General features: G+C 36.7%; 187 protein-coding genes, 3 tRNA genes, 1 pseudogene, 2 riboswitches and 2 other annotated features. Of the genes and pseudogenes, 175 read left to right on the top strand and 16 right to left on the bottom strand.

What is annotated here, in order from left to right:
• Positions 1-402: 402 nt before the first annotated feature.
• The 16 genes from ACFP65_RS11735 (at position 403) to pnp (ending at position 20,254) form a co-directional block, all read left to right on the top strand.
• Positions 403-1,050: a helix-hairpin-helix domain-containing protein gene (locus ACFP65_RS11735; protein ID WP_379918800.1), complete on the top strand. Its 648-nt coding sequence runs from the start codon at positions 403-405 to the stop codon at positions 1,048-1,050.
• A 98-nt stretch (positions 1,051-1,148) separates the two neighbouring features.
• Positions 1,149-1,646, top strand: a complete 498-nt coding sequence (locus ACFP65_RS11730) for a ComE operon protein 2 (protein ID WP_379918798.1) — start codon at positions 1,149-1,151, stop codon at positions 1,644-1,646.
• Between the two features lie 59 nt (positions 1,647-1,705).
• Positions 1,706-4,033 carry a DNA internalization-related competence protein ComEC/Rec2 gene (locus ACFP65_RS11725; protein ID WP_379918796.1) on the top strand — a complete coding sequence of 776 codons (2,328 nt, stop codon included), beginning with the start codon at positions 1,706-1,708 and terminating at the stop codon, positions 4,031-4,033.
• Positions 4,034-4,046: 13 nt separating this feature from the next.
• The gene (holA, locus tag ACFP65_RS11720; protein WP_379918794.1) at positions 4,047-5,093 is read left to right on the top strand and encodes a DNA polymerase III subunit delta; all 1,047 of its coding nucleotides are present in this window, start codon (positions 4,047-4,049) and stop codon (positions 5,091-5,093) included.
• Positions 5,094-5,262: 169 nt separating this feature from the next.
• Positions 5,263-5,514, top strand: a complete 252-nt coding sequence (rpsT, locus tag ACFP65_RS11715; protein WP_379918792.1) for a 30S ribosomal protein S20 — start codon at positions 5,263-5,265, stop codon at positions 5,512-5,514.
• A 118-nt stretch (positions 5,515-5,632) separates the two neighbouring features.
• Positions 5,633-7,618: an excinuclease ABC subunit UvrB gene (gene uvrB / locus ACFP65_RS11710; RefSeq protein ID WP_379918791.1), complete on the top strand. Its 1,986-nt coding sequence runs from the start codon at positions 5,633-5,635 to the stop codon at positions 7,616-7,618.
• A 301-nt stretch (positions 7,619-7,919) separates the two neighbouring features.
• Entirely contained in the window at positions 7,920-8,465 is a 546-nt protein-coding gene (gene pyrR / locus ACFP65_RS11705; protein WP_379918789.1) for a bifunctional pyr operon transcriptional regulator/uracil phosphoribosyltransferase PyrR, read from the top strand.
• Between the two features lie 191 nt (positions 8,466-8,656).
• The gene (locus ACFP65_RS11700) at positions 8,657-9,580 is read left to right on the top strand and encodes an aspartate carbamoyltransferase catalytic subunit (RefSeq protein ID WP_379918787.1); all 924 of its coding nucleotides are present in this window, start codon (positions 8,657-8,659) and stop codon (positions 9,578-9,580) included.
• A gap of 9 nt (positions 9,581-9,589) precedes the next feature.
• Complete coding sequence (locus ACFP65_RS11695) at positions 9,590-10,867, top strand: dihydroorotase (RefSeq protein ID WP_379918785.1); 1,278 nt, start codon at positions 9,590-9,592, stop codon at positions 10,865-10,867.
• Between the two features lie 12 nt (positions 10,868-10,879).
• Complete coding sequence (locus ACFP65_RS11690; RefSeq protein WP_379918819.1) at positions 10,880-11,959, top strand: carbamoyl phosphate synthase small subunit; 1,080 nt, start codon at positions 10,880-10,882, stop codon at positions 11,957-11,959.
• A complete protein-coding gene (carB, locus tag ACFP65_RS11685) occupies positions 11,952-15,134 on the top strand; it encodes a carbamoyl-phosphate synthase large subunit (protein ID WP_379918783.1) in 3,183 nt (1,060 codons plus the stop codon). The genes ACFP65_RS11690 and carB overlap by 8 nt, the downstream gene beginning before the upstream one ends.
• A gap of 15 nt (positions 15,135-15,149) precedes the next feature.
• Entirely contained in the window at positions 15,150-16,082 is a 933-nt protein-coding gene (locus ACFP65_RS11680; RefSeq protein ID WP_379918781.1) for a dihydroorotate dehydrogenase, read from the top strand.
• Positions 16,075-16,785, top strand: coding sequence for an orotidine-5'-phosphate decarboxylase (pyrF, locus tag ACFP65_RS11675; protein WP_379918779.1), 711 nt, complete (start codon positions 16,075-16,077; stop codon positions 16,783-16,785). Before ACFP65_RS11680 ends, pyrF begins: the two co-directional genes overlap by 8 nt.
• A 1-nt stretch (position 16,786) precedes the next feature.
• Positions 16,787-17,413: an orotate phosphoribosyltransferase gene (pyrE, locus tag ACFP65_RS11670; RefSeq protein ID WP_379918777.1), complete on the top strand. Its 627-nt coding sequence runs from the start codon at positions 16,787-16,789 to the stop codon at positions 17,411-17,413.
• Positions 17,414-17,579: 166 nt separating this feature from the next.
• A complete protein-coding gene (rpsO, locus tag ACFP65_RS11665; protein WP_327756502.1) occupies positions 17,580-17,849 on the top strand; it encodes a 30S ribosomal protein S15 in 270 nt (89 codons plus the stop codon).
• Positions 17,850-18,130: 281 nt separating this feature from the next.
• Positions 18,131-20,254 (top strand): polyribonucleotide nucleotidyltransferase, encoded by a 2,124-nt coding sequence (gene pnp, locus ACFP65_RS11660; protein ID WP_379918775.1) that lies wholly within the window; start codon positions 18,131-18,133, stop codon positions 20,252-20,254.
• Between the two features lie 83 nt (positions 20,255-20,337).
• Here pnp and ACFP65_RS11655 read toward each other — a convergent pair whose 3' ends face one another.
• The gene (locus ACFP65_RS11655; protein WP_379918773.1) at positions 20,338-21,324 is read right to left on the bottom strand and encodes a biotin--[acetyl-CoA-carboxylase] ligase; all 987 of its coding nucleotides are present in this window, start codon (positions 21,322-21,324) and stop codon (positions 20,338-20,340) included.
• A gap of 219 nt (positions 21,325-21,543) precedes the next feature.
• Here ACFP65_RS11655 and ACFP65_RS11650 point away from each other — a divergent pair, with 219 nt between their 5' ends.
• The 3 genes from ACFP65_RS11650 to cls all read left to right on the top strand — a co-directional run bounded on the left by ACFP65_RS11650 (position 21,544) and on the right by cls (position 25,686).
• Positions 21,544-23,223 carry a ribonuclease J gene (locus tag ACFP65_RS11650; protein ID WP_379918771.1) on the top strand — a complete coding sequence of 560 codons (1,680 nt, stop codon included), beginning with the start codon at positions 21,544-21,546 and terminating at the stop codon, positions 23,221-23,223.
• Positions 23,224-23,239: 16 nt separating this feature from the next.
• Positions 23,240-23,346, top strand: a riboswitch (TPP riboswitch).
• Between the two features lie 87 nt (positions 23,347-23,433).
• Positions 23,434-24,003: an energy-coupled thiamine transporter ThiT gene (thiT, locus tag ACFP65_RS11645; protein WP_379918769.1), complete on the top strand. Its 570-nt coding sequence runs from the start codon at positions 23,434-23,436 to the stop codon at positions 24,001-24,003.
• Between the two features lie 240 nt (positions 24,004-24,243).
• Positions 24,244-25,686, top strand: a complete 1,443-nt coding sequence (cls, locus tag ACFP65_RS11640; protein WP_379918767.1) for a cardiolipin synthase — start codon at positions 24,244-24,246, stop codon at positions 25,684-25,686.
• Positions 25,687-25,827: 141 nt separating this feature from the next.
• Here the strand turns inward: cls and ACFP65_RS11635 are convergent, their stop codons facing one another.
• Positions 25,828-26,142, bottom strand: a complete 315-nt coding sequence (locus tag ACFP65_RS11635; protein WP_379918765.1) for a hypothetical protein — start codon at positions 26,140-26,142, stop codon at positions 25,828-25,830.
• A gap of 470 nt (positions 26,143-26,612) precedes the next feature.
• Positions 26,613-26,659 (top strand) — a sequence feature (sodium ion sensor (DUF1646 type); this cis-regulatory element may regulate processes involved in with the transportation of sodium ions).
• Between the two features lie 40 nt (positions 26,660-26,699).
• Here ACFP65_RS11635 and ACFP65_RS11630 point away from each other — a divergent pair.
• The 9 genes from ACFP65_RS11630 to ACFP65_RS11590 all read left to right on the top strand — a co-directional run bounded on the left by ACFP65_RS11630 (position 26,700) and on the right by ACFP65_RS11590 (position 35,259).
• On the top strand, positions 26,700-27,026 hold the full coding sequence (locus ACFP65_RS11630; protein WP_379918763.1) for a hypothetical protein: 327 nt from the start codon (positions 26,700-26,702) through the stop codon (positions 27,024-27,026).
• Positions 27,013-28,971 (top strand): V-type ATP synthase subunit I, encoded by a 1,959-nt coding sequence (locus tag ACFP65_RS11625; protein WP_379918761.1) that lies wholly within the window; start codon positions 27,013-27,015, stop codon positions 28,969-28,971. Before ACFP65_RS11630 ends, ACFP65_RS11625 begins: the two co-directional genes overlap by 14 nt.
• Positions 28,972-28,991: 20 nt before the next feature.
• Entirely contained in the window at positions 28,992-29,465 is a 474-nt protein-coding gene (locus tag ACFP65_RS11620; RefSeq protein ID WP_327756493.1) for a V-type ATP synthase subunit K, read from the top strand.
• Positions 29,466-29,557: 92 nt separating this feature from the next.
• On the top strand, positions 29,558-30,139 hold the full coding sequence (locus ACFP65_RS11615) for a V-type ATP synthase subunit E family protein (RefSeq protein WP_379918759.1): 582 nt from the start codon (positions 29,558-29,560) through the stop codon (positions 30,137-30,139).
• A gap of 13 nt (positions 30,140-30,152) precedes the next feature.
• Positions 30,153-31,154, top strand: a complete 1,002-nt coding sequence (locus ACFP65_RS11610; RefSeq protein ID WP_379918757.1) for a V-type ATP synthase subunit C — start codon at positions 30,153-30,155, stop codon at positions 31,152-31,154.
• A complete protein-coding gene (locus tag ACFP65_RS11605) occupies positions 31,147-31,458 on the top strand; it encodes a V-type ATP synthase subunit F (protein WP_225744234.1) in 312 nt (103 codons plus the stop codon). The genes ACFP65_RS11610 and ACFP65_RS11605 overlap by 8 nt, the downstream gene beginning before the upstream one ends.
• Positions 31,459-31,470: 12 nt before the next feature.
• A complete protein-coding gene (locus tag ACFP65_RS11600) occupies positions 31,471-33,255 on the top strand; it encodes a V-type ATP synthase subunit A (protein ID WP_379918755.1) in 1,785 nt (594 codons plus the stop codon).
• Positions 33,248-34,624, top strand: coding sequence for a V-type ATP synthase subunit B (locus ACFP65_RS11595; protein WP_225744232.1), 1,377 nt, complete (start codon positions 33,248-33,250; stop codon positions 34,622-34,624). Before ACFP65_RS11600 ends, ACFP65_RS11595 begins: the two co-directional genes overlap by 8 nt.
• 5 nt (positions 34,625-34,629) lie before the next feature.
• Positions 34,630-35,259: a V-type ATP synthase subunit D gene (locus ACFP65_RS11590; RefSeq protein ID WP_379918753.1), complete on the top strand. Its 630-nt coding sequence runs from the start codon at positions 34,630-34,632 to the stop codon at positions 35,257-35,259.
• Between the two features lie 103 nt (positions 35,260-35,362).
• Here ACFP65_RS11590 and ACFP65_RS11585 read toward each other — a convergent pair whose 3' ends face one another.
• Entirely contained in the window at positions 35,363-36,667 is a 1,305-nt protein-coding gene (locus tag ACFP65_RS11585; RefSeq protein ID WP_379918751.1) for an ISL3 family transposase, read from the bottom strand.
• A 205-nt stretch (positions 36,668-36,872) separates the two neighbouring features.
• Between ACFP65_RS11585 and ACFP65_RS11580 the strand changes: the two genes are divergently transcribed.
• The 14 genes from ACFP65_RS11580 to ACFP65_RS11515 all read left to right on the top strand — a co-directional run bounded on the left by ACFP65_RS11580 (position 36,873) and on the right by ACFP65_RS11515 (position 51,644).
• Entirely contained in the window at positions 36,873-38,225 is a 1,353-nt protein-coding gene (locus ACFP65_RS11580; protein WP_379918749.1) for a patatin-like phospholipase family protein, read from the top strand.
• A gap of 97 nt (positions 38,226-38,322) precedes the next feature.
• The gene (gene gmk / locus ACFP65_RS11575) at positions 38,323-38,940 is read left to right on the top strand and encodes a guanylate kinase (protein WP_225744229.1); all 618 of its coding nucleotides are present in this window, start codon (positions 38,323-38,325) and stop codon (positions 38,938-38,940) included.
• A 1-nt stretch (position 38,941) separates the two neighbouring features.
• Positions 38,942-39,154: a DNA-directed RNA polymerase subunit omega gene (rpoZ, locus tag ACFP65_RS11570; protein WP_379918747.1), complete on the top strand. Its 213-nt coding sequence runs from the start codon at positions 38,942-38,944 to the stop codon at positions 39,152-39,154.
• A gap of 200 nt (positions 39,155-39,354) precedes the next feature.
• Positions 39,355-40,548, top strand: a complete 1,194-nt coding sequence (gene coaBC / locus ACFP65_RS11565) for a bifunctional phosphopantothenoylcysteine decarboxylase/phosphopantothenate--cysteine ligase CoaBC (RefSeq protein WP_379918745.1) — start codon at positions 39,355-39,357, stop codon at positions 40,546-40,548.
• Between the two features lie 13 nt (positions 40,549-40,561).
• Positions 40,562-42,979: a primosomal protein N' gene (priA, locus tag ACFP65_RS11560; protein WP_379918743.1), complete on the top strand. Its 2,418-nt coding sequence runs from the start codon at positions 40,562-40,564 to the stop codon at positions 42,977-42,979.
• 25 nt (positions 42,980-43,004) lie between these two features.
• Positions 43,005-43,952 carry a methionyl-tRNA formyltransferase gene (gene fmt / locus ACFP65_RS11555; protein ID WP_379918741.1) on the top strand — a complete coding sequence of 316 codons (948 nt, stop codon included), beginning with the start codon at positions 43,005-43,007 and terminating at the stop codon, positions 43,950-43,952.
• On the top strand, positions 43,942-45,297 hold the full coding sequence (gene rsmB, locus ACFP65_RS11550; RefSeq protein ID WP_379918739.1) for a 16S rRNA (cytosine(967)-C(5))-methyltransferase RsmB: 1,356 nt from the start codon (positions 43,942-43,944) through the stop codon (positions 45,295-45,297). Before fmt ends, rsmB begins: the two co-directional genes overlap by 11 nt.
• Positions 45,298-45,417: 120 nt before the next feature.
• Positions 45,418-46,197: a Stp1/IreP family PP2C-type Ser/Thr phosphatase gene (locus ACFP65_RS11545; RefSeq protein ID WP_379918817.1), complete on the top strand. Its 780-nt coding sequence runs from the start codon at positions 45,418-45,420 to the stop codon at positions 46,195-46,197.
• Positions 46,198-48,189 carry a Stk1 family PASTA domain-containing Ser/Thr kinase gene (gene pknB / locus ACFP65_RS11540; protein ID WP_379918737.1) on the top strand — a complete coding sequence of 664 codons (1,992 nt, stop codon included), beginning with the start codon at positions 46,198-46,200 and terminating at the stop codon, positions 48,187-48,189.
• Between the two features lie 24 nt (positions 48,190-48,213).
• On the top strand, positions 48,214-49,128 hold the full coding sequence (rsgA, locus tag ACFP65_RS11535) for a ribosome small subunit-dependent GTPase A (protein ID WP_379918735.1): 915 nt from the start codon (positions 48,214-48,216) through the stop codon (positions 49,126-49,128).
• Positions 49,128-49,778: a ribulose-phosphate 3-epimerase gene (rpe, locus tag ACFP65_RS11530; RefSeq protein ID WP_379918733.1), complete on the top strand. Its 651-nt coding sequence runs from the start codon at positions 49,128-49,130 to the stop codon at positions 49,776-49,778. Before rsgA ends, rpe begins: the two co-directional genes overlap by 1 nt.
• The gene (locus ACFP65_RS11525; protein ID WP_379918731.1) at positions 49,779-50,432 is read left to right on the top strand and encodes a thiamine diphosphokinase; all 654 of its coding nucleotides are present in this window, start codon (positions 49,779-49,781) and stop codon (positions 50,430-50,432) included.
• 149 nt (positions 50,433-50,581) lie between these two features.
• Positions 50,582-50,947 carry a hypothetical protein gene (locus tag ACFP65_RS11520; RefSeq protein ID WP_379918729.1) on the top strand — a complete coding sequence of 122 codons (366 nt, stop codon included), beginning with the start codon at positions 50,582-50,584 and terminating at the stop codon, positions 50,945-50,947.
• A 316-nt stretch (positions 50,948-51,263) separates the two neighbouring features.
• On the top strand, positions 51,264-51,644 hold the full coding sequence (locus ACFP65_RS11515) for a PilZ domain-containing protein (RefSeq protein WP_379918727.1): 381 nt from the start codon (positions 51,264-51,266) through the stop codon (positions 51,642-51,644).
• A 128-nt stretch (positions 51,645-51,772) separates the two neighbouring features.
• Here the strand turns inward: ACFP65_RS11515 and rpmB are convergent, their stop codons facing one another.
• Complete coding sequence (gene rpmB, locus ACFP65_RS11510) at positions 51,773-51,961, bottom strand: 50S ribosomal protein L28 (protein WP_327756476.1); 189 nt, start codon at positions 51,959-51,961, stop codon at positions 51,773-51,775.
• A 293-nt stretch (positions 51,962-52,254) separates the two neighbouring features.
• Here rpmB and ACFP65_RS11505 point away from each other — a divergent pair, with 293 nt between their 5' ends.
• The 13 genes from ACFP65_RS11505 (at position 52,255) to ACFP65_RS11445 (ending at position 67,509) form a co-directional block, all read left to right on the top strand.
• A complete protein-coding gene (locus tag ACFP65_RS11505) occupies positions 52,255-52,608 on the top strand; it encodes an Asp23/Gls24 family envelope stress response protein (protein ID WP_225744217.1) in 354 nt (117 codons plus the stop codon).
• A 52-nt stretch (positions 52,609-52,660) separates the two neighbouring features.
• Positions 52,661-54,319 carry a DAK2 domain-containing protein gene (locus tag ACFP65_RS11500; protein WP_379918725.1) on the top strand — a complete coding sequence of 553 codons (1,659 nt, stop codon included), beginning with the start codon at positions 52,661-52,663 and terminating at the stop codon, positions 54,317-54,319.
• 120 nt (positions 54,320-54,439) lie between these two features.
• Positions 54,440-56,494, top strand: coding sequence for an ATP-dependent DNA helicase RecG (gene recG / locus ACFP65_RS11495; protein ID WP_379918724.1), 2,055 nt, complete (start codon positions 54,440-54,442; stop codon positions 56,492-56,494).
• Between the two features lie 31 nt (positions 56,495-56,525).
• Complete coding sequence (gene plsX, locus ACFP65_RS11490) at positions 56,526-57,524, top strand: phosphate acyltransferase PlsX (RefSeq protein ID WP_379918722.1); 999 nt, start codon at positions 56,526-56,528, stop codon at positions 57,522-57,524.
• A 225-nt stretch (positions 57,525-57,749) separates the two neighbouring features.
• On the top strand, positions 57,750-57,989 hold the full coding sequence (gene acpP, locus ACFP65_RS11485) for an acyl carrier protein (RefSeq protein WP_225744213.1): 240 nt from the start codon (positions 57,750-57,752) through the stop codon (positions 57,987-57,989).
• Positions 57,990-58,233: 244 nt separating this feature from the next.
• On the top strand, positions 58,234-59,235 hold the full coding sequence (locus tag ACFP65_RS11480) for an ABC transporter ATP-binding protein (RefSeq protein WP_379918721.1): 1,002 nt from the start codon (positions 58,234-58,236) through the stop codon (positions 59,233-59,235).
• A gap of 2 nt (positions 59,236-59,237) precedes the next feature.
• Complete coding sequence (locus ACFP65_RS11475) at positions 59,238-60,230, top strand: ATP-binding cassette domain-containing protein (RefSeq protein ID WP_379918719.1); 993 nt, start codon at positions 59,238-59,240, stop codon at positions 60,228-60,230.
• Positions 60,231-60,233: 3 nt separating this feature from the next.
• Positions 60,234-61,193, top strand: coding sequence for an ABC transporter permease (locus tag ACFP65_RS11470; RefSeq protein ID WP_225744210.1), 960 nt, complete (start codon positions 60,234-60,236; stop codon positions 61,191-61,193).
• Between the two features lie 32 nt (positions 61,194-61,225).
• Positions 61,226-62,167, top strand: a complete 942-nt coding sequence (locus ACFP65_RS11465; protein WP_379918716.1) for an ABC transporter permease — start codon at positions 61,226-61,228, stop codon at positions 62,165-62,167.
• An 18-nt stretch (positions 62,168-62,185) separates the two neighbouring features.
• Positions 62,186-64,045 carry an oligopeptide ABC transporter substrate-binding protein gene (locus tag ACFP65_RS11460; protein WP_379918714.1) on the top strand — a complete coding sequence of 620 codons (1,860 nt, stop codon included), beginning with the start codon at positions 62,186-62,188 and terminating at the stop codon, positions 64,043-64,045.
• Positions 64,046-64,223: 178 nt separating this feature from the next.
• On the top strand, positions 64,224-65,315 hold the full coding sequence (locus ACFP65_RS11455) for an ABC transporter permease (RefSeq protein WP_379918712.1): 1,092 nt from the start codon (positions 64,224-64,226) through the stop codon (positions 65,313-65,315).
• A 9-nt stretch (positions 65,316-65,324) separates the two neighbouring features.
• Complete coding sequence (locus tag ACFP65_RS11450) at positions 65,325-66,032, top strand: ABC transporter ATP-binding protein (protein ID WP_379918711.1); 708 nt, start codon at positions 65,325-65,327, stop codon at positions 66,030-66,032.
• A complete protein-coding gene (locus ACFP65_RS11445; RefSeq protein WP_379918709.1) occupies positions 66,016-67,509 on the top strand; it encodes a phytoene desaturase family protein in 1,494 nt (497 codons plus the stop codon). The genes ACFP65_RS11450 and ACFP65_RS11445 overlap by 17 nt, the downstream gene beginning before the upstream one ends.
• Before the next feature lie 55 nt (positions 67,510-67,564).
• On the opposite strand, the gene ACFP65_RS11440 is transcribed toward ACFP65_RS11445, so the two are convergent.
• On the bottom strand, positions 67,565-68,377 hold the full coding sequence (locus ACFP65_RS11440; RefSeq protein WP_379918707.1) for a Cof-type HAD-IIB family hydrolase: 813 nt from the start codon (positions 68,375-68,377) through the stop codon (positions 67,565-67,567).
• Between the two features lie 135 nt (positions 68,378-68,512).
• Here ACFP65_RS11440 and ACFP65_RS11435 point away from each other — a divergent pair, with 135 nt between their 5' ends.
• From ACFP65_RS11435 to glnA (ACFP65_RS11300), 28 genes are all read left to right on the top strand, one after another.
• Positions 68,513-69,277 (top strand): dienelactone hydrolase family protein, encoded by a 765-nt coding sequence (locus tag ACFP65_RS11435; protein ID WP_379918705.1) that lies wholly within the window; start codon positions 68,513-68,515, stop codon positions 69,275-69,277.
• A gap of 64 nt (positions 69,278-69,341) precedes the next feature.
• Complete coding sequence (locus ACFP65_RS11430) at positions 69,342-69,683, top strand: metal-sulfur cluster assembly factor (RefSeq protein ID WP_225744203.1); 342 nt, start codon at positions 69,342-69,344, stop codon at positions 69,681-69,683.
• Between the two features lie 87 nt (positions 69,684-69,770).
• Complete coding sequence (locus ACFP65_RS11425) at positions 69,771-72,362, top strand: ATP-dependent Clp protease ATP-binding subunit (protein WP_379918703.1); 2,592 nt, start codon at positions 69,771-69,773, stop codon at positions 72,360-72,362.
• 79 nt (positions 72,363-72,441) lie between these two features.
• The gene (gene dnaE / locus ACFP65_RS11420; protein WP_379918701.1) at positions 72,442-75,753 is read left to right on the top strand and encodes a DNA polymerase III subunit alpha; all 3,312 of its coding nucleotides are present in this window, start codon (positions 72,442-72,444) and stop codon (positions 75,751-75,753) included.
• Between the two features lie 239 nt (positions 75,754-75,992).
• Positions 75,993-76,955: a 6-phosphofructokinase gene (gene pfkA, locus ACFP65_RS11415; RefSeq protein WP_379918699.1), complete on the top strand. Its 963-nt coding sequence runs from the start codon at positions 75,993-75,995 to the stop codon at positions 76,953-76,955.
• Between the two features lie 133 nt (positions 76,956-77,088).
• Complete coding sequence (gene pyk / locus ACFP65_RS11410; RefSeq protein ID WP_379918697.1) at positions 77,089-78,846, top strand: pyruvate kinase; 1,758 nt, start codon at positions 77,089-77,091, stop codon at positions 78,844-78,846.
• Between the two features lie 181 nt (positions 78,847-79,027).
• Positions 79,028-79,906: a S1 RNA-binding domain-containing protein gene (locus ACFP65_RS11405; protein WP_379918695.1), complete on the top strand. Its 879-nt coding sequence runs from the start codon at positions 79,028-79,030 to the stop codon at positions 79,904-79,906.
• A 103-nt stretch (positions 79,907-80,009) separates the two neighbouring features.
• Positions 80,010-80,468 carry a Fur family transcriptional regulator gene (locus ACFP65_RS11400; RefSeq protein WP_379918694.1) on the top strand — a complete coding sequence of 153 codons (459 nt, stop codon included), beginning with the start codon at positions 80,010-80,012 and terminating at the stop codon, positions 80,466-80,468.
• A gap of 13 nt (positions 80,469-80,481) precedes the next feature.
• Positions 80,482-81,390, top strand: a complete 909-nt coding sequence (gene xerD, locus ACFP65_RS11395; protein WP_379918692.1) for a site-specific tyrosine recombinase XerD — start codon at positions 80,482-80,484, stop codon at positions 81,388-81,390.
• Positions 81,391-81,431: 41 nt separating this feature from the next.
• Complete coding sequence (gene deoB, locus ACFP65_RS11390) at positions 81,432-82,601, top strand: phosphopentomutase (RefSeq protein WP_379918690.1); 1,170 nt, start codon at positions 81,432-81,434, stop codon at positions 82,599-82,601.
• A gap of 63 nt (positions 82,602-82,664) precedes the next feature.
• On the top strand, positions 82,665-83,486 hold the full coding sequence (locus ACFP65_RS11385) for a purine-nucleoside phosphorylase (protein WP_379918688.1): 822 nt from the start codon (positions 82,665-82,667) through the stop codon (positions 83,484-83,486).
• A 239-nt stretch (positions 83,487-83,725) separates the two neighbouring features.
• Positions 83,726-85,066: a diaminopimelate decarboxylase gene (lysA, locus tag ACFP65_RS11380; RefSeq protein WP_379918686.1), complete on the top strand. Its 1,341-nt coding sequence runs from the start codon at positions 83,726-83,728 to the stop codon at positions 85,064-85,066.
• Between the two features lie 21 nt (positions 85,067-85,087).
• Entirely contained in the window at positions 85,088-85,444 is a 357-nt protein-coding gene (locus tag ACFP65_RS11375) for a GNAT family N-acetyltransferase (protein WP_225744193.1), read from the top strand.
• Between the two features lie 27 nt (positions 85,445-85,471).
• Positions 85,472-86,218 carry a segregation and condensation protein A gene (locus ACFP65_RS11370; protein ID WP_379918684.1) on the top strand — a complete coding sequence of 249 codons (747 nt, stop codon included), beginning with the start codon at positions 85,472-85,474 and terminating at the stop codon, positions 86,216-86,218.
• A 27-nt stretch (positions 86,219-86,245) separates the two neighbouring features.
• Positions 86,246-86,809, top strand: coding sequence for an SMC-Scp complex subunit ScpB (gene scpB / locus ACFP65_RS11365; RefSeq protein ID WP_225744191.1), 564 nt, complete (start codon positions 86,246-86,248; stop codon positions 86,807-86,809).
• A 20-nt stretch (positions 86,810-86,829) separates the two neighbouring features.
• Positions 86,830-87,555 (top strand): pseudouridine synthase, encoded by a 726-nt coding sequence (locus tag ACFP65_RS11360; RefSeq protein WP_225744190.1) that lies wholly within the window; start codon positions 86,830-86,832, stop codon positions 87,553-87,555.
• Between the two features lie 165 nt (positions 87,556-87,720).
• On the top strand, positions 87,721-88,482 hold the full coding sequence (locus ACFP65_RS11355; protein ID WP_225744189.1) for a response regulator transcription factor: 762 nt from the start codon (positions 87,721-87,723) through the stop codon (positions 88,480-88,482).
• A 9-nt stretch (positions 88,483-88,491) separates the two neighbouring features.
• Entirely contained in the window at positions 88,492-90,315 is a 1,824-nt protein-coding gene (locus tag ACFP65_RS11350; protein ID WP_379918681.1) for a sensor histidine kinase, read from the top strand.
• A gap of 75 nt (positions 90,316-90,390) precedes the next feature.
• A riboswitch (FMN riboswitch) is annotated at positions 90,391-90,513 on the top strand.
• Between the two features lie 186 nt (positions 90,514-90,699).
• Positions 90,700-91,311: an ECF transporter S component gene (locus ACFP65_RS11345; protein ID WP_379918679.1), complete on the top strand. Its 612-nt coding sequence runs from the start codon at positions 90,700-90,702 to the stop codon at positions 91,309-91,311.
• Positions 91,312-91,422: 111 nt separating this feature from the next.
• Positions 91,423-92,511 carry a helix-turn-helix domain-containing protein gene (locus ACFP65_RS11340; protein WP_379918678.1) on the top strand — a complete coding sequence of 363 codons (1,089 nt, stop codon included), beginning with the start codon at positions 91,423-91,425 and terminating at the stop codon, positions 92,509-92,511.
• Entirely contained in the window at positions 92,477-93,931 is a 1,455-nt protein-coding gene (locus ACFP65_RS11335; RefSeq protein ID WP_379918676.1) for a RecQ family ATP-dependent DNA helicase, read from the top strand. The genes ACFP65_RS11340 and ACFP65_RS11335 overlap by 35 nt, the downstream gene beginning before the upstream one ends.
• A gap of 48 nt (positions 93,932-93,979) precedes the next feature.
• Positions 93,980-94,642, top strand: a complete 663-nt coding sequence (locus tag ACFP65_RS11330; RefSeq protein WP_379918674.1) for a LysM peptidoglycan-binding domain-containing protein — start codon at positions 93,980-93,982, stop codon at positions 94,640-94,642.
• A gap of 36 nt (positions 94,643-94,678) precedes the next feature.
• Positions 94,679-95,365, top strand: coding sequence for a (d)CMP kinase (gene cmk / locus ACFP65_RS11325; protein ID WP_379918816.1), 687 nt, complete (start codon positions 94,679-94,681; stop codon positions 95,363-95,365).
• 211 nt (positions 95,366-95,576) lie between these two features.
• Entirely contained in the window at positions 95,577-96,866 is a 1,290-nt protein-coding gene (rpsA, locus tag ACFP65_RS11320) for a 30S ribosomal protein S1 (protein WP_379918814.1), read from the top strand.
• 146 nt (positions 96,867-97,012) lie between these two features.
• Positions 97,013-98,326 carry a ribosome biogenesis GTPase Der gene (gene der / locus ACFP65_RS11315; RefSeq protein WP_379918672.1) on the top strand — a complete coding sequence of 438 codons (1,314 nt, stop codon included), beginning with the start codon at positions 97,013-97,015 and terminating at the stop codon, positions 98,324-98,326.
• A gap of 325 nt (positions 98,327-98,651) precedes the next feature.
• A complete protein-coding gene (locus ACFP65_RS11310) occupies positions 98,652-98,927 on the top strand; it encodes an HU family DNA-binding protein (RefSeq protein ID WP_208558767.1) in 276 nt (91 codons plus the stop codon).
• 235 nt (positions 98,928-99,162) lie between these two features.
• On the top strand, positions 99,163-100,503 hold the full coding sequence (gene glnA, locus ACFP65_RS11305) for a type I glutamate--ammonia ligase (RefSeq protein ID WP_379918670.1): 1,341 nt from the start codon (positions 99,163-99,165) through the stop codon (positions 100,501-100,503).
• A gap of 305 nt (positions 100,504-100,808) precedes the next feature.
• Positions 100,809-102,152 carry a type I glutamate--ammonia ligase gene (gene glnA, locus ACFP65_RS11300; protein ID WP_379918668.1) on the top strand — a complete coding sequence of 448 codons (1,344 nt, stop codon included), beginning with the start codon at positions 100,809-100,811 and terminating at the stop codon, positions 102,150-102,152.
• Positions 102,153-102,377: 225 nt separating this feature from the next.
• On the opposite strand, the gene ACFP65_RS11295 is transcribed toward glnA (ACFP65_RS11300), so the two are convergent.
• Positions 102,378-102,451, bottom strand: a tRNA-Arg gene (locus ACFP65_RS11295).
• 153 nt (positions 102,452-102,604) lie between these two features.
• On the opposite strand from ACFP65_RS11295, the gene ACFP65_RS11290 reads away from it, so the two are divergent.
• From ACFP65_RS11290 to ACFP65_RS11145, 30 genes are all read left to right on the top strand, one after another.
• Positions 102,605-103,093 (top strand): hypothetical protein, encoded by a 489-nt coding sequence (locus ACFP65_RS11290; RefSeq protein ID WP_379918666.1) that lies wholly within the window; start codon positions 102,605-102,607, stop codon positions 103,091-103,093.
• A gap of 125 nt (positions 103,094-103,218) precedes the next feature.
• On the top strand, positions 103,219-103,779 hold the full coding sequence (locus ACFP65_RS11285) for a CDP-alcohol phosphatidyltransferase family protein (protein ID WP_379918664.1): 561 nt from the start codon (positions 103,219-103,221) through the stop codon (positions 103,777-103,779).
• 77 nt (positions 103,780-103,856) lie between these two features.
• Positions 103,857-104,429, top strand: a complete 573-nt coding sequence (locus ACFP65_RS11280; RefSeq protein WP_379918662.1) for an NADPH-dependent FMN reductase — start codon at positions 103,857-103,859, stop codon at positions 104,427-104,429.
• 88 nt (positions 104,430-104,517) lie between these two features.
• Complete coding sequence (locus ACFP65_RS11275; RefSeq protein WP_379918660.1) at positions 104,518-104,958, top strand: MarR family winged helix-turn-helix transcriptional regulator; 441 nt, start codon at positions 104,518-104,520, stop codon at positions 104,956-104,958.
• Between the two features lie 20 nt (positions 104,959-104,978).
• A complete protein-coding gene (locus tag ACFP65_RS11270; RefSeq protein WP_379918658.1) occupies positions 104,979-105,596 on the top strand; it encodes an alpha/beta hydrolase in 618 nt (205 codons plus the stop codon).
• 123 nt (positions 105,597-105,719) lie between these two features.
• Positions 105,720-106,085, top strand: coding sequence for a DUF2187 domain-containing protein (locus ACFP65_RS11265; protein WP_379918657.1), 366 nt, complete (start codon positions 105,720-105,722; stop codon positions 106,083-106,085).
• 244 nt (positions 106,086-106,329) lie between these two features.
• The gene (locus ACFP65_RS11260) at positions 106,330-106,785 is read left to right on the top strand and encodes a MarR family winged helix-turn-helix transcriptional regulator (protein ID WP_379918655.1); all 456 of its coding nucleotides are present in this window, start codon (positions 106,330-106,332) and stop codon (positions 106,783-106,785) included.
• The gene (locus ACFP65_RS11255) at positions 106,782-107,768 is read left to right on the top strand and encodes a beta-ketoacyl-ACP synthase III (protein ID WP_379918653.1); all 987 of its coding nucleotides are present in this window, start codon (positions 106,782-106,784) and stop codon (positions 107,766-107,768) included. Before ACFP65_RS11260 ends, ACFP65_RS11255 begins: the two co-directional genes overlap by 4 nt.
• Before the next feature lie 21 nt (positions 107,769-107,789).
• Complete coding sequence (locus tag ACFP65_RS11250; RefSeq protein ID WP_225744172.1) at positions 107,790-108,017, top strand: acyl carrier protein; 228 nt, start codon at positions 107,790-107,792, stop codon at positions 108,015-108,017.
• 25 nt (positions 108,018-108,042) lie between these two features.
• Positions 108,043-108,996 (top strand): enoyl-[acyl-carrier-protein] reductase FabK, encoded by a 954-nt coding sequence (gene fabK, locus ACFP65_RS11245; protein WP_379918651.1) that lies wholly within the window; start codon positions 108,043-108,045, stop codon positions 108,994-108,996.
• A gap of 168 nt (positions 108,997-109,164) precedes the next feature.
• On the top strand, positions 109,165-110,100 hold the full coding sequence (fabD, locus tag ACFP65_RS11240; RefSeq protein ID WP_379918649.1) for an ACP S-malonyltransferase: 936 nt from the start codon (positions 109,165-109,167) through the stop codon (positions 110,098-110,100).
• An 18-nt stretch (positions 110,101-110,118) separates the two neighbouring features.
• Complete coding sequence (gene fabG / locus ACFP65_RS11235) at positions 110,119-110,856, top strand: 3-oxoacyl-[acyl-carrier-protein] reductase (RefSeq protein WP_225744169.1); 738 nt, start codon at positions 110,119-110,121, stop codon at positions 110,854-110,856.
• A 16-nt stretch (positions 110,857-110,872) separates the two neighbouring features.
• On the top strand, positions 110,873-112,114 hold the full coding sequence (fabF, locus tag ACFP65_RS11230) for a beta-ketoacyl-ACP synthase II (protein WP_379918646.1): 1,242 nt from the start codon (positions 110,873-110,875) through the stop codon (positions 112,112-112,114).
• 3 nt (positions 112,115-112,117) lie between these two features.
• Complete coding sequence (gene accB / locus ACFP65_RS11225; protein WP_379918645.1) at positions 112,118-112,606, top strand: acetyl-CoA carboxylase biotin carboxyl carrier protein; 489 nt, start codon at positions 112,118-112,120, stop codon at positions 112,604-112,606.
• A 62-nt stretch (positions 112,607-112,668) separates the two neighbouring features.
• The gene (gene fabZ, locus ACFP65_RS11220) at positions 112,669-113,091 is read left to right on the top strand and encodes a 3-hydroxyacyl-ACP dehydratase FabZ (protein WP_379918812.1); all 423 of its coding nucleotides are present in this window, start codon (positions 112,669-112,671) and stop codon (positions 113,089-113,091) included.
• Positions 113,092-113,164: 73 nt separating this feature from the next.
• Positions 113,165-114,538, top strand: a complete 1,374-nt coding sequence (locus ACFP65_RS11215; RefSeq protein ID WP_379918643.1) for an acetyl-CoA carboxylase biotin carboxylase subunit — start codon at positions 113,165-113,167, stop codon at positions 114,536-114,538.
• A gap of 2 nt (positions 114,539-114,540) precedes the next feature.
• Positions 114,541-115,395, top strand: a complete 855-nt coding sequence (gene accD, locus ACFP65_RS11210) for an acetyl-CoA carboxylase, carboxyltransferase subunit beta (RefSeq protein ID WP_379918641.1) — start codon at positions 114,541-114,543, stop codon at positions 115,393-115,395.
• 67 nt (positions 115,396-115,462) lie between these two features.
• A complete protein-coding gene (locus ACFP65_RS11205; protein WP_379918640.1) occupies positions 115,463-116,245 on the top strand; it encodes an acetyl-CoA carboxylase carboxyl transferase subunit alpha in 783 nt (260 codons plus the stop codon).
• Between the two features lie 303 nt (positions 116,246-116,548).
• Positions 116,549-117,301, top strand: a complete 753-nt coding sequence (locus tag ACFP65_RS11200) for a hypothetical protein (RefSeq protein WP_379918638.1) — start codon at positions 116,549-116,551, stop codon at positions 117,299-117,301.
• Positions 117,302-117,504: 203 nt separating this feature from the next.
• Positions 117,505-118,812 carry a trigger factor gene (gene tig, locus ACFP65_RS11195; protein WP_379918636.1) on the top strand — a complete coding sequence of 436 codons (1,308 nt, stop codon included), beginning with the start codon at positions 117,505-117,507 and terminating at the stop codon, positions 118,810-118,812.
• A gap of 210 nt (positions 118,813-119,022) precedes the next feature.
• Positions 119,023-120,279 (top strand): ATP-dependent Clp protease ATP-binding subunit ClpX, encoded by a 1,257-nt coding sequence (clpX, locus tag ACFP65_RS11190; RefSeq protein WP_379918634.1) that lies wholly within the window; start codon positions 119,023-119,025, stop codon positions 120,277-120,279.
• Positions 120,280-120,472: 193 nt separating this feature from the next.
• Positions 120,473-121,078: a ribosome biogenesis GTP-binding protein YihA/YsxC gene (gene yihA, locus ACFP65_RS11185; protein WP_379918632.1), complete on the top strand. Its 606-nt coding sequence runs from the start codon at positions 120,473-120,475 to the stop codon at positions 121,076-121,078.
• Positions 121,075-122,232 carry a hypothetical protein gene (locus tag ACFP65_RS11180; protein ID WP_379918631.1) on the top strand — a complete coding sequence of 386 codons (1,158 nt, stop codon included), beginning with the start codon at positions 121,075-121,077 and terminating at the stop codon, positions 122,230-122,232. The genes yihA and ACFP65_RS11180 overlap by 4 nt, the downstream gene beginning before the upstream one ends.
• 166 nt (positions 122,233-122,398) lie before the next feature.
• Positions 122,399-123,700 (top strand): GTPase ObgE, encoded by a 1,302-nt coding sequence (obgE, locus tag ACFP65_RS11175; RefSeq protein WP_379918629.1) that lies wholly within the window; start codon positions 122,399-122,401, stop codon positions 123,698-123,700.
• Between the two features lie 36 nt (positions 123,701-123,736).
• The gene (gene rnz, locus ACFP65_RS11170) at positions 123,737-124,684 is read left to right on the top strand and encodes a ribonuclease Z (RefSeq protein WP_379918627.1); all 948 of its coding nucleotides are present in this window, start codon (positions 123,737-123,739) and stop codon (positions 124,682-124,684) included.
• Positions 124,684-125,472, top strand: a complete 789-nt coding sequence (locus tag ACFP65_RS11165) for an SDR family NAD(P)-dependent oxidoreductase (protein WP_379918810.1) — start codon at positions 124,684-124,686, stop codon at positions 125,470-125,472. The genes rnz and ACFP65_RS11165 overlap by 1 nt, the downstream gene beginning before the upstream one ends.
• Positions 125,473-125,544: 72 nt before the next feature.
• A complete protein-coding gene (locus ACFP65_RS11160) occupies positions 125,545-125,952 on the top strand; it encodes a LapA family protein (protein ID WP_379918625.1) in 408 nt (135 codons plus the stop codon).
• A gap of 19 nt (positions 125,953-125,971) precedes the next feature.
• Positions 125,972-126,841: a DegV family protein gene (locus ACFP65_RS11155; protein WP_379918623.1), complete on the top strand. Its 870-nt coding sequence runs from the start codon at positions 125,972-125,974 to the stop codon at positions 126,839-126,841.
• 86 nt (positions 126,842-126,927) lie between these two features.
• Positions 126,928-129,243 (top strand): single-stranded-DNA-specific exonuclease RecJ, encoded by a 2,316-nt coding sequence (recJ, locus tag ACFP65_RS11150; RefSeq protein ID WP_379918621.1) that lies wholly within the window; start codon positions 126,928-126,930, stop codon positions 129,241-129,243.
• A gap of 30 nt (positions 129,244-129,273) precedes the next feature.
• Positions 129,274-129,786 carry an adenine phosphoribosyltransferase gene (locus tag ACFP65_RS11145; RefSeq protein WP_379918619.1) on the top strand — a complete coding sequence of 171 codons (513 nt, stop codon included), beginning with the start codon at positions 129,274-129,276 and terminating at the stop codon, positions 129,784-129,786.
• A 67-nt stretch (positions 129,787-129,853) separates the two neighbouring features.
• On the opposite strand, the gene ACFP65_RS11140 is transcribed toward ACFP65_RS11145, so the two are convergent.
• Complete coding sequence (locus ACFP65_RS11140; RefSeq protein WP_379918618.1) at positions 129,854-130,192, bottom strand: winged helix-turn-helix transcriptional regulator; 339 nt, start codon at positions 130,190-130,192, stop codon at positions 129,854-129,856.
• 114 nt (positions 130,193-130,306) lie between these two features.
• Between ACFP65_RS11140 and ACFP65_RS11135 the strand changes: the two genes are divergently transcribed.
• Positions 130,307-131,380 carry an LLM class flavin-dependent oxidoreductase gene (locus ACFP65_RS11135; RefSeq protein WP_379918616.1) on the top strand — a complete coding sequence of 358 codons (1,074 nt, stop codon included), beginning with the start codon at positions 130,307-130,309 and terminating at the stop codon, positions 131,378-131,380.
• Between the two features lie 12 nt (positions 131,381-131,392).
• A complete protein-coding gene (locus ACFP65_RS11130; RefSeq protein ID WP_379918614.1) occupies positions 131,393-131,962 on the top strand; it encodes an NADPH-dependent FMN reductase in 570 nt (189 codons plus the stop codon).
• Positions 131,963-132,029: 67 nt separating this feature from the next.
• Here the strand turns inward: ACFP65_RS11130 and lexA are convergent, their stop codons facing one another.
• On the bottom strand, positions 132,030-132,665 hold the full coding sequence (gene lexA / locus ACFP65_RS11125; protein WP_379918612.1) for a transcriptional repressor LexA: 636 nt from the start codon (positions 132,663-132,665) through the stop codon (positions 132,030-132,032).
• A 269-nt stretch (positions 132,666-132,934) separates the two neighbouring features.
• Between lexA and ACFP65_RS11120 the strand changes: the two genes are divergently transcribed.
• The 5 genes from ACFP65_RS11120 (at position 132,935) to ACFP65_RS11100 (ending at position 139,520) form a co-directional block, all read left to right on the top strand.
• A complete protein-coding gene (locus ACFP65_RS11120) occupies positions 132,935-133,177 on the top strand; it encodes a DUF896 family protein (protein ID WP_379918610.1) in 243 nt (80 codons plus the stop codon).
• A gap of 118 nt (positions 133,178-133,295) precedes the next feature.
• Positions 133,296-135,302 (top strand): transketolase, encoded by a 2,007-nt coding sequence (tkt, locus tag ACFP65_RS11115; RefSeq protein ID WP_379918608.1) that lies wholly within the window; start codon positions 133,296-133,298, stop codon positions 135,300-135,302.
• Between the two features lie 262 nt (positions 135,303-135,564).
• On the top strand, positions 135,565-135,810 hold the full coding sequence (locus ACFP65_RS11110; RefSeq protein ID WP_379918606.1) for a YneF family protein: 246 nt from the start codon (positions 135,565-135,567) through the stop codon (positions 135,808-135,810).
• 168 nt (positions 135,811-135,978) lie between these two features.
• Complete coding sequence (locus ACFP65_RS11105) at positions 135,979-137,730, top strand: ABC transporter ATP-binding protein (protein WP_379918605.1); 1,752 nt, start codon at positions 135,979-135,981, stop codon at positions 137,728-137,730.
• A complete protein-coding gene (locus ACFP65_RS11100; protein WP_379918603.1) occupies positions 137,730-139,520 on the top strand; it encodes an ABC transporter ATP-binding protein in 1,791 nt (596 codons plus the stop codon). The genes ACFP65_RS11105 and ACFP65_RS11100 overlap by 1 nt, the downstream gene beginning before the upstream one ends.
• 37 nt (positions 139,521-139,557) lie before the next feature.
• Here ACFP65_RS11100 and ACFP65_RS11095 read toward each other — a convergent pair whose 3' ends face one another.
• Complete coding sequence (locus tag ACFP65_RS11095; RefSeq protein ID WP_379918601.1) at positions 139,558-140,151, bottom strand: lysophospholipid acyltransferase family protein; 594 nt, start codon at positions 140,149-140,151, stop codon at positions 139,558-139,560.
• A 241-nt stretch (positions 140,152-140,392) separates the two neighbouring features.
• Between ACFP65_RS11095 and rpsB the strand changes: the two genes are divergently transcribed.
• From rpsB to lepA, 22 genes are all read left to right on the top strand, one after another.
• Positions 140,393-141,151, top strand: coding sequence for a 30S ribosomal protein S2 (rpsB, locus tag ACFP65_RS11090; protein ID WP_379918599.1), 759 nt, complete (start codon positions 140,393-140,395; stop codon positions 141,149-141,151).
• A 52-nt stretch (positions 141,152-141,203) separates the two neighbouring features.
• Positions 141,204-142,088, top strand: coding sequence for a translation elongation factor Ts (gene tsf, locus ACFP65_RS11085; RefSeq protein ID WP_379918597.1), 885 nt, complete (start codon positions 141,204-141,206; stop codon positions 142,086-142,088).
• 144 nt (positions 142,089-142,232) lie between these two features.
• Complete coding sequence (pyrH, locus tag ACFP65_RS11080; protein WP_379918595.1) at positions 142,233-142,964, top strand: UMP kinase; 732 nt, start codon at positions 142,233-142,235, stop codon at positions 142,962-142,964.
• Positions 142,957-143,514, top strand: a complete 558-nt coding sequence (gene frr / locus ACFP65_RS11075) for a ribosome recycling factor (protein WP_379918593.1) — start codon at positions 142,957-142,959, stop codon at positions 143,512-143,514. The genes pyrH and frr overlap by 8 nt, the downstream gene beginning before the upstream one ends.
• Positions 143,515-143,926: 412 nt before the next feature.
• Complete coding sequence (locus ACFP65_RS11070; protein ID WP_379918808.1) at positions 143,927-144,646, top strand: isoprenyl transferase; 720 nt, start codon at positions 143,927-143,929, stop codon at positions 144,644-144,646.
• Between the two features lie 24 nt (positions 144,647-144,670).
• A complete protein-coding gene (locus ACFP65_RS11065) occupies positions 144,671-145,453 on the top strand; it encodes a phosphatidate cytidylyltransferase (RefSeq protein WP_379918592.1) in 783 nt (260 codons plus the stop codon).
• A gap of 28 nt (positions 145,454-145,481) precedes the next feature.
• On the top strand, positions 145,482-146,741 hold the full coding sequence (gene rseP, locus ACFP65_RS11060; RefSeq protein ID WP_379918806.1) for an RIP metalloprotease RseP: 1,260 nt from the start codon (positions 145,482-145,484) through the stop codon (positions 146,739-146,741).
• Between the two features lie 21 nt (positions 146,742-146,762).
• On the top strand, positions 146,763-148,472 hold the full coding sequence (locus ACFP65_RS11055; RefSeq protein WP_379918590.1) for a proline--tRNA ligase: 1,710 nt from the start codon (positions 146,763-146,765) through the stop codon (positions 148,470-148,472).
• Positions 148,473-148,641: 169 nt separating this feature from the next.
• Positions 148,642-152,973 (top strand): PolC-type DNA polymerase III, encoded by a 4,332-nt coding sequence (locus tag ACFP65_RS11050; RefSeq protein ID WP_379918588.1) that lies wholly within the window; start codon positions 148,642-148,644, stop codon positions 152,971-152,973.
• Between the two features lie 190 nt (positions 152,974-153,163).
• Positions 153,164-153,634 carry a ribosome maturation factor RimP gene (gene rimP, locus ACFP65_RS11045; protein WP_327756395.1) on the top strand — a complete coding sequence of 157 codons (471 nt, stop codon included), beginning with the start codon at positions 153,164-153,166 and terminating at the stop codon, positions 153,632-153,634.
• A 58-nt stretch (positions 153,635-153,692) separates the two neighbouring features.
• Positions 153,693-155,135, top strand: a complete 1,443-nt coding sequence (gene nusA / locus ACFP65_RS11040) for a transcription termination factor NusA (RefSeq protein WP_379918586.1) — start codon at positions 153,693-153,695, stop codon at positions 155,133-155,135.
• Positions 155,136-155,218: 83 nt separating this feature from the next.
• Positions 155,219-155,512, top strand: coding sequence for an RNase P modulator RnpM (gene rnpM, locus ACFP65_RS11035; protein ID WP_379918584.1), 294 nt, complete (start codon positions 155,219-155,221; stop codon positions 155,510-155,512).
• Positions 155,505-155,804: a L7Ae/L30e/S12e/Gadd45 family ribosomal protein gene (locus tag ACFP65_RS11030; RefSeq protein WP_379918582.1), complete on the top strand. Its 300-nt coding sequence runs from the start codon at positions 155,505-155,507 to the stop codon at positions 155,802-155,804. The genes rnpM and ACFP65_RS11030 overlap by 8 nt, the downstream gene beginning before the upstream one ends.
• A 21-nt stretch (positions 155,805-155,825) precedes the next feature.
• Positions 155,826-158,183 carry a translation initiation factor IF-2 gene (infB, locus tag ACFP65_RS11025; RefSeq protein WP_379918580.1) on the top strand — a complete coding sequence of 786 codons (2,358 nt, stop codon included), beginning with the start codon at positions 155,826-155,828 and terminating at the stop codon, positions 158,181-158,183.
• Positions 158,184-158,252: 69 nt separating this feature from the next.
• Positions 158,253-158,603: a 30S ribosome-binding factor RbfA gene (rbfA, locus tag ACFP65_RS11020; protein WP_379918578.1), complete on the top strand. Its 351-nt coding sequence runs from the start codon at positions 158,253-158,255 to the stop codon at positions 158,601-158,603.
• Between the two features lie 159 nt (positions 158,604-158,762).
• Entirely contained in the window at positions 158,763-159,680 is a 918-nt protein-coding gene (gene truB, locus ACFP65_RS11015) for a tRNA pseudouridine(55) synthase TruB (protein ID WP_379918576.1), read from the top strand.
• An 8-nt stretch (positions 159,681-159,688) separates the two neighbouring features.
• On the top strand, positions 159,689-160,645 hold the full coding sequence (gene ribF, locus ACFP65_RS11010; RefSeq protein ID WP_379918574.1) for a riboflavin biosynthesis protein RibF: 957 nt from the start codon (positions 159,689-159,691) through the stop codon (positions 160,643-160,645).
• A gap of 163 nt (positions 160,646-160,808) precedes the next feature.
• Positions 160,809-161,837 carry a heat-inducible transcriptional repressor HrcA gene (gene hrcA / locus ACFP65_RS11005; RefSeq protein WP_379918572.1) on the top strand — a complete coding sequence of 343 codons (1,029 nt, stop codon included), beginning with the start codon at positions 160,809-160,811 and terminating at the stop codon, positions 161,835-161,837.
• 21 nt (positions 161,838-161,858) lie between these two features.
• Positions 161,859-162,395 (top strand): nucleotide exchange factor GrpE, encoded by a 537-nt coding sequence (gene grpE, locus ACFP65_RS11000; RefSeq protein ID WP_225744126.1) that lies wholly within the window; start codon positions 161,859-161,861, stop codon positions 162,393-162,395.
• A gap of 52 nt (positions 162,396-162,447) precedes the next feature.
• Entirely contained in the window at positions 162,448-164,283 is a 1,836-nt protein-coding gene (gene dnaK, locus ACFP65_RS10995; RefSeq protein ID WP_379918570.1) for a molecular chaperone DnaK, read from the top strand.
• Positions 164,284-164,457: 174 nt separating this feature from the next.
• Entirely contained in the window at positions 164,458-165,624 is a 1,167-nt protein-coding gene (gene dnaJ / locus ACFP65_RS10990) for a molecular chaperone DnaJ (RefSeq protein WP_379918568.1), read from the top strand.
• A gap of 126 nt (positions 165,625-165,750) precedes the next feature.
• Positions 165,751-167,574 carry a translation elongation factor 4 gene (lepA, locus tag ACFP65_RS10985; protein WP_225744123.1) on the top strand — a complete coding sequence of 608 codons (1,824 nt, stop codon included), beginning with the start codon at positions 165,751-165,753 and terminating at the stop codon, positions 167,572-167,574.
• A gap of 197 nt (positions 167,575-167,771) precedes the next feature.
• On the opposite strand, the gene ACFP65_RS10980 is transcribed toward lepA, so the two are convergent.
• Positions 167,772-168,200: a hypothetical protein gene (locus ACFP65_RS10980; RefSeq protein WP_379918566.1), complete on the bottom strand. Its 429-nt coding sequence runs from the start codon at positions 168,198-168,200 to the stop codon at positions 167,772-167,774.
• A 207-nt stretch (positions 168,201-168,407) separates the two neighbouring features.
• Here ACFP65_RS10980 and ACFP65_RS10975 point away from each other — a divergent pair, with 207 nt between their 5' ends.
• The 3 genes and pseudogenes from ACFP65_RS10975 to ACFP65_RS10965 all read left to right on the top strand — a co-directional run.
• A complete protein-coding gene (locus ACFP65_RS10975; RefSeq protein WP_379918564.1) occupies positions 168,408-168,740 on the top strand; it encodes a hypothetical protein in 333 nt (110 codons plus the stop codon).
• A gap of 39 nt (positions 168,741-168,779) precedes the next feature.
• Entirely contained in the window at positions 168,780-169,310 is a 531-nt protein-coding gene (locus ACFP65_RS10970; protein ID WP_379918562.1) for a GNAT family N-acetyltransferase, read from the top strand.
• A 128-nt stretch (positions 169,311-169,438) separates the two neighbouring features.
• Positions 169,439-169,969 (top strand): annotated as a pseudogene (locus ACFP65_RS10965) (hypothetical protein); the annotation flags it as partial.
• 82 nt (positions 169,970-170,051) lie between these two features.
• Here ACFP65_RS10965 and ACFP65_RS10960 read toward each other — a convergent pair.
• The gene (locus tag ACFP65_RS10960; protein WP_379918560.1) at positions 170,052-170,480 is read right to left on the bottom strand and encodes a GNAT family N-acetyltransferase; all 429 of its coding nucleotides are present in this window, start codon (positions 170,478-170,480) and stop codon (positions 170,052-170,054) included.
• 240 nt (positions 170,481-170,720) lie between these two features.
• Between ACFP65_RS10960 and ACFP65_RS10955 the strand changes: the two genes are divergently transcribed.
• From ACFP65_RS10955 to dtd, 7 genes are all read left to right on the top strand, one after another.
• Complete coding sequence (locus tag ACFP65_RS10955) at positions 170,721-171,998, top strand: HlyC/CorC family transporter (protein ID WP_379918559.1); 1,278 nt, start codon at positions 170,721-170,723, stop codon at positions 171,996-171,998.
• A gap of 49 nt (positions 171,999-172,047) precedes the next feature.
• Positions 172,048-172,698: a DNA-3-methyladenine glycosylase gene (locus ACFP65_RS10950; protein WP_379918557.1), complete on the top strand. Its 651-nt coding sequence runs from the start codon at positions 172,048-172,050 to the stop codon at positions 172,696-172,698.
• A gap of 28 nt (positions 172,699-172,726) precedes the next feature.
• Complete coding sequence (locus ACFP65_RS10945; protein WP_379918555.1) at positions 172,727-173,278, top strand: DUF3013 family protein; 552 nt, start codon at positions 172,727-172,729, stop codon at positions 173,276-173,278.
• On the top strand, positions 173,259-174,206 hold the full coding sequence (gene prmA, locus ACFP65_RS10940) for a 50S ribosomal protein L11 methyltransferase (protein ID WP_379918804.1): 948 nt from the start codon (positions 173,259-173,261) through the stop codon (positions 174,204-174,206). Before ACFP65_RS10945 ends, prmA begins: the two co-directional genes overlap by 20 nt.
• A gap of 44 nt (positions 174,207-174,250) precedes the next feature.
• On the top strand, positions 174,251-174,919 hold the full coding sequence (gene deoC / locus ACFP65_RS10935; RefSeq protein WP_379918553.1) for a deoxyribose-phosphate aldolase: 669 nt from the start codon (positions 174,251-174,253) through the stop codon (positions 174,917-174,919).
• A 172-nt stretch (positions 174,920-175,091) separates the two neighbouring features.
• The gene (locus ACFP65_RS10930) at positions 175,092-177,302 is read left to right on the top strand and encodes a RelA/SpoT family protein (RefSeq protein WP_379918551.1); all 2,211 of its coding nucleotides are present in this window, start codon (positions 175,092-175,094) and stop codon (positions 177,300-177,302) included.
• Between the two features lie 38 nt (positions 177,303-177,340).
• A complete protein-coding gene (gene dtd / locus ACFP65_RS10925; RefSeq protein ID WP_379918549.1) occupies positions 177,341-177,787 on the top strand; it encodes a D-aminoacyl-tRNA deacylase in 447 nt (148 codons plus the stop codon).
• A gap of 104 nt (positions 177,788-177,891) precedes the next feature.
• Here the strand turns inward: dtd and ACFP65_RS10920 are convergent, their stop codons facing one another.
• Positions 177,892-179,097: a cation:proton antiporter gene (locus tag ACFP65_RS10920; protein ID WP_379918547.1), complete on the bottom strand. Its 1,206-nt coding sequence runs from the start codon at positions 179,095-179,097 to the stop codon at positions 177,892-177,894.
• Positions 179,098-179,291: 194 nt separating this feature from the next.
• The gene (locus tag ACFP65_RS10915) at positions 179,292-180,626 is read right to left on the bottom strand and encodes an N-acetylmuramoyl-L-alanine amidase (protein WP_379918545.1); all 1,335 of its coding nucleotides are present in this window, start codon (positions 180,624-180,626) and stop codon (positions 179,292-179,294) included.
• Between the two features lie 173 nt (positions 180,627-180,799).
• Positions 180,800-181,015: a binding site (T-box leader), on the top strand.
• 61 nt (positions 181,016-181,076) lie between these two features.
• Here ACFP65_RS10915 and hisS point away from each other — a divergent pair.
• Genes hisS through ACFP65_RS10900 form a run of 3 tightly spaced genes read left to right on the top strand, consistent with a single transcriptional unit; the run spans position 181,077 to position 185,086 of the window.
• Positions 181,077-182,378 (top strand): histidine--tRNA ligase, encoded by a 1,302-nt coding sequence (hisS, locus tag ACFP65_RS10910; protein WP_379918543.1) that lies wholly within the window; start codon positions 181,077-181,079, stop codon positions 182,376-182,378.
• Between the two features lie 14 nt (positions 182,379-182,392).
• Positions 182,393-184,171 (top strand): aspartate--tRNA ligase, encoded by a 1,779-nt coding sequence (aspS, locus tag ACFP65_RS10905; RefSeq protein WP_379918541.1) that lies wholly within the window; start codon positions 182,393-182,395, stop codon positions 184,169-184,171.
• Between the two features lie 3 nt (positions 184,172-184,174).
• Positions 184,175-185,086, top strand: a complete 912-nt coding sequence (locus ACFP65_RS10900; RefSeq protein WP_379918539.1) for a deoxyribonuclease IV — start codon at positions 184,175-184,177, stop codon at positions 185,084-185,086.
• A 121-nt stretch (positions 185,087-185,207) separates the two neighbouring features.
• On the opposite strand, the gene ACFP65_RS10895 is transcribed toward ACFP65_RS10900, so the two are convergent.
• Positions 185,208-185,975 carry an AraC family transcriptional regulator gene (locus ACFP65_RS10895; protein ID WP_379918537.1) on the bottom strand — a complete coding sequence of 256 codons (768 nt, stop codon included), beginning with the start codon at positions 185,973-185,975 and terminating at the stop codon, positions 185,208-185,210.
• Between the two features lie 477 nt (positions 185,976-186,452).
• On the opposite strand from ACFP65_RS10895, the gene ACFP65_RS10890 reads away from it, so the two are divergent.
• The 7 genes from ACFP65_RS10890 (at position 186,453) to ACFP65_RS10860 (ending at position 192,524) form a co-directional block, all read left to right on the top strand.
• Positions 186,453-187,367, top strand: coding sequence for a hypothetical protein (locus ACFP65_RS10890; protein ID WP_379918535.1), 915 nt, complete (start codon positions 186,453-186,455; stop codon positions 187,365-187,367).
• Positions 187,368-187,421: 54 nt separating this feature from the next.
• Positions 187,422-188,294 (top strand): SDR family oxidoreductase, encoded by an 873-nt coding sequence (locus ACFP65_RS10885; protein ID WP_379918534.1) that lies wholly within the window; start codon positions 187,422-187,424, stop codon positions 188,292-188,294.
• A gap of 30 nt (positions 188,295-188,324) precedes the next feature.
• Positions 188,325-188,558 (top strand): hypothetical protein, encoded by a 234-nt coding sequence (locus ACFP65_RS10880; protein ID WP_379918533.1) that lies wholly within the window; start codon positions 188,325-188,327, stop codon positions 188,556-188,558.
• 142 nt (positions 188,559-188,700) lie between these two features.
• Positions 188,701-189,642: a recombination regulator RecX gene (gene recX / locus ACFP65_RS10875; protein ID WP_379918531.1), complete on the top strand. Its 942-nt coding sequence runs from the start codon at positions 188,701-188,703 to the stop codon at positions 189,640-189,642.
• Entirely contained in the window at positions 189,632-190,825 is a 1,194-nt protein-coding gene (mutY, locus tag ACFP65_RS10870) for an A/G-specific adenine glycosylase (RefSeq protein WP_379918529.1), read from the top strand. The genes recX and mutY overlap by 11 nt, the downstream gene beginning before the upstream one ends.
• Before the next feature lie 181 nt (positions 190,826-191,006).
• The gene (locus ACFP65_RS10865; RefSeq protein ID WP_379918527.1) at positions 191,007-191,543 is read left to right on the top strand and encodes a DUF402 domain-containing protein; all 537 of its coding nucleotides are present in this window, start codon (positions 191,007-191,009) and stop codon (positions 191,541-191,543) included.
• 120 nt (positions 191,544-191,663) lie between these two features.
• On the top strand, positions 191,664-192,524 hold the full coding sequence (locus ACFP65_RS10860; protein WP_379918525.1) for an SGNH/GDSL hydrolase family protein: 861 nt from the start codon (positions 191,664-191,666) through the stop codon (positions 192,522-192,524).
• 69 nt (positions 192,525-192,593) lie between these two features.
• Here ACFP65_RS10860 and ACFP65_RS10855 read toward each other — a convergent pair whose 3' ends face one another.
• Positions 192,594-193,682 (bottom strand): FUSC family protein, encoded by a 1,089-nt coding sequence (locus ACFP65_RS10855; RefSeq protein WP_379918523.1) that lies wholly within the window; start codon positions 193,680-193,682, stop codon positions 192,594-192,596.
• A gap of 197 nt (positions 193,683-193,879) precedes the next feature.
• On the opposite strand from ACFP65_RS10855, the gene perR reads away from it, so the two are divergent.
• The 5 genes from perR to ACFP65_RS10830 all read left to right on the top strand — a co-directional run bounded on the left by perR (position 193,880) and on the right by ACFP65_RS10830 (position 197,347).
• Positions 193,880-194,299: a peroxide-responsive transcriptional repressor PerR gene (perR, locus tag ACFP65_RS10850; RefSeq protein WP_225744099.1), complete on the top strand. Its 420-nt coding sequence runs from the start codon at positions 193,880-193,882 to the stop codon at positions 194,297-194,299.
• A 103-nt stretch (positions 194,300-194,402) separates the two neighbouring features.
• Positions 194,403-195,305 carry a diacylglycerol/lipid kinase family protein gene (locus ACFP65_RS10845; RefSeq protein WP_379918521.1) on the top strand — a complete coding sequence of 301 codons (903 nt, stop codon included), beginning with the start codon at positions 194,403-194,405 and terminating at the stop codon, positions 195,303-195,305.
• A gap of 76 nt (positions 195,306-195,381) precedes the next feature.
• A complete protein-coding gene (locus tag ACFP65_RS10840) occupies positions 195,382-197,046 on the top strand; it encodes an alpha-amylase family glycosyl hydrolase (protein ID WP_379918519.1) in 1,665 nt (554 codons plus the stop codon).
• Positions 197,047-197,177: 131 nt separating this feature from the next.
• Positions 197,178-197,250: transfer RNA gene (locus tag ACFP65_RS10835), tRNA-Asn, on the top strand.
• Between the two features lie 9 nt (positions 197,251-197,259).
• Positions 197,260-197,347, top strand: a tRNA-Ser gene (locus tag ACFP65_RS10830).
• A gap of 135 nt (positions 197,348-197,482) precedes the next feature.
• Here ACFP65_RS10830 and ACFP65_RS10825 read toward each other — a convergent pair.
• Positions 197,483-198,160: a tyrosine-type recombinase/integrase gene (locus ACFP65_RS10825; protein ID WP_379918517.1), complete on the bottom strand. Its 678-nt coding sequence runs from the start codon at positions 198,158-198,160 to the stop codon at positions 197,483-197,485.
• A gap of 25 nt (positions 198,161-198,185) precedes the next feature.
• Here ACFP65_RS10825 and ACFP65_RS10820 point away from each other — a divergent pair, with 25 nt between their 5' ends.
• The 8 genes from ACFP65_RS10820 to ACFP65_RS10785 all read left to right on the top strand — a co-directional run bounded on the left by ACFP65_RS10820 (position 198,186) and on the right by ACFP65_RS10785 (position 204,395).
• Positions 198,186-198,842, top strand: coding sequence for a hypothetical protein (locus ACFP65_RS10820; RefSeq protein WP_379918515.1), 657 nt, complete (start codon positions 198,186-198,188; stop codon positions 198,840-198,842).
• 58 nt (positions 198,843-198,900) lie between these two features.
• Positions 198,901-199,437, top strand: coding sequence for a hypothetical protein (locus tag ACFP65_RS10815; RefSeq protein ID WP_379918513.1), 537 nt, complete (start codon positions 198,901-198,903; stop codon positions 199,435-199,437).
• Between the two features lie 51 nt (positions 199,438-199,488).
• A complete protein-coding gene (locus ACFP65_RS10810) occupies positions 199,489-199,617 on the top strand; it encodes a hypothetical protein (protein WP_379918511.1) in 129 nt (42 codons plus the stop codon).
• 272 nt (positions 199,618-199,889) lie between these two features.
• The gene (locus tag ACFP65_RS10805) at positions 199,890-200,840 is read left to right on the top strand and encodes a coiled-coil domain-containing protein (RefSeq protein WP_379918509.1); all 951 of its coding nucleotides are present in this window, start codon (positions 199,890-199,892) and stop codon (positions 200,838-200,840) included.
• A gap of 663 nt (positions 200,841-201,503) precedes the next feature.
• Entirely contained in the window at positions 201,504-201,737 is a 234-nt protein-coding gene (locus tag ACFP65_RS10800; protein ID WP_379918507.1) for a hypothetical protein, read from the top strand.
• A gap of 150 nt (positions 201,738-201,887) precedes the next feature.
• Positions 201,888-202,283, top strand: coding sequence for a peptidoglycan-binding domain-containing protein (locus ACFP65_RS10795; protein ID WP_379918802.1), 396 nt, complete (start codon positions 201,888-201,890; stop codon positions 202,281-202,283).
• Positions 202,284-202,363: 80 nt separating this feature from the next.
• Positions 202,364-203,140: a hypothetical protein gene (locus ACFP65_RS10790; protein WP_379918505.1), complete on the top strand. Its 777-nt coding sequence runs from the start codon at positions 202,364-202,366 to the stop codon at positions 203,138-203,140.
• Positions 203,141-203,312: 172 nt separating this feature from the next.
• Complete coding sequence (locus ACFP65_RS10785) at positions 203,313-204,395, top strand: hypothetical protein (protein ID WP_379918503.1); 1,083 nt, start codon at positions 203,313-203,315, stop codon at positions 204,393-204,395.
• Positions 204,396-204,506: the final 111 nt, after the last annotated feature.

Raw genomic sequence — 204,506 nt, 5'->3', positions numbered from 1 at the left:
GTCTGAGTCCCATTTTTATAGATAGTGAAGTTCTTGTTTGGCGTCTGACATTTCTTGCATTCCGTAGGAATATAGGTCAGTGTACAATCTATAAATTTACATTTATCTGTTTATGTAAACCATAAGAAACACAATTATCTTTAAAGATTATATTTTTATCTTGAATATCTAGTACTTTTTGCATATCATTTGAAGTAGGCAAGTGAGTTCCTCCTAAGGATGTTGGTTTTGGTCGACTATTATTCTACAGGAGAACTCACTTGTTTTCTAATTTAAGCAAAGAAAAATAACGTTGGTGAATTCTCACCAACGTTATTTATTATAGAACCATTTTTTTGTTCATTAGTTTTAGAGAAGGAAAACAGTATATATAGTACAGGGTCAAACTGGAGGAGAGGATAAATGGAAAATTTTATCTATTGGTTAAAAAATCAGCCGCCGTTATATTATATCGCAGGTTTTACTACTATCATTCTAGGTTTTTTCTTAGTCTTGGTGTTTGCTGTAAATAAACCTGAGACATTTGCAGAAGAAGAATTAGTAGAATTATTTTCTGATACAAGTATTTCAGCAGAAGAAACCTTTAATGATGAAGCTGAAGAAAACATTAGAGAATCGTCAGAGCTTGTAATCGAGCTTAAAGGACAAGTAGTTCATCCTGGTGTATATACTTTGAAAGAAGGAGCACGATTAGGAGAGGCGATTATAGAGGCAGGAGGCGTAACAGAAACAGCGGATGATCGAACAATCAACAGAGCGCTTGTACTGGTTGATCAGATGATGGTCTACATACCAGCAATCGGTGAAGAAGCATTTACAAGCGTTGACACCGGAGTAAATAATGAAATTCAAAAAAATAAAGTGAACATCAATAATGCTGACCCAGTAGAATTAACACAGCTCAACGGAATTGGAGACTCTAGAGCGCAGTCAATCGTCCATTACCGGGAAGAAAATGGTCGATTCAAGGCGATTGAAGAGATTAAGAATATATCGGGTATTGGAGAAAAAATATTTGAATCTATAAAAGAAGATATTGTGGTAGATTAATCTTTGAGTGATTGATATGCAAAATACTCTCTTGTATACTATATAGACGTAGGAATACATTATTGATTTAAGATCGGAAAAGATTGTGAGGAAAAAAGATGACAGATAGAATCCCATGGAATCAATATTTCATGTCACAGAGTATGTTGCTAGCTATGAGAAGTACTTGTACTAGACTATCAGTAGGTGCCACCATTGTTAGAGAAAAGAGAGTAATTTCTGGCGGATATAACGGATCTGTAAGTGGAGATGTGCATTGTATTGAACATGGATGTTATGTAGTAGATGGACACTGTGTTAGAACGGTTCATGCCGAAATTAATGCTATTTTACAATGCTCTAAATTTGGTGTTAAGACAGAAGGTTCCGATATCTACGTGACGCACTTTCCGTGTTTACAGTGTACAAAGACGATTATACAATCAGGTATTCAAAAAATATACTATTTAAGGGATTACCACAATAATGATTATGCTCTGAAACTTTTAGAGCACGCTAAAATTGATGTTGAACAGGTAGATGTTCCAAATGATTTGTTTCAAAATATAGGACATCTTTATAATTCAGATTCAAAACCCGATCATACGATTTCATAAAATTTGAAATAAAAGGTTTTCTATTCTTTCCGGCTATACTTTCGTTATCAATGATAATGATGGTCTTAGAAAACTTTTCAGCACTGTCTGTGGTAGTGGTATTAGTCATCATTATTCGCTTGATCATGACCAGAAATGGTCAGATTTTATTCTTTTCAGTATTTATCGCATTGATGCTTTGTGGCTTAACAATGTTAAAGACACATAATGAAAAAACATGGCTAAACAAAGATATACAAACGATTCGTGTACTCATTAAAAAAAGCACGATTGATATTGATGGAGATCGGCTTAGATTTACAAGTCTAGTTCGTCTAGATAATGAGCGTAATGAGGAAGTCATCATTACCTATAAAATACAGTCAGAAGCAGAAAAAAATGACTTTTTAACAAATTCTCTTTCTGATTATGTTGAACTGACTGGTTCATTATCCAAACCCAATCAAGCACGTAATTTTAATCAGTTCGATTATAGAAAATACTTATACAGAAATCAGATTTATTGGGTTTTTCAAGCGGACACTATAAAAAAACTCCCTGAAGAAAAGGTAGGCATGCCCTTTTCATATCGAGTGGATAGGGTAAGAACACGTTTTTTGGAATTTGTGGATAGGATTCTATCTGGTAAAACGAGTGCCTATATCAAAACATTGCTTTTTGCAGATAAGCGAGAAATGTCTGAGTCCACCTTGGAAAACTACCGAGATTTAGGTGTGATCCACCTTTTAAGTATATCTGGTTTGCATATTCAGTTTATAATTGCCTTGGTGAGAAACGTTCTACTAAAATGCAGATTAACAAAAGAGACGACAGCCCTCTGGCTACTGGTATTCTTGCCTGTTTACGGATATCTTTCTGGATTTGGAGTTAGTGTATTTCGAGCTATTGTACAAGCTTTGATTGCTACAGTTTTCACACTACTAAAGCGCCCATCGTCGTCATTGGACAATTGGGCATTAACCTTGATGCTGGCTTTACTGATTGATCCTTATCAAATGTATTCTGCTGGTTTTCAGTTAAGTTATCTACTGAGTTGTCTGTTAATTTTACTTTCAAATCAGAAAAGTATTCAGTTGATGTCCCCTTTGAAGCAAACGATTGTGTTGAATTGTGTGCTCTCAATTGTGAGTATTCCAGTACTATCTTTTCATTTCTTTGAATTTTCTTGGATTGTTATTCTCCTGAATTTCTTTTTCATTCCACTGTTCTCTTTTTTGCTGTTGCCGTTATTGGTAAGTTTATTTATTTTGGGAGTCGTGTTCAGTAAATGGCCATTGTTTGAATATGCTAACGCTGTTTCAGACTATTTACTAGATGGAATAGAACAAGGCGTTAAAATTTTAAGTGAAAGCTATGATTTTTCTTTTGTAGTCGGCAGGCTATCAGTCTTCGGTATGATTTTTTTAGTTTTAGGTATCATAGTGTTGTTGATCACTTTAGAAAAGAATAAAGGTTATAGGAAAAAGGGCATGATCCTAATTGGATGTCTTTTGTTTTTTGTAGGATTATTTTCTAAACAATTATCACCTGTCGGAAAAGTTATGATGATTGATGTTGGCCAAGGAGACGCATTGTTAATCAAGCAGCCATTTGGGAAAGGTAATTATTTGATTGATACAGGTGGACTAGTGGAATGGAAAGAGGTAGAAGAGTGGAAAAAAAGAGAAACACCTTTTGCAGTAGGGAAAGATGTTGTCTTACCTACTATAAAATCACAAGGTGTAAACAAATTGCATCAAATTTACCTTTCGCACGCAGATGCTGATCATATTGGAGCTCTTGAAGAAATCGTTCAAGATATACAGATAAAAGAAATTTTAGCGACTCAGTCGACCTTTTTAGATCCATCACTTGAAGTATTGATGCCAGAGTTCAAAAAACAAAAGATTCTCCTCACTGTTTTAAGTAAGGACGTAGAAAGTGCCTTGGGTCCTGGATTAAGAGTCATTTATCCAGACGAAGATAAAAGTACAAAAGAAAATCAAAATAAAAACGATGCTTCATTAGTCTTGTATGGTAAAATCGATCGATACAGGTGGTTATTCACAGGAGATCTTGAAGCGACCGGAGAAGAGGATATTACCCGAATGTATCCAAATCTGACAGTAGATATATTAAAGGTAGCTCACCACGGAAGTTTAACTTCTTCGCAAGAAGCTTTTTTGGATTCATTGGAACCAAAAGTAGGATGGATTTCGAGCGGTGTAAACAACACCTACGGACATCCAAACCCTGAAGTGTTGACTCGTTTACAAGACAGAGCAATCGATATTTACAGAACAGACCTAAGAGGAGCCGTTCTGTATGAATATTATGCTTTCCCCTTCATCAAACATCATGATGATCGTATGATACAAGTAATACCTCAACATGATGATATAAATTAGTGAGGAGCTCAGGATGATTGAGTTAAAAAAACAAATCAAAGCAATACAAAATAAAACATACTCAGCTGTTTATCTGGTTCAAGGAACGGAACAATATCTAAGTGAAAAAGTGAAATTTGCGCTCATCAATTCAGTATTGGATGATGAAGTTTCTGAGTTCAATTTTGGCCAGTTCGACATGAGAGAAACAACGATTGATGTAGCTTTACAAGAGGCTGAATCCTTTCCATTCTTTGGAGATAAAAGACTCGTCTTTGTACAGGCTCCTTATTTCTTAACGGGTAAAACGGTAACCAATGGACCTGATCACGATATGAGTTATCTTGAATCATACCTAGGAAATCCCTCCGATTTTTCGGTACTCGTTATATTTGCACCTTATGAAAAACTGGATAAACGAAAAAAAATAACTAAAACCCTTCTAAAACAAGCTGAAATCATCAATATTGAGCCACTGAACGAAAAATCCGTTTACGATCTTGTGAAGTCTACATGTGAAACCGAAGGATATTCTATTGACTCGGATGCCCTCGATAAACTGATTCAGCTTACTGATCGGAATCTTTCTAAAAGTATGTCCGAATTAGATAAACTGATGATTTATCATCAGCAAGATAAACAAATCACCCTATCTACAGTGGAGCAACTAGTTCCTAAAACACTAGAACAAAACATTTTTGAATTAAATGATTTAGTGTTGAGTAAAAAGGTGCAGCAGTCTATTGAACTTTATCAAGATCTACTGACGCAAAAAGAAGATCCTATTAAAATAATTGCTTTGATGATTGGTCAATTTAGATTGTTACTCCAAGTAAAGATTTTAAGAAGAAAAGGCTATCAGCAAGCTGATATTGCAAAAATCCTGAAAGTACATCCCTTTAGAGTTAAGCTAGCATTGCAGAAAGAAAAGAAATTTGAACAAACTATACTCTCTAAAGCGCATCATTTTCTTATAGATGCAGATTATTTAATTAAATCAGGTAAAGTTAATCCAGAACTTCAAGTTGAGTTATTTATTTTAAAGTTTTCTGATGAGCAGTCACACTTACAGGTTAACTAAATAAGTTTCTGTTTGAAATATTGCAAAAGCAATCATTATCCTGTACAATGGAGAATGTTGAAAATCAACTGAATAGAGAAGGTTCCATTTGGTGAAAACGGGCAGAAATGTGCGTATTTAATTCGAGTGAACTGGATTTAAAGAATTTTTATAAAGGAGTGTTTTCAGAATGCCAAACATGGTACAAGCTATTAAACGTCAACGTCAAGATGTTAAAAAGAATGCTAACAATGTTGCGCAAGTGTCAGCTATGCGTAGCACTAAGAAAAAATATCTAACTGCGGTTGAAAACGGACAAGATAATTCAGCTGAATTATTTGAATCAGCTGTTAAAGCTATTGACCAAGCAGCGTCTAAAGGATTAATCCACAAAAACAAAGCTGCTCGCGACAAGTCTCGTTTATCTAAAAAATTAGGTTAATGACCTTAAGTTCGTATAAGAAGTTCTTCTTTCAGACATAGTCTAAAGGAGAACTTTTTTTGACCTTTTGTGGTATTATTAATACGAATGTATGTTTAGGTTTAGGAGGAAATAAAGAATGCCTGAGAATCAATTCAAGTTACAATCTGTCTATGAGCCGAGTGGAGACCAGCCAGAGGCAATCAAAAAACTCGTTAAAGGAATCAAGGAAGGTCAGAAAGAACAAGTTTTACTAGGCGCTACAGGTACAGGGAAAACATTTACGATGTCAAATGTTATCCAGCAAGTCAATAAACCGACTCTTGTTATTGCACACAACAAGACACTTGCGGGACAATTATATTCAGAATTCAAAGAGTTTTTTCCTGATAATGCCGTAGAATACTTTGTAAGTTACTATGATTATTACCAGCCAGAAGCTTATGTACCTTCGACCGATACATTTATTGAAAAAGATGCATCAGTAAACGATGAAATAGATAAATTGAGACATTCGGCTACAAGTTCACTGTTAGAAAGAAGAGATGTGATTGTCGTTGCTTCTGTTTCTTGTATCTATGGACTTGTAAATCCAAAAGATTATGAAGAACATGTATTGTCTCTTAGATCTGGTATGGAAATTAGTCGAGATGCTGTACTCAGAAGATTAGTTGATATGCAATTTGAAAGAAATGATATCGACTTTCAACGAGGTAGATTCCGTGCTCGAGGAGATATCGTCGAGATATTCTTAGCTTCTAGAGAAAGTGAAGCGATCAGAGTTGAATTTTTCGGAGATGAGATTGAACGCATAAGAGAAGTGGATGTATTAACAGGAGAAGTTAAAGCAGATCTTTCTCATGTGGCGGTTTTCCCAGCTACCCACTTTGTTTCAAATGACGAACAGACGAGGTCAGCAATCGAGTCCATAAAAGATGAATTGGATGGAAGACTAAAAGAGCTTAAAGAAGATAACAAGTTGCTTGAAGAACAGCGTTTAGAGCAGCGGACGAATTATGATATTGAAATGCTGATGGAGATGGGTTACTGTTCGGGGATAGAGAATTATTCTAGACATATGGATGGAAGAAAGCCTGGAGAATCTCCTTATACATTGCTTGATTTCTTTCCAAAAGATTCGCTTTTTATCGTAGATGAGTCTCATATTTCAATGCCGCAGATTCGAGGTATGTACAACGGAGACCGTGCAAGGAAACAACAACTTGTAGAACACGGATTCAGATTACCAAGTGCGCTAGATAACAGACCACTTCGTCTGGAAGAATTTGAAGAAAGAGTTCCTCAAATCACTTATATTTCTGCAACACCAGCAGATTATGAAATGGAACGTTCAACTCAAGTTGTCGAACAGATTATCCGACCGACTGGACTTTTAGATCCAATTGTTGAGATTCGTCCCATTAAAGGACAGATTGATGATTTGATTGAAGAAGTGAACTTGCGAATTGAAAGAAATGAAAGGGTCTTTATTACTACGTTGACAAAGAAAATGTCTGAAGATTTGACGGACTATTTGAAAGAAGTTGGAATCAAAGTACAATATCTTCACAGTGATATCAAGACCCTCGAGCGAACACAGATTATCAGAGATCTCCGCATAGGGAAGTTTGATGTACTGATTGGAATCAACTTGCTAAGAGAAGGACTAGATGTACCAGAAGTTTCACTGGTTGCCATTCTTGATGCAGATAAAGAAGGTTTTTTGAGAAGTACTCGTTCTTTGATACAGACAATTGGACGTGCAGCGCGTAATGAAAATGGTCGAGTCATTTTGTATGCTGATAAACGAACAGACTCAATGAACAGGGCGATTGAAGAGACTGAACGTAGACGTGTCATTCAAGAAGAATATAACCAGTTGCATGGTATTACCCCTAAGACGATCAAGAAAGAAGTGCGAGATCTTATCAAGATTTCTACAATTATCGAAGATGGGGAAGACTTGACAGAGGATACGTTTAAACAGCTTTCAAGAGAAGAAAGAAGAGAGTTGATTGAGACAATGGAACTCGAAATGAAACAAGCAGCGAAAGAGCTGGACTTCGAGAAAGCCGCTCAGCTACGTGATGTGGTTCTGGAGATTAAAACGAAATTTCCTAAGTAATCAACAGAAGCTTGTTGACTTCTATTTAAAAAACCTGTAGAGTAAATGAAAAGTTAATAGATATCCTTTAACAAGTAGTCCTGTGAGGCTAATAAGGAGCAGAACCTTCATTCAGAGCAATGTTTATAAGCTTTTAGTGGAGATTCACAGGTGAAGTGTATCTTCATCTTTAAACCTAACAAATTATTAGGAAGCTCTCTTATCGCACAAGGATAAGAGAGCTTTTTTGTCTGTTGGCGTTCATATGTTGCTTCGATTTGGATCATTAACGAAAAGTAAAAACAAATTTGGAGGAGTCAATATGCAGAACAGTCAGGAAATAGAAGTAATCAATGAAGTCGCAATCAAAAGAGCTTTGACGAGAATTACCTATGAAATCATTGAAAAAAATAAAGGAATCGACAATCTAGTTCTTCTTGGTGTAAAAACAAGAGGCGTATTCCTTGCTCAACGGATTGCTCAAAGAATTGAACAATTAGAAGGACACAAAGTTGAAATCGGGGAGTTAGATATTTCTAATTACCGTGATGATCATAAAAATGAAACAACGACTATTCCGGCACCGAATATTGCTACTTCAATCGAAAATAAACAAGTCGTGATTGTAGACGATGTGTTATATACAGGTCGTACAATACGTGCAGCTTTAGATGCAGTTATTGATAGCGGAAGACCGAAAAGAATTTATCTTGCTGTGTTGATTGACCGTGGACATAGAGAGTTACCGATAAGAGCCGATTTTGTAGGGAAAAACATGCCAACAGCTAAGGATGAAACGATTCAAGTCTCTTTAAAAGAAATCGATGACAAAGATACTGTTACGATCATCAAACCAACTAAATCATAAGTGAACTTTAAAAAGTAGTCCAGAGAGGCACAAAAGGTCACTGAGGAATCCATTAGAAGGCTTGAAGAAGCTATCACAATTGTGAGAAGACTCTTCACCAAATTAATGGAAGTAGACTACCCTCAGACCTGACGCGCATCCGGCTCAGGTCTTTTTTTGTAAATAAAAGTAGAAAAGAAAGGAACTTGAAAATGAAAAATGGGGTACAACAACTTGAAGGTAGACATTTTCTTACCTTAAATGATTATACGCCTGATCAAGTTCACACCTTGATTGATCATTCATTAAAATTCAAACTTGGTAAGCTGACTGCCCAATTTCATGATCGTTATGCAGTAAATCTTTTCTTTGAAGACAGTACACGCACACATAAGAGCTTTGAAATGGCAGAGAGAAAATCAGGCATGCAGGTGTTAGATTTTTCCCCAGAGACGAGTAGTATCAAAAAAGGTGAAAGTCTGTATGATACTGTGAAAACTTTTGAAGCAATCGGAGTAGATCTTGTCGTAATAAGACACGGACAAGAAGCTTTTTACGAAGAACTGATTCACACACCTGGATTGAATTGTTCGATTGTGAATGGTGGAGATGGAGCCGGTCAGCACCCAAGCCAATCTCTTTTAGATTTAATGACCATCTATGAAGAATTCAAGACATTTCAAAACTTAAAAATCGCGATTGCTGGAGATATAAGACATTCCAGAGTAGCAAAAAGTAATGCTCAAATATTGAAAAAGCTAGGAGCTGAGATCTATTTTACTGGCCCCGAAGAGTGGATGGATGCTTCGCTTCAAACTTATGGGACTCATGTAGAGATGGATGCGTTGATCGACAAAGTAGATGTTTTGATGTTACTTAGAGTACAGCACGAACGGCACAGTAATCTCGAACAAGTTTTTTCAAAAGAGGATTACTTAAAAAAATATGGATTAACCGTTGAACGTGAAAGACGAATGAATGAAAAATCAATCATCATGCATCCGGCACCGGTAAATAGAGGTGTAGAGATTGCAACAGAATTAGTCGAGTGCCAACGTTCAAGAATTTTCAAGCAAATGGAAAATGGTGTATACGCTAGAATGGCCATTATCGACTCACTACTTAATGAACATTAGGAGGATACAATGACACTACTGATAAAAAATGCACGTACCTTGACAGGTCACTCAAATCCGATTCGAGATATCTTGATTGAAGGTGGGAAAATAAAAGAAATAGGGGAGCAACTCTCTTCTGATGGGGTAGGAGTCATTGACGTTCAAGGAAAGCTGGTTGTACCAGGTCTGATAGATGTACATGTTCACCTTAGAGAACCTGGATTTGAATATAAAGAAACAATTGAAACAGGTTCGGCTGCAGCTGCTCGAGGAGGATTTACAACGATCTGTGCGATGCCTAATGTAAACCCAGCTCCAGATAATGCTGAAAAGATGCAAAGAATACAACAGTTGATTAAAGACACAGCTTTAGTAAATGTCAAGCAGTACGCGCCAATCACAGAATCGCTTACAAGTGAAAACCTTACAGATCAAGAAGCTTTAATAGAAGCAGACGCTTTTGCCTTTACAAATGATGGCGTAGGCGTTCAAACAGCAGCAACCATGTATAAAGCAATGGAAGAAGCAGCCAGAAACCATGTTGCGATTGTTGCTCATACAGAAGATGATTCCTTGCTATTTGGTGGGGGTGTGATGCACGAAGGAATTCGAAACAAAGAATTGAACTTACCTGGGATGAGTCAACTAACAGAGTCCACTCAGATCGCTAGGGACGTGTTATTAGCCGAAGCAACCGGGGTACATTATCATATTTGCCATGTATCAGCGAAGGAAAGCGTCAGAGTGATTAGAGAAGCTAAAAAGGCTGGAATTAATGTTACAGCCGAAGTTACACCACATCACTTACTACTCTCTGAACAAGACATTCCGTCAGATAATACGCTGTATAAAATGAATCCACCACTTAGAGGGAAAGACGACCAAGAAGCGCTTTTGGAAGGCTTACTCGATGGGACAATTGACATGATTGCAACAGATCATGCCCCTCATAGTGAAGACGAGAAAAAGGGGTCCATGATTGGATCACCATTTGGAATCATCGGTAGTGAGACAGCTTTTTCATTACTCTACACTTATCTAGTTAAAACGCATAAAGTCACACTTGAGCAGCTCATTGACTGGATGACGATACAACCCGCCAAAGTATTTGGTTTTGAAGCCGGTAGATTAACAGTAGGTGCTCCGGCAGATATCGCTTGTTTTGATTTAGAAAATGAAGCGAAGATCTCAAAAGAGACGATAAAATCTAAATCGTCTAACACACCATTTATCGGGTGGGACATCGCTGGAGATACGTATCTGACAATTGTAAATGGAAAAGTTGTATACCAGGAGGGAATTTAGTTGAAAAAAAGAATGTTGATTTTAGAGGATGGAAATATATTCAAAGGATACGGCTTTGGGTCAGACAAAGAAACGATTGGAGAAGTCGTCTTCAACACAGGTATGACAGGATATCAGGAATCAATCACGGATCATTCTTATAATGGCCAACTCCTGACATTTACTTACCCGTTAATAGGAAACGCAGGAATTAATCGCGATGACCATGAATCAGTTTTTCCAACGACAAAAGCAGTCATTGTTAAAGAATATGCTAGAAGACCCTCTAACTGGCGTAGTCAGATGAACTTAGATGAATTTTTAAAAGAAAAAGATATTCCAGGACTTTCAGGGGTAGATACAAGAAGGTTAACTAAAGTCATTAGAGAACATGGGGCTATGAAAGCAATCTTAACGGACGCTACAGAAAATGTCGAAAAATACTTAAAAATCCTAGCTGAAACAGAACTTGATCACAATCAGGTTGCGCAAGTTTCCACAACGAGACCTTATGTTAGTCCAGATAATGGCAGAAAAGTTGTTGTCATCGATTTTGGCTTAAAACATAGTATTTTGCATGAATTGAATAAACGCTCTTGTCATGTAACAGTCCTTCCACATGATACAAAAGCTGAAACCATTATGAACCTTGATTCAGATGGCGTTATGTTAACGAACGGACCTGGAGACCCAACGGATCTGCCAGATGTATTAAAGATGATTCAAGCCATTCAACCACAAGTTCCAGTATTTGGAATTTGCCTGGGGCATCAATTAATTGCTCTAGCCAATGGTGCTAGAACATACAAAATGAATTTTGGACATAGAGGATTCAATCATCCAGTCAAAGAAATTGCAACTGGAAAAATCGCTTTTACTTCTCAAAATCACGGATATTCAGTGGAAAAAGAATCCATTGATCCTAATCAACTAAGAGTCACACATCTTGAGATTAACGACGGAACGGTAGAAGGACTAAGACACCGTACTCATCCGGTATTTAGCGTGCAGTATCATCCCGATGCAGCACCTGGACCACATGATGCAGAAGATTTGTTTGATCAGTTCACAGAACTGATGGATTCTTGGAAAGCGGGGAATAAAGATGCCTAAAAGAGACGATATTCATAAAATCCTAGTTATTGGATCGGGACCAATTATTATTGGACAAGCAGCGGAATTTGACTATGCTGGAGCACAAGCTTGTCTAGCACTTAGAGAAGAAGGATATGAAGTTGTGCTGGTAAATTCCAATCCAGCTACAATCATGACTGATAAAGAAATCGCAGATAAAGTCTATTTGGAACCACTGACACTGGAATTTGTTTCAAAAATTTTAAGAAAAGAACGCCCAGATGCAATCTTACCGACTCTTGGTGGACAGATGGGACTGAATATGGCTATTGAATTAGATGGTAGCGGAATATTAGAAGAATTGGATATCGAATTACTTGGAACAAAATTATCAGCGATCAATCAAGCAGAAGATAGAGATTTATTTAGAACATTAATGCATGAATTAAATGAACCTGTCCCTGATAGTGAAATCGTCCACTCCATAAATGAAGCGGTCGACTTTGCAGAAAAAATCGGGTACCCTCTGATTGTTCGACCTGCCTTTACAATGGGTGGAACAGGTGGCGGTCTTTGTGATAACGAAGAAGAGCTAAGAGAAATCGTGGCGAACGGCATCAAACTATCTCCAGTTCATCAATGTTTAGTGGAAAGAAGTATCGCAGGGTACAAAGAAATTGAATATGAAGTCATGCGAGACAGAAACGATAATGCAATGGTTGTTTGTAATATGGAGAACTTTGACCCAGTAGGTATTCATACTGGAGATTCAATTGTATTAGCGCCTAGTCAGACGTTGACAGATAAAGAGTATCAAATGTTAAGAGACGCATCCTTGAAAATTATACGAGCGTTAGAAATTGAAGGTGGATGTAATGTTCAACTAGCACTGGATCCAGATAGTTTTAATTATTACATCATAGAAGTGAATCCGCGCGTGAGCCGGTCTTCAGCACTTGCAAGTAAAGCAACCGGTTATCCGATTGCTAAACTGGCAGCTAAGATTGCTGTTGGACTGACACTCGACGAAATGAAAAACCCTGTTACAGAAACGACTTATGCTCAATTTGAACCAGCATTAGATTATGTTGTCGCAAAGATTCCAAGATGGCCTTTTGATAAGTTTGAATCAGGGGACCGTAGATTGACAACTCAAATGAAAGCTACTGGGGAAGTCATGGCTATTGGAAGAACTATTGAGGAAAGTCTTTTGAAGGCAGTACGCTCACTGGAAATAGGTGCAGAACACGTCGAACTCGAAGAATGCAAGCAAATAGATGATCAACGATTGATCGATAAAATCGTTAAAGCAGAAGACGATCGACTCTTTTATCTTGTTGAAGCAATCAGAAGATCTTACCCAATTGAAGAGTTGGCGCAACTAACAAAAATTGATTTGTATTTCTTAGATAAACTATTCCATATCGTAGAAATCGAACAAATGCTAGAAAAAGCACCCTACGACTTGGATACATTGACTTACGCAAAGCAATATGGATTTTCGGATTATAAAATTGCTGAGGTCTGGGAAACGACTGTAGAGTACATTGCGGATACAAGAAAAAAAGCGCAAATTTTACCAGTCTACAAAACCGTTGACACTTGTGCGGCAGAGTTTGATTCTTCAACGCCTTACTTTTACAGTACTTACGAAGAAGAACAGGAAAGTATCCGTACAGACAAAAAATCTATTCTAGTTCTAGGATCAGGACCTATTCGAATCGGTCAAGGTGTAGAGTTTGACTATGCAACGGTACACTCGGTAAAAGCAATCCAACAAGCGGGATATGAAGCCATCATTATGAACAATAATCCAGAAACAGTATCAACCGATTTTTCGATATCTGATAAACTCTATTTTGAACCTTTAACAATAGAAGATGTGATGAATGTTATTGACCATGAACAACCAGAGGGTGTCATCGTACAATTTGGTGGACAGACAGCAATCAACTTAGCAGAGCCACTAGAAAAACGTGGTGTCAAAATTCTAGGTACGACTGTTGAAGACTTGGACCGCGCTGAGAATAGAAATGCGTTCGAAAAAGCATTGAAGAGACTTGGAATACCGCAACCTAAAGGGGATACAGCACGTACAGAAGCTGAAGCATTAGCCATTGCAGAAACGATTGGATATCCCGTTTTAGTGAGACCAAGCTATGTTCTGGGCGGAAGAGGTATGCAGATTGTGGATAATACAACGGATCTTTCAGTCTATATGAATGGTGCCGTTAAACTATCTTCTGAGCATCCAGTACTGATTGACCGTTATCTCATTGGTAAAGAAGTAGAAGTAGACGCTATCTGTGACGGAGAATCCGTTTTGATACCAGGAATTATGGAACATATCGAACGCTCAGGTGTACATTCTGGAGACTCTATGGCTGTATATCCACCTCAAAACCTATCAGATAAGATTAAAAATACCATTGTTGATTATACTGAAAAACTCAGCAAAGGGTTAAATTGCTTTGGACTAATGAATATCCAGTTTGTTATCCATGAAGACCAAGTATACGTTATTGAAGTCAATCCAAGAGCAAGTCGTACAGTGCCTTTCTTAAGTAAAGTTACAGGTATACCTATGGCTCAAGTCGCTACAAAAATCATTCTTGGACAATCTTTGAAGGATCAAGGCTATACAAGTGGACTTTACAAAGAGCCGAAGCTCGTACATGTAAAAGCACCTGTCTTCAGCTTTTCAAAACTACACCGAGTAGATGCATCACTCGGACCAGAAATGAAATCAACTGGAGAAGTCATGGGAAGTGACAGAACACTTGAAAAAGCTTTATATAAAGCTTTTGAAGCGAGTAGTATGCATTTACCTGATCACGGTAAAGTCTTGATGACCTTAGCGAATGAAGATAAAGAAGAAGGTATTGAACTTGCCAGACGATTCCGAGAAACCGGATATTCCATTATCGCGACTGCGGGTACTGCGGAAGTATTGAAAAATAAGGGCATATTAGTTGAAGCTATAGCAGAAAAAACAACTGAACAGATAGAAGAACCCGTTTTAACCTTAATTCAAGCCAACCAAGTAGATCTTGTTGTCAACACAATGGGCAAGAATATAGAAGCAATAACTGATGGGTTCTATATTCGTAAAGCCTCGATTGAAAAAGGCATCCCTTTAATGACTTCACTGGACACAGTATCTGCCATTTTAAGCGTATTAGAATCTAGATCGTTTTCTACTAGTGCACTATAAAAAGTTCATGGAGGAATGTATATGGAAAACTTAGCTGTATCTCTACCAGGATTGGATATGAAGAACCCCATTATGCCAGCCAGTGGCACGTTTGGGTTTGGAGATCTGTATCATGATCTATATGACTACGAAACACTTGGAGCAATTGTGCTCAAATCTACAACAAAAGAAGCCAGAACTGGAAACGAAGACCCCAGGTTCTTTCTGATGGAGCATGGGGCATTGAATGCTGTAGGTTTAAAAAATCCGGGAGTAGACAAAGTGCTTTCTGATAAAATTCCTAATTTAGCAAAGTATCATACGCCCGTTATAGCAAGTGTTGCTGGAAAGACAGTAGAAGAATTTGCTTACGTAGCTAAAAAAATTAGTGAATCAGAAGGGATTTCAGCTCTAGAAATCAATGTATCTTGTCCGAATGTAAAAGAAGGTGGACTAGCCTTTGGAACGGATGCAGGAAAAGTCAAAGAGATCACGGAAGCAGTGAAAAAAGTGACGACGCTACCGGTTTACATCAAATTATCACCAAATGTTACAGACATCGTAGCAATCGCAAAAGCAGCTGAATCTGGTGGAGCAGACGGTATAACCTTAATCAATACGGTTTTAAGTATGCAATTTGATGTTGCGACCAGAAAATCAGTCTTAGGTAATGTCATGGGCGGATTATCTGGAGAAAGCGTACTGCCAATAGCGGTTCGTATGGTTTATCAAATCGCTAAAGAAGTTGATTTACCAATTATAGGTATGGGTGGTGTCCAGTCAACTGATGACGTTTTGCAAATGTTACTTGCCGGAGCATCTGCAGTAGCGATTGGAACAGCGACTTATAGAAATCCTCTGATTATGAAGCAAATTATAGCTGAGTTGCCTAAACGGTTAAATGAGTTAGGAATCCCCTCAATAGAGTCTTTGATTTCTGAAGTGAAAAAGGAGAGAAGCAATGGATAATAAGCCGATTATCGCTCTGGATTTTTCTACAAAGGCAGAAGTAGAACATTTCCTGACACACTTTCCAAAACAATCTCTCAACGTTAAAGTCGGGATGGAATTGTTTTATCAAGAAGGTATTGAAATCTTAAAACAATTAAAAGAATCTGGACATGATGTATTTTTAGATATTAAGCTTCATGATATTCCAACAACAGTTTATAAGGCAATGAGAGGCTTAGCTGGTTATGGAGTGGACATGGTCAACGTTCATGCAGCTGGAGGCGTAGAGATGATGGCAGCCGCTAAAAAAGGGCTGAAAGATGGAAAGAAAGCAGGATCAAAAAAGCCATTACTCATAGCGGTAACTCAATTGACGAGTACAACTGAAGAAAACATGCAAAGAGAACAAAAGGTCTCTGGTACACTAGAAGAGAGCGTGTTAAACTATGCTCGACTCTCTTATTTTGCCGGTGTTGATGGTGTCGTTTGTTCGGTTCATGAAGCAAAAGAAGTTGAGCAAGTGACTGCACCAAAATTCTTGCGTGTTACACCGGGCATCAGGTTGCCAGGAGATCTGACGAACGATCAAAAAAGAATTGCTACCCCACTGGAAGCAAAGAGAGAAAAAGCGACACATATTGTAGTAGGGCGAACAATCACAAAATCAAAAGACCCGGCTACTGCTTATCAAGAAGTATTAAAATATTGGAATGGAGAATGATATGAGCTACTCATCGAAAGTATCAAAAGATTTGCTTGAAATCGGAGCAGTCTCAATACAACCTAATGATCCATTTACTTGGACAAGCGGAATGAAGAGTCCAATTTACTGTGATAACAGAATCACTATGAGTTATCCAGAAATCAGAAATACAATTGTTGAGGCATTTGTTTCGATTATCAATCAATATTACCCAGAAGTAGAAGTGATAGCAGGAACGGCTACAGCGGGGATCCCACATGCTGCTTGGATCGCACAGAAATTAAATCTGCCAATGGTTTATATTAGAAGCTCTGCTAAAAAGCATGGAAAAGGAAAACAAATTGAAGGAACCTTCGAACCTGACGCTAAAATGGTTATCATCGAAGATTTGATTTCTACTGGTAGCAGTGTCATCAATGCTGTCCAAGAAGCAAGAAGAGAAGGTGCGGAAGTATTGGGTGTAGCAGCAATCTTTACCTATGAATTAGAGATTAGTACGTATGCATTCGATGAGCTAGAAGTTGCCTTGAAAACAATCACCACATACTCTGAAATGATACAGGTAGCCCTAGAATCAGGTAGAATTAAAGATAGTGATAGAACGAGTTTGATGGAATGGAAAAAGGATCCTAAAAGTTGGCAGTGATACTTGATTTTTAGTATGAAGTGCTGTAAGATTTATAAAGTGCTATAGTACTGAAAAGACTTTTCGTTTGATTCAGACTTTAGAACATAGACCATTACTTGGATAGGCGTAACACCAACGTTATCTCAGTAACTGGATTCAAAAAAAGAGGAAGAGGTGTAGTGAAATGGCTATAACAAAAGAACTTAAAACACAAATCATGACAGAATATGCTCGTCACGAAGGAGATACTGGTTCTCCAGAAGTGCAAATCGCTGTATTGACTGCTGATATCAACGAATTGAATGAGCATGCTCAAAGACATAAAAAAGATTTCCACTCTATGCGTGGACTAATGAAAAAAATCGGTCACCGTCGTAACTTGTTAGCTTATTTACGTAACAAAGATATCACACGTTACCGCGAATTGATCCAACGTTTAGGACTACGTCGTTAATAAAAGGCTATATAAACCGCTTAGTTATAAAAGTTAGATGGATATGCGGGTAAAGATATATACGCCTGCCATCATCTTAATAGCGAATCCGGATTTATAAGCTGGATTTGGTTTATAAAAAAAGCGGGATTCTTTTGAATCTCGCTTTCTTTATAGTCAAAATTTGGAAAAATCGGGAAGATTTGATTCTCTACTATGCAAATGTGATTTTTTTAATAGGAAAAATGACATTTGTTTAGTAGAACGAACTTCCTGTCAATAAAGATCAAAAGGAGAATATAATGTCAGATAAAAAAATATTTTCAACCGAAATCGGTGGAAGAACCTTAACAGTAGAAATCGGTCAATTAGCCAAACAAGCCAATGGTGCTGCATTACTTAGATATGAAGATACTGTCGTATTAACTGCTGCTGTAGCAAGCAATCAAGCTAGTGACCGTGACTTTTTTCCGTTAATGGTTAGTTACGAAGAAAAAATGTATTCAGTTGGTAAAATTCCTGGAGGATTTATCAAAAGAGAAGGACGTCCTTCTGAAAATGCAACCTTAACTGCTCGTCTAATTGATAGACCACTGCGTCCAATGTTTGCTGAAGGGTTTCGTAACGAAGTTCAAATCACCAACACAGTTATGTCTGTTGATCCCAACAATTCTCCAGAAATGACAGCTATGCTTGGTTCTTCACTAGCATTAAGTATTTCAAACATTCCGTTTAATGGACCAATTGCGGGTGTAAACGTTGGTAGAGTGAACGGAGAACTCATCATCAATCCAACGGAAGAGCAAACAGAACAATCTGATATTCACCTAACTGTTGCGGGGACTAAGGAAGCAATCAACATGGTTGAGAGTGGAGCAGAACAAGTATCAGAAGAAGATATGTTAGAAGCTTTGCTTTTCGGACATGATGCAATCAAAGAACTTGTAGCATTCCAAGAAAAAATTGTAGCGGAACTTGGACAAGAAAAAATGGAAGTTATCCTTTCTGTTCCAAATCAAGACCTTAAACAAGAAATCACTTCGGCTTATAACGATCAAATGAAAGAAGCCATTCAAACGTTCGATAAGCAAGAAAGAGCTGAAAAAACAGAAGCCGTTAAGCAAGAAATTATTGAAGCTTATCAAGAAAAATTAGCTGATCATGAAGAAAAAGACAGCATGATGAAAGATGTTAAAACAATTGCTTCTGATATGGAAAAAGATGAAGTACGTCGTTTGATTACTCAAGAAAATGTTAGACCCGATGGACGTAAAGTCGATGAGATTCGTGCACTTGAATCAGAAGTTTCTATTCTTCCTCGTGTTCATGGTTCTGGACTGTTTACTCGTGGACAGACGCAAGCATTATCTGTTGCCACACTTGCACCACTTAATGAGCATCAGATTATTGATGGTCTTGGAAGTGAAAGCAGCAAGAGATTCATCCATCACTATAACTTCCCGCAATTTTCTGTAGGAAGTACTGGACCAGTAAGAGGACCAGGTCGTCGCGAAATTGGACACGGAGCATTAGGAGAAAGAGCTTTAGCACAAGTGATCCCGAGTGAGGAAGAATTTCCATACATGATCCGTTTAGTAGCAGAAGTACTTGAATCAAATGGTTCTTCTTCTCAAGCGAGTATCTGTGCAGGGACATTAGCTTTGATGGACGCTGGAGTACCGATCAAAGCACCAGTTGGCGGTATCGCAATGGGATTAGTTATGGAAGGTGACGATTATACTGTACTGACTGATATCCAAGGTCTAGAAGATCACCTTGGTGATATGGACTTTAAAGTTGCTGGAACAAGAGAAGGTATCACAGCCTTACAAATGGATATTAAAATTGAAGGAATTACTAGAGAGATCTTGGAAGAAGCGTTGACTTCTGCTAGAAAAGCTCGTCTTGAAATTCTTGATAATCTTGAAGCGGCTATTGAAGCTCCACGCACTGAGTTGAGTGCCTATGCACCAAAAATCGAGTCCATCAAAATCAAGCCAGAACAAATCAAGGTGGTTATCGGTAAAGGTGGAGATACGATTAATGGTATCATCGCTGAAACAAATGTTAAAATCGATATCGATGAAGAAGGAACAGTCTCTATCTACGGTCAAGATGCTAGTGCAATTCAACGTGCAATCGAAATCATCGAGCAATTGACTGAAGAAGTAGAAGTTGGAAAAATTTATAAAGGAACCGTTAAGAGAATTGAAAAATTCGGTGCTTTTGTAGAAATTATCAAAGGAAAAGATGGCTTAGTCCATGTATCCGAACTTTCTGATAAATACATCAAGAATGTTGAAGATGTGATTTCAGTTGGGGATGTTCTTGAAGTTAAAGTAACAGAAGTTGATAAAATGGGAAGAGTAAACCTTTCTAGAAAAGCTGTTCTTGAAGCGAAAGAAAATGAAACTGAAACAGAATAATTTAAGCCATTAAAAAAAGCACCCTTTTGAAATCTAACTGGAATCAGTTGATGGATAAGAGGGTGCTTTATTGTATTCTAGATTTAGATATATCCATCGTCTCCTCGAATAGAGTAATGAGTAGAAATGAGTGGCGTCGTTTCAGAAGTATCTAAATAAGTTACGACTAGAGCCCCATCATCATCCAAAGAGTCGATAGAAGCTTTTCTTCTACTAACTGTATCTTCAATCCAATAGCGATGACCAATCAAAGCGGAATGTTTTCTGCAGACATCTAAAAAAGGCTTCGTGTCCTGATCAGAGAGCCAGGACTCATAGTAGGTTTCAAAAAACTCTAAAAATCTAGAAACAATCTTGTTTGGATCAACTGTGTCGGCTTCTATTTTAAGCGAACTGGCTTTTTCTTTTAAGGGTTCAGGAATATCTTCTTTATCCAGATTGGTATTGACACCTATACCAATGATGATGCCTTCAAGTTGGCTTCCTGAGTACTCTGCTTCAGTTAAAATACCTGAGATTTTCTTTTTATTGACCAAGACATCATTGGGCCACTTGATTTGAGCGTCACTATTTGCTGCTAAAGATCGGACAAGCGCAGCAGCGGCCATTTGTGTCAAAATAGAGTAACGTAGTTTTTGATTTGATGGTTTGAGTAGTAGACTCATGGATAGAGTTTTTCCAGCAGGTGAAGACCATTGTCGTCCTAACCGTCCTTTTCCCACTGTCTGTTCATGCGCAAGAACTAAGGAACCATGATTTAATGAGCTTAAATGCTCTTTGATATAATCATTTGTAGAATCCACTGACTGAAGAAGTGTTATATGGTGACCAATTCTTTCAGTTTTCAGCTGGTTTACAATAGACACTTTAGATAAAATAGGATTCAAGAGCGTGACCGTTTGATCGTCAAAGTGGATGGGCATCTTATCTTCCGCAATTTCTTTTAATACATTTTTTGTCATTTCTTCAGAACACGCACAAGCCGCACTAACTTCTACTATTGAAACAGAATGAGTGGTCTGACTATTTAAGTAATCCAAATGATGAGCTTTTAAAGTTTGAGGAACCATAATTTCGATCTCCATTTCCTTCAAGTTTATAGTAGTAAAGTATACAGATACTAAAAGAGAAAGTCGACTCGTTCCCAAGTTGAAGATTAGTAGGAAATAAGGAATTTCTATGCTATACTAAAATCAGTGTAGAGTGAACGGACGTAAGAAAAATAGGTGAAATAGACTATAATAACTAAGTTGAACTATACGTTAAATCAACTTTTAGAGGTGAAAAATTTGAGTAATATTAAGATTATTCCTTTTGGAGGAGTAAGAGAAAACGGAAAAAATTTATATGTTATTGAATCAGGAGAGGACATTTTTGTCTTGGATTGTGGATTAATGTATCCAGAAGACGACTTGTATGGTATTGATGCAGTTATTCCTGACTTCAGTTATTTACTAGAAAACAAAGACCGTATTGCAGGTGTATTTTTATCACACGGACATGAGGATGCTATAGGCGCACTGCCATATTTCCTTGAGTCTTTCAATGTACCTGTATTTGGATCAGAACTAACCATTGCATTGGCAAAATTATTTGTTAATGAATCTAGTCTTGGGGCTAATTTTGATGATTATCATGTAATCGATGAACACACAGAAATTGATTTCCATGGAAACCTAGTGAAGTTTTTCAGAACAACGCATACAATACCTGACTCTATGGGGATTTCTGTTAAGACTGATGATGGAAACATTGTCTACACTGGAAACTTTAAGTTTGATCAAAGTGCAAGTGAAGGATACCGTACGGATTTTTCTCAGATTTCTGAGATCGGTAAAGAAGGTGTACTTGCGTTATTGAGTGATTCAAACGAAGCAGAAAGCATGATAGAAAATGTTTCTGAGAAAAAAGTTCAAGAAGAAGTGTTGGATATTTTCCAAGACTCAAATAGTAGAATTATTGTTGCCGCAGTAGCAAGTAACATTTTACGTATTCAACAAGTGCTGAACGCGGCACAAGCATCTGGAAGAAAAGTTTTCATTACAGGACGTAATCTTGAAGCAATTCTCGCAACAGCTATTGAATTAGACAAATTGACACTTCCTGATGAGAATTTGATTGTTTCAGTGGATAAAATTGATCAGTTTGATGATAACCAAATTATTGTACTTGAAACAGGCGCTTCTGGTGAACCAATTAAAACACTTAGTCGTATGGCAACAGGCAATCATGGACAAGTTAATATTAAAGAAAATGATCTTGTATTTATTGCTACAAGTCCATCTATTGCAATGGAAGTAACCGTTGCTGAAACAGAGAACTTGATTTACAGAGCGGGCGCTACCGTTAAGCATATTTCTGATAATATGAAAGCTTCTGGTCATGCTACGCCTAACGACCTTCAATTGATGATCAATTTACTTCAACCGAAATATTTCATACCAATCCAAGGAGAGTATCGTATGCTTGCAGCTCACGCTGATTTAGCAAATGAAACAGGTATGGATAACGCAGATATCTTTATTTTAAGTAATGGAGATGTTTTGAATTATCAAAATGGCAAAATAAATCAGACTGGTCAAGTACCAGCTGAGAATACGCTAATTGATGGAATTGGTATCGGAGACATTGGAAATATTGTTTTAAGAGATAGACGACTATTATCTGAAGATGGTATTTTTGTAGCGGTTGTAACGATCGACCGAAAAAAACGCAAAGTCGTATCTGGTCCACACATTGTAACAAGAGGATTTGTCTTTGTTAAAGAAAGTCAGGATTTGATTAATGAGTCTAACGAAATCGTTACTGATGTAGTTCGCAAAAATCTTGAACATAATGATTTCGACTGGGGATCTATCAAGCAAGATATCAGAGAAGAACTTGGAAATCATTTATTCAAAAAAACACGTAGACGTCCAATCATCTTACCTGTTATAATGGAAGTGAACCAAAATCGTCGATTCAAGTAAATCGCGATAACTTAACTATTTGTACTAGGGGAGCCAATTGAATTGGCTGAGAGTGGACTATTAGTCCAGACCCTTTGAACCTGTACGTTCGTACGTGCGTAGGGAGAGTACCTAGAATCAGTGTCTAAAAGTATCTTTTTGCTTTTTGCTATGATGATAAGAATATACTCCTCCTCTAGTATACATAGTATCTATAGGAGGAGTTTTTGTATGCAGAACGAAAAGTTAAGAGTTTATATTGAAGGGACATTGTTTGCGGCCATTGCCATGATTTTGTCTTTAATACCAATAGGGATTGGAGCATCTTTTAGTATTTCATTAGGTACGATTCCGTTGACCTTTTTTGCGATTAGAAGAGGAATGGTGCCTGGTTTATTTGCAGGATTTTTGTGGGGAATCTTGCATGTAGTAGCTGGAACAGCTTATATACTGAATATCTATCAATTTATTATTGAATATGGATTTGCTTTCACTTGTGTTGGTTTTGCCGGGTACTTTAGCCAGACCATTATCAAAAATATAAAAGAAAATTCACTTGGCACCGCTAAAAAGTATTTGATCATTACGACGTTCATAGGATCAGCTGCTCGTTGGTTCTGGCACTTCGTAGCTGGCGTATTCTTTTTTGGAGACTATGCAGTGTGGGGGCTTGATCCTGTAACGTTTTCGCTGCTATTCAATGGAGCGAGCATGCTCGCTACAATAGCGGTTACGATTATTGTATTGGTGCTGTTATTCGACAGAGCTTCATCTATGTTTGTGCCTAAATTAAAAAGCTGATCCTTGAAAATATTTCCCATAAAGCAGTCTCTATTAATAGAGGCTGCTTTGTTGTTTTACGAACTAATTGTTACAGAATACCGTATTTTTTTAAAGGAAGCTTCGCTTTAGGAACACTCTAGGGGTAATATATGTAGACGGGTAAAGGCGTAATAGTGTAAACTGATTAAGAAAAACTCTAGAAGGCTTAGTATCAGGTGTTCATAGAGGAGTCAACAAAAGGACTATAAGGGGAATAAAATGGAGATTATTAGAACATTATTTTGGTTATTTATTTTTATCAATTCGATCTTAGCATTTATAACAGTTTTCAGAGAAAGAGAAAGAGATATTGCAGCAATATGGGCATGGTTACTCGTCATAACAATGTTACCAGGGATTGGATTTGTTCTTTACCTATTTCTTGGACGAAAGATTTCTCAAGAAAATATTTTCGATATTCGGTCACAGAAAAGAATTGGTATGACGCAATTGGTTGAAGCGCAAAAACAGTTAATTGAGTCTGAAAATTTAGATGTTCCGGAAGCGAAGCATATGGATACCACATTGGAACTGGTTTCTCTTTTCTTAGAAAGTAATGAAGCCATTTTGACCAAAGGAAATAAAGTCGATATTATCACAGATGGTAAAGAAAAATTCGATAAATTAATAGAAGACATTGGTAAAGCAGAACATCATATTCATGTGACTTATTATATATTCAAAGCAGATGGTATTGGTACAAGATTGTTAAAAGCATTGGAAGAAAGAGCCGAACATGGCGTTGAAGTTAAAGTTTTATATGACCCGATTGGAGCTAGAGTCGTAGGCGCTCATTTTTTTGAACACCTAAAAGCTCTTGGAGGAAAAGCTGAACCCTTCTTCGGTTCTAAATTTTTCAGATTGAATTACAGAAATCATAGAAAAATAGTCGTAATTGATGGAAAAGTAGGATATACAGGAGGCTTTAACGTCGGAGATGATTATTTGGGTCTTTATGAAAAGATGGGATACTGGAGAGATACACACCTTAGAATCAACGGAAACGGTGTGCTTCCTTTGCAGACAAGGTTTTTGATGGACTGGAATGCATCTGTTAAACATCATCCAGTCAGTTATGAAGAAAGTTATTTTCCGGTTTCATCTTTTATGGGAACTACTGATCTACAAATTGTTTCCAGTGGCCCTGATAATGAAATGCATGCAATTAAAAAAGGTTTTCTTAAAATGATCAGTATGGCCAAGGAGTCCGTTTATATACAAACACCTTATTTCATACCAGATGAAGCGTTAATGGAAACGATAAAAATTGCGAGTTTATCTGGTATTGATGTTAAATTAATGATTCCCAACAAACCAGATCATCCTTTCATATATCGGGCTACTCTTAGTTATGCTGAAGAAATGATTAGTTCAGGCGTTAAAGTATATATATACGATGCTGGATTTATTCATGCAAAGACGATCGTAATAGATGGAGAAATCTTATCAGTGGGTACCGCCAACTTTGATATCCGAAGCTTTAAGTTGAATTTTGAAGTCAATACTTTTATGTATGATCGCCATTTAGCGAGAGAGCAAGTAGCAATTTTCGAAAAAGATATGGAAGCTTCCTATGAGTTAACTAGAGAAATTATAAACCAATATTCTAGATGGGAATTATTCAAACAGCAATTTAGTCGCTTGTTTTCACCAATACTATAGGTTTTATAATAAACATGTAAAAAATTCATTTGTAATGAACTAAAAAGTCTTCAAAGGGAACAGGTTTCTCCCTCTGAAGACTTTTTTAGTTTTAAAAGATATACCTAGCAATAAATAAAACGAATGTTTAAGCTGTATAGTTTAATTAGCTAGTCTAATGTGTCTGATTTGATCACTGTTTATCAAATGCACAGTATTACTATTGTGGCTATTCAATATAATTTGACTACTATAAGGAGAAAAAGAAGCAGTTCCCGTACATTCGGATATAGATGAGCGGTGTGCAGATGGATTCAATTGTATAGTAATAAGTTTTTGTTTGCGCACAGCTTGTTTGATGAAATGTCTTAGTTGTAAAGCTGGCATTTGTTTGTGAACTGCAAAGTGAGTACGATTTAAATAAGTTTCTTTAAAGTAATGAAAGATTTGATTTTTTTCAACTGCAAATTTTTCCATGAGCTCATCTCCCGAACGTTTGTTTAAATAGATTATACCGAACACGCATTCCGTTTGTCAATAAAGAATTAAAAAGTCAATTTAAGCATCTAAAGCTTACCTTAAGAACTATCGTACTAATAAGTATGGTCAAAGTTGATGTTTTTTAACTTAGGATGATTTCACGAATTTCTGTTCATTGTGCACATTTATTTTGCGCTCGATATTATATAGTAATAAGAAAGAAAGCAAACTTTAAAAACGCAAATTATAAAAATGAAAACTCTATTGAAAACACGTGATATTAAGATTCTTAGGTTAGAGTATCCAAAATTGGTTAGAGTGAACTTAAAATAAAGAATATGAAGTTGCAAGTGCTCACAATCTTTGATTCTACAACAAAAATCTTCATTTATAGTAGGCCTATCGAATTGAAATCTCCTGAGACGTATGGTATCATATTACTCGTAGTCGAAATAAAATATTAATGCGGTTGGGCGTGAGCTTTCAAGGATAATTTCTTCTGGGGTGAGAAGAGGCTTGTTAGTTGCGCCCTTTTTGGCGGAAGGAGGCACGATATGAACCGTGAGGCAATTAATTATGTAAAAGACGCTGAAGCACGCGCTTCTCAATTACGGAAAGACGCTGATGACGAAATCAAACAGATCGAAAAAGAAACAGCTCAAGAAGTTGAATCTATTCGAACAGCACTTGAAAAAGAGTTATCAGAATACAAGTCTGAGCAAGAGCAAATTTACAGTAGTAAATTAGAGAAAGACAAAGCTGAAATGGATGAATCCGCTAGTAGAGAAGCAGAGCGGTTCGAACAGGCTTATCAAGAGAACAAAAATGCTCTAGCCAATCGAATAGCAGAGGAGGTAGTGCGTCGATATGGCAATCGCTAAAATGAAAAAACTGACTTTGATGGCCGAGCAACAGAACAAAGAAACATTGTTGCGTTCTATTCAAGAAATGCAGAGTATCGAAGTCATTTCACTATCGGATGTTTTAGAAGAAGAAATTCTTGATCAGTTTGAAGTCACAGATTCTTATAAAGAAACTGCGGATTTCCAAACAAAGATTCAAGATATTGAACACGCGATCACTTACGTTAACAAGTATGTTCCTCAACCTGGAACAATTGAAAAATTAAAGACTAAGCGTGATGTTTTCACTTTAGAAGAATTGGAGAGCCATGTTTCAAACGTAGACGTGGATGCTTTGATCGACAAAGTGAATTCAAGAGAACAAAAATTGAATCAGATTGAAGAGCAGAAAAAAGCTCTCCAAGAAGAAGAATCGTTTTTAAGAAAATGGCGAGGACTTAATTTCCTTCCTCAAGAAGTTAAAGGACTTAAGTTGTTGAATGTTCACATCGGAACAGTTGATAATGAACATGCACCTTTATTAACTCAAGGATTAGATGAGCTAGCTACTGTATACTTTGAAGAGATCTATAGTAGACAAGATGAATCTGCTTATATGATCATTGTTCCAAAGGATAGTGAAGCAGCTTTCAATAAGCTCATTATAGAATTGAGTTTCAGAGAATTAAAATACACGTATGACCTGTTACCAGAAGATGCATTGTATGCTAATTTAAATGCTCAAAAAGAATTACGTGAAGAAGAGTCGGCTGCTAAAAAAGAAATGAAAGAGTGGAAATCACTTGTTAAAGATCTTGAATTAGCAGAAGAATATTACTACAACCTCGGGCAAAGAGATTTAGCTAAAGACTTAGTTTTAAATAGTGAACACTTATTTATTGCTAGTGGATGGATTGAAGAAGAGAAAGTTGATTTATTGAAAAACACTCTTCATTCTGAAATTGGGGAAGATAGTATTGTCGTTATGACAGACGACGTGAAAATGGAAGAATTTAACCAGGTTCCAATCGTCTTGAAAAATAGCAATTTAATCAAACCATTCGAATTGATTACTGAGATGTTCAGCTTGCCAAAATACAATGAAGTCGATCCTACACCACTTATGTTCCCATTCTTCATGATTTTCTTTGGTATGATCGGAGCAGATCTGGGATACGGAATTTTACTTGGACTTGTTACTTTTGTCGCATTGAAATTCTTCAGTGTGGAAGGCTCTACGAGAAGATTTATGAAGTTTCTTCATATACTATCGTATCCGACTATGGCATTTGGACTATTTTTCGGAAGTTTCTTTGGAGTATCGTTACCGTTTCATGTGCTTTCACTACAAGATAACGTCATTGAAGTCATGATTCTATCTGTCGCTCTGGGTGTAATTCAATTGATCTTTGGATTAGTTATGAACGGTATTATAAAAAACCGTCAAGGACAAAGAGCTTCTAGTTATGTGGATGGTTACGCTTGGGCAATGATGCTACTGGGACTTGTTGTTTATGTTTTAGGCTCAATGGTCTTCAATATACCACTCGTTTCTCAAGTCGGTCTTGGTTTGACATTGATTAATGTTGCTGGGATTATTGTCGTTTCAACCATCTCTAGTAAGAACAAAGGAATGGGATTTGGATTAGGTTTATATAATTTGTACGGTGTTACTGGTTATGTCGGAGACGTCGTCAGTTATACTCGTTTAATGGCATTGGGTGTAGCAAGTGCGAATATCGCAATGGCATTTAACTTGATTATCGGATTCTTACCGCCACTGTTCAGATTCACAATCGGGGTAGTATTAATCATCGCTCTTCAAGGAATGAATATTGCATTATCATTCTTGAGTGCATATGTCCATTCGTCAAGACTACAATACGTGGAATTTTTCGGTAAATTCTTCGAGGGTGGCGGTAAGCCATTAACCCCTCTTAAAACACTTGAAAAACATATTTGGTTAAAAAAAGAAACTAATTAAATTAATGGAGGAATAATATAATGGAATTTTTACAAACACTTTTAGGGGACAACATGGGTCAAATTTTTGCTGGATTAGGAATAGCTATGGCTGTTATCTTTTCAGGTATCGGATCTTCACGCGGGGTAGCAACTGCCGGTGAAGCTGCAGCAGCGTTAACAAAAGAACAACCAGAATCATTTGGTCGTGCATTAGTACTACAAATGCTACCAGCAACACAAGGTCTTTACGGTTTCGTTATCGGATTCTTGATTTTCCTACAAATCACTCCTGAATTAGCAGTATCAGAAGGTTGGTACCTGTTTATGGCTGGATTACCAGTAGCATTCACATGTCTTTCTTCAGGTGGTAACCAAGGTCGCGTTTCTGCAGCAGCTATGCAAATCTTAGCTCAAAAACCAGAACACACTACTAAAGGTATCATCTACTCAGCAATGGTTGAGACTTATGCAATCTTAGGATTCGTTATTTCCTTAGTAATGATCATCTTATAATAAAAATAAAATCACTTCTTCAATAGAGTAAAGATCGTATTGAACGTAATCTTTACTCTTTACTGAAAGAAGAAATACTAAGGAGGTTCAGTATGGCGGATTTAAAATTATTGACAGAAAAAGTTATTGAAAAAGAAAAAGTAGCCATTCGTCAACGTGTTGAAGAAGCACGCAAAAACGCTGAGGATGAAGTTCAGGCGGCTCGCGCTAAAGCAGAGCAAGATAAAACTGCACGCAAGCAAACAATTGACGAAAATGCACAACAAAACTATACAATTCGTAACAATACGCTTGAAATTCAAAAAAGAAATGATGTCTTATCTGCTAAACAGGCAATCCTCTCGCGTGTTTTGGAAGATGCTAAAGTTGAGTTAGATCAAATTAACGAAGCAGCTTTCAAACAGTTTACAAAAGATGTTATTTCTCAATTCCAATCAGAAAGTAAAGTAACCATTGTACTAGGTTCTAAAACAGCTGGTTTAATCGACCAAGCATGGTTGGAAAGTGCAACTGGCTCGTCAATTGAAGCGACTCTTTCAAACGAAACGGTTCAAAATGAAGCTGGATTGCTAGTTCAGATAGAAGGTATTGAATACAATTTCTTATTCGATGCATTGATTGAAGATGCTAGATCAGAAATTGTACCCATCATAACTAAAGAATTATTTGTTTAAGGAGGAGAAAAACTTGAAAGATACCGCTTATGGTTCAAGTAATGTACTCATTCGTGTGTATGAAAATAACCTCCTTAATCGGGGACATTATGACCGTATGCTGGCAGCGGACTCATTTGAAGATGCTGTAAATGTACTACGTGAAACCCCATATAGAAATGATGTTGATCGCATAAAAGAGGATAAAGATTATGACACCATGCTAATGAATGAGTTACACCAGACGTTTGATGAGCTATTTAAAATCTCACCAAATAAAGCTCTAGTAGAAGTTTTCGGCTTACGTTATGCATACCATAATCTAAAAGTGTTATTCAAAGAGGAGTTTACAGAACAAGATTTGGATCACCTGTTTATCCCAATCGGACGTTACGATATCTCTGAATTGAGACAAGCTGTTAGAACAGGAACTTCAGACGTTCTTCCTCAACCTTACTTGGATAGTATAAACGAAGTACAAACGGACTACGATGAGTACCACAATACTCAGTCAATAGACATTATTTTAGATCGTCGATTCTTCAGTCATATGCGTATTCTTGCTGACGAAACTGGTGAGCAAGGTATACCAGAAATGGTTGAGACTTTTATCGATTTTCAGAATTTATCTACACTGACTCGAGCAATGAAACAGAACAGAACACGTAACTTCTTGGTTACGATTTTGTCTAGCTCTGGCTCTATTCCAAAAGCTGATCTTGTGGATATTGCAAACAAAGATATGAGTACAGCTGCGAATATTTTGAAAGATACTAAGTATAAATCAATTATTGAAGCATCTGTTGATTCTGATACAAACGAAATTTCACCAGTGAAATTGGATTTTGAAATTGATAATGCCTATATGAAAATGATGCAAGATGCTAAATTGAAGTCTTTCGGTCCTTTGCCGATTGCAGCTTTTATTTACGCAAAAGAAACTGAAGTCAAAAATCTACGTCTCATTCTCTCTGGTAAGGAAAACGGCGTTTCTGCCGATGGAATTAGAGAAAGGATGCGATTGAATTATGCCTAGTAAAATTGGTGTTGTTGGAGACAGAGAATCTGTATTAGCATTCAAAATGCTTGGATTCGATGTATATTTTGCTTCAGAAGCAAAAGAGACAAGACGTACGATTGACAAACTCGCAGACCAGAAATACGGGGTTATTTATTTAACTGAGCAATTGGCAGAACTGATCCCAGATACGATAAGAAGATATGATGCTAAGTTAACACCTGCCATCATTTTGATCCCGAATCATGCTGGTTCACGCGGCATTGGGAAGAAACGTGTCCAAGAAAACGTCGAAAAAGCTGTGGGTCAAAATATTTTATAGGAGGGTACGAATTTGAGTAACGGAACAATCGTTAGTGTTTCCGGACCTTTAGTTACGGCTAAAGATATGGAATCAGCTAATATACAAGATATTTGCCGAGTAGGTAATTTAGGATTGATTGGTGAAATCATTGAGATGCGAGGAGATATCGCATCTATTCAGGTATATGAAGAAACTTCAATGGTTGGACCTGGTGAAAAAGTTGAAACAACTGGAGAACCATTGTCAGTTGAGCTTGCACCGGGAATGATTGCACAAATGTTTGATGGGATTCAACGACCATTAGATGAATTTATGGATAAAACACAAAGTAACTTCTTGGAACGTGGTATGGAAATCAAGCCACTGAATAGAGATAAAGAATGGGAATTCACAGCTACAGTTGAAGTAGGAACTGAAGTTGTCACTGGAGACATATTAGGTACTGTTCAAGAGACTAGTGTATTAGAACACAGAATCATGGTACCAAACGGTGTCAGTGGAACAGTTAAATCAATAGCTAGTGGAACGTATAAACTTACAGATCCACTATATGTTATTGAAACTGAAAATGGCGAGAAAGAATTCACAATGATTCAAAAATGGCCAGTTAGACGCGGCCGTCCAATTCAACGTAAATTAAACCCAGTTGAACCATTAATTACTGGACAGCGTGTTATTGATACATTATTCCCTGTTGCAAAAGGTGGAGCAGCTGCAGTTCCTGGACCATTTGGTGCTGGAAAAACAGTTGTACAACACCAAATTGCTAAATGGGCAGATGTAGATTTAGTTGTTTATGTTGGTTGTGGAGAACGTGGTAATGAAATGACGGACGTTATCAACGAGTTCCCTGAATTGATTGATCCTAATACTGGAAAATCAATCATGGAGAGAACAGTATTGATTGCAAACACTTCTAACATGCCCGTTGCGGCACGTGAAGCTTCTATCTATACAGGTATCACAATCGCTGAGTACTTCCGTGATATGGGTTACTCAGTAGCTATCATGGCCGATTCAACATCTCGTTGGGCAGAAGCACTTCGTGAAATGTCTGGTCGTCTAGAAGAGATGCCAGGGGATGAAGGATATCCAGCATATCTAGGTAGTCGTCTAGCTGAATACTATGAAAGAGCTGGTAAAGTTGTTTCTTTAGGTTCTACAGGACGTGAAGGATCAATCACAGCAATCGGAGCTGTTTCACCTCCAGGTGGAGATACTTCAGAGCCGGTTACACAAAATACTTTGCGTGTAGCTAAAGTTTACTGGGGTCTTGATTCGTCACTTGCACAAAGACGTCACTTCCCATCTATCAACTGGTTAAGCTCATATTCATTATATTCAAATGAAATGAATGAATATGTTGGTAATAAACTAAGTGTTGACTGGAACAGTAAAGTTACACGAGTGAAATCTTTACTACAAGATGAGTCAGAACTTCAAGAAATCGTTCGTTTAGTTGGGGTTGAGTCTTTATCTGAAAAAGACAGACTGAAATTAGTTGTTGCTCGAATGATTCGTGAAGATTTCCTACAACAAAATGCGTTTGATGATGTTGATACGTATACTTCTCGTGAGAAACAATTTGAAATGATCGAAACGATTCTTGATTTCCAAGATAAAGCTCTTCGTGCAATGGACTTAGGTGCTTATTATGATGAAATCAATGAGGGTACTGAAGAAATCCGTGAAAGAATCGGACGTTCTAAATTTATCCCTGAAGAAGAACTTTCTCGTTTCGCTGATATTCGTAAACAAACAGAAGAAACGATTCAAAAGGTTATTGAAAAAGGTGGTGTAGAGTCAGATGCTTAAAGAGTATAAAACAGTTTCCGAAATAGTCGGACCCTTAATGACCGTTACCGGTGTTGAAGGTGTTAAATATGATGAACTTGTTGATATTGAACTTCAAGACGGTACTAGAAGACGTGGACAAGTACTTGAAATTAACGGTGAAAATGCTGTTGTTCAATTATTTGAAGGGTCAACTGGTATTAACTTGAAAGATACTAAAGTACGTTTTTTAGGTAGACCTCTATCACTAGACGTATCTGAAGACATGATAGGTCGTACGTTTGATGGAATGGGTCGCGTAAATGATGGTGGACCAGACCTTATCCCTGAAAAAAGTTTAGACATCAATGGTATTGCAATCAACCCGATTGCACGTAACTATCCAGATGAATTTATTCAAACTGGTATCTCAACGATCGATCATTTGAATACTTTGGTTCGTGGACAAAAACTACCTGTGTTTTCTGCATCTGGTTTACCACACAAAGAGCTTGCGGCTCAAATCGCTAGACAAGCAAGTGTTACAAATTCTGATGACAAATTTGCCGTTGTATTTGCTGCAATTGGTATTACGTTTGAAGAAGCAGAATTCTTCATGGAAGATTTCAAGAAAACCGGCGCAATCGATCGTTCAGTATTATTTGTCAACTTGGCAGATGATCCTGCAATCGAACGTATTGCAACACCTCGTATGGCACTAACAGCTGCTGAATATTTAGCTTTTGAGAAAGATATGCACGTTTTAGTTATCATGACTGATATGACAAACTATGCGGAAGCACTTCGTGAAATCTCTGCCGCTAGACGTGAAGTTCCTGGTCGTCGTGGATATCCTGGTTACTTGTATACCAACTTGGCAACATTATATGAGCGTGCTGGACGTTTGGAAGGATCTAAAGGATCTGTTACTCAAATCCCAATCCTGACAATGCCTGAAGAAGATATCACGCACCCGATTCCCGATTTAACAGGTTACATCACAGAAGGACAAATCATTTTGTCTCGTGACCTATTCAACCAAGGGTATCAGCCACCAATCGATGTACTGCCGTCTCTTTCTCGTTTGAAAGACAAAGGTACAGGTGAAGGTAAAACGCGTGAAGACCACTCAGCTACAATGAACCAGATTTTCTCCGCTTATGCACAAGGTAAAGAAGCAAAAGAATTATCTGCAGTACTTGGGGAAGCGGCTTTGTCTAAGAGTGACCGTAGTTATGTTGAATTTACGAACAAATTCGAGAAAGAATACGTAAATCAAGGTAACTATGCAAACCGTTCGATTCAAGAAACACTTGATTTAGGATGGGACTTACTGAAAGTCTTACCACGTGGTGAACTGAAACGTATCAAGGATGATATGCTGGATAAATATTTACCAAAAGGAGAGTGAGGTAAATGGCTAGATTAAATGTCAACCCCACTCGAATGGAACTATCAAACCTTAAAGATCGTCTTTCGTTAGCTTCTAGAGGACATAAACTCCTCAAAGATAAGCAAGATGAACTGATGAGACGTTTCATTACGTTGATTCGTCAAAACAATGAATTGCGTATCGAAGTGGAAGAAAAACTATCTAAAGCTATGCAATCTTTTGCGATGGCTAAGTCACTTGTTCATGAAAACTTCATTGAAGAGCTTATGGCAGTGCCGACTCAAAGTGTTAATTTAAACATTGATCAGAAAAATATCATGAGTGTTCGAGTTCCTCAAATGCATTTTCAATATGATGACAATGCCGGGGATCCAAAAGACTTAAGTTATGGCTATCTGAATTCTAATGGTGAATTAGATTTGACCTTTGAATATCTGGTTGAAGTTATGCCAGACATGCTAGAATTAGCTGAAATTGAGAAAACTTGTCAATTGATGGCTGATGAAATCGAAAAAACTAGACGTCGTGTAAATGCACTTGAATTCATGACGATTCCACAACTTGAAGAAACTATTTACTTTATTCAAATGAAACTTGATGAAGCAGAACGTGCTTCTATCACGCGTTTGATGAAAGTAAAAGACATGGGTTAAGGGATATGAAAAAGCATCGATACTTGGTATCGGTGCTTTTTTATTTGGGCTCTGTGTCAAATAGTGTTGGTAACGTTAGTTACCCTTAAGAAGATTTATCGATTTATTCGATAGATCTTCTTTTTTTGGGTTTCATTTTTAGTGAGAGAACTAAACGATTTCTAAAAGAATTGAAGCTGATAAAGCCATAAGCTGTACGTTTTATATTTTTCACCTTGTTATTAGAGCCTTCTAGCGGACCATTGGAATAGCGATATAGAAACGCTGTTTCTATATGACCTTCTTTTAAGTGATAATGTAATGTTCGCTGACTGATTCTCATTGTATTGTGATAGTCAAAAGTAGTCTGTTTTAATGTGTTTTGAAATTGGCTGTAGTTTTTTGTTTTTAAAGCATGCAAAAGATCTTGATATAAACGATAACTTTCTCCTAGTTCGCTACTAAAGCTGAGTAGTGTATCAACGACGTGTTGTTGGGTGGTTTGTCCAAAACAAGTATAGTACTTATAATCTGTACTCGACAGTGTTCGTTCCTCTTTTAATAGAAGGCGCCAATGATTTTTAAATTTATTGTAGATTCCTTTAGATGGGTAACTAGACCGATTGTATTGTTTCATCACTTTGACCCTGATTCTATTTAAAGAACGATTGATCAACTGAATGATGTGAAAACGGTCAATAATTATTTGTGCATTTGGAAAAAGCTCTCTTATAAAGAACTCATAAGCTGCGTTCATATCAATCACGACAAGTTTTACCTGCTCTCTCACTTTTAGCGAATACTTTTGAAAGTGAAGTTTGAGATAAGTTTTTCTTCTATCAGGAAGGACATCAATGACCTCATGTGTATCGCCATCGGCGTAAATGAAGCTCATTGAACCTTTCACATTTTTGACTGACTTGAATTCATCGAAAAGCAAACAAGACGGTAAAGATTGAAAGTCAGAGTAATAGGCTTGGGCAAGCGTGCAAATGACTCGCTTAACGGTAGAAGGTGACACTGTATGTTCTTCTGCTATATACTTCATCGAAAGATCTTCTCTAGATTGAAAGCCAATGTGTTGCTTTACTTTCTTAGAAATAAAGCAATGTTCTTCGACTTCTGAGGAATGAGCGGAAAAGGTTTGCATACAGGACTTACAAAAGAAACGTTGTTTCTTTAAATAAAGGCGCGTCGGATACCCAGCTACTTTATTCCAAACAAGTTTAGTTAGCTTGGTTCCATGCTTAATAATCGTGTAATCAACGTTCTTAACACCGCACTTAGGGCAATAGTTGGGTGTATAAGTGATCGTCCCCCTGACAATATTGGTTAAAACACCTTTAAGAGTTTGACGATCAATCTGAGTCAATGTGATCGATTCATCTTGGATATGAAGTAATTTTTTGATATCATAAGATTCAAGCAAGCGAGATTCCTCCTATAGATTTGGTGTGGTAACTACAGTCTATCAGAGAATCTCGCTTGTTTCATTTTACATAAAAATAGTGTTGGCGAATTCTCACCAACACTAAATATTATAGAACCTTTATTTGAAGTGATTAAAGTTGTCAAAAATCTTATCAGATTGTACTATGAATAAGAATGATCTGACTGATTAGGAGGCACCAAAGTTGATTGAAGATTTTTTCGATTTAAAAGAAAATGAAAAAAGTGCACTTGTTCTAGGCGGCGGGGGGGCAAGAGGTTCTTTCGAGATAGGTGTTTGGAAAGCGTTAAAAGAATTAAATTTTATTCCAGATATTATAACAGGAACATCAGTAGGCGCTTTAAACGGCGCTTTAATGCTTCAAGGCAATGTCGAAGAGGCTGAAACTATGTGGAAAGATATCGAAGGTTCGTCAATTCTAGACTATGAGTTTCCATTAAGTATTGATAGTTTCAATGATTATCAAAGAACATTAGGTAGTTTCTTCATTAAAGCTATTGGCTCCAAAGGATTGAGTTCAGCGCCTTTAAAAGAACTTATTAGTGAATATATTACTGATGAATCAGCTATACGCAAGTCTTCCATTGATTTTGGACTATCAGTTACAAATGATGATACTGGGGAAATAGAATTCTTTTACTTAAAAGATATACCTGAAAATCGTTTAAAAGATTACTTGTTAGCTAGTGCTTCATTATATCCAGCAATGGAAAAAACCATTATTGATGGTACGCCATACATGGATGGAGGCTATAAAAACAATATACCCTATGAGATGGTTATAGATAGAAAGCCAGATAAAATGATTGTGGTAGATTTACAAGGTCCCGGTCTTTTTAGCGTTGACCACCGAGTAGATAGTGTTCCAACTAAATGGATTCGAACACAGTGGTCATTGGGTGATTTGCTCTTGTTTAATAAAAAAAGAACCTCATTGAATATTAAATTGGGTTATTTAGAAACAATGAAGCTTTCTGATCGATACAAAGGATTCTGGTATACTTTTGAAACAGGCAGTATCGAGAAAGACTATTGTGCTTTCTATCACTCTCTCAATAAAATCATTCAGGGAAACGATTTTGATGGCTTAGAAGATTTTCTTGAGGATGAGGAATACCAGATCAATATGGTTGGAGAAATCTCAAATAAGTGGAACAAAGAAGTTACTTACAAAACACTTCCGTTAGCGATGATGGAACTGGCTGGAAAATGTTTTAGATTATTGCCTGAAGAAGCGTATGACGCTGAAGATTTTCAAAGAGAAATATTAAATAGAGTACAGTCTCTTAATAACGAGGGTTCTTTTAGTGAGCTTGCACCCGAATTTCATTTAAGTGGAACAGAATGGGCAGAAAAGATTAAAGAAAATGTTCCTTTTGTATCTGATCGTCAAATGACTTTGTTTATCTATAATACATTCAAAAATTCTACAAACGATCTTTCAAATATTTTATCCAAATTAATCGTTACTATTAAACCATTTCCTTTTATGCTGGCACTTTATATACTTTATCTCGAAGAGAAATTCGACCATTAAGTAAAATAACTAAAATAATTCCCAAAAGATTTCTATTATGTGGTAAAATTGAGGATAAGGGTTCAAACGAGAGAAATGTTTTGGGAAGGAAGTAGTAATGACTGATCGAGGATTATTGATTGTTCTATCTGGGCCGTCAGGAGTAGGCAAGGGAACAGTTAGAAAAGCCATTTTTGATAATTATAATAATGATTTTGTATACTCTGTTTCAATGACTACTAGAAAGCAAAGAACAGGCGAAGTAGAAGCGGTAGACTACTATTTTCGTACGAAAGAACAATTTGAACAATTGATTCAAGAAGATGGATTACTTGAATATGCAGAATACGTTGGTAATTATTATGGGACACCTTTAGAATATGTCAATAAAACACTAGATGAAGGCAGAGATGTTTTTCTAGAGATTGAAGTACAAGGAGCATTAAAAGTTAGAGAAAAAATGCCGGAAGGTATTTTTGTGTTCTTATCCCCACCGGATCTTGAAGAGCTGAACTCGCGTATTGTCAATCGTGGAACGGATAGTCATGAGATGATCCAAAAACGTATGACAAAAGCGGTGGAAGAATTAAAACTGATTCAATACTATGATTATGTGGTAGAAAATGATACAGTTAACAATGCAGCTAGAAAAATTCGAAATATCATTGAAAGTGAACATCTTAAGGTTACACGCAATTTAAAAGAGTTTGCAGAAATTATAGAGGAGATGGAATAATATGTTATTATATCCTTCACAAGATAAATTATTAGACAAAATCGATTCAAAATATTCGTTAGTTATTCTTGCTTCTAAAAGAGCAAAAGAAATGCAACATAGTAACAATGTAGACTTGTTAGATGACTATCAGTCTATTAAAAATGTAGGTAGAGCTCTTGAAGAAATTGAATCTGGAGATATCGTTTTAGATCCTGAAAGTATCCAACACTAAACGAGTATAAATGAACAAAACCTCTGCGGGTATTGTGTTATTGTAGAAAAGGAACCTTCTTATCTGCAATAAGCACTGGCAGAGGTTTTTTTATGACTAGCCAGTTTAAATCTATTGTCGAAAGTAAATGGAGGTCTTGAAGACATTCGTGCTATTTCTTGGTAAAATAATCTTATTAGATAAGTGAGGATGTGTAGATCATGAAAGATTTAAAAGTAGCCTTTTATGTAACGGGAGGAATTGCTGTTTACAAGTCTATCAGCTTGATGAGGGAATTCATTAAAATGGGCGCTGATGTCCAAGTTGCCATGACCCCTTCGGCTACAGAATTTGTATCGCCATTGACGTTTCAAGTGCTAAGCAAGCATGCCGTTCATATAGATACCTTTTCAGAAGAAGATCCGCACTACGTACAGCATATACATTTAGCAGACTGGGCAGATGTTTCTATCGTTGCCCCTGCTACAGCAAATACAATTGCAAAACTGGCAAATGGAATGGCTGATAATTTCGTGACTTCAGCATTGTTGGCAACAGTATCGCCAATCTTTTTAGTTCCAGCAATGAATGAGCATATGCTAGAGCATCCAGCGACGCAAAAGAATATCGAAACACTGAGAAATCGGCATCATTATGTCATGGAGCCTGAAACAGGATTTCTCGCAGAAGGCTATAGTGGTAAAGGAAGATTCCCAGAAACAGAGGCCATTATTGAAGCTTTAGAAGGTTTTTTGATGGAATTCAGAGAAAACTTGCCATTAAAAGGGAAAAAAGTAGTGGTTACTGCGGGAGGAACGAAGGAAAGAATCGATCCGGTTCGTTTTATCTCAAATGATTCGTCAGGAAAAATGGGACATGCGCTTGCGGAAGCCGCATGGAGTGCAGGTGCAGAAGTGACTTTGATAACGGTGAGTGATTTACCATCACGTAAACAGATTAACCGAATTCAAATTGATTCTGCTGCACAGATGTATGAAGCCGTTAATCAAGCGTTTCAAGAAATAGACGTGCTGATTATGGCGGCTGCTGTTTCAGACTATGCGCCTTTAAAAGTTGAAGAACATAAAATGAAAAAACAAAATCAGTTAACGATTGAATTGAAAAAAAATCCAGATATCTTAAAAGAAATGGGTAAAAAGAAAACAAAACAATTTCTAATTGGGTTTGCCGCAGAAACAGAAAACATTGAAACCTATGCTTTGAAAAAGTTGACTGAAAAAAATGCGGATTTAATCGTAGCAAACGATGTTGGTAAAAAAGACAGAGGCTTCAATTCCAATCATAATGAAGTCACAATATATTCAGACATTAATCAGCCTGTAACAATCAAATTATCCAAGAAAGCAGAAATTGCTCAAAGTATCATTGAAATACTGATCGAACGTTTAGAATGAAAGGAAGACCAAAATGCCTTACGTAGCCGAAGTAATTGTTGATGTCCCAGTACTGCAGACAAATAGACCTTTTCACTATGATATTCCTCAAGCGTTCGAACAGCGTCTAGAACCAGGGATGAGAGTAGTGGTTCCATTTGGTAATGGGTCTCGATTAGTACAAGGGTTCGTTACAAATATATTTGATTCGAGCGATTATGAAGGAGAGCTCAAAGAACTCGATGAGTTGATGGATCTTGCGCCAGTTTTAAAACCGGAATTGATTCAACTTGGCGAATATATGGCTAGAAGTACGTATAGTTTTCAAATTAGTTGCTATCAAACCATGCTTCCCGCAGTACTAAGAGCAAAATACGAAAAAACAGTCACTGTTGTCGATGATATCGATGAAGAGTTGTTTTTTGAATTATTCAAAGGTAAAGATACCTTGTCTTGGGAAGAAGTAATTGATCGAAATTTAGTCAAGCAGATGCTGGAACTTAAAGCTGCAGATAAAGTAGAGGTCAATTACAATGTTAAGGATAAGCGTACGAAGAAAACGGTTAAGAAAATCAAACCTGTATTAAGTTTTGAACAATTGGAAGAAATGCGTGAAACACTTAGACAAAATGCTAAAAAGCAAATTGCTTTGATTCATGTTTTACAATCAATGGAAGAAAATGAATGGGTTGATACGAAGTGGATCAAGGAAGAATACGGGATTTCACTTTCTGCTATCAATGAAGCTCAGAAAAAAGGCTGGCTAGAGATCAAAGATGTTGAGGTTTATCGAGATCCTTTTAAAAATATTAATATAGATAAAAGCCATCATTTGAAGCTTAACGATGAACAGCAAGTAGCCTATAATCAGATATCTAAAAAACTGGACAGCAAAGAACACCAAGTATTTTTGTTGAAAGGTATAACGGGTAGCGGAAAAACAGAAGTTTATCTTCAGACGATTTCAAAAGTTATTGATCAAGATCAAGGAGCATTAATGCTCGTTCCAGAAATTGCATTAACACCTCAAATGGTATACAGATTCAAAAGTCGATTTGGGGAAAAGGTAGCTGTACTGCACAGTGGACTTTCGGAAGGTGAAAAGTACGATGAATGGCGCAAAATCAATAATGGAGAAGCGTCAGTTGTTGTAGGCGCTAGATCCAGTGTATTTGCACCATTGAAAAAAATTGGCTTGATCATCATTGATGAAGAACATGAAACGAGCTACAAGCAGGAAGAAAACCCAAGATATCATGCGAGAGATATTGCAATATGGCGAGGTAATTTCCACAACTGTCCAGTCATTTTAGGAAGTGCGACGCCATCCTTAGAATCTAGCGCAAGGGCAAGTAAAGGCGTTTATACATTACTTGAATTAAATGAACGGGCAAATAAAAAAGCTTTACCAGAAGTAAAAATCATTGATATGCGAGAAGAAGCCAAGATAGGGAATCGAAGCAACTTCTCGATGGAATTACAGTCAGCGATAAAAGATCGAATAGAGAAAAATGAGCAGGCTGTTTTGATGTTGAATAGGAGGGGATACTCTTCATTCGTGATGTGCCGAGACTGTGGATTTGTGTTGGAGTGCCCGAACTGTGATATTTCTCAAACACTGCATATGGACACAAAAACCATGAAATGTCATTACTGCGGACATGAAGAAGGTATTCCATCTATCTGTCCAAGTTGTCGTAGTAAGAGTATCCGTTATTTTGGAACGGGAACGCAAAAAGTTCAAGAGGAATTACAAGAACTCTTTCCAGAAGCTAAAATTCTTAGAATGGATGTAGATACGACTAGAAGAAAAGGCGCTCATGAGCGGTTGCTGAGTGATTTTGGCGATAAAAAAGCCGATATTTTGCTAGGTACTCAAATGATCGCAAAAGGTCTGGATTTTCCAGATGTTACATTAGTAGGGGTAATCAACGCAGATACATCATTAGGATTACCAGATTTCAGATCAGCGGAAAAAACTTTTCAACTACTTACACAAGTCAGTGGACGAGCTGGTAGAGCTGAAAAAATAGGGAAAGTCTATGTACAGTCATTTAATCCAGACCATTATGCCATTCAATACGCAAAGAGACATGACTATAATGCATTTTATAAAAGAGAAATGCAGTTAAGGCATATCAGTGATTATAGTCCTTATTATTTTCTAGTCAGTATATCTGTCAGCCATGAAAATGAAATGACTGCCGCAAAAAAAATCGGAGAATTTATGCACTTTATTAAGCCGGTCCTGAGTGATAAAGCGATCGTTTTGGGACCAACTCCTAAATCAATTGCTAGAACACACAATCGTTATCATTTTCAAGCCCTTATAAAATATAAAAAAGAGTCAGCGTTGTCTGAAAGATTGCATGAATTGTTGATGAATAGTCAAAAAGATCAGGCTAAGGGTCTTTTCGTTTCAATTGATGCGCAACCCATGAACTTCATTTAAAGAATCAATTATTAGGAGGAACACTGTGTATAAAATTGTCTTTATGGGAACCCCTCAGTTCTCAGTCCCTATATTAAAAGCACTATCGGAATCAGATCAAGTTGAAATTGTTGCTGTTGTTACACAACCAGATAGAAAAGTAGGACGGAAAAAAGTTCTGACACCACCACCCGTCAAAGCTTTGGCGATAGAACTGAATCTACCAGTCTATCAACCAGAAAAATTATCCGGATCTGAAGAAATGCAGCAAATTCTTGATTTGCAACCAGATTTATTGATAACAGCTGCTTATGGACAATACGTTCCAACTAAATTACTTTATACTCCAGAATTCAAATCCATTAATGTTCACGCATCTCTTCTTCCAAAATATCGTGGTGCTGCACCCATCCATTCAGCGATAATCAATGGAGATGATGAGACGGGTGTTACGATTATGTACATGGAAAAAGAAATGGATGCTGGAAATATTATTGCTCAACAGACAATTCCTATTACGAAACAAGACGATGTAGGGTCAATGTTTGAAAAATTGAGTCTTTTGGGAAGGGATACATTGATAGAGGTATTACCAGCTATTTTCAATAAAACGAATCCTTCCATTGAGCAAGATCCAAATGAAGTGACTTATGCACCTATGATTCACTCAGAGCAGGAAAAAATCGACTTCAATCAAACATCTGAAGAAATCGATTGTAAAGTGAGAGGGTTAAGACCATTCCCAGGTTCTCATACTTATCTACAGGGAAAAAGAATGAAGATATGGTCAGTTAACCCAATTGAAGGTACAGCTACAAAAGAAGCAGGAATAATTGAAGAAATTCGCAAAGAGGCTATTGTGGTTGCCTGTGGTAAAAAAACATTGATTGAGCTGCTCGAAATTCAACCCTTCGGGAAACAGAAAATGAAAACAAGAGATTACCTTGTTGGCGCAGGTAGTCAACTGAAAGAAGGATGTAACTTTGGCGAATAATACTATTAGAAATAGTAGCCGCTATCTGGCTATGACTATACTTGAAAAAGTGAATACTAAAGGAGCATTTAGTAATATTGTCTTGAATCAGACAATTGAAAAATATGCGCTATCAAGAGAAGACAGTAATTTATTAACGGAACTAGTTTATGGTGTGATTCAGAGAAAACGAACGCTTGATTATACATTAGAGCCTTTTCTTGATCAGAAAAAAAAGTTAGAAAACTGGGTACTAGAACTTTTGAGACTTTCAGTGTATCAATTACATTACCTTGAACGCATTCCAGATCATGCTGTCCTGAATGAAGCCGTGAACATTGCTAAATCCAGAGGGCATAAAGGAATTGCTGGATTAGTGAATGGTGTGCTTAGAAATGTCTTGAGAAGTGAAAAACCGGATTTCCTCAAAATTGAAGATCCAATTAAAAGACTAGGGATTCAATACAGCTTACCCGATTGGATGATTGAAACGACAATAAACAAAATCGGGATTGAAGAAACTGAGAAATACGCACAATCTCTTTCTGAAAAATCAAAAGTCAGTTTAAGAGTAAATAGGAAACAGATTACAATAGAAGACGCTATTGAGCAATTAACCGCAGAAGGGTATACCGTTAAGAGAAGCATCGTATCTCCTGAGGGCCTGATCAGTGAAAGTGGTTTACCTGCAAAATCTGAACTGTTCAAGTCAGGTAAACTGACAATTCAAGACGAAAGTTCGATGCTAGTAGCGCCATCGCTTCAATTAGAACCAGGAGATAAAGTCCTGGATGCCTGTGCAGCACCCGGTGGAAAAACGACCCATATCGCTTCTTTTTTAGATGCACAAGTTGGTGGAGAAGTGCTGGCACTTGATCTTCACAAACATAAAATCAAACTCATTGAAGACAATGCGAAGAGACAGAACGTAGAAGCCGTCGTTAAAGCCAAGAACATAGATGCACGTAAAATCGGTGAGGAAGTTCAATCAGAATCGTTTGATAAAATCCTGGTTGATGCGCCTTGTTCGGGCTTAGGTTTAATGAGGAGAAAACCTGAAATCAGATATTCCAAAACATTGGAGGATCTGAGATCTTTGAAAAAAATACAAATCGATATTTTGACACACATGGCCCCTTTGTTAAAAGCAAAAGGTCGACTAGTTTATAGTACGTGTACTATTACACCAGAAGAAAACGAAGAAGTTATTCAAGCTTTCCTAGAAAAGCATCCTGATTTCAAAGTAGAACCAGTAACGTTAGAAAATAACCAATTAAAATTGGATAGTGACGATATGTTAAGGCTGTATCCTCATGAATATCAAACGGATGGTTTCTTTATCTGTTCATTAGTTAAAGATAATTGATACTTGTACATCTACAAAAAATAAGACATACTACTAGTTAAAAGCACCTATCCAATGATTTGGGTAGGTACATAGAGGCCAGAATAAAGCACGTTATTTATAAATCAGAGGTGAACGAAACTGAACATTACAACTAGATCTAATATTGGTAAGCGAGATTCAAATCAAGACTATGTTTCTACGTTTGTTAATGCAGATAATCAAGCATTAGCTGTTCTATGTGACGGAATGGGCGGGCATAATGCCGGTGATATTGCGAGTGAAATGGCTGTTTTACAGCTAGGAAATAGCTGGGAACAGTCTGATTTTAAAAATAAAGATATTAAAGCTGTAGAAGACTGGTTTCAAAATCATATTAATGAAGAAAATAAGAGGATTTATGATGCTGCCAATATATTTAAAGACTTGCAAGGTATGGGGACAACACTAGTTGCAGCTGCTGTATTTGAAGAAATGACGGTAATCGCAAATATTGGGGATAGTAGAGCGTATATTGTAGAAGAAACTTCTATTACGCGCATCACAGAAGACCACTCTTTTGCCAATGAATTGAAAATGACGGGGCAAATAACAGAGGAAGAAGCATTAACGCACGAGAAGCGAAATACACTTACACGTTCTCTGGGTGTTCGCTCTGAAGTGAAAATTGACTTTTTCAGTTTTTCTAATTCTGGAAAGCAGTTACTGCTACTTTGTTCTGATGGATTGACGAATGCTGTAAGTGAAAAAGATATCCTTTCAACTGTTTCTAAAAACAAAAGTGATGCATCTAAAGCAGATGAATTAATTGAAAAAGCTTTAAAGAATGGCGCAACGGATAATATTACGGTATGTCTGCTAGATCTTGCTCCACAAAGCCTAGGTCTTGAGCATACAGTAGAAAAAAAGGAGGGGAATTAGATGGAGACTGGAGAAAGAATTAATGGAAGGTACAAAGTCATCAAAAGTATTGGTGCAGGTGGTATGGCTAAAGTCTACCTTGCTAAGGACCTTATCCTGGAAAGAGACGTTGCTGTTAAGTTAATGGCTTATAATTTTCATAATGACGAAAACAGTATTAGAAGATTTAAAAGAGAAGCACTTGCAACGACAGAGCTCGTCCATCCAAATATTGTGAATATTTATGATGTTGGAGAAGATGAAAATCCTTATATTGTAATGGAATACGTAGAAGGCACAGATTTGAAGCAATATATTCATGATCATCATCCAATTCCTTACAAGAAATCAATTGGTATAATGAGTCAAATACTGGATGCTGTTCGGTACGCTCATCAGCACCATATTATTCATAGAGATATCAAGCCACAAAATATTTTAATTGATCATCATGATTCAGTAAAAATAACCGATTTCGGTATAGCTGTGGCGCTTTCTCAAAACTCTATTACGCAAACCAATTCTTTACTAGGTTCTGTTCATTACCTGTCTCCTGAACAAGCACGTGGAAGTATGGCCACCAAGCAGTCGGACATTTATTCATTAGGGATTTTATTGTTTGAATTACTGACAGGAGATGTTCCATTTGATGGAGAGTCTGCTGTTTCAATTGCATTGAAACATTTCCAAAATGAGCTACCGTCAATCAGAGATATTGATAACCGTATTCCACAACCATTGGAAAATGTTGTTTTAAAAGCAACGGCAAAAGAAGCGAGCCAACGCTATCAGACCATTGACGAGATGAAAGAAGATCTGATGACGGCACTTTCTCCTGAGAGAGCTAGTGAAAGCAAGTTTGTACCAAGAGACTCTGATAAAGAAGATACCATGGTCATTACACCAATTGTAGTACCTGATCAACCAGAACAGAATCAGTCAGAAAGTGAAGTTAACCAGAACGCTAATGATCAACAGGCTGAAGAAAAGACACCCCCTAAAAAACGTAAAAAAAGAAAATGGATCTGGTTGGTACTGATCCTTTTATTCTTAACCTTCGTTATAGGGGCCATTGGATTTTTTACAAGACCTGGAGAAGTCACAGTTCCAGAACTTGCTGGAATGACACAAGAAGAGGCTGAAGAACGATTAACGGAGTTAAACTTAACATTTGGCGAACCGATAGAGCAGACTAGTGAAGAGGTAGAATCAGGCGATGTGATTCGTTCTAATCCGGCAGCTGGCTCTACACTGAGAGAAGAAGCTGAAGTTATTCTGTATGTTAGTATTGGACAAGAACCTTATGAAGTTGAAGACTATGAAGGTGAAGTCTACGAAGACATTCGGGCAGAACTGACTACATTAGGATTTACTGTTGAAAGTGTTCAACAAAGTAGTGATACAATAGCAGAAGGAAATATCATTTCTCAAGATATCGAAGCTGGAGAAGAAGTCATTCCAGGAGAAACTACCATCACGCTAACTGTTAGTACAGGACAGGCCGGTTATACTTTAAGAGATTTAACTGGATATTCAGAAGCGGGTGTTTTAGACTATGCAGATGAACTGGGTTTATCCGTATCGAGTACAGATGAACCGAGTGATGAAATTCCTGCTGGACAAGTCAGTAGTCAGTCACCGGAAGCTGGAACAACCATTTATTCAGGAAGACGTATTTCAGTTGTGTTTTCTACAGGACCAGAAGAAGTCTCACAATCGACATTTGATGAGGGGATCATTATTCCTTACGAACCAGTAGAAGAAGAGCCCGATCAGGATCAAGATCCAGAATCTGGAGAGGAAGAAGAGCCAGCGCCAGAACCTGTGCCAAATCTGATTAGAATCTATATAGAAGATGCAGAAAACTCAATGGATACAGTTTTTAAAGAATATGAGATTACTGAGGATACTCCTGAAATCTTAAGTTTTGTTGTTGAAGAAGGACAATCTGCTAGTTATAGAGTAGAACGTGACGGCGAAGTTATAATGGAAGAATCTGGCTTAACGGAATAAGCTTATTAGAAGGGAAGGAACTATTTGCGAAAAGGACAAATAACAAAGGCACTTAGTGGATTTTATTATGTAACGGATGAGTCCAAAACAATCTATCAAACTAGGGCTAGAGGTGTTTTTAGAAATCAGAATCTAACGCCTTTGGTTGGAGATTATGTGGAATTCGAAAGTAGCAACTTAACAGAAGGCGTTATTCAAAATCTTCTTGATCGAAAAAATGAATTAACAAGACCTCAAGTAGCCAATGTGGATGTAGGCATTATCATCATGTCAGCAATTGATCCTGGATTTTCGACGCAACTTCTAGACCGATTTTTAGTCATGCTTGAATCCAAACATATAGAGCCAGTTATTTTTATAACAAAATTGGATCTATTGACTGAAGAGCAAAGACTAGAAATGCTTCAATACCAAAAAGACTATACTAAGATTGGCTATCAGTTTATTCTCGCAAAAGAGTCTGAAACGAATAAAAAAGAACAAGTTGAAAAAATTTTCAGGGATCAATTTGGAGGCAAGTTGATTGTCTTTATTGGACAATCTGGAGCGGGTAAGTCAACGTTATTGAACACGATAGACGGCTCGCTCGAGTTGAAAACTGGAGAAACGTCTAAATCTTTGGGTAGGGGTAAGCACACGACTAGACATGTTGAATTGATTCCATTGATGAATAGTCTGATAGCAGATACTCCAGGATTCAGTTCATTGAATTTCGATGATATTGAAGCGGAAGAATTGACAGAATATTTCCCTGAGATGTGGGAATTAAGATCAGAATGTAAATTCAGTGGTTGTATTCACTTAGATGAACCTAAGTGTGCCGTAAAAGATGCTGTTGATCAGCATACAATCTCACAATATAGATATGATCATTACTTGCTTTTCTTGGAAGAAATAAAGAACAGAAAACCACGTTATAAGAAAAAAGGAGCGTTTTAATGAAGATAGCACCTTCGATTTTAAGTGCAGATTTTTCTAGACTAAAAGAACAAATTGCTTTAGTTGAACAAGGCGGAGCGGATTGGATCCATGTGGACGTTATGGACGGTCATTTTGTTCCCAATATCACTTTTGGCTATAATGTTGTAGAGGCTATCAGACCGCATACTTCTCTACCTCTTGATTGCCATTTAATGATTGAGAATCCTGAAAATTATATTGAAGATTTTGCAAAAGCAGGCGCAGATTATATTTCTGTTCACTTTGAAAGTACCCCCCATATCCATCGGGCATTACAACTCATTAAAACGCACGGCGTGAAAGCAGGAATCGTCATTAATCCTGGAACTTCAGTTGATGCCATTAAGCCTCTACTTCATATGGTCGACATGGTACTAGTTATGACGGTCAATCCAGGATTTGGTGGACAAAGTTTCTTACCTGAAACGACACAAAAAATTAGTGAATTGGACGCGATTAGAAAAGATCAGCAATTCAATTTCCTTATTGAAGTTGATGGTGGAATCGTACCCGAAACGGCAAAACTTTGCAGAGAAGCTGGAACAGATGTATTTGTAGCGGGATCTTATGTATACGGAGCTGAAGATCCAGAAGGACAAATAACCAATTTAAAGCATGCGGTGAATTAAATGAGTGTAGTGCACATCGTATTAGGAAGTCCTGATAAGCAAAATGTACTCCCAGAAAAGAATCTTGAGGATATATATGTAGGTGTAGATAGGGGCGGACTTTTTCTAGTGGAAAAGGGGTATACGCCAGATCTAGTGTTGGGCGATTTTGATTCTATAACGGAACAAGAAAAAAGACTGATTGAGCATAAGGCAAAAAAAGTGATCCCATTCGAACCAGAAAAAGATGACACAGATGCTGAACTTAGCCTCATTTATGCAGAAAAGTTGTTCGATGTAGAGAAAATATATCTATATGGCTGGGCAGGAGGGCGTATAGACCATCTAATGAGTACGTTAATGATTCCACTACAGCCAAGGTTTAAACAGCTTGTTTCAAAATTGGTTTTTTTAGATCAGACTAATTCAATCCATTTTTATACTTCAGGAGAGTTTAGGGTTCAAAAAGAGTCTGATAAACTATACTGTTCGATCATCGGACTGACCCCTATAGAAAGACTGACGATTGGTAATGGATTTAAATATACTGTATCAGACACTCATTACGATTATCCGATTGCGTTGATTAGTAATGAATTTATAGAACCCCAGGCATTTTTCTCATTTGAAAAAGGACTCGTCGCCTTTGTGCAAAGTAGAGACAATACGCTTTAAGATCAATCAGATTTGAGGGGAATAAAATAAAAGTTGCTATAGGAAACTTTTATTCATTCTAATCAGATCTGATTTTTCTGTATCCATGAGTGTTTTAATAGGTAAATTTAAAGGAATACGGTAAAGTAAAGATAAAAGGGGTGAGCTCTATGCCGCTAGTTGTTACAAAAGACTTTCTGGATGAAATGAAAGAAAAATATGGGAACGATACAGCTGTTTCAGGTTACGCAGAACAATCAAAACTATTATCCATTCCGGTGCCCAAGTTTTACATTGTTGTACTGGATGAAATAAATCTTACGTTAATTCAACTGAACTTCAAACTAGAAGAAAAAGTTACAACAGTCATTCCTATTGATTCAATTGAAAGCTTTAATCTTAGTGGATTATATATGAAGAAAGTCGTATTTAAAACTGGGGATCAAACATATAAACTAGTGATTAGACCTACACTGATTGGTATCAAAGAACATCAAACAATATTGATTCGAAAATTAGAAATGTTGAGTCGTTAGGAAATAGATTTCTAAAGTAAATTATTTTTGATAAGCGTTAGTTGAATAAAACAACAGGTCTCTTCTAGACTGGAAGAGACCTGTTGTGTATGCTTAAATAGTATTCAAACAAAGTATGAAAAAATTTTAGGTAGAAAAGTCATTTTAAAACCCAAAAAAATAAAATTTAACTTGTATCTCTACTGATTGACCATTTTTATGTTAAAATAGAAAGGCAAAATTAACTGAGTGAAATCACGAACCATTAAATAAAATACATAGCAAGAAAGAACATCTTAAAAATCTATCTAAATTGAATGAGAAGAGGAAAGAACAAATGATCAATAGAAGAAAGTTTTTCAGGGTTAGGATAAAAGGGTTTAAAGATGCCATCATGACTCTGCCAGGGAAAAAAGATACTACATACGAAATTACGATGGTCGACATAAGTGGAAACGGGCTTTCTTTTGTAAGTAGAGAAAAGTTTTTGATATCCGAATTCCTTAAATATAATTTTCAGTTCGATTTAGAAGGTGAAAAGTTTGAGCTGGTGGGATGTATTGTGAGAAAGTACTCAGAAGACGAGGATCGATATATTCGTTACGGTGTTAAGTTAGTTTCTGTGTCGACTAAAGAAGAATCAGAATTAATCAGAAGAATTAACAAATACCAAAGTAAGCATTATCGAGACAATATCTTCGAAAATGAAGAGGCATAATCATAATGAGAAGCGAGCTCAGTGCTGGTTTCTTTTTTTTGAGCTTACAGTTCAACGAAAAAAGGATAAACAAAAAACCAACAAACATTGAATGATCAACGTTTGTTGGCTCTAAGACTCATTAAGATTTATACGCGTTCTACTTTACCTGATTTAAGGGCACGTGCAGAAACCCATACTTTTTTAGGTTGTCCATCAACCATAATACGTACTTTTTGCAAGTTTGCAGCGAAGCGACGTTTAGATTTATTGTTAGCGTGTGAGCGGTTATTTCCACTTCTAGCTTTACGTCCAGTTACGAAACATTCTTTAGTCATAATTAACTCTCCTCCTTTACGCAATAGCTTCTACGATAAGAAGCTAAATCATACTTATATAAGATACCATAGACATAACAAACAAGCAAGAAAATATTGTCATCCTTTCAAGTAATGTACCTTGACAGTGAAATGTCGATAAGAGAGCTAAAACTTATAAAATAGGTATTGTCTTCCATTATAAAACACGATATGCTAAAATATGTTTGAGTATTCAATTTGTAATTCATGAAAATAAATAGCATCTTTAATTGTGATCATGAGAATTTTGAATAGAGAGGGGAAAATCATTAATGACAGTTAATCTGAAAACTCAATTCGGCAATGTTGAAATTTCAAATGAGGTAATCGCAACTGTGGTAGGTGGAGCTGCAACAGAAAATTTTGGTATTGTAGGCATGGCTAGCCGAAAACAAGTTCGTGATGGACTCATTGAGATTTTGAATCGTGAAAACTATTCGCGCGGGATTGTTGTAAGACAAGAAGATGAAGAAATTGTAATCGATGTTTATATTATCGTTAGTTACGGTACTAAAATTTCTGAAGTATCAAAAAACGTTCAAGAACATGTGATTTATCAATTAGAAGCAAATCTTGGTATCAAAGCTAAATCAGTAAACGTGTTCGTACAAGGCGTACGCGTATAAATAGAGAATACCATAGTCACATATCCTTGTGACAAGGGAGGAAACCAATAAAGTGGAAGTATTAAATTTAACATCTGAAGAATTCAAAAATATGGTTGCAGCCGGTAGAACGAGGCTAGACGACAACACTGAATACGTGAACTCTTTGAACGTATTTCCGGTTCCAGATGGAGATACTGGTACAAATATGAATTTATCTTTTACAAGTGGAGCAAAAGCCGTAAAAGAAACAGATAGTGATCATCTAGGAGAAACCGCTCAAGCCTTGGCAAAAGGATTGTTGATGGGTGCTAGAGGAAACTCTGGAGTGATTTTATCACAGCTTTTCAGAGGATTTGCAAAAGAAGTTCAAGAACATAAAACAATCGATTCAAAACAATTTGCAGCTGCATTCCAAAATGGCGTGGAGTCTGCTTATAATGCTGTCATGAAACCTGTAGAGGGAACCATATTGACTGTAGCAAGAGAGTCCGCTAAATCAGGTGTGAAAAAAGCAAAAGAAACAGATAATATCATTGAAGTAATGGAAAAAGTTTTATCTTCAGCAAAAAAATCACTTAAAAAAACCCCAGATCTGTTACCAGTACTTAAAGAAGTTGGTGTTGTAGATAGTGGTGGACAAGGTCTAGTATACGTATATGAAGGTTTTTTGTCTTCATTAACTGGAGAAGCCCCGGTTGAAGAAACTCCAGAACTGGAAGAGCTTGTTCGTGCTGAACACCATAGAAGTGACGTTCATGAACATGTGCATACAGAAGATATTACTTTTGGATATTGTACTGAGATCATGGTTCGTATCGGTGAAGGTGAAACGGTTGATAGTGAATTTGATTACGATCGTTTCCGCAATCATCTTGATAAAATGGGAGATTCTTTACTTGTAGTAGCCGATGATGAAGTCATTAAAGTTCATGTTCATACAGAGCATCCTGGAGAAGTTATGAATTATGGACAAAAATTCGGCTCTTTAATGAAAATCAAAGTAGATAACATGAGAGAGCAGCATTCTGCATTATCTTCTGATGCAGCTACACCTAAAAAGAAAGTTGAAGAAAAAGAGATCGCCGTAGTTGCAGTAGCTGCTGGTGAGGGTATCAAGAAAATGTTTGAAAGTCTAGGAGTCGATTACGTACTTTTAGGTGGACAGACAATGAACCCAAGTACAGAAGACATTGTAAAAGCAATGGAAGAAGTACCAGCTAAACAATATATTATCCTTCCAAACAACAAGAATATCTTCATGGCTGCAGAACAAGCGGCAGAAGTTTCTAAAGTGGATACAGTTGTTGTGGAGACAAGAACAATTCAACAAGGTTTGACTTCAATGTTAGGCTTCAATGCGACTCATGATCTTGCAACCAATAAAGAAGATATGACAGCAGAATTAAAAGCCGTTGTCTCAGGTCAAGTAACCTTTGCTGTTCGAGATACAGAAATCAATGGCGTAACAATCAAAAAAGATGATTTCATGGGTATTATTGATGGAACAATAAAAGTTTCAGCTACGGACATCAAACAAGTCACTCTAGAAACGATCGATCAAATGGTTAACGACGAAAGTGAAATTCTGACACTTCTTTATGGAGAAGACGGCTCACGAGAAGTTGCTGAAGAAATTGGAAAATTTGTTGAAGAAAAGTATGAAGAGATAGAAGTTGAGATCCATGAAGGTGGACAACCTGTTTATCCATACCTAATTTCAGTAGAATAAAAGCCATTATTTTAATAGTCATATAAATCTAAAGGGGGAATAGATGAAATAACGAAGATATATCTTTGTTATTTTGTCTATTCCTTTCTGGTTTTAGGTAGTGAAAAAAGGAGGGATGTTATGACAAGTAAAAGTATTTCTGATCCCGTGACGGTCTTATCTGGAGTCGGTCCTAAAAGAGTAGATGCATTAAGAGAATTAGGAATTGAAACGATTTATAATCTATTGACATATTATCCCTTCAGATATGAAGACCTTACTGTAAAAGCTATTGACGAAATAGAAGACAAAGAAAAAGTTGTACTAAAAGGACCGCTCGTATCAGACCCAGTTCTAAGTCACTTTGGCAGAGGAAAAAATCGTCTATCTTTTCGGTTAAATGTTGAACATGTGATCGTTCCGGTTACGTTTTTCAATCAGCCTTATTTAAAACAACAACTGGCAGCAGGCGAAGAAACAGCTATTTTTGGTAAATGGGATGCGATTCGAATGCAATTAAGTGGTATTAAAGTTTTGAGTAGTAGTTTAAGCGATGAAAAAGACAACAGAGAACCTGTTTACCACACTTCAAAGCATATTAAACAAGCTACTTTGATCAAACTGATTCGACATGCTTGGCAAGACTACCAAGAATTTATTCCGGAAATTGTCCCTGAATCAATCAGGAAAAAATATCAAACTGTTTCTCAAAGAGACGCTATCAGAATGATGCACTTTCCTGAAGAAGATGGGGACAATGAGCGGGCTAGAACGGCTATCATATTTCAAGAGTTTTTTATCTATCAATTACAGATGCAGTGGTTAAGGAAACAACATAAAATGACTGACCGTGGAAATGTGATAGACTATGATGTTGAAAAGCTCAGAGCATTCTTTCGGTCATTACCCTTTGAGTTGACTGCAGCTCAAAAGAGAGTAGTAAATGAAATCTGTAAAGATCTTAAACTTCCGATTCAGATGTACCGATTACTTCAGGGGGACGTTGGAAGTGGTAAAACTGTTGTAGCTGCAGCAGCTATTTATGCGGCTTGGACTGCAGGTCTCCAATCTGCGTTAATGGCCCCCACAGAAATTCTCGCAACGCAACATATGGAAAGTCTTTCTGAGATGTTCAAAGAGATGGATATTCGTATTGATTTATTGACGGGCTCCACCAAGGTAGCCAAACGTCGAGAATTGCTAGAACAACTAGCGAATGGGGAAATCGATGCGCTGCTTGGTACACATGCATTGATACAAGAAGGGGTTCATTTCAATAAGCTAGGATTAGTCATCACAGATGAGCAACATCGATTTGGTGTAAATCAACGAAAAGTTTTACGAGAAAAAGGCGATCATCCAGATGTTTTGTTCATGACAGCGACACCGATACCCAGGACCTTAGCAATCAGTGCTTTCGGAGAAATGGATATTTCTGTGATCGATGAACTGCCACCGGGGAGAGAACCCGTTGCAACTCATTGGATCAGACCGAAGCAGTTTACTCAAATGCTCCCGTTTATGGAAAAAGAACTGAGCAATGGATCTCAGGTCTACGTTATCAGTCCACTTATTGAAGAATCTGAAATGATGGACCTCCAAAATGCGACTGATCTATATAGAACTTATGCAGAAAAATTCGGACCTAAGTATAAGGCAGGGTTATTACATGGGAAAATGTCTGCTGCTGAAAAAGACTCCATAATGGAACAATTCAAACGTAACGAGTTACAGATACTTGTATCTACCACTGTAATTGAAGTAGGCGTAAATGTCCCTAACGCAACGCTGATGGTTATTCACGATGCTGATCGATTCGGACTGGCTCAATTACATCAATTAAGAGGAAGAGTAGGACGAGGCAAGAAAGAATCTTACTGTATATTAATTGCTGATCCAAAAGGGGAAACAGGTGCCCAGCGTATGGAAATACTGACCCAAACAAATGACGGATTCGTTTTAAGTGAAAAAGATTTGGAAATGAGAGGTGCTGGGGAGATATTCGGCAAAAAACAATCCGGCTTACCTGAATTCAAAGTTGCTGACATTGTCGAAGATTTCCAGATACTTGAAAGTGCCAGAAACGAGGCAGCTCTTTTACTGAATAACTCAGAATTCTTCGAAGCAGAAGAGTACCAGTTTTTGAGAAATGAAGTAGGGATAGATGAACAAGCAAGATACTCATTTTTAGATTAGTAGAAAAGTACTGAATAGGAGGAATAGAAATATGAGAATCGCAGTAGATGCTATGGGTGGAGATAATGCACCGCAAGCGTTGGTAGAGGGAAGTATTAAAGCAGCCAAGGAGTTCAAAGATATAACGATAGTGCTGTATGGAAAAGAAGAATTAATCAAGAAATATATCAATGAAGATTTAAGTAACATCGAAATCGTACACACGGATGAAAAAATCACCAGTGAAGATGATCCCGTTCGTTCAATTAGACGTAAGAAAGATGCTTCTATGGTCATGGCAGCAAACTCTGTTAAAAACGAGGAGAATCATGCACTCTTCTCTGCTGGTAACACTGGAGCACTTCTTGCATCAGGAACCTTAATTATTGGACGTGTAAAAGGCATTGAGCGTCCAGGACTGCTAGCAACTTTACCAGTAATGAGTGACAACCTTGATGCATTCAATCTTTTGGATGTCGGAGCAAATGCAGATAGCAAACCGAGTAATATTAATCAGTATGCTACACTGGGTACGTATTATGCCAAGTTTGTAAGAGGAATAGACAATCCTAGAGTCGGCTTATTAAATAATGGTACGGAAGAAAATAAAGGCAACGAAGTGACTAAAGAAGCTTACAAGTTATTAAAAGAAAACGATGCAATCCATTTCGTTGGAAATGTAGAAGCAAGAGAACTGTTAAATGGAGTAGCTGATGTCGTTGTATCGGATGGCTTCACAGGGAATGCTGTATTAAAAACTATCGAAGGAACTGCACTATCAATGGCCAAATTGATTAAAAGCTCTATTATGAATAGTGGTATTAAATCAAAAATTGGTGGCTTGCTTTTAAAAGATAGTTTGTCTAACATGAAAGATGTAATGGACTACTCAAAACACGGGGGAGCGGTACTGATCGGTGTTAAAGCTCCAGTAGTTAAAACTCATGGTTCTGCAACAGCTGAGCCAGTTTACCAAACGATCAAACAAATTAGAGAAATGTTAGCTTCTAATATGGTTAGTGATTTAGTAACGTATTATGAGAACAATTAGATTAATGATAAGGTAACGCTTTATTCTTAGAGTGATAACGTTTGAAATCTGATAAATTAAAATGCTCGTAAAGTGGCTTTTACATTCAACATGGAAATTATAACTAAAATAAGCTACAATAACTCTTGTGAGTTAGGTTAAATAAGATTAAAAATGAGAAACTAAAAGTATAACTTGAAATGTTATACTTTTAGCCTCAATAAGAATAATTGGAGGAATTAGAAGATGGCAGAGCAAGAAGTTTTCGACAAAGTAAAAGGTATTATTGTAGAAAGATTAGGTGTAGACGAAGAAAAAATTACTAGAGATACTACATTTAAAGAAGATTTAGGAGCTGATTCTCTTGATATTGTAGAATTGGTCATGGAATTAGAAGATACTTTTGGAAATGAAATATCTGACGAAGATGCTGAAAACATTACAACCGTCGGTAAAGCAGTAGATTATATTAAAGCGAATCAGTGATTCGCTTTTTTTTTACCTTTTTATGAACAATTTATGATAAATATGCTGAATATTATCAGGAAAATTAGAAATCGACTTGTTTTTTTAATATTCTGTTATAAAATGATAAATGTGCTATTGAAATTAAAAATTAGAAAGTGTATAATTCATTTTATAATATTAAGTAGTTGATTAAAAAATACGCAACTATTTAATGTTCTTCTCATTTTTTATCAATGAGGGGAAATGCATAGGAGGTTAAACAGTGGCCGTCGAACGTAACTTACTTGAAGTAAATAATTTAAAAACTGGATTTCGATTCGGTGAAGAGTACCATAACGCAGTTGATGGTGTTTCACTGACGCTAAAGAAAAATGAGATTTTAGCAATCGTTGGAGAATCTGGATGTGGCAAGTCTACATTAGCTACAGCGATCATGGGGCTACATGATCCTAACAATACTAAAATTACTGGAGAAATTTTATATAAAGATTTAAACCTGACTGACTTGAATGAAAAGTTATACAATCGAATTCGAGGAAACGATATCGGTATGATTTTTCAAGATCCTTTAGGATCATTGAATCCTTTAATGACCATTTATAATCAAATCGCTGAAGCATTGATTTATCATTCAGACTTCGACGAAAAACAAATTAAAGCACGTGTTCTGGAATTACTGAATCAAGTGGGAATTCCAAGACCTGAACAAATTATGAAAGCTTATCCTCATGAACTATCTGGTGGTATGAGACAAAGAATTGTTATTGCCATTGCTTTGGCAAATAAACCACCCATTATTATTGCGGATGAACCAACAACGGCATTAGATGTTACAATTCAAGCTCAAATATTGGACTTGATGAGAGATATTCAAGCCGAAACAGGATCAGGAATCATATTGATTACGCATGATTTGGGTGTAGTAGCTGAAACAGCGGATAGAGTGGCTGTTATGTATGCTGGTCAAATCGTAGAAGAAGCACCTGTGGATGTATTATTCAAAGATCCTAAACATCCATATACACGTTCGTTACTTAATTCAATTCCTCATGAACTTGAAGAAGGCGAAGAATTACACGTTATTCACGGAACTGTACCATCACTTCAAAATTTGCCGCGCAAAGGTGACCGTTTCAGACCTAGAATTCCTTGGATTCCAGATGAAGCATTTGATGAAGATCCAGAATTAACGGAAATTGCTCCGAACCACAAAGTAAGAGGAAATAGCTGGAAACATTTCCACTTTGAAGGGGAGGAAAAATAAACATGGGATTTTTGGAAGTTAAAGATTTAAAAGTACATTATCCTATTCGTGGAGGCATCTTAAATACGATTAAAGATCACGTGCGAGCTGTCGATGGGGTCGACCTTACAATCGAAAGTGGTAAAACTTACGGTTTAGTTGGTGAATCGGGTTCTGGTAAGACAACGATTGGTAAAACAATCATTGGACTGGAAAAAGCTACTTCCGGGCAAATATTATACGAAGGTGAAAATGTTACAAATAGAGCAAGAAGTCGCAAAAAGAAATATGCCAATTACAATAAAGATGTTCAGATGATTTTTCAAGATTCAACTTCATCAATGAATCCTAAAAAACGTATCATTGATGTAATGGGTGAACCAATGCGAAATTATTTTGATTATACTCCTGATGAAATTAAACGCAGAGTTGCAGAATTGCTGGATATTGTTGGTATGAATGCAGAAGCAATGTACAAATATCCACATGAGTTCTCAGGCGGACAACGTCAGCGTATCGGGGTTGCTAGAGCCGTAGCCAGTGATCCTAAGTTAATCATCGCTGATGAACCGACTTCAGCATTGGATTTATCTGTACAAGCGCAAGTTTTGAACTTCATGCGTAGAATCCAAAAGGAATATGATTTAAGTTACTTATTCATTTCTCACGATTTAGGTGTGGTTCAACATATGGCTGATAATATTGCAATTATGCATAAAGGACGTTTCGTAGAGCAAGGTCCGAAACAAGACATTTATAGAGACCCACAACATATTTACACTAAACGACTACTTTCAGCGATACCGGATATGGATCCTTCAACTAGAGAAGCGAAGAAAATCGAGCGTCAAAGAGTTGAAGCAGAGTATGATGCACAAGAAACGGAATACTATGATCCAGACGGTCGTGTTTACGATCTTCAAATGTTCAAAGGTAGTCATTTTGTAGCTACTAAGCCTGAAGGACCGAATAGTTCTCTTCAAAATGAGTCCATCAATACAGGAGGGGAAGCATAAACTATGTGGAAAACAATTTTTAGAAGACTCTTATTGATGATTCCCCAAATGATCATCTTAAGTTTACTAATCTTCATCATTGCAGAATTTATGCCGGGAGATCCATTTACCGGAATGATCGATCCAAATATCGATCCTGCTCAATTAGATGTTTTGCGTGAGCGATTTGGGCTAAATGATCCATTACCTGTTAAATATGTACGCTGGGTTGGAAATGCTTTACAAGGAGACTTCGGAAGAAGTTTCAATTACAAGACAAGCGTAGTAAATGTAATTGGGGATAGACTTGGAAACACGGTTAGACTTTCTCTACTCTCAACTGTATTAACATACATGATTGGGCTGCCCTTAGGAATCCTTTCAGGACGTTTCAATGATTCAGTTCTTGATAAAACGGTTATCATTTATAATTTTGTAAGTTTTGCAGTGCCTACATTCGTTTTAGCACTATTGATGGTATACATCTTTGGATTCAACCTAGGATGGTTCCCATCTCGAGGATCAATCGATGTATCAGCAGTGACGTTCTGGGAAAGAACTTGGAGTCGAACGTATCACTTGATTTTACCTTCTATTACAACTGCTGTTTTAGGAACGGTTGGGATTATTCAGTATTTACGTACTGAAATTATTGATGCAAAAGTATCAGACTATGTCAAGACAGCGCGCTCTAAAGGCGTACCAATAAACAAAGTGTATTCAAAACATATTTTCCGTAATGCGTCACTTCCTATCGCATCAGGATTTGGTTATACCATTGTAGGTTTGTTGACGGGTTCGATCTTTATCGAAAGAATTTTCAGTTACAGTGGTATGGGGAATTTATTCTTAGACTCGATCAATACGCGTGATTACAGTGTAATCTTTGTTCTTGTCCTGTTCTATGGGTTTCTTGGGTTAATTGGAACCTTGATCTCAGATTTGATCTTGATGGCAGTAGACCCACGAATACGTATTGATTAGATATCTATTAAATTGAAAGGAATGAATTTCTTATGGCTTCAAACCAAGATGCAGCGATCATGTCAGAAGACGCTACTGCTTCTTTACCCCCAATGGGATTTAGAGTAATAATAAAAGAATTTGCCAAAGATAAATTGGCATTAGCTTCATTGATTTTAATGGTTATCATTCTTGTAGTGGTTTATAGTCTATCCTTTTTATTAGATCAACAAACTGTTACAACAGTTAGTCTTTTTGACTCTTATCTACCACCGATGTCTATGAGTACAGACCCATTTACAGAAGGAACTCAGTACTTACTAGGTACAGATTCAGCCGGACGTGATGTTTTTGGACAACTCATCATCGGAGCTAGAAACTCATTGTCAATTGGTCTAGCAGTTACTTTTATTACGAGTATATTAGGTGTTTTAGTGGGAATTTTAGCAGCTTATTATGCTGGGGCAGTCGATAACGTCATAATGAGAATCATTGATTTTATAATGATCTTACCTCAAACAATGATTATTATCATTTTTGTAACATTGGTGCCAAACTATAATGTATTCTCGTTTATTCTAATCATGAGTGCTTTCTTATGGGTAGGACAGGCGAGGTTCATACGTGGTCGTGCACTGACAGTTGGAAAGCTTGATTTTATAAGTGCCTCTAAAACTATGGGTACACCTACAATACTCATTATACTTCGAGAAATGATGCCAAATATCAGTTCATTGATCATTGTTAATCTGACTTTGAACTTTGCCGGTAATATCGGGCTGGAAACAGGATTGTCTTTCCTTGGATTTGGGCTTCCACCCAGCGTTCCAAGTTTAGGATCACTAGTTTCTACAGCTCAAAACCCAGATGTTCTGGGTAATAAAGCATGGGTTTGGTTACCAGCCTCAATATTAATATTAGTATTGGTGTTGTGTATAAACTATGTCGGTCGTGCATTACAACGTGCGGCAGACTCTAAACAAAGATTAGGTTAAGAAAAGGGGAGAAAGAATATGTCAAACAAAAAAAGATATAGCTTACTAGCAAGTTCTGCAGCTGTAGCATTTGTACTCGCAGCTTGTGGTGGGGGATCATCAGATAATACAGAAACAGATACAGGTACTGGTAATGGGGGAACTGACTCTGCAACTGAAGGAGACGACGCTGAAGGTGGACCATTAACATTCGAAACACGTGTTGAAAATGATGGCGAAGCCATTGAAGGCGGAACGATGAGTATTGGTTACGTATCTGATTCTCCGTTCACTGGGATATTCAGTTGGGAACTTTATAGTGGTAATCCAGACTTCCAAGTAATGCAATACACTATGGGGGAACTTGTAGGCTCTGATGAAAATTATCAAATCGATGATTCTGGTGCAGCTACAATGGAACTGGATGAAGAAGCGAATACAGTGACTTTAACTGTTAAAGACGGCATTACATGGCATGACGGAGAACCATTAACAGCGGATGATATTCTTTTCGCGCATGAAATTATAGCTGATCCTGACTACGCTGGTGTTCGTTATACTTCTGATTTACAAAACATTGTCGGTATTGATGAGTACAAGACGGGAGCAGCAGATTCTATTTCAGGTATGACTTTATCAGATGATGAGATGACTTTGACAATCCAATATCAAGAAGTTGGAGTTCAAATGCTCCAAGCTGGTGGTGGTGTATGGACTTACGCAGCACCTCGTCACTATCTAGGAGAAATTCCAGTTGCTGATTTAGAATCAGCTCCAGAAGTTCGTGAAAGACCATTAGGTTATGGTCCATTTAAAGTAGATAATATCGTTCCTGGGGAGTCTGTTTCTTATTCTCGTTATGAAGATTACTGGCGTGGAACTCCGATTCTTGACGGTATTGAATTACAAACCGTTCCAACATCAACTGCTGTAGCAGCAATGGAGAATGCGCAGTTTGACTTATTCATCAGTATGCCTACGGATCAATATGATACATTTGCTGATTTACCTGGATATTCAGTCGTTGGTCGTGATGAAAACTCATACACGTACATTGGTTTCAAATTAGGTGAATGGCAAGAAGCGGATGGGGATGAACCAGCTAAAAATGTTTATAACCCAGATGCTAAGATGGCAGACGTAAACTTACGTCAAGCAATGGCATATGCGATTGATAATGATGCAGTTGGAGAAAGATTCTACCAAGGTTTACGCCGTCGTGCAACTTCTCCAATTATCCCGAACTTCTCAGATTACTTCAATGAAGATGTCGAAGGCTATCCATTTGATGTAGATGAAGCTAATAGAATTTTAGATGAAGCTGGATATGAATTAGCTGAAGGAGAAGAGTACCGTACAACTCCTGAAGGAGAAGAATTGGTTATCAACTTTGCATCAATGTCTGGTGGAGATGTTGCTGAACCAATCGCTGAATACTACATCCAATCTTGGGCTCGTATTGGTCTAAACGTTCAGTTACTGGAAGGTCGTTTACATGAATTCAACTCATTCTATGATCGTGTAGAAGCGGATGATCCTCAAATTGATATCTATCAAGGAGCTTGGGGTACAGGTACTGATCCGACTCCAGATGGTCTTTATGGAGAAACTGCTCCATTCAACTATACTCGTTGGGTAACTGACGAGAATACTGAATACATGGAACAAATGTTAAGTAAAGAAGGCTTTGATACTGAATGGCGTGCAGGCGTCTTTAATGAATGGCAAGAATACTTCATGGAAGAATTGCCAATCATTCCAACGTTATTCCGTACAGAAGTGTTCCCAGTTAACAACCGTGTAGGTGCTTACGATGTTACTGTCGGTGCAGATCCGGATCAACCGGGTGTTGCTTACCACACTTGGTACTTGACTTCTGAAGATCGTGCTACTGAATAATCAATAAAATCAATTAATTACTTTTTATAATAAGAAAACCAGTTAGCTAAACGCTGACTGGTTTTTTTGTAATGTTCGAATTCACTTCATGCACCACTTGTAAGTAATCTGTGATAATATAGTGTTTGGGCTATACAAACAAGTGTTATACATAATTACAAAAGAAGGGAAAAATGATATGTTTTTAGCTTGGAAAGAAATTAGATACTCTAAAACAAGATTTGCCTTGATTATCGGTATCGTAGTATTGGTATCGTATCTGGTTTCGTTTTTGACAGGGTTGGCTTACGGGTTAGCTCAAGAAAATCGTACAGCTGTTGATAAATGGGATGCGGATGGTATTGTTTTAACCAATGAGTCCAATTTAAACTTGAATAGCTCAATATTTGAAGTTGAAGAACAAGATTATGTCACTTCAGATGAAAAAGCTATTTTAGGTGTTAGTTCTAATATTGTAAGAATAGACGGATCAGAAGATACAGAGGATAACATCAATGTAACGATATTTGGAATCGAATCGGATGAGTTTCTCAACCCGGACATTGTTGAAGGAGATACGTTTGAAGAGGATACAGTAGTAGCAGATATTTCCTTATCTGAAGAAGAAGGATTGCAAGTAGGGGATATGCTCAAGCTATCTGGGCAGGACCGTACAATAAAAATTGCTGGTTTCACGGATGGAGCAAAGTTTAGCGTAACGCCTGTCTTATATACAACTGTAGATACTTTTCAAAAAATCAAGCAAGACGTTGATACTATTGAAGAGGATCAAGAATTCCCCATTAATGGAGTTGTTGTGAGGAATGAAGGAGATATAGATACAGTTTCAGTTGACAGCGATGATTTGGAAGTATACTCAACTAGCGAATTTATCAATAAACTACCCGGATATAATGCACAAGTTTTGACATTCGGTTTGATGATTGGATTTCTAGTATTAATTGCTGCGCTTGTCATAGGCATTTTTATCTATGTATTAACACTACAAAAAGCTTCAATGTTAGGTGTGATGAAAGCACAGGGAATTTCTTCTGGGTATATTGCAAAATCCGTTATTGCTCAAACCTTCCTGTTAGCTTTAATAGGTGTATTCATCGGATTTGGATTAACGATGCTCACAGGGTTCTTTTTACCTTCGGCAGTACCATATCAAAATAATTACTTGTTCTTAGTTGCAACAATGGTATCACTCATTGTGTTTGCACTACTGGGAGCCGTTTTCTCAGTGAGAACAGTAGTGAAAATCGATCCTTTGGAAGCGATAGAATAGGGGGGAACTATGAAATCGATTGAGTTGAAACAAGTCAGCAAAAGTTTTAGAGATGGTAGTAAAACAATAGAAGCATTGAAAGAAACAAACTTTTCAGTTGAACCAGGAGAATTTGTTGCGATTATTGGTCCTAGTGGATCTGGTAAAAGCACCTTTTTAACGATTATCGGAGGACTACAGCAGCCGTCAGAAGGTAGTGTGAGGATTGCTAACGAGAAGTTCAGTGAACTGAAAGAAAAAGAAAGAGCAAAAAGACGCTTCAAAGAGATCGGATTTATTCTTCAAGCCTCGAATCTTGTTCCGTTCTTGACAGTCAAGGAACAGTTAATGCTTGTAAATAAAGTAGAAAAATCAAGTATAAATTCGGATAGAATTCACACGTTACTAGAAGAGTTGGATATAATGGACTTAGCAGATAAATATCCTGGGGATTTGTCTGGTGGAGAACGACAAAGAGCAGCTATCGCTAGAGCGCTTTATCATGATCCTACAGTGATATTAGCAGATGAACCTACGGCTAGCTTGGATACTTCTAGAGCTTTTGAAGTGGTAGAAATACTTGCAAGAGAAACTAAAAACAAGAAAAAAGCCACGATCATGGTAACGCATGATGAGCGATTGACAGAATATTGCGACTCTGTATATGTCATGAAAGATGGTGTACTTGAAAAACAGACAGACAAAAAGAAAAGAGGAAAAAATGAAGAAGACAGTTAGCGTAGTTGGTGCAGGTGCAGCAGGTTTAGCGAGTGCGATTAGATTGCAACATGCAGGATACGACGTAACCTTATACGAAAAAGAATCGATTCCTGGTGGAAAGATGAATCAGTTACAAAAAGATGGCTTTACTTTTGATATGGGACCAAGTCTGGTGATGATGCCAGATATATATAAAGAAGTTTTTGAATTAGCGGGTCGTAATCCAGACGATTATATTCCAATGCAAAGACTAGATCCAATGTATACAGCCTTTTTTGAAGATGAAAAAATCAATGTTTCTTCAGATTTAACAAAGATTACGCAAGAAATGGAAAACATTAGTGATCAGGATATGGCTGGATTTTTAGGATATCTGAAAGATATCTATGGACGTTACATCGTAGCAAAAGATCATTTCATTCAAAGACCTTTTAGAAATGCAAGTGACTTTTATAATCCTAAAGTGATACACCAAGCGCTTAAATTGAAGACATTTGACAGTGCCAACCATTCAATTGGTAAATACATCAAAGATAAAAGACTACAGCAAATCCTCAGTTTTCAAACTTTGTATATTGGAGTTTCGCCGAATAACGGTCCTTCACTATATACTATTATTCCAATGATTGAGTATTTATATGGTATATGGTTTGTTAAAGGCGGAATGCATACGATGGCCACTGGTATGGAGAAGCTATTTTTAGAGTTAGGTGGAAAAGTTCAATATAATACTTCAGTGGAAGAAATTGTTATTGAAAAACAAGAAGCAAAAGGCATTAAAGTCGGTAACGAAATCATTCATTCTGACTTTGTCATGTGTAATGCTGATTTTCCATATGCTATGAAGCATTTAGTGAAAGATCAAAAATCTAAAGGCAAGTATACAGACAAAAAAATTGATAAAATGAAGTACTCTTGTTCTTGCTTTATTATGTACCTTGGTATGGACAAAAAATATGAGCAAATTGAAAATATCCATAATTTTGTCTTCTCTAAAGATCTCGATGAAAACTTAGAAGACATATTTTCAGGAGATGTTCTAAGCGATCCTTCTTTTTATGTATACATGGGCTCTAAAATGGATCCATCCCTTGCGCCTGAAGGAAAAGATGGGCTTTATATTCTGGTACCTGTATCAGATTTATCTACTTCTAAGTACGAATGGAATGAAGATACGATTCAATATTATCGAGACAGAGTTTTCATGAAGTTGAAAACCATTGAAGGGTTTGAAAACGTAGAAGATGAAGTTATATCTGAGTCTTATATGACTCCAATTGACTGGAGAGACAAGTTCAATGCGTATAATGGTGCGTGCTTTGGACTTCAACCTACGTTAACTCAAAGTAATCACTTTAGACCGCAAGCAAAAGCGAAGAATTGTGAGAATCTTTACTTCACAGGTAGTAGTACACATCCTGGAGCAGGTGTTCCAATCGTATTGACTTCTGCTAAGATTGCAGTAGATGAACTATTATTAGACGATAAGAAATAAAAAAAACACTTTGAGCAAAAAGCAGTCTAGTCATTGCTTTTACTCAAAGTGTTTTTTATAGGTTGAAATAGTTGGTCAAGTAATCTGCTAACCCGTTATCGTGATTCGTTTTTCCAGTAAGATCATCAGCAACAACTTTCAGTTTATCGTTACCATTTTTCATGACTACACCGTGTCCAGCATACTGAATCATTTCATAATCATTTTCTTCATCACCAAACGCTAGAATATCTTTGCGGTCGATATTGTAATAAGAAGCAATACGCTCAACACCCATTGCTTTTTGAACACCGGCTGCAACGATTTCAAGACAGGGAGCGAATCCTCCCCATGTTCTGACTTCAACAGCCTCTCCGTAATGTTTGATAATGCGTTCTTCAATTTTAGACTGATTTTGCTGTGTGTTTGTGAAGACGCCTACTGAAGTTGGATCAATCAGGAGTGTTTCAGAAGATAATTGTTTACTAACTTCCACACCATCCGGGAAAAAGTCTGGATAAGGAACGTAGTCTCCATGAACATAAATACCATCTCTAGATTCAGCAGCAATCAATTGAACTTCTGGATCGTCTTTCAATGATAACATTGAAATTGCTAAATCTCTGCTAAGCGATTTATGGTAACCATAATCCCAATCTTTATCTGAAGGGTTATGACACCATGCGCCGTTAAAGTTTACGATGGGTGTTGTCATTTCTAATTGTTTGTAATAATAGTGACTATTTCTAAAAGGTCGACCAGTCGCAATGGATACGATATGTCCTTGGTCTCTTAGCTTATTTAAAACACTGTGCGTTTCTGATGTGATCTGTTGAACATCATTTAAAGTTGTTCCGTCTAGATCGAGTGCAATCAATTTTCGGTTCATCCCAATACTCCTTTTAACTAATAAATATCAGTTAGTCTGATATTAAATAAATTTGATATGTGATAAAATAATCGAAGATATCTATTTAAGTATAACAAACTGAAAATAAAAAGTATATGTAGTAGGAGTGTGCGTATGTTTCAGATCATTCAAAAAACAATCAACGAAATACCGATACTTGAGGTAGTGAGAGAAGACCTCATAAATGAAGAAATTCCGACGGTTATTTTTTATCATGGATGGACGAGTCACAAAGAATCTGTTCTTGTGCAGGGGTATGAGTTAGCTAAAAGAGGGATTAGAGCAATTTTACCTGAAGCTTATATGCATGGAGAAAGAGTACGGGCTACGGATAACCCCCAAGATCATACGGTGTTTTGGAAAGTCGTTTCGCAGAATTTAAAAGAAGTTTCAGATATACGAAACGACTATCTCTCAAAAGGCTTATCTGATCCAGAAAAATTTGGTATCAGTGGATTGTCAATGGGTGGGATTACCACCAGTGCCATGATAACGCAATTTGACTGGATCCACTCAGCGGCCATTTTAATGGGGACTCCTTCACCAGTTGAATTTTCAAAATGGTTATTGACGTCAAAATGGTATGATGGTTATGAAAGTGTCGACGGACTCATCAACGGTGAGATGAAAAGGGAACTGGATAAGATCTCGCTGAAAGAACAGCCCAAAAAGTTAGCAGGTAAACCTGTGTATTTCTGGCATGGTACGAAAGATGAGCTGGTTCCATTTGAGCAAACAGAAGCATTTATTGAAATGATCAAAGATGAGCCATATGCAGAAAACATTTCGTTCTCAATCGGCTCGGGTCATAGTCATAAAGTACCCTATGAAATTGCTGTAGAGATGGCAGAGTTTTTTGTTAAAAGTTTCGGTTTGTAATGACTAGACAACTGAATACCATGTGGTATGATGAAACAAAGACACGTGACTAGGAGGTAGGCTAATGTCAGAAGAAAAATCTGTATGGTCAGAAGAAAAACTGAGCGATATAAAAAATCAAATCATGGAAGCGATGGAACAAGTTATTGATCCAGAGCTAGGGATTGATATCGTAAATCTCGGATTAATTTATGAAGTGAATGTCTTTAATGGTGGATACTGTGAAGTCAAGATTACGTTGACGACTATGGGATGTCCTTTAGCAGATGTTATTACAGAAGATATTTTGAACGCAATGGATTCTGTACCTGAAATTACAGAAACAGACGTTAAATTAGTCTGGTATCCTGCGTGGGATACAACTCGAATGAGCCGTTATGCTCGAATTGCATTAGGTATACGATAATAAGATCAAAAGAATTGAGTTCAATTTAAAGCTCAGTTCTTTTTTATTAGAGAAAAACCAAATTATTAGGGAAAAGAAGGAGAAAATATGGCTGAATATACGACGGTCATGCAGGAATCCATTTCAGAAGCTCAAAATATTGCTAAAGTGAGACGTCACCAGATTATTGATACGGCACATCTCTTTAGAATCTTTCTGCAACCAGATCATCTAGCGTACAAGTTGTACGAACAGTGTGAAGTGAATATGAGTGCTCTTATTGAACAGATTGAAATTCAACTAGATAAAATTCCGGTCGTAGAGGGGAGTTCAATTGAATATGGTACTCAATTATCCTCTGAATTATTTGAGCTTCTTCAAAAAGCAGAAAAAATAGCAGTAGAATTTGGAGATCATTTTATTGCAGTTGATGTTGTGATGGTGTCACTGATGTCTCAAAATCATCCTCTGCGATTTTATTTAGAGAATGTTGGATTAACAGAAAAATTGTTGAAAGAGAAAGTTGTAGAATGGAGAGGTGGAGAAACTGTGCAGAGTGCATCACAGGAATCTTCTTATCAAGCATTAGAGACGTATTCAGTAGATATGATCAAACAAGTCAAAGAAGGCAATCAAGATCCTATTATTGGTAGAGATGATGAGATTAGAGATGTTATCAGAATTTTATCTAGAAAGACAAAAAACAATCCTATACTAATAGGAGAACCAGGTGTTGGGAAAACAGCTATTATTGAAGGGTTAGCTCAAAGAATCTTGAGAAATGATGTTCCAGAAAATATTAAGAACAAGAAGATTTTCTCACTGGATATGGGCGCTCTGATAGCTGGCGCTAAATACCGTGGAGAATTTGAGGAAAGACTGAAAGCTGTCTTAAAAGAAGTTAAGAAAAGTGATGGTTCCATCATATTGTTTATCGACGAAATCCATACAATTGTGGGGGCTGGAAAAACTGAAGGAAGTATGGATGCTGGCAATTTACTGAAACCAATGCTAGCGAGAGGTGAACTTCATTGTATTGGAGCGACAACGATCAATGAATATAAAACGTATATGGAAAAAGACAAAGCGCTAGAAAGAAGGTTCCAAAAAGTCCTTGTTAATGAACCTTCGAACGAAGAAGCCATTAGTATTCTTAGAGGGCTAAAAGAACGTTTTGAAATCCATCACGGCGTGAACATTCAAGATAATGCCCTAGTCGCGGCGGTACAATTATCAAGCCGTTATATGACGGAGCGTTTCCTTCCAGATAAAGCCATTGACTTGGTCGATGAAGCTTGTGCGAGTATCCGAGTTGAAATGAATTCTATGCCAACAGAACTGGATCAGTTGACTAGAAGAAAAATGCAACTTGAAATAGAAGAACAAGCTTTGAAAGAAGAAACAGATGATAAAAGTCAGTCAAGACTACAAATCATCCAAAAAGAATTGGCTTCTTTAAGAGAAGAAGTGGAAAATCTTACATTGAAATGGAACAAAGAAAAAATTTCAATGCAAGATATACAAGACAAGAAATCAGAAATCGATCAAGAAAAACGAAGACTTGAAGATGCTGAGTCAGAATATAACTTAGAAGAAGCTGCCAGACTAAGACATGGTGTAATACCTTCACTTGAAAAAGAATTGCTAGAACTAGAAGAAATTCATCAATCAAATGAGGCTTCAGAAAATAGACTGGTACAAGAAACGGTTACAGAAGACGAGATGGCTGAGGTTGTAGCTAGAATAACGGGTATTCCAGTAAATAAATTGGTACAAAGCGAAAGAGACAAACTTTTAAATCTGAACACTGCAATGAAAACTCAAGTAATCGGTCAAGACAAAGCAGTAGATGTCGTAACAGATGCGATTTTGAGAGCAAGAGCAGGGATACAAGATCCAAATCGACCACTAGGCTCTTTTCTTTTTCTAGGCCCCACAGGTGTTGGTAAAACAGAGCTGGCTAGGACTCTAGCCATGAATTTATTTGATTCCAAAGATCAGATGATCAGATTAGACATGAGTGAATACATGGAGAAACACAGTGTCTCGAGGTTAATTGGATCACCGCCAGGATATATAGGATATGATGAAGGTGGACAACTGACGGAAGCAGTCAGAAATCACCCGTATACTATAGTATTGCTAGATGAAATTGAAAAAGCACATCCAGATGTTTTTAATATTTTACTTCAAGTGCTTGATGAAGGCAGACTAACAGATTCTAAAGGACAGTTGATAGATTTCAAGAACACAGTTTTGATCTTGACCAGCAATATTGGTTCTGATCTTTTACTTGAAGAATCGACTGAAGAAGGAATCATTGACGAAGCTACTGAGTCTACAGTTAGAAAAAGATTATTTGAGTCATTTAGACCCGAATTTTTAAATCGACTGGATGATATTGTTTTATTCTCACCCATTACGCAACGTGATATGGTAAAAATTGTAGAAAAATTAGTCTCTAATTTAGAAGAGAGACTTTCTACTAGAGGCTACCGTCTTGAATTGACCGATAAAGCAAAAGAATGGATAGCTGAGGAAACTTATGATCCTGCATTTGGTGCAAGACCGATCAAGCGTTACTTGACCAGTGAGATCGAAACGCCTATTGCAAAAATGATTATTGCTGATGAAATTAAAATAGACGAAGTTATTACTGTAGATGAAAAAGATCACCATCTTGTTTTTAATACAAAGTGACAGTTAAAATGAGACAATCTCGAAACGATTAGAAGATTGTCCAGAAAACCCTGATTACGAATAGGTAAGGAGTAAAAGAGTGCCTACAAAATTGCATGTAACAAGTACGTACTCTTTATTAAAGAGTACAACCACAATTGATCAGCTGGTACAAAAAGCTAAAGAGCGAGGATACACATCTATTGCGCTCACCGACCATAATGTGCTTTACGGAGCAGTGGAATTTTATGAAAAAGCTATAAAAGCTGGACTGAAACCAATATTAGGCTTGAAATTGGATATTGAATCGGTGCATTCACCTGAGAATACTTATCCCATTCTTTTGCTTGCTGCAAATGAAGAAGGTTACAAGCGATTGATCCAGTTATCCACCAAAGTCATGACAGAAGAGACTCCAGTTGTGCTCGATGATTTGGCGATGTCAACTGAAAATCTTATTGCTATATCGCCGGGGATAACTGGTGAGATAGAAGCCTTACTGTTACAAGAGGAAATACGTTCAGCGCAAGAAGTATTAGAGACGTACAAAAAGTACTTTAATCGGTTCTTTATCGGTTACTCTCTACACAAATCATTGGATCCAATAAGAAATCGGCTTGAAGCATTATCAGAAAATTATCAGGTTCCACTCATAGCAACTGACGAAGTGAAATATATTGAAAAAGAAGATGCGTTTGCTACAGACGTTCTTAAAACGATTGGGGCCAATGAGACGATTGATCTCGATAAAGAATTAGACAATGATCAATACTTGGTCTCAGCAAATGAACTCATTGAACGATATCAGCGAGTAGGATTAGAACACATCCTTAATAAAGCAGACGAAATAGCAAATAGTACGAGTTTAACGTTAACCTTAAATCAACCAGTCTTACCAAAGTTTCCAATTCCAGAAAGCAAAGAGACAGATTCGTACCTTTATGAACTGTGTGAAAAAGCGCTCAACCAGAAAATAAAGACCGTAACACCAGTTTACAAAGAAAGACTTGAAAAAGAATTGGGCATCATCTCGAAAATGGGCTTTTCAGATTACTTTTTAATTGTCTGGGATTTGATGAAATACGCTCATAGTCAAGATATTGTAACAGGTTCAGGAAGAGGGTCTGCTGTTGGTTCACTAGTCTCCTACGTTCTTAACATAACAGACGTTGATCCAATAGCGTATGGTTTACTATTTGAGCGGTTCTTAAATGAAGAGAGATACTCTATGCCAGATATTGATTTGGATTTTCCAGACAATAAGAGAGAGCAGATTCTTCTATATGTAAATCAAAAATACGGTAATCAACAGGTCGCACAAATTGCAACATTCGGGACTTTTGCTGCCAAAATGGCCTTGCGTGATTCTGGAAGGGTATTTGGATTGAGTACTCAGGAATTAAAAAGATGGTCAGACGCTATACCAGGTAGCTTAGGCATGACACTCACAAAAGCATTGAAAGAATCCTCAAAGTTGAAGAATCTTGTAAACGAATCTGAACATAACAGACTAATTTATGAGACGGCAACAAAATTAGAAGGCTTGCCGCGGCATGTATCAACGCACGCGGCGGGAGTTGTCATTTCAGATACGCCTCTTACTGATTCTGTACCGCTTCAAAATGGGAATAGCGAGCTTTCTCTGACTCAATTTGCGATGGCAGATGTTGAAAAAGTAGGTTTGCTAAAAATGGATTTCTTAGGGCTGAAAAATCTTACTATCTTATCGGATTGTTTGCAGTTTGCAAGACAGCAATCCAAAGACATTAGTAAACTTTCAGATATTCCACTGAACGATCCTGAGACGCTCAAGCTTTTTGAAAAAGGAGATACAAATGGTATTTTCCAATTTGAATCTCCAGGAATCAAAAGAGTCTTGCGAAAACTCGGACCAACGGATATAGAGGACGTTATAGCTGTAAATGCTTTGTACAGGCCAGGTCCTATGGAACAGATAGATACATTTATATCTAGAAAAAAAGGATTAGAACCAATAACTTATCCTCATAATGATTTAGAAAACATTTTGGATGTCACATATGGCATTATGGTCTACCAAGAACAAGTCATGAAAGTCGCTTCTAAATTAGCAGGGTATTCACTTGCAGAAGCGGATATGCTAAGAAGAGCAATTTCAAAGAAAATAAAGACTCAAATCGATTCTGGCCGCATGCAATTTATTCAAGGAGCGCTCAACAAAGGATATACTGAAGAAACAGCGGCACAAGTTTATCATTATATTGAACAGTTTGCTAATTATGGATTCAACCGATCGCACGCGGTTGCCTATTCAATGGTGGCTTACCAGTTAGCATATTTCAAAGCACATTATCCGGCTGCTTTTTTTGCGGCACTGATGAAAGCTTCTTCCAATAACAAAACGAAACTCCAAGAATACGTCTTGGAAGCTCGCAAGCGTAAAGTGGAATTAAATGGTCCGGACATCAATAAGAGCCAATATTCTTTTTCGCTGCGTGAAAATACCATTCAATTCGGTTTAGATATTATTAAAGGGCTTCGAAGGGATTTAATTTATTCTATTTACAGAAATAGAAAAGACCAAGGAGCTTACAAGGATCTGACAGATTTTACGAGCCGTTTAGATCAGAAATGGCGAAAAGAAAATTATATCAAGCCACTTATTTTTTCTGGCGCATTTGATGGATTAAACTACAATCGTGGAACAATGATCCAAGCGTTAGAAGGCGTAATTGAAAGTGTCCGTATGAGTGATGGAAATCTTGAGTTATTTGCGTCTTTAGCTCCTAGAATTGAAGTAACAGAAGACATTGATTCTGAAACGAAACTGGAACAAGAATTTGAAGTGACTGGATTTTATTTCTCGGAGCATCCAAGTGAGAAATACAACAAAATAAGAGAGTCTCAAAATATTCATTACATTGCAGATGCTAAGATGAATAAAAATATGAAGTTTATTGGTACAATTAAAGCAGTTAAGACGATTCAGACTAAACGTGGAGAACCGATGTCATTCGTTGAAATAGCGGATCAAACAGCATCGTGCTCGTTGACTTTATTTCCTGAACAACATAGAAAATATATTAAGTCTCTGAAAAAAGATGCCGCTATCTTGGTGGAGGGCAAAGTAGAAGGAGATAACGATCGCTATAAGATTCTAGTTAGAAGAATCGAATTGGCTGATGCGTTGACATTGGAGCAGCCTCAGAAGACATTGTTTTTGAAAATTGATTCTCTTGAACAAAATCAATCACTTTTTCAACAAGTTCAGTCTATATTGAGAGACTATTCTGGTACAATTTCTGTACTTGTGTACGACTCAGATACTGGAAAAAAGCATCTACTAAAAAGTGCCTATTCTACGAATGGATCTGGGGAACTAATTAAGATGTTGAAAAAAATACTAGGATCAGAGAATGTTATTCTTCGTTAATTTCATAAAAAACTTAGTTAGTTACCATTTTTATGAGACATCAATCGCAAAAAGTGATAGAATGATACTTGTATGGAAACTAGATGAATGAATGAGAGCGGTTTTCAAAAGTCTAATTTTTTGATTAAGTTTTCTCATTACAGCGTTATCATAAATCATACTAACGGATCAATTCATCATAGGTAATTTAATTAATTGTTTTAGATGATTAAAATATGTATTAGAGGTGAAAGGTTGATATGAAGCGTATCGGAGTTTTAACAAGTGGAGGAGATTCTCCAGGCATGAACGCGGCTGTTCGTGCAGTAGTAAGAAAAGCTCTATATGAAGGTATGGAGGTTTACGGAATCAATTATGGTTACGCTGGTCTTGTAGCGGGAGATATACGAAAGTTAACTCGTCGAGATGTAGGAGATATTATCCAACGTGGCGGAACATTTTTGTACTCTGCTAGATATCCACAATTCGCTACTGAAGAAGGACAACTTAAAGGAATTGAACAATTGAATCGCTTTGGTATCGAAGGTTTAGTTGTCATAGGTGGAGATGGATCATACCGTGGCGCTTATGCGTTAACAAAACACGGATATCCTTGTATTGGTTTGCCTGGTACAATCGATAACGATATACCTGGTACAGATTATACCATTGGGTTTGATACAACAATCAATACAGTATTGGATGCTTTGGATAGAATTAGAGACACAGCAACTTCTCACGTTAGAACCTTCGTTATTGAAGTAATGGGAAGAGATGCCGGAGACATTGCCTTGTGGGCTGGTATTGCTAGTGGTGCTGAACAGATTATTATTCCTGAAATGGGATTTGATCTTACTGCCGTAGCAGATAACATTCGTGAAGGTAGAGAAAAAGGCAAGAAACATACAATCATCGTTTTAGCTGAAGGTGTAATGGATGGAAAAGAATTTGCAGAAAAATTAGATGCTATCGACAACTTCCATGTACGGGTAACAGTTTTAGGACATGTTCAACGTGGTGGTTCTCCAACTGCTCGAGATCGCGTTCTTGCAAGTAGATTTGGTGCAAGCGCAGTAGAATATTTAAAAGAAGACCGCGGAGGATTAGCACTCGGCTTGATCAATGAGCAAATCGTTGCACATGACATCGTGGATACTCTTGATAATATGAAACATAAACCGAACCTAGATCTTTACAAGCTAAACGAAGAAATCTCCACCTAAGAATAGAATACTCCATACTTGAATTCAACGTACGCTAGACTGTTTACAGATTCGAACAGAAAATGTGATACGCACTAGTTGACGTAAATTAGAACAAAAAATAAAACATATACGAAAGTGGGCGTTATTTTTTATGAAGAAGACAAAAATTGTTTGTACTATTGGACCTGCAAGTGAATCAGTTGAAACATTATCGAAGTTAATGGAAGCTGGGATGAACGTTGCTCGTTTAAACTTTTCACACGGAGATCACGAAGAACATTTAGCTCGTATTAAAAACATTCGTGAAGCGGCTGAAAAAACAAACAAACTGGTTGCAATCATGTTAGATACTAAAGGTCCAGAAATCAGAACTCAAAACATGGTAGATGGAAGAATCGAAATCGTTAAAGGAAGTACGATCCGCGTTTCTATGACTGAAGTAGAGGGTACTACAGAAAAGTTCTCAGTTACTTATGAAGACTTGATTAACGATGTAAATCCTGGTTCTAACATCTTACTGGATGATGGACTAATCAATCTACAAGTTACAGATATCGACCACGAAAATGGTGAGATCGTAACAACTGCATTAAATACTGGTATTCTTAAAAATAAAAAAGGTGTGAACGTACCTGGTGTTTCAGTAAATCTTCCTGGTTTAACTGAAAAAGATAAAAGTGATATCTTATTCGGATTAGAAAACGATATTGATTATATCGCTGCGTCATTTGTACGTCGTCCATCAGATGTTCTAGAAATCACTGATTTACTAGAAAAAAATGACAAAACACATGTACAAATCATTCCTAAGATTGAAAACCAAGAAGGTGTCGATAACTTAGAAGAAATTCTTAAAATCTCTGACGGTTTAATGGTTGCTCGTGGTGATTTAGGTGTTGAAATTCCAGCTGAAGAAGTACCAATCGTACAAAAACACATGATCCGTATTTGTAATGCTGCTGGTAAACCAGTTATCACTGCTACACAAATGCTTGACTCAATGCAAGCTAACCCACGTCCTACACGTGCTGAAGCTTCAGATGTTGCGAACGCGATTTTTGATGGTTCAGATGCAATCATGCTTTCTGGTGAAACAGCTGCTGGAGACTACCCAGTAGAATCAGTACAAACAATGTACAACATTGCAATCCGTACGGAAGCTGCATTACGTGAGCAAGATGCATACGCACTTAAAGCATATGATCAAGGTGATATGACTGAAGCAATCGGACAAGCAGTTGGACACACTGCACGTAACCTGAACATCAATACAATCGTTGCGGCTACTGAATCTGGACATACAGCTCGTATGATTTCTAAATTCCGTCCTAAAGCAGACATTCTAGCGATTACTTTCTCTGAAGAAACTGCACGTGGATTATCTCTACAATGGGGTGTTATTCCAACACTTTCTGAAAAACCTACGTCAACTGACGACATGTTTAACTTGGCTACTCAAACAACTATGGAAAAAGGATTCGCTAAAGAAGGCGATCTAATTATCATTACTGCTGGAGTACCAGTTGGAGAACGTGGCACAACAAACGTTATGAAGATTCAACTAATTGGTTCAAAGTTAGTTAGTGGACAAGGCGTTGGCTCTGAATCAGTCATCGGAAAAGCAATTGTTGCGACAACTGCAGACGAAGCGAATGAAAGAGCTGTTGAAGGCGGCATTTTAGTTGTTCAAAATACTGATAAAGACTACCTTCCAGCTATTGAAAAATCAGCAGCAATCGTTGTTGAACAAGGTGGATTAACTTCTCACGCTGCAGTTATTGGAATCGCAATGGGAATTCCTGTAGTGGTTTCAGCTGAGAATGCAACTGGATTGATTGAACAAAACGAATTGATCACAGTTGATGCTCGTCGTGGAATTATCTACCGTGGTGCAACTACAGCCATCTAATACGTTTTACAGTAAAAATGTTCAGTCAATAATGATCACAATCAGACGATGAGATTATAATGATCTTGGAATAAGTTGAATTTCAGATGAGGCTAACTGATCTGGAGTAGAAACAAGACTTACTCCAAGATCTGATCTCATCGTCTTTTGATTTTATAGAAAACAAAAAAGGAGTGGAATTATGTCTAATTTTGGAAATGTCGTTATGGGCATCGTTACAGATAAAAATGAAAAAGCCACATTTGTTCAAAATAATGGTGTTACGTATGAAGTTTTAGCAATGAACCAAGAAGAACTAGAACTAGGTCAAACAATTGAAGGTTTTTGTTATGTAGACAAAGGTGGGAATCAATTGTTTACAACTGAAATACCTGAAGTAAGAATAGGGAATTTTGGCTGGGGAGAAGTTATAGATATTAAAAGATCTTTAGGCGTTTTTGTAAATGTCAATTGGCATAATAAAGATCTAGTTATTTCGCTTGATGATCTTCCATATGAAGGACATTTATGGCCAAAAAAAGGAGACAAACTTTATCTGACGGTCTCAGTTGATGAACAGGATCGTATGTGGGGACAACTTGCTGAAGAAGAAGATTTTTATGAAATTTCAGAAACTGGTCAAAAAGAAGCGCATAACAAAGATATTAACGGTTACGCATTTCGATTAAAAAAAGCGGGTACGTATTTTATTACTGAAGACCTCTATATCGGTTTTATTCATCCTTCAGAGCGAGAGCGTGAACCTAGACTTGGAGAACACGTTTCTGGTCGTATTATTGGGCTAAGAGAAGATGGCGTTTACTACGTTTCTATGTTACCCAGAGCGTATGAGGTATTAGATGATGATGCGGCGATGATACTTGAAGTTCTTAGACGTGCTGGAGACCAATACATTAAATTCAACGATAAGAGCGATCCACAAGCAATCAAAAATCAGTTTGGTATTAGTAAAGGTCAGTTTAAAAGAGCGCTTGGAAGACTATTTAAACAGAGATTAATTGAGCAAGATGAGTTTGGGACTAAGCTGATCAGAGATCCTCAAGAAGATCGTGAAGATTAAAATTGGAAGATGGTTGTAAGTCTCTTCTTTCTAGATTATACTGATTATAATTAAACAAAAGTCTAGTAGATAACTATATTGGTTTTGATCTAAGGGGATAAAGATGGAAAAGACGGATACGACTATACAATCAATTAAGCAAAAACTATATAAAGCTGGATTCAAACTGACCCCTCAGCGAGAGATCATTTTGAAAGTCTTGATTGAAAAAGAGCATTTAAGTGCAGAAGAAATCTATTTGGCTGTTCGATCAGAGCATACAGGTATTGGATTAGCAACCGTTTATCGGACGCTAGAATTATTAACTGACCTGAAGTTGATCAATAAAATAGCCTTTCAAGATGGTATTGCAAGATACGATATCAACAACAATGAACACAACCATCAGCATCATTATTTGTTATGTCTGAACTGCGGAAAAATTGATGAAGTTGAACAAGATATGCTGATCGATATTGAAAGAAAGATTGAGAAGACTTATCAGTTTAAAATAAAAGATCATCGACTGACTTTTCATGGTCTATGTGGAGAATGTCTGAAACAAGCTGATAATGATCAATAAGGAGATATGCAAAGTGTCAGTTGAACTAGGAAAAGAAGCCTTAGAAGACTATCTCACCTTTTTAAAAATCGAGAGAGGGCTCTCTAAAAATTCTATTGAAAGTTATCAGCGGGATTTAAACCAGTACATCACTTTTCTAAAAAAAGAAAAGATTGGTTCTTGGAATGAGATTAATCGTTACCTTATACTAAATTTTCTGGAATCACAAAAAGAAGGTCAAAAAGCGGATAATTCTTTGATTAGAATGATTTCGAGTTTAAGAAGATTTCATCAATTTCTAAAACAAGAAAACATCTCCAATGAAGATCCGATGTTGTATATTCAGACACCAAAGAAAGCTCAGACCTTACCCAAGGTGATATCAACCAAACAAATAGATGTTTTACTGTCTGTACCAGACGTTTCGAACAAGATTGGTATTCGTGATCGAGCGATTCTGGAAGTTATGTACGCTACAGGAATCAGAATATCAGAGTTAGTAAACTTAAGATTAGATGAGCTACATCTATCAATGAACTTAATTCAGACAATTGGTAAGGGAGATAAAGAACGGATCTTACCAATTGGAGAACAAGGCGTTAAATGGGTAGAATACTATCTTGAATATAGTCGACCAAAACTTGCGCTGAAATCTTCTCAAGAGTCTCCGTACGTTTTTTTGAATCCAAGAGGCTCTCAACTAAGCAGACAGGGCGTCTGGAAGAAAATCAAGAAAATGGTCTTGCAGGCAGGGATTGCACAGAATGTAACACCACATACTTTGAGACATTCTTTTGCAACGCATCTACTTGAAAATGGCGCAGATCTTCGTGTAGTACAAGAATTATTGGGGCATTCGGATATCTCAACGACTCAAATTTACACGCATATTACAAAGCATAGATTAAAAGAAGTCTATGACACGTATCACCCTAGAGCCTAAGAAGCAAATAGGTAAAAATGAACTAACAGGAGGAAATGTAAATGAATTTTAACCGCGTACATTTAATTGTTATGGATTCAGTAGGCATCGGAGAAGCACCCGATGCTAAAGCCTTTAATGACGAAGGATCTCATACGCTTGGTCATATAGCTGAAAATACAGATTTAAAATTACCTAACCTTAAAACACTTGGACTTGGTAACATCGAACCGTTGGAAGGCATAGATGAAACACCAACGAGTATAGGATATTATACAAAACTAGAAGAAAAATCAGTCGGTAAAGATACAATGACAGGCCATTGGGAACTAATGGGCTTACACATCAAAAAACCTTTCCGAGTATTTCCTGAAGGTTTTCCTGAAGATTTGATCAATCAAATCGAAGAACATACTGGAAGAAAGATTGTGGCGAATAAACCAGCATCAGGAACAGCTATTCTTGATGAATACGGTGAACATCAAATGAAAACTGGCGACTTGATCGTTTATACGTCTGCGGATCCAGTATTACAAATTGCAGCACATGAAGAGATCATTCCTTTAGAAGAATTATATGAAATATGTGAATATGTTCGTGAAATTACTAAAGATGATCCTTATATGATTGGACGTATTATTGCGCGCCCTTATCTAGGTGAGCCTGGTGCATTTACAAGAACCAGTAACAGACACGACTATGCTTTAAGTCCTTTTGGAGATACTGTGTTGGATTCATTAAAGAATGCCGGTAAAGATGTAGTAGCAGTCGGAAAAATCGATGACATCTTCAATGGACAAGGAATCACAGAGTCTGTTCGTACGAAATCCAATATGGATGGAGTAGACAAACTGATTGAGGTTATGCAAAAAGACTTTAATGGACTAAGTTTTACCAATTTAGTGGATTTCGATGCTTTGTTTGGACACCGTAGAGATGTAGAAGGATACGCAAATGCACTTCAAGAATTCGACGCTAGAATTCCTGAAATTATTAGCGAATTAAAACAAGATGATTTACTAATTATTACGGCTGACCACGGAAATGATCCTACGCATCCTGGAACAGATCACACAAGGGAATTTGTTCCTGTCATGATCTATTCGCCTAGTTTTGAAAACAATGGTGCTTTACCACAAGGATTCTTTGCGGACATCAGCGCTACTATAGCAGAAAACTTTGATGTGGATGCAACAGGATTTGGATCTAGTTTTTTATCTGAATTAAAATAAGAACAATCTAATTAAGTGGAGGGAGCACCTCTTACAAATTTGATTTACCAGGAGGAAGTTTTAATGGAAAAAGAGTATCTAGAAAGTATCGATAAAGCAGCAGCCTATTTAAAAGAAAATGGAATTGAAAAGCCGGTTGTTGGTCTGATTCTAGGTTCAGGATTAGGCGAATTAGCTGAAGAAGCAACAAATCCAGTGGCAATACCTTATGAAAACATCCCTGGATTTCCAGTGTCTACTGTAGAAGGGCACGCAGGACAACTTGTATATGGAGAACTTGGCGGTAAATTGGTTCTAGCTATGCAAGGGCGATTCCACTTTTATGAAGGATATGCGCTAGAAGATGTAACGTTCCCTGTTCGAGTAATGAAAGCTTTGGGAATCGAAACATTAGTGGTAACAAATGCAGCAGGTGGTGTAAACACATCGTTTAATCCAGGAGACTTGATGATTATTACTGATCACGTGAACTTCACTGGCGTTAATCCTTTAATGGGTAAAAACGATCCTGAAGTTGGTCCGAGGTTCACAGATATGACAGAAGCTTATGATAAAGGATATCAACAGATCATTCGTGAATGTGCTCAAGGTAACGGACTTGAAATCAAAGAAGGTGTCTACTTTGGTTTAACTGGACCAACATACGAAACACCCGCTGAAATTCGCATGATTCGTACTATGGGTGGCGACGCTGTAGGGATGTCTACTGTGCCAGAAGTCATTGTTGCAAAACATGCTGGCTTAAAAGTTGCAGGAATTTCTTGTATCACAAATTATGCGGCAGGCATGCAAAGTAATTTAAATCACGATGAAGTAGTTGAAGTGACGACACGAGTGAAAGAGTCTTTTAAATCATTAGTTAAAGATTTTGTCGCTAAAGTCTAATCATTGAACTGAGACTAGATAGAATAAAAGATAGATGAAGGTGTCTGGAACATCTTCATCTATCTTTTATTATCTTCGAGTACGAGCAACGCTAAGGTACTGATTCTTCAATGTAAATTTGATTTTTGATGTATATGTCTGTATTATTGTCATGAGTATATAAAAATAAACGGATAATGAAAATCTTTAAGAATATACCTTATATGAAATAGAGACTAAAGAAATGTGGGAATCAAATAATGGATCAATTCAAGAATAAACAGCTTCCTGAGTTTTCAGGAAATACAACAATTAATGATAAAAATCACCTGGAAATTGGTGGTGTAGACAGCGTATATTTAGCTGAAAAATACTCAACACCTTTGTACGTATACGATACGGCTCTCATTAAAGAGAGGCTAAATGAATTCAAAGAAGCATTTTCTTCATATGAAAAAGAAACACAAGTAGCTTACGCTAGTAAAGCATTTTCTTCACTAGCGCTTTATCAGATGTTAGCTAAAGAATCTGTTTCTTTAGATGTTGTCTCTGGAGGGGAACTATTTCTAGCCGTCAAAGCTGGATTTCCTTCAGAGAAGATTCACTTTCATGGCAATAATAAATCTCATCAAGAACTAGTGGAAGCTTTAAATGCGGACATTGGATGTATCGTTGTGGACAATTTTACAGAGTTGGATATGATCAATCAACTCACTACGCTTCATCAAAAGAGAATAAACGTCTTGATTCGAATCACTCCAGGGATTGAAGCGCACACTCATGAATATATTACAACTGGACAAGAGGATTCAAAGTTTGGTTTCGATTTAGCCTCTGGTCAAGCAAAAGAAGCGGTTAAAGAAGCTCAATCTCTGAAATATATTGATGTTATTGGATTGCACGCCCACATTGGTTCGCAGATTTTTGAAACCACAGGATATGAAGCCGTTATTGAGCGTTTAATGCAACATTCAAAAGAATGGCAAGATCTTTTTAACTTTGATCTTAAAGTATTGAACGTGGGCGGTGGATTTGGTATTCGGTACACAAATGAAGATGCGCCTCTACCCATCAAAGATTATGCTATCAGTATAATGAGAAGTGTTAAACAATATTCAAAAGAACTTGGTCTTGAGTTGCCTGAAATCTGGGTTGAACCAGGGAGAAGTATAGTCGGTGAAGCAGGAACGACACTTTATACTGTAGGTACTCAAAAAACGATTCCTGAAGTTAGAAAATATGTATCAGTAGATGGTGGAATGGCAGACAACATCCGACCAGCTTTATATGATGCAAAATATACTGGTGTATTGGCAAACAAAGTTTACGCACAGTATTATACAAAAGTGTCTATTGCAGGAAAAGCTTGCGAAAGTGGAGACATGCTGATTTGGGATCTATCGTTACCTGAGGTGGAACAAGGAGATTATCTAGCGGTTTTGAGTACAGGAGCTTACGGATACTCAATGGCGAGTAATTATAACCGCCTACCAAGACCAGCTGTTGTTTTTGTAGAAGATGGTAAAGATTTCCTAGCAATCAGAAGAGAGCGCTACGAAGACTTTTTAAACTTAGAGCAATCAGTGGACTCGAAATACTAAACCACTTTGAGGAGGTAGAGTATGTTAACGGAATACAAATCGGATTACCATAAGATTACTATGGGGCTATTATCTTATGTGCCAGATCTTAAAGAAACAACGAGATTGACAAAAGAATTGGAATGGTATAAGCAAGAAGACAATCGTCAACTTTATTTATGGAAAAGCGATGAGACAAATGACTTCGCCGGAGTACTCGGTGTTGAAGTTGAAGATGAATTTGTGTTGGTAAGACATATTTCAATCAATCCATCGTACCGAGATGAAGGGCTAGCGCATCAGATACTAGACGCAGCAGCAGCAAAATTCTCACCTAGACAGTTAGTTGGAACGATCGAAACGAGTTCTCTTATAACAAAGTGGCATACTGAAGATTAAGTTAAAGCGACTAAAAGGAAAATAGATATGAGTGAAAATTGGGAAGTGAACTTAGATGTATTTGAAGGGCCTTTAGACCTTCTTTTACATCTGATCAATAAATATGAGATCGACATTTACGATATTCCGATTGCCAGAATTACGGCTCAGTATATGGATTATCTTCACGCAATGAAAAGTCTACAATTAGATGTTGCTGGAGAATACTTAGTAATGGCTGCTACGCTGATGTCTATCAAAAGTCAGTTACTTGTTCCACGTAACGATAGCTGGGATGAAGAGGGAGAAGACTTTATCCCTGAACATGAAGATCCAAGAGAAGAATTGATGGATATGTTGATTGAGTATAGGAAATTTAAAAATGCTGCTAATCAACTTGACCAGAAACAACTGGAAAGATCTGTTTTTTTCACCAAAGAACCTGCGGATGTTTCTGAATTTCAAAAAAATGTTCCTCTAGAGAACGGTGAAATACAATTGCAAGATTTGATTGATGCTTTTAAAACAGTGATGAAAAGAAGCGAATTAAGAGAACCGGAACTGACTACGATTGAAACAGAGGAAATAACAGTAGCAGATCGTATGGAATGGATTGAATCAGAACTTAGAGGCCGATACAGAACAAAAGTCGCTTTTCAGGAGTTGTTTAGCCACTATTCTAGAAAAGACATCGTCGTAACGTTTCTTGCTTTACTTGAACTCATTAAAGAAAACAAAGTAGCTTTTACTCAAGAAGAAACTTACTCGGATATCGAGTTATCTTATATCGGTTAGATTATTAGTAGAGAGGGAGGGGATTAAATGAACGAAACGGCGGTATATGAGTCACTGTTATTTGTGGCTGGAGATGAGGGGCTTACTTTGAAGGAGATGGCTAAACTCACGAATGCTACAACAGAACATGTACTTGTTTCACTCGAAAAATTGCTAAATGATTATAATTCTAGAGATACGAGTGCTTTGACAATTATAGAAACAGCCAATAAATATAGACTTGTTACGAAAGAGACCTACTCTAGCGTCGTAAGTAATTATGCTCAGTCTCCCTTAATGCAGAAGTTAAGTAAGGCTTTACTGGAAACACTAGCAATTATTGCATATAAACAACCCATTACTAGAATGGAAATCGAAGAAATTAGAGGTGTGCAACTTGCAACAGCACTCCATAAATTAAGATTGCGTGATCTTATTCAAGAGGTTGGAAGACTTGAAGCGCCAGGAAGACCCGTTTTATATGGTACAACGGATTATTTTCTAGATTACTTTGGATTAAATACTCTATCAGAATTACCAGAGCTAAGAATGGAAGAAGAAACTGAGGAAACGTCTTTATTTTTTGAAAGTTTCCAGCAGTCATTTGAATAAAAAATAGAAGGAGGAGTTATATGGATAGATTACAGAAAGTCATGGCTCACGCGGGCATTGCATCAAGAAGAAAATCTGAAAGTATGATTGAAGAAGGACGCGTAAAAGTTAATGGAAAAGTCATGACGGAACTTGGATACCAAGTGAAAAAACATGATACGATCTCTGTAGACGATGTGCCGATTCAAAAAGAGAAACCAGTATACTTCTTGTTAAACAAACCTAGAGGGGTCGTATCAACAGTTGATGATCCAAAAAATAGAGATACGGTTGTTCAATTACTCCAAGAAGTTGAAGAACGAATTTATCCAGTAGGACGATTGGATTACGATACGACAGGTGTATTGTTACTGACCAATGATGGCGAATTAGCAAACAAATTGATGCACCCGAAATATTCTGTTGAAAAAACGTACATCGCAAAAGTAAACGGAAGAATGACAAGAGAAGACGTTATGCATCTTGAAAAAGGTGTTGTTTTTGATAAGGTGAAATCAGCTCCTGCGAAAGCAAGAATCATTGATTATGATAGAAAAAGAGATATCTCAACTGTTGAATTAACCATTCATGAAGGTAAAAATCATCAAGTTAAGAAAATGATGCAGGCAATTAAACATCCAGTAGAAAAATTGACTAGAACTCACTATGGATTTTTAACGGTAGAAGGCATGCAGTCTGGTGTATGGAGAGAACTCAAACAATTTGAGGTCAACAAGCTTAAACAACTAGTGGATGAAGAAGTTTAATCATTGATTCTTGACGTATAAGATCGGCTAGAGCGATTCCAGTTGGAATTAGTGGCGCATTCATCTTATCTTAGTTATAATTAAACTTGAGTAGGATATAATATTGTACTAGTTACGTATTATAATATAAAGTCAATAGTATCACGTGCTAAGGAGTGTCTAATCGTGACGGATGAAAAATTACAAGGCAGTACAGAACAGCAAGCGAAAAAAATATTGGTGGTTGACGATGAAAATCGTATTCGTAGATTATTGAGAATGTATCTAGAAAAGGCCAAATATGAGATTGACGAAGCTGAAAACGGAAAAATCGCATTACAATTAGCACTAGAAAATGATTACGACTTAATTCTTTTAGACCTTATGATGCCTGAAATGGACGGAATCGAAGCTGCTGAAGAATTGCGAAAAGAAAAAGATACACCCATTATGATGCTTACAGCAAAAGGTGAAGAATTGAATCGTATTCAGGGATTCGAAGTCGGGGCCGACGATTATATTGTCAAACCTTTCAGTCCAAGAGAAATTGTATTAAGAGTTTCTGCGATTCTTAAGAGAACTCAATCCGGTAGTGGAAGCATGAATAAAGCTGCCGATGTCTCTGATACATTGACTTTACCGCATCTTGAGATCGATAACGATTCTAGACGTGTAACAGCTGACGGCCGATCAGTAAATCTGACGCCGAAAGAATATGATCTTTTACACTATCTGATGTCTTCTCCTGATCAGATTTTTGGTAGAGAACAATTATTAAGAGAAGTCTGGAAATACGAATTCTTTGGTGATTTAAGAACAGTCGATACACACGTGAAACGTTTGCGTGAAAAATTAAAAAAAGAATCCCAAACCGCTGCTAAAATGATTGAAACTGTATGGGGGCTTGGATATAAACTGAACTCATACCCTCATGAAGAAGAGGAGTAGGATAGAAGTATGAAGCTGAATATCGTTGCGATAAGAGTTTGGCTGATTACTTCTGGACTTATCCTTATATCTCTTGTTGCCACATCTTTATTTTATGCCCAATTCTATTCCCAACAGATTAAGCAGAACTATTTGAATGACTACGAATCCTTTATTCATAACGTAGAAACCCTTTCTGAAAGTAATCCTGAATTTATAATGACTTATCTTCAGGAAGCTAATGTTATTCATGCGAAGCTCAATTTTGCAATTCGTTCTGAGGGTCAAGATGTTTATAACGAAGAAGAGTGGGATCTCCAATTTTCTGATGATATTTATCAGAGAGTAATCAACAATCCCAATTTAGTTGAAAAGATCGTGTCTGGTGAAGAAACTCAGATTCGTTCTGATTCAGATCCGGAATATGAAAGTAAAATACCCTATATCTTTCACGTCAAACATATTAATTTTCAAGGTGAACAATTGACATTTTATGCATATGCAGATTTGTCTTTTATCGCTGAAGTTGAACGCACAGTTTTCTATGCGTTAAGTTTACTTATTTTGTTTAGCGTATTTTTAAGTTACGCTTATTATTTATATTTACGTAGACATATATCGGAACCAATCAATGCCATGACGAATATTGCCTTTGATTATGCACGAGATGACTTTAGCCACCAACTACCGGTCTCAGGTAGAGATGACTTATCTGAACTTGCAATGGCAATGAATAAAATGGGGCATTCTCTCGAAACAAATAGAACCGTGGTCAGGCAGGAAAAAGAACTTTTATCTCATATCATGACAAGTATTGATACAGGAATTTTATATTATGATTCCGATCAGAGCCTGATTCTTTCCAATCCTGCTGGAGATTTATTCTTAACGCAATATCAAGTTGAAAAAGGTGATTTTTCAACGAAAGATGACTATATTGATATAGAGTTAAACTTAAAAGAAGCTGTTGAAACAAAGAAATTTTCTCAGTTCAATATTGAAATGGTCGAATTTTATTATGAGGTGACGATCTTACCTCTGATTGAAGACGATACTCTGGAAATTAGAGGCATTCTGGTTTCCACTAAGGACCTGACACATGAACACAGATTAGATAAAATGCGCGTTGACTTTATCAATAATATTTCGCATGAACTTAGAACGCCTTTAGTGATGGTTCAGGGTTATAGTGAAGCGATTATTGATGATATAGCTGAGACAATTGATGAGAAGAAAGAAATGGCTCAAATTATCAGTGATGAATCGCAACGGATGAATCGAATGGTTAATGAAATGCTTGATTTATCAAGAATGGAAGCTGGATTTATTGAGATTGAAAAAGATTCTCTAAACTTGAACCGTTACTTGAGTACACTCGTTTCTAGATTCAATAAAATGGCTTCAGAAGTCGACGTAAAATTAGCATTAGACGTTCCAGAAAAAATAATCGAATTACCTATTGATAAAGACAAGATGGACCAAGTTTTTGTGAATCTAATTAATAATGCAATTAGACACACCGGGATGACGGATAAATCTGCCAAGACGGTTACATTGAGGTTATTTGAAGATGAAAATCTAGAAGAAGTTATTATGGAAGTTAGAGATACAGGAACGGGTATCCCTAAAGAAGATGTTCCATATATCTTTGATCGATTCTTTAAAGCAGACAAATCTAGAAAAAATTATTCAGATAATGCATCAGGTACAGGAATTGGGTTATCTGTTGTGCAGAGTATTATTGAAGCACATGGAGGGCGCTTAAGTGTAGAATCTACACTTGGTAAAGGTTCAACCTTCATCATACATTTACCTATTGATCAAAATTCTACGAGTACTTTTGATTCGTTTTAAACGGAGCTGTTGACAATTCTGTACATTTTTGTATAATAGTAATGTGCTTATTAAAAATAAGCAAAAAATAATATGATTCATCTTCAGGGGCAGGGCGTAAATCCCGACCGGTGGTAAAGTCCACGAGCGAAACAATTGTTTTGCTGAACTGGTGTAATTCCAGTACCGACAGTATAGTCTGGTATAAAGAAGATGGAGCTTTTTGACTGAATCATTATGTCTATTTAGCTCTGTTCGTTTCCTGAGGTGGAACTGAACAGAGTTTTTGCATTTCTAGAGTGCATTCTCTGACCAGTCTCACTTCGAAATGTCGGAACAAAATAGAGGTAAGCATCAATAAGTTCAATACCCTAACCAGGATGAATCCTTCTAGGAGGATTTTCAATGTCAAGCAACAAAACGCAAAAAGTAGTTGGTATCGCAGTATTAGCTTCACTAGCATGGATCATTTCTATGTTTTCGTTTCCTATTTTACCCGGAGCATCTTTTCTGAAGATTGATTTTAGTGATCTCCCAGTATTATTCGGAATGTATATGTATGGACCTATAGGAGGTATGACCATTGCCTTTATTCGTTCTTTACTATCTTTCGTTCAAAAAGGTGGAGACATGGGTTTACCAATAGGTGATTCAGCGCAGTTTATCGCTTCTTTAGCTTATACGTTACCCATATACTTTATTATCACGAAAATGGGATTACGAACTAGAGAAAAAGTATTAGCTACTATAGCAAGTACATTATCATTAAGTGTCGTTATGGCTCTTTTGAATTGGGTATTCCTAATTCCTGCTTATATGGCTGTCATGGGGTTCAGTGTTGGACCGATTAGAGAGTATCTAGTCTACTCAATTGTTCCTTTCAATTTAATTAAAGGTCCAGTTGTAGGCATCATCTTTTTCGTGGCATTTCAAAAACTTAAACCTTGGTTAGTTAAATCAAGAACCAGACTTTATAAAAAACAGTCTAAACGATATGTTTTAGAAAATGAAAATTAAGCTTTATCAACTAGCGAATAGTTATGACAAAAGGCGGGTCAATATGACCGCCTTTTTTATATTGAAAAAATGGATTTGAACGTGTATTCTGAAAAGAAGAAGAGGTGAACTATGGCTACTCAAAATCGATACTTTTTATATTTTTTATTATCTTTTTTCAATAACCACTATCCATCAAAAAGCTCTCAACTGATTCATGTGTTTCATGGAAGAAGAACGCCTTCAATATTATATAAAGTTGAAAATGAGCAGCTGTTTCCTGCTTTCGGACTATTCAAAGAATTAAAAAAAGAACATTTAGAGCATTATCTACAGATACTTTCTTCTAAAAAGTTACTTCAAGGTAATGAAGAAGATGGATACCTTTTAACTTCGCTTGGATACAAAGCATTGACTCAGTATTTTGAACATAAAAAGTACCCGTCAGCTATTCGTTCTCTTGAAAATGCCACGCTCAGAAATTCATTTTATCTACAAATTCAATTGATTTCTCAAATATTTTCTGAGAAAAGATATGACAATAAAAAATATAGTCCTTCCATTAAGGAACCAATTGATCAAGAATCGGTTAAAGAATGGTTGAGCAAACAGGAAAAACCAATGGCTCAATTAGCTCTCCAGTGGGCAACCGAATTGTATGACTTACTTTTAATGTTTACAGAAGAGGAAGCAAGTATAATTGTTGGAAAATTAACTGGACATGATATCATCGGAAAAACTAATCGACAACTAGCGGAAAGCCTGGAAATGGAATCTGTAGAATTGAACGTACGCTTAAACAATACCTTCGAAAAACTGATTATCCAATCTAAAGCTTCTGAAGGTCTTTTATTAAATGATTTTGTAGCATATCTAGATCAACGTACATATCTCGGATTATCTAAAAGTACATACGATACGTATTTGATGATAAATGAAGGGTATAGTGTAGAACAGATTTCAGAAGTCAGGCAATTAAAGTTAAATACGATTAGAGAACATATCCTTGAAATTTATCTTATTCATCCAGACTTCAATATCCAGCCATATATTCCTGTAGACCAATATGAGCGTTTAAATAGGGCCTTTGAACAAAATTCCAAGTATTCCTATAAACAAGCAAAACAAGATCAGGAAGATCTGATGTTTATGTGGTTTAGACTAGTAGAGATTGAAAGGATTAGATATGGCAGAGAAAACGCTAGAGCAGATACTTTATGAAAAATTCAATTATAAAACCTTTAGATCTGGTCAGAAAGAAGCTATTCAAGCAGCCCTTCAAGAAGTAGACTCGGTGGTTATGTTACCAACAGGGAGTGGGAAATCAATCTGCTATCAATTACCTGCTTATATAAAAGAAGGGCTGGTTCTGATTGTCTCACCACTACTATCATTGATGCAAGACCAGGTTGAAAAACTTAAAAGTAATGGAGAACGGCAAGTAGCAGCTTTGAATAGCTTGTCGTCTAGAAACGAAAAAAAAAGAATTATGAAAAATCTTCATAAGTTGAAATTTCTTTATATTTCTCCAGAAATGATCCAGTTCGATTTCTTGATGATAAAACTTTCTCAACAAGACATTGCATTGTTTGTCGTTGACGAAGCTCATTGTATCTCTCAATGGGGAATGGATTTCCGACCAGATTATCTTAAAATTGGCGAAGCTAAAAGAAAACTGAATCATCCAACAACAATGGCCCTGACAGCTACAGCTACGGAACAAGTTCGTAGTGAAATCAAACAATCTTTAGACATAGATTCTATAGAAACTAGAGAAATCATCCACTCAGTAGACAGATCCTCGATAAAATTAAAAGTAGAAATCTGCGAGGGGAATAAAAAAGATCGCTTAAAGGAACTCGTTTATCAGTTGAAAAGTCCTGGAATTGTTTATTTTTCAAGCAAAAAACTGGCTGACGAACTGGCTTCAGTCTTGAGAACTGAACTAGGAATCCGAGCTGAGAGCTATCATTCTGATTTGACGATTGATGACAAGGTCAAAGTCCAGCAGCAGTTTATAGATAACTCGATTCAGGTTATTTGTGCAACAAGCGCTTTTGGAATGGGCATTGATAAACCAGATATAAGGTACGTTATCCATTACCATATGCCTTCTAATCCTGAGATGTACTTGCAAGAAATTGGAAGATGTAGCCGAGACGGTAAGGAAGGTATCGCTATCTTGCTTTTCGAGCAAGGAGATCAGTATCTACAAGTTAGACTACAAGAAAATAGCTTACCAGATGCATCTTTATTGGAATACATTTATAAGTATCAGCACAAAATCAAACAAGAGCAAACAGATCCTAAAGTTCAAATTGCCCAGTTTTATGTGAATGCCTCTATCCCCTATAGAGTCGCTTTACACCAGATAGAGGCTAGAGAACGTCTTAAAAAAGAGCAACTAGAATATATGATACAATACTTGTTCACCAAAGAATGTAAAAGAGCTCATCTGCTTCGATATTTCGATGAATCAATAATTGAAAAGCCAGAACATTGTTGTAGTCAGTGCACGGCAGCTTTGGAGACTTATTTCTTTGATGACGAAGAAAAGCATTCAACCGTTAAAAGCGTGACAATTGATTGGAGACTTCGTTTGAAACAATTGTATAAACTTGATGAGGAATCTATGAATTAAGCTGAAATATGATACAATAACTATGATAGAAATTGAGGAGGAATCACTATGAGTAAGAAAGATCGCGAGTCGATGGAAGAACTGTGGTCGAAACGATTTGATGAAGAAGTAGATTATGACGATCAGGCTATGTCTCGAAAAGCTAAACGAGAACGCGAGAAAAGTATTTCTCCTATCCTGACTGTTACAGTGGTATTTCTAGTGTTAATCATTGTTGTAACATTAGGTACATACGCTTGGTATAGTCAAAGAGAACCCAATTTTCCTAATTCAGAACAACCGACCGTCGAACAGCCAGCAACTAATGAACCAGAAGAAGAGCCCGAGGTCGAAGAAGAACCTGAAGTAGCTGAGGAACCAGAAGAGACTGAAGAAACAGTGGAAGAACGGGCTGAAGAAACTGTAGAAGAACCCGTGCAATCACAGCCGGAACCTGAGAGTGAGTCGGAAACCGAAACGACTGGAGAAAATCAACCAGCTAGTGAGCCAGTAGAATCTAATACAGATCAAGCAGCTGGCAATGCTGCTTCCGAAGAAGCAACCGAAACCACTGAGGAACCAGCATCCACAGGGGAAACGTATACGGTAAAAGCGGGAGATAACATGTATCGTATTGCCTTAAACCATGGAATGACTACACAGGAACTGATGCAATTAAATGGCTTGTCTAGTGAAACAGTCTTTGTGGGTCAAGTATTAAAAGTAAACTAATTAAAATAAATAAAAATTGAAAGTGTGAAGTATGTGTTGAATAATCAATTGGCTGTGGCCATAGATGGACCTGCTTCGTCAGGGAAAAGTACAGTGGCTAAAAAGATTGCTGATCACCTTGGCTTAATCTATGTGGATAGTGGAGCAATGTATCGAGCAATCACTTATATTGCTATAAAGAATCAGCTAGATTTGACGGACCAGAATGCAATCGTCAATGAACTGAATGAGTTAGTCATCGACTTTAAGAGATCGGATAACGTTCAACAGGTCTATTGCAATGATGTGGAAGTGACGATGGACATCAGACAAAATGATGTTACAAATGCAGTTTCTCTTGTCGCTGCTCATCCAGAAGTAAGAACGATATTGGTTCAGCGACAAAGAGAGATGGCCTCCAGTAAAAATGTGATCATGGACGGTCGTGATATTGGGACCGTGGTACTACCAAACGCCAATGTAAAGATCTTTTTGGTAGCGAGCGTAGACGAGCGAGCTGAGCGTAGACACAAAGAAAATTTGGAAAAAGGAATCGAATCTGATTTAACAAAATTAAAACAAGAAATCAGAGAGAGAGATTATAAGGATTCTACAAGAGCAGTTTCTCCATTGAAAAAAGCAGATGATGCAGTTGAAATCGATACAACAACCTTTTCTATTGAAGAAGTTACTAAAAAAATTGAATCCATTATCTTTGAAAAATACCCAGAATACCAGAAATAATTCGTTTCAAATGTTTTAGTGGAAAAATCAGCTTATTTTATGTACAATTAATAGAGTAGAAATATTGGCATTGGGAGGCACGTATATTATGACAGATAAAGAAAATACAAACGAATTAGAAAACAACAACACAGTGGATCAAGAATCACAAGAAGTTGCAGACGAGCAAGTGATTGTAAACTCAGCAGCTGGAACAGATCCAGAAGATGTAATGGCAGAAAACGAAGACGCTCAAGTTCAACCAGCTGTCGGTTCTTCAGATTCTGATTCAGAATCAATGTCAGACGTTTTAAAAGACGTTGTAGACATTACACCGGGAGACCTGGTTCAAGGTGAAGTTCTTGTAATTGACAGCGAAAAACAAGTCATCGTAGGACTTGGTGGAGGACAAGAAGGTATTATTCCTCCAAAAGAACTTTCAACTGAACGTTTTGAACATCCATCAGACGTTGTTAAAGTTGGCGACGTAATCGATGTAGTCGTTTTACGTGACGTAAAAGATAAAGAACAAGGAAGCTTTGTTCTTTCTAAAAAACGTGTAGATCAAAGAAAAGTCTGGGAAGAACTTCAAACTAAATTTGATAATGGTGAAACGATTGAAGCGCCAGTTACTCGTGTAGTTAAAGGTGGATTAACTGTAGATGCTGGAGTAAGAGGATTTGTTCCCGCTTCTCAAATGGATGTACAGTATGTAAGTGACCTGAACCAGTTTGAAGGTCAAACGTATACGTTTAAAATTCTTGAAATTGATCCTAACGAACGTCAATTAATTCTTTCTAGAAAAGCATTGATGGCTGCTGAACAGTCAAAAATCAAAGAAGAAGCTTTTGACGCATTAGAAGAAGGTTCAACAGTTAAAGGAACAGTTGTGAGATTGACAAACTTTGGTGCTTTCGTTAACCTTGGTGGCGTTGATGGACTTGTTCATATTTCTGAAATTTCTCATGAAAGAATTGGACATCCTAAAGAAAAATTAAACGCGGGTGACGAAGTTGATGTTAAAGTATTAAGTGTAGATAGAGATAAAGAACGTATTTCATTATCTATCAAAGATACTTTGGCTGGACCTTGGGATAACCTTGAAGAAGAATTACCTGAAGGATCGGTTGTTACAGGTAAAGTTAAACGCGTAACAGATTTTGGAGCATTTGTAGAAGTTAAACCGGGTGTTGAAGGTTTAGTTCACATTTCTGAAATGGCCCACAAACATGTAGAAACACCTCATGAAGTTGTGGCTAAAGATGAAGAAATTGAAGTGAAGGTACTAAGCGTGAGCCCTTCCGAAGAACGTATTTCATTAAGTATCAAAGCTTTGGAAGAAGCGCCTGAGCAAGCACCTAAGCCAGCTGCTAACAAATCTAAGAAACCATCATCATCTAAACCACAACAAGTAACTAAATCATCATTTGGTGACGACGATGATGAAGATGGCTCTTTCACTTTAGGTGACCAAATTGGCGATCAATTATCAAGCTTATTGAACAACGACGATCAAGAGTAAGCAAACCATATCTTTTAATTCATTAAAATGATAGCACCCAAACCCGCTGAAACGATTTTCTGTTTTTGTGGGGTTGGGTGTATGTTTTTGAAATGGTAAAATTATCAATATAGAATATTAAAACTCAAGAAAGAAGGTGAACGTTTATGACAAAACCGGTAGTAGCAATAGTTGGACGTCCAAACGTCGGAAAATCAACCATTTTTAATCGCATAGTAGGAGAACGTATCTCCATAGTAGAAGATGTTTCAGGCGTAACACGTGATAGAATTTATGCAAGTGCAGAATGGTTAGGGAAAGAGTTTACGTTGATTGATACTGGTGGTATAACGATGGAAGATGAACCGCTAAATGCGCAAATCAGAAATCAGGCTCAAATTGCTATTGAAGAAGCAGATGTGATTATTATGCTGGCTAGTATTCGTGAAGGTGTAACAGATGCCGATGAGCAAGTTGCGCCAATTTTATATCGTTCAGGAAAACCAGTCGTATTAGCTGTTAATAAAGCGGATAATCCAGAATCTAGAGCGTATAGTTATGAATTTTATTCTTTAGGCCTAGGAGATCCATTTCCAATTTCTGGTTCCCACGGCTTAGGGCTTGGAGACTTATTGGATGCGGTTGTTGCTGAATTTCCAGAAGATCTTGAAGAAGAATTTGATGAAGGAACAATCCGTTTTAGTTTAATTGGAAGACCAAACGTTGGTAAATCCAGCTTGGTAAATGCCATCATTGGTGAAGACCGAGTAATCGTTTCCGATATCGCTGGAACAACAAGAGAAGCCGTCGATACGAAATTCGAAACAGATGATGGGCGAGAGTTTGCTATTATAGATACAGCAGGTATTCGTAAAAAAGGTAAAGTCTATGAGAACACTGAAAAATATAGTGTCTTGAGAGCCATAAGAGCCATTGAAAGATCTGAAGTTGTCTTATGTGTCATCAATGCTGAAGAGGGCATTAGAGAACAAGATAAAAAAGTATTTGGTTATGCTCATGAAGCGGGGAAAGGTATCATTATTGTTGTCAATAAATGGGATACGGTTGAAAAAGAAACAAACACACTTAGAGATTTTGAGTTAGAAGTTAGAGAAGAATTCAGATATTTAAGTTACGCTCCAGTTATCTTTGTTTCAGCAATTTCTAAAAAACGCCTAGATAAGCTTCCTGATATCATTGAACGCGTTTATAGAAATCAGCATCTACGTATTCAATCGTCTATCTTAAACGACGTGGTGATGGATGCTGTAGCAACTAACCCAACACCAACAGATAAAGGTAGAAGGCTTAAAATTTACTATACAACTCAAGTGAGTGTGAGTCCGCCAACTTTTATTATCTTTGTAAATGATCCGGAATTACTACACTTTTCTTATAAACGTTATCTGGAGAATAGGTTTAGAGCAACATTTGATTTTGAAGGTACGCCTATTCATATTATAGCACGTAGACGTACGTAGACAGCCTATCTGCTTATTTTGCTCGCACCTAGGATATCACTAGGTAAACAGCCTATAGACAGTGTAAGCTTCTGTAAATCGAAATTAAAAATTTCTTTATAAGTCAAGTGAAAAAGGTTATGACGAAAGAAATAAAGTTTAGTGATTCTTTTCAACAAAATCATTGCAGTATCAACGTTTCTATGGTATCTTTTTAAATGAAATGTCGTAAGAAGACTATTTCACCCAACACATTCATTTTATGTTTAAAGGGATGTTTTTGAAAGATCGTAAGTCACATCTGATGGCTTACATAGATCTTCTTATGAGGAGGTGAAAATGTACGATGGCTAATAAAGCAGAATTAATCGAAAAAGTTTCAGCAGCAACTGACCTTACTAAAAAGGACGCTACTGCTGCAGTAGAATCAGTATTCGAAACAATTAAAGAATCACTAGCTAACGGAGAAAAAGTTCAAGTAATTGGCTTCGGTAACTTTGAAGTTCGTGATCGCGCTGCACGTAAAGGACGTAATCCTCAAACTGGGGAAGAAATCCAAATCCCTGCAAGCAAAGTACCTGCATTCAAAGCGGGTAAAGCTCTTAAAGATGCAGTAAAATAGTACGTAGAAAAAGTATATACTTTTATAGAGTCGCTGTTCCTTCGGGGGACAGTGCTCTTTTTGTTTTAAGACCTAAATCTATATAGATAGACCAACACAATGAACTACAAAATACATAATTGCTTGAAGACTTTCAATCTAGCAATATAGCCCTTATTATTTGACAATGATGAGGGTGTCCTTTAGTCTAATAAGAGACAAAATTATAAGAAACTGAAGGGATGAGTGTTGATCAATGTCCTCCTTTACCAAAGAGGAAATTTTAAAGCAAGCTAAAGAGAAAGAGGTACGCTTCTTGCGTCTTATGTTTACAGACATAGATGGCATTATAAAAAATGTAGAAGTACCTATCAGTCAGTTAGAAAAAGTGATGGATAATGAAATTGCCTTTGATGGTTCATCAATTGATGGATTTGTAGATATAGATCAAAGTGATATGAAACTTCATCCAGACCTAGATACATGGTTAGTTTTTCCGTGGGAACTTGAAACTGTAAAGGGAACCATCGCCAGATTTATCTGTGATGTCTATAATCCGGACGGAACGCCGTTTGCTGGTGATCCAAGAAGTAACCTTCGTCGAGTGTTGAAAGAAATGAATGAGGCTGGATTTACAAAGTTCAATCTAGGACCAGAGCCTGAATTCTTCTTATTTAAACTAGATGAAAACGGGAAACCTAGTAAAACTTTAAATGACAATGGTGGATATTTTGATCTAGCACCAACTGACTTAGCAGAAAATTGTCGTAGAGACATTGTTTTAGAATTAGAAGCACTTGGCTTTGAAATTGAAGCTAGTCATCACGAAGTTGCTCCTGGTCAACACGAAATCGACTGGAAATATGCCGATGCAATAGAAGCTTGCGATAATATTCAAACATTTAAATTAATCGTCAAAACTGTAGCACGTAAACATGGATTACATGCGACATTTATGCCTAAACCAACAGCGAATATTAGTGGTTCAGGAATGCATTTCAATATGTCTTTATTTACCGAGAAAGGTAACGCGTTTTTTGATGAAGAAAATGTTGATCAATTAAGTCACACTGCTTATCAGTTTATCGCTGGTATATTGGATCATGCTAAGTCTTATACAGCTATCTGTAATCCAATCGTTAACTCATATAAACGATTAACGCCAGGATTCGAAGCGCCCGTATATGTGGCTTGGTCAGGTACAAACCGCACACCTTTGGTACGTGTACCTGCTTCTAGAGGTATGTCTACACGAGTAGAATTGAGAAGTGTCGATCCTAGTGCAAATCCTTATCTCGCTTTAGCTGTATTACTTAAAGCCGGATTAAAGGGAATTAGCGAAGCGAGAACGGCTCCAGAACCAGTTAATAGAGATATTTTCAACATGGATCAAATTGAGAGAAATGAAAATAACATTGAATCTCTACCTAGAACGCTATACGAAGCTGTTCAAAATCTTAAAGAAGATGAAACGATTAAAGATGCTTTAGGGCAGCATATTTTTGAACGCTTTGTCTCAGCAAAAGAGCAAGATTGGTCTAACTACTCACTTGCAGTATCTGAATGGGAAACAGAACGATATTTTGAATTGTACTAAGTTTGAAATCACAATTATTAATTAAATAAAAGAGCGATATATTGGCTTTAGTGGTTTATATAATAAATCACTTAAAGTTCTAGTATATCGCTTTTTTGTGTATATAAAAAAAGTGGTATAGTTCGTTTTGGTTAATTATCGTAATTTGATAAGGCTTTCATCTTTGGAATAAAAAGTAAATGCCCCTTTACCTTTTACTTGTTCAGTAGCGGTTGTTTCACTAACCGTTCAATGCTATTCTTCGTAAGTAATATTTGATAGCCAAAAGAGATAAACGAACCATCTAACTATTAGGAGGAAATAAATTGACAACTATTACTAGAGAGTACATAAAAGATCAGGTTAAAGAAAAAAATGTTCGTTTCTTAAGATTGATGTTTACAGATATATTAGGAATCATTAAAAATGTAGAAGTACCAATCAGTCAGCTGGATAAAGTATTGGATGGTCAAATGATGTTTGATGGTTCATCTATTGAAGGCTTTGTTCGGATTCAAGAATCTGACATGTACTTATGTCCAGATTTAAATACATGGCTGGTTTTTTCTTGGGAAACAGATTCTTCTAAAAAAGGAAAAGTTGCTAGATTGATTTGCGATATTAAAAATCCTGATGGAACTTCTTTCAGTGGAGATCCTCGTACAAATTTAAAACGCATTTTAAAAGAAGCAGAAGATATGGGCTTTACAGAATTCAACTTAGGGCCTGAGCCTGAATTTTTCTTGTTCAAATTAAATGAGAACGATGAAGTAACAGAAAACTTAAATGATAATGGCGGATACTTCGACCTTGCACCTAATGACCTTGCAGAGAACTGTCGTAGAGATATTGTATTAGAATTAGAAGATCTAGGTTTTGAGATTGAAGCTAGCCACCACGAAGTTGCTCCAGGTCAACACGAAATTGACTGGAAATACGCAAATGCGGTAGAAGCATGTGATAACATCCAGACTTTCAAACTAATTGTTAAAACAGTTGCTAGAAAATATGGTTTACATGCTACCTTTATGGCTAAACCGATCTTTGGAATCAATGGTTCTGGTATGCACTGTAACATGTCATTATTCAACGAAAATGGAAATGCCTTCTTTGATGAGAATGGTCCTATGCAATTAAGTGATACAGCGTATAAGTTTATGGCTGGTTTAATGGAACATGCTTCAGCTTTCACTGCCGTTACAAATCCAACAGTGAACTCATATAAGCGTTTAGTTCCAGGATACGAAGCACCTGTATATATTGCATGGTCTGGAAGAAACAGAACACCCATGATCCGTGTTCCAGAATCAAGAGGATTGTCTACTCGTCTAGAGGTACGTTCAGTGGATCCTACGACTAACCCATACCTTGCGCTTGCAGTCATGTTGAAAGCCGGCTTGGATGGTATTAAACGCGATTTGAAAGCTGTCGATCCAACAACGGATAATATCTATGAAATGGATACTACAGAACTGGATGATAAAGGAATTGAATCTTTACCAGGTAGTCTACATGAAGCTGTTCAAAACCTTAAAAAAGATCCAGTGATCAAAGAAGCGCTAGGGGAGCACATCTTTAATAACTTTGTAGCGACTAAAACAGTAGAGTGGGATCAATACAAAGCCACAGTAAGCCAGTGGGAAAAAGAACAATATTTGAACCTATATTAATCTGATGGGAGAGGATGCTGAAAAGCATCCTCTTTTTTTGATATCTTAGAAATAATTTCTGATAAGAGCCAACTTATATATTTTGACTTTATCGGACTGTCTATATAAAATCAGATTACATCTGTATTAGATTTTATAAGAACAAAAAAAGTCTACTACTTTTTAAAAGTAATAGACTTTAATGATGTATTGGTTTATACATAAAAAATTATAGAGTAGATTTTACGTTCTGAGAGGGATTCGAACCCCCGACCGTTCGCTTAGAAGGCGAATGCTCTATCCAGCTGAGCTATCAGAACAACAACAGCAACAGAGATTATTATATAAGGTAATTGAATAAAAGTCAACAGATATTCAAGAATTTTATTTTAATATACAAGCCTTCTTGTTTGTTGGACTGAAATTACTTTGATACTATTGGTTTAACAACAGTATTATTAGGAGGAAACAACATGAAAATAATCTCAACGTTTCAACTAGAAGAAGATGTTTCTAAAAAGATCAATGATCTTGAAATTGAAAATCAACTGATCAAAAAACACTTGACTGTATATACAAAAGAAGATCAAGTTCAGTCTCTAAGTAAAGATTTAGAAGTCAAAGTAGAAGGTATCGTTGAAAATGAAGTGTCAGTTGCCAATGCATCGGATACTTATGAATTAAATGATTCAGATGCAACATTATTTGCAGACACGATTCAACGTGGGGGATATGTGATCCTTCAAGATGATTCGAATAAGAAAACAAAAAGTCATAATGACAAAAAAGAGCCTGCTAGAGAAGATGAAGACGAAAAAGGCGATTTTGAAAAAGCAATCGATGATCATCTTTCAGCACCTGGTTTCGGAGTCGATTTCAAAGAGCCAGGAACAGATGCTGAAACACATGAGGATAACTTCAATCCTGACAATCATAGCCAAGATTTGAAACCAGAAAACTAATACCAGCTCTTTTCGATCTGAATGAGAAATAATTTTCGAAGAAGTGTTTAACATAGTATTAGAAAAGAAGGATCCAACTGCGGGTTCTTCTTTTTCTATTTCAGTAAAAGAGGTGAAGGACTAGTATGAAAGTCGATAAAGGAGACTGGCTAAAAATTCCTAATCTATTATCTTATTTTAGAGTTTTACTTATTCCAATATTTAGCTATATTTATTTAACGGCTACTACGATTGAAGATTATATGATTGCAGCGGGAATTTTGTTCGTATCTGGTTTAACAGATGCTTTAGATGGATATATTGCACGTAATTTTAATCAAGGAACGCAACTTGGAAAACTTATAGATCCAGTTGCGGATAAACTCACTCAGTTGGCTGTAGCAACTATGTTGTTTATAAAATGGCCGATTGTATTGTACTTACTTTTATTATTTATCATCAAGGAATTCAGTATATTCTTAATAAGTTATCTACTATTCAAAAAGAGAAAAATCATAGATGGAGCAAAGTGGTTTGGAAAAATTGGTACAATTGTTTTCTATGGTTGTATGTTCATACTGGTTATTATGCCGGAAATGGCAGAAAGAAACGTTATCGTACTGATTCTACTAACCAGTATTTTCCAGATTGTTGCTTTTGTAGGATATATGAATCTATTTTTCAATATGTATAAAGAGGTGCAATAAAAACTATTCAGGGGTTTACTTTTATATCTTTCCAAATGAATGATATAATGTAGGCGTTTAAAAGAGGAGGAATTTTATTGTTAAAGATTGGTATAGTGACAGGAACGATCAGAGAAAACCGTGTGAACTTGGACGTTGCAAGATGGGTTAAACAAGTAGCTATTCAAAAAGATGTAGCGGAATTCGAGATTGTAGATATTAAAGACTATGACTTACCTGTATTTGCAGAACCAACATCTCCGGCTTTTACAGATGAATTAGTCGAGCGTGAAAAGCAACTTCCATGGTCTAGGAAAATGGAAGAAAAAGATGGCTATATTTTTATCACTCCAGAATATAATCATGGCATTCCGAGTGCTTTGAAAAATGCACTGGACTTTCTATATGAAGAGTTAAATGACAAAGCAGCTGGAATTGTGAGTTATGGATCCTCCGGTGGGGTTCGCTCGGCAGAACAATTAAGAACAGTTTTGTCAGAATTCCAAGTAGCGCATGTTCGGACTAATCCAACTTTATCTATTTTCTACGATTTCGACTATCCGAAACTCAATCCTACCGAAGCACAAACAAAAACAGTAGAAACGATGATTGAACAATTGTTACCTTGGACAGAAGCTATGAGAGGCGTTCGAGATAAGAAAAGATCATAATTTTAAAAAGCATAAACTAAAAATGAATTAAGAGTTGTGAAATAATACGAATTCATATATTATTAAGAATAAACAAGTAGGTGATCATATGACAAGAAATGAAGACTCGTTAAAAGCTTTAACAACTATTTTAAGAGCTGCATCAAGTGTTGAAAGAGTCGTGAAAGAAGACATGGTATCTTATGGTTTGAACGCAACTGAATTTACCGTTATGGAATATTTATATAATCGAGGTAAACAGCCGATTCAAATGATTGGGAAGAAGATTTTATTGGCTTCAAGTAGTATCACTTATGTTATTGACAGACTTGAAGAAAAAGGACTTGTACAACGAGTCGCCGATGTGAAAGATAGAAGAGTCACTTTTGCTGAATTAACAGATAAAGGTCACCAGAAAATGACAGAGATTTTCCCCCAGCATGCTGAGACAATTGAAAAATTATTCAAAGAACTATCTGATAGTGATCTAAACAAGTTGAGAGCGCTACTTAAAGAAGTAGGATATAAAGCAGCTAAATTAATTAAATAAGTAGTGAGAGGACTAAATTCATGTCTATACATTCATTCAAACACATTTATAACGAACCTTTAATGGGCAACAAAACCATTTTCTTACTTTTACACGGTACTGGTGGAGACGAGAACGATCTAGTTCAAATTGCAAAACTCGTTGATCCTCAAGCGGGCATTTTGAGTCTTAGAGGAAATATTGACGAAAATGGTATGAACCGTTTCTTTGAAAGAAAAGCCATGGGCATTTTAGATGAAGATAGCTTGAAAGAAGAAACCATTAAGATGTATGATTTTTTAAATGCTGCTTCAGAAGAATATTCTTTTAATAAACAACAACTAGTCGTACTAGGTTATTCTAATGGTGCGAATATTGCTGGAAGTTTACTTTTTCACTATAAGGATGCTTTCTATCAAGGGATGTTGCTTCATCCGATGGTGCCATTGAGATCCGTTCAGTTACCAGATTTGTCAAACCAAAGAATTTTTATTGGAGCTGGTGAAAATGACCCGATTTGTCCCCCAGAAGAAACAAAAGAGCTTGAGCAATTATTGAAACAAGCGAACGCAAGTGTTCAAATGTATTGGGGAAGAGATGGACATAGTCTTTCTAATGCAGAGCTTGAAGCAGCTTCAATGTGGTATGAAAATCTGTAAGGCGTCTTAGAACAGCAGATTCGAACCTTAGAATGACATTGATCGATTAAATGACAAATTTATGTTATAATAGATTAGAAACATTTAATATAGATCTGAAATTCTAAGACTAAGGAGATTTTTATGGCTAAAGAAAAAATTACCGATGAAGTTCAAGTTTTAGTTGAAACCGAACTTCGAAAAGGTGCCAGCAACTCCCGAATTGCTAATTTACTGGATTTGCCTTATAAAGAAGCTGTCGAGATTATTGAATCGATAAAAGAAGATCTGAGACCGGATATTGGTGACGAAATCGTCTTTTTCTTTAGAGATGAGCCAATGGAAGGTGTCATCGAAAAGTTGCTTATGAATAGCGCAATCGTTAAAATCAACTGGGATCAGTCAGCAGAAAGAATGCATGATTTGATGGAAGAAAAAACAGTTGTAAACTTCAAGGATATTGAAGGATTTAAAAAGCAAGTAAGCGACGAAGCAGAAGATTTAGATTAAACAGTGCAATCAAATAACTTGAAGACCTACTCATATTGAGTTGGTTTTCAAGTTATTTTTTTTTGCTAAATTAAAATATTCTTATTTTGAATTTTAATAAAGCATGATACTATGCGGTGTATGTAAGCTGATCTTAAGAAATAAATTTTTTCTTGACACTAATTCAAATGTATATTATATTTTGATAGTCAAATAATTTGATAATCAAAGTATATTGACTGAGTGAAGAAATGGAGGAGTTGGTGTGGATTCATTAGTTAATGAAATCAATAAATATCTTGTTACGATATTCAATGATGTATTGATGATTGAAGAGAAAACACTACAATCCAGTAGGTTTAAAGATGTTTCTATCAAAGAAATGCACACGATTGAAGCAATTGGGATGTACGACCAACTTACGACCAGTGAAGTAGCGAAAAAATTGGGCGTAACAGCTGGGACATTAACGGTTTCGGTCAATAACTTAGTGCGTAAAAATTACGTAGAAAGAGTACGTACTGATCACGATAGAAGAGTTGTAAAACTATCTCTTAGCCCTACAGGACGTTTGCTGTATAGACTTCATGATAAATTTCATAGGGATATGGTCAAGGAAACTATTGCAGAGATGGACAAGGATCAATCAGAAATTCTAATGCTAGGCTTGAAAAATCTACACGATTTCTTAGAGCATACAAAGGAGCAGTTACCGAAGTGAGTAATCAAGCGAAAGTTAAAATTTGTTCAGTTGGAAAATATATTCCTGAAAAGGTTCTTACAAATGAGGATCTGACAGAATGGTTAGATACTTCTGACGAATGGATTAGTTCACGTACAGGTATAAAGCAAAGACATATCAGCACGATTGAAAATACTTCTGATTTAGGCACGAGAGCTGCTGAAAATGCACTAGCTAATAGTGACATAGATGTCAGTGAAATTGGATTGATTATTGTCGCAACAATGTCACCTGATTCACAGTCACCGTCAGTAGCGTGTAAGATACAAGCAAATATTCAGGCAACGAATGCAATAGCATTTGACTTGAACGCTGCTTGTTCTGGGTTTGTGTATGCTAGTTCGGTTGCTGAAAAAATGTTGTCTGTTAGTTCCTATCGTTATGCACTAGTAATTGGTGCAGAAGTCATGTCTAAAGTAGTAGATTGGTCAGATCGATCCACAGCAGTGCTTTTCGGAGATGGAGCAGGAGCTATGTTACTTGAAAGAAACGATCATACTCAAAGCTTTATCAATGAAGACATTCATGCTGACGGATCTAGAGGAAGCGCGCTTACCTCTGGAGAAAGTTCGGTCCAGAATCCGCTGACTCCTGAAAAAGAAACGAATGCTCACCTGAAAATGAGCGGACGAGATATTTTCGACTTTGTTGTCAGATCTGTTCCAAAGAACATTAGTGAGGTCGTAGAAAAAAGTAAACTTCAGCTTGAAGACGTTGATTACTTTATATTACATCAGGCTAATGCTCGATTGATCAAAGCGGTGTCTAAAAAGTTAAAACAACCATTAGACAAGTTTCCTCAAAATATTCAGCATTATGGAAATACATCGGCGGCTAGTATTCCGATATTATTGGAAGAATTAATAGAAAATGGAGACATCCAACTCGGAAATAATCAAACTATCGTGCTAACTGGCTTTGGTGGCGGGTTAGCATGGGGATCACTGTTAATCAAACTATAAAAAAATTTGGAGGAACAAAAAATGTCAACTTTCGAAACTATTCAAGAAATCATCGTGGATCAATTAGATAAAGAAAAAGAAGAAGTACAATTAAACACAAACTTCCGTGAGGAATTAGAAGCAGACAGCTTAGACTTATTCCAAATCATCAACGATATTGAAGATGAATTTGATATCAAAATTGAAACTGAAGAAGGATTAAACACTGTTCAAGATATCGTTAAATATGTAGATGAGCAACTAGCTTAATTAATATTTAGAAGGGAGCTCCTATATGAGTCAGGCACTAATGGAAAAAATTGGAATTAACTATCCTATTATTCAAGGAGCAATGTCATGGGTAGGAACACCTAGCTTAGCGGCTGGTGTCTCCAATGCTGGTGGATTAGGCATGATAGGGGCTGGTCATGAGCCGGGAGAATTCGTACGCAAACTGATCCGTGAAACTAAAGAAATGACAGATAAACCTTTTGGAGTGAACGTTCTTCTTCTATCGCCTTATGTTGATGAAGTGGTTGAAGTGGTTTGCCAAGAAAAAGTTAAAGTTATTTCTACAGGTGCGGGAAGTCCGGGTAAATACATGAAGAAGTTCAAAGAAGCTGGTATCGTGGTCATTCCTGTTGTCGCTTCGGTTGCTCTTGCAAAACGAATGCAAAATGACGGCGCAGACGCAATTATCTGCGAAGGAATGGAGGCCGGTGGACATATCGGTAAATCTACAACTATGACACTTGTTCCTCAAGTGGTTGATGCAGTTTCGATTCCTGTAATCGCTGCAGGTGGTATTGCAGACGGAAGAGGTGTTGCAGCTGCCATCATGTTAGGAGCTTCAGCTGTACAGCTAGGTACTAGGTTTGTTGTAGCTACTGAAAGCATCGCCCATGAGAACTTCAAGAAAAGAGTCATAAAGGCTAGAGATATTGACACCGTTGTTACGGGCCTAATTACCGGACACCCAGTTCGAGTGTTAAGAAATAAACTAACACGAGAGTATCTGCAAGTTGAAAAAGAAATCACAAGTGACGAAAATCCAGATTTTTCTAGGCTAGAAGAATTAGGAAAAGGCGCACTGAGACGAGCAGTTGTTGAAGGGGATAAGGATACAGGTTCATTTATGGCAGGACAGAGTGCTGGACTAGTTAATAAAGAACAATCGTGTAAAGAAATTGTAGAAGAACTCATGCAAGAATACAAAGAGTTAACCTCTAATCCAGTAGTATTTGCATAAAAAAAGGCCATCTATACTTTGAAAAAATCAAAGTATAGCGGTCTTTTGATTATAAGGGGAATGTAAATTGTACATAAGCGCTAATCATCGCTTTCTTATTTTTGACATTCCCTTGAAATAATCAACAAAAGAACGATAAAGCTTTGTAGTAGAAAGGATATCTATAATATGTCTACAGCATTTTTATTTAGCGGGCAAGGCGCTCAATACGATGGTATGGGTAAAGAATTATATGATCAATATGGAAGTGTAAAGCAAACGTTTGATAAGGCAAGTGAAGCACTTTCGATAGATATAGCTGAATTAGCTTTTAATCAGAATGAGAAATTACATTGGACACCATTGACGCAGCCAGCCATTTTAACGTTAAGTCATGCGATTGAACAATTGATGCAAGAAGCCGGAATCAAACCCGATATGGTAGCTGGATTGAGTTTAGGTGAGTATACTGCACTGGTTTCCTCAGAGGTTTTTACATTTGAAGATGCAGTAAAGCTTGTTCATAAAAGAGGACAGTTTATGGACGAAGCCGTCCCAGAAGGTGTAGGCGCAATGGCCGCAGTTATGGGATTAGAATCTGAAGTCGTTGAAAAAATATGTGACGAGATCAGTGAGACGCATTATGTGCAAGTAGCAAATTATAATATGCCAGGTCAAATTGTTGTAGCTGGAATACAAGCTGGTGTCACTCAAGCCATTAAAGAGCTTGAAGAGGCAGGTGCTAAAAAAGTGATTCCGCTTAACGTAAGTGGCCCTTTCCACACAAAATTACTTGAGCCCGCAGCGAAAAATTTGGAAGTAGAGCTAAAAAATATTAGAACAAAAGAATGTCTCTATCCTGTATACAGCAATACGAATGCGAGAGCTTATGAAAATATAGACGAAGTTATACCGACACTAGTTCAACAAGTAATGTCTCCTGTAAGGTTTGAACAGATGATTCGTCAGATGATCAAAGACGGAGCGGATACTTTTGTAGAATTAGGACCGGGCAAAACGTTGAAAACATTTGTTAAAAAAATAGACCGTAGTGTTTCTGTTATGAATGTAGAGAATGACAAGCAATTGCATAAAGCAATTGAAGCGCTTGCGCATACCAATTAAATAATTAGAGGTGAAAAAGTGGTAGATAAGATTAAAACGGTTATCGTTACAGGAAGTTCACGAGGCATTGGAAAAGCTATTGCTTATGCTTTTGCTAAAGAAGGCCACAATATTGTATTGAACGGTCGTAAAGAAATTTCAGAAGAACAAATTTCTGAGTTAAGTGCATTCGGTGGAGAGATTTTCGCTTGTGCTGGAGACATCAGTGATCCAGAGTTTGCAACAAAGTTAATAAAGGATACGAAGAAAAAATTTGGTAGTGTGGATGTTTTAGTGAATAATGCTGGGATCACGAGAGACAATCTACTATTAAGAATGACCGAAGAAGAGTTCGATCAGACGATTGATATCAACTTAAAAGGTACATTCTATACAACCAAAGCGGCTTCAAGGTTTATGCTTAAGCAAAAAAGCGGAAGCATTATCAATCTAGCGAGTGTTGTTGGACAAACAGGGAATGCTGGACAAGCCAATTATGCTGCAAGTAAAGCTGGAATCATTGGTTTCACTAAATCTGTGGCTAGAGAATTAGCTCCAAGAGGGATTACAGTAAATGCAATCGCTCCAGGATTTGTCGAATCTGATATGACAGATGTATTAGCAGACACAGTCAAAGATACCATTATGACTCAAATCCCATTACAAAGATTGGGTCAACCGGAAGAAGTGGCAGAAGCTGCTTTGTTCTTAAGTAAACAAAACTATATTACCGGGCAAGTCATTAATGTTGATGGCGGAATGGTAATGAACGGATAATTAGGAGGATATTAAAATGCGTAGAGTAGTTATAACTGGCCTAGGAGCCGTGACACCTTTAGGAAATAATGCAAATGATTTTTGGGATGGGTTAAAGACAGGTAAAAACGGAATTGGTCCATTAACTAAATTTGATGGAACGCCTATTAATGTTCATGTAGCAGGAGAAGTTAAAGATTTTGTTGCAAAAGAGAGAATGGATGGCAAACTTGCTAAAAGAATGGATGTATTTTCTCAGTATGGTGTTGTAGCAGCGCTTGAAGCTATGGAAGATTCTAAGTTAGACGTTGATTCTATTGATGCAAGTCGTCTTGGTGTAATGGTAGGATCTGGTATCGGTGGATTAAACGCGATGCAAAGTCAAATCATTAAAATGCATGAAAAAGGTTTAGACCGTGTAGCACCTTTCTTCGTACCGATGGCGATTGGTAACATGGTAGCAGGAAATATTTCAATTGCTACTGGTGCCAAAGGACCAAACTTATCCATTGTTACAGCATGTGCTTCTGGTAACAACTCTATTGGCGAAGCCTTTAGAAATATCAAACATGGCTACGCAGATTATATGCTTGCGGGTGGTGCTGAAGCAAGTATCAACGAAATCGGAATGTCAGGGTTTGCTGCCTTAACTGCCTTATCAAATGCTGAAGATCCAGATAGAGCTTCAATGCCATTTGATAAAGATCGTCAAGGCTTTGTTATGGGTGAAGGTGCTGCGGTACTCTTGCTTGAAAGTCTAGAGAGCGCTCAAGAACGTGGCGCAAAAATCTATGCTGAAATCGTAGGTTATGGTGCAACTGGAGATAGTTATCACATGACTGCTCCGACACCAACTGGTGAAGGCGCTGCTAATGCGATGATTCAAGCAATGAAAGAAGCCAATATTGAGCCTGCTCAAGTAGGATATATCAATGCTCACGGAACATCTACCCCTGCAAATGATTCTTCTGAAACAGTAGCACTCAAGAGAGCTCTTGGAGAAGAAGTAGCATACAATGTACCGATTTCAAGTACAAAAGGTAGTACAGGTCACCTTTTAGGTGGAGCAGGAGCCATTGAAGCAGTAGCTTGTATTAAAGCATTGCAAGAAGGTATCCTTCCTCCAACAATCGGTCTTGAAACAGCAGATGAAGATTGTGATCTAGATTATATTCCCAAAGAAGCAAGACAAAAAGAAATCATGTATGCTTTAAATAACTCATTAGGCTTCGGAGGGCATAATGCAGTTACTTGTTTCAAAAAATGGGAGGATGCTTAACACATGGACTTTGGACAAATCAAGGAACTTATTGAAAAAATAGATGCTTCAAGTTTGAAAATCTTTGAATTATCGAATGAAGCGGTATCCATCAAAATGAGTAAGAATGATACAGCAGCTGTTTCTAATGAAGCGCCGCGACCATCAGAAGTTGTTGCGCCTAAACCAGTGAGCAACGCTTCAAACGCGACTGACATGGTTTCGACAGTCAAAGAAGAAGTTACACCAGTCAGTGAAGATTTAGAAGGCGTTCATGAAGTGACAGCCCCTATCGTGGGAACTTCCTATCTTGCTTCTTCTCCAGACAAGCCTGCTTTTGTTAAGGCTGGAGATGTTATCGAAAAAGGTCAGCCTTTAGTCATTATTGAAGCAATGAAAGTCATGAATGAAATTAAAAGTGATGTCAGTGGGACAGTCCACAAAGTATTAGTTGAAGATGGTCAGCCAATCGAATTTGGGCAACCGCTCGTTCAAATTAAAGACGTAAAATAAACACAATTATGTAAAAAAACAATCCAAACTAACTATTCGAGGAGCATTTAAAAATGACTACTATGAACATCAAAGAAATCCAAGAACTAATTCCAAACCGTTATCCAATTTACTTTATTGATAAAGTAACTGAAATGATTCCTGGTGAACACGTTACAGCGATCAAAAATGTTACAATCAATGAAGAATTTTTCCAAGGACATTTCCCTGGCGAACCTGTAATGCCAGGTGTCTTAATTGTTGAGAGTCTAGCTCAAGCTGGATCGATTCCTTTACTGAAATTGGATCAATTCAAAGGGCAAACAGCGTATTTAGGTGGACTAAACAAAGTTAAATTTAGAAAAAAAGTTGTTCCAGGTGATATTTTGGAATTAAAAGTAGACATCGTTAAGCTTAAAGAATATGCTGGTATCGGAAAAGGTGTCGCATATGTTGATGGGAAAAAAGTTTGTGAAGTTGAAATGACGTTCATTATTGGCCGTTAAAAACTTTGTTTTAAAACACCTTACAATCTATTCTATATAGATTTACAATTTTGATTTTAAGGAAGGTCATATAATGTTTCAAAAGATATTGATTGCCAATCGAGGAGAAATAGCCGTTCGAATTATCAGAGCCTGTCAAGAAATGGGTATTCAAACAGTTGCTGTTTATTCAGAAGCAGATGAAGATGCACTACACATGCAACTTGCGGATGAAGCAGTTTGTATCGGACCAGCTAAAGCAAGCGACTCTTACTTGAATATGCAAAATATTTTAAGTGCTGCTGTGATTACTGGAGCACAAGCCATTCACCCAGGGTTTGGATTTCTTTCTGAAAATAGTACCTTCGCTGCAATGTGTGAAGAGGTCAATATTGTTTTTATTGGCCCTGATAAAGAAACCATCGATCAGATGGGGAACAAGGCAAATGCGCGTGAAATGATGCGTAAAGCAAATGTACCGATCGTACCTGGTAGTGATGGTTTCTTAGTCACTGATGAAGAAGTGCTTGAAACAGCAGAAAAGATTGGATATCCTGTTATCGTAAAAGCGGTAGCTGGCGGTGGCGGAAAAGGTATGCGCGTTGTTGAATCCGAAGCACAATTGATTCAAGCATTCAATCATGCTAAATCCGAAGCGAAAGCTGCCTTTGGTGATGACCGTATGTATATGGAAAAAATCATTTCTCCTGCTAAACATATTGAGATTCAGTTACTTGGTGACCATCATGGTCATGTAATTCACATTGGTGAAAGAGATTGTTCCATGCAACGTAACCACCAGAAAATTCTTGAAGAAGCACCTTCTCATGTACTGTCAGAAGAACAAAGAGAAGAAATTGGCGCTGCGGCAGTAAGAGCTGCTGAATACGTAGGGTACAAAAATGCTGGAACAGTAGAGTTTTTAATGGATGATAACGGAGCTTTTTATTTCATGGAAATGAATACTAGAATCCAAGTAGAACACCCGATTACCGAAATGATCTCAAATTTCGATATCGTTCAAGAACAGATAAAAATAGCGAATAACGAACCTTTGTCAATAGATCAAAATACACTTCAGTTAAGTGGTCATGCACTAGAGTGCCGAATCAACGCTGAAAATCCTGCTTTCAACTTTGCACCCTCACCAGGGGTTATAAGCTACTTGAATCTCCCTTCTGGAGGAAATGGGTTAAGAGTTGACACTGCATTATTTGCTGGTGGAGAGATTCCACCTTATTATGATGCTATGATTGCTAAAGTCATTACGCACGGTAAGACGAGAGAAATTGCCATTGCTAAGATGAAAAGAGCGTTAAAAGAAATGATCGTCGAGGGGATACAGACCAATTTACAATTCCAGCTTGATCTGCTTGATGACGAAACATTTTTAAGTGGTAAGTATGATACAGAGTATCTTGAGAAAAGTTTTATTCCTAAATGGCAGAATGAGTTAGAGGAGGGATAAGTATGCGCCTTTTTAAAAAGCGTCCTTACATTTCTATACAAAAAGCAACACAGGACTCTGAAAGAGCGCCTTTTGTTCCTGATGGTATGTTCGTCAAATGTCCTAACTGCAAACAATCCATCTATTCAAAGGATTTAGGAAACGAAAGAATTTGTCCTAACTGTCAGTATGCTTTTAGAATCAGTGCGCAGGAGCGAGTAAACCTGACAATTGATGAAGGTACTTTTGTGGAGTGGGATGAAGATGTCGTATCGACAGATCCACTTAATTTCCCAGGTTATGATGAAAAACTGAAGAAAGCTCAAATCAATTCAGGATTAAGAGAAGCGATTTTGACTGGCGAGGCTAAAATCAGTGATCATAAATTAGCAATCGGTATTATGGATTCTAATTTTATTATGGGAAGCATGGGTCAGGCTGTTGGTGAGAAAGTCACACGTTTGTTTGAAAAAGCAACAAAAGAACAGTTACCTGTCGTTTTGTTTACGGCATCAGGTGGAGCTAGAATGCAAGAAGGAATTTTATCTCTGATGCAAATGGCTAAAACGAGTGCTGCAGTTAAGAATCATTCAGATAAAGGATTGTTGTACTTAACTGTGCTAACAGATCCAACAACAGGTGGCGTAACAGCTAGTTTTGCAATGCAAGGTGACATTATTCTAGCTGAACCAGGCGCTTTGATTGGTTTTGCTGGTAGAAGAGTGATTGAGCAGACAATTAAAGAGTCTGTGCCTGATGACTTTCAATCAGCTGAGAAAGTGCTGGAAAATGGATTTGTCGATCATATTGTACCGCGTAAAGAGCTAAGAGATATGATTGGTAAACTATTGAACATGCATTTACCTTTAACTCGTTGAACGTAGTTTTTGTAAACGATCGATTCGAGTGCAAGAGAGTATATATTTAAGAAAAAGAGGTGGTCACATGGCAGAGGCAATAGATATCGTATCCATTGCTAGACAAACAGACCGCATCACTACGACTGAATTGATTGAAGCGATATTTGACGACTTTGTAGAACTTCATGGGGATCGCTCCTATAAAGATGATACTGCAATCGTTGGTGGGATCGGGATGTTAAACGGACAACCCGTAACGGTTATCGGTAATCAAAAAGGTCACGATCTTGAAGAAAATATGAAAAGAAACTTCGGTTCTCCACATCCTGAGGGGTATAGAAAATCTCTTAGACTGATGAAACAAGCTGAGAAGTTTAATAGACCGATAGTGACATTCGTCAATACTTCAGGAGCATACTGTGGTGTAGAAGCTGAAGAAAGAGGTCAAGGCGAAGCGCTAGCTAGAAATCTTCTTGAAATGAGTAATCTTTCAGTACCTATTTTATCGGTTATTATCGGTGAAGGTGGTAGTGGTGGTGCACTCGCTTTAGCAGCTGGAGATCAAGTTTGGATGATGGAATTTTCTATTTATTCTATTTTATCTCCAGAAGGTTTTGCATCAATTCTTTGGAAAGATTCGAAACGTTCTGGTGAGGCAGCTGAAATCATGAAGCTGACTTCATATGATTTACTGGAATTAGGCGTAATTGATCGAATTGTTTATGAAAATGATGATCATGGTAAGATAGAAAGTAGCCACGTATTAGCGTCTATGAAGGAAGATATCATAAAAGAGCTTGCAACGTTATCTAAATTACCAACAGATGAATTGATCCAAAAAAGATATGAACGTTTCAGAAAATTTTAATAAGCGTTCGTTTAAACCGATGAGTATTCAAAACTCATTGGTTTATTTTTTTATTTGAGAAATAGCTTATTCTCATTATAATAAAGGAACAGAAAGAAGGGATAGCCTATTGGTGAGAAAATAGAGTTTCCAAAAAACTATGAGCGGTATCTTTTAAAAGCAGAAAACCATCTAAAACTTAATGAGTTACCTAAAGCATTAGAAGCCATCAGACGGGCATATGAACTAAAAAGAGAAATTGAGGGAAATTTACTGTACGTAACCATTCTGATACAAGCGGAAAAGTATGATGAAGCATATGATATGACAGCAGATTTCGAAGAACAATATACGCAAGACCCCGAGTATGGATCGCTATTTATGTTTCTTCTGATCAAAACTAACCAATTAAATGAAGCTGAAAAGTTTCTTAAACAGTTGAATCAAGTAGATTCTTTAATGGAATCAGAGAGAACGAATTTAAGAGAACAACTGGATGAAGCACTTCTTATTGAGGAAGAAAAAATAAACGTTCGAAAATTAGAAGTACTGAAAAAGCTATACGCCTTTTCAGAATTTACTATAGAGGAACAGCTAAATTTAATTGGAGAGTCTGTAATCATCGAAAACAAAGAATTATCTGGCATTGTGAATAGTTTGTTTGGCAATCCTTTTATAGACGAACACATCAAGGCTTTGTTTTTACAGCGATTGATTCAGAGTAGATACGAAGCGAGCGTCACATTGAATGTATTAGACCATGAAGTCACGGTGAATCCGAATACCATGGAAGAATTTGACCAAAATCCGCTGATTGAAAGCTTGAACTTAGAGCTTGAGAACGTTCTTGAAAAAGATCCTAGCTTAATGATGATGATCAAACCGGAACTTAATCGACATCTTTTAAGGTTATATCCAATGATTGATACAATCGTTGAAGATGTTAAAGGTTGGGTTGATATTTATGTGGACCGTTATGCTTTCGAAGAATCTGTTAAATTTACTGAATCAAACAGATCAGATGAAAAGATCAGAATGAAAAAATGGATTGATGAAATCACTTTTGAAAACACTTGATTTGTGCGGTTTGTATTTACTTTTAGTCTAAACTATTGTATGATAACCTAGTATGCGTAATATGCTAAGTGAATAAGATGTCAAAAAAATTCGAGCTTGATTTCATATCGATCTTGGAGAGAATAGGTTAAATTTTATTGAATTTGACAAGTGTCTCACTTAATTACAGATAATAAAAAAGAATTTCGGAGGGTAAAATAGTTATGGCAACTAATTTTGAAAAAACAGGTGCTACATCTGGACGTTTAACATTTTCAATTGATCAAGAAACAGTGAAAAATGGATTGGATCAAACATTCAAGAAAGTTCAGAAGACTCTTAATGTTCCAGGATTCCGTAAAGGCCGCGTTCCACGTAAAATGTTCAACCAAATGTACGGAGAAGCTGCATTGTATGAAGATACATTGAACGACTTATTACCAGATGCTTACTCTAAAGCAGTTGAAGAAGCTGGAATCGATCCAGTAGCTCAACCAAACATTGATATTGAATCAGTTGAAAAAGGTCAAGACTGGAAATTAGTAGCAGAAGTTACTTTGAAACCAGAAGTAGAGCTTGGACAATATAAAGAATTAGAAGTAACAAAACAAGACCGTGAAGTTACTGACGAAGCAGTTGAAAAAAATCTTGAAACTCGTCGCGAAAACTTAGCGGAATTAACAGTTAAAGATGCTGCTGCTGAAAATGGCGATACTGTTGTAATCGACTTTGAAGGATTCAAGGGAGATACTGCTTTTGATGGTGGAAAAGGAGAAAACCATTCATTAGAATTAGGTTCAAACTCATTCATTCCAGGATTCGAAGAACAACTTGTAGGCGTTAAAGCTGGAGAAGAAAAAGACGTAACGGTTACTTTCCCTGAAGAATATCAAGCAGAAGACCTAGCTGGTGAAGAAGCTGTATTCAAAGTTAAAGTTCACGAAGTTAAGTCCAAAGAACTTCCAGAACTAGATGATGAGTTTGCTAAAGATGCTGACGAAGAAGTTGAAACTTTAGATGAACTTAAAGCTAAAATTCGTAAAAACTTAGAAGAAGGCCGCACAAATTCTGCTAACGACGCTCGTGATGACGAAGCTATCCGTAAAGCAGTTGAAAATGCTAAAATTGAAGAGATTCCTCACGAAATGGCTCATGACGAAGTACACCGTCAAATGGACATGTTCTTGAACAATCTACAACAACAAGGTATTTCTCCTGAAATGTACTATGAAATGACAAATTCAACTGAGTCTGATCTTCACAAGCAATTTGAAGGCGAAGCAGAATTTAACGTTCGTACAAACCTTGTTTTAGAAGCAATTGTTGAAGCTGAGAAATTAGAAGCTGATGAAGCTGATATTGAAAAAGAAATCAAAGATTTAGCTGGTCAGTACAACATGCCTGAAGAACAAGTACGTAGCGTACTGTCTCCAGACTTATTAACTAGAGATATTTCACTTAAAAAAGCAATCGATTTGATTACTTCTTCTGCGAAAGAAACTTTAGAGCCAACTGAAGACTCAGCTGAATAATCAACAAAATTAGATTAGTTGATCTTACGACAAGTTTCTCTTAAATGAGTCAACTGATTGTAATTATATGAAAAGGGAATGCTATTGCAGCATTCCCATTTTTCATAATAAAAGTAGTCTTTATATAGAGTCACAGTATTGGCAAGCACACATGTTCTATGTTACTATATGAAAAGTGAGAAGATTTTGAAGAATTGAGGTGAACCTGCCATGTTTGATAATGATGAAGAACAATCTGGAAATATCTCTTGTTCATTTTGTGGTAAATCACAAGACCAAGTTAAGAAGATTGTTGCAGGTCCAGGAGTATACATTTGCAACGAATGTATAGATCTTTGTAAAGAGATTATGGATGAAGAATTTAATAAACAAGTTTACACTGAAGATACTGAGGTTCCTAAACCTCAAGAAATTAAAGCAATTCTAAATGATTATATTATTGGCCAAGATGCCGCTAAAAAAGCTTTGTCTGTTGCTGTATATAATCATTACAAACGCGTTAATAACTTATCAAATCAAGAAGATGATGTTGAATTGCAAAAAAGTAATATCTGTTTGATTGGTCCTACAGGGTCCGGTAAAACTTATCTTGCTCAAACACTAGCTCGTATCTTGAATGTACCATTTGCTATTGCAGATGCTACGAACTTAACAGAAGCTGGTTATGTTGGTGAAGATGTAGAGAACATCCTGTTAAAGCTGCTTCAATCTGCTGACTATGATGTTGAACGTGCACAGTATGGTATTATCTACGTAGATGAGATTGATAAAATTGCCAGAAAATCTGAAAATGTTTCGATTACTCGAGATGTAAGTGGTGAAGGTGTTCAACAAGCCTTGCTGAAAATTTTAGAAGGAACTACTGCAAGCGTTCCTCCTCAAGGTGGACGTAAACATCCTCATCAAGAACTGATTCAAATCGATACAACAAATATTCTCTTTATCGTTGGTGGCGCTTTTGACGGAATTGAAACGATGGTCAAAAATCGTCTTGGAGATAAAGTGATTGGATTTGGTGCTTCCAATACTCGCAAAGGATTCGATGAAAATGCTAGTATGATGCAACAAATCATTCCAGAAGACCTACTAAAATATGGTTTAATACCAGAGTTTATCGGTCGTCTTCCAATTACTGCTGTTCTTGAGAAATTGACGGAAGAAGATCTAGTCGAAATTCTGACCAAACCTAAGAGTGCATTAGTTAAGCAATACATGAAATTGATGCAACTTGATAATGTGGAGTTAGAGTTTGATGACCAAGCATTAAAAGAGATTGGTAAGAAAGCGATAGAACGAGATACAGGTGCTAGGGGTCTTCGCTCGATCATTGAAAGTATCATGATGGAAATCATGTTTGAAGTACCAAGCCGAGAGGATATTCAAAAAGTAATCATTACGCCAGAAGTAGTCATTGGAACGGGCAGTCCCGTCTATTACAATCACGATGGAGAACTGGTTACTGTTTAAAAATGTTTAGGAAAGATGTCTCTTATTAGGGACATCTTTTTTTACATTAACAGTTCTATCTTTGTCACACGTTTGTAACATAAGATAGATGTATGACACACTCTTTAAATAAGTTCTTTAAAAAATTTTTGATTATGATATACTTATACAGGACTATATCAATCGAAATAAATAATATTTAGGAGAAAAATAAATGAATACAGACAAAATTCATTATGCAGAAATCGTTATAAGTGCAGTTTCTCCAAGCCAGTATCCTGATGATGGACTTCCAGAAATTGCATTAGCTGGACGATCTAACGTAGGTAAATCTTCTTTTATCAATACAATGGTAAATCGAAAAAAATTAGCGAGAACATCTGGTAAACCAGGAAAAACGAGAACTTTAAATTACTTTAATATAGAAAACTCATTGTTTTTTGTAGACGTTCCGGGATACGGTTATGCAAAAGTCTCGAATGCGGAACAAAAAAAATGGGGAGACATGATGAATATTTATTTCTCAAGCAGAGAAGAACTGACTTTAAGCATTCTGCTTGTTGACTTAAGACATCATCCAACAGAACTTGATATTCAAATGTATGATTTTTTGAAGTACTATGATTTACCTGTATTAGTTGTAGCGACTAAGGCAGACAAAATCAAGAAATCAAGACGAAATAAACACATCAACCAAGTTGTTCAGACTCTTCAATTAGCTACTGAAGATAAAGTCATCATGTTTTCTTCCGAAACACGGGAAGGAAGAGAAGAAGTCTGGAATGAAATACTTGCTAGTACAAGGAATGATCATAATTGAAACTATTAATGTATGGTGTAAATCAAGATACCGTATCTATTGATGATATCGATCGATATAAACTTAGTGAGCAAGAAAAGATGACGCATCTAGAAGATATTAGCGCATTTCCAGGAGTACAGGAAGTGTGTATTATATCTTCAGAGGTACGTAGCGAGTACTATTTGAATGTTGACGAAAAGAGTTTCAAGCATGGTGATCTTTTAAGATATCTGTCTAAACACACGGGTAAGCCTTTAAAAGAAATCATTTTAGAAACTTATAGTAAATTCAATAAAGATGTGATCAACCATTTATTATCAACTTTAAGTGGAATGGAGACTAAAGCTAAAGGTTCTCTCGCGACGCTAAAATATGCTGAAGCCGCTATGAAATCAGCTGAAGAGAAAAATGTTCTAGGCAATGTCCTTAGAAAACTATTCCAAAAAGCTATTGATTTTTCTAAAAAAATGCGTATATCTGAAGCCATGCGTCCTCTCTATCTGACAGAACCTTCTAAAACAATTGAGATACTTAAAGATAAATTGGATTCACTTTCAGAACAAAAATTTGTGCTGTTTGGAACAGATTACGATACGATTCATTTAGCTAAGTTACTACTGGAGTTGAATGTAGAATCGATTACGGTGATCCATCAGGATGCAGAAATCAGTCAAAAAATGATCTCCACGCTAAAAGACTGGGTTCACTTAATAAATTTAGAAGAAAGACAGACCCGATTACATGCTGCAGATTTAACTTCTGTCGGATTTAGGTTCTGTAATGCGGATGGTATCATTGTTGCTTCTTCATTTGATAGTGAACTTCTATCTGAAGAACTTATGATGCGTATTGAAAATATACGGCAAACTGAGAAAAAACAGGTTGTAGTAGATTTCTCAGAGGAAAAACAGGAAACCTTTAACTTATTAGGTTCTCTTGTGCATTATGAAGCACCTAGTATGTATCATAATAATGATTTTTCAGATGAAGAGGTTGCGAATGCAGAACTCTTTTTCGAAGAAAATATGATGCAAGTAACTGAACGTTTCATGGAAGAGTACCAACAAATGACTGAATTGTCTTTGAATCAGGACCCGAATCGAGCTTATTTCAACTTAGCAGTTGGTTCAGAGGGATCCTTTGACTCAATATCCAGGCCATCAAAAGCTTAACCGTTAGTTGAAGGCTGACTGGTGCTTCTAATGGATTGAATTGAATACAAAGAGAAGCGGGCTTGTCCCGCTTTTATTATGCCCTCATTTAAGATAATTAGTATTATAAGATGTAATAGTGTAAAATGAAAAACAAGAGTACTGCACAGGAGAGAAGGATTTATAGATGTCAATGTTTTTAGATCAAGTAAAAGTAAATGTTAAGGCAGGTAATGGCGGAGACGGCATGGTTGCTTTTAGACGTGAAAAGTATGTACCAGATGGTGGACCGGCTGGTGGAGACGGTGGTATCGGAGGAAACATTATCTTTGTGGTGGATGAAGGCCTTAGAACTTTAATGGATTTCAGGTACAATCGACACTTCAAGGCTAAAAACGGGGATAATGGAATGTCCAAAAGTAAGCATGGCCGCGGAGCTCAGGATCTTTATGTAAAAGTACCACCTGGTACGATTGTAAAAGATGCAGAAACCGGACAGATGTATGCTGACTTAGTCAATCATGGCCAAGAAGCTGTTATTGCAAAAGGTGGACGTGGTGGACGTGGGAATATTCGCTTTGCAACACCTCGAAATCCGGCACCGGAGATTGCTGAAAATGGTGAGCCTGGTGAAGAAAAAGAAATTGAGCTTGAATTAAAAGTTCTTGCTGATGTAGGTTTGATTGGTTTCCCATCTGTTGGTAAATCTACTTTGCTTTCTGTTGTTTCGGCAGCTAGACCAAAAATTGGTGCTTACCACTTTACAACAATCGTACCAAATCTTGGTATGGTAGAGACGGATGAAGGTCAAAGTTTCGTACTGGCAGATATGCCTGGATTGATTGAGGGTGCTTCTCAAGGTGTAGGTCTAGGTATTGAGTTCCTTAGACACATTGAGCGTACAAGAGTACTCCTTCATGTGGTCGATATGAGCGGAATCGAAGGAAGAGTTCCAATTGACGACTATATTACAATCAACAATGAATTAGAAGAGTATGATCTTAAACTAAGAGAAAGACCGCAGATTATTATTGCCAATAAAATGGACATGCCAGATTCTGCTGAAAATCTTCGTATTTTCAAAGAAAAATTAGATGAACTTGAAGGGTCATACGAACTCTTTGAAGTCTCAGCTTTATCTAAACGTGGATTAACTGCTGTATTATCTAGAACTGCTGAATTACTTGAAACGACACCTGAATTCCCACTTTATGATGAAGAAACTGAACAAGAAGAAAGAGTATTGTACAAGCACACTCCTTCAGTTGATCACTTCAATATCATGAGAGAACCTGATGGAACTTGGGTACTTTCAGGAGAAAAACTTGAAAAACTATATAAAATGACGAACTTTGCCCACGATGAATCAATCATGAGATTTGCTCGTCAGATTCGTGGAATGGGTATAGATGAAGCACTTAGATCAAAAGGTGCTAAGAATGGCGATATCGTACGAATTGATAACTTTGAATTTGAATTCGTCGAATAAAAATCATCAAGTTTGAATTAGAATTAGGGGACAGTTATGGATTTATTATTTTTAGGAACTGGGTCCGGTGTTCCGGCTAAACACAGAAATGTTTCAAGTATCGCATTGAAGTTGCTTGAAGAAAGAAACAGTATTTGGATGTTTGACTGTGGAGAAGCTACTCAGCACCAGATTCTGCATACTACTTTAAAACCTAGAAAAATCGAGAAAATATTTATTACGCATATGCATGGAGACCATATCTTTGGTCTCCCTGGTTTGCTAAGTAGTAGAGCTTTTCAAGGTGGAGAAACACCACTAACGATATATGGTCCGGTTGGCATTAAGCAGTATGTTCTATCCAGTCTGAGATTTTCAGCTACTCATATAAAATATCCAATAAAATTCGTTGAATTTAGCGATAATGAATGCATATTTCAAGATACACAATTTAAAGTAACAGTTAGAAAGCTCAAACATGGTATTCCTTCTTATGGATTTAGGATTGAAGAATCTGATCATGAAGGTACATTACAAGCGGATGCATTAAAAGCTGCTGGTGTACCTTTTGGTCCTATGTTTGGTAAACTTAAAAATGGCGAAACAGTTATACTTGAAGATGGTACGACTATTGATGGAAAAGATTTTGTAGGCCCTTCCCAAACAGGAAGAGTGGTTACAATTCTTGGAGACACAGTGAGAACAAATGCGAGTATCGAGTTGGCAGAAAATGCAGATGTGCTCGTTCATGAGAGCACATTCACGCATAAAGACGTTAAACTGGCAACAAGTTACAATCACTCAACGAATGTCCAGGCTGCCGAGACCGCTAAACAAGCAAATGCAAAAAAACTCTTATTGACGCATATTAGTGCTCGTTATTTGAGCAATGACGTTTATGAATTGCAAAAAGAAGCACAGAATATTTTTCCAGAAACTTATGTTATGCAAGATCTTAAAGAAATCTCTATCCCACTTGAAAGAGAAGGAGACGAACTTAAATGATGGAACTTAAAGATAAAGTCGTTTTAATTACTGGTGCTTCATCAGGAATTGGTGAAGAGATGGCATATGCTGCTGCTAGTAAAGGTGCAACCTTAATTTTATGTGCAAGACGAGAAGATAAACTTGAAGAAGTCAAAAATCGTTGCCTAAGTACGACGACTTCTGATGTGTATATTTATCCTCTAGATGTGTCCAATCCTGATGCAATTGAAGAAACAATGAATAAAGTTAAAACAGAAGTTGGTATTATAGACGTACTAATCAACAATGCTGGTTTTGGTCATACAGAAGAATTCATTAAATATGACTTAAATAAAGCAGAAAATATGTTCAGAGTAAATGTTCTGGGCGTTATGTACTTAACTCAACTAGCGGCTTTGCAAATGGCTGAAAAACAAAGCGGACATATTATTAATGTTGCCTCTATTGCAGGTAAAATAGCAACACCCAAGTCTGCCGTCTACTCTGCTACTAAATTTGCTGTAATTGGATTTAGTAACGCATTGAGGCTTGAACTGGCTCCACTGAATATCAAGGTAACAACAATCAATCCGGGTCCAGTAGACACTGCATTTTTTGATGAATTTGATCCATCAGGGAGTTATCTTGAAAAAATTCAGGCTTTTGTACTTACAAGCCAAGAAGTTGCTGAAAAAACTATCAATATCATTGGTACAAATAAAAGAGAAGTCACTTTACCACTAAGTTTGAACATTGCTTCTAAATTTTATTCTATGTTCCCTAGACTGGGAGATTATATCATTTTGAATAATTTCGATATGAAATAATTCACTATAAATGAAAAATTATACTTAACATGTTATTCTTCAATTAGAATATGTTAAAAGGGGATAAGAATAATGAAGAAACAATGGAGTTTTGTTGGTGCGTTTATTTTATTTTTATTGGTTGCGATTTTATCTGTATTGAATGTTGATCCAGTACCCATTAATTTTGGATTTGCATCATATGAATGGCCGTTGATTATCGTTATTTTAGGAGCTCTTCTTTTAGGAGCGCTTATTGCAACGTTATTGTCAACTGTTAAAATTTACCAAGAATCTAAAACACGTAAAGAAGCAGAAAAGTCTTCTATTCAAGCAAAAGAACACGAAAATGCTAGAGTAAATGAGTTAGAAGATAGATATAATAAAGAAATTGATCAGCTTAAACAAGAAATAAGAGTTAAAGAAAAAGCGCTTCAAACAGAAAAGTCTAAAAGCAAGACGAATGAAAGACCTATATCTGTAGAAGATGAAACTTTATAATATAAGATAGGAGAACCCTATGAATAAAGAAAAAATTGCTATTATGGCAGATTCCGGAGCAGATGTTCCTGAGGAGATTATAGAGAAATATGATATTAAAGTAATTCCCTTAAAGATTATCTTTAAAGACGGTGAATATACTGATAAGGTGAACATCTCAGCTGAAGAAGTATATAAACGAATGGAAAATGAAGTTCCAAAAACGTCTCTTCCGGATGGAGAAATCATTAAAGGAATTTTCGATGAAATCAAAGCTGAAGGATATGAAAAACTTCTAGCCATTACGATTTCAAGTGGTCTTAGTGGAACCAACAATATGGTTAGATTAGTTGCAAAAGACTATACAGGTCTTGACGTGTTTGTTTTAGATACTAAGAATATTGGTATTGGCTCCGGTTTATCCGTTGTTGAGGCTGCTCACCAGGTTGAGAAGGGGTTAACGTTTGAAGAAATCAAACAGAACCTTCAAATAAGTGCAAATAAAGCAAAAGTTTACTTCCATGTTCCAACGCTTGAGTATCTTCAAAAAGGCGGGAGAATTGGATTGGTTCAGTCAGTACTAGGAAGTGTATTGAACCTTAAGCCAATCATTACCTGTAATGAAGATGGAATCTATACTACAATCGCTAAAGTACGAGGGAAAGCTAAGTCTGTTAACAAAACAATCGAATTAGTTGAAACTTATGTTGCAAACTCTAAAAAGTACAATATAGGCGTTGCTTATGGTGGCGAGACAGCAATAGAGGAAGCCAAAGCGATTCGAGAAGATCTTAAGAAAAGATTGCCAAATTATGAACATATCTTTTTTGATCAGGTTAGTCCAGCACTCGGTGTGCATACAGGACCAGGTTTGATCGGGATAGGCGTCCAACTTCTAGACGAAAAATAGAATTAAAAGCAAGAGCTCTGGAGTAAGTATTGCCATTGCTCATGCTTTTTTTATTGTGAGAGTAATCGATTCAAGGAGTGGATATATTGACTTTTAAACAATCAAAGAAATGGATCATTAATTCTAAGAACGATTCAGAAAAAATACAAGAGCTTTCTGAACAATTAAATCATTCACCTTTTTTTATCAATTTATGCCTTAACAGAGGCTTGGAAACTAAGGAAGAAATCCTTAGATTTATTAGTCCAGATGAGTCTTGGTTTCATGATCCTTTTTTATTACATGATATGCAAAAGACTGTAGATAGAATTGCTGAAGCGATAGAATCTGGAGAGAAAATCATGATTTACGGAGATTATGATGCAGATGGTGTAACTAGTACAGCAATCTTGTACGAAACACTGGAATCCATTGGTGCAAACGTGGAGTACTTTATTCCCGATCGCTTCGTCGATGGATATGGTCCCAATTTACAAGCTTTTACCTATTTTCAAGAAAACGGAACACAACTGATTATTACCGTAGATAATGGGGTCGCCGGACATGAAGCCATCCAGAAAGTTCAAGAAAATGGTGTGGATGTTATTGTCACTGATCATCATGAAATACCTGATACGCTTCCAGCAGCTTTTGCAGTCGTTCATCCAAATCACCCAGGTGGTACTTATCCATTCAGCGATTTGTCTGGAGCTGGAGTCGCTTTAAAGCTAGCTACAGCCCTCTTAGGAGATTTGCCGATTGAACTACTAGATTTAGCGGCAATTGGAACAATCGCTGATTTGGTTTCCTTAACAGATGAGAACAGAGCGATTGTGGATTTTGGATTAAAAGCACTCAAGCAAACTCAAAGAGTAGGCGTTTTGAGTCTTTTTAATGCTTTGTCACTTTCTCTTAAGGAAATTGACGAAACAACTATCGGTTTCAAGATTGCTCCGCCAATCAATGCAATCGGTCGATTGGGAGACGCAACGCCTGTTGTAGAATTACTGACGACTTTTGATGAGGAAAAAGCACAAGAAATTGCGACTTTACTGGATGCTAAAAATAAAGAAAGAAAAGAGATTGTATCTAAAATATCAGGAGAAGCACTTGAACTTTTAAAAGAACAAGAAGCGTCTTCTATATATGTTTTAGCAAAAGAAGGATGGCACGAGGGTGTTTTAGGCATCGTCGCTAGCCGAATTGTCAACGAAACTGGGAAACCAGCTGTTATATTAAATATTAATCCTTCCACTCAAGAAGCTAAAGGTTCTGCTAGAAGTATTAAAGCTTTTAACCTCTATGAAAGTGGTAACAAAGTAAGAGCGTTATTCAAACACTTTGGTGGACACCAAATGGCAGCAGGAATGACTTTACCAGTCGATAATATCCAAGCATTGAAACAGTCGTTGAACGAAGAAGCAGAAAAACTTCAGGAAACAACAGAATTTATGGACGAATTGGCTGTAGAAGAAGAAAGTAAGATAAAAGACATCAGTGTGGATACAATCAAAGAGATTGAACTGCTGAAGCCCTTTGGAACAGATAATCCAAAACCAGTATTCCTTTTCTCAGAAGTTACACCGCTTGATGCTAGAGCCATTGGAGCCGATCGCACGCATTTGAAATTAAAAGTAGATCAAGAGGGGACGCCTCTTGATGTTATTGCGTTTAATTATGGATCAATCGCGGATGCATTAAAATCAGATACACCAATTTCAGTAGTCGGTACAGTAGAAATCAATGAATGGAATGGAAATAAAAAACCTCAAATGCAGTTAACGGATATGAAGTTTTTGAATCAAGTCATCATAGACAAAAGAACCACAGATTTAAAAAAATCAGATCTGCTGATGGAAGGCGTTACGTATCTTTTTTATGATAAGCAGAATTTTACTAAGTATAGTCCTTTTGTGACAGATAAATCAGATAGCCTATTGATTGCAACAACGGAGGATGCTTTGAATTTTGATGCTCAAAGAGCTTATGTCATCGTAGACTGCCCTGAGTCTATGGAACTAGTCAAAAATACGGTACTTCATAATGAAGAACAAACCTTATACTGTATCTTTTATACAAAAAGTAAGGATTATTTACTCGGCATGCCTTCAAGAGAACAGTTTGCTAGACTATATAAATTTTTAGCAAAACATAAAAATATTGATCTCAAAGAAAAAGGAGCATTACTTGCAGATTATCTAAAAATGGATAAAACGATTCTAAAATTCATAATCAGGGTGTTTTTAGAAGCCGGATTTGTTACAATAGAAGGCGGACTGCTCAGTGTGAATTCTGAGGCGAGTAAAATGGCTATTGAAGAGACGAAAGTTTACAAGCAGAGACTTGAAAATATCGCTGTGGAAGAAACCGTTGTTTATAGTTCATTCAAAGAACTGACAGAGGCACTGAAAAATTTAAAATAAATGCGTTTGTATAATAAAAGGAGACTTATAATGGATTTAAAAAATTATGTTGCAGATGTTCCCGATTTTCCACAGGAAGGTATTACTTTTAGAGATATCTCCCCATTGATGGCTGACGGAAAAGCATATAGTGAAGCGACTCAAAAAATCGTAGAATACGCTAAAGATAAAGAAGTAGATATGATTGTTGGACCTGAGGCAAGAGGTTTTATTGTTGGTTGTCCTGTAGCTTTTGAATTAGGGATAGGCTTTGCTCCATGCCGTAAAAAAGGTAAATTACCTAGAAAAACCATTGAAGTGAGCTATGGCTTGGAATATGGTAGTGACGTTCTTCAACTACACGAAGACTCAATTAAACCTGGACAAAAGGTCTTAGTATGTGATGACTTGTTAGCTACTGGTGGAACAATTGCTGCTACGATAGAGCTTGTTGAAAAACTTGGCGGTGAAGTTGTCGGAACAGCATTCTTCATCGAATTGAAAGACCTTAATGGTCGAGATAAAATTAAAGGTTACGATATCTTCACTCTAATGGAGTACTAAAATTAAAAGTACTGTATGTGTCTTAAGACTGAAAGTTGAAATCAGTCTAGGACAGTACAGTACTTTTTTATTGATTTTCAAGTAATTTCTTTTTGTGTGCATTCCCCCATTGATGAAGCGCATCAAGAATGGGTTCCAAGGTTCTACCATACGTAGTGACGGAATATTCCACTCTAGGAGGAACTTCTGGAAAAACTTCTCTGGTAATAATTAGTTGAGATTCCAATTCACGTAATTGTTTAGTCAACATTTTTTGTGTGATTTCCGGAATGGCTCTCTTGATTTCGCTAAAACGCATTGGACTAGTGTGCATCAAATTCAATAAAATAACAGGGGTCCACTTACCAAACAAGATGTCTAAAGGTTCGTTTACTTTGCAATGTTCTGGTTCTAAATCAGATATCAACTGTATACCTCCTATAGTATATTAAGTATACTATAGCACTATAAAGTACCTACTTCAATAGGTAGAGAATCATGATATAATTAACTTACTAATTATAAGAGGGATGATTCATTCATGATCAACAACCGAATTTTACCAAATATTGATAAAAGTAAAGGACTTGAGTTTGGTTTATATACACTTGGAGACCATTTACCAAATCCACATACTGGAAAAAGAATTTCTGCGCAACAAAGAATCAAAGAAATTATAGAGACAGCTGTACTGGCAGATGAAGCTGGATTAGATATTTTTCAGCTTGGGGAGTCTCACCAGGATCATTTCTTATCACAAGCGCATATGATCATTTTATCAGCTATAGCACAAGCTACAAATCAGATCAAAATATCATCAGGGTCAACAATTATCAGTACGTCTGATCCGGTTCGTGTTTTTGAAGATGCCGCAACAATCGATCTATTATCTAATGGTCGTATGGAAATCGTAGCGGGCCGTGCTTCAAGAATTGGGTTATACGAGTTGCTAGGATATGATCTTAGAGATTATGAAGCATTATTTGAAGAAAAATTCGACTTATTAGTAGGAATCAACGAAAATGAAAGGTTGAGTTGGAAAGGGGAATACCGTGCACCTTTAAATGATGCACACGTTATACCTAGACCAGATAATGACCAGAATGGCCTACCAATATGGAGAGCAGTGGGCGGCTCTTATGCTTCTGCACAAAAAGCTGGATCAATAGGTGTTCCAATGTATCAAGCTCACTTGGGCGGACCGGCATCTGAATTCAAGAAGCCGATTGATCTTTACAGAGAAACAGCTGCAGAAGCTGGTTACGATATTAAAACATTACCAGTAGCAACAGCAGGCTTCTTTTATGCTAGTACTAATAAAATGGACGCCTTTAGAGAATACTATCCCCACGTTAATGAAGGTATGAAAAAAACAAATGGACAAGGATTTCCTAAGCAGGCATTTGCTCATGGACAAGACTACAGAAGTGTCATCAATGTAGGAGACCCTGAATTGATCATTGAAAAAATTCTCTATCAGCATGAGTTATTTGGAAATCAGCGTTACGTTGCTCAACTGGATTTTGGTGGAGTTACCATGGATGATATTAAGAAAAATATTGATATCATTGGAGAGAAAATTTTACCAGCGATTAGAAAGTACACTAGAAAATAAGGAGTAGATTAGATGAATATCGTCGTATTGGCAGGTTCAAATGTAGGAGAGAAGTCTTCTATAGTGGCTGATAAAGTCATGACTGAACTTAACGTAAAGTATGGCGTAGATCATTCGTATACGCTATTAGATCTAAAAGATTATGAGATGCAATTTAGTGATGGAAGAAATTATCTTGATTATACTGGGGATAATAAATTGATCACAGAAACCATAATGGGAGCGGATATTCTTATAATTGCGACACCGATATTCCAAGCATCCATACCTGCTGCATTGAAGAATGTCTTTGATTTACTACCGCAAAGCGCTTTACAAAATAAAGTTTCGGCAATCATTGCAACAGCAGGTTCCAATAGACATTATTTAATACCTGAACAGCAGCTTAAGCCAATCCTCAGCTACATGAAATCTACTATTGTTCCAAATTATGTTTTCTTGCTAGACACAGACTATACAGCTGGAAAAATTAATAACGACGATATTCATTTCAGACTTGAAAAACTGATTGAGGATACAATTGTACTGGCTACCGCTTATAAAGGAATTTGGGAAGCTCAAGAAGAAGCATATGGATTCTAAAAAAGGCAGACATGACTATGAAATGTTTTACCTTCATAGCATGACTGCCTTTTCGTTTTAACCTATTTTAGTAGATATGTGATCTGTATAAAGAAACAACTTTACCTAAGATAGAGACATCAGATAATATAATCGGATCCATCGTATCATTTTCTGGTTGAAGGCGAATATAACCTTGTTCTTTATAAAATCTTTTACATGTTGCTTCTTCGTCATCAGTCATCGCAATGACGACGTCACCGTTCTGGGCAGATTCTTGTTTTCTGACAATCACTTGGTCACCATCAAAGATTCCAGCATTGATCATACTGTTACCACGGATCGTCAACATGAAAAGATTGCCTTTTTCAATTTCTAAATCATTAGGAATTGGGAAATAATCCGTTGCTTCTTCAACAGCTAAGATAGGTTCGCCGGCGGTAACAACACCTAATAACGGAATGTGATTTTCAAACTCATCAATTCCAATTTTGATCAAACCTTCTTTAGTGAATTCAATTGCTCTAGGTTTTGAAGGATCTCTCAAAATAAAACCATTTTTTTCTAGTCTAGCTAAATGACCATGAACAGTAGAAGTGGAAGACAATTCAGTAGCAGATCCAATTTCTCGAACAGTAGGTGGATATCCTCTTTTGTTTACTTGTTCATGAATATAACGTAAGATTTCAATTTGTTTTTCGCCTTTACGGCCTCTAGTAGTCATATTGTAACACCTCATCCCTTCAAATTATCGTTTAAATTAAGTATAATAGTAGTCTAGTGTATGATTAAGTGAATAAGAGTTCACATTGTTCGTAAACTTTAGTAAAATTATATCATATACCGAACATCTAATCAAACGAATGTTCGAAATAAGCTAGAATTTCCCTAGGAAATTAGATTCTTAAGCACATTTGTATTACAATGGTTGTTCGCAATAGGTTGCACTGAAAGAAAATCTTTAGGTTAGAAAGCCTAATAGGAGGATATAAAATGTTAGCAAAAGAGCAATTGGATAGAATTAATGAATTAGTTAGAAAACAAAGAAGTGAAGGATTAACGCCGGAAGAAGCATCTGAACAGAAAGATCTAAGAGAAAAATACATCAAAGCTTTCAGATCTGGTATGAGAAATCATATAGAGGGAATGAAGATTGTAGATCCAGAGGGTCAAGACGTTACCCCGGAGAAACTTAAAGAGATTCAAAAAGACAAAGGAATTCATAATAGAGACTAATTTCTTTTTAATTAAAGATGTACGGACAAATTTACAGATGTTCTATGAAAGCGTTGAATAAAACTTATATAAATAGTACAATGATTAGGAGCGTTACCACTTTTAGCAATAGGAAGGAATGAGTTACTTGTTTGATAAAACTGATCAAATGGCTGTAGATACAATTCGAACTCTTAGTATTGACGGCGTTCAAAAAGCAAATTCTGGACACCCCGGATTACCAATGGGGGCTGCACCAATGGCTTACACACTATGGACACGTCACTTGAATGTTAATCCAAAAAATTCGAAATGGTTCGATCGCGATCGCTTTATTTTGTCTGCTGGACACGGATCGATGTTACTTTATAGCTTACTGCACTTAGCAGGATATGATGTAACAGTTGACGATTTGAAAAATTTTCGTCAGTTAGATAGCCGTACACCAGGACACCCTGAAGTACATTATACTGATGGCGTTGAAGCAACGACTGGTCCTTTAGGACAAGGCGTAGCGAATGCAGTAGGTATGGCTATGGCAGAAGCGCACTTGGCTTCAACCTATAACCAAGGAGACCACAACATCGTTGATCACTACACATATGCACTATGTGGAGATGGGGACTTAATGGAAGGCGTATCTCAAGAAGCGGCTTCTCTTGCGGGACACCTTAAATTGGGTAAAATGATCATGCTTTATGATTCCAACGACATTTCTTTGGATGGACCTACTTCAAAAGCTTTCACTGAGAACGTTGGGAAACGTTTTGAAGCTTATGGATGGGAACATATTCTTGTTGAAGATGGTAACGATTTGGACGCTATCGATAAAGCCATTACAGCTGCAAAACAATCAACGGATAAACCAACTTTAATTGAAGTTAAAACGGTTATCGGCTTTGGTGCTCCTAATGCAGGAACACATACTGTTCACGGCGCTCCTCTTGGGGCAGAAGGTGTAACAGCTGCTAAAAAAGCTTATGGATGGGAAGGCGAAGACTTCTTTGTACCAGAAGAAGTTGCACAAAGGTTCAAAGAGCTTATGGTTGATAAAGGCCAAAAAGCAGAAGCAGACTGGAACAAAGCGCTTGAAGATTATACAAATACGCATTCAGAACTTGCTGAGAAATTCAAGTTAGCATTAAGTGGAGAACTGCCAGAAAACTGGGATGAATCATTGCCAGTTTATTCTGTAGAAGACAAAGATTCTGCTACAAGAGCGACAAGTGGAGAAGTATTGAACGCATTGTCTGATTCAATTCCAAACCTTTGGGGTGGATCTGCTGACTTATCTGGTTCAAACAACACGATGATGAAAAATCAAACTGATTTCCAACCAGGTCAGTATGAAGGAAGAAATATCTGGTATGGTGTTAGAGAATTTGCGATGACAGCTGCCTTAAACGGTATCTTATTACACGGAGGAACAAAATCATACGTAGGAACATTCTTCGTATTCAGTGATTACCTTCGTCCAGCTGTTCGTCTTGCTGCTCTTTCTAGAATCCCTGCAATTTATGTATTGACACATGATTCAGTTGCTGTAGGAGAAGATGGTCCTACACACGAGCCGGTTGAACAATTGTCAAGTTTCAGAGGCATGCACAACCTATCTCTTATTAGACCAGCTGATGGAAATGAAGTAGCGGCTGCTTGGGAGATTGCTTTGAAATCTACTGATAGACCTACAATGCTTGTGTTGACTCGTCAAAACCTGCCTGTTCTAACGAACTCTAAAGAAATGGCTAGAGAAAATGTTAAAAAAGGTGCATACGTTATTTCACCTGCTGAAAATGAAACACCAGAAGGTATTTTAATTGCTACAGGTTCTGAAGTTGCACTAGCAGTTGAAGCTCAAAAAGAGCTGAAAGCACAAGGTAAAGACGTTTCTGTTGTTTCTATGCCAAGTACAGACTTGTTCGATATGCAACCTGCTGAGTACAAAGAATCCGTATTGCCAGCTTCAGTAACAAAACGTGTTTCCATTGAGATGGGTTCATCATTTGGATGGGATCGTTACACTGGAACTTATGGTAAGAGTGTCGCAATCGACAAATTTGGTGCAAGTGGTAATGGATCAGCAGTAGTAGAATCTTACGGCTTCACACCAGAAAATGTTGTTCAAACATATCTATCGTTAGGCTAATCAAGATAACAAATTAAAATAATAGAGATCAAACTGGATTTCTACTTCAAAAGAAGAGAAGGGCTGCCGCCCTTCTCTTCTTTTGTACTATTAGTTCAAACAGCCTATATGAGTGTTTTGAAATTTAAAATTCACTTTTGGTTTATTTTTCTGTCTAAGTTGTGTAGAATAGTTGAGTGAGTGTTTCGAATCATACTTGCTTTACTAGAAGCTCAAAAGATGATTTTGAATATACTAGAACGTATAGAAAGGAGTTAATGAAATGCATACAGGACTTGCAATAACTTTAATTATCCTAGCTTTAATTGGTGGACTGGTTGGAGGATTCTTCATCTCTAGAAAATACATGATGGATTATTTTGAGAAAAATCCACCAATTGATGAAAACATGCTACGTATGATGATGCTACAAATGGGTCAAAAACCTTCTGAAAGAAAAATCAATCAGATGATGAGCCAGATGAAAGCACAAAACAAAAAAAATCCAAAAAATAAAAATAAGAAGTAATAAGTTTTGACTAATGAGCTTATTTAGTCAATAATCACATTACGAATCAAATTTGTGTAGCGGGCAGCGTCTTTGCCCGTTCTTTTTTTCAACAAGTATGACACGGTGTCATAATCAGTTATATCGGGTATAGGGGTTTTAAAATTAAAGAATAGGAGAAAAACGTACATGGATATATTCAAGCGGTTAGGATGGTTTTTCCGTAGAGAAAAAAAATCATACATTATAGGGATTTTTTCCCTCGTTACAGTGGCATTACTCCAACTGATCCCCCCTAGAATTATAGGAATCGTAGTGGATGAGATTGAAACGAATAGTATTACGAGCCAGTCATTAGCATTTTGGCTAGGTATTCTGGCGGCATCTGCAGTCGGACAATATGTATTCAGGTATATTTGGCGCATGAAAATTTGGGGAAACGCTGCAAAACTGGAACAGTTGGTAAGAGAGCAATTATATAATCATTTTACCAGTATGGACAGCCAGTTTTTCCAGAAGTATCGTGCGGGAGATTTAATGGCCCATGCTACAAATGACCTAAGAGGTTTACGAATGGTCGCAGGTGGCGGTATTTTGACAATGGCAGATGCGATTAGTGTAGGGTTGACCACATTGCTGGCAATGATTTTCCTCGTTGATTGGAGACTGACGCTTTTAGCTGTATTCCCATTACCTTTGCTGGCGATCACTTCAAGAATATTAGGTCGCAAACTACACCTTCGATTTAAGGATGCACAAGCTTCTTTTTCGCAATTAAATGACAAGGTGCAAGAAAGCATTCAAGGTGTCAAAGTCTTGAAAACATTTGGACAAGAAAAAGAAGATATCGAAGAATTCAAGATTCAAACGGATAATGTTGTCGCTAAAAATAGATTGGTTTACAAAATAGACTCTCTATTTGACCCGGCCATTACGTTTATTATGGGGGTATCGTATTTCCTTACAATACTAGTCGGTGGAATTTTGATTACTGGAAATGAGATTACGATTGGTGATTTTGTCACATTCATTAATTATATAGGGATGCTCGTTTGGCCAATGTTCGCCATTGGTAGATTGTTCAATATCATTGAAAGAGGGTCAGCTAGTTACGATCGGATAGAAAACCTTTTAAGAGAAGAATCTTCTATTGTAGAAAGAGATGGATCGATAGAAACACCTATAAACGGTCATCTTCATTTCGACATCAAAAAATTCTCTTATCCAGATGATGAGACAGTCACTTTACAAAATATTCACTTCAAGTTAAATAAAGGTCATACAATGGGGCTTGTAGGTAAGACTGGAGCTGGTAAAACAACCATATTGAAACTGCTACTGAGAGAGTATGATGCTTATAAGGGGCATATTCAGTATGGGGGTCATGATATTAGAGACTACACGTTAAATGCTTTGCTCCAACAAATTGGATATGTGCCTCAAGATAATTATCTTTTTTCAACAACAATCAGAGATAATATTCGATTCGCTGATCCTACCATGCCACAAAGCGTTGTAGAAGAAGCAGCCAAGCTTGCGGATATACATGAAGATATTCTTAACTTACCAAATGGATATGACACGCAAGTAGGTGAGCGTGGTGTTTCACTTTCAGGTGGTCAAAAACAAAGGATTTCCATTGCGAGAGCCATCATTACAAATCCAGAACTCATGATTTTGGATGACTCGCTTTCAGCAGTAGATGCAAAAACAGAGGAAAGTATTCTTTCTGGATTGAAACGTAAACGACATAATCAGACAACGATTATCGCTGCCCATAGAATTAGCTCTGTTATGCACGCGGAAGAAATTATTGTAGTAGAACAAGGAACCATTGTAGAGCGCGGAACTCACAAAGAATTACTAGAGTTAGATGGTTGGTATAAAGATATGTATCAACAGCAACAACTTGAACAAAAACTGGAAGGAGAGGAGATTTAATGGAGCAGCATGAAACAGTAAAAAACAGAACGATGCCTTTTAAGCAACAGATGGATGTGCTTAAAAGAATTCTCAAATACGCTCATCCTTATAGATTCCAGTTTGCATTTGCCATTGGGTTAAGTATTGTATTAGCAATCATCAACGCTATTCTCCCTAGAATCATACAAGTGTTTATAGATGATCATATTACACCAGGTACAGCCACGCTGAGAACGATTATTTTCTTTGCAGCCCTCCACTTTGGAGTTACATTAATTAGAATGATTGTTTGGTATTTTGAACTGTACATTTTCAATATGGCTTCTGAAAAAACAGTTAAGAACATTAGAGAAAGTCTTTACACCAAGTTACACAGTCTTGGCATGCGCTTTTTCGATCAGACTTCTACAGGATGGATTATAACAAGAGCAACCAATGATACAGAAGCAATGAAAGATTTCTGGAATGTTTTCTTGACCATTATGCAAGGTGTGTTCGGTGTAGTCATTTCATTAGGCGCGATGTTTTTCCTAGACGCATCTGTTGCCATATGGATTTTACTGTTTGCACCCGTTTTACTACTGGTTATCAGGTTTTATCAAGTTTACAGTTCAAAAACCTATATTGAAATGAAATCTAAGTTGAGTTCTTTGAATACAAAACTTGCTGAGACCATTAATGGTATGTCGATCATTCAACAATTTAGACAGGAAAGACGACTGCAGAAAGAATTTGAGGAGACGAATCAATCTTACTATGATTCAAGATATTCCATGGTTAGAATCAATGCAATACTATTGAGCCCAGTGATTAACTTCTTATACACTTTGGCAGTTGTTCTAATTCTCGCTATTTTTGGAATCGATGCACTGCAAAGTCCTGTAGAAGTTGGGATTATTTATGCCTTTACGTCTTATGCAAATGACTTCTTTAGACCATTAACAAGACTGATGGATAGTTTGAGTTTGTTCCAGGACGGGATTATTTCAAGTAGCCGTATTCTGACTGTTATGGACAATGAAGAGTATGTCCCGGAGCAAGAAGACAATCCTGATGCAACCATCGAAATAGGGAAAATCGAATTCAAAGATGTTTCATTTTCGTATGACGGAAAGACGGATGTTCTTAAAAATATCAATTTCACAGTTAATCCAGGAGAAACGGTGGCTTTAGTTGGTCATACGGGAAGTGGAAAGTCCTCAATCATAAATGTCTTGATGAGATTCTACGATTTTCAGAGTGGGGAAGTTCTGATTGACGGTCGATCCATTAGAGAATACCCGATGAGAGAATTGAGACATAAGACAGGATTAGTCCTACAAGACTCCTTCCTTTTCTACGGAACAATCAAAGATAATATTCGAATTAAAAACGATCAAATTAAAGATCGTGAGATTATAAATGCGGCAAGGTTTGTTCAAGCGGATCAATTTATCGAAGATTTACCTGGACAATACGATGCGAAAGTGGTTGAACGTGGGGCAAGCTTCTCGAGTGGACAGAAGCAATTGATTTCGTTCGCAAGCACCATTGTTAGGGACCCAAAAATCCTTATACTGGATGAAGCGACTGCTAATATTGATACTGAAACGGAAGCACTTATTCAAGAAGGGTTGAACCGTATGAGAAAAGGGCGTACTACAGTAGCTATTGCTCATAGACTCTCAACAATTAGAGATGCCGATCAGATACTTGTACTAGATAATGGCAGAATTATTGAACGCGGTTCTCACGATGAACTGATTGCTAGCGGTGGGAAATACAAAGATATGTATGAACTACAAAATATTGGATTACAGACAAGTTAAAAAAAGAATGGCCCTCTATTGAGGCCATTCTTTTTTTCTATTTCTTTAATTGATCAAGTGCTTCAAAAGATTGTTGAATTTTGTCTGAGTAATACTGATTGATATCTTCAACGCCTTCAATCTTTCTTTCTACATAAAAAGGGTCACCAATTTTAACGACAGCTTTTTTTCGAGTGAAAATTTCTTTGATTGAATAAGGACCTTCGTAAACAACAGGAACGATCTGACGCTTACTCATTCTCGCGATTGTTACAGCACCGCCTTTAAGTTCTTGGGAGTGTCTTGTACCAGTCGGGAAAATGACTAAACTTAATTTGTTTTCTTTTAAAATTTTAACCGGTTGTTTTATTGCACTTGGTTTTGGATTATCCCTATCTACTGGGAATGCATTTAATTTAGATATAAACCAACCGAAGAATTTATGATTGAACAATTCTTTTTTAGCCATAAAGCAAAACTTGCGCGGACTAGCTGCGAGTGCAATAAACACAGGATCGATTAACGAACGGTGAGGCGCGATAATAACATAGGTTTCATCTTTTGGTAATTTATCTCGATTGATATATGTGGGCTTACCATTGAAAATCAATATTAGAATGCGTACAAAGCCACGAACAAAAGAAAAGAACACAGATAAACACTTCCTTTAACAATTTCACTGAACTTCATTAGTATGCGATAATCATATAGAAGAATCAAGTTTTATTTTTTTGATTTGCAATTTGTATTTCTATTGTGTATACTTAAAGACGGTGTAAAAATACATCAAATTTCACACTTTGTTGGATGTAATGAAAGGTGCTCTGTAGCCATGGAGTCTTCATACAAGTGAAAACAGAGGAAGAAAAAAACCATAATGGAGGAATGTACAAATGGCAGTAGTATCAATGAAACAACTATTAGAATCAGGAGTTCACTTTGGACACCAGACACGTCGCTGGAACCCGAAAATGAAACGTTATATCTTTACAGAAAGAAACGGAATCTACATCATCGATTTACAAAAAACAGTTCGTATGATCGACCAAGCATACAACTATGTTCGTGAAATCGCTGAAGAAGGTGGAACAGTTCTTTTCGTAGGAACTAAAAAACAAGCTCAAGATGCTATCAAAGAAGAAGCAATCAGAGCAGGCGCTTACTACATCAACCACCGTTGGTTAGGTGGAACACTTACTAACTGGGATACAATCCAAAAACGTATTACTCGCTTAAAACAACTTGAAAAAATGGAAGAAGACGGAACTTTCGAAGCACTTCCTAAAAAAGAAGTTGGTCTTTTAATCAAAGAACGCGATCGTCTAGAAAAATTCTTGGGCGGAATCAAAGATATGCCTAAACGTCCTGACGCTCTATTTATTGTTGACCCTCGTAAAGAGCACATCGCAGTAAAAGAAGCTCAAAAATTAAACATCCCTATCATCGCTATGGTAGATACAAACTGTGATCCAGACGAAATCGATGTAATCATCCCTTCAAACGACGATGCAATCCGTGCAGTTAAATTATTAACTAAAACTGTTGCTGACGCTATTATCGAAGGTAACCAAGGTGAAGAAGGATTTGAAGAAGAAGTTAAATCTGACTCACTTGATGAAATTGTAGAAGTTGTAGAAGGCGACAACGCATAATTTTTATTTTAACTATTAAAAATTAGGTACAATTCGATTAGGAGGAAAAACATTGGCAAACATTAAAGCAGCTCAAGTAAAAGAATTGCGCGACAAAACAGGCGTTGGAATGATGGACGCTAAAAAAGCACTTGTAGAAACAGACGGAGATTTAGACGCAGCGGTAGATTATCTACGCGAAAAAGGTGTATCTAAAGCAGCTAAAAAAGCAGACCGTATCGCGGCTGAAGGACTAGCAAACGTTTATGCAGCAGGAAACTCTGCAGCAATTGCTGAGATTAACTCAGAAACAGATTTTGTTTCTAAAAATGAAAAATTCCAAAACCTTGTTAAAGGGATTTCTAAATCAATCGTTGAAAACAACCCTGCTACTGTTGAAGAAGCATTGGAAGTTGAAATGAATGGTGAAACTGTTGGAGCTGTCATTACTGAAGCAACTCAAACAATCGGAGAGAAAATTACTCTACGTCGTTTCGCTCGCTTAGAAAAAACGGATAATCAAGTTTTCGGTGACTATGAGCACATGGGTGGACGTATTACAGTTCTTGCACTTGTTGAAGGAACTGACAACGAAGAGATCGCTCGTAATGTTGCTATGCACATTGCAGCAATCAACCCTAAATACATCACTCGTGATGAAGTGCCTCAAGAAACACGCGATCACGAATTAAGTGTGCTTTCAGAACAAGCTAAAAACGAAGGTAAACCAGCTAATATCGTTGAAAAAATGGTCCAAGGCCGTTTAAGCAAATGGTTAGCTGAAATCAGTCTTGTAGATCAGCCTTACGTTAAAGATTCAGACAAAACTGTTGGTCAATACTTGAAAGAGAATGGCGCAACAATCAAATCATTCATCCGCTATGAAGTTGGAGAAGGAATTGAAAAACGTTCTGAAGATTTTGCTGCTGAAGTACAAAGCCAACTAGCTAAAAAATAAGGCATAGTCTTTAAAATGGGTGGGAACGGAGTAATTAGCGTTCCTGCCTTTTTTAGAGTCTGATACATACAAAAGCCTTTTTTGTAATGACCAGCAAGATGGAATATGGTAAAATAATCCTGTATGACTGATGGAGGGAATAAGATGTTAGAACCTAAATATAAAAGAATTATTTTGAAATTAAGTGGAGAAGCATTAGCTGGAGACTCCGGTTTTGGTATTCAACCTCCAACTATTGATGAAATCTGCCAAGAGATCAAAGAAGTACATGATCTAGGTATTGAAATGGCTATCGTCGTTGGCGGCGGAAACATATGGAGAGGCCACGTAGGCTCTGAAATGGGTATGGAACGTTCTCAAGCTGATTACATGGGTATGATTGCTACAGTAATGAACGCTTTGGCCTTACAAGATTGTCTTGAAAATAATGGCGTACCTACACGTGTTCAGACTTCTATTGAAATGAGACAAGTTGCTGAACCTTATATCCGTAGAAAAGCGATTCGTCACCTTGAAAAAGGTCGTGTGGTTATTTTTGCAGGTGGAATTGGTAGTCCGTATTTTTCAACAGATACCACTGCAGCTTTAAGAGCAGCCGAAATTAATGCTGATGTAATTATGATGGCTAAGAACAATGTTGATGGTATTTACTCAGCTGATCCCAATATTGATGCGACTGCTGTTAAATACGAAAAACTGACTTATCTAGAAATCATCAATCAGTCATTACAAGTAATGGACACAACAGCTTCATCGTTAAGTATGGACAATGATATGCCACTAGTTGTATTCAATTTAAATGAAACAGGTAATATCAAAAGAGCAGTATTAGGAGAAAATATCGGAACAACCGTTAGGAGGACACATGATGAGTGATGCAATATTAAAAGACACACAATCAAGAATGAAAAAAGCAGAACAATCTTATGTACGTGAATTGGGTTCAATTAGAGCCGGAAGAGCGAATCCAAGCCTACTGAATAGAGTGAATGTTGAATACTATGGTGCAGAAACGCCTTTGAATCAATTAGCTCAGATTTCAGTTCCAGAAGCTAGAGTACTATTGATCACACCTTATGATCAAAACTCAGTTGGGGACATCGAGAAGGCATTGAATCAGTCTGACATAGGCATTCCACCTTCAAGTGACGGAACAGTAATTCGTTTGGTTGTTCCAGCGCTTACTGAAGAGCGAAGAAAAGAAATTGCTAAACAAGTAGGTAAAGAAGCAGAAAACGCTAAAGTCTCTATTCGTAATATCCGTCGCGATGCAATAGATGCGTTGAAAAAAGCAGAGAAAAATGGAGAGTTAACTAAGGACGATCTTCATGACTATGAAGAAGAAGTTCAAAAAGTTACGAACAGCAGTGTAGCTGCAATCGACAAATTATCTGCAGAGAAAGAAAAAGAAATCTTAGACGTATAAAAAAATGCAAGGAGATTTTTTATAAATCTTCTTGCATTCTTTATTTTATTTACATAAAGGGAGTAAAGGGTTATAGTTTGTCAATAATATACTTATTGACTAATTTAGTCACGATGGTCGTAATAATTAACCCAATAATATATTTTTTAAAGTTCTGTTTCATGCTAGAATGCCTCCTTAAAATTGTTCAAAGATATACTACAAACAGTATATCAAATAAAAAGCTGTTTTAATAATCTAAAGATTTATAAAGGTGTTTGACCTTTTATTCAGGCTTAAATCTTTACGACATAAAGAATCCTTATAGTAATTTTATATATTTGATGTGGTAATTTAAAGGATTATTTACTACAATAGAATAGATGTATATTGAATACTTGGAGGTTTTGATGTGGGAGATCAACCACAATTCATGAAAGATAATAAATTTATTCCAGATCACGTTGCTGTTATTATGGATGGTAACGGTCGCTGGGCGCAAAATACAGGGAGAGACCGTAAAGAAGGTCATCAAGAAGGCATGGAAGCGATTAGACGTGTTTCAATACGTGCAAGTGAAAGAGGCGTCAAAGTCTTGACCTTGTATGCTTTCTCTACTGAAAACTGGAAGAGACCACCGCAAGAAGTAAAATTTCTTATGCAACTTCCTGTCAATTTCTTTGATCGTTTTGTTCCTGAACTTCAGGAGAACAATATTAAAGTAAATATGATAGGATTCAAGGATAAAGTGCCGGGTCCAACAAAACGTTCAATTGAAAAAGCAATCAGTGAGACTAAGGACAACACAGGAATGGTTCTAAACTTCGCTTTTAACTATGGTGGAAGATCGGAGATTGTTGAAGCCACTAAATCTGTTGTGGATAAAGTCTTGAGCGGAGAATTGAATAGAAAAGATATCACAGAAGACGTATTGCAAGGTGAGTTGCTTACACATTCGATACAACCGTATGATGAGGTTGATCTGTTGATCAGAAGTAGTGGAGAACAAAGACTAAGCAATTTTCTACTCTGGCAAAATGCCTATAGTGAATTCTATTTTTCAAAATTATACTGGCCAGATTTTACAGGAGATATTTTAGATGAAGCTTTACTAGACTATCAAAACAGAAGCCGTCGCTACGGAGCACTTTAAAAAAGGAAATTCAGGAGGAGACGGATGGTACAACGTTCTTTAACAGCCATTATCGCATTAATATTTTTTATACCGATCATCTGGATCGGTTCATGGGTATTAGAAGCATTTATTGTTTTATTAGCCATTACAGCTCTAATAGAAATACATCAGATGAAAGGGATTGATCTAATATCGATTCCGACGGGTGTCTCTTCACTAGCTCTGATTTATATTATCTTATACTCACGGGTCCATGAGCTTTTGCCGGAATTATCTCAAAACGGTTCAGTTTTCGCATTTTTCATTGTTCTTTTATTAGGACTTACATTAATCATTAAAGAGTATACGATTGAAGATGTCGGTGTTTCTTTCATGGGCATACTCTATTTAGGTACAGGATTCCATTCTTTTATATTGACGAGAGAAAATAATCTTCACTTACTCATTTTGTCTTTAATTATCATCTATTCTACAGATACGGGAGCATATCTGATTGGTAGAAAGATAGGGAAACACAAATTAGCACCGTCTATTTCGCCCAATAAAACTGTAGAAGGATCTATTGGGGGAATAGTAATTTCACTACTAATATCCATTATTTACTTGTTCTTGTTCCCTTCGACGTATTCACTAATCGTCGTCATTCCATTAATCGTTATTCTTTCTATAGCCGGTCAGATTGGTGATTTAATCGAATCTGCAATCAAACGACACTTTGGAACAAAAGACTCTGGGAATATTCTTCCCGGACACGGTGGAATTTTTGATCGATTTGATAGTTTGATATTTGTTTTATCCGTGATTTTTATTATGGGATTGGTTTAATCGTAGATCTTAAAGGAGAATAGAGATGATTCAAAACATATTGGTCTTTTTACTAGTATTCGGAATAATCGTTGTTGTTCATGAATTCGGACATTTTTACTTTGCCAAAAGGGCCGGTATTCTGGTCAGAGAATTTTCGATTGGATTTGGACCGAAAGTTTTTTTCCACAGAAAAGGAGAAACAACTTATACAATCAGACTATTACCAGTTGGTGGATATGTAAGAATGGCTGGGTATGAAGAAGAAGCCGACCTGAGAGCAGGTATGCCGGTTTCTCTGTTTATGAATAAACAGAATCAAGTTGAAAAAATAGATATACAAAATAAAGTTCAAAATGTAGACAGTTTGCCAATCGAAGTGACTAGTTTTGATCTTGAAGATCAGTTGTTTATTGCTGGGAGAGCCGAAGGACAAGAAGATATTCAAACTTTTGCTGTTTCTGAAACAGCGCTGTTAGTAGAAAAAGATGGAACAATTCTTCAAATTGCACCTAGAAAACGTCAATTTCAGTCAGCATCACTTCCTAATAGAATGTTGACCAACTTTGCTGGACCATTAAATAACTTTATCTTGTCAATCGTAGCTTTTATTCTCTTAGCTTTTATACAAGGAGGCGTACCGTCACAAGAAGCTCTTATCGGAAACGTTTCACCTGATACGCCAGCTGCAGAAGCGGGACTTGAGAATGGTGATAGAGTGCTTTCAATCGATGGAACAGAAGTAGAATCATGGAGAGAAATGGTAACGGTGATTTCAGCTTCGCCTGATACTGATCTTGATTTTGAAGTAGAAAAAGCTGACGGAACAATTTCAGAAACAATCGTTACGCCTGAAGCCAGAGAAGGTTCGGAAGGTGCACTGATTGGAATTGAAGCTTCTTATGATTCAACTTTTTGGAGTAAAATTCGTTATGGATTCACACAACCCTTATCTATTGTGATTCAGATTCTTACGATTCTAGGTTCATTTTTAACCGGTGGATTCAGTCTTGACCAATTAGGAGGACCAGTTGCGATTTATGCGACAACTCAGACAGTTGTTCAAAATGGCTTATTGGGTATTGTAAGTTGGATAGGATTCTTAAGTGTTAACTTGGGAATTATGAACCTTCTGCCCATTCCTGCTTTAGATGGCGGTAAGTTGTTACTCAATATTGTGGAGGGCATTCGAAAAAAGCCGATCAGCGAAGAAAAAGAAGGCATTATTACGCTTGTCGGCGTAGGCTTCTTGCTTATTTTAATGTTAGCCGTCACATGGAACGATATTCAAACATTTTTCTTAAATTAGTACTTAAAGGAGACAAAAACAATGAAACAATCAAGGCTTTTTGCGCCAACACTTAGAGATACACCAAATGATGCGGATATTATTAGTCATCAGTTATTACTCAGAGCAGGATATATCAGACAAATCTCGTCTGGTATATATACTTACCTCCCACTAGCAAACCGAGTTCTTGAGAACATCAAGTCCATTATCAGAGAAGAAATGGATCATATTGATGGATCAGAGATGCTACTCCCAACGTTAATTCCTGCAGATTTATGGAAAGAGTCGGGAAGATACGAAACTTATGGAGAAGACCTGATTAAATTACAGGATCGTCACGAAAGAGACTTTATCCTGGGGCCTACGCATGAAGAAACCTTTACGAGCTTGATCAGAGATGAAATCAAGTCCTATAAAAAACTACCTTTAATGCTCTATCAATTCCAAACAAAATTCCGCGATGAAAAAAGACCAAGATTTGGCTTAATGCGTGGTCGTGAATTTATCATGAAAGATGCTTACACATTTCACGATAGTTATGAAAGCTTAGATGAGTCTTATAATGCGATTTCTCAAGCTTACTCTAATGCGTTCACAAGAATTGGACTAAATTTCCGTTCAATCATCGGTGATGCTGGAGCAATGGGCGGAAAAGATTCCATCGAGTTTATGGCTTTAGCTGATTCTGGTGAAGATGTTGTCGTATATTCAGATTCCAGCGATTATGCTGCAAATCTAGAGATGGCTACAAGCTTGTACAAGTCTTCTCCTAAAACAACCGTTCAACATGTAAAAGAATTAGTTGACACGCCAGATACAAAAACAGTCAGTGATGTTGCAGCGTTCTTAGATGTAAACTTGGATCAAGTATTGAAATCTGTTCTTTACGTAACAAACGATGAAAGACCTGTTTTGGCGATTGTTCGTGGAGATCATGAAGTGAATGAAGTGAAATTACGTACGGTTGTAGAAGCTCAAGAAGTTGAGCCAGCTACAGAAGAACAAATCACGACACTTTTCAAGACAGTAGCGGGTTACGTTGGGCCGGTCGATTTGACGGACGAAGTCACTGTCGTAGCTGATTTATATGTTCAAGATATTTCGAATGCTGTTTCTGGAGCGAATCAAGAAGGCAAACACTATAAAAACGTCAATCCTGGAGAAGATTTCAAACCAGATCACTATGCAGACATTCGAATCGTAGGTGAGAATGAATTAGCCCCTGACGGTGAAGGAAGACTACAATTCACAAGAGGAATTGAAATTGGTCACATCTTTAAGTTAGGTACACGTTACTCAGAATCAATGAATGCAACTGTACTTGATAATAACGGAAGACAAACACCTGTGATTATGGGTAGTTACGGTATTGGGGTCAGTCGTCTCTTATCGGCTGTTGCAGAACAGTATGCAGATGAAAAAGGACTTGTATGGCCAAAAGCCATCGCACCATTTGATGTACACATCATTCCGATACAAATGAAAGATGACGCACAAAGAGAATTAGCGCAGGAATTGTATGAAGTTCTTGAAAAAGAACAGTTATCTGTACTGATTGATGACAGAATAGAACGTCCAGGCGTTAAATTTACAGATGCTGAACTGATTGGTATTCCTGTTAGGATAACTGTTGGTAAAAAAGCTTCTGAAGGAATCGTAGAAGTGACTTTCAGAAAAAGTGGAGAAATGGTTGAGATCATGAAAGATGATCTTATGGACACATTAAGTATTTTAAATCATAATAAATAAAAACATATCAGGAGAAACCAGAGTAGTTGTTAAAGACTTTCTACTGCGAAGAGAGTGTCTTATAGAATTTTGTCTATAAGACACCTACTTTTCGGTGGAAAGGATTTTAAACTTATGAAAGGATTCTCCTTTTATTTGTCACTACGTTTCAGGAAAGAAGGCAAGTATTTTGAGTTTAAACCAATCAGAATTATTCAAGACACTTCTTGAACAGATCAATTTTCATCCTACACCAGATCAGAATCTTGTTCTTGGTAATGGAGAAGTCGAATCAGTTGTTGTCCGCAAACAGTCGAAAGTATGGCATATAACCTTAAAGTTTCCAGATATTTTACCTTTTGAGACGTTTATTCAATTAAAAGATAATCTTCAAAGAGGATTCAAAGAAATTGCAGAAATTCAATTGTCTATTACAACAGAAAATCCAAATATTACAGAAGAAAAGTTGGTTCAGTACTGGAAAGCGGCTTGTCAGGCTAGTGAGATAGACTCTCCTTTATGTAATGACATGTTCGAAAACGGCTATCCCGTTTTAAACGGTAAAAAAGTTATATTTTATATTGAACATGAGCTGACTAAAGAAAAGTTCTCAGAAGAGTTTTTCCCTAAAATCGAAGCACAATATATCAAAATGGGTTTTCCTAAACATTTCAAAATTGTACCTATGGTTGATGAAAAATTAAGTGATGAAAAGTTAACGGCATTCAAACTTCAAAAAGAAGAAGAGGACCTGCAACTTGCTGAACGATTAACTAAAAATATCGAACAAGCTACAATCAACAAAGAAAAGAAAAAAGATTCTGCTCCTTCAGGTCCCATCAAATTGGGTAGAAACATTCAAAATAATGAGCCTGTCAAACAAATGAGTGAAATTTTTGAAGAAGAACGAAGTGTGACAATAGAAGGATACGTGTTTGATGTTGAAGTAAGAGAACTCAGATCTAAACGTAAACTACTAATATTTAAAGTAACGGATTATACTTCTTCTTTCACTTGTAAGAAATTTTCAAATAATGCCACTGATGAAGAAATATTTGAGAATTTCAAAAAGGGTATGTGGTTAAAAGTCAGAGGGAGTGTCCAAGAAGATACCTTCATGAGAGATCTTGTGGTGAATGCTCAAGATATACAGGAGACAAATCATGAATCACGAAAAGACATGGAACCAGATGATGAAAAAAGAATCGAATTACATGCGCATACAACGATGAGTCAGATGGATGCTACTGTTAGTGCAACAGATTTAGTTGAACAAGCAGCTAAATGGGGACACAAAGCCATTGCTATAACAGACCACGGCGTTGCCCAGTCTTATCCAGATGCACATTCTGCAGGTAAGAAAAATAATGTCAAAGTCATCTATGGGTTAGAAGCTAACTTAGTAGATGATGGCGTTCCAATTGCTTACAATGCTGTTGAGGAAAACCTTCAAGAAGCTACTTATGTTGTATTCGATGTGGAGACAACAGGCTTGTCAGCTATCTACGACAATATTATGGAGTTAGCTGCTGTGAAGTTGCATAAAGGAAATATCATCGGAGAGTTTCAGGAATTCATAGATCCAGGACACCCCTTATCAGATACGACAATCAATCTGACCGGAATCACGGATGATATGGTTAGAGGATCCAAAACAGAAGCTGAAGTTTTAGAAGGCTTTAAGGCATTTAGTGAAAACACAATACTTGTTGCACATAATGCAAGTTTCGATATGGGGTTCTTGAACACTGCGTATCAGAAAAATGATATGCCTGTAACTAAACTACCTGTAATTGATACGCTTGAACTTTCTAGATTTCTTCATCCAACATTTAAAACACACCGACTGAATACTTTAGCTAAGCGATATGGTGTCGCACTAGAGCAACATCACCGTGCAATCTATGATGCCGAAACAACGGCTCATTTACTCTGGGCGTTTTTAAAAGAAGCAGCCGAAGAATATTCAATCGAATCTCATCATCAATTAAATGATTATATGGGACAAGGGGACGCGTATAAAAGAACGAGACCTAGCCATATAACCATACTGGCGCAATCTCAAAATGGATTGAAAAATCTCTTCAAACTGATTTCAGCTTCACTTACAGAGTATTTTTATCGTGTACCACGAGTTCCACGTTCTCTACTAGAAAAATATAGAGAAGGACTGATCGTTGGATCTGGTTGTGCGCAAGGTGAAGTGTTTGAGGCTATGATGCAAAAAGGTTATGACGATGCTAAAAAGCTAGCACATCATTATGACTATCTTGAAATTATGCCTAAAGGTGCTTATGATCATTTATTAGATAGAGAAATGGTTAATAGCGAGAAAGATTTGGAAGATATTTTATCAAATATCGTTCAAATTGGTAAAGAACTAGATATTCCAGTAGTTGCTACAGGAAATGTTCACTATTTGAATCCTGAAGATTCTATCTATAGAGATATTTTATTGGAGACTGTGAATAAAGGCGGATTCAAGAAGTCAAAAAATCCAACTGTTCATTTCAGAACCACCGGTGAAATGTTGGAAGACTTATCGTTTTTAGGAAAAGATATTGCGAAACAAGTTGTTGTAACCAATAGTCAAATGATTGCGGATAAAGTTGAAGACGGTATTTCACCAGTAAAACAAGACTTGTTCACTCCAAAAATGGAAGGATCAGAGCAAGAAATTCGTGATATGAGTTATAACGAGGCGCATCGGTTATATGGAAACCCACTTCCAGAGATTATAGAAAAACGTCTTGAAAAAGAGCTGGATAGTATTATCGGAAATGGATTTTCCGTAATTTATTTGATTTCACAAAAACTGGTTCATAAAAGCGTGAGCGATGGATACTTGGTAGGTTCTAGGGGGTCAGTAGGGTCAAGCTTTGTAGCGACGATGACAGGGATAACAGAAGTAAACCCTATGCCACCTCATTATCGTTGCCCAGAATGTCAGTATTCTGAATTCTTCACAGAAGGAGAAATAGGTTCTGGCTTCGATTTACCTCCTAAAAAATGTCCGCACTGTGAAGCTCAACTCGTTACCGATGGTCAAGATATCCCATTTGAGACGTTTTTAGGTTTCAATGGAGATAAGGTACCAGATATTGATTTGAACTTTTCAGGAGAATATCAGTCTAAAGCGCATCATTATACAAAAGAACTTTTTGGAGATGAATATGTCTACAAAGCGGGAACCATTGGAACGATTGCAGACCGAACAGCTTTTGGATTTGTAAAAGGGTATGAACGAGATAATCAGATGACGATTCGTTCAGCTGAAATCGACAGACTAGCTAAAGGTGTGACAGGTGTTAAAAGAACAACGGGTCAACACCCGGGAGGTATCATCGTTATTCCAGAATATATGGATGTGTATGACTTTTCTCCAATTCAGTATCCAGCAGATGATCAAGATGCTAATTGGAAAACAACGCATTTTGATTTCCATTCTATCCATGACAATGTATTGAAACTCGATATACTGGGTCATGATGATCCGACAATGATCAGAATGCTACAAGATTTGTCCGGAATTGACCCTGTTACGATTCCACCAAATGACCCTGGAGTCATGAAATTATTCAGTGGTACAGAAATTCTTGGTGTAGATGAAAGTCAAATCTTTTCTAAAACTGGAACCTTAGGTGTTCCAGAGTTTGGTACGAGATTCGTTCGTCAAATGCTTGAACAGACGAAACCGACAACATTTGCAGAATTACTGCAGATATCCGGACTTTCTCATGGTACGGATGTATGGCTCGGTAACGCTGAAGAATTGATTAGACAACAAGATATTCCTTTGGCAGAAGTTATCGGATGTCGAGATGACATTATGGTCTACCTGCAACATAAAGGGATTGATGACAGTATCGCGTTCCAGATCATGGAGCATGTGCGTAAAGGTAAAGGGATACCAGATGAGTGGCAAGTGATCATGAGAGAGAACAACGTTCCAAAGTGGTACATTGATTCTTGTTTGAAGATCAAGTATATGTTCCCGAAAGCCCATGCGGCAGCCTATGTATTAATGGCACTTCGAGTCGCTTACTTCAAAGTTCATCACCCGCTTTATTATTATGCAGCTTATTTTTCTGTTAGAGCCAGCGATTTTGATCTTCAGGCAATGACACAAGGAAAAGCTTCTATAAAAGCAAGAATGAAAGAAATTACGGATAAAGGCTTGGACGCATCAACAAAAGAGAAGAACTTGTTGACCGTGCTTGAACTCGCAAACGAAATGGTAGAGCGTGGTTATGAATTCAAAATGGTTGATGTTGAAAGATCACATGCTTCAAACTTTTTGATTGAAGATAATGCTTTGCTTGCACCCTTTAGATGTATTCCATCTTTAGGTGGTAACGTAGCAAATGCAATTGTGGATGCTAGACAGACTAGTCCATTCCTATCTAAAGAAGACTTGTCTAAGAGAGGAAAAGTCTCTAAAACGGTTATTGAATATATGGATGTTAATGGCGTCTTAACACATCTTCCTGATGAAAATCAATTGTCTTTGTTTGATATCTAATCAGATAAGAGAATTAGTCAGCTATTGAAACACGCCTTGTTCTCTACACAGGAGTGCACACAAGTTGCGTGAGCAATCCATTTATGCTAAAATAACTAGTGTGTAAAGGAATATTCTTCGAGAGTGAGCGTATCCCGCTCACTCTTTTTAATGAAAAATTTAACAATCAACTATTGAGAGGAGATGCTTTTTGAGTACAGTAGATAAAGTAACAGCTATTGCCGATCCAGTTGCTGCAGAATTGGGTTATGAATTAGTAGATGTGGAGTATGTCAAAGAAGGTAAGAACTGGTTCTTACGTATATATATCGACAAAGATGGTGGCATAGATCTCGACGATTGTACTCGTTTCAGCGAGAAAATCGGCGAAACTCTGGATTCACAGAAAACGGATCCTATTCCGCATCCATATTATCTAGAAGTGTCTTCACCTGGTGCTGAGCGCCCTTTGAAAAAAGACCAAGATTTAAGAAATGCTGTTGAAAAATATATTCATGTATCATTGTATCAACAGATTGATGGAGAAAACATCTTTGAAGGGACTTTGAAAGAAGTTACAGACGATAGTATTAAACTTGTGATCAGAATCAAGACAAGAGAAAAAGAACTGACTATCGAAAGAGCCAATATTGCGAAAGCAAGATTAGCAATCAAATTTTAACACCAGATGATCTATAACGGAATTCAGATAAATCATTCATAAGTAAGGGAGTAGTAAAATGAGTAAAGAATTAGCGGCAGCCCTAGAAACGCTTGAAAAAGAAAAAGGCATTTCCAAGGAAATCGTAGTAGATGCATTAGAAGCCGCATTGGTTTCTGCTTACAAGAGAAACTACGGGACTTCTCAAAATGTAGAAGTTGTTTTTGATGATGAGAATGGTGATATTAAAGTATATCAAGTAAGAGAAGTGTCTGAGGAAGTCTATGATTCTCAATTAGAAATTAGTTTGACGGACGCTTTGGAAATGAACAAAGCCTATGAAATCGGAGACGAGATTCGCTTTGAAGTCACACCAAAGAATTTTGGTAGAATTGCAGCTCAAACTGCAAAACAAGTGATTATGCAGAGAATGCGCGAAGCTGAACGTTCAATAGTCTATAACGAGTACATTGAATATGCCGATGATCTTATGACAGGAACCGTTGAAAGACAAGATAATCGCTTCATTTATATCAATTTAGGTAAAGTGGAAGCTGTTTTATCTAAGCGTGATCAAATCGAAAACGAGCGTTACAACACACACGACAGAATCAAAGTTTATGTGAGCAATGTAGAAAATTCTACTAAAGGACCTCAAGTCTTTGTAAGTAGAACGCACCCAAATTTGATCAAACGTCTTTTTGAACAAGAAGTTCCTGAAATATTTGATGGAACAGTAGAAATTATTTCAATTGCACGTGAAGCAGGAGATCGTTCAAAAATTGCTGTGATGTCGCGTGACGAAAACGTTGATCCGGTTGGAACTTGTGTCGGACCTAAAGGTGCTCGTGTACAAGCAATCGTAAACGAGTTAAATGGTGAAAACATGGATATCGTCGAGTGGGATGAAGATCCATCTGTCTTTATCAAAAATGCATTGAACCCAGCGCAAGTAGTTGAAGTCATGTTTGATAAAGAAAATAAAAGCTGCGTGATCGTTGTTCCAGATTACCAACTGTCTTTAGCCATCGGTAAAAGAGGACAAAACGTTCGTTTAGCTGCTAAGCTAACTGGTTTCAAGATCGATATCAAATCAGAAAGCGATATGGAAGAAATGGAAGAAGTATCAGACGAACTTGCAAATGATTCATTTTTCGAAGCGTTAAACGAAGGTGAAGAAGTTGCAGAGCAAGAAGTGGATGCACTTGAAAATGCTGAAGATTCGTTTTTTGAAGCGACTGAAGGCGTTGAAGTTGAAGATATCGATGATATTCAAGCGTCCGCATCTGAAACGGTCAATTCTGATCTTTACGCTAACGAAGCACCCGATATGGATCAACCGGGTGAACCTGTCGAAGATACTGATTTTGAAGAAGGCGAGTTAAATCCTGAAGATATGGAAGATATGATCGAATCCGCTGAACAACGTGACGGAATGGATGAAGAATCAGATTCTACTGCGTCAATGGAAGAAATTCAGGAAATCACTCAAGATACTGATGAAGATGAAGAATCGTTTTAATTTATTCGACTGAAAAGCTTGTTTGAGTTATGATATAGATAATATTAATGATTTAAAGTGTTATCATTAAAGGTGGGATGACTATGCGGCAACGAAAAGTACCAATGAGAAAATGTGTTGCATCCAATGAAATGAAACCAAAAAAAGAGATGGTACGTATTGTCAGAGACAAAGAAGGAACAGTGTCTCTTGACCCTACTGGCAAGCAGAATGGAAGAGGTGCCTATATCTCACTTGATCCTGAGTTAGTTAAAAAGGCTCAAAGCAAACAAGTGCTGAACCAGGCACTAAATGCTAAGGTTGAAGATGCCTTTTACGAAGAACTGCTTGAGTATGTAGAGTATCAAAAGGCTAGAATGGAACTGAAAAATGGATAATGTACAAAAAAGTCTAAACTTATTAGGCTTGGCACAGCGTTCGGGGAACCTGATTTCAGGAGAAGCGATCGTTCTCAATGCAGTTAGAAGTCGTCAAGCAAAGATTGTCATCTTAGCATCTGACGCTAGTGAAAATACCAAAAAGCAATTTTTGAATAAATGTGAGCACTATAGTATCCCAGTACGAGAAGATTTCGATAGAAATGCGATATCAAGCGCTATTGGGAAAATACGAACAGTCGCTGCCATTACAGACGGAGGATTTGCACGGTCCCTTCAAAAATTGCAATAATAGGAATAGGAAGGTGATTGCATGGGCAAAAAACGCGTCTATGAATTCGCAAAAGAAAAGAATATCGAAAGTAAGCAGATTATCGAAAAAGCAAAAGAGCTTGGTATCGATTATAAAAGTCATATGTCTTCTATGGATGACGGAGATGTTGATAAATTGAGTAAAGCTTTCACTCAAACAAGTCAACCATCTGCTTCAAACAAGCCAGCAAATAAAGCACCACAACAAACAAACCGTTCTAATTCAAACAATACTAACAACTCTGTCAGAAAACCAGCTGCTAATCAGAACGGAAATCAGAATGGTACTGATAAATCTCAGAACAGTAAAGGACAAAACAAAATACAATCTCAAAATAGAGCACCAAAAAAATCGAATACTAATACGAAGAAATCAACTACTGATAACAAAAAATCAGCACCACAAGCTAAGGCGGCTCCAGCAGTTCAAAAGAGAACAACTGATGAGCAACAAAAGCAACAATTCCAGCAATCCAATAAAAGAAACTCTCGTCAGCACCGCGGCATTAACGGTGGACCAGCAGGCGGAAGAAGACGTAAAGGTAAGAAAAACCATCAACCTTCACAAGTTCCAGCGACTCCACGTAAAAACAAAGAGTTGCCTAAAGTACTTGAGTATACAGATGGAAACACGGTAGCAGAAATTGCTAAGAAAATTCACCGTGAACCTGCGGAAATCGTTAAAAAATTATTTATGATGGGTGTCGTTGCGACACAAAACCAATCGTTAGACAGTGATACAATTGAATTACTTGCTTCTGATTATGGAATTGAAACAGAAGAAAAAGTTCAGGTTGATTTGACAGATTTCGATACATTCTTCAATAAAGAAGTTGTAGAAGAAAATCTTGTTACTCGTCCGGCAACAGTAACGATTATGGGTCACGTTGACCACGGTAAAACGACTTTATTAGATACATTACGTAATACAAATGTAACTGGTGGAGAAGCTGGGGGAATCACTCAACATATTGGTGCTTACCAAGTAGAAGAAAATGGTAAATTAATTACTTTCTTGGATACTCCTGGACACGCTGCGTTCACAACAATGCGTGCTAGAGGTGCAGACATCACAGATATCGCAATAATCGTTGTTGCTGCAGATGATGGGGTTATGCCTCAGACAGTTGAAGCGATCAATCATGCTAAAGCTGCTGAAGTACCAATCATTGTTGCCGTAAACAAAGTCGATAAACCTGGAGCAAATCCAGATCGCGTTATGCAAGAGTTAACTGAGTACGAACTTGTTCCAGAAGACTGGGGCGGCGATACGATTTTCGTTCAAATCTCAGCTCTATTCAACAAAAACCTAGATGAATTATTAGATATGGTTTTACTTGTTGCTGAAGTAGAAGAACTAAAAGCAGACCCTAAACGTCAGCCAATCGGTTCCGTAATTGAAGCAAGACTTGATAAGGCTAAAGGTCCTATTGCAACGTTACTTGTTCAAGAAGGTACGCTTGCTCAAGGTGATCCAATTGTAGTTGGTAACACATTTGGTCGCGTGCGTACGATGACAAATGACAAAGGACGTAGAGTTAAATCTGCTACACCTTCAACGCCGGTTGAGATTACTGGTTTGAACGCTACACCACAAGCTGGAGATCGTTTTGTAGTCTTTGAAGACGAAAAAACAGCTAGACAAGTTGGAGAATCAAGAGCGATTATTGCGACTGAAGCTAACCGTTCTAAAATGAATAAAGTGACCCTTGAAAACTTATTTGAAAGTCTTGAAGAAGGCGAAATCAAAGAAGTGAACGTTATCGTTAAAGCGGATGTTCAAGGTTCAGTAGAAGCACTAGCTTCAAGTCTGAAGAAAATCGAAGTAGAAGGTGCGAAAGTGAATATTATTCACACTGGAGTTGGTGCAATCAACGAAAGTGATGTCACCTTAGCATCTGCTAGTTCTGCGATCGTAATCGGATTTAACGTTCGTCCTACGGTTCAAGCAAAAGAAAGTGCTTCTCGTGAAGAAGTAGATATCAGAACACACCGTGTAATCTACAATGCTATCGATGAGATCGAAGCTGCGATGACAGGTATGCTAGATCCAGAATTTGAAGAACAAGTTACGGGTCAAGCAACAGTTCGTGAAACGTATACTGTTTCAAAAGTTGGAACGATTGCAGGATGTTTCGTCAGCGATGGCGTTATCAAACGTAGTAGTTCTGTACGTCTAGTTCGTAATGGAATCGTTCAGTTCGAAGGCGAACTGTCTAGTCTGAAACGCTTCAAAGACGACGCGAAAGAAGTTAGAACTGGTTTTGAATGTGGTATTACAATTGAAGGATACAACGATATTAAAGTAGACGATGTTGTTGAAGCATTCGAAATGGTTGAAATTGAAAGAAAATCCTAATATGATGGTATCAGCCATCAAAGATGATGGATTGAACTAGAAGACATATATAAGGATAGGTGAGCAAATATGCCAAATTATCGAGTTGGGCGAGTCTCCCAAGAAATTCAAAAAGAAATCAACGATATTATGCAAAAGCGCGTAAGAGACCCTCGTGTTCAAGGAATCACGATAACAGATGTTGAAGTTACCGGAGACCTACAACAAGCTAAAGTATATTATAGTACGTTGAAAGATGATGAAAAGACAGTTACTGATACTCAAGAAGGCTTAGAAAAAGCTAAAGGTTTGATCAGAAAAGAACTTGGAAGTCGTCTGTCTATTCATAAAACACCAGAATTATTTTTTGCTCGTGATGAATCCGTAGCTTACGGTAGTCATATTGATGAATTATTGAATCAATTAAAAAGCAAAGACTAGTCTAAAGTTCATTTAAACGATCGATTGAAACGACTTAAAATTGATTGAAGTGGAAAGAGAATCAATTGTCTTAACTGGCAGTGATTCTCTTTTTCCACGTCCAATCAATTTACATAGAGATATGCTATAATAGAAACATTGAGTATTGGAGGAATGAACATGGAGGGGATCATACCTTTATGGAAAGAAAAGGGCATGACAAGTCATGATTGCGTATATAAACTGAGAAAAATATTGAAGACTAAAAAGGTCGGCCATTCGGGCACACTGGATCCAGATGTAGAAGGTGTATTGCCAATTGCTATTGGCAAAGCGACAAAAGTACTTGAATATATGGTGAATACGGGTAAAACATACGAAGGTGAAGTAACATTGGGTTACTCTACAACTACTGAAGACCGTTCAGGAGAAATCGTTGATAGGCAAGCGGTAAATCCTCAATTGTCACTGGAAGCTATTGATAAAGCTATTACATCTCTAACAGGAGAGATTACACAAACTCCACCAATGTATTCAGCAGTGAAAGTGAACGGTAAAAGGTTATACGAATACGCTCGAGCTGGAGAAGTGATTGAGAGACCTTCGAGACAAGTGACCATTCATAGCTATGAAAGAACGTCAGATGTCGTTATAGATGAAGATCAAAAGACCCTCTCTTTCAAATTTAAAGTTTCTTGTAGTAAAGGGACGTATATTCGTACGTTAGCTGTTGATACAGGTGCCTTGCTGGGCTATCCAGCGCACATGTCTGATCTAACACGAACAGAGAGTGGAGGCTATCAGTCAGCTCAGGCGGTCACTTTAAGACAAGTGCAAGAAGCAGTAGATGAAAATAGGCTTTCAGCTATATTGAATCCTCTAGAATCTGCATTAACATTTTTCCCTTCACACCGACTTTCTGAAGAGGAATGGAGTAGAGTGAAAAATGGGACAGTATTCATGAAATCAGAGTTACCTGTTTTTTCAGAATTTCCAATTATTTTTTATAAAGACAGCAAAGCTGTTGCGATCTATTCTGAACATCCAACAAAATTAGATAGGATTAAACCAATCAAAGTATTGAGAACAGAAGTGTAGGTGAACGTATGAAAATTATTAAGATCCATCATCCTTATGATCCATCAGCGATTTTTCCAGATGATATTGTATTAATATTAGGATTTTTTGATGGTATTCATAAAGGACATAAAGCTGTTATTGAAACAGGTGTAAAATTAGCAAAAGAAAAAGGGGTAAAAGCAGCTATGATGACGTTTAACCGTCATCCTGCATTTGTATATAGAAAATTTGACCCAGAGTATCACTATTACCTAACCCCCATCAAGAGAAAAGAAGAACTGCTTGAGCAGACAGGAATTGATATTTTATATGAAGTAGATTTCACTTCCAGCTTTGGTACTTTAGCACCACAAGAATTTGTGGATCAGTATATTGTAGGATGGAATGCTAAGGCAGTCGTAGCGGGGTTTGACTATACTTATGGTAAAGCAGACATTGCTAATATGGACAATCTAAGTCAGTTCGCTAAAGGTCGATTTGAAATTCATCAAGTACAAAAACAACTAGCTTCTGAACAAAAAATTAGTTCTACTCGTATCAGAAAATGTATTGTAGAAGGCAACATGGACGAAGCAAATGATCTTTTAGGCTATGTTTATGAAACTTCAGGTTTTGTAATCCATGGAGATGCTAGAGGACGCACAATTGGTTATCCGACAGCAAATGTTTTATCAGATCCAGATGTCTTTATGCCTAAAATTGGTGTGTATGCTGTTAAGATGTTTGTGGATGACGTTTGGCATGATGGAATGGCGTCGATTGGTTATAACCCGACATTTGGCTATAGAAAAGATATTTCTGTTGAAGTAAATATCTTCGATTATAAAAAAGAAATATATGGTGAAGATGTTCGAATTAAATGGGTTAAGTACTTGAGAGATGAAGTGAAATATGAATCCAAAGAAGGGTTGATTGATCAACTCATTCTTGATGAAAAAGAATCTAGAGCGATTTTATCAAAGGTCAAAATAAATCAAATTTAATAGTTGACAAGTTAAGGATCATTTGTTAAATTATAGTTGTGTTAGCACTCGGTTATGTCGAGTGCTAATTTAATGAAAGTGTTAAGATAGAAGACTTTTGGGTCTTTGCTATTAAATGATTGAAATTATAGATGTCTCTAGCGTGCTTAGGGAGATGATGCACATGTTGACAAAGAGACAGTTGGCTATTTTGGAGACAATCATCAGGATATACACAACAACAAGTATGCCTGTTGGTTCAAAAAGATTAGTCGACGAAACAAATATCGATGCGAGTTCTGCAACGATTCGGAATGAAATGAGTTATCTTGAGAAAATGGGCTTTATCGAAAAGACACATTCGTCTTCGGGTAGGGTACCTTCTTTGAAAGGTTATCGATTTTATGTCGATCATCTCATTCGTCCAAAAAAGGTCGAACAAGATCAGATTGTTATGATCAATAATACATTTGATAGTCATGTACGTCAGATGGATGATTTGTTTCATCAGTCCGCTCAATTATTGTCGCAGCTAACAAGTTACACAGCTTTCGTTCTTGGACCTCAAGGAAAGACAAGCAAATTGATTGGTTTCAGACTTGTGTTACTGAACCATCAACAAGTTATGGCTATCATTCAAACGGATACGGGTGCGATAGAAAACACAGTTTTCCAGATTCCTGAACACGTCAATGAGTCAGATATCGAAAAAGTGACGAACATTTTTAACCAGCATTTAGTGGGAAAATCGCTATATGAGGTTTATCAGAAACTTCAAAACGATATACCGCTGCTGGTCAACAAGTACGCTGCCACTGCTTCAGATATGTTGATGACCATTCAAACAGTCTTTGGTGAGTCGCAAGAAGAACGGCTGCATGTTTCAGGGAAAATGAATCTACTTGATTTCACTGAAAACATGGATAGAAAAAAATTGAAGTCTTTGTATGAATTGCTCGATAACGATCTGGATCTGAATACGATTTTAAGTCGTGTAACAGAAGATTTTGAAGTGAAGATCGGTAGTGAACTCAATCACGAATTGTTTGATGAATTCAGCTTAGTTACGGCTACTTACAAAGTAGACGGTCATGGGGATGGAATAATAGCTGTTCTTGGGCCGACAAGTATGCCTTACGACCAAACTTTTGGTGTATTAGAAGCATTCAGAAAGCAATTATCAGCTAATTTACTCAGATTTTATTTAGAATAATGTTTAAAGTGAGGGCTATATATGGAAGATAATAACGAAGAAATTTTAGATCAAGAAGTTGAAGCGACAGAAGATGAAACAGAGCAAGTTGAACTTGATCCAGTTCAAGAAGAACTTGAAAAAACAAAACAAGAATTAGAAGAAGTACAAGACCGTTATATCCGACTTCAAGCAGAACTAGCAAATATTCAAAAGAGAAACCAAAGAGAAAGAGAACAAGCTACTCGTTACCGTTCTCAGGACTTGGCAAAGCAATTGTTACCAGCATTAGATAATATGGAACGTGCATTAACCATTGAAGTTGAAGATGAAGCTGGCAAAAACTTGAAAAAAGGGATTGAAATGGTTGTGGAAAGCATCAATCATGCGCTTAAGTCAGAAGGCATAGAAGTCATTGAAGCTGAGGGCCAGCCGTTTGATCCAAACTTCCACGAAGCATACACTCAAGTGCCTGCTCAAGAAGGTCAAGACAGCAATGTTGTTGCACAAGTATTTGAAAAAGGATATAAATTAAATGACCGTGTTTTACGTGCGGCGAAAGTAACCGTAACACTTTAATTGTTAAAGTTATTTAAAAATAAAAATTTTAAAAAGCAAAGGTGAGATTATAATGGGTAAAATTATTGGTATTGATTTAGGAACAACAAACTCTGCTGTAGCAGTTCTTGAAGGTGGAGAATCTAAGATCATTCCTAACAAAGAAGGAAACCGTACGACTCCTTCCGTTGTTTCTTTTAAAGATGGCGAAATTCAAGTAGGGGAAGTTGCTAAAAGACAAGCAATCACTAACCCGAACACTGTGATTTCAATTAAACGTCACATGGGTGAAAACTTTAAAGTTGAAGCTGAAGGAAAAGAATATTCTCCTCAACAAGTTTCTGCTTTTATTCTTCAACATTTAAAAGCTTATGCTGAAGATTATCTTGGCGAAGAAGTAACAAATGCAGTTATTACTGTACCAGCTTACTTCAATGACTCACAACGTCAAGCAACTAAAGATGCAGGTAAAATTGCTGGATTAGAAGTAGATCGTATCGTTAACGAGCCGACTGCTGCTTCACTAGCTTATGGTTTAGATAAAGTAGATACAGATGAAAAAATTCTTGTATTCGACTTAGGTGGCGGAACATTTGATGTTTCTATCCTTGAATTAGGAGACGGGGTCTTTGAAGTATTATCTACTTCTGGAGACAACTTGCTAGGTGGGGACGACTTCGACGAAAAAATCATCGATTACCTTGTTGCTGAATTCAAAAAAGAAAACGGCGTAGATTTGGCTAAAGATAAAATGGCCTTACAACGTTTGAAAGATGCGGCTGAGAAAGCTAAAAAAGACTTATCAGGCGTTTCTTCAACTCAAATCAGTTTACCATTCATTAGTGCAGGAGATGCTGGTCCATTACACTTGGAAATCACATTAACGCGTGCTAAATTCGATGAAATTACTGATGACCTAGTTGAAAGAACAAAACACCCTGTTCGTCAAGCACTTAAAGATGCTGGTCTTTCAAAATCAGATATCGATCAAGTTATCTTGGTTGGTGGATCAACTCGTATCCCAGCTGTTGTAGATGCAGTTAAAAAAGAAACAGATAAAGAACCTAATCGTTCTGTTAACCCTGATGAAGTTGTAGCAATGGGAGCAGCGATCCAAGGTGGGGTTATCTCTGGTGACGTTAAAGATATCGTCTTACTAGATGTTACACCACTATCTTTAGGTATTGAAACAATGGGTGGCGTATTTACTAAACTGATCGACCGCAACACAACGATCCCAACAAGTAAAGCTCAAACATTCTCAACAGCAGCGGATAACCAACCAGCAGTTGATGTTCACGTATTACAAGGTGAGCGCCCAATGGCTAAAGACAACAAAACTTTAGGTCGTTTCCAATTAACAGATATTCCTGCAGCACCACGTGGTGTACCTCAAATCGAAGTTAAATTCGATATTGATAAAAATGGTATTGTAAATGTATCTGCGAAAGACCTAGGTACTGGTAAAGAACAAAACATTACGATTAAATCTTCTTCAGGCCTTTCAGATGAAGAAATCGAACGTATGGTTAAAGAAGCTGAAGAAAATGCTGAATCAGATAAACAACGTAAAGAAGAAGTTGAAATCCGCAATGAAGCTGACCAACTTGTATTCCAAATCGACAAAACCCTTAAAGATCTAGACGGTAAAGTCGACGAAGCAGACGTTAAAAAAGCTGAAGAAGCTCGTGATGAATTGAAAACAGCTCTAGAAAACGATGATCTTGAAGAAATCAAAGCGAAGAGAGATGCTTTAAACGAAATCGTTCAAGAAATGTCAGTAAAACTTTACGAACAAGCGGCTGCTCAACAAGCAGAAGCTGAAGGACAAGATGCTGGAGCTCAAGCAGAATCTTCTGACGATGGTGTTGTAGATGCTGAATTTGAAGAAGTCGACGACGAAGAATAATAAAGACTTCTTTAAAAGAACGATCTGAACTGCAATTTAGTTTATTCATGAATCAACCGAATAGTCTGTACGATAAAAAGCCAAAGCTTAGTGCTTTTGGCTTTTTATTCGGATTGTAGTATAGTCATATAGAAGCAGAACATCTAGTAACTCTTAAGAGTATGGAGGATCAAAATGGCAGGAAAAGAAGATTTTTATGATCTTTTAGGGGTATCTAAAGATGCCTCAAAAGATGAAATAAAGAAAGCCTACAGAAAATTATCGAAAAAACATCATCCAGATATCAGTAAAGAAGCAAATGCTGACGAAAAATTCAAGCAAATCACTGAAGCTTACGAAGTATTGAGCGATGATCAAAAACGTGCTGCATACGATCAATACGGCCACGCATCAACAGATCCGAACTTTGGAGCTGGTGGCGGTTTTGGCGGTGGATTCGGTGGAGGTGCCGGCGGCTTTGGCGGAGGCGGATTTGAAGATATCTTCGATCAATTCTTCGGTGGAGGCGGAAGACGCTCTAGGAACCCGAATGCTCCTATGCAAGGAGACGACTTGCAGTATGTAGTGGACTTGAAATTTGAAGAGGCCATTTTTGGTAAAGAAACCACTGTACGCTATAAGAGAGAAGAAGAATGTAATACTTGTGGCGGTGACGGTGCAAAACCAGGAACGAGTCCTCAGACATGTTCTCAATGTGGTGGTGCAGGTGCAATCAACGTTGAACGTAACACACCATTTGGCCGTGTGATGACTCAACAAGCTTGTCCGACATGTAATGGTACTGGACAAGAAATCAAAGAGAAATGTGATGTTTGTCATGGTTCTGGTCACACGAAAGAGCAACATTCTGTTAAAGTAACCGTTCCAGCTGGAGTAGAAGATGGCAATCAAATGCGTCTTCAAGGCCAAGGGGACGCTGGTAAAAACGGCGGACCTTATGGTGACTTGTATGTTGTATTCAGAGTAGCGGGATCAAAAGAATTTGATCGACGAGGACCAGAAATCTATTATGAATTGCCAATCAATATGGTACAGGCAGCTCTGGGAGATGAACTTCAAGTACCGACTGTTCACGGTAAAGTGAAATTCAAGATTCCTGCTGGAACACAGCCTGGCACAACTTTCCGTTTAAGAGGAAAAGGTGCACCGCGCTTACGTGGTACAGGGAATGGTGACCAACATATTACAATCAATGTAGTGATACCAAAAGATATCAACGACCAGCAAGCAGAACAATTGAGAAAATTTGCCCAAGTTAGTGACTATGATGAAGTTGTAGAGCAAGATGAAGGTACATTTTTTTCAAAAGTGAAAGATGTATTCAAAGATAAACACAAATAATCAATGAAGAGACGGCTAAGTAGTCGTCTCTTTATTATATGTTTTTGAATTTGATTGTACTCTATTCTCATCGTTGGTATAATTAAGAGAACGCTCGTGAAGACGAAGGAATGAGGACTTTATATAATGGATAAAAATCTTGCTCGAAAGAGACAGAAACAAATTAGAAACTTTTCAATTATTGCCCATATCGACCACGGTAAATCTACGCTCGCTGACCGTATTTTACAACAAACACATACGGTAGCTGATCGTGAAATGCAAGACCAGTTACTGGATTCAATGGATCTTGAAAGAGAACGTGGCATCACGATCAAATTGAATACAGTTGAATTGCAATATACTGCCAAAAATGGAGAAACGTATATCTTGCACCTGATTGATACACCGGGACACGTCGATTTTACCTATGAAGTATCTAGAAGTCTGGCTGCCTGTGAAGGCGCAATTCTAGTAGTGGATGCGGCTCAAGGGGTAGAAGCTCAGACGCTTGCCAATGTGTATCTTGCCCTTGAAAATGAACTGGAAATCTTGCCTGTAATCAATAAAATCGATTTACCCGCAGCAGATCCAGAACGTGTAAGAACTGAAGTTGAAGACATTATTGGATTAGATGCTAGCGACGCTGTTTTAGCGAGTGCAAAATCTGGTATCGGAATTGAAGATATCCTGGAACAAATCGTTGAGAAAATCCCTGCTCCTGAAGGAGACATCGACAATCCATTACAAGCACTGATCTTTGACTCAGCGTATGACCCGTACCGTGGGGTTGTACTGAATATTCGTGTGATGGATGGTGTCTTGAAAAAAGGGGACACGATTCAAATTTTAAGTAATGGTAAGAAATTTGAAGTAACTGATCTTGGAATCTTTTCGCCTAAACCATTATCTAGAGATTATTTGATGGTCGGTGATGTTGGTTATGTTACGGCAAACATCAAGACGGTTCGTGATACGCGTGTAGGGGATACTGTTACTCTAGCAAATAACCCAACAACTGAAGCTTTACCTGGCTATCGTCACATGAATCCAATGGTATTTTGTGGTATGTATCCAACAGATTCAGCAAGATACGAAGACTTAAGAGAAGCACTGGAAAGACTACAGTTAAATGACGCTGCACTTCAATACGAAGCAGAAACGTCTCAGGCTTTAGGTTTTGGTTTCCGCTGTGGTTTCTTAGGAATGCTTCACATGGACGTAATTCAAGAAAGATTAGAGCGCGAGTTCAACCTTGACTTGATTACAACAGCACCATCCGTTATTTATCACATCAACAAAACTGACGGTGAGAAAATTACCGTATCAAACCCAGCAGATATGCCTACACCTCAAGAAATTGAATCTGTAGAAGAGCCCTATGTTAAAGCAGTTATCACAGTACCAAACGATTACGTAGGTGCTGTAATGGAAATTGCTCAACGTAAACGTGGTGAATTCTTGACGATGGAATACTTGGATGATATTCGAGTAAATGTATCTTACTATATTCCTTTATCCGAAATTGTCTATGATTTCTTTGACAGACTGAAATCAAGCACTAAAGGATATGCGTCACTGGATTATTCTGAAGCTGGTTATAGAGAAAGTACATTAGTGAAAATGGATATTATGATCCACGGAGAAACAGTCGATGCCTTGAGTTTTATCGTGCATAAAGACTTCTCTTATGCTAGAGGACGCTCTGTAGTAGAGCAACTAAAAGAAACGATTCCCCGTCAGCAGTTTGAGATTCCGATCCAAGCAGCTATTGGACAGAATATTGTGGCGCGTTCAACGGTTAAAGCTTACCGTAAAGACGTTACAGCTAAGCTCTATGGTGGAGATGTTACTAGACGTCAGAAATTACTCAAGAAACAAAAAGCTGGTAAAAAACGTATGAAGAATGTCGGCAACGTAGAGATTCCTCAGGAAGCGTTTATGGCGGTATTGAACTTGGATGATGAGTAAGAACTTACACACCAACTTTAAAATCTAAAATTAACATGAAGAGCATAAAATCCTACCAGTATTCTACGTCAGTAGAGTGTGGTAGGATTTTTTTATTTTCTATTTATTAATAAAGTTGCGCTTTAATACATAGTCGAAATAGATATGAAAATATTTAAATTATTACTGTCTACTTCGTCAGATATTTGGAGATAGTTCTAAAAATTATTTTTAAATATTAATTCTCCATCTTCTGTTACTTCAGTAACAATCAATGTATCAGAATATCCTTTTGAATCTGCACGGATATATGCATTCGCCATGTCTGTTTTCAATGTTCCATCACTAAGCTCATATTCCATAAGAATATTATAATCTCTTTCTATTACTTGAGAGCTAACAAATTCATCACGTTCTCCAGGTTGAAGAGCGGAAGTTGAACCAAAAACCGAATCTTTTTCTGCCCCTGGATCAGATGAAATACTCGGAGACAAGTAAAAATGAATGGATGGTACTACTTGACTAGTATCATTTTCAACACGAATGGAATTTTCTATTTGAAAAGGCCCATAAAAATACCGAAACAATAATCCACCAGTTAATATAACAACCAATGAGAGTAAAGCAATAATTGTTTTTTTATACATCATATTTTTCACCTCAGTTATAAATGTTCAATTTTACGTTCACTAAGTAAATAAGGTATTCTACATCAAAAAGTCCCTTTACATGAAGCATATACGAAACTTTTCTTTTAACTATACTTTAACCTCTTTTATTTCGAGTTATATGCTAGACTATTTTCAAGAGTTAAATTTTGTATAGATTATAAAACAAATTGGGAGTTTTCTTTAGTGAATAGAAAATATCAAGATATGGAACACGAGTTATCCTTAATGAAAACCGTCTTATCACAAATCTGTGAGAAACTCGAATTTGATTCTAGAGAATTATGTTTTTTGGAAATAGGACTTACGGATAAGCAAATTTCTAAAGTGGATAGGCTCTTCATTGAGTATAATATAAAGAATGAAGTTCCTTCTATCGAACAAGTGACGGGAGAGATTTCAAAAGTATTAGACATGGAATTCAGTGATATTATCACTAAGAGACTACTTGTCAATTACGAAAAGCAAGAATTACTGCCAATAGCGACCAAAATTCTTGAAAAGCTAAGAAATAGTTAATCGAATTTATGCATAATTAAGATTACATGAGGTGATTGAATGATAGAAATAAAAATTATTGATGCTACAAATAAAGAGGATATTAAACTAAAGAATGAAGAGTTTCAATTATGGGGACGTATGATTCCTTCCTATAAGAATGAAAAATGGGCGTATACAGTACTTAAATTAGCAGCAAAGGATGTAAGTCAGATGTGTTTTCCTGACGAGAATTACCAATACGAAGAAATGAGTAAGAATAGCATTTTCATAGGAGCCTATGATGAAGGTGAGTGTATAGGACTTGCGATCATGCAAGAAGCGTTTTTTAAGTATATGTATCTTTACGACTTGAAAATAAATAAAACACACCGCAAGCAAGGTGTTGCCAATATGCTAATAGAGAGAGCAAAAGAAGTGGCGTATCTAAAAGGGTACCGCGGGATATATACGCAAGCACAGGACAACAATCTTTCAGCTTGTCTTTTTTACGTGAATACAGGTTTCCATATAGGTGGACTTGATACGAAGGTATATAATGGAACAGTGCAAGAAGGTAAATCAGATATTCTATTTTATCTGGATATTTGATATTAGCAATTCTTAAAATAAAGGTTTATCAGCTTGCAAGCCAAAGTAATATACGAAAATTCAAACCTCATAATTTAAAGGAGTTAAAATGAAAAATACTGACGAAGTGACAGTCGAAGTTCACAGTAAGTTATAAAGACCTACATAACGTTCTAATTCAAAAAGGATTTAAAAAAATGGAATCTTTTGAATTAGAAGATTATTATTATCAAAAGGGAAATTTGGATTTTTCGAAAATGAGCCGCATGGAGTTGTTATCTAAAACACTCATCTTAAGACGCGTCGATCGAGTAGAGTCAAAATTAATTGTAAAAAATAAAATAATGGATGATGAGACGATCTTATCTCAATCTGAAGTAAGTTGTGATGTGGCTTCATATCAAGATGCAAATAATTTACTTACAGCACTTGATTTCAAGCAATGGGTCCATCTACGCAATGAATGCACTGTTTATTCAAATAATACGCTAAGCTTAATAGTACAAAATGTAAATAGCAAATATCTCTTTATCGAAATTGAGGTCCAATCAAATGATGGTGTAAATCAATTTGAAGATCTTACTGAATTGACAGAAGTACTAAAAAGATATAAATTACCAATCGATACAAATGATCTCTTTATTAAAAAATTAGACTATGTATTTAATTTTGAAAATTAAAATACGTACATGATTATGATGTCATGTATGTGCATTTTTCGGAATTTTAATTGATTCTAAAATAATACACTTACAATAAAATTCAACGAATATGTTTAACGAATCCTAAAGACTTCATTTCAAATCCATTGTGCATATAAAATTTGTGGGCTTGCTGTCTTTCGCTTCTTTTTCCACTATTTAAAGCGATTTTGTCTATACTCAATTGGTGTGCCAATTCTTCTACTTTTAAGAGTAATCTTTTGGCAATACCTTGTTTCCGAAAATCTGGGTCGACTACCAAAGCGGTAATTCTGATATAGTCATAGTCACTTTCGTATGGATGACCTATAACGCATCCGACCATACCGGTCACTAGACCGTTTTGTTCAGCAAGGTAAGTCCTATAATCTGGATGTCCATCAATTTTATGAAACCGTTCAATCATTTGTTCGTGAGTAGTTGTGTAGCCTAAATGTCCCATCAAGGTACAGATACTTTCAATATCAGTTAAACGCGCTTCCCTAATCATTCTATCAGTCCTTTAACTTTTGATTTATCAAGAGATTTTAAATCTAGTCCCTATAGTGATATACTATATGAAGTACTTGCCTGCATGATGAGTCTAATCAATTAATGATTCGATTGTATTAATGATTTGTAGAAAGTTAAAAGTTAAGTAATTCCTAAAATCAACAGAGTATTGTGAAAAATTTAAAATGTATATGATATAATATACTATATAGAATTATAAAGGGGGAAGTCCAGCTTAATGGACAGTGGGGATTTATCGAGTATATTGCTCTTAATCGTATTAATCGTTTTATCGGCTTTCTTTTCTTCATCAGAAACAGCCTTTACTTCAGCAAACAGAATTCGGTTGCGAAATGAAGCGGAAAGTGGAAATAAACAAGCTAAAAGAACCTTACACTTAGCTGAAAGATTTGATTCCGTGTTATCTACAATACTAATCGGAAACAACATCGTAAACATTGCCACATCAGCCATCGCTACATTGCTATTTGTAAAGTGGTTTCCAACATATGGTGCGACAATTGCGACAATCGTAATCACAGTTATTGTATTGATCTTTGGAGAAATCACACCAAAAACGATTGCAAAGGAAAAATCTGAAACAATTGCAAAATTTGCTTCTCCGGTTATTCAAGTGTTGATGACTATATTCAGACCAGCAATTTGGTTTTTTGAAAAATGGAGAATGCTGTTAGACAAACTATTCGACTTTGATGGTCAGGAAACGATTAGTGAAGATGAGTTACTTTCAATGGTTGATCAGGCTGAACTAGGCGGAAGTATAGAAGATCACGAGCATCAACTTGTAAGATCAGCTATAGAATTTGATGACCTTGAAGTATCGACAATTTTAATGCCAAGAGTCGACGTCGTTGGGTGTGATGTTAATGAAGATGATCGCAAAATAGAAGAGTTATTTAGTACACATAATTTTTCTAGATTGATTATGTACGATGACACAATTGACCACGTTGTCGGTATCCTTCACGAAAAAGATTTTAATCGCTACCTTAAAGCTAAGGAGCGAACTGGAAAGGCAACTTCGATTTTAACCATCATCAAAGAAGTGATTTTCGTGCCGCCAGTTATGAATTTATCTAGACTGCTTAGAACGATGCAGTTAAAGAAAACGCATATGGCGATTGTAACGGATGAACACGGCGGAACAGTAGGAATTGCCACAATGGAAGATGTTCTGGAAGAACTTGTAGGTGAAATCTGGGATGAATCAGATGTTATTGAACAAGAAATCTTTGAAGTTGTTGAAGGTGAATCTTATAAAATTAAAGGAACGGCCAAATTAGACAAATTGTTTGATTTATTCAGGTTAGATGATTCTGATGAATTTATTTCCAATACCGTGAGTGGATTTGTCATCGAAGAATTGAACCGAGTTCCATTTGAAGGTGATCAGTTCACTTATAAAAATATGGAAGTAACCGTTCTTGAAGTGAAAAATAGAAGAGTGCTTGAAATTCAGGTGGACTACAAGAGTATGGATCCTGATTCTAAGTAAAATAGTGAAAGCATGTTGATTATCAGCGTGCTTTTTCTTTATCTATAAAATGAATAAGGTGAGTGTTAAAAGTTTGAAGTTAAATGAAATTGATTCCAATAAAAGTACAGAAGAAATCGCAAAACAATTACTTGGTTGCTTAGTCGTTAAAGAAACCGAAGCAGGAAAAGTATCAGGATGGATTGTAGAGACAGAAGCTTATCTAGGGGTAGAAGATGAAGCTGCACATACGTTTAATGGGAGAAAAACTCCTAGAGTCGCTGCAATGTATGAAACTGCGGGTACCGTTTATATTTATAGTATGCATACCCATCATATGCTCAATATTGTGACGCAACCTGAAGGCACTCCTCATGCAGTATTAATACGTGCAATTGAACCATTTGAAGGTGAAGAACTGATGTTGATGAATCGCAAGAAGCAAGGGGTTGAATTGACAAATGGTCCTGGGAAGATGACAAAAGCTATGGGGATCAATATGTCGGACAATGGAACGAATATAAATGAAAAGCCGCTTTATATAGACGACTCATTGAAAAAAATTCCTCAAGTCATTGAAGCTTCTCCTAGAATCGGTATTCCAAATAAAGGAATATGGACAGAAGAGCCCTTAAGGTACACAGTCGTTGGTAATCCTTACGTTTCAAGAAAGCGCGGAAAGGTTTCCGTAGATAATGGATGGAAGACTGTGTTAAAATAAATTGACGCACATTATAGGAGGGTACAAATTGAAATCAGATCTCGCAACATATATAGACGATGAACTAAAATCAATCTATCCGGTTTTCCAATGGAAAGTTGTTAAAAATACAAAGAAAAGATTGGTCGAAGTTTATATTACCTTCAACGTTAAGGTTGATGAAACTTTACAGGTTCAAGATGTAACTGGTCGTTCCAATATGCCAGGATCGATTCAATTTGAAGATGTCATTTGTTTTTATGATCCAGCTTATGCACACGTTAAGCCACAGAACTATCTAGAAGCAGTGATAATAAATAGCCACGTAGGAATCGAAAAAGGGTACGTGGATGCTATTATTAACCAGTTGAATATCGTGGCTGAAGCAGGGATAACGGAACTCGAAAACTTTGCTTTAGATAACGTAACTGGAGAGTTTAGACTGGTTTGGAATGACCGCGATCTTGAAGGCGCTGTTCAAACACTCAAATCGCTTGATCGATATGATAAAGAAAAAATTCAGATGAAACTGGATGAAGAAGAATCATTTATAAACCAAATCAAAAAGGATGAAGCGAATGGTGGAGTGGAAAGAATATAAAGTTTTTATCAATAGTGAGGCTTCTGAAGCAGTCTCTAATATCTTAGTTGAGCTAGGATCAGCTGGTGTATCAGTTGCTGATCGGCAAGACTTTTTAGTTCATCCTGAATATGGTACTGACTCTCTTTGGGAACTGAATGAAGACGACTTTCCTAAAGATGGGGTTTTAATTAAAGGATATTTCTACGGAAAAGACGCTTCTGAAGAAACTAAAGATTTGTTGATCAGAAGAATCGAAGAATTAAAAAACTACGATTTAAATATTGAGGAATTTCAAGTAGAAACTGTGGATGTGATTGAAGAAGAATGGGCTAATGCTTGGAAAAAGCATTATCATCCTGTTTCAATTACTAGGTATATGACAATTGTCCCTCAGTGGGAAGCGTATACGAAAAAACATGAAGACGAAAAAATTATCACACTAGATCCAGGACTGGCTTTTGGGACCGGAACGCACCCAACAACACAGTTATGTCTACAGTCTCTAGAATCCATCGTGCGCGGTGGAGAACAGATCCTTGATGTTGGAACTGGGTCGGGGGTCTTGACAATCGCTAGCGCACTGCTTGGAGTAGCTTCTATACAAGCCTATGATTTGGATGACGTAGCTGTTAAATCTGCTTTAGATAATGTCAAACTAAACCAATTAGACGCAGACATCACGATCAAACCTAATGACTTGTTAAAAGGAATCGATGTACAGGCAGATATTATCGTTGCCAACATCCTTGCAGAAATTATTTTGAAATTGATTCCGGATGCTTTCAAGAACCTGAGACCTGGTGGGCAATTCTTGTCTTCAGGAATTATTTTAGATAAAAAAGAACAAGTGCTAGAAAGTTTAGTTGCAAATGGATTTGAAATCCAGCAGATTAACCAGATGGGTGATTGGATCGCCATTTTAGCCATCAAACCTGAAGAAGATTAACAACATTATTTTAAATCACTCACTTAGAAAGCAGGAATTTATCAATGGAAAACTTAAAAAGCTATATCGATCACACCGTACTTAAACCAGAAGCAACAGACCTTATTATTCAACAAGCTTGTTTAGATGCAAAGAAATATGATTTTAAAGCAGTATGTGTCAACCCTACATGGGTATCTTATGTTTCTGATTTACTTAAGGGTACAGATGTACAAACTTGTACCGTTATTGGATTTCCTTTAGGGGCAAACACTACAGAAATTAAAGTAGCTGAAACGAAACAAGCCATTGCTGACGGAGCAAATGAAGTCGACATGGTTATCAATATTGGTGCAATGAAGAGTGAAGATTTCGGATTCGTACATGACGATATTAAAGCAGTTGTAAAAGCTGCTGATCATAAAGCCATCGTTAAAGTGATCATTGAAACATCTTTGCTTGAACACAATGAAAAAATCAGAGCATGTGAAATTGCTAAGCGAGCAGGTGCTGATTTTGTTAAAACGTCAACTGGCTTTTCAACAGGAGGCGCGACAGTTGAAGATATTAAATTGATGCGTTTAGCTGTAGGTCCAGAAATGGGCGTGAAAGCTTCTGGGGGCGTTCGTACTTTAGAAGATGCTAAAGCAATGATTGAAGCTGGAGCGACTAGAATCGGAACGTCAAATGGTATTGCTTTAGTCGAAGGTGTAGAAGGTTCTGAAACTTACTAATCTAAAGCAGCGTGCTCTTGACCGGTTGAAAGTACGGCTTAAAAACGATATAATATACCTTAGAACCAGCACTGTAAAAAGTGCTGGTTTTATTATCAATTCAGTAAAGGTCAACACTAATTTATTCATAAACCAGGTAACAATGAAATCATGAGAAAAGAAGGTAGGATTTATGTCACAAAAAAAAGACTATACTCCTCAAGAAGTTATAGCGCTTTGTTTAACGTATATGAACAGCAAGCACGTAACGTTTGTTAAACAGGCATATGACTTGGCCGAAGAGGCGCATAGAGGTCAGATTCGCAAGTCTGGAGAAGCTTACATCATGCATCCTGTCCAAGTAGCTGGAATTCTTGCAGATCTGAAAATGGATCCCGTAACCGTTGCTACTGGTTTTCTTCATGATGTAATCGAAGACACAGAATATACCTATGCAGATATTTCTAATATCTTTACACCTGAAGTAGCAGATTTAGTAGATGGTGTAACAAAATTAGGGAAAATAAAATTCAAATCCAAACAAGAACACCAAGCTGAAAATCACCGGAAAATGTTACTAGCTATGGCTCAAGACGTCAGAGTTATATTAGTAAAACTGGCAGACCGCGTTCATAACATGCGCACACTCAAACATCACCGTCCCGAAAAACAAAGAGATATTGCTAAAGAAACACTTGAAATTTATGCACCATTAGCGGATCGCTTGGGTATCAGCCGTATTAAATGGGAACTAGAAGATACTTCCTTAAGATACATGAATCCTCAACAATATTACCGCATCGTTCATTTAATGAATTCAAGAAGAGAAGATAGAGAACGTTACATTGAAGACTCAAAAAGTGCAATCGTTGAATCCGTTGAAGAATTAGGAATAAAAGCGAATATTACTGGACGGCCGAAGCATATCTACTCTATCTATAAAAAAATGAAACATCAGAAAAAACAGTTCAATGAAATCTATGATCTTTTAGCAATCAGAGTCATCGTGGATTCTATTAAGGACTGTTATGGTGTTTTGGGTGCGATTCATACTAGATGGAAACCTATGCCAGGTCGTTTCAAAGATTATATTGCGATGCCAAAAGCAAATATGTACCAGTCTTTACACACGACTGTGCTAGGTCCGAATGCAACACCTTTAGAAGTTCAGATCAGAACAGTTAAAATGCACGAGATTGCCGAGTATGGTGTGGCAGCTCACTGGGCTTATAAAGAAGGCATTACAGAGAAAATCGATAACGATGACATGTCTCAGCATATTTCTTGGTTCAGAGATATTTTAGAACTTCAGAGTGAATCGAATGACGCTAGTGACTTCATGGACTCAATTAAACAAGATATTTTTAAAGATAAAGTGTATGTATTCAGTCCTAAAGGCGACGTTATGGAACTGCCATCAGGCTCCAGTACACTAGATTTTGCTTTCCATGTGCATACAGAAGTTGGAAGCAAGTCCATGGGAGCTAAAGTAAACGGCAAAATCGTTCCCTTAAATTATAAATTAAAAAACGGGGATATTGTAGAAATGTTGACGTCTCCGAATTCATTTGGTCCAAGTAGAGATTGGCTAAATTACGTCAATACGTCAAAAGCAAAAAATAAAATCAAACGTTTTTTCAAAACGCAGGAAAAAGAACAGAATGTTGAACGTGGCAAAGATATTCTTGAAAAACAGATTCTTGACATGGGATTCAATCCAAAAGAAGTGATGAAAAAAGACGCAATCAAAAAAATTGCAGAGAGATTTAACTATCAGCACAACGACGATTTCTTCGCGTCTATCGGTTTTGGAGAATTAAAAGTGGTTACCGTCGCGAATCGTTTAACAGATAAGTTAAGAAAAGAACGTGAAGAAAAAGCACTCCAATTGGATGAAAACAATCCAATAGAAATGAAACAGAAAAAAGAACCGGAAAAAATGAAAATCAGGCATGAAGGCGGCGTAATGATCCAAGGTGCAGACAATTTGCTTGTTCGTTTAAGTAAATGTTGTAATCCTGTACCTGGTGATGATATAGTCGGCTATATTACAAGAGGACGCGGTGTTTCTATTCACCGAGTAGATTGTCCAAATGTTCATGCTTCAGAAGATGCTGATCAACGTTTAATTGATGTAGAATGGGAATCTGCAGGAACTGAAAAATCCTATAATGCAGAATTACAAGTACAAGGCTATGACCGTTCTGGCTTACTGAATGAAGTGCTACAAGTCATCAATTCTCAAACTGGAAATCTGAATAATGTAAACGGAAGAATTGATAACAATAAAATGGCGATTATTCGGGTGACGATAGGCATTCAAAACTTGGCAGAACTTGAAAAAATTGTTGATAAAGTGAAGTCCATTCCTGATGTCTACTCTGTTAAGAGAATCACATCTTGATTTAGAGTTTATCCAATGGTTAATCTGGAGGGAAAGCGTTGCGTTTAGTTATACAAAGAGTTTTAGAAGCTCAAGTTAAGATTGATAATGATATTGTAGGTTCGATTGATAAAGGGTTAATGATTCTTGTAGGTATTGGTGAAAACGACTCAGATGAAGACGTAGACTATCTTGTTCAAAAAGTGAGTAATATGCGCATATTTGAAGATGAAAAAGGAAAGATGAATCTTTCTCTACGTCAAGTAGAAGGTTCAATCTTATCGGTTTCTCAGTTCACATTATTTGCCGATACGAAAAAAGGAAATCGTCCAAGCTTTACTCGCTCGGCTAAGCCCGATATAGCAATCCCTTTATATGAGCAATTCAACCAGTCTCTTAGAAATCAGGGAATTAGAGTTGAAACGGGCCGTTTTGGAGCAGATATGCAAGTTTTCTTGATTAATGACGGACCGGTAACCATTACAATTGATTCTCAGAATAGGTAAAATGATCTGATAAAAACTTCAATATAGAAAGCCCCGGCTAAAAGAGTTGTACTTACTCTTTTAACCGGGGCTTTTTGGATTCATGTATCATAAGCGTGACTACTTCACCTTTTTTTATTGAGGAACTTAGTCAATGGATAAATACCTGCACTTTGTAATACAAATGAGATCAGGATAGAAGCGAATGCTAAGGAAATCAAAATCGGTATTTCACCAGCTGAACTATCCAATGTCCATAGGAGTAGAATCACAGACATAGATCCTTTGATTCCTGACCATGAAAGTAGAATCAGAACGGAGAGGATATTACTGAATTTTTTTCTCCATTTAGGTACAGAATATAAAGTTAAAGCCAGAACTGCAAAGCGGGCCAAAACAGAAAGGACGAAAATTATAAAGGCTAAATACCAATAATCAAAATTCAAGTAAGCGGCTGATTGAATTCCGATAAAGAGAAATAGGATAGAGGACAACAATGGATCGATTACATTCCAAAAGCCTCCAAGGGCGATTCTGAAGGGTCTTTCTTTTTCTTTTTTGGAAAAAGTATTAGACAGCATGATCCCTGAAACAACCGTTGCCAGCACACCAGAAAAGCCAAGTTCTTCAGCGAGCAAGAAACTACCGTACGCAATTAATACACTCAACATGACTTGATAAGGTTGATGGGAAGTAATATGCACAGCCTGACTTAAAATCCAGCCAAATACCAGTCCAACGACGACCCCGCCGATGGCTACGAAGGCGAAATCTTCTACGAAATGAAGGGTTGAAAATCTACCGCCTGATTCTACAAGGGTTAAAAAAACAGTGAATAGAACAACGCTTGTTCCGTCATTTAACATAGATTCTCCCTCAACCACATCAGCGATTTCATCTGAACCCGAGCTGTGCTTGAGAATAGATACAACTGAAATCGGATCAGTAGGAGCAAGTATAGCCGCGAGTAAAAAAGAGATACTCCAACTGAATGGGTAGAAGAATGAAGTTGCATAATAGATGCTAGCACCTAATAGAAGAACTGTCGCAATCATCCCTAAAGTACTTAAGGCAACGATAAGTAAGGCGTTTTTCTTAAAGGCCTCAGCCGAGTACTGATAGGCTGACACAAAAAGTAGGCCTGGGATGAATAGTTCGTAGAGAATATCTTTAGAAGTCTCAAATCCTGAAAATAAGGGCAAAAAAGAAAGTCCGATACCGATAAAAACCAGCACAACTGGTACTGGAAAGTAATACTGTTTCACGTCTATTGTAAAAACGATCATACTGACAAATAATAAAATGATTAATTGATGAATCACTAATTGCATAAAAATGCCTTCCTTCTAATTACTGAGTTATGTATTTTCTATTACTTTAACATAATTTTCTTTTGAACGTAAAAAATGTCACTTATATCTAAGTCATTAATTTCGTATAAAAAATAAATAAAAGACAGTCAAAAGAAAGCGTGAAGCACTCTTCTGACTGTCTTTCATAAAACGTATTTATTGTTCATTTCAAGCTAATTTGAGAAGTAATCTCTTAATCCTTGGTAGATTGATTCTACAACAGTGGATTGATAAGACTGAGTATTTACTTGCATGATATCAACATCATGATTCAAGTATCCCAGTTCTAATAAGATTGATGGTTGTGTATTGTTTCTTAAAACATAATAATCTCCTAATCGAACACCGTTATTAGATAAAGGGCCATTTTGTGCTAGATAAGCGTTGACTGTATCTGCCAGATCTTTTTCATTGTCGGAGTAATAATAAGTCGTTGTACCAGTCATCGAATTAGCAATTTCCATTGCATCGAAATGAATACTAATGTAAGCATCTGCTGAAGCTTTGTGAGTAAGGTAAACTCGATCATTCAGTGATATAAATGTATCATCATCTCTTGTCAGTAAAACATTTGCTCCGGCGTCTTGAAGACGACGTTGAAGTATTTTGGCGGTACTCAAGGCGATATCTTTTTCATACAAGCCATTTGCAGAGATGGCACCTGGATCTTTTCCACCGTGACCGGGATCGATCATAATGGTAGCTTCTGATAAATTTGTGACCGCTCGATTAGTTTGTCTTTCCACTTCTTGAACATTTACAGTCTCAACATTGGATAAACTGGTAACCCAGTTAGCGACAAAACCCGTTCTACCATCATTTAACTGAACTTTGTACCAGTCTTGTTCCTGGTCTAAATAAATTAAACGAGCATTAGGCTCAGCTGTTGTCAAAACTTCCGCATCCGTGGAAGCAGCTGCTCGGATATTTATTTGGACATCACCAACGATGACTTCTTGTGTTGAAGAAGTTTCTTCCGTAGGTTCAGCTGATAATGTATCAATGATTTCCACGTAATCTTTGTGAATCCAAGCGACTTTCCCAAGATACAGTACTTGATACCAATCACCTTCTTCGAAAAGGATAGATAGCTCAGTATTTTCAAAGACAGTACCAAGGATTTGAGAATCGGTTGTAGCATATTGTCTTATATTAATTTCTTTCCCGGTAACTCTGCCATACCGCTGAGTTTCAGAAGTGATTTCGTCATTTTCTACGAGCCATCCAGCGACCCAACCAATTTCATCGTTTGAGAGCCTAACTTTGTACCACTGGTTTTCTTCGCCAAGTACATTCAGTCTCTGATTCTCATTAACTTGAGTTACTACATCGTAAGAAAGACCAGGCCCAATTCGAACGTTTAATGTACTTGCTTTGACCGTTACACTGTTTTCATTCGCTAAGACGATCGTAGAAGCTACTGTAATGCTGAGTAAGAGTAAAATGATGGCTATAAAAAGATTTTTTTTAGGTAAGAATTTATGTAGGGAAGATTCGTTCTGATCCATTCCAGTCATCCTTTCAGGAAATACAAAATAAACGCATTTATTCCTTTCTATTATAGCAATTAAATTCTTTAATATGCAATATGAATCAGTTATAGTGAAAATAAAAACCTATATTGACATTGGATTGGCTTTCTTGTAAGCTTATAGTCAATATACAAACATAATAAATTATAAATAGACCGTTGAAAGAGACAGTAAACTAAAAGTTACCGATAAAGAAAGGCTCTCCATGGCTGAAAGAGACCCCTAACTTTTATTTGAAAGACACTCTGGAGGTATGACAGTGAAAAGCTGTCACGTTTAAAAGGCGTTAACTGTTGAGAGAAAGTATGTTTACTTTCTGAAACTAGGTGGTACCACGTGAGTATACAAATATACACGTCCTACTTTTATACAATTGTGTAAAAGTAGGACTTTTTTTATAGATTTTTTTAACAATGGAGGATTAAAATGGGCTATCAAAAACTTAAAGGCACACCAGATTTTTTACCTGAAGACACGAATAAATGGCAATTTGTAGAGTCAAAGTCCAGAGAACTATTATCACGCTATCAATTCAAAGAAATCCGTACACCAATTTTTGAGCAGTTTGAATTGTTTGCACGCGGTGTTGGAGAAACAAGTGATATTGTATCTAAAGAAATGTATGATTTTTACGATAAAGGAGAAAGACACGTAGCATTGCGTCCAGAAGGTACTGCAGGTGTCGTTCGTTCTTATGTTGAAAATAAATTATACGGACCAGAGCATCAGAAACCGACTAAATTTTATTATATTGCCCCAATGTTTCGCTATGAGCGCCCTCAAAAAGGACGTATGAGACAATTTCACCAGTTAGGTGTTGAAGTATTCGGTAGTCAAAATCCTGAAACAGACGTTGAAACAATGGTGCTGGCAATGGATCTATTTAAATCTTTCAAGATCAAAAATCTCAAACTAGTTATCAATTCATTAGGAGACGTTGAAACAAGAAAAGTTTACCGTCAAGCATTGATTGACTATCTAGAACCGTTTAAAGAAGAACTCAGTAAAGATTCAAAAGAACGATTATACAAAAACCCTTTAAGAGTATTGGATAGTAAAGATAAAAATGATAAAAAAATCGTTCAGTCAGCACCATCAATATTAGATTATTTAAATGATCAGTCGTCAAAACACTTCGAAACGGTTAAAGCTTCACTTGAAGCACTGGATATCGAATATGTCATAGATTCTAACATGGTAAGAGGACTAGATTATTATAATGATACAATTTTTGAAATCATGACAGAAGATCCTAACTTCGGGTCTAACACAACAGTCTGTGCAGGTGGTCGCTATGATAACCTTGTAGAAGAAGTCGGAGGACCTGAAACAGCAGGATTTGGCTTTGGAATTGGCTTGGAACGTCTGGTTATGCTGCTTGAGAACGCGCAATTTGAGTTTCCTGTGATTGATGCGTTAGATGCATTTATCGTTACAATCGGAGAATCCACAAATAAAGAAGCGACGAAACTAGCACATGCTTTAAGAAAAAACGGAATGAACGTTGAACGTGAATTCTTGAATCGTAAGCCAGCAAAACAATTCAAAACAGCTGACAAATTAAATGCTCAGTATGTATTTACTTTAGGTGAAAACGAACTCGCTGAAGGAACGGTTAACATCAAAAAACTTTCTACAGGAGAGCAAATCAAATTAGCCTTGAACGATTTGTATAATGAAGATTATAAAGATCTTACTGCTGAAATAGAATCTAGATTAAAAAAATAGGAATGGTGAAGCATATGAAAAGAACAATGTATTGTGGAGAAGTAAGAAAAGAGCAAGTTGGAGAAAAAATTATGCTTTCTGGTTGGGTTCAAAAAAGAAGAGACTTAGGCGGAATGATCTTTGTTGATTTAAGAGATAGAGAAGGCCTCGTACAAGTCGTATTCAATTCTGACAAATCAAAAGAAGCTTTTACAATTGCGGAATCTTTGCGCTCTGAATTCGTTGTTGAAGTAACGGGTACAGTGGTTAACAGACAAGAAGGAACAATCAATTCTTCGTTACCTACTGGAGAAATCGAACTTGAAGCAACAGGTTTATCTATTTTGAATAAAGCTAAAACTCCGCCATTTGACTTGCAAGATACAAACGGTGTCTCAGATGACCTTAGACTGAAATACAGATATTTGGATCTTAGAAGAAACAAAATGAAAGAAAATATGATTATACGTCACAAAGTTAAAAAAGTATTCAGTGACTTCTTAGATGAACAAGGATTCTTAGATATCGAGACACCTTACCTGACAAAATCAACGCCGGAAGGTGCTAGAGATTATCTTGTTCCTTCAAGAGTACATGAAGGGAAATTCTTCGCACTTCCTCAGTCGCCTCAATTATTTAAGCAACTTTTAATGGGTGCTGGACTAGATCGTTATTACCAAATTGTACGTTGTTTTAGAGATGAAGATTTAAGAGGGGATCGTCAGCCAGAATTCACTCAAGTCGATATTGAAACAAGTTTTGTCGATGAAAAAGAAATTCAAGAATTGATGGAACAGTTGCTCGTTGAAGTGGTTAGAAAAACTAAAGGTACAGAAATTTCTAGACCATTTGCGCGTATCTCATATGATGAAGCAATGAACCGTTTCGGTAGCGATAAGCCAGACACAAGGTTTGCTATGGAACTTGTTGAATTGGGAGATATAGTTGCAGATTCAGATTTCAAAGTGTTCTCTAGCACTTTAGAAAACGGCGGAATTGTTAAAGGATTGACCGTTAAAGACGCTGCAGACCAATTTTCGCGTAAAAATATTGATGCATTAGGAGAAATTGCTTCTATATATGGCGCTAAAGGACTAGCTTGGATGAAAGTTACTGCTGAAGGCTTTAGTGGTCCGATTGCTAAATTCTTTAATGATAAACCCATCACCTCTGAACTACAAGAAAGAATGCAGTCGGAAGAAGGAGACTTGCTGTTATTTGTAGCAGATAAGCCTAAAGTCGTCTTTGATGCGCTTGGAGCGATCAGAACGCATCTTGGTAAAGAACTAAACTTGATCGATGAAGAAGCATTAGCCTTTTTATGGGTAGATCAATGGCCACTTCTTGAATACGATGAAGAAGCGGGTAGATATAGTGCAGCGCATCATCCATTCACAATGCCACTTGAAAAAGATATTGAAAAACTAGAATCTGATCCTCAAAGCGTTTATGCGAATGCCTATGATATCGTATTGAACGGATACGAGATTGGTGGAGGCTCTATACGTATACACCAAAGAGAATTACAGGAAAAAATGCTGAGTGCATTAGGATTCTCAAAAGAAGAAGCGGCTAACCAATTTGGCTTCTTATTAGATGCTTTGGAATATGGCTTCCCACCTCACGGAGGTATCGCTTTTGGATTAGATAGATTAGTTATGATTCTTGCTAAAGAAAAGAATATCAGAGAAGTTATTGCCTTTCCTAAAAATGGAAAATCAATTGATCCACTGACAAATGCGCCTTCGTTCGTATCTGATAGCCAACTTCAAGAATTATCGCTAGAAGTAACGAAAAAAGAAGGAGAGTCATAAAAAATGGTTCTTATCGGTTCACATGTAGGGATGAAAGGTAAACCTATGTTACTAGGATCGGCAGAAGAAGCCGTATCTTATGAAGCTAAAACGTTCATGATTTACACTGGGGCTCCTCAAAATACAAGACGTAAAGATATCTCAGAAATGAATATCGAATCAGGTCAAGCTTTTATGAAAGAGAATGGAATTGATGTTAATGATATCGTCGTTCATGCACCTTATATCATTAACTTGGGGAATACGGTTAAACCTGAAAATTTTGGTTTTGCAATAGAGTTTATGAAAGAAGAGATCAAAAGAGCTGAAGCTCTCGGGGCGACTCAAATGACAATGCATCCTGGTGCTCACGTAGGTGCGGGTGTGGATGCTGCGATTGATCAGATAGCAAAAGGATTAAATGAAATTCTTCATGAGAATCAAACAATCCAGATTGCATTGGAAACCATGGCAGGTAAAGGAACGGAAATCGGTAGAAACTTTGAAGAGCTAGCTAGAATTATTGAAAAAGTGGAGCTGAAAGATAAAGTCTCCGTTACTTTAGATACGTGCCATACACATGATGCAGGATACGATATTAAAGATAATTTTGAAGGTGTATTAGAGGAATTCGATCGCATTATTGGACTAGATCGATTGAAAGTCCTTCACATCAACGATTCTAAAAATGTGAGAGGTGCCGCGAAGGATCGACACGCTAACATTGGATTTGGAGAGATTGGATTCGAAGCACTAAGTAAAGTCGTGCATCATCCTAAACTAGTATCTATTCCAAAAATTCTTGAGACACCCTATGTGGGTGAAGACAAGAAAAATAAAAAAGCGCCTTATGGTCATGAAATACAAATGCTGAGAAATAATGTATTTAATCCTAATTTACTTCAAGAAATTTTTGAAGAAAAAGACTGGAAGTAACCCTATATATTAAACTCGAAGAACTTGAATCTAATCCATTCAGTTTTTCGAGTTTTTTTATAGAAAAAGGTCAGTCTATGTTGTTAGACTGACCTTTATCGCTATATTCAAGTGAGTAAATCTAGATTTTTTCGTTAACAGGTAGTTGCTTGATATATTTGGTTGGTGTTTGGCCGGTAATTTTCTTGAACACTTTCGTGAAATAAGAATGACTGTTAAATCCAGACAAATTAGCGACCTGACTTAACTGATAGTTTCCAAGGTGGAAATAGTATTTAGCCAAGTAAACTCTTTGCTGGTTTACATAACCGATAAAAGTTGTACCTGTTTCTTGTTTGAATTTACGAGCAAGATGTACAGGATGCATACCAAAAATTGAAGCAATATTTGTTAAAGTTAATTCGCTAGTAAGATTTTCAGTGATATAACTTACAACTTCTGTCATAGCACTAGAGTAAGTCAAAGTAGAGAAATCAATCACTGCCTGGCAGTACTCTCTATAAATTTCATAGTAGACGTTTTCTCTAAGATATTGAATAGACTCAGCATCTTCAATAAGAATAGAGAAGCGTTCAGAGATCAAGTGAAGATAAAGAGGTAATACGCCCCCGTTTTTTGCAGCAATTCTACAATAAGTGTTAACGATGATTAATTGATTCTTGAAATTTCTTAGTTGATGTTCAATACCTTCTTCTGCAAGATACTCAAGTACCTCATCAAGATTAATAATGTTCAACGTATCTTCAAGCATTTCACGATTTCCTTCAGTAATAGCATCTGTTACTTGGTCCTCAATCAAGTAACGGTAGCTGAAAGCATCGCTATTCAACTTTTTAAGTTTATCAACGCGTTCTTTTTTGAATAGTTCTTTTACTTCTACCTTATCCATAATACACGACCCTTCTTTGTAAAAAATAGTTTGTTTCTCCCATCTATCTTGATTAAATATACCACAAATTCGGAATAAATAAAGTTCTTTTTTCAAAAAAGCGGACTAAATTAATCAAATTTCGTTTTGTACTTTTATTCTAATATGCAAGTTTCCATTCGCTGTTAGTTGTAACTAAATTAATTTTTTTAAGACTTCACAGTCAATTTAGAATTAAAATAACACTTTCATTAAACTTGTACATACAATTTATTGTAATTTTATAGTTTAAAAAATATTCTACTCTTTTTTGAAAAACGCTTATCTTGTCATATATAAGACATTTTTATCAATCATGATAAGTAAAACTTATCGTTGCAATCAAAAAGCACTTTAAGCCTTATCTTTTTACAACATTATAATGCGGTGGTAACATTCTAGTTAAGACAACCTTATCATTTCGTAGTGGATAAGGTAATTAAGGAGATGATTCATCAGATGGAAAGAAGATTTGAAGGTACGTTTCAGACGAAACAAGAGATAAAAGCTGAAATAACGAAATTGATTAATGAAGAGAACTATTCTGCCGACGAACTTTTAGTCGTAACAGTGAAGGAAAATAATGAACTGTCGAAAAACGATACTTTGGAATCTGTTGAAGTGGATTTTGTAGATTCAGAAGAAAATGGTTCATTTTGGGAAAAAATCAAAGAAACCTTATCTTTTGGAACCTATGACTCCGATGAAGCTCATAACTCACTTGAACAACATGGCGTTCCGCATGAGATTGCTGAACACCATATTGAAGCACTACAAGCTGGCGAAATTGTATTACTGGCGAACAGTGATGCACCAAGTCATAAAAAGTTGTCAGAAGTAAATAAAAACGTAACTAATGAGGAGAATGATCAAGATATGAAAGATAATCATACTAATCCAATAGAAGAAGAAAGCAAAGAAGTAGATGCAGTAACAAACGAGCAAAATGATGTAAAACCTACGGATGTTGATACTAGCGAAACGGATTCTAAAAATATGAGTGGCTCTATTGATCCTTCTCAAGCTCAAGACACTAGAGAAGAAGATAAAGTAGAAACAAATGAGTCTAATCAAGGTGCTGACGAGTCGGATGATCAAGATTACACTACAACTGAAGATAGTGGAGAATCGTTAGATAAAAATCCTGACTTAACTGGGGAAGAGACAACGGTTGTATCAGAAGAATCTAATCATGGATATCCTGAAAATGTAGCAAAGGGTGTTGTAAAACCTGAATCAAATAGTCCGTTGAATGCTGAGCCAAAATCTGAAAAAAGTCCTTCAGAAAACACTGAAATGCCAGAAAGTGATGCTAAGTATACCGACGACGATGCTAATGATGCCGGTATGAAAGAGGAACCTTCAGAAAAATAAGCATAAGTGAATCCACAATACTAAACTATATACAACTTAAAGGAGCAATGACAAATGACTGAAGAAAATATCGTAAAAACTCAAGAACCGAAAAAAGATTACATGATGGATGATGAATCAGAAAATATGCGTCGTGAGCCAGTAGTTGAAAATGAAGAATACAAATCAGCCGATAAACTTAAAGATAAAGTGGCTATCATAACAGGTGGCGATTCTGGAATTGGAGCAGCTACGGCTATTCTTTTTGCCAAAGAAGGTGCAAAAGTAGCTTTCACTTATCATTCTTCCGATGATGATGCTGAAAAGACTAAAAATCGTCTTCAAGAAATTGGGGCTGATGTATTAGTATTTAAAGGTGACGTTGGTGATGAGAAACATGCTGCTGAAGTTACTCAAGAGGTCGTCTCTAAATGGGGCTCTATTGATATTTTAGTGAATCATGCTGGGGAGCAAATGTATCAAGAGTCTATCTTGGATATAACTGCTGAACAAGTGGACAGAACTTACCGTACAAATATCTTTAGTATGATTTATTTTGTTAAAGCTGTTTTCCCTCACATGAACGAAGGCGGAAAGATTATCAATACTTCCTCTGTAACAGCTTATAAAGGTAATCCAAATCTACTAGATTATTCCGGGACTAATGGAGCGATTGTATCCTTTACACGTTCATTATCTCAAAACCAAGAGTTCACTAATAAAAAAATCAGAGTGAATACTGTAGCACCAGGACCAATCTGGACGCCACTTATTCCAGCAACATTCCCAGATGAAAAAATTGCTAGTTGGGGTAAAGATGGTGCACTTGGAAGACCAGGGGAAGCTTATGAATTAGCACCTGCTTATGTATTCCTAGCAAGTGATGATTCTAGTTATGTGACTGGGCAAACCATCCACGTTAATGGTGGAGTCATTGTTAACGGATAATCTTAGGACAAATACTTGGAGGTTTAAACTATGAGTAAAGTGGATAAAACATCTAATAATGATTTAAAAAGAACCGGTCAGCCGGATGCAACGCCTGATAGACGTGATCCGGCTAGAGATGAAGTAACGAGTCCAGATACATCATCTCCGTTAGGCTTTGTGAAAGATCGTCCTTCTAGATCTGGACTGAATGAAGATGATCGTAAAGTTTATGAAAAAGCAAAAGGTGATCAAGTCGGTAATGATGTAGAAAAAGATCTTTAATTTGAATCACAATGGTATAGAGTCTACCTGAATTTAGGTAGGCTCTTTTTTTGAGAACAAAAGTTCTTTTTATGACTTCAGAACCTATAGGAATCTTATTACCTGTGTTATAATAGAGATACTATATTTGGAAGGTGATAAAATGAATCGTTCGGATAAAGAAAAGAAATTCAATGAACAATTGATCAGACTACAACCGAATCAGCCACAAGAAACAAAAAAAGTAGTCAAAGAAAGTGGTAAAAAACCTTCTATCCAAAAAGAGACTAAATCAGTTAATGAAGAAAAAATTACTAGTATCCAAGCACAGAAACGTCCTGGTCGTTACAACATTTTTATCAATGAAGTATATGCTTTTCCGGTAGATGAGGAATTGATTATTCGACATATGCTTCATAAAGGGATGGTTGTCTCAAAAGAATTTCAAAAAACCCTTCAAGAAGAAGACGTTTCTAGAAAAGCTTATCAAAGGGCATTAGTTTACTTAAGTTACGGTATGCGTTCTGAAAAAGAAGTAAGAGATGACTTGATAGATAAAGAATTTGAAGAATATGTCGAAGAAATTATAAATCAACTAAAAGATCAGAGATTGATTGATGATCTGGACTACGCCAAGAGTTACGTGAGAACAGCGGCTAATTTGAATAGAAAAGGTCCGAAGACGATCATGAATGAATTGAACCGAAAAGGAATCGATAAATTACTGATAGAAGAAGCCATGCTAGAATACTCATTTGAAGATCAGTTTGACAATGCGTTCAACTTAGCTGAAAAATCATGGAGGAAGTCTAATCAGAAGTCTCAAAGAGAAGCGATTCAGAAAACAAAACAGTTCTTGCTTCAAAAAGGCTACGATATGGATATTATCCAAGAAGTAGTCAATGAGATGGATACGGAAAAATCGGAAGACGAAGAGTACGCTGCATTAGTCGTGCAAGGTGAACAAGCTTGGAGACGTTACTCCAGCAAGGCAAAAGGATATGATCTGATTAAAAAAATTAAAACGAGTCTGTTTCAAAAAGGATATCCATCCGAATTGATTCAAAGATTCATCGAGATGAAGGAAGAAGAAAATGAAGAATAAGCATTTAACAACTGAAGAATTAAAAACAAAATATGATATTGAAATGTGGTCACAAGATAAAATCGATTCATTTAGAAGGGTTCTACTGGACTGGTATGATAAAGAGAAAAGAGATTTGCCTTGGAGAAGAACGTCAGATCCATATAAGATATGGATTTCTGAAATTATGCTTCAACAGACTAGAGTAGATACGGTCATTCCATACTACAATCGTTTCTTGGAATTATTTCCAACGATTGCAGATCTTGCCAACTCAGATGAAGATACGCTTCTAAAAGCTTGGGAAGGGCTTGGGTACTACTCTAGAGTCAGAAACATGAAAGCAGCAGCGATCCAAGTCGTTACTGAATTTGATGGAGTGTTTCCTACCGAACCGGAACAAATCAAAAAGCTTAAAGGTATAGGACCATATACTGCAGGAGCGGTTTCAAGTATTGCCTTCAACCATGCAGAACCTGCCGTTGATGGAAATCTGATGAGAGTGCTCAGTAGACTTTTTGAAATCAACGTTGATATAGCGAAGCCTGCTAGTAGAAAAGTTTTTGAAGAGGTAATGTACCATATTATTGATCCAAATAGACCAGGTGATTTCAACCAAGCACTAATGGATCTTGGAGCAACAATCTGTACGCCTAAAAACTATGATCCTTCAAAAAGTCCTGTAAAAGAATTCAATGCTTCTTACTTAAACGAAACGTATCTCGAATATCCTTTTAAAAGTAAAAAGAAAAAGAAAAAAATCGTCAATTATTTTGCAATGATGATTAGAAATCATGAGGGAGCTTACCTTCTAGAAAAAAGGTCCGAAGACAGACTACTAGCTAATATGTGGACTTACCCTTTAATAGAAGAACAGACCATACTTGATCAAGTAGAATGGAAATCTTTTACTCAAAAAGATCTACATGAGATTGATGAGTTAGAAGCGAAGGCAGTAACAGAATTTCTAAAGCAAAAGTATAATGTAGATGCAACTGTAAGCCAGTCTTCAAATGGATCGGTCAAGCATATTTTTACGCATTTACACTGGAATATCTATTTATATGAAGCTAACTTAAATCAAACGGAACAAGATATACCAACAAATTGTGAATGGGTCAATGAAAGTGAGTTTAATCAATTTGTATTCCCAGTATTACAACAGAAACTCCTAAAAGCATCCAAAGAAATCACTTTATTTTAAAGAAATATCTACCAATCTGCAGACGAAGCTAAGTTCTGTTCATTGCGCTATATTTCAAGTGACTGGATCAGTATCACTTTTCCCTACGGATAATTAACGGATTGTGATATAATACGTGGTGAGATGAATCTAATAATATTATTTCAGTAATATTATTTGGATAAAGAAAGTTGGTACATGGATGCAGTTTCCAAAAGAAGGAGATTTCATCACGATCAAAAGCTATAAACACGACGGAAGTTTGCACAGAACTTGGCGAGATACTATGGTTTTAAAAACAACTGAGCATTCATTGATTGGTTGCAATGATCATACACTTGTAATTGAATCTGATGGTAGAAGATGGAGAACTAGAGAACCTGCGCTCGTTTACTTCCATAAGCACTACTGGTTCAATATCGTTACAATGATTCGCCAAAAAGGAACTTCTTATTACTGTAATATGGCTTCTCCATTTCTTATTGATGAAGAAGGTGCGAAATATATTGATTATGATCTAGATGTAAAAGTTTTTCCAGATGGAGAAAAACGTTTGCTGGATGTTGATGAATATGAAGAACACGGTAAAAAATGGGATTATCCAGAAGAAGTTGATCTTATATTGAAAGAGCATATCAAAGTACTTGTTGAATGGATCAAAGAAGAAAAAGGTCCGTTCTCAGAAGGTTACGTTGATTTGTGGTACAACCGATATAAACAACTTACGGGTAAAAAATAATTGTGATGAAACAAAGTCAAACAGCAAGAGTCTTTCTTAAAGACTTTTGCTGTTTTTATTGTAAAGATAGAGGAAAGTATGATATGATTTTTAAGAATCTGCTTGAGAGGATGTTAATTTGTGAAAAAGAATATTTTTTTAACTGTAATATTAGGTATTGCTTCGATTCTGATTATCTTTTTCGGAAGGCAATATGCAAATAATCAGGAAGAAGAAATGCTTCAAAATAGTCTGAGTGCGAATAATACTAACGAAACAGAAGGTAGTAGCAATTCAAATGCTGAGCAAACCGCACCTGATACACTAAGTACTGAAGAAAAACTTGCTGAATATGAATCGAATTTGGATTCACTATCTATTCTACAGACGATAGATTACACAACGTTGACTAATGAACAAGCTAAATTAGCTTACTATGGTCCGATAGATACATCATTAGAATGGTATGGACAAATGAATACAATCATTCAAGATAATGTAAGTGGTCCTTTGGAAATTGAAGAATATACATACCCAGAAACAGATACATATGACTTGTATATTCAACGAACAGTTGACACTGTGGTAGAATCTGGAGCGAATGTTATTATCTACCGTATGCCAGCATTGGAAGACAAAAATAGAGATATTGGTCTTTCAGAAACTAATCAGTACCTAACAAGTATTATGAATGCTTTAACAGAAGGACTACCAGATACTGACATTTTCTTTATGGAACCAGCACCGATTCTTTCGGAATTTGATAACCCTAACTCTAGATCATTGAGTTATAGAAGTTATATGAATGAGATGAATTCAGTGGCAGCTGAGTTTGGAATACCTGTTATCGCTATTCACGACCAATTCACTACGCTGGCTGAAGAAGAGGGACTTGAACTGGACGCTTTATTCGATGAAGAACAAACGAACCTTAATGAGCAAGGAAATACGTTAATTCAACAAGCTATTGAAAGCGAAGTTTCAAATACAACAAACGAATAAAAAGGCAGATAAAAAACTTCCATTACTGAACCGACATGTTCAGCTAATGGAAGTTTTTTGATAGTCAATTTAATGAAGATCTATAATTTTATCATCTTCTTCATTATGGTTTTTCTTGTAGCTACTGACCAATTTGTTCAAATGCTGCAGGCTTTCTTCGTAATCTAAAACGGAAGACATGATATGAATAACCGCATTACTTTGTCCATATTCGTTTTCCAGGTAAGATTCTAAGTTCGCTTCGTTGAAAAAGGAGTCCATAAAGGATTTTCTTAAGGTTGCTTTATGCGTAATGAAGTTAACTTCTTCAGGTAATACACGGCCATTCCATTTCAAGATAATCTGTTCATGCGCCGACATCAGTGTTTCTAAACGTTCAATAAGTAGATGTCTCAATTCTTGAGGGAAGTGATTATAAACATTTTCTGCTTGATGTAGAGTCTGCACTAAATCATAAGCTTTTTCAGTTGTTCGGATAAATTGTCGATAGACAACGATCGTTCTAGCAAGAGAATACTCAGAAGATCTAAAATATTTTCTAAGATCACCATCAACCAAATGATCAAGATATAAATTCATTTTAGAGATACTTGCTTTTAAACTTTTCAAATCTTTGCGCATCATAGGATATTGAATATTTTTTCTTAAACTTGCACGTATGAATCTCATTAAATCATCGGTGACTTGATTATTCAAGTAAAATAGTTTTTCGTCGTATTTAGGTGGCAAAACAACGCCATTTACCACAAAAGCTGAAAATACCCCGATAATGGTACTCAATACGCGTATTGAAGCGCTCATAACGATTGGATAGTCAGTTGACATCATAATGATGATCAGTGTGATGATAGAAGAGACAATCACATTGTTCAGCTTGAATTGATGGAGGATTGCGATCAAAATTGCAGAAGCTAAACCAATCATGAAATAAGAATTACCTAAAGCAAGGACGGTTAGGACGGCAACAACGCCTCCGATAATATTTGCTAATAATCTGTCTTTCAGAGTTACAAATGATTTTTTCACAGAAGGCTGCATAGAAACTACAGCTGATATCCCAGCAAGTGGAACACCTTCTGAAATATTCAATAAAGAAGGAATAGCTAAAGCTAAAAATACAGCTAATCCAGTTTTGAATGTACGGGCTCCAATTTTCATTTTATAAGTTCACTGCCTTCGAATAATATAGATAAAAGTATGAATGATATAATAGTATAGCAATCAGACCGATTTCTCAAAGGTTATTTTCGTTATTCCGCATTTTCTTGCATTAAAAGTAGTAAGAGAGTATCATGAAGAATAAATGGACCGAATATCGAATTGGTTATAAGTAGATAAAAAAGGATAGATAAAAAATGAGTTATTTAGTGAATCAGTCTATTGAGAGACTGAAATATAACAATGTGAGGATCACGCCTCAAAGGCATGCAATTTTAGAATATTTAATTGATATGGATACTCATCCAACAGCAGATGATATTTATAAAGCATTATCCAGTAAATTTCCTAGTATGAGTGTTGCGACAGTTTATAATAATTTGAAATTGTTTATCCAACTTGGTTTAGTAAAGGAAATGAAATATGGCGATGCCTCTAGCCGCTTTGATTTTGCTTCAACTGAGCACTATCATGCTATTTGTACAAACTGCGGTAAAATAGAAGATGTATACTATCCGGGACTTGATGACGCGGAAGAAGTTACGAGTAATCTAACCGGTTTTAAAGTAACATCTCATCGACTGGAAATTTACGGATTATGTCCTGAATGTCAGTGAAAGTCTAAAAAGACCACGTAGATTTTACGTGGTCTTTTTTTATACGACGTAGTTGAGAATGTAGTATAATAAAACTAATTATGAATGAAAGAAGGACAAGCCAGTGAAAGAAGTTATGATTATTGCCAATCCATCTTCGGGTAAAAAACAAGCTGAAGAGTTTGCAGTTAGAGCTCAGTCTGTATTCAAAGAGAATGGGCGTACGGCAGATATTAAAATCACGGAAAAAGAGGCAGATATCGGAAAATTTGCCAGAGAGGCTTGCGAAGAAAAATACGAAATCATTGTCGCACTCGGAGGAGACGGAACCGTTTCTGGATTAGGAGATGCACTTAAAGATGAACCTTACAGACCTAAAATCGGTATCATCCCAACCGGCACAGTAAACAATATTGCTAGAGGACTTGGAATTTCAACAGATATGGCTCAAGCAGTAGAAGATCTTGCGCATTGCGTGGATAAAAAGGCAGATGCTGGGTTAGTGAACGATCGATTATTTTTAAGCTCTATATCTGCTGGTTCTATTCCGGAAACTGTCTGGGAAGTTAGCAAAGAATCAAAAGAACGCTTTGGATCACTAGCCTATTTTTTTGAAGGGATTAGATCTCTAAAAGAAGATGAAACATTTGAAGTAGAACTAACAGTAGATGGAAAAACGAGTCAGCATAATCTAAGTTTACTATTGATTGGCTTATCAAACTCCATAGCGGGTATCCCTAACTTTTTCAAAGATGCGACCTATAATGATGGGCAATTATACCTTTTTGGATTAGAAGAATCGACCTTAGGAGAAAAGATTACTGCTATGACATCCTTATTTAGAGATGATGAGGATAATACAGATGATGAAAATAAAGGGTTCGTCTGGAACTTTAAAGAAGCCACTATTAAAAGTAGTCATGATGGACATGTAGCTTTAGACGGGGAAAAAGGACCAGCTTTCCCGTTAGATATAAAGGTTCTTCCTAGTATTTTCACTTTCTTGGTTCCGGAAAATATGAACTAAAAGTAAGCATATGATTCGTTCTCTTTCAGCAGTATTGGTATAATCATTCTAATCTATGTTGGAAGTGAGCGATTCTATGAGTGAAAAACAATGGTGGAACGAAGCCGTAATTTACCAGATTTACCCAAGAAGCTTTAAAGACTCAAATAATGATGGTATTGGAGATTTAAAAGGGATTATTCAGAAACTGGATTATATTGAAAGTTTGGGTGTGAATACGCTTTGGATCAATCCGATTGTATCCTCTAATCAGGTAGATAATGGATATGATGTAATTGATTATAAACACATCGATTCATTATTTGGAACCGAAGAAGATGTAGATACATTTTTCTCGGAGATGAAAAGACGAGGGTTAAAAGTCATCTATGATCTTCCTCTTAATCACACCTCAATTGCGCATCCATGGTTTAAAGAGGCGCTGAAAGGTCCAGATAACCCTTATCGCAATTACTATATCTGGGCAGATGCGTCTGATGATGGAACTTATCCAAATAACTGGACAGCGGCTTTCGGTGGTTCGGCTTGGTCAAAAGAAATGAATGGAGATCAGTATTTCCTTCACACCTTTAAAAAAGAAATGCCGGATTTAAACTGGGATCATGAACCTTTAAGAAAAGAGATGATTGGTATACTCAATTATCTAATGGATAAAGGAGTAGACGGCTTCAGATTAGATGCATTCATTTATATTGATGTTGATAAAGAATTTCCAGATAAAGAAGCTGACCAAGAGACTCAAGACGTAATAGAGTATGGTGGGAATCTAAAACAATACCTCAATGAACTCAATCAAGCGCTAACGGATCATGAAAATGAAATTTTCTTGATTGGAGAAGCAACAAGCGCAGATGCCGAAAAAATCAGAGAGTACACCAATAATAGTATTTTAGATGGTGTTATTACACTCCAGCACTTTACAGATGATGAAACACTGAAAATTGAAGAACTACCTCAAATGAACCAACACGTTCCGTTGGATTTCGAAAAATTCAAGAGAATTCAAAAAGAGATTCAAGAAAGTCTGAAAGATAAATGTGGTCCGATATTGTTTTGGAATAACCATGATCATCCAAGAGCACCTCAAAAATATGGGGATATGGACAATTATAGAGACGAAACAGCTAAAATGATGGCCACATTACTGTATCTGCAAAAAGGAATCCCGATTATTTATTATGGTGAAGAAGTTGGGATGAACAATGCCTGGTTTGATGATCCTTCAAATATTTCGGATAATAGTGCTTTTAACTTTTATCAAGAAGCTAAAGCATTTGGATGGTCGCATGACAAGATCATGGAGAACCTTAATTTAACAGTCAGAGACGCTAGTAGAGGCATTATGCAGTGGACAGATGAAAAGGGTTCAGGATTCACAGAAAATGCAGCACCGTGGATTATATCTAATCAGGAAGCCGTTTATAACGTGAAAGACCAGGAAGAGTCAGAATCTAGTATCTTGAACTACTACCGTAAACTGATTAAGTTGAAAAAGACCGATTTGTTTACTAAAGGAGACTGGAAGCTTTTAAATACGCAAGATAAAATTTACGCATATGAAAGAACGTTTGAAGACATAACTGGTCGAGTGTATTGTAATTTTTCTGCAGAAGAAGCTGAAGTTACGATTGACATGCCGTTTAATACAGATAGCCTTGTGTTATCAACGCATGAAGCTGATTTGACTAATGGAAAAATCGTTTTGCCAGCTTATAGTGCGTTTGTTTTTGTATCAGAATAGATAGGTAAAGCTCGTCAGACAAAAAACTGATGAGCTTTTTCTTTTTCTTGAATTAGTATGTGAAAAATAATGATAACTTATTGACATTTAACGTGGTCAATATTATAATAATGGAGTTGCTAAAAGCTTATTCCGCAATAGCTCAGTTGGTAGAGCGCGCGACTGTTAATCGCGTTGTCGCAGGTTCGAGCCCTGCTTGCGGAGTTTCACAATGGAGAATTGTCCGAGTGGCTTAAGGAGCACGCTTGGAAAGCGTGTATACGGTATTCCCGTATCAAGGGTTCGAATCCCTTATTCTCCTTTTGGGGTATAAAAGAGAATAAATTGAGAGTATATAAAAAGGTTTATAAACGTTGATATAAAAGCGTTTATGAACTTTTTTTGATTTTATAGTAAACAAGAGAAAATATAAGAAATATAAAAGTTCATGCATTCTTCATGCATTATAAAGTAGCTGCATCATGTCATCTACTTTAGAAGATTCGCGTTGTTCTAACTCGTCTAAAACATGTCCATATATCTGGTAAGTGATACTAATTGTAGAATGTCCAAGTCTCTTCGAGATATACTTTATATTGACTCCTTGATAGATCAATAGGGAACAATGAGTATGCCGTAATGAGTGAAAAGTTATCTCTGTAATGCCTGCTCTTTGACATGCTTTTTTTAAAGATTTATTTACTGCGTTATTAGATAATGATTCTAAATTTTTATCCAAGAATACATATTTACTTTGATTGATTTGAGTAGCTAGTTTATATTGCTTAAGTAAAACAAGAGTGTCATTATCTATTGAAATGATACGTTTAGAAGATTCAGTCTTTGTTTTTTGAATCTTTTTAGTATGAGTATAGTCATAAGCTTTAGTTACTTTTATTGTTTTGTTTTTAAAGTCTACATCAGACCAGGCAAGTGCTAATATCTCTGAAAATCTTAATCCAGTTGCGAGTCCAACTAAGATAATATATCTGGACTGCCATTGTGGTTTAATTCCGGTTTTGATTTCTTGAATAAGTTTTACCGTTTCACTTTTGTTTAGGTACTTTTTTCTTACATCTTTAGTTGCTACCGAACCTTTCGCAATGAAAGAGCTTGATTTAGGAGATTCGCTCACTTCTGGAATTGGTGGTCCGAGTGATGTGTCCAGTGTCATTGCGAACGAAACGGGTTTTGATGTGATCAATATGGGATTCAGTGGTACGAGAGCCGCGAATCATACCAACGAACATTTTAATAACTTTAGTTTGCATGAAATAGTAGATGCGATTCTTTCTGGAAATTACTCAGCGCAAGAAGTTAGCGCACAGGCTACCGGAATAGGAATGCCAAGTTATTTTAAGACAAAAGTAGAAGCTCTTAAGAAAATAAATTTTGGTGAGATTGATATTCTCAGAATTGGATACGGTCAAAATGATTGGCGAGGAACTGTTGAAATAGATAATCCAGAAGATCCAGAGGACGTATCTACCTATGTTGGTGCGTTGCGTTATTCAATTAGAAGAATGGTGGAAGCTTATCCTAATTTAAAAATTATACTGACTACCCTTATGTACTGTTTTCAAGAAAACGGCGAACTTGATTCAGATACTTGGGTAGCTGGAAAACATAAGCTGACAGATTTTGTGGATGCGATGATTGAACTAGGGAAAGAATTTAAAATACAAGTCGTTGATTGTTATTATAGGTTAGGCATCAATAAGTATAATAAATTGCATTATTTCTCTGCGAAAGATGGAGTTCATCCTTTGTATAGAGGAAGGCTGTTGAAAGGCAAACATATTGCTTTAGTTCTATAAATATTTCTTAAAAGATCTAAATCGGTACCGACAATAATGGTTGGAGGCGATTTTAAGGATGAAAAAGAAACAATTGAAAAAAGTCAGTAAAGTATCCGATAAAAATGAAATAGGATGGTTTTTTCTGGCTGTGAGTTTTGTATTGTCCAATTTGTTCTTCTTTCTAAGAACGATTGAAGAGAAAGGCAAAATGATTTTAGCATACTTTACGAACCTAGAAACATCTTCTGTCAATGCGCTACTACTTTGCATTCTGTGCTTTTCCATAGCCACAATTCAATTTAGAAAAAAGAGTATAAAAAATGAAAAATTTAATGCATCTTTAGCTATTGATTCATTTTGCATAGGGTATAGTATTTACCTAATATCAGTACTTTATTTCGATAGTTTCAACCTAAATAATCTCACAAATATCTGGCTTATTTCGTTCTATATAGTATTCATAGTTTTCGAGGTTTACTCGCTTATATGGATGGGACTTAAGTACTCTTTGGAGAAAATTGATAAAGAAAGAATGGATTTTACCGAGAAATCCAATTTATTTCTTACATCAATTGCAGTAACAGCATCTATAGTTGGCTTACTAATTAGATGATTTAAGTAAGGTGTTAGGTTTCAGTTTCTAAATAGAAGGAGTGGGAAATTAGTGGACGAGGAATTTCAATTTACTATGAAAGTAACAGAAGCGCTTAAAATTTATGAAGCTTCAGGTAATAAAGTAAGTAGAACTATATTTACGAAATGGATCAATAAAGAAGGTTATGTAATTAAATGAGAAAAACGCTAGATTCATTTGGTACCCAAATGAATCTAGCGTTACAAACGCACTATTATTATATGAAGCAGTCAGAACCGGAACTTATACTAAAAATATTAAAGAGTATCCAATCGGCTGCTCTTTTTCTTTACACACAATAAGAAAGGAGAATCGAATAAATAAATTCAATAATATAATATTCGATAGTTGAACAATTTTTTATCAAAAATGCTATAATATTCTTCTGAAATTTAGTATCATAAAAATTAATCTTACAAGTAGGTGAATTAATGAGCATTTTTGAGCAGAAAAAACTAGCAAAGTTATTAGATAAATACCACAATGAATTTAGCGACTTAGACAAAGAATTAACAAATTTTAATGAAGAATTAGTAGAAAAAATTGAAGAAACTAATGGAGCAATCGTAGATACAGAAAAATCAATTGATGATTTAGAAATTGAAATTGCGGAATTGAGAAAGAAATTTGAAAATGAAAATAATCTTGAGATAAAAAATAACATTAAAGCGATAATTAACAACACTATTGAGATGTTAGATATCAAAGAAAAAATACTTTCGATTCACAAGGAAAAGTTAGAAAATCAAAAAAACACTAAATTGATTAATAGTAATAACTTTAATATCAATCGCGAGATAATTGGAATTAGAGAACTAAAGGAAAGAATTAGTAAAGCAATTGAAATAAGAAAATATGGATGGAAATTTTACATTTTATCTTTTAGTTTGTTTTCGGGCACAGTAATTGCTTCTTTGATCAAACTAAATTCTGACAATCTACAAAGTATATTGGTAAATTTGAATACTATAACAAAGATTATGCTAATATTTTGTGCTGTATTCATAGTAGAAGGTGGTGCAATTGCAAGAAAGTCTAATCGAACGAAAGATGTGGAATATTATCACGAAGAAAAAATGGATGTTACATTCAGAAATGTCCTTACTTGGCCAAACTTTAACGAGTGGTACTTTACAACGATCTTCGTAGCTATAATGTTTTTTCCATCAATGATAGTTGAGGTGTTAAGTAATAGTTATATGTACTTGGTTTTAATATTGCTGACTACGTCAGTAGTGCTAGTGTTGCTAAAACAAATATATGATTTCATTAAGTTTTTCGTAGAAACTTTTAACGAAATGGTGATTGACTCAAAAGACAGGTTATTAATTATGGTTGCGATAGCTGGTACGTTTGTATCTCTTATCGCACTACTAAAATAAATGTAAAGAAAAGAGGAAACCCGTGTTGATACTAGAGTATTCAGATATCACAGGACAAGTTCTACAAATTTATAAGATGAATTCATGCACGCGCTGATCTGGTGCGTGTTTTTTAATATCCTCACAGGATTATTAAAGTCATTCAAGACAGGGGAACAAACTCAACCGTAAGTTTGTTTGGTATTGCCAAGCACGCTTTAATGGCTTTATTGATGTTCGTTTTAAATGTCTATTTACCACTATTTGGTTTTGCTGTCTATGCTTAAGGATTTACGTTGTGGATGATTATAACCTATCTTACTAGTCTTACAGAGAATTGAGGACATTTAGGGGATGTAGTCAGAAATTCATTGATCAAGTTGAAGAAAAGGACTGAGAATAAAATTCACATCGATGCAAATGTTATGAAAATTGAAGTAATAACGAAGAAACTGAAAAACGTGTAACGGATATTGAAAATTCTTTAAATATCAGTTCATTTGAGCAATTACAAAATAAGGAGGAAGAATAACGTGAGTAGAGTGACTTAAGAGAAATTATTAGACAGATCAGTGAGAAATATGGGGGCTGTTAACGCAGTCGTTAAAGAGTTTACAATTGAAATGATCAGAAGAGCATATGCTTTAGAAATTGACGTTTAGATATCTGCAGGTATGAGAACCTATGCTCAACAAAACGGGTTGTACGCACAAGGTAGAACGGCACCAGGCAACGTCGTTACTAAAGCTAGAGGTGGATACTCTAACCATAACTTTGGGATGGATAGCGGTTGATTACTTCTTGGTGTCTCATGACGGCACTGTTGGCCACGGGGATATCACTAGAGACATGAATGCTTCAGGAGTGGCCGATTGGTTAGAAGTCGCAAAAATCACGAACTCACTAGGATTTGAATGAGGTGGCGATTGGAAATCATTTATTGATTATCCACACCTACAAATGGTCGGTGGCTTGTCGACTGCTCAATTAAGAGCGGGTAAACGTCCAAACTTAGTAAGCAAAATCGCTTGACCGATTCAAGTTGTCAATAGACCAACTTTGCCTAAAGTGGTCAATGGTAAGGTAGCTGACTTCCAAAGATGGTTGAATACTAATTACAACACTAAGCTTGAAGTCGATAATTCTTATGGACCTTTAACAAATAGAGCTGCTATTCGAGCGTTACAAACTAAGGTGAATAGACAGTATAACGCTAAATTAGTCATTAATTGTCTATATGGATCAGCAAGTAGAAGAGTAAACAAAAATATTAAGCATAGAGCAAAAGGAAATATTACTAGAATTATCCAAGGTATCTTGACTGCTGAAGGATGTGATCCAAAAGGATCTGATGGAAGCTTTGGTCATGGATTAGATGCTGCAGTTAGAAAGTTCCAGAAAGACAATAGATTGCATGTTGACGGTATTGTCGGACCAGCAACGTGGAGAAGTTTGTTGAGTTAATTTTTTGTCATCAAAGAACTATTTTAAATCCAAATTAACTGTTATCATTGTATATAAATAAAGTTAATATTGGAGGAAATATGGAGTCTATTAAAAGTCTAATAAATATCGAAATATTGATTTCAGCAATGTCAGGGTTAGTTGTGTTTATATGTACCCACTTTTTTTATAGGTCAAAACTTCGAAAAGAGCAGAAAGTGAGGTTTCAAAATGTGATTGGAGAAGAAAAGTCAAAGAGTCTCCTTAAATATAGGAAATTGCTTAAAGTGGCTAATACTATTGAATACTATACAGAAGAAAAAGACTCGGTAGAAGCAGTTGACGATTTTTTTAGTGGAAATGGAATTTACCCCGCGAGTCTGAATAATAAACAAACATTAACAGAGTTTGTAGAGATGATTACTGATTTGAGACAAAATGATTTTGAAAATTTAAATATAAAATCAGCGGCTACACTTTTTTATATAGAAAGATATTCAATGAATCTGTTAAAATATATAAGGAACTTCTCTGAAAACCTATATCCTTTAATAGGTACTATGATTATTATAGATATACAAAATTGGCAAATTCTAACAGAAGAAAGAGTTATTTTTGAGATAAATAAACATTCTGTAACACTTTCTCTTTTAAGAGGTAAAAAATGGGAGAAAGCAAAAGATGAACTACAAAATAAACTATGGAATAAATCGATTTTAAAGATGCTGATGAACCCAGAAACTATAACAGAACCGCTTTTAGTTAATCTAGTCGAATATTTGAATGAATGCAATGAAGAGACTGAGTTTGTACAGGATTATGATATAGATGAAATGTTTGAAAATGATATTTATAAATCTACTTCTGATAACGATTAATAAATATTATGAGAAATATCAATTTTTAAGCCCTCGTCCTTAAGTGAGGGCTTTTTTACTGAAATTATAAGTTATAATTGTTGAAAGCAAGTAAGGTGTTTTATGAAGATGTGTGGTACAGTGTTATATGATTTACTAGTTAATAATTTATTATGAAAGGAATTAACAAGTTATGAACGCTGTAGTAATTGATCTTTCTTTTAAAAATGTTGTAGCATTTGTTGTATTTATTATTATGTCAATACTATTCGATAGAATTTATAGTAAAATTTTTTTAAGAGAGTCTTATACATCTATATATGATGTTTTAATATTCAAGAATAAGAAAGAATCTGTTTATTCTTTTGTTTATAGAATCTTAATAATTGTTTTGATTAATGTGATTTCTATATATTTAGGTATACCTACTATCATATTATATGGTAGTTTGATTCTAGGAAGCGTGCTTAAAGTTTGGCCTAGTATTATAAATAATAATCTAATATTTATGCCTTATACAAAAAATAAAACGATAGCTCTCCTAAGAAGTTTAATATATGTACTGAGTACTTTCGTGATTTTGTTAATATCAGAATTTGTTTTTCTTCCGATTTTATTTGAACAAGACCAATACTATATAACTGAAAATTCTGGAATACAAATTTTATTTTCACTTGCTTCGTTTATCTTCGCAGGTACAATTGAGCTGTTTTTTTCCGGTAATAAACCAGAAATGAAATATTTGAATATAGAAAGCTTTAAACAGGAAGTATTAATTTTAAATACCCAATTATACTTAGAAAGCGAGTATATCGATATGTATAATTATGAGATACAAAAATATAGTAATAAATACAATATTAGCGAAAGTTTATTACGTGGAATTCTTATGTTAGAAAATGTAAATCGAGGGTCATTTTTCACAAAAATATCTGAACGTATATTGTGCAGATTATTTCCCAGATGGGTTATTAGAACAGATAGATCTATAGGGATTGCCCAAATTAAGGTATCGACGGCAAAAGAATTGTTAAAAAAAAGTCCAGAAAAATTTTTAAGCACTATGACCAATACTGACTTTAGTATTAAGTTGTGTGCAAAATACTTAGGGCAATTAGTTTCTGAATCTAATAATCCTGAAAATATATACCAATACTTGATATATCGCTACATGGGCTATGCAAATAATACTAAAGATAATAGACAGTTTTTATACGAAGCTGCTTTAGAAGCAATTGATCAAGGTGAAATAAGATGTTATATCAATTGTGACTAAATAAAATAAAAGAGGCTGGGACAAAAGTCCCTTAAAATATTCAAATACAAATAAACCCTGTAAGAATTGTGCTTTTTTACAATCCTTATAGGGTTTATTCTTGTTTATAAT

Source organism: Marinilactibacillus sp. GCM10026970 (assembly GCF_042660675.1).
Lineage (GTDB): Bacteria > Bacillota > Bacilli > Lactobacillales > Carnobacteriaceae_A > Marinilactibacillus.
The sequence above is the reverse complement of the archived record's forward strand: the minus strand, read 5'-3'. Positions and strand labels throughout refer to the sequence as shown.

Coding starts and splice junctions, on each gene's coding strand:
- ACFP65_RS11735 (WP_379918800.1), top strand. CDS start 403: ATGGAAAATTTTATCTATTGGTTAAAAAATCAGCCGCCGTTATATTAT.
- ACFP65_RS11730 (WP_379918798.1), top strand. CDS start 1,149: ATGACAGATAGAATCCCATGGAATCAATATTTCATGTCACAGAGTATG.
- ACFP65_RS11725 (WP_379918796.1), top strand. CDS start 1,706: ATGGTCTTAGAAAACTTTTCAGCACTGTCTGTGGTAGTGGTATTAGTC.
- holA (WP_379918794.1), top strand. CDS start 4,047: ATGATTGAGTTAAAAAAACAAATCAAAGCAATACAAAATAAAACATAC.
- rpsT (WP_379918792.1), top strand. CDS start 5,263: ATGCCAAACATGGTACAAGCTATTAAACGTCAACGTCAAGATGTTAAA.
- uvrB (WP_379918791.1), top strand. CDS start 5,633: ATGCCTGAGAATCAATTCAAGTTACAATCTGTCTATGAGCCGAGTGGA.
- pyrR (WP_379918789.1), top strand. CDS start 7,920: ATGCAGAACAGTCAGGAAATAGAAGTAATCAATGAAGTCGCAATCAAA.
- ACFP65_RS11700 (WP_379918787.1), top strand. CDS start 8,657: ATGAAAAATGGGGTACAACAACTTGAAGGTAGACATTTTCTTACCTTA.
- ACFP65_RS11695 (WP_379918785.1), top strand. CDS start 9,590: ATGACACTACTGATAAAAAATGCACGTACCTTGACAGGTCACTCAAAT.
- ACFP65_RS11690 (WP_379918819.1), top strand. CDS start 10,880: ATGTTGATTTTAGAGGATGGAAATATATTCAAAGGATACGGCTTTGGG.
- carB (WP_379918783.1), top strand. CDS start 11,952: ATGCCTAAAAGAGACGATATTCATAAAATCCTAGTTATTGGATCGGGA.
- ACFP65_RS11680 (WP_379918781.1), top strand. CDS start 15,150: ATGTATATGGAAAACTTAGCTGTATCTCTACCAGGATTGGATATGAAG.
- pyrF (WP_379918779.1), top strand. CDS start 16,075: ATGGATAATAAGCCGATTATCGCTCTGGATTTTTCTACAAAGGCAGAA.
- pyrE (WP_379918777.1), top strand. CDS start 16,787: ATGAGCTACTCATCGAAAGTATCAAAAGATTTGCTTGAAATCGGAGCA.
- rpsO (WP_327756502.1), top strand. CDS start 17,580: ATGGCTATAACAAAAGAACTTAAAACACAAATCATGACAGAATATGCT.
- pnp (WP_379918775.1), top strand. CDS start 18,131: ATGTCAGATAAAAAAATATTTTCAACCGAAATCGGTGGAAGAACCTTA.
- ACFP65_RS11655 (WP_379918773.1), bottom strand. CDS start 21,324: ATGGTTCCTCAAACTTTAAAAGCTCATCATTTGGATTACTTAAATAGT.
- thiT (WP_379918769.1), top strand. CDS start 23,434: ATGCAGAACGAAAAGTTAAGAGTTTATATTGAAGGGACATTGTTTGCG.
- cls (WP_379918767.1), top strand. CDS start 24,244: ATGGAGATTATTAGAACATTATTTTGGTTATTTATTTTTATCAATTCG.
- ACFP65_RS11635 (WP_379918765.1), bottom strand. CDS start 26,142: ATGGAAAAATTTGCAGTTGAAAAAAATCAAATCTTTCATTACTTTAAA.
- ACFP65_RS11630 (WP_379918763.1), top strand. CDS start 26,700: ATGAACCGTGAGGCAATTAATTATGTAAAAGACGCTGAAGCACGCGCT.
- ACFP65_RS11625 (WP_379918761.1), top strand. CDS start 27,013: ATGGCAATCGCTAAAATGAAAAAACTGACTTTGATGGCCGAGCAACAG.
- ACFP65_RS11620 (WP_327756493.1), top strand. CDS start 28,992: ATGGAATTTTTACAAACACTTTTAGGGGACAACATGGGTCAAATTTTT.
- ACFP65_RS11615 (WP_379918759.1), top strand. CDS start 29,558: ATGGCGGATTTAAAATTATTGACAGAAAAAGTTATTGAAAAAGAAAAA.
- ACFP65_RS11605 (WP_225744234.1), top strand. CDS start 31,147: ATGCCTAGTAAAATTGGTGTTGTTGGAGACAGAGAATCTGTATTAGCA.
- ACFP65_RS11595 (WP_225744232.1), top strand. CDS start 33,248: ATGCTTAAAGAGTATAAAACAGTTTCCGAAATAGTCGGACCCTTAATG.
- ACFP65_RS11590 (WP_379918753.1), top strand. CDS start 34,630: ATGGCTAGATTAAATGTCAACCCCACTCGAATGGAACTATCAAACCTT.
- gmk (WP_225744229.1), top strand. CDS start 38,323: ATGACTGATCGAGGATTATTGATTGTTCTATCTGGGCCGTCAGGAGTA.
- rpoZ (WP_379918747.1), top strand. CDS start 38,942: ATGTTATTATATCCTTCACAAGATAAATTATTAGACAAAATCGATTCA.
- coaBC (WP_379918745.1), top strand. CDS start 39,355: ATGAAAGATTTAAAAGTAGCCTTTTATGTAACGGGAGGAATTGCTGTT.
- priA (WP_379918743.1), top strand. CDS start 40,562: ATGCCTTACGTAGCCGAAGTAATTGTTGATGTCCCAGTACTGCAGACA.
- pknB (WP_379918737.1), top strand. CDS start 46,198: ATGGAGACTGGAGAAAGAATTAATGGAAGGTACAAAGTCATCAAAAGT.
- rpe (WP_379918733.1), top strand. CDS start 49,128: ATGAAGATAGCACCTTCGATTTTAAGTGCAGATTTTTCTAGACTAAAA.
- ACFP65_RS11525 (WP_379918731.1), top strand. CDS start 49,779: ATGAGTGTAGTGCACATCGTATTAGGAAGTCCTGATAAGCAAAATGTA.
- ACFP65_RS11520 (WP_379918729.1), top strand. CDS start 50,582: ATGCCGCTAGTTGTTACAAAAGACTTTCTGGATGAAATGAAAGAAAAA.
- ACFP65_RS11515 (WP_379918727.1), top strand. CDS start 51,264: ATGATCAATAGAAGAAAGTTTTTCAGGGTTAGGATAAAAGGGTTTAAA.
- rpmB (WP_327756476.1), bottom strand. CDS start 51,961: ATGACTAAAGAATGTTTCGTAACTGGACGTAAAGCTAGAAGTGGAAAT.
- ACFP65_RS11505 (WP_225744217.1), top strand. CDS start 52,255: ATGACAGTTAATCTGAAAACTCAATTCGGCAATGTTGAAATTTCAAAT.
- recG (WP_379918724.1), top strand. CDS start 54,440: ATGACAAGTAAAAGTATTTCTGATCCCGTGACGGTCTTATCTGGAGTC.
- plsX (WP_379918722.1), top strand. CDS start 56,526: ATGAGAATCGCAGTAGATGCTATGGGTGGAGATAATGCACCGCAAGCG.
- acpP (WP_225744213.1), top strand. CDS start 57,750: ATGGCAGAGCAAGAAGTTTTCGACAAAGTAAAAGGTATTATTGTAGAA.
- ACFP65_RS11475 (WP_379918719.1), top strand. CDS start 59,238: ATGGGATTTTTGGAAGTTAAAGATTTAAAAGTACATTATCCTATTCGT.
- ACFP65_RS11470 (WP_225744210.1), top strand. CDS start 60,234: ATGTGGAAAACAATTTTTAGAAGACTCTTATTGATGATTCCCCAAATG.
- ACFP65_RS11465 (WP_379918716.1), top strand. CDS start 61,226: ATGGCTTCAAACCAAGATGCAGCGATCATGTCAGAAGACGCTACTGCT.
- ACFP65_RS11460 (WP_379918714.1), top strand. CDS start 62,186: ATGTCAAACAAAAAAAGATATAGCTTACTAGCAAGTTCTGCAGCTGTA.
- ACFP65_RS11455 (WP_379918712.1), top strand. CDS start 64,224: ATGTTTTTAGCTTGGAAAGAAATTAGATACTCTAAAACAAGATTTGCC.
- ACFP65_RS11450 (WP_379918711.1), top strand. CDS start 65,325: ATGAAATCGATTGAGTTGAAACAAGTCAGCAAAAGTTTTAGAGATGGT.
- ACFP65_RS11445 (WP_379918709.1), top strand. CDS start 66,016: ATGAAGAAGACAGTTAGCGTAGTTGGTGCAGGTGCAGCAGGTTTAGCG.
- ACFP65_RS11440 (WP_379918707.1), bottom strand. CDS start 68,377: ATGAACCGAAAATTGATTGCACTCGATCTAGACGGAACAACTTTAAAT.
- ACFP65_RS11435 (WP_379918705.1), top strand. CDS start 68,513: ATGTTTCAGATCATTCAAAAAACAATCAACGAAATACCGATACTTGAG.
- ACFP65_RS11430 (WP_225744203.1), top strand. CDS start 69,342: ATGTCAGAAGAAAAATCTGTATGGTCAGAAGAAAAACTGAGCGATATA.
- ACFP65_RS11425 (WP_379918703.1), top strand. CDS start 69,771: ATGGCTGAATATACGACGGTCATGCAGGAATCCATTTCAGAAGCTCAA.
- pfkA (WP_379918699.1), top strand. CDS start 75,993: ATGAAGCGTATCGGAGTTTTAACAAGTGGAGGAGATTCTCCAGGCATG.
- pyk (WP_379918697.1), top strand. CDS start 77,089: ATGAAGAAGACAAAAATTGTTTGTACTATTGGACCTGCAAGTGAATCA.
- ACFP65_RS11405 (WP_379918695.1), top strand. CDS start 79,028: ATGTCTAATTTTGGAAATGTCGTTATGGGCATCGTTACAGATAAAAAT.
- ACFP65_RS11400 (WP_379918694.1), top strand. CDS start 80,010: ATGGAAAAGACGGATACGACTATACAATCAATTAAGCAAAAACTATAT.
- deoB (WP_379918690.1), top strand. CDS start 81,432: ATGAATTTTAACCGCGTACATTTAATTGTTATGGATTCAGTAGGCATC.
- ACFP65_RS11385 (WP_379918688.1), top strand. CDS start 82,665: ATGGAAAAAGAGTATCTAGAAAGTATCGATAAAGCAGCAGCCTATTTA.
- lysA (WP_379918686.1), top strand. CDS start 83,726: ATGGATCAATTCAAGAATAAACAGCTTCCTGAGTTTTCAGGAAATACA.
- ACFP65_RS11375 (WP_225744193.1), top strand. CDS start 85,088: ATGTTAACGGAATACAAATCGGATTACCATAAGATTACTATGGGGCTA.
- ACFP65_RS11370 (WP_379918684.1), top strand. CDS start 85,472: ATGAGTGAAAATTGGGAAGTGAACTTAGATGTATTTGAAGGGCCTTTA.
- scpB (WP_225744191.1), top strand. CDS start 86,246: ATGAACGAAACGGCGGTATATGAGTCACTGTTATTTGTGGCTGGAGAT.
- ACFP65_RS11360 (WP_225744190.1), top strand. CDS start 86,830: ATGGATAGATTACAGAAAGTCATGGCTCACGCGGGCATTGCATCAAGA.
- ACFP65_RS11350 (WP_379918681.1), top strand. CDS start 88,492: ATGAAGCTGAATATCGTTGCGATAAGAGTTTGGCTGATTACTTCTGGA.
- ACFP65_RS11345 (WP_379918679.1), top strand. CDS start 90,700: ATGTCAAGCAACAAAACGCAAAAAGTAGTTGGTATCGCAGTATTAGCT.
- ACFP65_RS11340 (WP_379918678.1), top strand. CDS start 91,423: ATGGCTACTCAAAATCGATACTTTTTATATTTTTTATTATCTTTTTTC.
- ACFP65_RS11335 (WP_379918676.1), top strand. CDS start 92,477: ATGGCAGAGAAAACGCTAGAGCAGATACTTTATGAAAAATTCAATTAT.
- ACFP65_RS11330 (WP_379918674.1), top strand. CDS start 93,980: ATGAGTAAGAAAGATCGCGAGTCGATGGAAGAACTGTGGTCGAAACGA.
- rpsA (WP_379918814.1), top strand. CDS start 95,577: ATGGCAGAAAACGAAGACGCTCAAGTTCAACCAGCTGTCGGTTCTTCA.
- der (WP_379918672.1), top strand. CDS start 97,013: ATGACAAAACCGGTAGTAGCAATAGTTGGACGTCCAAACGTCGGAAAA.
- ACFP65_RS11310 (WP_208558767.1), top strand. CDS start 98,652: ATGGCTAATAAAGCAGAATTAATCGAAAAAGTTTCAGCAGCAACTGAC.
- glnA (WP_379918670.1), top strand. CDS start 99,163: ATGTCCTCCTTTACCAAAGAGGAAATTTTAAAGCAAGCTAAAGAGAAA.
- ACFP65_RS11290 (WP_379918666.1), top strand. CDS start 102,605: ATGAAAATAATCTCAACGTTTCAACTAGAAGAAGATGTTTCTAAAAAG.
- ACFP65_RS11285 (WP_379918664.1), top strand. CDS start 103,219: ATGAAAGTCGATAAAGGAGACTGGCTAAAAATTCCTAATCTATTATCT.
- ACFP65_RS11275 (WP_379918660.1), top strand. CDS start 104,518: ATGACAAGAAATGAAGACTCGTTAAAAGCTTTAACAACTATTTTAAGA.
- ACFP65_RS11270 (WP_379918658.1), top strand. CDS start 104,979: ATGTCTATACATTCATTCAAACACATTTATAACGAACCTTTAATGGGC.
- ACFP65_RS11265 (WP_379918657.1), top strand. CDS start 105,720: ATGGCTAAAGAAAAAATTACCGATGAAGTTCAAGTTTTAGTTGAAACC.
- ACFP65_RS11250 (WP_225744172.1), top strand. CDS start 107,790: ATGTCAACTTTCGAAACTATTCAAGAAATCATCGTGGATCAATTAGAT.
- fabK (WP_379918651.1), top strand. CDS start 108,043: ATGAGTCAGGCACTAATGGAAAAAATTGGAATTAACTATCCTATTATT.
- fabD (WP_379918649.1), top strand. CDS start 109,165: ATGTCTACAGCATTTTTATTTAGCGGGCAAGGCGCTCAATACGATGGT.
- fabF (WP_379918646.1), top strand. CDS start 110,873: ATGCGTAGAGTAGTTATAACTGGCCTAGGAGCCGTGACACCTTTAGGA.
- accB (WP_379918645.1), top strand. CDS start 112,118: ATGGACTTTGGACAAATCAAGGAACTTATTGAAAAAATAGATGCTTCA.
- fabZ (WP_379918812.1), top strand. CDS start 112,669: ATGAACATCAAAGAAATCCAAGAACTAATTCCAAACCGTTATCCAATT.
- ACFP65_RS11215 (WP_379918643.1), top strand. CDS start 113,165: ATGTTTCAAAAGATATTGATTGCCAATCGAGGAGAAATAGCCGTTCGA.
- accD (WP_379918641.1), top strand. CDS start 114,541: ATGCGCCTTTTTAAAAAGCGTCCTTACATTTCTATACAAAAAGCAACA.
- ACFP65_RS11205 (WP_379918640.1), top strand. CDS start 115,463: ATGGCAGAGGCAATAGATATCGTATCCATTGCTAGACAAACAGACCGC.
- ACFP65_RS11200 (WP_379918638.1), top strand. CDS start 116,549: ATGACAGCAGATTTCGAAGAACAATATACGCAAGACCCCGAGTATGGA.
- tig (WP_379918636.1), top strand. CDS start 117,505: ATGGCAACTAATTTTGAAAAAACAGGTGCTACATCTGGACGTTTAACA.
- clpX (WP_379918634.1), top strand. CDS start 119,023: ATGTTTGATAATGATGAAGAACAATCTGGAAATATCTCTTGTTCATTT.
- yihA (WP_379918632.1), top strand. CDS start 120,473: ATGAATACAGACAAAATTCATTATGCAGAAATCGTTATAAGTGCAGTT.
- obgE (WP_379918629.1), top strand. CDS start 122,399: ATGTCAATGTTTTTAGATCAAGTAAAAGTAAATGTTAAGGCAGGTAAT.
- rnz (WP_379918627.1), top strand. CDS start 123,737: ATGGATTTATTATTTTTAGGAACTGGGTCCGGTGTTCCGGCTAAACAC.
- ACFP65_RS11165 (WP_379918810.1), top strand. CDS start 124,684: ATGGAACTTAAAGATAAAGTCGTTTTAATTACTGGTGCTTCATCAGGA.
- ACFP65_RS11160 (WP_379918625.1), top strand. CDS start 125,545: ATGAAGAAACAATGGAGTTTTGTTGGTGCGTTTATTTTATTTTTATTG.
- ACFP65_RS11155 (WP_379918623.1), top strand. CDS start 125,972: ATGAATAAAGAAAAAATTGCTATTATGGCAGATTCCGGAGCAGATGTT.
- ACFP65_RS11145 (WP_379918619.1), top strand. CDS start 129,274: ATGGATTTAAAAAATTATGTTGCAGATGTTCCCGATTTTCCACAGGAA.
- ACFP65_RS11135 (WP_379918616.1), top strand. CDS start 130,307: ATGATCAACAACCGAATTTTACCAAATATTGATAAAAGTAAAGGACTT.
- ACFP65_RS11130 (WP_379918614.1), top strand. CDS start 131,393: ATGAATATCGTCGTATTGGCAGGTTCAAATGTAGGAGAGAAGTCTTCT.
- lexA (WP_379918612.1), bottom strand. CDS start 132,665: ATGACTACTAGAGGCCGTAAAGGCGAAAAACAAATTGAAATCTTACGT.
- ACFP65_RS11120 (WP_379918610.1), top strand. CDS start 132,935: ATGTTAGCAAAAGAGCAATTGGATAGAATTAATGAATTAGTTAGAAAA.
- tkt (WP_379918608.1), top strand. CDS start 133,296: ATGAGTTACTTGTTTGATAAAACTGATCAAATGGCTGTAGATACAATT.
- ACFP65_RS11110 (WP_379918606.1), top strand. CDS start 135,565: ATGCATACAGGACTTGCAATAACTTTAATTATCCTAGCTTTAATTGGT.
- ACFP65_RS11105 (WP_379918605.1), top strand. CDS start 135,979: ATGGATATATTCAAGCGGTTAGGATGGTTTTTCCGTAGAGAAAAAAAA.
- ACFP65_RS11100 (WP_379918603.1), top strand. CDS start 137,730: ATGGAGCAGCATGAAACAGTAAAAAACAGAACGATGCCTTTTAAGCAA.
- rpsB (WP_379918599.1), top strand. CDS start 140,393: ATGGCAGTAGTATCAATGAAACAACTATTAGAATCAGGAGTTCACTTT.
- pyrH (WP_379918595.1), top strand. CDS start 142,233: ATGTTAGAACCTAAATATAAAAGAATTATTTTGAAATTAAGTGGAGAA.
- frr (WP_379918593.1), top strand. CDS start 142,957: ATGAGTGATGCAATATTAAAAGACACACAATCAAGAATGAAAAAAGCA.
- ACFP65_RS11070 (WP_379918808.1), top strand. CDS start 143,927: ATGAAAGATAATAAATTTATTCCAGATCACGTTGCTGTTATTATGGAT.
- ACFP65_RS11065 (WP_379918592.1), top strand. CDS start 144,671: ATGGTACAACGTTCTTTAACAGCCATTATCGCATTAATATTTTTTATA.
- ACFP65_RS11055 (WP_379918590.1), top strand. CDS start 146,763: ATGAAACAATCAAGGCTTTTTGCGCCAACACTTAGAGATACACCAAAT.
- nusA (WP_379918586.1), top strand. CDS start 153,693: ATGAGTAAAGAATTAGCGGCAGCCCTAGAAACGCTTGAAAAAGAAAAA.
- rnpM (WP_379918584.1), top strand. CDS start 155,219: ATGCGGCAACGAAAAGTACCAATGAGAAAATGTGTTGCATCCAATGAA.
- ACFP65_RS11030 (WP_379918582.1), top strand. CDS start 155,505: ATGGATAATGTACAAAAAAGTCTAAACTTATTAGGCTTGGCACAGCGT.
- infB (WP_379918580.1), top strand. CDS start 155,826: ATGGGCAAAAAACGCGTCTATGAATTCGCAAAAGAAAAGAATATCGAA.
- rbfA (WP_379918578.1), top strand. CDS start 158,253: ATGCCAAATTATCGAGTTGGGCGAGTCTCCCAAGAAATTCAAAAAGAA.
- truB (WP_379918576.1), top strand. CDS start 158,763: ATGGAGGGGATCATACCTTTATGGAAAGAAAAGGGCATGACAAGTCAT.
- ribF (WP_379918574.1), top strand. CDS start 159,689: ATGAAAATTATTAAGATCCATCATCCTTATGATCCATCAGCGATTTTT.
- hrcA (WP_379918572.1), top strand. CDS start 160,809: ATGTTGACAAAGAGACAGTTGGCTATTTTGGAGACAATCATCAGGATA.
- grpE (WP_225744126.1), top strand. CDS start 161,859: ATGGAAGATAATAACGAAGAAATTTTAGATCAAGAAGTTGAAGCGACA.
- dnaK (WP_379918570.1), top strand. CDS start 162,448: ATGGGTAAAATTATTGGTATTGATTTAGGAACAACAAACTCTGCTGTA.
- dnaJ (WP_379918568.1), top strand. CDS start 164,458: ATGGCAGGAAAAGAAGATTTTTATGATCTTTTAGGGGTATCTAAAGAT.
- lepA (WP_225744123.1), top strand. CDS start 165,751: ATGGATAAAAATCTTGCTCGAAAGAGACAGAAACAAATTAGAAACTTT.
- ACFP65_RS10980 (WP_379918566.1), bottom strand. CDS start 168,200: ATGTATAAAAAAACAATTATTGCTTTACTCTCATTGGTTGTTATATTA.
- ACFP65_RS10970 (WP_379918562.1), top strand. CDS start 168,780: ATGATAGAAATAAAAATTATTGATGCTACAAATAAAGAGGATATTAAA.
- ACFP65_RS10960 (WP_379918560.1), bottom strand. CDS start 170,480: ATGATTAGGGAAGCGCGTTTAACTGATATTGAAAGTATCTGTACCTTG.
- ACFP65_RS10955 (WP_379918559.1), top strand. CDS start 170,721: ATGGACAGTGGGGATTTATCGAGTATATTGCTCTTAATCGTATTAATC.
- ACFP65_RS10950 (WP_379918557.1), top strand. CDS start 172,048: ATGAATAAGGTGAGTGTTAAAAGTTTGAAGTTAAATGAAATTGATTCC.
- deoC (WP_379918553.1), top strand. CDS start 174,251: ATGGAAAACTTAAAAAGCTATATCGATCACACCGTACTTAAACCAGAA.
- ACFP65_RS10930 (WP_379918551.1), top strand. CDS start 175,092: ATGTCACAAAAAAAAGACTATACTCCTCAAGAAGTTATAGCGCTTTGT.
- ACFP65_RS10920 (WP_379918547.1), bottom strand. CDS start 179,097: ATGCAATTAGTGATTCATCAATTAATCATTTTATTATTTGTCAGTATG.
- ACFP65_RS10915 (WP_379918545.1), bottom strand. CDS start 180,626: ATGGATCAGAACGAATCTTCCCTACATAAATTCTTACCTAAAAAAAAT.
- hisS (WP_379918543.1), top strand. CDS start 181,077: ATGGGCTATCAAAAACTTAAAGGCACACCAGATTTTTTACCTGAAGAC.
- aspS (WP_379918541.1), top strand. CDS start 182,393: ATGAAAAGAACAATGTATTGTGGAGAAGTAAGAAAAGAGCAAGTTGGA.
- ACFP65_RS10900 (WP_379918539.1), top strand. CDS start 184,175: ATGGTTCTTATCGGTTCACATGTAGGGATGAAAGGTAAACCTATGTTA.
- ACFP65_RS10895 (WP_379918537.1), bottom strand. CDS start 185,975: ATGGATAAGGTAGAAGTAAAAGAACTATTCAAAAAAGAACGCGTTGAT.
- ACFP65_RS10890 (WP_379918535.1), top strand. CDS start 186,453: ATGGAAAGAAGATTTGAAGGTACGTTTCAGACGAAACAAGAGATAAAA.
- ACFP65_RS10885 (WP_379918534.1), top strand. CDS start 187,422: ATGACTGAAGAAAATATCGTAAAAACTCAAGAACCGAAAAAAGATTAC.
- ACFP65_RS10880 (WP_379918533.1), top strand. CDS start 188,325: ATGAGTAAAGTGGATAAAACATCTAATAATGATTTAAAAAGAACCGGT.
- recX (WP_379918531.1), top strand. CDS start 188,701: ATGAATCGTTCGGATAAAGAAAAGAAATTCAATGAACAATTGATCAGA.
- mutY (WP_379918529.1), top strand. CDS start 189,632: ATGAAGAATAAGCATTTAACAACTGAAGAATTAAAAACAAAATATGAT.
- ACFP65_RS10865 (WP_379918527.1), top strand. CDS start 191,007: ATGCAGTTTCCAAAAGAAGGAGATTTCATCACGATCAAAAGCTATAAA.
- ACFP65_RS10855 (WP_379918523.1), bottom strand. CDS start 193,682: ATGAAAATTGGAGCCCGTACATTCAAAACTGGATTAGCTGTATTTTTA.
- perR (WP_225744099.1), top strand. CDS start 193,880: ATGAGTTATTTAGTGAATCAGTCTATTGAGAGACTGAAATATAACAAT.
- ACFP65_RS10840 (WP_379918519.1), top strand. CDS start 195,382: ATGAGTGAAAAACAATGGTGGAACGAAGCCGTAATTTACCAGATTTAC.
- ACFP65_RS10815 (WP_379918513.1), top strand. CDS start 198,901: ATGAAAAAGAAACAATTGAAAAAAGTCAGTAAAGTATCCGATAAAAAT.
- ACFP65_RS10805 (WP_379918509.1), top strand. CDS start 199,890: ATGAGCATTTTTGAGCAGAAAAAACTAGCAAAGTTATTAGATAAATAC.
- ACFP65_RS10800 (WP_379918507.1), top strand. CDS start 201,504: ATGCTCAACAAAACGGGTTGTACGCACAAGGTAGAACGGCACCAGGCA.
- ACFP65_RS10790 (WP_379918505.1), top strand. CDS start 202,364: ATGGAGTCTATTAAAAGTCTAATAAATATCGAAATATTGATTTCAGCA.
- ACFP65_RS10785 (WP_379918503.1), top strand. CDS start 203,313: ATGAACGCTGTAGTAATTGATCTTTCTTTTAAAAATGTTGTAGCATTT.